Source organism: Nonomuraea sp. NPDC050022, from assembly GCF_044460705.1.
In the GTDB taxonomy this organism is placed as follows: domain Bacteria; phylum Actinomycetota; class Actinomycetes; order Streptosporangiales; family Streptosporangiaceae; genus Nonomuraea.
On the sequence record NZ_JBITKE010000010.1, the window covers coordinates 253506 to 482810 of the forward strand.

Here is a 229305-nt window from a genome sequence, read left to right on the forward strand (position 1 = left end):
AGCGCGAGTGAATTGGTGGGCTGTGGTCCTAGCCGTAAGGAGGGGGCAGGGGTGTTGGTGGGTGGAAGAGCACGCGGGTGAGATCGGGGATGTCGACGACGCGTGAGAATTCGGCCGTCGTTGAGGGGATGGAGCGCCGAGTGCGGAGAGGTCGGGGTTCTGTTGACCGGCGAGGTCGGTGAGGTGAAGGGCGTTGGTTGGTGGCTAGGGAATGCGGGTGAGGTGGGGAGCTGTAGTCGGGGTGCGAGGAAAGAGCGGGATGTTGGTCGGTGAGTTAGGGAAGGTGATGTGTCGGGGGATGTTGGTCGGAGGTTTGGGGAGCGCAGGATCTGAGTGATGGTCCGGTAGCGTCCCTGGAGTGACCGATGTGAGGGTTGTCTTCCGGAAGTACGGCGGGGCGTTGCACTGGAACCATTCCGCGAAGGTGCTCGGTGAGGATGAGCACGGCGTGTGGGTCGCGGTGCCGGGCGGGACGGTTGCTCGTAAAGGGGAAGGGCCGCCGATTGTGTGGGAGACCACGGCCATCATGTTGTTCCCGCGTGATGGCTGGTGGACGGCGTCTTTCAACTCGCCGCCGCATCGGGCTGAGGTGTATGTGGATGTCACTACCGTTCCCGAGTGGCGTGATGGTGAGGTGACCATGCTCGACCTCGACCTCGACGTGATCAGGATGCGTGACGGGCGGATGATTCTGGACGATGAGGACGAGTTCGCCGAGCACCAGGTGTTGCTGGGATATCCGCAACAGATGATCGACCAGGCCGAGGAGACGGCCAGGTGGCTGATGGGCGCAGTGGGCGGACGGCAGGGGCCGTTCGGGGGTGCGCATTCGAGGTGGCTTGATCAAGGGGCTGGCAGCGACACGGCTTGATCAAGGGGTGGCAGCGACACGGCTTGATCAAGGGGTGGCAGCCACTCGCTTGATCAAGAAGGTGGCAGCCACTCGCTTGATCAAGAAGGTGGCGGCAGGACGAGCTGAGCGGTGGGCGGTCAGCGGATGAGGCGTAGGGCTTCGGCCATGGCAGCCAGACGGCGGGGGGAGGCGAGACCGGCGTGGTAGAGGTGGAAGTCCGTGGCGCCTGCCTTGGCGTACGTTCTGAGCTGTTCGGCGAGTGCCTGGCCGTCGGCGGGGCGTGGGGGAAGAGCCAGGACATATGCGCCCACTCGCTGGCCGGGACCGCAGAGTTCGCCCAGTCTGGCCAGGCGGGCGGCGTCCGAAGTCGGGTCGCCCCAGCAGTTGCCCACCAGCACCTCCGCTCCGGGCTCACCGGCGGGGAGAGCGGCGAACGAGCTGGCGGCCCAAGGGTCGGGGTTGGCGTGCAGGATGATGGGTACGTTCGGCGCGGTCTCGCGGGCCACGGTGATGAGGCGGGTGCGCAATGATGCCGACAGTTCAACGCGTACGTTTCGGACATCGTCGGCGAATGGGCCGAGGGCGGCCTCCACAGTGGCGGGAGACGATGGCGAGCTAGAAGCCGGCGACGCAGTTGCTGGTGAGGCAGCAGTTGGCGATGCAGGTGCTGGCGAGGCAGCAGTTGGCGATGCAGGTGCTGGCGAGCCAGAAGCTCGCGACGCAGCTGCTTGCGCGGCAGAAGACGGCGATGCAGGCGCTGGTGAGGAAGCAGACGGTGCGGAAGAGGTCGGCGTGGGAGATGCCTGGTTGTTCCTGCTCGACGCGGGCGAGGTTACAGCCCTAGCGGGAGGGCCGTCGATGGCCGCGCGCACGCGTTCTCTGGTGCCTTCTGGGTAACGAGGAGCGCAGGCCGTACAGAAGCAGAGTGTCAATAGGTCACTGTCTACGGACGTCCAGTCGGCGCCGGCCGTCTTGTCGTGCACGCTCTGGTGCCCGAAGCCCATGGGGCCGCACGCCTCGAGGATGAGGCCATCCGGTTCGCCGACGGTCAGGATCTCGCTGACCAGACGCTCGCAGTACTCGATCACGTCCTCGAAAGCCGGACACAGCGCATATGGATAGGGATCACCGAATGCGTTACGTACTACCAGGTCAGGGTGCAGACCGCCCAGGAAGGAGTTGTGTGTCAACACCGTCCACGCGTGTACCTGAAGTCCGACGGCCTTCAGGGCGTCCCGTGCCTGCAGGTAGGCGTCCGTGGGTGTCCAGGTTGGGGAGGCCGGTGTCAGGCGCCCCCAGGAGGACGGCCGTACTGGCAGGTAGAAAGCCGATTGTGGGACATCCAGCACCCGGTGGGCGGGGTGATACGGCGTTGCCGCGCGGGTGGAGTGATAGCTGGCCGCCAACGCGACGGCCTCGACGCCCAGCTCCGCGAGGCGCGAAGGGGCCGACGGGTCGCCGACGATGTCCCAGGGGTAGGCGTAGGCCACGTTCACCAGCGCGGTCTCCTCGCAGAGAAAGCAGGCTCGAAGCGCTGCATATAGGTGGTGTCGTCGCGCTCGGTGATTCCGCACGCGAGATATTGCTCATGCATCATGGCCAGGGCGTCCCGGTCCAGCTCGATGCCGAGGCCGGGCCCGTTGGGCACGCGTACGGCGCCGTCTACGAACCGCAATGCGCCCGGCGCGACCACATCCTGCCCGTTCTGCCATGGCGTGTGGGTGTCGCAGGCGTGGGTGAGGTTCGGCGTGGCGGCGGCCAGGTGGGTCATCGCGGCCAGGCTGATCCCAAGGTGCGAGTTGGAGTGCATGGACAGCTCCAGCCCGAACGTGTCACACAGTGCGGCGATATGCGAGGAACGTACGAGTCCGCCCCAGTAATGGTGGTCGAGCAGCAGCACTCCGATCGCCTGGGCGGCGATGGCGGGCGGAAGGTGCTCGGGCGTCACCACGCACATGTTCGTGGCCAGCGGCATCGGGACTTCGCTAGCGACCTTCGACATTCCGGGGATTCCGGGCGTGGGGTCCTCCAGATACTGCAGGCTGCCTTCGAGCGCCTGTCCCACCTGGATCGAGGTCTCGACGGTCCAAGCGGCGTTCGGGTCGAGGCGGAGAGGCACGCCCGGGAAGGCCTCCCGCAGGGCTATGACCGCCTCGACTTCTTCCTGAGGTGCGAACACGCCGCCCTTGAGCTTGATCGACGCGAAACCGTACTCCTTAATCAGCATCGATGCCTGCTCGACCAGCCCCGCCGGGTCGAGCGCCGCGCCGAACCTGTCGGGCTCGCTGCCCGGATGTCCCGCCCACTTGTAGAAGAGATAGGCGCTGTACGGCACGGCGTCGCGTACCCGGCCCCCCAGCAGATCGACGACCGGCACGCCGACTGCCTTGCCGCGAATGTCCAGACAAGCCACCTCGAAGGCCGCGAACACCCGATCGATGCTCTTCTCCTGGGTCGCGGCCCCGGTCAAGCCGTGCATATCGCTTACCACGTCGCCGACGAGCGCGCTGATTCTGGCGTACATCTCATTCGTGGCATGCACATCCACGCCGACGAGCGCCTCGGCGCATTCGCGTACCTTGGTGAGGTGCCCCAGGTCACCGTACGTCTCGCCGAGGCCGCTCAGCCCTTCGTCGGTGACCACCTCGACGATCGTCCGCAGCGCCCAGGGTTCGTGTACGCCGGCGGCGTTCAACAGCGGCGGATCCTTGAAGGCTACGGGGGTGACGTGGATCTGCCTGATGATCATATGACCGCCGTCCATATATGTGAACAAGTGCCAGGTTTGTGGACAGGTTGTCGCAACTGTAAGAATCAATATGAAGAAGTGTCAAGACTCCGAAGGGCCATTCGATGATCTACGGACACAACCCCAGGGCCGGCGAGACCGTGGGCAGCGCCCTGCCTGAAACCGACCGCGCCGGGGTCGACATGGTTGTTTCCGCCGCGGCCGCCGCGGGTGCGGCCTGGCGGGCGACTCCCGCCGCCGAGCGGGCCGAAGCGCTGGAGGCTGTCGCCGACGCTCTCACCGCGAAGGTGGACGAGCTGTGGCAGATCGCCGACAGCGAGACGGCGCTGGGAGAGGTGCGGCTGCGCGGCGAGGTCGCTCGTACAGCCGGCCAGTTCCGGCTTTTCGCCCAGGTGATCAGGGATGGCGGCTACCTCGATGCCATCGTCGACCACGCCGACCCCTCGGCCACCCCGCCCAGGCCCGACGTACGCCGGATGAAGCAGCCGCTGGCCGGCGTGGTCGCGGTGTTCGCGGCGAGCAACTTCCCGTTCGCGTTCTCCGTGGCGGGTGGCGACACCGCATCGGCGCTGGCCGCCGGTTGCGCGGTCGTAGTGAAGGCGCATCCCGGCCACCCCAACACCTCCGAGCAGGTCGCTCGCATCGTCCGCAAGGCCCTGCCGTACCCCGACCTGCTGGGGCTGGTGCAGGGCATGCAGGCGGGCGCCGACCTGGTGCAGCACCCGAGCGTGGTCGCGGCCGGGTTCACCGGGTCGGTCCCGGGCGGCAAGGCGATCCAGGGGCTGATCGACCAGCGAGAGGTGCCGATCCCGTTCTTCGGGGAGCTGGGCAGCGTCAACCCGGTCGTCGTACTGCCGTCCGCGCCCATGGCCGAGGTGGCTACCGGGTTCGCTACGTCGTTGACGATGGGGGTCGGGCAGTTCTGTACGAATCCCGGGCTGATGTTCGTGCCCGAGGACGATGAGCTGCGCAAGGCGCTGGCCTCGGCCGTAGAGGGGACCACCGGCGGGCCGATGTTGGGCGAGCGGATCAGGGATGGCTACCTGGGCGGGCTGCGGCGGCTCGGCGAGCTGCCGGTGCTGGCCGAGGGCAAGGCGGGAGAGGGTAGCTTGGCCGTCACGCCCACGGTGTTCACCACGGATCTCGACTCGTTCGCGGCGAAGTTGCCGAGCATCAACGAGGAGTGCTTCGGTCCGGCGTCGATCGTCGTGACTTATCGCGAAATTTCGGACCTGCGGGCCGTCCTGGAGCGGCTGGAAGGGTCGCTGACGGCCACCGTGCACGCCACCGACCCCAGCGAGGCCGGTGAGGTCGCCGAGGTGCTCGGGCGTAAGGCCGGGCGGCTGATCTGGAACGGGTGGCCCACCGGGGTTGCGGTGTGCTGGGCGATGCATCACGGCGGTCCGTGGCCGGCTTCGACATCGGCAGCGCATACGTCGGTCGGCGCGACGGCCATCGACCGGTGGTTGGTGCCGACGGCGTACCAGGACTGGCCGGGTGAGTTGCTTCCGGACGAGCTCAGGGACGACAACCCGCTGGGTGTCCCGCGACGTGTGGACGGCGCGCTGGGGCGTTAGTCAGGGACGGGATGTGGCAGGGACGCGCCCTGGTGTGGGCGCGTCTTGCTGTCTGGTGGTGTGGCGGGGACGGGCTCTGGTCTGAGGGCGGAGGGGCGCGTCTTGCTGTCTGGTGGTGTGGTGGGGATGGGCTCTGGCCTGGGGGTGTAAGGGCGCGTTTGGCAAGGGTCAGTCAGGCCCCGGCGATCTCCAAGCCGATGGCCAGGATGCGCTCCAGCTCCCGCAGGTCCTCCGCAGAGGGGTCGACCAGCGGAGCCCGTACGCCACCGACCGCCAATCCCCGCAACCGAACCCCCGCCTTGACCAGCGAGACCGCGTACCCCGGTACACGGTCCCGTAGCTCTACCAGCGGCAGGTAGAAGTCGGTGAGCAGTCGTTGCACCAGCACCTCGTCGTCCCCGGTCACCGCCTTGTGGAAGGCCAGTGCGATCTCCGGTGCGAAGGCGAAGACGGCGCTGGAGTACAGCGTCACGCCCAGCCCTCGGTAGGCGGGGACGGTCAGTTCGGCAGTGGGCAGGCCGTTGAAGAAGGTGAACTCCCGGTCCGTAGACCGCCGTACGGTCAGGATGATGCGCTGGAGCAGGTCGAAGTCGCCGAGTCCGTCCTTGAAGCCGATGATTTCGGGCAGTTGGGCCAGCTCGGCCACCGCCGAGGGGGAGAAGCGGGCGGTGGCGCGGTGATAGATGATGACGGGCAGCCCGCCGGCTGAAGCCACCTCACGCACGTAGCGGACCAGGCCGTCCGGGGGAGCGGTCACCAGGTACGGGGGCATCAGCAGCAGGCCGTCGGCTCCGTTGTCCGCCGCCGCGCGGGCGAACGCCTTGGCAGTGGGCAGTGGGCCGCCCGCGCCCGAGAAGACCGGGACCCGGCCGCCTGTGGCCCGCACCGACGCGGCCACGACCTTGGTGTAGTCGGCGACGTCGAGCGCGTTGAACTCGCCTGTGCCGCACGCGGTGAACACTCCTCCGGCTCCGGCGGCGACCCCATTGGCGACGTGCTCGGCCATTGTCTGCTCGGCTATGGCGCCGTCAGCGCCATAGGGGGTCACGGGAAAGAAGAGAACACCATCTAGCCGCATCAACAATCCTTCCTAGCGGATGAGCGGATAAGCGGAAGCCGATGAGCCCGAAGCAGATGTGTGGGCGAGCCCGGAGCAGATGCGCGTGTGAGCCCGAAGCGGATGTGCGGGCGAGCAGATGTGCGAGGGAGGGGGTGCGGGTCAGTGGGTCTGGGTGGGCGCCGAGCGGATGTGGATGCGGGTGTGCGGGGGAGGGGGTGCGGGTCAGTGGATCCGGGTGGGTCCGAAACTGAAGCGGACACGCGGGGGAGAGGATGCGGAGCAGTGGATGCGGGGGATCCCGAAGCGGTAGCGCATGAGCGGGCGGATGGGTGCGGGTCAGCGGCGGATGCGGGTGAGTCCGAAGCGGAGGTGGATGGTCCCGGAGCGGTAGCGCATGAGCGGGCGGATGGGTGCGGGTCAGCGGCGGATGCGGGTGAGTCCGAAGCTGAAGCGGATGAGCCCAGAGCGGCAGTGGACGAGCGAGGGAGCGGAAGCGGATCAGCGGAACCGGATGGCCCGCAGCCGATCAGCGGATGCCCTCCCGGCGAAGCGTGGCGGCCAGCTTCCGCGTGTGTCTGGTCACCGCGTCCGTGACCTTCTCGATCTCGGCCGGTGCCAGGCCCGCCGGCATCGAGCAGCTGATCGCGTCCGTGGCCGGGATCCGATAGTCGACCGCCACCGCTACGCAGGCCACGCCCGGTGTGCCCTGTTCGCGTTCGTAGGCCCAGCCCCGGGTGCGTACCTGGTCCAGTTCCCCGATCAGCTTGGCCGGATCGGTGAAGGTGTGCTCGGTGATCGGCGTCAGCGGGTCCGGCAGCAGGGCCGCGACCTCGTCGTCGGTGAGCTGGGCGAGCAGCACCTGGCCGAGCGCCGTGACGTGGGCGGGCAGTCGCCGGCCCACTCTGGGGATCACGTGGTGTGCCTCCCGCGACTCCCTGGTCGCCAGGTAGAGGACGTGCGCCTCGTCGCGGCGGGCGAAATGTGCGGTCTGGCCGGTCTCCGCGCGTAGGTCCTCCAGCGTCTCCTGGGCCAGGGGTAGCGCGGGGTCCTTGTCGAGGTACGCGGTGCCGGTCAGCAGGGCGTGTGGCCCGATGCCGAAGGCCGATCTGGCGGAGTCGGTCTCGACCCAGTTCAGCTCGACCAGGGTGCGCATCAGGGCGTGCAGGGAGCTGCGTGGAAAGCCCGTGTGCTGCTGGAGCTCCGACAGGGTCAGGGTCTCGTGGGAGGCGGCCAGAGTCTCGAGGATGCGGACCGTCCGCTCGGCGGACTTGACTAGCTGGGGCTCCATACTCATCCCATCTTGACAGAGGCTTCAGAGTGTCAGCATATGGGATTCCATCCAGATACATGGACAGATACATGGACGCCTAACCCTTGATGGCGCCGCTGGTAAGGCCGCGCATGAACTGCCGTTGGAAGGCCAGGAACGCGATGATCGACGGCAGCAGCGCGAGCAGTGATGCCGCGAGCAGTACGCCGATGCCGACCTCCTCGTCGGAGCGGAGGGAGCGCAGCGCGATGGGCAGGGTCCACATGCTGGACTCGGGCGCCACGATCAGCGGGAGCAGATACTGATCCCAGATCATGGTGAAGCCGAAGACGCCGATGACGCCGAGCGCGGGCCGGCACAGCGGCAGGATGATGCCGAAGAAGATGCGCAGTTCGCCCGCGCCGTCGATGCGTGCGGCCTCCTCCAGTTCGACCGGCACTTCCTTCATGAACTCGGTCATGACCAGGATGGAGAAGCCCCAGGCGCCCACCGGAAGGATCATGCCCGCGTACGTACCGATGAGATCGGCGTGGATGATGGGCATGTCGGCGAGCACCAGTGAGAGCGGGATCGCGATGATCTCCTCGGGCAGCATCATCGTCGCCAGCATGATCAGCATCACGAACGCCATGCCCCTGAACTTCTTGCGCGCGAGCGCGTAGGCGGCGAAGACGCTGACGAGCATCTGGAGCAGCAGCCCGAACCCGACCACCACGAACGAGTTGAACAGGTAGTGGTAGACGTTCTTGTTGCCGGCCTGGACGAAGTTCTCCAGGGTGAAGTCGTCGGGCCAGAGCGTGAATCTGGTCGGGTCGAGCGTCTTGCTGAAGGCGCTGACCAGCAGCCCGACCAGCGGCCCGGTGAAGATGATCACCATGAAGGCGTAGACCAGCACCTTGAGGGTCGTGGCGAGAGGGCCCCGCCTGGACTCCAGGCCGAGAGCGCTGTCGAATCTCATCATGCCTTCTGCCTCCTGCGCATGACCTGGGTCAGCACCGTGAGCAGCAGGGTCACCGCGAACAGCACGATCCCGCCGGCCGACGCGGTGCCCAGGTCACCCTTCTGGAACCCGAGCTTGTAGATCAACGTCATCAGCACTTCGGACGATCCGTTCGGCCCGCCGTTCGTCAGCACGTACACCTCGACGAAGACGCGTATGCCGCGGATGGCGGCGAGGGTGAACAGGATCCAGAACACCGGGCGCAGCGCGGGCAGCGTGATGTGCCGCAGCCGGTGCCAGGTGGTGGCGCCGTCGACGGCGGCGGCCTCGTACAGCGTGCGGTCCACGCCGACCAGCCCGGCCAGGAAGATCATCATGTCGTACGGCGTGCCGCGCCAGATGCTCATGCCCATGATCGACAGCAGCGAGGAGTGCTCGCTGGCCAGGAAGGGCTGCGGGTCCAGGGCGATCCAGCCGAGAATGGTGTTGATCATGCCGCTGTCGGCGGGGTGGTACATGATCCGCCAGACCTCGGCCACCGCCGCCATCGTGGTCACCACGGGCAGGAACGCCGCGGTCCTGATGAACCACAGGTAGCGTGCCGGACCCTCGATGAGCAGTGCGAACAGCAGGCCCAGGACGAGCGAGCCCGCGGTCGTGCCCAGGGCCAGCACGATGCTGTGCCAGATGGCCGAGACGAAGGCGTCGTCGGTCATGATCGTGGCGTAGTTGTCGAGGCCCACCCATCGATCACCGACGTAGCGGACCTCGAAGAAGCTCATCCGCAGGCCCTCGAACATGGGGATGAACTTGAAGAACAGGAACAGCAGCAAGGCCGGCGACAGGAACGCCCACGCGATGAGAGTCCCCCGCCGCCGCATCCGCTTGGGACGGCGGCGGGGGGTCTCCGTGCGGCTCCGCGCCTGGGTGAGCGTCGGAGTCATGATGCTTTCTGGGTCTGCAGTTCCTGGGTGAGCTTGGTGCTCAGCGTGTCCATCGCCGTCTTGACGTTGGCTGAGCAGTCGGCCCACACCGTGTTGATGGAGTCGGCGGAGTCCTGGCGGATCGGCGCCCAGTTCGGCACCGGCGGCGCGTATACCGCGTTGGCGTAGGCCTCCTGGAACACCTTCCAGCGCGGATCCTGGCGTTCGGCGGCCATGTCGACCTGGGAGTTGACCGGCAGGCGGACGATGGCGCCGTTGGCGTCCTTGTTCATGCCGATGCGCTGGCCGTCGGGGGAGACCGCGAACTCGGCGAACTTCTTCTGGCCCTCGACGTTGTCGGAGCCGGCCATCATGTAGACGTTCTCGCCCTCACCGAGGGTGCCGGGGCCGCCCGACGGGCCCTTGGGCACCGGTACGACCTCGATCTTGTCGGTCCCGATGCTCTTGACGAACCTGGCGAGCACGTACGGGCCGACCAGGTAGATGCCGCCCTGGCCCTTCTCGAACACCTCGTGGGTGACGGTCGTGTCGTTGCTGACCGCGCCCGGGTTGACGGTCTTGGCCTTGCAGAACTGGTCCTGCAGGTACTGGACCGCCTCCACGGTCTTGGGGTCGCTCACGAGAGGGCTGAACTTGCCGCCGCCATTGGCCTTCACGAAGTCGCCGCCGTTGGCGTAGATCAGCGAGGAGGCGTACCAGGAGGCGTAGCCGCGCTTGGTGCCCGCGGGGATCACGAAACCGGCCGTGTCCTTCTGGCCGTTGCCGTCCGGGTCCTTGTCGGTGAAGGCCGCGGCCAGCTTGGCCAGGTCGTCCCAGGTCTTGGGCGGCTCCATGCCGACCTTCTCCCGCCAGTCCTTGCGGATGATCAGGGCGAAGGCCTGGGCGGAGAACGGCGTGCCGTAGTACTTGCCGTCGGAGCCCTGGGCGGCCTTCCATGCCTGCTCCGACACCTTGTCGCCGCCGGCCAGCTTGGCCTTGTCGACCTCCTGCAGCCAGCCCTGCGTGTGCATGTTGCCGAGTTGTGCCGTGTCGTTGATGACGATGTCAGGTAGCTTCTTCTGAGCTGCCTGCTGTTGAAGCTTCGTCTCGAAGTCGTCGAAGAGCGCGACGACTTTCGTTTTGATACCGCTGGCCTTCGTGAACGCGTCGGCCAGTTTCACCGCCGTTTTCGCGGAGTCGGAATCGGGCGCCTGCCTGATCCAGATCTCCAACGCGTCGTCCGAACTTGATCCCCCGGAGCCGCAGCCTGTCAGCGTTACGGCCAGGGCCGTCGCAATCGCGGCCCCGAGCAGCTGGCGTGACATCAGACCGCCTCCCGTTCACATATATGGACACCTGTCGCAGACGTGGAGCCTGTCCGTGTGAACGTAACGAGTGACCTAGGTCACGGTCAATATTCAGGAATGTGAATTTGGACCAGAGTTGTGTACAACAATGAGCCATATGCGCATTCTCATGACCGGCGCCGCCGGCAAGGTCGGTACGCTGCTCCGCCCCCGCCTCGCCCGTGACGGGCGTACGCTGCGCCTATCCGATCTTCACCCGCTGGAGACCGCGCCCGGCGAGGAGATGGTGACGGCCGACCTCACCGACGAGGCGGCCATGGCCGAGGCGATGAAGGGCGTCGACGCGGTGATCCACCTGGGCGGCCAGAGCCGGGAGCATCCGTGGGCCGACATCGTGCGGGCCAACATGGACGGCATGCACGTCCTGCTCGAGGCCGCCCGGCGGGAGGGTGTCGAGCACCTCGTGCTGATGGGCAGCCACCACGCGGCCGGTTTCCACACTCGCCCGGCCGGTGGCGCGGAGCTGCCCGACTACGCCTTCCCCCGGCCCGACACCTTCTACGGTGTGAGCAAGGTCGTCATGGAGGCCCTCGGCAGCCTCTACCACGACAGGTTCGGCATGAACGTGACCGTGATCCGGCTGGGCACCTGCAACGAGGCTTCGGGCGACACGCGCGGCCTGGCCACCTGGATCTCCCCTGACGACCTCGCCCGTCTGGTGGAGGCTGCGCTGACCGCGCCCGGCTATCACGTCGTCTGGGGGGTCTCCGACAACGCGCGCCGCTGGTGGTCGCTGGAGGAGGCCCGGTCGATCGGGTACCTCTCGCGGGACGACTCGGAGGGCCAGGCCGCCGCGCTGATCGCCGAGCACGGCGAGCCCGATCTGAGTGAGCCGCTGCACGACCGCGCGGGCGGCGTCTTCACGCTGAAGGACCTCGGAGGCAAGTGGTAGGACGTTTCTCCTGCGTGACGCCCTCATAAGGCGCTGTGCAACCGGTTGTATTCAGTCACAAAACATTCATCCGACCCTTTGCTCTCGACTATTCATTGAACTGGCGAAATATAGATCACGATATATCGATAACAGCTATGTAACGCCTGCAAAGGGTTGACGAAACTTTTGGCACACCTATAGGAAGGCGCTATCCCATCCCGCCGAGCCGGGCAAGCCCTGATACGAGGGGTGCATGAATGTCTGTAACCCCGGACAGCGCGGTTGCGACCGTGCCACCACGCGCGCAACCGCCCGGTGGGCGTCGCCGCATCGCACCCGTTAACGCTCACAAGCGTCGTGAGGCCCGTACGGCCTACGTCTTCCTCGCGCCATGGTTCATCGGCTTGTTCGTCATCACCATAGGCCCGATCCTGGCGTCGCTCTACCTGTCGTTCACCGACTACAACCTGCTCGAAGCGGCCAAGTGGGTCGGGTGGGACAACTACCGCGAGCTCTTCACCGTCGACACGCGGTTCCTCACCTCGCTGAAGGTGACCACGATCTATGTGGTCGTGTCGGTGCCCTTGCAGCTGGCCTTCGCGCTGGCCCTGGCCTTGGCGCTCGACCGCGGGCTGCGCGGCCTGTCGTTCTACCGTTCGATCTACTACCTGCCCTCCCTGCTCGGTGGCAGCGTGGCGATCGCGATCCTCTGGCGCAAGCTCTTCGGTAGCGACGGCCTGGTCAACTCCGTGCTGGACATCTTCGGCATCCAGGGCGCCGGTTGGGTCTCCGACCCCGACACCGCGCTCGGGACGCTGATCCTCCTGCACGTGTGGACCTTTGGCGCGCCGATGGTGATCTTCCTGGCGGGGCTGCGGCAGATCCCGCAGAGCTACTACGAGGCGGCGGCGGTCGACGGGGCGAGCAGGTTGCGGCAGTTCCGTTCGATCACGCTGCCCCTGCTGACGCCGATCATCTTCTTCAACCTCGTACTCGAAGTGATCAAGTCGTTCCAGTCCTTCACCCAGTCGTTCATCGTCAGCAGCGGCACGGGCGGACCGGTCGACTCCACGCTCTTCTACACGCTCTACCTGTATCTGAAGGGCTTCAAGAGTTACGAGATGGGCTACGCGGCCGCCATGGCCTGGGTCCTCCTGCTCATCATCGCCGGCCTGACCGGCGTGAATTTCCTCGCGTCGAAGTATTGGGTCTTCTATGGCGACACGAAGTAAGCCGCTGCCGCTGCTGTTCCGCCCGCTTCCGCGGGGCAGCCGCGTCCTCAAGCACATCCTGCTGATCGGCTTCGGCTTGGTCATGCTCTATCCGCTGCTCTGGATGGTGTCCAGCTCGCTGAAGCCGGAGGACCTGATCTTCCGCGAGCCCGGTCTGTGGCCGAGCAGCTTCACACTGGAGAATTACCGCGAGGGCTGGACCGCGCTCAAGCACTCCTTCGGCTACTACCTGTGGAACTCCGCCGTACTTACGGGCTTGACCGTGGTGGCGAATCTGGTCGCCTGCTCGCTGGCCGCCTACGCCTTCGCCCGGCTGGACTTCCCGCTGAAGAAGCTCTGGTTCGCGGTCATGCTCGGCTCGATCATGCTGCCGTACCACGTGACGGTCGTGCCGCAGTACATCGTGTTCTCCAAGCTCGACTGGATCAACACGATCTGGCCGCTGATCGTGCCCAAGTTCCTGGCCACGGACGCGTTCTTCATCTTCCTCATGGTCCAGTTCATCCGGACCCTGCCGAGGGAGCTGGACGAGGCCGCGGCCATCGACGGCGCGGGCTACTGGAGGGTCTTCCTCCAGGTGATTCTCCCGCTCTGCACCCCGGCGCTCGCCACGACCGGCATCTTCACCTTCATCTGGACGTGGAACGACTTCTTCAGCCAGAACCTGTACCTGACAAACTCGGACAATCTCACAGTGGCCGTTGCACTCCGCTCCTTCCTAGACTCCAGTGGCGAGTCGTCGTGGGGCCCCATGTTCGCGATGTCGATCGTGTCATTGGGGCCGATCTTCGGCTTCTTCCTTGCCGGTCAGAAATATCTGATTCGTGGTGTAGCGACCACCGGACTGAAGTAACACCCCCCGCAACTCTTCACCAGGAGGTAGAGCTGTGAAGCCTAGGATGATGTGGACCGTCGCCCTGCTGTCGGCGGCCGTCATGACGGCCGCGGCCGGCTGTGGCGGCGGTAGTGGCGACAAGGCGAGCGGCGACAAGATCCATCTCCGCTTCTCCTATTGGGGCAGCGACGCGCGGCAGAAGCTCACCGAACAGGTCATCAAGAAGTTCGAGGAGAAGAACCCGACGATCGACGTCGAGGGCGACTTCTCCAACTGGGAGAGCTACTACGAGAAGCTGGCCACCAAGGTGGCGGCCAACGACTCGCCCGACGTCATCAGCATCGAGATCCGCGGCCTGAGCGAGTACGCCGGCCGCAACGCCCTGGCCGACCTGGCGGGCAAGGTCAACACCGCCGACCTCGACCAGCAGGTGCTCACCAGCGGCCAGGTCGACGGCAAGCAGTACGCCATCCCGAGCGGCGTCAACACCTTCTCGATGCTCGTCAACAAGTCGGCGCTGGAAAAGGCCAAGCAGAAGCTGCCCGACGACAAGTCCTGGACCTGGGACGACTGGATCAACCTGGCCAAGCAGATCTCCGCGGCCGGCAACGGGGTCAACGGAGCCGAGTACAACTACAACCCCGCCTGGCTGCAGATCTTCGCGGCCCAGCGCGGCGAGAAGTTCTACGACGGCAACAAGATCGGGGTGACGCCCGAAACGCTCAAGGCGTGGTGGGGCATCCACCAGCAGCTCATCCAGACCAAGGGCTCCGCCGACGCCGCCAAGAGCGCCGAACTGATCTCCGTGGGCCCCGAGCAGTCGCTGCTGGCCACCAACGCGGGCGCGATGGGCATGTGGTGGAGCAACCAGCTCAACGCCCTGTCCAAGGCGTCGGGCCAGGAGCTGACCCTGATGCGGATGCCCAAGACGGCGGGCGCGACCACCGGCGGCATGTTCCTGCAGCCGTCGATGTTCTACACGGCCTCCGCCAAGTCCGACCATCCCGCGGAAGCCGGCAAGTTCATCGACTTCCTGGTCAACGACCCGGACGCGGCCTCGATCCTGCTGAGTGACCGTGGCCTGCCGACCAACGCCAAGGTGCTCGCGGCCGTCAAGGGCAAGCTGCCGGCCGTCGACCAGAAGACGCTGACCTTCATCGACGCCGTGAAGGGCGAGCTGAGCCCGATCGTCGCCCCGCCGAAGGGTGCGCTGCAGATGGAGGACATCCTCAAGCGCAACAGCGAAGAGGTCCTCTTCGGCAAGACGACTCCGGACGCCGGCGCGCAGAAGTTCCTGACCGAAGCCAACGCGGCCATCGCCGGCTGAGGTCTGATCCAGGCTGGGGGCGCGACAGCCCCCAGCCCCCACTCCACGACTCGGGGAGAGAAGTTGAGCACCAGGTACGCCTTCGTCGGACTCGGCCATCGCGCCCAGATGTACGTCGACGCCCTGCTGGGTGACTGGCGGGACACCGGTACGATCGTCGGCCTCTGCGACGTCAACCAGACGCGCATGAACTACTACGTCGAGCGCATCGGCCGGCAGGTGCCGTGCTTCGCCCCCGACGAGTTCGGCAAGCTGCTGGAGCTGGCCGACGCCGTCATAGTGACCACGGTGGACGTGACCCACGCCCGCTACGTCGTGGCCGCGCTCGACGCGGGCCTCGACGTCATCGTGGAGAAGCCGCTCACCATCGACGCCGAAGGCTGCGAGGCCATCGCCGCCGCCGCCGGGCGCAACCCGGGCAAACTGGTGGTCACCTTCAACTACCGCTACTCCCCGCGCAACTCGGCGGTGAAGAAGCTGATCAGCGAAGGCGCGATCGGCGACGTCACCTCCGTCCACTTCGACTGGGCGCTGGACACCATCCACGGCGCCGACTACTTCCGCCGCTGGCACCGCGACAAGGCCAACTCGGGCAGCCTGCTGGTGCACAAGTCCACCCACCACTTCGACCTGGTCAACTGGTGGCTCGCGGCCGCGCCCGAGCTCGTCTTCGCACAGACCGACCTGCGCTTCTACGGTCAGGCCTTGCCCAGGGGCCCGCGTCCCGCCCGTGGCCAGGGCGCGCCCGGTCTCGGGACCGACCCGTTCATCCTGGACATCTCCACCGACGAGCGGCTCAAGCGCCTCTATCTGGACGCCGAGCATGAGGACGGCTACATCCGCGACCAGGACGTCTTCGGGCCGGGCGTGACGATCGACGACAACATGTCGGTCCTGGTCCGTTACGCGAATCGGGCGATGCTCACGTACTCGCTCACCGCGCACGCCCCGTACGAGGGCTACCGCGTCGTCTTCAACGGCACGGAGGGCCGGATCGAGCTGGAGGTCCTCGAGCGGCCCTGGACCCCGGAGCACGCCGCGATCGACCCGAGCGCCGCGGGCAAGGAGCACATGGCCGGCGCCGGGGAGAAGCTCATCCTGCACCGGCACTGGCAGGAGTCGGAGGAGATCGCCATCGAGCAGGGAGAGGGTGGTCACGGCGGCGGCGACCGGCTGCTGCTCGACGACGTCTTCCGCGGCCCCGGTGATGACCCGCTCGGGCGCCCGGCGGGTTACCGCGACGGCATCCGCAGCGTGCTGGTCGGCGTGGCCGCCACCCGCTCGGCCAGCACCGGCACGCCCGTCCGCCTGGCCGCCGACGGCACCCGCCTCGTCGGCGCCTGACCGATGCGTGAGCCGCGTCATCTCCGGCCGTTCTCTGAGCTGCGCCACCTCGGGCCGTTCTCCGGTCTGGCCGAGCTCGCGGAGCGCCGGCACGGCCTGTTCCCCGAGGCCGCGCCCGGCCCCGCGCTCAGGAAGGCCGCCCGCGAGGCCATCGGGACGCTCGACCTCGCCGCAGGAGACGTGCGGGTCGAGCGCTCCTGGACGACGCAGGACCTCAGCGGCGAGGAGCTCTCCTGGTCGGTGGGGTTCGGCCCGCGTACCCACGCCTACCTGCTCAAGCCCCGCGACGCGGAAGGGCCGCTGCCCGGCGTGCTCGCGCTGCACTGCCACGCGGGCATGAAATGGGCGGGCAAGGAGAAGATCGCGGACGGCCCCGAGCCGGCCACGCCCGAGGTGCTGCGGCTGCGCGAGCAGATCTACGGCGGCCGGGCCTACGCGAGCGAGCTGGCCAGGCGGGGCTTCGCCGTACTCGTCCCCGACGTGATCGGCTGGGGCAGCCGCCGCTTCGACCCGGCGGACATGCCCGAGCGCGTGCTTGCCCAGGCGAACGACCCCGGCATGTCCGAGGCGGATCGCTACGACGTCGCGGCCGGCCACCACGAGCATGTGCTGGAGAAGTACTGCACCCTGCTCGGCACCTCGCTGGCCGGCGTGGTCGCGGGCGAGGACCTGGCCGCCGCGGCCTACCTGCGCTCGCGCCCCGACATCGGGCGGATCGGCTGTGTGGGGCTGTCAGGGGGCGGCCTGCGCGCGGGGCTGCTCGGCGCGTTCGACACTGAAGTCGCCGCGGTCGCCGTCGCCGCGATGGTCTCCACCTACCGCGAGCTCCTGGACGGCTACGTCGCCGGGCACACCTGGATGTTCTTCCCGCCCGGACTGTCACGCGTCTGCGACTGGCCGGCGCTGGTCGCCGCCCGCGCGCCCGAACCGCTCCTGGTCATGTACGGCGAGCGGGACCAGCTGTTCCCGTCGGCCGGGATGCACGCGGCGCACGAGGCCATCGCGCGCCGCCACCCGGGCGGCGGCTACGAGGGGGTCTTCTTCGACGCCCCGCACGTTTTCGACGTCCCCATGCAGGAGCACGCCTTCACCTGGCTAGAGCGCCACCTCGGCGGCTAGCCCGGCCGCCTCGGCGGCGGACAGGCGCCCGTCGGCCACGACCACGGACACGCCCCTGGTCAGCTCGTCTTCGAAGACCAGCGGCGTGTCCCAGGCCAGCGCGGTGCCCACACCGGGATACTGCGCCACCCTGACGAACCACGGGTCGTCCCCCGCCCGGACGAACACCAGCGTCCAGTCCTCGCCCGCCAGCGCCAGCCAGGGCGCCCGGGAGCCGTGGACCCGCTCCTCGCCTTCGTCTGACGCGGTGAACACGCCCAACCCCCGCGACCCCGCCGGCGCCCGCCAGAAGAAGCCGCCATAGCCCGCTCCGTCCCGGCCCTTGGTGGCCGAGCTCTGGATCGTCAGCGGCGCGCCCGTGAGATTGCGCAGCGTGAAGCCGAAGTCGAGCGCCCACCCCCGCGACAGGGGGACGGCCCGCACGGTCCGCTCCTCACGCACCACCGGCTCCTCGCCCGGCCGCTGCCACAGCAGGGTCTCGGCGAAGCCCGAGGAGTCGCGCCCGGTGAACGACACATGCCGCTGGATCCCGTGGTCGTCCAGCCACTGAGGCCCCTGGTCCCTGACGAACGTGCGGCCGCCCCAGAAGTTGCGCCCGCCGACATCGGTGACGGCCACGCCGGCGCCGAGGTGGTGCGGATGGTCCGCGGGCCGCAGCTCGGTCACCACCGTGCCGCCCAGCGTGCGGACCGGGTGGAGATAGGGCCGCGGAGCCGCGGTGATCGGCAGGTCGGGCCGGGTGGCGTACTCGGCCACCACCTGGTCGGCCACCATCAGCGGCACGGCCCAGCTCACGCCCAGCTCGGAGAAGAGCTCCAGCCGCTCCGCGCAGGACTCGACCACCTGGGCGATGCCGGGCAGCACCGGCCCCTCACCGGAGAGGTCCTGGTGGTCCCGGGAGATCGGCAGCGGATCGGGCGCGACCCTGATGGCCTCCAGGACCTCCATGAACGCCCCGGTCCGGTGGATCGGCACGATCAGCTCAGCCCCGGTGCGTACGTGCTCGACGAGGTTCTCCAGCAGGTCGGCGCGGGGGAAGCGGCGCACGGGGCCATCGCCGACGCGGACCTCGTCCACCGTGTAAGTGAACGTGATCGTGCCCCGTTCACCGTGGACGACCACGTACGGCTCGTCGCGCCCGGTGGCGCAGAGCGTCACGGCGGCCACGATCGGCGGCCCGTCCGCCAGATGGACGCGGATGGCCGAGGTGTCGTCCGACTCGATGGCGTTGGCGTGGAACAGCTCCGCCTCGACCGAGGTGACCGCGCCGCGCTCCTCGGCGCCCGCCATGGCCAGGGCGGTGGCGACGGCGTGCGCGAACGGGTTGGTCAGCGCGCCGTCCACGATGTCCACGCCGTCGAGCCGGCGCCGCCCCGACCAGGAGCTGCGGGTGAAGTAGGAGGCGGGCCGCGGCCACGCCCCCGCCACCCCGATACCGGTCACGCGGCCGATCGTGTCCTCGGCGATCAGCCGGCGCACCTCCGGCAGGGCCGCGGACGCGAGGCTCTGGAAGCCCACCTGGCAGGCGAGGCCGGCCTCGGCGGCGGCCTGCTCCATGCGCTCGAAGTCGGCTAGCGTGGCCGCCGTCGGCTTCTCCACCAGCACGTGCGCGCCGGCCGCCAGAGCCGCCAGCGTCAGGTCCGCGTGCGTCGGGATCGGGGTCGCCAGGATGGCGATCCGCGCGCCGGTCCGCTCGATCAGCTCGGGCAGGTCGGTGGAGAACTCCGGCGTGCCGAGCCCGTCGAGGTCTTCGGGGGCGACCGGCCGCACGTCGCAGACGCCCGCCAGCTCGATCTGGCCGGCCAGCTTGCGCAGCCGGTTGAGGTAGTGGGCGCCGAACCCGTGTGCTCCGGCGAGTACGACCCGCATGGTCATCTCCAGTGGAGGCCGAGCCCCCGGTGCTCACCGACGCGCACCTTCGCGTCGCTCACGTGGACGGGATACGGTTCGGCCAGCAGCCCCAGCGCGGCGAACGAGGCGTCCTCGACCTCCTCGGCCATGCACGGCAGCGGCAGAGCCAGCGCGAGCTGCGCCGACAGGTCGGGCAGCAGGTGCGGGTAGACCGGGATGTCGAACGTCCGGGCCAGCTCGGTGATGCGCAAGAACGGGGTGATTCCCCCCACCCTGACCACATTGGGCTGCACGATGTCGCAGGCCCCCGCCGTCAGCAGGTCGCGGAAGCCGTAGACGGTGTAGACGTTCTCGCCGACCGCGATGGGCACGTCCACGGACCGCCGCAGCTCCACGTGCGCGGCGACGTCGTCGGCGGGCAGCGGCTCCTCCAGCCAGTGCAGGTCGTACGGGGCCAGCGCCTCGACGGCGCGGCGGGCCCGGTGCAGGTCCCAGCGCTGGTTGGCGTCGATCATCAGCAGCGTGCCGGGGCCGACGACCTCGCGGACCGCGGCCACCCGCTCGACGTCCTCGGCGAGGTCGGGCCGGCCCACCTTCATCTTGATCCCGGGATAGCTCGCGGCCTTCCACCGCCCGGCCTGGGCGGCCAGCTCTTCCAGCGAGTAGTGCAGATTCACCCCGCTGCCGTACACCGGCACCGTGTCCCTGCGCCGCCCCAGCACGTCGGCCAGGCCGCGCTCGCCGCAGCGCAGATCCCACAGCGCCAGGTCGACCCCGGCCAGCGCGACGGTGGTGATCCCGCCGGGCCCGGCCTCGCGCAGGTGCCGCCAGAGCCGGTCCCACACCACCTCCGGGTGCGGGTCCAGGCCGATGACGGCCTCGCGGATGTCGTTCTCCAGCAGCGCCTGTACGGCCCGCGCCCCGATCTGCGGCGTCCAGGAGAAGCCGGTGCCCGTCCGGCCGTCGTCGAGCGTGAGCTCCACGACCATGACGTGGTTGACGGGCACGTCCGGCCCCCACGGCCTGGACAGCTCGGCGGTGTGAGCGCTCACTTTCAGGTCACGGATCATGAGGCTCCTGCCAGCGACCGCCCGTGTTCGATCAGGGCCTTCAGCTCGGCCACGTGCTCGGGCGAGGCGTCGACCAGGGGCGGGCGTACCGGTCCCGCGTCCAGGCCGCCGAGTCGTACGCCGGCCTTGACCAGGGAGACGGCGTAGCCGGGGACCTTGGAGCGCAGCCGTACGAGCGGCTCGTAGAACTCGGTGAGCAGGTGGTCGGCGCCGTTCAGGAACGCGGTGGCGATCTCCGGCGCGAAGGCGAAGACGGCGGAGGAGTAGAGCTCCACGCCGATGCCCCGGTAGGCGCCCATCGTCAGCTCGGCCGTCGGCAGCCCGTTGAAGAACCTGAACTCCTCGCCGATCTCCCTGCGCACCGCCAGCACCGTGCGCTGGATGAGGTCGATGTCGCCCAGGCCGTCCTTGAGTCCGATCACGCCCGGGATCCTGGCCAGCGCCACGACCTGCTCGGGGGTGGGCGCCACCGCGTCGCGCTGGTAGATGATGACCGGCAGGATCGCGGCGACCGCGCGTACGTAGGCGGTGAAGCCCTCGTTGGGGCCCTTGGCCAGGTAAGGGGGCATGAGCAGCAGGCCGTCGGCGCCCGCCTCGCGGGCCGCGCGGGCCTGGCCCAGCGCCGCGCCGAGCGGGCCGCCGGCGCCCGCGAACACCGGCACCTGGCCCGCCGTGGTCTCGACCGCCACCCGGACGGCCGCGGCGTGCTCCGCCTCCGACAGCGCGGGGAACTCACCCGTGCCGCAGGCCGCGAACACCGCGCCGGGCCGGTGCCGGAGCCCGCGCCTGATGTGCTCGGCCAGCACCTCCTCGGCCAGCCCGTGGTCGGGGTCGAAGGGGGTCACGGGGAAGAAGAGGACTCCGCTGAGGTTCATCCGGTCTCCAGTTCGGTGTGCCACGATCTCTTGGGCGTCCAGCCCAGCATCCGCCCGGCCTTGGCGGAGGTGAAGGCGGGAGAGGTCCCGGTGAGGTTCGCGGCCGCGGCGGCGGTCGAGGGGATGACGGCGGGGAGCAGCTCCGCCAGGGGCTCGCGGGCCAGCGCGTCGGCCGCCCCCGCGAAGAACACCTCGCCGTTGGGCAGGTCGGGCAGGCGTTCGAGGAGCACCGAGATCAGGTCGGAGGCGTCCCTGGCGTCGAGGTAGTTGAACAGCGAGGCCCCGGCGATGTCCGGCCGGTCCAGCCGTTCGACGATCGTGTGACCCGACTGGGTGGGCGCGCCCGACCACTCCTCGGGAGCCACCACGAAGCACGGCCGCACCGCCGCGAACCGTGTCTGCGAGCTGCGCGCGAATGACGCCATCGTCTGCTCGGCCACGACCTTGGACAGGTTGTAGGCGTTCCACGGCGCGACGGGGTGCTCCTCGTCGATGGGCAGATAGCTGGGCGTCCAGCCGCCGGGCGCGCCGTAGCCGATGACGGTCGGGCTGCTGGCCACGATCACCTTGCCGACCCCGGTGCTGCTCGCGGCCGCGCACACGTTGAAGGCGAGCTGGGTGTTGGTACGGAAGGTCAGCCCGTCGGTACGGCTGAACGGGGTCGCGATGGCGGCCAGGTGGATCACGGCGTCGGGCCGGAAGCGGGCCATGACGTCATACGCCTCGCCCAGGTTCGTCAGGTCGGCGGGCAGGGTGACCGCGGCCTCTGGGGGAGTGCCCGGTGTGACGTCGATGCCGATCACCTCATGACCGGCCTGAGCCAATGAGGCGACCACGCTGCGCCCTAGCCGGCCGGCGCTGCCGGTCACCAGTGTTCGTGTCATCGGTCGTTCACCACTCCTGCTTGGGATACAGCAACCGGTTGCAGAAAGTATCGAGGCGGGGCCGGGAGAACGTCAAGCGGCATGGTCTTCTCTCCCCAAGCGGTCTGGCCATATGAAGAGATATGGTGGGGATTCGGGTGAAAAATCCGGCGGGGATGGCTGATTGACAGTGATACAAACGATTGCACTAAAGTACTAGGTACGGTCGGAGGAGGCCAAGCGTGGCGGTGACGATTCGTGACGTGGCTGAGGCGTCGGGCGTACATGTTTCCACGGTGTCCCGGGCGTTCTCCGCGCCCCACCTGGTCAACCCCGAGACGCGCACCCGCGTGCTCGCCATCGCCGAGGATCTCGGCTACCGGCCCAACCGCGCCGCGCGGGCGCTGACCACGGGCCGCACCCACAACATCGGCCTCATCGTGGCCGACATCGCCAATCCCTTCTTCCCGCCGCTGATCAAGGCCGCCCAGGCGCAGGCCAGGCTCCGCGACTACCACGTGTTCGTGGCCGACACCGATGAAGACCCGCAGGTGGAGGAGGATCTGATCCAGACCCTCACCAAGCAGGTCGACGGCGTGCTGCTGTGCAGCCCGCGCCTGACGAACCGGACGATAGAGCGGCTGCGCGAGGAGGTGCCGTTCGTCGTGGTCAACCGCCGGGCCAAGGGCATGCCGACCGTGCTCATGGACGTGGGCCGCGGGGCCAGGCAGGCCGTCGAACACCTCACCGCGCTCGGGCACCGGCGCATCGCGCTGGTCACCGGGCCCAGCGGGTCGTGGACCAGCAAGGAGATGCAGGAGGCGGCCGCCGCGATGAACGACGTGGACGTCGTCTTCCTCGGCCCCAACCCGCCGACGGAGCTGGGCGGCCTGGCGGCGGCCACCGACGTCATCGCCTCGGGCGCGACGGGCGTGCTGGCCTACAACGACCTGGTCGCCATCGGCCTCATCGAGGGGCTCGCCGAGCGGGGCAAGAGCGTCCCCGGAGACGTCAGCGTGATCGGCGTGGACGACATCGTGCCGGGCCGGCTGAGCCGCCCGAAGCTGACCACGATCGCGATGCCCACCGCCGCCGCCGGCCGCATCGCCGTAGACCTGCTGCTCCAGTCGGTCGATTCGGCGGCCACCGCCGCCGCCACGATGCTGGAGACGGCCCTGATCGTCCGCGAGTCCACGGGAAAGGCACACAGATGATGTTCGGAACGCTGCCGTCGGGTGAACAGGTCGAGCGTGTCGAGCTGTCCTCAGGACGGCTGCGCGCGAGCGTGCTCACGTACGGCGCCATCCTGCAGTCGCTGGAGGTGTCCGGCGTCAACGTGGTGCTCGGACTGCCCACGCTGGAGGACTACCTCACCCGCAGCCGCTACTTCGGCGCCGTCGTCGGCAGATACGGCAACCGCATAGCGGGCGGCCGCTTCACCCTCGACGATGTCGAACACCGCCTGCCGCTCAACAACGGGCCCAACAGCCTGCACGGCGGCAACCGTGGCTTCGACCGCAAGGTGTGGACGATCTCCGAGGCCACCGACTCCTCCGTGACGCTCACGCTGACCAGCCCCGACGGTGACCAGGGCTATCCGGGCACGCTGACCGCCTCGATCACCTACACGCTCGAGGACGACGCCCTGCGCCTGGACTACACGGCCGAGACCGACGCGCCCACCGTCGTCAACCTCACCAACCACTCCTACTTCAACCTGGCCGGCAGTGGTGACGTGCTCGGGCACGTGATCCAGATGGACGCCGAGCACTACCTGCCCGTCGACGAGGACAAGATCCCCACGGGCGAGCCGGCGCCGGTCAAGGGCACGGAGTTCGACTTCACCACGCCGCACGCGGTGGGCGAGCGCTACGACGGCGGCTACGACCACTGCTTCGTGCTCGACGGCGGCATCCGGGTGACCGAGCCGGTCGGCGGTCTGACCATGGAGGTCACGACCACCGAGCCGGGGGTCCAGTTCTACGCGGGCGGCATGCTGGACGGCGTCGCCACGCCGTACGGACCGCACGCGGGTCTGTGCCTGGAGACGCAGCACTTCCCCGACTCGCCCAACCAGCCGCAGTTCCCCTCGACCGTGCTGCGGCCGGGCGAGACCCGCACCTCCACGACCTCCTACCGGTTCACCAGCTGACCGCCCGCTCCTACCGGTTCCCTACTTGACCGCCTGCCCGCAGCGCGGTCGTGGCGCGGAGCACCAGGAGCGCCACGTCGTCGTTCGACGGTTCGGTGGCGAACGACTCGACCGCCTGCCGGATCCGCTCGGCCACGGCGTGCGCGCTCAGCCCCGAGCAGCCCGACAGGATCGCGGTCAGCCCGTCGTCGTCATCGAGCAGCCGGTTGCCGTCGCGCCGCTCGGTGACGCCGTCGGTGACGCACAGCAGCAGTTCCTCGGGCAGCAGCTCGAACGTCTCGGTGTAGAACCGCGCGTCGCCGTCGATGCCCAGCAGCAGCTGGGAGGTGGCGACGGGCTGGACCTCGCCGTTCGCGCGCAGCAGCAGGGGCGGGGGATGACCAGCCGAGGCGAGCGTGCACAGCGCGCCGCCCTGAGGCAGCGGTGTCAGCTCGCCGCAGAGCAGGCTGAGGAAGCGGCCGTCCTCACCCTCATCCAGCAGCGTCTGGTTGAGCCGGTCGAGGATGTCGGACACGGTGTAGTTCTCCTTGGCCAGCAGCCGTACGGCGTGGCGGGCCAGCCCGGTCACCGCGGCGGCCTCCGGACCGCTGCCACAGACGTCGCCGAGAGCGAAGCACCAGTGGTCGCCGACGGTGAACAGGTCGTAGAAGTCGCCGCCGACGTGCGCGCCCTCTTCGGCGGGCTCGTAGACGACCGCCGACTCCAGCCCCGGCATCGGCGCCACCCGCATGGGCAGCAGGCTGCGCTGCAGCACCCGTGACGTGGTCGCCTGCCGCGAGTAGAGCATGGCCGTGTGCAGGTTGAGCGCCACCAGGCGGCACAGGTCGGCGAGCAGGTCGGCCAGCTCCAGCGGAAGGGTCGGCTCGACGCGCCCGATCACCAGCGCGCCGTGCGAGCGGCCCTGGGTGAGCAGCGGGAACGACAGCACGCTCTCCGGCCCGACCGGCCAGGTCGCCTCGCCCAGCGCCGAACGCGGGATGACGGGCAGGGCCTGGCGCAGGTCGGCGTTGTGGCGTTCCTCGCTGTGCCACACGTGCGCGAGCCTGGTCATGCCCGCCAGGTCGGTCAGGTAGACCGCCGCCCAGGTGGCGATCTTGGGCACGACCAGCTGGGCCGTCAGAGCCGCGATCAGCTCCTCGTCGTGCACGCCCGCCAGCAGCTCGCCGGCCTCCGCGAGGAACGACAGCCGGCCCCGATGCGCCCGGTCGCGCTCGGCCAGCCGCTCGCGCTGCACGGTCACCGCCACCTGGTCCGCGATGTGCTGCAGGCTCGCGGTGAGCGCCTGGTCGAACCGGCCGGGCTCGGCGGCGGTCGCCACGAGGTAGCCGGTCACCTCGCCCGCCACCACGAGCGGCGCGCACACCAGCGACCTGGCCTGGAGCCGCTGGGCCAGCTCGACGTCGGTGGCCAGCAGGTCCTCGAACATCACCGGCGCCTGCCGCTCCACGCCGAACACGCCCGCGGTCACCACCCCCACCAGCCCCGCCGTCGCCCCGGTGCCCGCCGCGACGCCGAACCGGTTGCCGCCCTCGGCCCGTACCAGCACATAGGCGGCGTCGGCCGCGCTGGACAGCTGGACGATCTGCGCGATGGTGTCGAGCAACTCGTCCAGCGGCATGTCGTGGTCGAGCAGGTCCTTGATGCGGCCGCCCTGCTCTCGCTTGAGCGGGGCGGGCGGGGAGGCCAGGACATAGCGGTGGTCGCTGGACACCACTATCCAGATCGACCGACGGTCCTGCGCGCGGCCGTCGGTGCGCAGGTGGGAGATGTAGACCGGGAGCAGGTCCCCGTCGCGGTGCCGCATCCTGGACTCGCCGCGCCAGCGGCCCAGGCCGAGTGTGTCCGACAGCGACAGCGCGCACGGGCCGTGCCTGCGCCAGGCGACCAGATCCGCCAGCGGCTCGCCGGCGACCTGGGCGGCGGACCAGCCGAGCAGTGCCTCCGCCTCGGCGTTCCAGGAGACGATCCGGCCGTCGAGGTCGCTCACGATGACGGCGACGTGCAGGCTCTCCGTGGAGGCCGCGATCGAGGCGGCCTTCGTGGCGGGGATGCCGGAGGCGCTCTCGTGGCCGCACCCCTTGTCGAGCTCCATGCGGACCCAGACCCGCTTGGCCGCGCCCGTGTAGGTGACGCCCCAGGCGTCGGCGAGCATGCCCGCCAGCGCCAGACCGCGCCCGCTCGTGGCCATGCCCTCGGGCGGCGGCGACTCGGCGGCCGGCACGATCAGGGTCGGGTGGTGGTCGTCGACCTCGATCTCCAGTCTGGTCGGGACGGCGTTCGGGTCGAGCCGGCAGGTCAGCTCCAGCCCCGTGCCCGCGTGCACCACGGCATTGGTGACGAGTTCACTGGTCAGCAGCACGGCGTCTTCGGTCAGGTGGCTCAGTTGCCATTCGCCGAGCACCTGACGTACGAAGCGCCGTGCGGCCGCGGGGGCCTGTGGGGTGCCGTCGAAGGCCGTGCTCGACACGCGGGTCGTGTCCACTATGCGTCCTAGAACATCACTCGATGTGGCAGTTCGGTCACTCTCAGAGTGGCAGACTGGACGGCTCCAATACCCCCAGTTGCAAAGAAGGCCTCCATGGTCGTGCTGTTGGACCCGCTGGAGGTGAGGAATGGGCGGGTCTCAGGTGGTCTCGGGGGAGAAGGAAGGCTCTGATGAGGTCTTCGCCGATCTGTCCCGTAAGAACACGCGGTACTGCGCGATGCAGACGGCCTTCGACACGGTTCGATGGTGACGGGTGCGGGGTAGGAGAGCTTTCGCACGCTGCCTTCACGCGTGTTCGGCGAGCCTGTGTGCGTTCCGCGGTGTCTCCGTCGTACCTTTGGCATCATGGCCACCCGTACGCCGAAAAGCGCATCCAAGGGGCCGGCGAAGCGGTCGACCTCCGCCCGCTCGACCCCCGCCAAGCGCGCATCCAGCTCGACCGGGCGGCCGAGGGCGAAGGGGGCCGGGTCGGCCCGCAAGCCGGGCATGACCCACCATGACCCGATCACGTGGGTCTTCACGATGATCGGCAAGCTGATCGTCGGGCTCTGGATGCTGCTCGCCAACGGCATCGGCAGCACTGCTCGGGCGCTCGGCAAGAACGCGCGCGACCTGGATCCCGCGCATCGGCGCGACGGGGTGGGCCTGTCCGTGCTCGCCGGCGCCATCGTGCTGGCCGCGATGACCTGGCGCCAGGCCGACAGCACGGTCTCCGGCGTGGTCAACGTCACCGTGCACAGCGTGTTCGGGTCGCTGGCGTGGGCGCTGCCGCTGCTGCTCGGCCTGCTCGCCTGGCGCTACCTGCGCCACCCCGACCAGAACGCCGACACCGGCCGCATGGTGATCGGGTGGAGCGCGCTGCTGGTCGGCGTGCTCGGCGTCATCCACGTCGCCAACGACACGCCCTACCCCGCCGGCACCGCCAACGACGGCATGGAGCGGGTGTCGCAGGCGGGCGGCATCATCGGGTTCATCGTCTCGGCGCCGCCGATGAGCATCCTGCCCGCCTGGATCACGATCCCGCTGCTGCTGATCCTGTCGGGCTTCGGCGTGCTGGTCATCACGGCCACCCCGGTCCACCGCGTCCCGGAGCGGCTGGCCGAGCTCACGCACCTGCTGTTCGAACGGCACGCGCTCGCCGAGCAGGCCGCGCCCGTCAAGAAGCGGACCAGGGCCAAGAAGGGCGAGACGGGCGAGAAGGCCGATCTGGTCAAGCCGTACGACACGCCGGTGCTCTCCGAGCAGGACAAGCGCGCCGAGCACTCTCCCGAGATCGTGCCGGGGCTGACGGACGAGGAGGAGCCGCCCCCCACGCCGGTCAAGAAGGCCGAGCCGCCGGAGCCCACTCCCGCGCCCCGCAAGGTCGAGCAGCTGGTGCTCTCGCCCCAGGCAGGGCCGTACAGTCTGCCCGATCTGCAGTTCCTCAAGCCGGGCAGCGCGCCCAAGCCGCAGACCAAGGCCAACACCGTCGTCGTCAACGCGCTGACCAGCGTCCTTGAGCAGTTCGTCATCGACGCGCAGGTGATCGGGTTCACCCGCGGCCCGACCGTGACCCGCTACGAGATCGAGCTGGGCCCCGCGGTCAAGGTGGAGAAGGTCACGGCGCTCACCAAGAACATCGCGTACGCCGTTAAATCGGCGGATGTCCGGATCTTGTCGCCGATTCCGGGGAAGTCGGCGATCGGGGTGGAGATCCCGAACGCGGACAAGGACCTGGTCTCCCTGGGCGACGTGCTGAAGTCCCAGGTGGCGCAGAGCGACCACCACCCGATGATCGTGGGGCTGGGCAAGGACGTCGAGGGCCGCACCATCGTGGCGAACCTCGCCAAGATGCCCCACCTGCTCATCGCGGGCGCCACCGGCGCCGGTAAGTCGGTCTGCGTCAACGGCCTGATCACCTCCATCCTGATGCGAGCCACGCCCGACGAGGTGCGCATGGTGCTCGTCGACCCCAAACGGGTGGAGCTGTCGGTCTACGAGGGCATCCCTCACCTGATCACGCCCATCATCACCAACCCGAAGAAGGCCGCGGAGGCCCTCGAATGGGTGGTGGGGGAGATGGACCGTCGCTACGACGACCTGGCCGCCAGCGGGTTCCGGCACGTCGACGAGTTCAACAAGGCCGTGCGGGCCGGCAAGCTGCAGCCGCCGCCGGGCAGCGAGCGGGTCTACCAGCCCTACCCGTACCTCCTGGTGATCGTCGACGAGCTGGCCGACCTGATGATGGTCGCTCCGCGTGACGTCGAGGACTCGATCGTGCGCATCACGCAGCTCGCCCGCGCGGCCGGCATCCACCTGGTCATCGCCACGCAGCGGCCCTCCGTCGACGTGGTCACCGGCCTGATCAAGGCGAACGTGCCCTCGCGGCTGGCCTTCGCCGTGTCGAGCCTCACCGACTCGCGGGTCATCCTCGACCAGCCGGGCGCCGACAAGCTGGTCGGCCAGGGTGACGCGCTGTTCCTGCCGATGGGCGCCAGCAAGCCCATCCGCATCCAGAACGCGTTCGTCTCCGAGAAGGAGATCGCCGAGATCGTCACGCACTGCAAGACGCAGATGCAGGCCGAATACCGCGACGACGTCGCCGCGGCGCCGGTCAAGCGGGAGATCGACGGCGACATCGGCGACGACCTCGACCTGCTCGTCCAGGCGGCCGAGCTGATCGTGACCACGCAGTTCGGCTCGACCTCGATGCTGCAGCGCAAGCTCCGCGTCGGCTTCGCCAAGGCGGGGCGGCTCATGGACCTGCTCGAAAGCCGCAATGTGGTCGGTCCCAGCGAGGGCTCCAAGGCTCGCGAAGTGATCGTGAAGCCCGATGATCTGCCCGGTTTGCTAGCTGACTTGCGTGGCGAATGACCCCAATGCACGTTCGCCCGACGACTACTGATTGAATGTGAATCATTACAGAACGTCGTGGGACGGAAGGCGCTAGCCATGCCGGAACAGAGCACAGGGGCCATGCTCGCGGCAGCCCGGCGGTCAGCCGGGCTGACGGTCGCGCAACTGAGCGAGACCACCCGCATTCGTGAGGCGATCATCTACGCGATCGAGCGCGACGACTTCTCGCAGTGCGGTGGTGATTTCTATGCGAGGGGACACGTCAGGGCCGTAGCCAAGGCCGTCGGGCTCGATCCCGTGGCGACCGTCCACCTCTATGACGAAGAACACAGCGGGGCGGCCACGCCCATCCGGGCCGCCGCCGTCTTCCAGGCCGAACGCAAGATCAGGATCAACGAGCGGCGCGGTCTCAACTGGACGATGGCGCTGGGCGTGGCACTGGCCATCACCATGGTCTTCGGGGCGGTCAGGGTGCTCGGCGGCGGCACGACGGACGAGATGCGCACCGCCGACTCCCACCTCATCCCGCCGAACGTCCCGATCAACGAGCACGCTCCCAAGGCGTCGCACGCCAAGGGGAAGGCGTCCAAAACGGCCGCCAAGGACGTCGTCGTCGTCAAGGTCAAGGCCAAGAGCCCGTCCTACCTGAACGTCAGCGACGCCAAGGGACGCAAGCTGTTCTCGGGGACGTTGAAGGCGGGCAAGAGCAAGACTTACCGGTCCGACATCGAGGTCCATCTTCTGATCGGTGACGCGGGCGCCGTGTCGCTGCAGGTCGACGGCAAGGATCTGGGTCATCCGGGGGCCAGCGGGGAGATGGTGACGCGCTCGTTCAAGCCTTCCAAGGCACAACCTAGGTAGCCCGTGCGCCCGGTGGTGGCCAACTGCCGATACCGTAGTGTTCACCATGTCATCCCGCCGAACCGCATCGCTGATCACTCTGGGCTGCGCGCGCAACGAGGTCGACTCCGAGGAGCTGGCCGCGCGACTTGAGGCTGCCGGTTGGCAGCTGGGCGACGACGACCCCGATGTCGTCGTCGTCAACACGTGTGGCTTCATCGACTCGGCGAAGAAGGACTCCATCGACACGCTGCTGGCCGCGGCCGACTCCGGGGCCAAGGTGGTCGCCGCGGGCTGCATGGCCGAGCGCTACGGCAACGAGCTCGCCGACGCTCTGCCCGAGGCCAGCGCGGTCATCTCCTTCGACGACTACACCGAGATCGGCGGCCGACTCGACGACGTGCTCGCCGGTCGGCCGCTCAAGCCGCACACGCCAAGAGACCGCCGCACCCTGCTACCCATCTCGCCCGTGGACCGTGCCAGCGCGGGCAAGACCGCCATCCCCGGCCACGGCGACCTGCCCGACGGGCTGGCGCCCGCCAGCGGGCCCCGCGTGCTGCGCAAACGGCTCGACGAGAGCCCGGTGGCCTCGCTCAAGTTGGCCTCCGGCTGCGACCGGCGCTGTACGTTCTGCGCCATCCCGGCCTTCCGTGGCGCCTACGTCTCCCGCGATCCCGAGGAGCTCCTGGCCGAGGCCGACTGGCTGGGCCACCGGGGCGTCCGTGAGCTCGTCCTCGTCAGTGAGAACTCGACGTCCTACGGCAAGGACCTGGGCGACCTGAGGGCGCTGGAGAAGCTGCTGCCGCGGCTGGCGGCGGTCGAGGGCATCCAGCGGGTGCGGGCCAGCTACCTGCAACCGGCCGAGCTGCGGCCGGGGCTCATCGACGTGCTCGCCGGCACCGAGGGCATCGCCCCCTACTTCGACCTGTCCTTCCAGCACGCCAGTGGCACCGTGCTGCGCCGGATGCGCCGTTTCGGCGACCCTGAGCGCTTCCTGGGACTGCTGGACAGCATCCGTGAGGGCGCGCCCGAGGCGGGTGTGCGCTCCAACTTCATCGTCGGCTTCCCCGGTGAGACGGAGGAGGAGTTCGGCGAGCTGGTCGGGTTCCTGGAGCAGGCCAGGCTCGACGTGATCGGCGTGTTCGGCTACTCCGACGAGGACGGCACCGAGGCGGCCGGCTTCGCCGGCAAGCTCGACCAGGACGTCATCGACGAGCGTGTGCGCGTCCTGACCGAGCTCGCCGAGGAGCTGACCGCGCAGCGCGCGGAGGAGCGCATCGGCACGGAGGTCGACGTGCTCATCGACGACGACCTGGGCGACGGTGGCTATGAGGGACGGGCCGCCCACCAGGGTCCCGAGGTCGACGGGTCCGTCACGGTCCAGGGCATCGGCCTGGTCCGCGGTCAGATCGTGCGCGCGGTGGTGGTCGATGCCGAGGGGGTTGACCTGATCGCGCGCATCAAGGCCGGTCCATGACCAAGGACGAGCGCCGCGTGGTGAGCCCGTGGAACATCGCCAACGTCCTCACGGTCCTCCGGTTGGTGCTCGTCCCCTTCTTCGTCGTCTGTCTCTTCCTGCCGGGCATGGGCTGGCGCCTGGGTGCGCTGGCGGTGTTCGGCGTGGCCTCGTTCACCGATCATCTGGACGGCGAGCTGGCCAGGCGCTACGGGCTGATCACCGATTTCGGGAAGATCGCCGACCCGATCGCCGACAAGGCGCTGACCGGCGCGGCCCTGGTGTCCCTGTCGATCCTCGGCGAGCTGCCGTGGTGGGTGACGGTCACCGTCCTGGGCCGCGAGCTGGGCATCACCGCCCTGCGGTTCGTGTTGCTCAGGCACGCGGTCATCCCGGCCAGCTACGGCGGCAAGGTCAAGACCGTGCTGCAGATCACGGCCATCGTCCTCTACATCCTGCCCCACGTGCCCGACACGATCCGCTGGGTGGTGATGGGCGCGGCCGTGGTCGTCACGGTGGCCACGGGCGTCGACTACGTGGTGCGCGCGATCAAGCTACGGCAGGTGGCCAGACGGGCCCGCGGGGAGTGATCATGGTTGGTGCCGCGGAGGTTCTCTCCCTGCTCGTACACCGGGCCGCCACGCTCGCCGTGGCCGAATCGCTGACCGGCGGGCTCATCGGGGCGGCGTTCACCTCGGTCTCGGGGTCCTCCAAGTCCTTCAGGGGCGGGGTCATCTCCTACGCCACCGATCTGAAGCACCGGCTGCTGGCGGTTCCGGACGAGCTGTTGCGCCGGGAAGGGGCCGTGCACCCGGAGGTGGCGGCGGCGATGGCGACGGGGGTCGCCCGGCTGTGCGAGGCGACATACGGCCTGGCGGTGACCGGTGTGGCGGGGCCGGAGCCACAGGACGGGAAGCCCGTCGGCACGGTGCATGTGGCCGTCAGCGGACCCGGCGATCAGATTTGGCAGAGACAGTTGAGGCTTGAGGGGTCTCGCGAACGTATCAGGGTAGAGACGGTGGACGAGGCTATCGATCTACTGGCAAGTGTGCTGAAGGGGAACAATGGGGAACATACCGGGTGATTACCGTGTTACGTCCCCAGCGAACATCCGAGGCACGGTCTCACACGGTGTCGGTTGATACGGGTACGGTGGAGCTGTGAGTGAGGTCCGTGAGCCATCTGCAAGCACCGAGCGCCCGGCAGGCGGGCCTAACGAGTCACGTAACGAACCTTCACGTAATGAGCTGTCACGCACTGAGCCATTGCGCAATGAAGGAAGCGCGGCGGGGCAGGGACGGAGACGTCCGATGATGACGGCGAGGAGCATGTACGAGCCGAAGAAGAAGAACGGACGGCACGATCCGACCGCGCGGGGCGTGGCGGTGAAGCCATCCACGCCGGGGAGGGAGCGACAGATGATTCTGCTGCGTCAGCTGCTCGGCGACGTGCTGAGGCGATTGAGGGTGCGGCAGGGACGCACCCTTCGTGAGGTGTCCACGCTGGCGCGTGTCTCGCTTGGCTACCTGTCCGAGGTAGAGCGCGGTCAGAAGGAGGCGTCATCGGAGCTGCTGGCGTCGATCTGTGGCGCCCTCGGGGTGCCGCTGTCGCAGGTGTTGCGTGAGGTGTCCGACCAGTTCGCGCTGGCGGAGCTCCAGGCCACCCCTGTCCTCGCCGACGCGCCGGAGCACGAGCGCATCCCCCTTCCCGAGACGGTGCCCGGGTCGATCTCCGACTCCGTGTTTCCCGAAGTCAAGGACATGGTGGCCGCCTAACGCGGTTGGCAGTCACCACACCACAGGATCAGGCGTTCCTGTGGCTGTGCGCCCATCTCGCCGCGACTGATGCGCGTTCCGCATCGGCGGCAAGGTCGGCCTGCCCTGCCGTAAACCCACGTCTGGCCGGCCGGTCTGCGGTCGCCCGTGGTCACTGTGGCGGCGTGTGTCCTGTTCGCCGCCAGGAGCCGCTGGGCGAGCGTCACGAGCGCGTCCAGGTCCTCGATGTCGCCGACCTTCCGCCACGGCCAGATGCCGCGCAGGAAGAGTGTCTCGGCGCGATAGATGGTGCCGATTCCCGCGAGATTGCGCTGATCGAGCAGCGCCTCCCCGATCGTCCGTTCCGGCGCCTCGCGCAGGCGGCGCACGGCCTCGGCCGGATCCCAGTCGTCGCCGAGCAGATCGGGCCCCAGATGTCCGACGACGCGGTGCTCGTCGGCGGTCTTCAGCAGGTCCACCACCCCCAGCCGCACGCCCACGGCCTGCCACTGCTCGTTGGCCAGCACCAGCCGGATCTGGTCGCCGGGGGCGGTGCGACGGCCCGCGGGCAGCACTCGCCAGCTGCCGTCCATGCGCAGGTGCGTGTGCACGGTCAGGCCGCCCTCGACGCGGGTCAGCAGGTGCTTGCCACGTGAGAGGCTCTCCAGGACCGTCCGGCCACTGAGATCGGCCGTGGCGTGCCGGGGGACGCGGAAGTCCGAACGGGTCAGGATTCGGCCGTCGAGCGCGCCGCGCAGCCGCGCGGCCGTACGGTAGACGGCATCTCCTTCGGGCATGCCCCCAGTCTAGAAACCCGGCCGGACCGGCAGGCGTCCCCTCCTGAACGGCGTCCCGGCTGAGCCGCCGGGTGGGGTAACTCCCCGGGCGGCGAGCTGGCCGCGTTGTGTGGAGTCATTCCCAGAGCGGCGAATCGGCCCGGGGGTGGGGTCAGTCCCAGGCGGCGAGGTGGCCGCGTCGTGCGGGTCAGACCCAGGCGGCGGGGTCGGCGGCGTCGTGCGGGTCAGTCCCAGGCGGCGGGGTCGGCGGCGAGTTGGCGGACGCGGTCGGGGAGGGCGCCGCTGGCCACCTGGTCCAGCGTGACCTCCTCCAGGATGGCGCGTTCGGTGGCGCGCAGCGCGATCCAGACCTGCTGCAGCGACTCCGCCGGTCCCCGGTAGCCCACGTGCTCGGGACGCTCTCCACGTACGTTGGCCAGTGGCCCGTCGACCGCCCTGATGACGTCGGCGAGAGAGATCTCCGCGGCGGCCCGGGCCAGGACGTAGCCGCCTTCCGGACCTCGCTGGCCGCGGACCAGTCCGGCGCGGCGCATCTGCAGCAGGATGTTTTCCAGGTATTTGGGGGGCATGTCCTGCTCTTTGGCGAGCTCGCCCACGGTGGTCGGGCCGGCGCCGGCCGCGGCGAGTTCGGCGGCAGCACGGAGGGCGTAGTCGACACGAGCGGAAAGGCGCATGTTGTCGATTATCCCTCCTGGTCAACACTGGTTATGCGCAACGTCGCCAGAATGGGCGGTCGATCCCGGCGCGGCAGGCGCGGTGCCTGCGCGGACACCGCGATCAGTGGGCTGCCGAGGCGGCGCAGGACAGAGGGGATGATCGTGAGACATCCTCGTGTTCACCTGCGGTGATAAGCAAGGTCCAGGGCGCTAAACTTCCAACAACCTTTTCGATTTGACGGTGGGATTCAGCGTGGAGCGACGCCCTGGTGTGCCCAGACTGCTCAGGGAGATCAACGACCGGGCCGCACTGGAGTTGTTGCTGGCCACGGGCCCGATGACGCGGGGGCAGATCGGCGATCAGACAGGGTTGTCCAAGGTCACCGCCTCGCAGACGCTGTCCCGGCTGGAGGAGCGCGGGCTGGTCGAGGTCGTCGGCACGCAGGCCGGCGGGCGCGGCCCCAACGCGGCGCTCTACTCCGTCATCCCCTCCAGCGCCTACGTGGCCGGGCTCGAGGTGGGGCCCGAGCTGATCTCCGCGGCCGTCGCCGACATCCACGGCCGGACGATCGCCGAGGTCACCGTCGACCCCGCCGACCTCGACGACCCGGTCTCGGTGGTGCACGGCGCGATCATGAAGGCCTGCCGCAGCGCCAAGATCAGCATCGGCCGGCTGCGCGGCGTGGTCATCGGCACCCCCGGCGTGGTCGATCCGCGCAGCGGCGACGTGCGCTTCTCCTTCGACCTGCCCGGCTGGCACGAGGGCATCCACGAGGCGCTCGCCGGTGACCTCAAGCGCGAGGTGACGATCGAGAACGACGTCAACCTGGCCGCGATCGCCGAGCGCGCCGACGGCGCCGCCCAGGGGCTGGACGACTTCGTGCTGCTCTGGTCCGCCCGTGGTCTCGGTCTCGCGGTGATGCTCGGCGGCAAGCTGCACCGGGGCCGTTCGGGCAGCGCGGGCGAGATCGGCTACCTGCCGGTGCCCGGCGTACCGCTGCCCGAGGACATTCGCAACGAGCCGGGTCGCCTGCCCTCGCTGGCGGGCGGCCTGCAGTCGCTCGTCAGCGCCGAGGCCGTGGGCGAGCTCGCGGAGGGCTACGGGTTCACGGCCGAGAGCGCCGGGGAGTGCGTGAAGGTCGCCATGGCGGCCGGAGCCGAGGGCGAGCCCTTTCTCGACGAGATCGCGCACCGGCTCGCGCTCGGCGTGGCCGCGGTCTGCGTGATCCTCGATCCGGGGCTGGTCGTGCTGGCGGGCGAGGTGGGCCAGGCCGGTGGCACCGCGCTCACCGCCCGGGTGGAGGAGGCCGTGGCCCGCATCTGCCCCGTACGCCCCCAGGTCGTCACCACCACGGTCACCGACAAGAACCCGGTGCTGCGCGGCGCCGTCCTCGCGGCCCTGGACCAGGCCCGCGAGGCACTCCTCAAACCGTGAGCAGTTCCACCGCCGCCTGGGCGTTCGCGCGGGCCGCGCCGTACGTCGCGATGTAGGCCGCGCTGTCCGGCCGCCAGATCGGCAGCCCCATCTCGATCACCGTCGCGTCGGGCCGGGCCGCCACCAGGGCGGAGACGAGTTCGCGGCTGGCCTCGTTGCGGTGCGCGTCCTTGATCACCAGGACCAGCGACCGATGAGTGGCCTTCGCCAGCAGCACCGGCACGTCCGCGTCGGCCGGCTTCACCCGGATGATCTCGGCCTGGGGCAGCCATGGCCCCACGCCCCAGGGCACGTCGCCGACGGCGATGGTCGGCGGCGTGTCCACCTCGATCACCAGCGGCTCGACCAGCGGCTCCGTCACGCCCGTGAGCCGCACCGCGCGCCTGGCGGCGTGCAGGCCGACCCCGTTCTGCTCGACCGAGGGGGAAGCGGGCGAGCCGAACCACTCGCGCAGCGCCGCCAGCCTGGCCGCAGCCTCCTCCAGCCGGGCCGCGGGCAGCCGTCCCTCCCGTACGGCCGTGACGATCTCGTCGACGATGTGCCGCACGTCGTCGTAGGAGGGCAGCGGGCCCAGGCAGAGCAGATCGGCGCCCGCGGTCAGCGACAGCACGGCGCCACCGGCCAGGCCGACGCTCTTGGTGATCGCGTGCATGTCCATCGCGTCGCTGATGACCGCGCCGTCGTACCCGAGCTCGCCCCTGAGCAGTTCGGTCAGTGCGGCGGGCGACAGCGTGGCCGGGGTCGGGCCGGTCAGCGCGGGCACCGCCACGTGCGCGGTCATGATCGACTTGGTCCCCGCGCCGATCGCCGCCCGGAACGGCACCAGCTCGCGCTCGCGCAGCACGTCGAGCGTGACGTCGACGACGGGCACGGACACGTGCGAGTCGACCCGGGTGGCGCCGTGGCCGGGGAAGTGCTTGACGCAGGCGGCGACGTTCACCGACTGCAGGCCCTGGACAGCGGCCACCGTGTGCCTGGCCACCAGCTCGGGGTCGTCGCCGAACGACCTGGTGCCGATCACCGGGTTGTCGGCCTCGGTGTTGACGTCGGCGTCGGGCGCCATGTCCAGGTTGATGCCGCAGGCGGCCAGCTCCGAGCCGATCGCTCGGTAGACCCGGTGCGTGAGCTCGGCGTCGTCCACCGCGCCCAGCGCCGCGTTCCCCGGGTACGGGCTGCCGACGTGGTAGGCCAGGCGGGTGACGTCGCCGCCCTCCTCGTCCAGGGAGATGACAGGTTCGCCGACCGCGCGCAGGGACGCGGTCAGCGCCCGCAACCGGTCCGGGGCGGCGACGTTGAAGCCGAAGAGGGTGACACCACCCAGGCCGTTCTCGAGCTCGCGCAGCACCCAGTCGGGCGCCGTGGTGCCCTGGAAGGCGACGAGCAGTGTGCCGGCCGCGAGGCGGCGCAGCCCCCGATCACTCTGACTCATAGCTCCTCATCAATGGTTTTTCGGGCACGGCGAAGCCGCACGAAGATGCGTGGGTCGGTCAGCCCTTGACGGCCCCGGCCACCAGACCGGAGACCATGCGGCGCTGAACCAGCAGGAAGAAGACGACGACCGGGATGGTCATCATCGTGGAGCTGGCCATGATGGCGCCCCAGTCGGTGCCCTTCTGCCCGAAGAAGTACTGCATGGCCACCGGCATCGTGTAGCCCTCCGAGCCGCTCATCAGGACCAGCGCGAAGATCAGTTCGTTCCACGCGGTGATGAACGAGAAGATGCTGGTGGCCACCAGGCCCGGCGCGACCAGGGGGAAGAGCACCTTCCAGAACGTGGTCATCCGCCCCGCGCCGTCGATCCAGGCCGCCTCCTCCAGCGACTTGGGCACGGCGGCGACGAACGTGCGCAGCATCCAGATGCCGAAGGGCAGCGTGAGCCCCACGTTGACGAGGATCAGGCCGGCCAGCTGGTCGTACAGGCCGAGCCGCTTGACACTCAGGAACAGCGGGATGAGCAGCGCCTCGGAAGGGATCATCTGCACGATCAGCAGCAGGATCAGGAACGTGTTGCGCCCCTTGAACCTGAAGCGGGCCACCGCGGTCGCCGCCAGCAGCGAGAAGACCGCCCCGATGAGCACGGTGCCCCCCGCCACGATGGCGCTGTTGCGCATGTAGAGCCAGATCGAGTGCCCGGCCACGCCCTCGCTCAGCACCCGGTCGACGTGCTCGAAGGTGAAATGGGTGGGGAACGGGATGAAGTCGGTGGTGAAGATCTGGTCGTTGGCCTTGAACGAGGTCGAGGCCATCCAGTACACGGGGAAGATCGCGATCAGGAACACCAGCAGCCCGGCCGCGTTCAGCGCGATCTTGCCGAGTTGTTTGCGCGCGAGCGGGCTCACATCTCCTCCTGCTTGACGAGCTGCCTGACGTACACCGCGGTGACGACCAGCAGGATCGCGGTCAGCACCAGGGCGATCGCCGCGCCGGAGCCCATCTTGGGCGGCGGCCGGAAGGCCTCGGCGTAGGAGTAGATCGACAGGTTGAACGCCTCACGGTTCGATGGACCGCCCATGAGCACGTACAGCTGGGAGAAGACCTTGAAGTCCCAGATGATCGACAGTACGGTCAGCACCGCGAAGACCGGCTTGAGCAGCGGAAAGGTGATCTTCCTGAACGTCCGCCAGGCCGACGACCCGTCCACCCGCGCGGCCTCGTACAGCTCGGCCGGGATGCCCTTGAGCCCCGCCAGCACCGAGACGGCCACGAACGGGAAGCTCGCCCAGACGACGCAGATGATCAGCACCATGTAGATGGACCACGCGTCGTTGAGCCAGGGCTGGCCGGTCCAGTCGGTCCGGCCGAAGAGCAGGCTCGGCAGCCAGTCGGGCAGCAGGTTGAGCGCCCAGTTGATGACCCCCGCCTCCGCGTCGAACAGCCACTTCCAGATGACGCCCTGCGCCACCGGCGGCACGGCCCACGCGAACATGATGCCGACCACCACGAACGTGGACATCTTTCTGCCGAGCTTGTTGAGCAGGACGCCCACCGCCGTACCGACGATCAGCGTCAGCGACACGGCGAGGACGGCGAAGACGAGCGTGTTGCGCAGCGAGGACCAGAAGATCTCGTTGTCGAAGATGCGGGTGAAGTTGTCCCAGCCGACCCAGGTGGCGGGCTTCCTGCCGCTGATCTGGACCAGGCCCACCTTCTGGAAGGCGATGATCCCGACCTGGAACAGCGGGTAGAGCAGCAGCGCTCCGATCACCAGCAGGCCGGGGATCAGCAGCACGTACGGCACCGACCAGGTGGGCAGGCCGCTGGCCCGGGCCGGGCGGTGGGAGTTGGGCCGCCGCGGGGTGGAGGACTGGCCGCCACCCCTGGCGAGCGTCGAGGTGTTCGTCATAAGGCTATGAGGCGGCGTTGAGGATGTCTTCGAGCTCCTTGTTGGCCTTGGCCAGCGCGTCGTCGGCCGACGACTTGCCCTCGATGACCGTGCGGGCCGCGTTCTGCAGCACCGCCTTGGTCTCGTTGGCCTCGGTCCAGTGCGGGCTGGCCGGGAAGGCCTTGGCCTTGGCGAAGGCGGCGGCGAACGGCGCCTGGGCCGGGTCGCCGGCCAGCGCGGCCAGGGCGTCCGGGTAGACGGGGAGCAGGCCGCCGTCCTTGGCGTACTTGTCGCCCCACTCCTTGCCGGAGGCCAGCTTCACGAACTCCTTGGCCGCGTCCTTCTCCTTGGCGCCACCCCACACGGCGATGTCGTTGCCGCCGAGGAAGGACTGCGCCTCGCCGCCGTCCTTGGACGGGAGCGGGAAGAAGGCCAGCTTGTCACCCTTGAGCTTGCCCTTGCTGTCCTCGTCGATGCCCGGCAGGTCCCACGACGCGGTGAGGTACATGCCCACCTTGTTGTTGGCGAAGCGGGTACGGATGTCCGTGGTGTTCTGGGTGAGCCGCGACTTGCTGGACAGGCCGTCGGTGACCAGGCCGGTGTACTGGGCGAAGCCGGCCTTGAAGGCGGGGTCGGTCAGCTTGCCGACCCACTTGTCGCCCTCCTTGACGGCGTAGTCGCCGCCGGCGGTCCAGGCGAGGGCGCCCAGCAGGTGGTTGGCGTCGGAGCCGCCGTTGAAGGCGAACCCGTCGACGTCCTTGCCCTTCTTGGACTGGATCTTCTTGGCTGCGGCGACCAGGTCGTCCCAGGTCTTCGGGACCTCGATCTTGAGCTCCTTGAACCAGTCGGCCCGGTACAGGACCGCCCGGCTGCCGCCGCCCCACGGCACGGCGTAGGTCTCGCCGTCGATCGTCTCCAGGCCCATCAGGTTCTTCGGGATCTGCGCCTGGTCGCCCGAGGCGACGATGTCGGTGACGGGCTCCAGGGCCTCCTGGCTCTGCCACAGCGGCACCTGGTCGTTGCCGATCTCGGTGACGTCGGGACCGGTGCCACCGGCCGCCGCGGCGGTGAACTTGTCGTTCACCTGCGGCCACGGGATCCACTCGACCTTCACCTTGGCGCCGGTCTGCTGCTCGAAGGCGGCGACCAGCTCGTCGGTGTACTTCTGCGCGGCGGGGTTGCTGTCGCCCAGGCGCCAGAAGGTCAGCTCCTTGCCCGCGTACTTGGGGCCGGACGCGGGGGCGGAGGCCGCCGCGCTCGGCGAAGCCGCGGGCGTCCCGCCGGAACCACAAGCGGCCAGGCCCAGGGCCAGAGCGGCCGTGGTGACCGTAGTGGCGGTGATCTGCGCGATCCTCACAGGGTTCTCCCTTCCCGGGTGCTCGCTTGCGGTCCGCACCAGGCTGATCTGCATGTCCGAACGACTGCTGCTAAACTAACAAGAAACTTTCTTAAAAAAAACGCCCGTTAGCCATTCGTGACGAGAGGGAGCGCGTCGATGAGCCGAAGCCCGGGGATCCCTCGGCTGCTCCGCCGGTTGAACGACCGCACGGCACTCGAACTCCTCCTGGAGGACGGGCCGCTGACCCGTGCGGAGCTCGGTGAGCGGACCGGCTTGTCCAAGGTGACCGCAGGTCAGCTGCTCGCCCGGCTGGAGGAGCGGGGGCTCGTCCGGGTGGCGGGGGAGCGGGCGGGGGGCAGGGGTCCGCACGCGGCCCTGTACGCGGTGAACCCGTCCAGTGCGTACGTCGCCGGGCTCGAAGTGCTGCCCGACAGCCTCACCGTGGGTGTGGCGGACATCACCGGACAGATCGTGGTCGAGGTCACCGTCAACCCGGCGGACGGGGATCCGGTCAAGGCCGTGCACTCCGCGGTCCAGCGGGCCTGCGCCTCGGCCCGTGTCAGCCTGTCACAGCTACGCGCCTTCGTGATCGGCACCAGGGGCGTGGTCGATCCGGGCAGCGGCGACGTGCGCTTCTCCTGCGACCTGCCGGCCTGGCACGTCGGCGTGCTGGCCAGCCTGCGCCAGACGCTGGGCGTCCCGGTGATCATCGAGAACGACGTGAACCTGGTCGCGCTGGCCGAGCACCGCTACGGCGCCGCCGCCGGACACGACGACTTCGTGGTCATCTGGGCGGGTGTCGGCCAAGGGCTGGGCGTCATGCTCGGTGGGCGGTTGCACCGGGGCATCACCGGGACCGCGGGTGAGATCGGCTGGCTGCCCGTGCCGGGCGAGCCGCTGCCCGTCGACGTGACGCAGCCGACCTCGGGCTCCTTTCAGCGACTGGTCGGGCACGACGCGCTGAGCGGGCTCGCCACCACGCACGGCGTGCTCGGCACCACGGTCCCCGACCAGGTACGCAACGGCTGCGACGGGTACCTGGACGAGGTGGCGGCGCGCCTGGCGGTGGGGGCCGCGGCCGTGACGGTCGTCCTCGACCCCGGCCTGATCGTGCTCAGCGGCGACGTCGGCCGCGCGGGCGGCGAACGCCTGGCCGCCAAGGTCGAGGAGGCCGTCGCCCGGTTCTGCCCGACCCGGCCCAAGGTCGTCACGACCGGGGTGGCGGGCAATCCGGTGCTGCGCGGCGCCCTGGTCGCGGCCTTGGCGCAGGCCCGAGATCAGGTTTTCTCCGACACTGTGTGAGAATTTCTGCCTATGTGGCAGCCCATGAGCGACATCGTGCTGATCTCTGATCCCCGCGTCGCCGCCATCCCGGTGCGCGACAACGGCGAGGAACTGGCGGACGTACGCGGCCGCCTGCGCGTGGACGAGCGGATGGCCGACCGTGCGGGTGCCTTCGCGCACCTGCGGTCCGGGCTGCTGGCGCGGTTGGAGCGGGCCGAGCGGCGGCTGCCCGACGGCTTCCACCTGCTGATCGTCGAGGGCTACCGGCCGATCGACACGCAGCGCCGCATCTTCGAGGAGTACCGCGACGGGCTGCGCGCCGCCTTCCCCGAAATGTCGCCTGACGAGGCATATATCGCGGCGAGTCGGTATGTGTCGCCAGTCGAGGTGGCTCCGCACACCGCCGGGGCCGCCGTCGACCTGACGCTCACCGCACCCGACGGCACGGAGTACGACATGGGCACCCAGGTCAACGACAACCCGGAGGAGAGCGACGGCGCCTGCTACATGGACGCCACGAACATCTCGGCCGACGCCCGCGCCCATCGCAAGATCCTCGCTGACGCCCTGGAGCCTGTCGGCCTGGTCAACTACCCGACGGAGTGGTGGCACTGGTCCTTCGGCGACCGGTATTGGGCGCTCGCCGAGGGAAGACCGTACGCACTCTATGGCCCGCACCGCTTTGCCTAGCGGAAAAGGGGCATAAAAGGGATGTGACTCCTCTTATCGGGATCGAGGAGGAGTACCTCATCGTCGATCCCTGGTCGCGCCACGTGGCTCCCCGGGCGGCAGAGGTGTTGGCCGCCGCGACGGACGTCCTAGACGTCGTTCACGAGATCACCCGTTTCCAGGTCGAGGCCCGGACCGCCCCTTCGGCCGACCTCGGTGAGTTAGGCACGCGGCTGAGGGCCGCGCGCAAGGAGGTGGCCGAAGCGGCCCGCTCGTGCGGGCTGGCCGTGGTCGCCAGCGGCATTCCCGTACTCGGTGACGTGGTGCCGATTCCGCTCACCGACGACGTCCGTTACGAGCAGGGCCGGATTCTCTACCGCGCGCTGCAGGACGAGCTCAGCATCTGCGCCCTGCACGTGCATGTGGACGTCCCCGACGAGGAACAGGCCGTCTACGTCGGCAATCACCTACGCCCGTGGCTGCCCACGCTGATCGCGCTGGCCGCGAACTCGCCCTTCTTCGTGGGGCGCGACACCGGCTACGCGTCCTGGCGGGTGATCAGCTGGGGCCGCTGGCCGGTCTCGGGTGCTCCGCCGTACTTCCCGTCGTACGCCGACTACGAGCTGGCCCTGCGCGCGCTGTCGCAGTCGGGCGCGCTGATGGACCCCAAGACGGTGTACTGGGACGCGCGCCCGTCACCCTCGCTGCCGACCATCGAGGTGCGCGTCGCCGACGTGCCGCTGGACGTCAGCGACAGCCTCACCATCATCGGGCTGATCCGCAGCCTGGTCGTGACCGCGCTGGCCGCCGTGGCGCACGGTGACCGCGGGCTGCCGATCCCGTCGGAGGTCATACGGGCCGCCTACTGGCGAGCCGCGCGTGACGGCCTGGGCGGCGACAGTCTCGACGTGCGTGAGGGTGTGCTGGTGCCGGCGCGGGTGATGGCGGGTCGTCTTCTGGAGCACGTACGGGACGCCGCGGCCGAGGCCGGTGATCTGCCGGTGGTCGAAGAAGGGCTGGACCGGCTGCTCGGCCGGGGTTCCGGAGCGGAGCGCCAGCGCAGGGCGCACGCCCGCACCGGGCACCTGGCGGCGGTCGTGGACGACCTGATCGAAGCCACGGTCGCCTGACCGGTCAGCGCAGGGCGAGAACCGTGGCTACGCCAAGCCCGAAGACGACCACGACGCCGCGCAACACGGCGGGCGGCATGAGCCGGGCCAGACGGGTGCCGAGGAAGCCACCCGCCAGGCTCGCCGGCGCCACCACCGCCACCGCCTCCCACCGCACGGGCCCGAACAGCGAGAACGCCACCACCGACACCGTGCTGATCACCAGTGACAGGGTCGCCCGCACGGCGTTGACCCGATGCAGGTCGTCATGCAGGAACAGCCCGAGCACCGCCAGCAGCAGCACCCCCATGCCGCCGTTGAAGTAGGCGCCGTAGCAGCCGCCGAGGAACACCCCGACGTGGACCAGCCCGCTGGTGCCCTCCCGTCCGTCGCCCTCGAAGCGCTTGCGCAGCCAGGGCTGCGCCAGCAGCGCCAGACTGGCGAAGGCCACCAGCCACGGCACCAGCGAGTCGAACAGCCGCCCCGGTGTGAGCAGCAGCATTGAGCTGCCCGCGATCGCGCCGAGCACGGTGGTGGCCGAGAGCACCGTGGCCCGGCGCCGCTGCCCGCGCAGCTCGGCCCGGTAACCCAGGACACCGCCCAGGTAGCCGGGCCACAGCGCCACCGCGTTCGTCACCGAGGCGGTGATGCTCGGATAGCCGAGCGCCAGCAGCGCCGGGAAGGAGATCAGGGTGCCCCCGCCGGCCAGGGCGTTGACCGCCCCGGCCAGCAGGCCCGCCCCGGCCAGGAAGGCCAGCTCGGACAGCTCGATCATCGGCCGGCCGCGTAGCCCTGGGCGCCGCGCGGGTTGGCGGCGGCCTTCAGGAAGTCGCCGTCACGGGCGACCGCGCTGAGCCGGCCGAGCGACCACGGCCCCTGCACCTCCACCTGGTGACCACGCCGCCGTAGCTCGGCGACCACCGCCGGGTCCAGCCGGTTCTCCACGTGCATGACGCCCGGCCGGGAGCCGCGCGGGAAGAACGAGCTGGGGAAGTGCTCGGAGTGGAACATGGGGGCGTCGACGGCCTGCTGCAGGTTGAGCCGGCCGTGGACGAGGGAGAGGAAGAAGTTCAGGCTCCACTGGTCCTGCTGGTCGCCGCCGGGTGTGCCGAAGGCCAGCCACGGCTTGCCCTCGCGCAGCGCGAACGACGGCGACAGCGTGGTGCGCGGGCGCGTGCCCGGCCGCAGCGAGGCGGGCAGCCCCTCCTGCAGCCAGAACATCTGCGCCCGGGTGCCGAGGCAGAAGCCCAGCTCGGGAATGGTGGGCGAGCTCTGCAGCCAGCCGCCGCTCGGCGTGGCGGAGACCATGTTGCCGTGCCGGTCCACGACGTCCACGTGACAGGTGTCGCCACGGGTGGAGCCGTCGGAGCCGACCGTGGGCTCGCCCACAGCGCTGACCGTGGGCTCGCCCACACCGGACCGTACGCCCGAGATGCCCGGCGCGGTGCTGACCGTGCCGGCTCCGGGGAACACCGGCAGCCGAGGCGTGCGCCCGCCCGGTGCGCCCGGCCGCAGCTCCATGCTGGCCTCGACGCCGATGATCGCCCGCCGCTTCGCGCTGTAGTCGTCGTCGAGCAGGTCGGCCATCGGCACCTCGGTGTCGCCGTACCAGGCTTCGCGATCGGCGAAGGCGAGCTTGGCGCTCTCGATCACCGTGTGCACGTAGTCGGCGCTGAGCTGCCCCATCGCGTCCAGGTCGAACCCCGACAGCAGGGCGAGCTGCTGCAGGAAGACCGGCCCCTGCCCCCACGGGCCCGTCTTGCAGACCGTGTGCCCGTGGTAGTCGAAGGTGACCGGCTCCTCGACCGAGGCCGACCAGCCCGCCAGGTCGTCGCCGGTGAGCAGGCCGCCGTGGACCTCGCCCGAGCTGTCGCGCCAGGCGGTCTCGGCGCTGAACCGGGCGATGGCCTCGGCGACGAACCCCCGGTACCAGGCGTCGCGGGCGGCCGCGATCTGCCCCTCGCGGCTGCTCGACGCGGCCCGCGCCTCGGAGACGAGCCTGCGGTAGGTGGCGGCGAGCACGGGATTGGTCAGCTTGGCTCCCGGTACCTTGCCCTGCGGCAGCCAGGTCGCGGCCGACGTCGGCCAGTCCTCTAGGAAGAGCCGCTCGACCGACGAGACCGTGGCGGCGATCCGGTCGAGCACCGGGACGCCGTGGGTGGCGTAGTGGATGGCCGGTTCGAGCACGTCGGCCAGCGTCCAGGTGCCCCAGCGCTCCAGCATGAGCATCCAGCCGCCGAACGCCCCGGGCACGGTGGCCGCAAGCAGCCCGGTGCCGGGCACCACGTCGAGCCCCAGGCCGGTGAACCGGTCGATCGTGGCGGCGGCGGGGGCGACGCCCTGCCCGCACACGACCGACACCCGCTCCTCGTCCTGGCTCCACAGCAGGATGGGCACCTCGCCGGCGGGCCCGTTCAGGTGCGGCTCCGCCACCTGAAGGACGAACCCGGCGGCGACGGCCGCGTCGAAGGCGTTGCCGCCGCGTTCGAGCACGCTCATGCCGGTAGCGGAGGCCAGCCAGTGCGTGCTGGCCACCATGCCGAAGTCTCCGGTCAGCTCGGGCCTGGTGGTGAACAAAGCGCGTCCCTTCATCGGGTGGCGGCCGCGTCGGGCACGTGGTCCGCCGTGACCAGGTGACAGGCGACCGGGTGGCCGCTCGTACGGGGGTCTGTCAGTGCCGGCTCGCTCGTCCGGCAGGTGTCGTACGCCAGCGGGCACCGGGTGTGGAAGCGGCAGCCGGCGGGCGGATCGACCGGGCTCGGCACGTCGCCGCCCAGCACGATCCGGCGCCGCTCGCGCTGCCTGACCGGGTCGGCCACCGGCGCCGCCGACAGCAGCGCCTGCGTGTAGGGGTGGCGGGGTTCGGCGAAGATCTGGGCCGTCGGCCCCGACTCCACGATCTTGCCCAGGTACATCACCGCGATCCGGTCGGCCAGGAACTCCACCACCGACAGGTCATGGGTGATGAACAGGCAGGAGAAGCCCATCTCCCGCTGCAGGTCGGTGATCAGGTTGAGCACCGACGCCTGCACCGACACGTCCAGCGCGGACACCGGCTCGTCGGCCACCACCAGCTTGGGCTCCAGGATGAGCGCGCGGGCCAGCCCTACCCGCTGCCGCTGCCCGCCGGACAGCTCGTGCGGGAAGCGCGACCTCATCTCCGGGCGCAGCCCGACCTGCTCCAGCATGGCGGCGACCTGCCCGCCCGCCTCGCGTCGGCTGGCGATCCCGTGGTGCAGCAGCGGCTCGCCGACGATCTGCTCGATCGTGAAGCGCGGGTTGAGCGAGGAGTAGGGGTCCTGGAAAACCATGTGGACGTCCCTGCGCAGCGGGCGCATGGCCCGGCGCGACAGGTGGGTGATGTCGCGGCCGTCGAGCCGGATGCTGCCCGAGGTGGGCTCGGTCAGCCGCAGCACGCACTTGCCGACGGTCGACTTGCCGCTGCCTGACTCGCCGACCAGGCCGAGCACCTCGCCCTGGCCGATGCTCAGCGACAGGCCGTCCACGGCGCGTACCTGGCCGTAGTGCTTGACCAGGTTGTCGATCTCCAGGATCACGACCGCCCTCCCGGGTGGAAGCAGGCCGCCAGATGATCGTCCGGCAGTTGGGGCTCTAGCTGGGGTCTTCTGCTTCGGCAATCGTCCTGCGCGCGGCCGCAGCGCGCCTGGAAGGCGCACTCGTCCGGGTCCGTCAGCGGCGAGGGCACCATGCCGGGGATCTCGGCGAGCCGGCCGTTCACGGCGGCCGACGGCAGGGCGTTCATCAGGCCCAGCGTGTACGGATGGCGCGGCCGCGCGAACAGCTCGGTGACGGGCGCCTGCTCGACGGCCCGGCCCGCGTACATGACCACGGCCCGGTCGGCGATGTCGGCGACCACGCCCAGGTCATGGGTGATCAGGATGACCGCGGTGCCGAGCCGGTCGCGCAGGTCGCGGAACACGTCGAGCACGCCCGCCTGGATCGTCACGTCCAGCGCGGTCGTTGGCTCGTCGGCGATCAGCACGCGCGGCGAGCAGGCCACCGCGATCGCGATCATCACCCGCTGGCGCATGCCGCCCGAGAGCTGGTGCGGATACTCCTTGATCCGGCGGGCGGGCAGCGGGATGCCGACCAGTTCGAGCAGCTCCACCGCGCGGTCCCGCGCGGCCCTGCGGGAGAGACCTTCGTGCCGGCGCAGCACCTCGGTGATCTGGTAGCCGACCGTGAACGACGGGTTGAGCGAGGTCATCGGCTCCTGGAAGACGACCGACACGTCCTTGCCCCTGATCTGCCGCATCCGCGACTCGGGCAGCGTGGTCAGCTCACGGCCGTCGAGCTTGACCGAGCCCGACAGCCTGGTCGTGTCCGGCGGCAGCAGCCTCGGTATGGACATCGCGGTGACCGACTTGCCGCACCCCGACTCGCCGCAGAGCGCCAGGATCTCGCCCTCGCCCAGTTCGAGCGAGATGCCCCTGACCGCCTGCACCAGGCCGTCCTCGGTGTCGAAGTCGACGGTCAGGTCGGTGATCTCGAGTAGGCTCATCGGCCGCTCCTCGGGTCGAGAACGTCACGCAGCCCGTCGCCCAGCAGGTTGAAGCCGAGCGTGGCCAGCGCGATCATCAGTCCCGGCCAGATCGCCAGCCAGGGCGCGACGTCCAGGTACTGCTGGGCGGTGGTGAGCATCACGCCCCACGACGGCGTCGGCGGCTGGACCCCCAGGCCCAGGAACGACAGGGTCGACTCACCGATGATCGCCGCCGGGATCGCCACCGTGGCCTGCACGATGAGCGGGCTGGAGCAGTTCGGCAGCACGTAGCGGAGCAGGATGTGGCGGTCGGTGGCGCCGTCGGCGATGGCCGCGGCCACGTAGTCCATCTCCCTGATCGCCAGCACCTCGCCGCGGGTGATCCGGATGACCGCCGGCAACTGGGAGAAGCCGAGCGCCAGCACCACACCCTTGAGTGAGGGGCCGATGATCGCCGCCAGCCCCACCGCGAACACCAGGAACGGGAAGGCCAGCGTCACGTCGACCAGCCGCATCACGACCGGGTCCAGCCAGCGCCGGTAGAACCCGGCCACCAGCCCGATCGGGATGCCGATCACCATGGCCAGCAGTGTGGACAGCACGCCGGCCTGCAGTGATACCTGCGCCCCGTGCGCGATCCTGGCCAGGGCGTCGCGGCCCAGGTCGTCGGTGCCGAGCGGGTGCGCGCCCGACGGTGGCGCGAGCGTGGCGGTGTAGTCCTGCGCCGACGGATCGCCGGTGAGCAGGGGTCCGAGCAGCGCCAGCAGCAGGAACCCGGCGACGAGCACCAGCCCCGCCATCGGCATCGGGCGCCGCCTGAAGCGCCGCCACAGCCTGCGGCGGCGATCGGCCCGGCCCGTCGTCACCGGTACGGCCAGCGCGTCAGCCATGCCCGCCCCCCGACAACCGGATGCGGGGGTTGAGGAAGGCGTAGGCGATGTCGACCAGGAGGTTGACCAGCACGTACCCGATGACCGTGATCAGCACCACGGCCTGGATGACCGGATAGTTGCGGGTGAGCACGGCGTCCACGGTCAGCTTGCCGAAACCGGGGATGACGAAGATCTGCTCCGTCACCACCGCGCCGCTGATCAGCGCGCCGAGCTGCAGGCCCAGGACGGTCACCACGGTCGTGAGGCTGTTGCGCAGCGCGTGCGCGCCCACCACCTTGGCCTCCGACAGGCCCTTGGACCGGGCGGTCCGCACATAGTCGGCCGACAGCGCGCCCAGCATGGCCGAGCGCGTCTGCCGCATCAGGATCGCCGCGAACCCGGTGCCGAGCACCAGGGCGGGCAGGATCATGCGCTGCAGGTTCTGGCCGGCGTCCTGGGTGAACGGGACGTACCCGGAGGCGGGCAGCCAGCGCAGCGTCACCGCGAACAGCAGGATGCCGAGCAGCCCCAGCCAGAAGTGCGGCACGGACAGCCCCGCCAGGCCGAAGCCGGTGGCCACGTAGTCGGGCAGCCGGCCCCGCTTCATCGCGGCCACGATGCCCGCGCCCAGGCCCACGACGATCGCCACCAGCAGGGCCAGCGCCGACAGCTCCAGCGTCACCGGCAGCCGCTCGGCCAGGATGTCGGCCACCGGCAGCTGATCCTGGGTGGAGCGGCCGAGGTTGCCGGACAGGGTCTGGCCCACGTAGTCGAGGTATTGGGCCGGCAGGGGCTTGTCCAGACCGAACTCGTGGCGGATCGCCTCGACCATCGCGGGCGAGGCCTCCTCACCGGCCATCACCACGGCCGGGTCCCCGGGCAGCGCCCTGATCCCGAGGAAGATCAGGATGCTGGCCAGGAACAGCACGATCACCGCCGAGCCCGCTCTGCGGAGGATGAACCAGACCATCAGGCGGCGAACCCAGCGGTGACGAAGCGGGGCAGGCCATCCTTGAAGTACTGGACACCGGCGACGGTCTTGTTCATGCCCAGGTAGTACTTGTTGTGATACAGGTACACCACGCCGCGCACCTCGGCCGCCCGCTGCAACGCCTTGGCGTACAGCTCGGCGCGCTGGGCCGGCTCCGTGACCGCCGCGGCCTCCTTGATCGGATCGTCGATGCCGGGGTCGGACATGCCGCTGTAGTTGTTGCTGCCGCGGCTGGTGATCAGGTTCGACAGGTTGCCGTCCGGGTCCACCCGGCCCGACCAGCCGTTGAGCACGGTGTCGAACTTGCCGGCCTTGCCCTGCTCCAGCGTGCTGACGAACTCGGCCGTCTGCACCGTGACGTTGAAGCCCGCCTCCTTGGTCATCTGCTGGATGACCTGGGCCAGACGCTGGTTGGTGGCGTCGTTGGGCGTGGTCAGCGTGACCGGGATGGGCGTCGGCACACCGGAGGCCTGCACCAGCTGCTTGGCCTTGGCCAGGTCGCGCTTGGCGCACTGGAGCGAGGGCGAGCGGTAGGGGCTGTCGGCGGGCAGCGGGAAGCAGTCGGCCTCGTACAGGCCGTTGTAGACGGTCTTGTTGATCTGGTCGCGGTCCAGCGCCAGCTCGAACGCCTCGCGCAGCTGCGGGCTCTTGGCCAGCGGGGTGCTGACCGTGCCCGGCTTCTCGGTGGAGCCGTTGGCGTTGCCGGTGTTGATCGTCAGGCCGTAGTAGCCGAGCCCGCCGCCGGACACGACGGTGAGGTTCGGGTCGGCCTGCACGCCCTTGACCGTGGTCGTGGCCAGCTGGTCGGCCACCTGGACGTCGCCGGACTTCAGGTTCGCGGCCCGTACGTTCGGGTCGACGATGATTTTGTATACGAGCTTGTCGAGCTTCACCTTGGCGGCGTCGTAGTAGTCGGGCGCCTTGTCCAGCACGATCTGGCTGCCGGAGGTGCGCGCGGCGAACTTGAACGGCCCGACGCACACCGGGCTGGCGCCGAAGTTGTCGCCCGCCGCCTCCAGCGCCTTGGGCGACATGATCATCCCGGCGCGGTCGGCGAGTTGCGCCGTCAGCGGCGTGAACGCGCGCGTCAGCGTGAGCTTGACGGTGGCCGGATCGACCACACTCACCTTCGACACGGCGGCCAGGTCGGCCTGGCGGGCCGACTTCTCCCACGTACGGTGGCGATCCAGCGACTTCTTGACCGCCTCCGCGTCGAAGGCGGTGCCGTCGTTGAACTTCACGCCCTCGCGCAGCTTGATCGTCACTTCCTTGCCGTCGCCCGAGACCTCGGGCAGGGCGGTGGCGAGCTGCGGGACCAGCGTGGCCTTCGCGTCGATGTCGAAGAGCTTCTCGCACATGCTCGCGAACACCTCGCGGCCCACCAGCGTGGTGGACACGCTCGGGTCGAGCGCGTCGGGGTCGGCGTTGAGCGCGATGTTCAGGGTGCCGCCGCTCTTGACGGCGCGGCTGTCGGACGTGGCGTCGGCCACTGACGGGGCGACGGGGGTGCCGCTCGAACCGCCTCCACCGCAAGCCGTCAGGGCTATGGGGAGTACGGCGAGCGTCAAGACCAGCCTGGGTCTCATGATGCCTCCGGGGGACGAGCTTTAGGAGACTGTATACAAGAACCTGGATTTCAACGGTGTTTCGTCACCGCATGTTGTTATCCGACCGTTTTCTCGTCGTGCTGAGGCTTCGCCGGGCGTACGGCGGCCAGGAACGACCGCCTGGCCGCGGCGACGTGCGCGACCGCCCTGGCCTGGGCCTCGTCCTCGTCGCCCGCCGCGATGGCCTCGCACAGGCTCAGGTGCTCCGACCAGGAGTGCGGTCCGCGTGCGGCCGCGGTCTGCCGGAACACCCACTGAGCCCGCAGCAGCATCGGCGCCATCATCAGATTGAGGTAGGAGTTGCCCGCCACCTCACCCACGGCCAGGTGGAAGGCGGTGTTGAGGTCGGCCACCCGTTCGAGCCTGCCCTCCTCGACCGCCTCCTTGGCCGAGTCGAGCACCAGCCGCAGTCGCGCGGCCGTCTCCGGGGTTCGCTTGCGCGCCGCCAGCCGGGCCGCCAGCCCCTCGATCGCCATCCGCACGTCGAAGAGCTCCTCGGCCTCGGCCGGCGACAGCCGCGCCACGGTGGCGCCGATCCTGGGGATGACCTGCACGAACCCCTCGGCGGCGAGCACCCGGATCGACTCGCGCACCGGGTTGCGCGACACGCCCAGCCGGGCGGCCAGCCGGTCCTCGACCAGGCGCTCACCCTGGGGGAGCTCGCCGGAGATGATGAGTCGGCGGATCTCCGCGGTCACTTGGTCGCGAAGGGGGAGATGGGCGCCGCCCAGTGTCAGCTCAGTCATTTGAGGGAATCGTATACAAAGTTACGGCCGTTTCCGGTGTCGTCGGGGAATCCAGAGGGTGACGCCGTACACATCGTCAGGCCGGAGCAGCCCTCTTGGTCGGTCAGGCGCGCGGGTCTCTTGGTTGGTCAGGCTTCTCGGTCGGTCAGGCGCGCAGGCGCAGACCTCGCGGCGTCGGGTGGAACCCGGCCTCCTCCAGTGCCGCCGCCAGTGGTGACTCACCGATCGAGGCGCCGTCGGCCCGCTCGACGGTCAGCTTCCCGAGCGCCCCATCCCGTACGGCCAGCGCCAGCGCGTCCACGGCCGGCCGCAGCCGCTCGTCATCGGCGAAGGACAGCAGCGTCTTGCCGCCCCGCTCCACGTAAAGCACCAGGAACCCGTCCACCAGCACCACCAGCGCGCCCGCCTTCCTGCCGGGCTTGTGCCCCACCTCGCCGGGATGCGCCGGCCACGACAGCGCCGCCCCGTAGGGGTTGGCCGGATCAGCCGCGGCCAGGACGACCGCTCTCCGATCGGCGGCCCGCCCGGATGGGCCCAGGTCGCCGGATGCCGGGCCGGCCGGCGCGACGCTCGGGGCCATCGCGCGCATCCGGTCCACCGCCCCCGGCAGCGCGAACTGCGCGCCCCCGAGCCCCTCGACGAAGTAGCCCCGGCGGCACCGCCCGCTCTCCTCATAGGCCCGTAGCACCTGGTAGACCGGCGTGAACCCGCCCGGCAGCCGTTCCGACGTCACCGCCCCGCGGGTCACCACCCCATGCCGTTCGAGCAGCACCTCGGCCTGGGCCTGCGCCCGCTGGGTGGTGTCCTCGGCGGGTGAGGGAAGCAGCCACCAGCGCCCGCCCACCGTGGGCGGCCCGCTCCTGCTCGGCAGCACGGCCCGCCGCCGGCGCGTGGTGGCCGGCCGATGTGCGGGCCGGCCCGACCCGAGCGTGGCCCGCAGCGGCGCCAGCGTGTCACCGGACACGCGCCCCGACCACACCAGATCCCACAGCGCCGACACCAGCGCCGCGTCGTCGAGCGAGCCGAGCTGGTCGGAGATCCCCCGGAAGAACAGCGCCCCGCCGCCACCCAGCACGTCGAGCACCTGCTCGTGCACCGGGGTCATGGTGATCTGGCCGGGTTCGGGCAGCAGCAGGGGAGCGGTGTCGGCGAAGTAGAGCGACACCCAGCCGTCGCCGCCGGGCAGCGACCCCTGGCCCACCCACATCACCTCGCCCGAGGCGGTCAGCTCGTCGAGCAGCGCCGGATGGTAGCCGGGCACGCGCGACGGCAGGACCAGCGTCTCCAGCGCCGACGCGGGCACGGCGGCTCCCTGGAGCTGCTCGACGCTGTGGATCAGCGCGTCCATCGCCCGCGCCGCGCCGCTGGTGCCGCGTGGTGCCGAGCCAGCCGCTCCGCCGCCGTCGGTGCCGCGTGCCGCCGAGCCGGTGATGCCGTGCCAGGCGGGCATGAACAGCGCGAGCGTCTCGGGCGGGACCGGTTCGACCTCTTTGCGCAGCCGCGCCAGAGACCTGCGCCGCAGCGTCCGCAGCACACCGGCGTCGCACCACTCCTCGCCCCGGCCACCCGGCCGGAACTCGCCGTTGACCACCCGCCCGGCCGCCGCCAGCCGGCGCAGGGCGTCGGTCACCACGGCCACGCCCAGGCCGAACCTCGCGGCGGGCGTACCGGCATGGAAGGGCCCGCGCGTACGGGCATGGCGGGCCACGAGGTCGGCCAGCGGGTCGGCGACCGGTTCCAGGAACGCGTGCGGGATCCCGACCGGCAGCGGCGCGCCCAGCGCGTCACGCAGCCGGGCCGCGTCCTCGATCGCCGCCCACTGCTCCTCGCCCGCGATCCGCACCTTGATCGCCCGGCGGGCTCGTTCGAGCTCTGTCAGCCAGGCCGGATCGCCGCCGCGCACGCTCACGTCGGGCGCGAGCAGTGGCCCGTGCGAGCGCAGCAGGTCGGCCAGGTCCTCGGCGTCACGCAACGGCCGGTCGAGCCTGGCCAGCTCGCGTTCGGTGTCGGAGATGACGTCGGGGTCGAGCAACTCCCGCAGGTCGGCCTCGCCGAGCAGTTCGGCCAGCAGGGTCATGTCCAGCGCCAGTGCCTGGGCCCGGCGCTCGGCCAGCGGCGCGTCGCCCTCGTACATGAAGGCGCCTATGTAGTGGAACAGCAGCGACGTGGCGAACGGCGACGCCTGCGACGTCTCCACCTCCACCACCCGCACCCGGCGCGCCGCGATGTCGCGCATCAGCGCCACCAGCCCGGGCACGTCGAACACGTCCTGGAGGCATTCGCGCATCGTCTCCAGCACGATCGGGAACGACGCGTATTGAGAGGCCACTCCCAGCAGGTGGGCGGCCCGCTGCCGCTGCTGCCAGAGCGGGCTGCGCCGGCCGGGCGTGCGGCGCGGCAGCAGCAGGGCCCGGCCCGCGCACTCCCTGAACCGGGAGGCGAACATCGCCGAGCCGCCCAGCTCCTCGGTGACGATCCGCTCGATCTCCTCGGCGTCGAACGCCGCCACGTCGGTGGGCGGCTCGACCAGCGTGTCGGGGATCCGCAGCACGATGCCGTCGTCGGAGTGCACGGCCTGTACGTCGAGGCCGTAGCGTTCGCGCAGCCGCCGGTTGATCGCCAGGGCCCACGGAGCGTGGATCCGCGCGCCGTAGGGGGAGTGGATGACGACGCGCCAGTCGCCGAGCTCGTCGTGGAAGCGTTCGACCAGGAGGGTGCGGTCGTCGGGGACGTAACCGGTGGCCTCACGCTGCTCGTCGAGGTAGGCGCGCAGGTTGCGGGCGGCGTAGTCGTCGAGTCCGGCCGCTCGCATGCGGTCGTTGGAGGTGTTCGCCGCGTGTTCGCGGAGGAACGCGCCGATCGCCTTGCCCAGCTCGGCCGGCCTGCCCGGCGCGTCGCCGTGCCAGAACGGCAACTTGCCCGGCTGGCCGGGCGCGGGGGAGACGAGCACCCGGTCGGCCGTGATGTCCTCGATCCGCCATGAGGTCGCACCCAGGACGAACACGTCGCCCACCCGCGACTCGTAGACCATCTCCTCGTCGAGCTCGCCCACCCGGGACGCCTTCTCGCCCACCAGGAAGACGCCGAACAGCCCGCGGTCGGGGATCGTGCCGCCGTTGGTCACCGCCAGCCGTTGCGCGCCCGGACGGCCCTGCAACGTGCCCGTCACCCGGTCCCAGACGACCCGCGGCCGCAGCTCGGCGAACTCCTCGCTCGGGTAGCGGCCGGCCAGCATGTCGAGCGTGGCCTCCAGCGCGGTACGCGGCAGCGTCGCGTAGGGAGCGGCCCGCTTGACCACGGCCTCCAGCTCGTCGACCGTCCACTCCTCCAGCGCGGTCATCGCCACGATCTGCTGGGCCAGCACGTCGAGCGGATTGCGCGGGTAGCGCAGCTCCTCGATCTGGCCGCTCATCATGCGTTCGGCCACGACGGCGGTCTGGATCAGGTCGCCGCGGTATTTCGGGAAGATCACTCCCTTGGACACCGCGCCCACCTGGTGACCCGCCCGGCCGATGCGCTGGAGCCCGCTGGCCACGCTCGGCGGCGCCTCCACACACGCGACCAGGTCGACGGCGCCCATGTCGATGCCCAGCTCCAGGCTGGACGTCGCGACGACGGCGGGCAGTCGGCCGGACTTGAGCGCCTCCTCGATCTGCGCCCGCTCCTCCTTGGACACGGAGCCGTGGTGCGCGCGGACGATCTCGGTGACCACGCCCTTGCTCGCCCCCGCCTGCGCCATCATCTCGGCGGGCGCCCGCCGAGGCGGATCTTCCGGTGGGGGCGTGCGCCTGGGCGCATCTCCCGGCAGCGGCGTCGGCCGGGATGGATCTTCCGAAAAGGGCGTAGGCCGGGGCGGATCTCCCGGCAACGGCGTCTCCCAGATCGACAGATCGACGGCTTCGGGACCTTGCACGCGTTCGTAGGCGAGCTCGTTGAGCCTGGTGCAGAGACGTTCGGCCAGGCGCCTGGAATTGGCGAACACGATCGTCGACGAATGCGCCTCGATCAGCTCGAACAGGTGGTTTTCGACATGCGGCCAGATCGACCGGCTGGACGGCTCGGGCTCCTCACCGTCGGCGAACCCCGGCCCGCCCGCGGAGGACCCCGGCCTGCGCTCCATCTCCGTCATGTCCTCGACCGGGACGACCACCTCGACCTCGATGACCTTGTCGGAGGGCGGCTGCACGACCGTCGCGGGGCGGGACCCGCCGAGGAACGCCGCGACCTCGCTCACCGGTCGTACGGTCGCCGACAGCCCGATGCGCTGCGCGGGCCGTTGGAGCAGGGCGTCGAGCCGCTCGAGGCTGAGCGCCAGGTGGGCACCGCGCTTGGTGGCGGCCACCGCGTGCACCTCGTCGACGATCACCGTCTCGACGCCCCGCAACGCCTCGCGTGACTGGCTGGTGAGCAGCAGGAACAGCGACTCCGGCGTGGTGATGAGGATGTCGGACGGGTGGGCGGCGAACCGCCTGCGGTCCTCGGCGGGGGTGTCGCCGGAGCGGATGGCCACCGAGATCTCCGGCACCGGCAGGCCGAGCCGGCGCGCGGTCTGCTTGAGCCCGGCCAGCGGTGCACGCAGGTTGCGCTCCACGTCGACGGCCAGCGCCTTGAGCGGCGACACGTACAAGACCTTGGTCTGCTTCTTGACCTGCTTCGGCCCTTGCTTGGGACCGGCGTCGACCTGCTTCTGACCCGCGTCGACCTGCTTCTGACCCGCGTCGACCTGCTTCTGACCCGCGTCGACCTGCGTCGGATCCGCGTCGACCTGCGTCGGATCCGCCGGAGTGGTGGGGTGGTCGGCGGCGGCCAGGCGGTCGAGGGACCAAAGGAAGGCCGCCAGCGTCTTGCCCGACCCGGTGGGTGCCACCACGAGCGTGTTGTCGCCGCGCGCGATGGACTCCCACGCGCCTTCCTGCGCACTCGTGGGCGCCTCGAACGCTCCGGCGAACCACTGCCTGGTGGTGTGGGAGAAATGTTCTAGCGAGCTCACCAGCACATACTGCCTCGTCGCACCGACAGAAAACTCATTGTGGCGGCGGTGCGAGATTGAGGCGGGGGCGCTGCGGACATAGAGCGAGCGTGGGCATCGACTACGCAGCCATTGAGAACCGCCGCGAGGACATCAGGGAGCGCTATCTGTTAGCGCACCGGCCGTCCAGTAGCGCGCGCGGCCTGCACCATTTCGCCCTGCTGTCGTCGGACGTGGAGCGGACGGTCAAGTTCTACCAGGAGCTTCTTGAGTTCCCCTTGACGGAGATTTTCGAGAACCGTGACTTCAAGGGCTCCAACCACTTCTTCTTCGACATCGGCAACGGCAACCTCCTCGCCTTCTTCGACTTCCCGGGGCTCGACCTCGGCCCCTACCAGGAGGTGCTCGGCGGGCTGCACCACATCGCGATCTCCGTCGACCCCGCCACCTGGGAGCGGCTGCGCGGCAAGCTCGAGGTGGCCGGCGTGCCGCACCAGATCGAGAGCGGCGCCTCCATCTACTTCAAGGACCCCGACGGCGCCCGGCTGGAGCTGCTCGCCGACCATCTGGGTGAGATGTACGGCTCGCGCGTGATGTGATCTACCGTCGCGACGCTCTACGCGTACGCGGTGTGCCCGCCCGAGGCTCCTGCCTGATGCCTGCGTGCCTTTCGGCTCTTTCCGATTTCTCCTGCTGTACGGCTAAGCGCTGGGTTAACCGGAGCTGGCGGCGCTTCTTTCGGTTGGCTTTGCACTCGGCGGACTTGGGCGGGGAGTGCTTGGGGGTCTTTGCCATGGGGGTGTCCTACCCACCCTTCCGGCGGTTCCATACTTGTGTGATGCGGCTGACCGAGTTCTGGAGACGGATGCGCGCCCACTTCGGGGAGTCGTACGCCGACTCGTGGGCCCGCGACTACGTGCTCGCCCCACTCGAAGGGCGGACGGTCGACCAGGCGCTGGCGGACGGCGAGAGCGCCAAGACCGTCTGGCGCGCGGTCTGCCAGGTCGAGAACGTCTCCTCCCGCCTCCGCTGACCTCCCGCCTCTACTGACCTCACGGCTCCCGGCTGACCTCACGGCCCCGGGCGGACCTCACGGCCCCGGGCGGACCTCACGGCCCCGCTAACCTCCCTGCTCGTCATCCTCCATGCTCTCTTTCAGTGAGCGGGCCGTCAGATGCAGGTCGTCGGCGGTGCCCTGACCGCCGGGCGACCACAGGAACTGCCACCCACGACCGGCGGGGGTGGCGAAAACGAGCGTCTGCTTGCCGGTGCGGGGATGCCACGCCCACAGCACTGGCTCCTCACCGCCCATCATGCGGCTCGCCAGCCCGTGACCGGGCAACAACTTGGCGAGTGCTTCCAGATGGGTGCGCCGTTCCCCGGTGTAGCCGCCCGTCAAGCCGCCTCCAACCCTCGCCCCTGCAGTGAGTCTCCCCAGCTCACCCCGCCTGACAACACCCGGAGGCCAACCCTCGTGAACATCACTTGACGGGGTCTGGAGGTTACGCGGCGGTGTCCATGAGGGTCCGCACAAGAGCGTCCACACCCGCGTGATGGTGCGCTGGGTATCGGCGCGGAGGCCCTCGGGAGGGCGGGGGCCTCTTTCGCGTGCTCAGGATCCTGCGCTACCCAGCACACGCTCCGGATCGTCCAGCCAGATCCGCTGGCCCTCCGGCGTGACGGTGATGCCGTACCGCCGCCGGCTCGGCTCGCCCCAGGCGACCCGCTGGGCGTACGCCTGGAAGGCCTCATCCCACACCGGCCGGTCGCCGACCTGCTGAACGCCGTGTTCCGCGCTCCCCGGCCGCCAGGTGGCGACGGCCCACAGCGTACCTTGATCGGTATTCCAGGTGGAGCTGTCGTCTGCCGGCGAACGTTGAGCGCATGCCATCAAATTCCGATTCAGGGCGCAGGCATAGTCTCGCCTCCGATGCCTGTCTCGTTGCCGTCAGCGTCACGGAAGACCCACTTGCAGACGTTGCCGTGCTGCTCCATGTCCACCGGCCGCAGGCCGCGCCCTGCGATCCGCTCCACCTCGGACGTCGGATCGTCCAGCCAGATCATGCTCACGCCGCCGCCGGCGCGAGCGGCGTCCTCGATGACGTACACGTACCGGTCCTCGGCCAGTTGCCACACCGCTTCGACGTCGTTGGGCCAGAACGCCGGACCCCTGCCGAGAAGCCTGGTGTACCACTCCACGGCACTCTTGCAGTCGCGGACAGGGATGCCCGCGAAGATCCCCACTGCCACGATCGGATCTCCTCTCGCCACAGGGCCGGGAAGGTCCAGCCCACCAAAGGAATAGACTCCGCGCGTCTGCGGAAATCATCGCGGTCCGCGTCAGGCGCGCGGGGGGACCGCCTCGTCCGACCCCTGTGGGCAGACGCTCTGGCCTGCACACTTAATCTTCGATGTCACGAGCTCGCGTCCGTCAAGGTTCATCGGCACGCGCTCAACGTTCGGTGTAGGGGGACAGGAGCCGTTTGCGTGGGGCATTACCGCGTGTTCCTGCTGTGATCGAACAGCCGTTCGGCTAGGATGTAATCCGCCAGGCCACGCCCTCCCAGCGGCGACTCCGCAAAACTGTCGGTGGCAGGCCGTAGCTTTCACTCGACTGATCGGACCACAACCCTCCAGGGGGAGTTCCCATGGCTATCAACGACCGCGAGAAGGCCCTCGAGACCGCCCTCGCTCAGATCGAGAGGCAGTTCGGCAAGGGCTCCGTCATGCGCCTCGGCGACGACGCCCGAGCCCCCATCGAGGTGATCCCCACGGGTTCGATCTCCCTGGACGTCGCGCTGGGCATCGGCGGATTGCCGCGTGGCAGGATCGTCGAGGTCTACGGCCCGGAGTCCTCGGGTAAGACCACGATCGCCCTGCACGCGGTGGCCAACGCCCAGCGCGCGGGCGGCATCGCGGCGTTCATCGACGCCGAGCACGCCCTCGACCCCGAATACGCCAAGAAGCTCGGCGTCGACACCGACGCTCTGCTCGTCTCCCAGCCCGACACGGGTGAGCAGGCGCTCGAGATCGCCGACATGCTGATCAGGTCGGGCGCCGTCGACATCATCGTCATCGACTCGGTGGCCGCCCTGGTCCCCAAGGCCGAAATCGAGGGCGAGATGGGCGACAGCCACGTCGGCCTCCAGGCCCGCCTGATGTCCCAGGCCCTGCGCAAGGTCGCCGGCGCGCTCAGCAACACCGGCACCACCGCCATCTTCATCAACCAGCTCCGCGAGAAGATCGGCGTCATGTTCGGCTCGCCCGAGACCACGACCGGCGGTAAGGCGCTCAAGTTCTACGCCTCGGTCCGCCTCGACATCCGCCGTATCGAGACGCTCAAGGACGGCACGGAGGCGGTCGGCAACCGCACGCGGGTCAAGGTCGTCAAGAACAAGATGGCCCCGCCCTTCCGGGTCGCCGACTTCGACATCCTCTACGGCGTGGGCGTCTCCCGCGAGGGCGGCCTCATCGACATGGGCGTCGAGCACGGCTTCGTCCGCAAGTCCGGCGCCTGGTACACCTACGAGGGTGACCAGCTCGGCCAGGGCAAGGAGAATGCCCGCAACTTCCTGAAGAACCACCCCGACATGTCCAACGAGATCGAGAAGAAGATCAAGGACAAGCTCGGCGTCGGCCCCCGCTTGGACGCCCCGGCCGAGGCACCCGCGGCCCCGGCCGCCCCCGCCGCCGCTCCCTCGGGCCGCGGCGCCAAGGCCGCCGCCACGCCGAAGCCCGGTGACGTCTGATCAGTCGCCACATGAGTGACTCTGATCGGTCGTCGGATGAGTGACACGGACCCGTCGCAGGCGCCCCATTCCCATGACTGGGGCGCCTGGCCCGACCTCCCCACTCCACCTCCGGGCCGCCGCCGCAACTCCAGCGCCAACCTCTTTCCGCGGTCATCAACCCCGGAGGACACCTGGCCCTCCGAGCTCTCCTCGGACGACTCACCTCGAGGTCGGAAACCATCCCGGAGGAAACGGTCCAGCGGGAGGCTGCCCGGCGGCGACTCGTCCGATGGGAGGCCGCCTGGCGGCGAACCGTCTAGCGGGAAGCTGCCCGGCACCGAGCCGTCGGGTAGGAAGCCGTCCGGCGGGGAGCCGTCGGCAGGGTGGCCGTCCGGTAAGAGGCTGTCTGGGGGTGAACCATCGGGTGGGCTACCCGGTAGCGAACCGTCAGGTGGCAAGCTGACCGGTAGCGAACTGCCCGGTGGGAAGATGTCTGGCGCTGCACTATCCAGTGGAAAGTCGTCCGGCGGGGAGCCGTCGGCAGGGTGGCCGTCGCTCAGCGAATGGCGCCAACGGTCCCGCTCCTCGGCCGAGCCACCCCCGGCCGAGCCACCCTCGGCCTACACGTCCCCGGCCCAGCCCGCTCATGCACCTGCCGATCCGAGCTCCGAGCTGGGCGCAGCATCGATCGCTGAGTCGTCCGGTGATTCGGGCGGCGGACAGAACGACGAGCGGCTCTCAACCGCGCCCCAAGAAACCGTCTGGCGGCCTGCCCAGGACAACTCACTGCCCACCGCAGGCAGGGCGGCTCCCCAGGGCGACGACGTGTCTCGGCCTGCTCAGGACAACTCAGTGTCCACCGCAGGCAATGCGTCTCCCGGGGGCCAGGACGTGCCTCCGCCTGCCCAAGGCAATTCATCGTCCACCGTGGACAACCCATCTCCCCGAGGCGACGTGCCGTTCTCCCAGGACGGCCTGTCGTCCGGTGCGGGCACCCACAGCGGTCAGTTCGAGGGCGGTTCCTATATCGGTGGCCAGGCCGGTGGCCACGCCGAGGATGATCCGTACCAGGATGATCCGTACCAGGGCGGCCGACGTGGGGAGAGGCGCTCCGGTAGAGGACGGCGATCGGGAGGGCGGGGTGGGAAGGGGGCACGTTCGGCGGGCTCTCGGGGGCGTGCTGGGTGGCTTCCCGACGGACCCGATGAGGGGTCGGCCGCCGGTGCGGCTCCCAACGCCGACCCTGAGTCGGTGGCTCGGGCCATCTGCCTCCGTCTGCTGACGATGGCTCCCAAGACGCGAGCTCAACTGGCCGAGGCGCTCCGTAAGCGTGACGTACCGGATGAAGCCGCGGAGGCGGTCCTCGACCGCTTCTCCGAGCTGGGCCTGATCAACGATGAGGCATTCGCCGAAGCCTGGGTCGACTCCCGCCACCACGGTCGTGGGCTCGCCAAACGCGCCCTGGCCGCGGAGCTTCGCCACCGCGGCGTCGACTCCGAGACCGTCAACGAGGCCGTGGACCGCCTCGAGCCCGACCAGGAGCTCGAAACGGCGCGCCGCCTCGTCGAACGCAAGCTGTCCTCAACCCGCGGCCTCGACCCCCAGGTCCGCACGCGCCGCCTCGCCGGGATGCTGGCCAGAAAGGGGTACGCCCCGGGACTGGCCTTCCGCGTCATCCGCGAGGCACTGGAGACGGAGGGCGTCGAAATCGAGGACGACTTCTCCTGACCTCCACACGGCCCCGCCCGCACCGGATCACTCTCCTCACACACGTTCCACACCGGGGTGCGGTTCGTCGGGGTGGGGTGCCGAGTCTCTGGGGCGGGTTGCTTGGTTTCTGGCGGTGCCGGGGTGCGGGGCTGTCCGAGGGGTGCCCGGCCCCTCGGGTGAGGTGTTCGGGTTCTGGCGGCAGCGGAGGCGGGCCTCTTTCTGGTCGGGCTCGAGGTTTGGTGGGAGGGCGTGCGTAGTTGCGTGCGGAGCGGCATTTCGGGGCAGAAGCGGGAAATCTGCCTCAATGAAGAGATGCAAGCCCGTAAGACACGCTTGATGACTCGTTTGCTTGCTCGTGACTTGTTCGACGCATAACCTCGACGGCAGTGAGGAGTTACTCCGCGCAGTGCGGATTGCCATACCGGTGATTGACGGACGAACGAGCTCGGTGGATCGAGGCAGGCGAGGTGTCGGCTATCGCAGTCGACGCCCGGTCAGTCTTGGTTGGATATCGGTCGTGGTGAAGATGCCGATTGGGCGATCAGCGCCGCGCATGTGACCCCTCCCGTTTTGAGGGCGCGTTACGAGTCTTGACGACGCGAGGAGGGCGGGGAGCACATGGGGCCGCTTGTCGTGGTGCTGTCGGTGGCGGTGCTCCTGCTGGCGTTCGGGATGATCGCCGCGTTGCTCATCGTCGTCCGCCGCACATCGGGCAGCGGTTCGCGGGTGCTCAAGCCGAGCCCTGAGCAATTGCAGGCCGTGCACGAGGAGCTTGAGCTGGCTCGTGAAGAGGCCGGGGAGATCCGGGGCAAGGCCGAGTCCGATGCCGAGGAGATCCTGCGCAGGTCGGCGGCCGCCGCCGAGAGCGCGGCGCAGTTGCGGCGCGAGGTCGAGGAGGAGGGGCGGATACTCAAGGCCGAGCTCAAGGAGCTCCGGGCCGACCTCGAACGCAGGGAAGGGCGGCTGGCCGAGCGCGAGCAGCGGCTCGACGAGGAGGCCAGGCGGCAGGCCGAACGTGATCGCAAGCTGGGCGAGACCGAGGTCGAGCTGGCCGACAGGCGCGCGGAGCTGCTGCAGGTCGAGAACGAGCGGCGGGTGATCCTCGAGCGCGTCGCCGGGCTCACCGGTGAGCAGGCCAAGAGCGAGCTGGTGCGCGAGATCGAGAACCAGGCCAAGCGCGAGGCCGCGCTGATCGTCAGGGAGATCGAGGGCGATGCGCGCAAGGAGGGCGAGAAGCGGGCTACCAAGATCGTGACGCTGGCCGTGCAGCGGATGGCGGCCGAGCAGACGGCCGAGTCCGTGGTGAGCGTGCTGCACCTGCCCGGTGACGAGATGAAGGGCCGGATCATCGGCCGTGAGGGGCGCAACATCCGGGCGTTCGAGTCGACGACCGGCGTGAACCTGATCATCGACGACACACCGGAAGCGGTGTTGCTGTCGTGTTTTGACCCGGTACGCCGGGAAACTGCCCGGCTCACACTGGAGAAACTGGTACTCGACGGCCGTATTCACCCCCAGCGCATCGAGGAGGTGCACGAGCGCAGCCGTGCGGAGGTGCAGGACCTGTGTGCGCGGGCGGGTGAGGACGCGCTGGTCGAGCTGGGCATCACGGACATGCACCCCGAGCTGACGCTGCTGCTCGGCCAGCTCCGATACCGCACCTCCTATGGACAGAACGTCCTCAAACACCTCATCGAGTCCGCGCACATCGCCGGAATCATGGCCGCCGAGCTCAAGATGGACCAGTCGCTGATGAAGCGCTGCGCCCTCCTGCACGACATCGGCAAGGCGTTGACGCACGAGGTCGAGGGCAGCCACGCGCTGATCGGGGCGGAGATCGCCCGCCGATACGGCGAGCAGGAGGACGTGGTGCACGCCATCGAGGCGCACCACAACGAGGTCGAGGTCCGTACGGTCGAGGCCGTGCTCACGCAGGCGGCCGACGCGATCAGCGGCAGCCGTCCGGGTGCGCGACGGGAGTCGCTGGAGGCGTACGTCAAGCGGCTGGAGCGGCTGGAGGAGATCGCGCAGTCGTACGACGGGGTGGAGAAGGTGTTCGCCATGCAGGCGGGCCGGGAGATCCGGGTGATGGTGAAGCCGGACGCGATCGACGACATCCAGGCGCAGGTGATCGCGCGGGATGTGGCCAAGCAGGTCGAGGAGGAGCTGACCTATCCGGGGCAGATCCGTATCACCGTCGTCCGAGAGTCGCGAGCGACCGAGTTCGCGCGCTGAGGTTGGCGATCAGTTCGCGATCAGTGCATTCCATGCTTTCCGCGCTGAAAGTCACGAGCAGTTTTCTGTGCGGCGTGGGGTGGGAGACGAGCCGTCTGTGCGGCGTGGGGTGGGAGACGAGCCGTCTGTGCGGCGTGGGGTGGGGGGCGACCTGTCTGCCCGACCTGGCGGTTAGAGGCTCTTTTGGGAACCCCCTCGGGCTGATCGCCGCACTGCGTGCCGTTGGCCCGCTGGGCTCGCCGTAGATCGATGCAGGCCAGTGTGGATATGACCCGCCTCCGGTGGGGGCTCAGGCTCTGGGATGGCCGTGATCACCTTGCGCGGGTGGTTGGTGGGTGCCGTGCGGCCCGCCTTCCCGTCCGCCGTCCCCAAGGCGAGCGGTGGGCGCCGACGCGCGCCACGGCGGTCGAGGACGCCCACGGGGCTTCTGAGACTCTCGGCCCTCATCGAGGGTGGACCAGAGTTCTGGGGCTGGTCGCGCGACCCGAGCGGGGCCGTGGAGGCCGCCGTGATTGACCATACTTCATTGAACAGAGTATGGTTGCCGGGCGCGTCAGAGAGATCCACATTGGCGCTGATCGTGATAGTCGCGTCCACGGCCTCCGACCGGGGCACAGGGGACGGGCCGCAGCAGGTCAAGGCGGGCGACTGTTGCGGCAGCGCTCGGCGCCAGCCGCGAGGGTCGCTTGCGCCCGATCCGCACGACCTGCCAGATCGGACGGTGGCCGGTTCGTACGCGAGCCACGGAAGAAGTAGATCACGCGCGCCGGCGGGAGCGCCGGACGCCACCACGAGCTGTACAGGTGCCTGGGCGGTCGCGTGCGCGCGTGACGGTGACATACGGGGAGACCGACCATGAACACCATCAGAAAGACCGTCTTAGCCCTGGCCGTGACGGCCGTGCTCGGCGGCTGCGGGGGTAACGCCGAGCCACCTGGGAAGAGCGCTACACCTCCCTCGAAGCCGGCCACGATGGCACAGGAGAAGAGGCGCCAGTTCGAATCCGTCAAGGCGGACTGCATGAAGCAGAAGGGCTTCAAGTACATCGCCTACGTGCCACCGGAAGATCCCGACACCGACGAGGAGCGTAAGCGCAAAGCCGGTGACTATGAGGCGTTGAAGGCCCAGCGGGCGAAGTACGGCTTCGGGGTCTTCTCGGTATATGTCCACCCGAAGGGCCCAGACAGCCCCGACAACATGCCCGACCTCTCAGGGGCCGACCCCAACGGCAAAATCTGGACGAAGCTCTCCCCGGCTCAGCGCAAGAGCTACTGGAAGGCCGTGGGTGCCTGCATCGTCGTCGCGGCCAAGCAGGCCCTCGGCAAGAAGGTGAGTTCCGATATGGATCTGTTGGAACAGGCCGACGCCGTCTCGAACAGGGCGTACGAGCGCGAGATCGACGGCGACGCCGAACTGGTCAAGCTGGCATCGAGCATGGCCACGTGCCTGACAGGCAAGGGATACAAGGTCTCCGACACAAGGCCGTCGGAACTGCAGCAGCGCGGCTGGCGTGCGTTCCTCGATCAGGAGGACCAGATCGGTCGCCAGCAGCGCGAGGACGTTCCCGACGTGCCGTCGCCCCCCAAGAAGGGCGGGGTCAAGCGGACCTTCGGGGCCACGCTCACGCCCGCCCAGGCCAAGCCGTACCTGGCCAAGGAGGTCAAGGCCGCGCTGGACGATCTGGAGTGCGGCAAGGACTTCTATCGGGTCTACACCCCCAAGTCGGAGGCCATCGAGCAGAAGATCGACGAGGAATTCGGCAGCTGACGCGGTCGACCTCTGCGCGAAGGGGAAGCGATCGGTAGGAGGTCGGGGCGGGGAGCGGTTGGTAGGAGGGCGGCGGGTCAGGTCAGGCGGATGCGGGGGTCCAGGAGGCCGTAGGTGATGTCCACCAGGAGGTTGGCCACGACGACGGCCGTGGTGGCGAGGACGACGACGCCCATGATGACCGGGAGGTCGCCGCTGACGAACGCCTGTACCACCGCCTGCCCGATGCCGCCGAGGCCGAAGACCGATTCCGTCACCACCACCCCGCCGATCAGCGTGCCCACGTCGACGCCGAGTTGTGTCACCACCGGCGTCAGGGCGGCGCGTAAGCCGTGCCGGTAGATGACCTGGCCCTCGGGGACGCCCTTGGCGCGGGCCGTGCGGATGTAGTCCTCGCCGAGGATGTCCAGCATCGACCCGCGCGTCAGCCGTACGTAGGAGGCGGCCTGGACCATGGCGAGCGTGATCCAGGGCAGGATCAGGTGGCGGGCCCATTCGCCGGGGCTGTCGGTGAGCGGCACGTACGAGTCCGGCGGCAGCAGCGGCGCCCCGGCCATGGAGAGCTGGAAGAACAGGAAGTACAACAGCAGCAGGCCGACCACGAAGGTGGGCATGGACACGGCGGCCAGAGCCAGGAACGTCACGACGCGGTCCAGCAGGGAGCGCGCCCGGGTGGCGCTGATGACTCCGGCACCCACGCCGATGACGACCCAGAGGATCGCGCCGCCGATCACGAGCGAGGCCGTGGGCGGGAAGTCCTGGGAGAGGAGCTTGCCGATGGATTCGCCGGAGAAGTACGACTGGCCGAGGTCGCCGTGGATGAGGCGGTTCAGGTAGTCGAGGTATTGGACGAGGATCGGGCGGTCCAGGCCGAGGTTGTGGCGGATGAGCTCCACCTGCTCGGGGGTGGCCTGGCGACCGGCCAGCGTTCTGGCGGGGTCGCTGGGGGCGACGAAGAACAGCAGGAACGTGCCCAGCGTGACCAGCCACAGCACGAGCACGCCGAGCAGCGCCCGCCGGATCAGGAATCTGCGGAGCATCAGGCCCCCTTACGACGAGAGCGAGGACGACGGCGGCTGAACAGGCGTTCCATACGCGGGTCGATGGCGTCCCTGATGCCGTCGCCGACCAGGTTGAAGGCGAGCGTGGTGAGCAGCAGGGTGGCCGCGGGGAAGCCCAGGTACCAGTAGGCGACCCGGTAGAAGCCCTGCGCCTCGCTGAGCAGGTTGCCCCAGGAGGGGGTGGGCGGCACGATGCCGAGTCCGAGGAACGACAGCGTCGACTCGAAGACGATGGCCGCCGGCACGAGCAGCGTGGTCAGGACGATGACCGGGGCGAGCAGGTTCGGCAGGATGTCGACGAACATGATCCGGAGATCGCCGCAGCCGATGGACCGGGCGGCCTCGACGTACTCGCGCTCTTTAAGCGAGAGTGTCTGGCCGCGGACGACCCGCGCGATGGCCGCCCACGAGTAGAAGGCGATCACCCCGATCGTCGCGGTCAGCGACGGACCGGCGATCGAGACGACCGCGATGGCGAAGATCAGGTACGGGAACGACAGCACCACGTCCATGAGCCGGGACAGCACGGTGTCGATGACGCCGCCGTAGTAGCCGGCCAGCAGGCCGACGACGACGCCCACCAGCGCCGCCAGCCCGGTGGCGACCACGCCGACCAGCAGCGAGACCCGCGCCCCGTACAGAACCCTGATGAACAGGTCGCGGCCGAGCCGGTCGGTGCCGAACCAGAACGTGCCGTTCGGCGCGATCGGCAGCCCCTGCGCGGTGATGCCGGTGTCGCGGAACTGCTCGTCCGGGTCGTGGCCGTTCCAGGCGGCGATGAGCGGGGCCGCCAGCGCCAGCAGGCAGAGCAGGACCACGATCAGGCCGGAGACCAGCGCGACCTTGTCGGTCCTGATCCTGGCCCAGGCGAGCTGCCACGGGCTGCGGCCGGCGATCGTCCGGTCGCTGACCGCGTCCGGTCTGATCTCGGTGAGCGTCATGCGGGCCTCCCCCCGGAACCGGAACCGGAAGCGGTCAAGTCCTCGCCTGCCTCGACGGGGAAGTGGCAGGCCACCAGGTGGTCCCGGAGCGCCAGCGGCGGTTCCTCCGCGGAGCAGCGCTCCCGCGCCTTCGGGCACCGGGGATGGAAGCGGCAGCCGGATGGCGGGTCGATCGGCGAGGGGACGTCGCCCGTGAGGATGATGCGCCGCCGCCGTTCGGCCTCGTCCGGGTCGGCCACCGCCGTGGCGGAAAGGAGGGCGTTGGTGTAGGGATGCCGGGGATGTTCGTGCAGTTCGTCGGCCCCCGCGAGTTCGACGATCCTGCCCAGGTACATGACCGCGATCCGGTCGCTGATGTGCCGCACCACCGACAGGTCGTGCGCGATGAACAGGTACGTCAGCCCGAACTCGTCCTGCAGGTCCTTCAGCAGGTTGAGGATCTGCGCCTGGATGGAGACGTCCAGCGCGGACACCGGCTCGTCGCAGATGATCAGCCGGGGACGCAGCGCGAGCGCCCTGGCCACCCCGATCCGCTGCCGCTGCCCGCCGGAGAACTCCGCGGGAAACCGGTTGTAGTGCTCGGGGTTGAGCCCCACCCGTTCCATCAGCTCCTGCACGGTACGGCGCAGCTCGGCGCCGCGGCTCACCCGGTGGACCACGAGCGGGTCGGCGATGATCGAGCCGACGCGCCGGCGCGGGTTCAGCGAGCCGTAGGGGTCCTGGAAGATGACCTGGATGTCGCGCCGGTAGGCCCGCATCCTGGCCCTGGGCAGGTTCGTGATGTCGTCGCCGTCGAAGCGGACCCGGCCCGAGGTGATGGGATGCAGGCCCGCGACGCAGCGGGCGAGCGTCGACTTGCCGCAGCCGGTCTCGCCGACCAGCCCGAGCGTCTCGCCCGGCGACAGGTCGAAGCTCACCCCGTCGACCGCCCGCACCTGCCCGATCGTGTGCTTGACCAGCAGGCCGGTGGTGATGGGGAAGTGCTTGACGACGTTCTCGACTTCGAGGAGCATCAGGCCTCCTTCGCGTGCCGTCGCAGCTCGTCGGCCTCCGGGCCGAGCCCGACCGCCTCGTGGGGCAGCCAGCAGGCCGAGGCGTGCCCGCCGCCGCCCGTGACCCTGGCCGGCGGCGGCCGCTCGGCCGCGCAGACCGGCATGGCGTACGGGCAGCGCGGGTGGAAGGCGCAGCCCGAGGGGAGGTCGATCAGCGACGGCGGGGAGCCGGGGATGGGCCGCAGCCGGTCGCCCCGGGTCCCGGTGCTGCCCGGGATCGACTCCAGCAGGCCCTTGGTGTAGGGGTGGTGCGGGCGGTAGTAGAGGGTACGCCGGTCGGCCCGCTCGGCCACCAGGCCCGCGTACATGACCAGCACCTCGTCGGCGATGCCCGCCACGACGCCGAGATCATGGGTGATGAGGATGAGTGCGATGTCGAACTCGGCTTGGACCCGGCCGATGAGCTCGAGGATCTGCGCCTGGACGGTCGCGTCGAGCGCGGTGGTCGGCTCGTCCGCGACGATGAGCTTCGGGTTCAGCGCCAGCGACATGGCGATCATCGCCCGCTGCCGCATGCCGCCGGAGAACTGGTGCGGATAGTCGTCCACCCGCCGGTCCGGCCGGGGGATGCCGACCAGGCCGAGCAGCTCGATCGCGCGTTTGCGGGCCTCGGCGCGGCTGGTGCCGGGCCGGTGGACGTGGAAGAGCTCCTCGATCTGCCGGCCGACCTTGTAGAGCGGGTGCAGGCTGGTCAGCGGGTCCTGGAAGACGACGCTGATCTCCGCCCCGCGGATGCGGCGTAGCTGCTCGCGGTCCAGTTCGAGCAGGTCCACCCCTTCGAACAGGGCGGTGCCGGATATGTCGGCCCCGGGGGAGAGACCGAGGATGGCCTGGGTGCTCACGGTCTTGCCGCTCCCGGATTCGCCGACGATCGCCAGCGTCCGGCCGCGGTCGACGGTGAACGACAGTCCCCGCACTGCCTGGACCAGGCCGTCGGAGGTGGGGAAGGTCACCTTCAGGTCCGTCACCTCTAGCAGGCTCATGTTCCTCCCTCACGGCGCCCCGCGGGAGTGCCGCGGGGCGCCGCACCGTCATGGCGAGTTGGGGTCCAGCCAGAGGTTGGTGATGTCGTAGAGCTGGAACGCCGACAGATAGAGCGCGTTGCGCACCCGCTTGCTCTTGTAGATCGGCGTGTTCTGGTTGTTGAACGGCACGATCACCGCGTCGGCCATCACCGTCTGGTCGACCTGGTGCCAGAGTCCGGCCGCCTTGGTCGCGTCGGGCTCGGCCAGCGCCTGCTTGATGAGGGCGTCCACCTTGGGGTTGCTGTAGCAGCCGTAGTTGCTCGTGCCCGGGGTGCAGTTGGTCTGGAACAGCGGCTGGGAGACGGCGCGGCCGTTGTTGCCGTACCAGTCGGGCACCCAGCCGGGAGCTGAGATGTCCCACTTGCTGTCCTTGGCGATGGTCGGGTTCTGCAGGAACGCGCCGTAGTAGTCGCCCTGCCGTACGGGCAGACCCTTGACGGTGATCCCGCACTTCTGCAGGTCGGCCGAGTAGGACTGGAAGTTGGCCGGGTGGTTGCCCGCGTTGCGGAAGGCGCCGATGAGGGTCATCCCGTTCGGGTAGCCCGCTTCGGCGAGCAGCTGCTTGCACTTGGCCGGGTCGCCCTGGTCGCCGGGCGTCGGGTACGGGTTGTACTCCTGGTAGCCGATGTTGCCCGGTGGGATGGCCGTGTGCAGGGGGGTCGCCACGTCGGCACCGCCGTAGATCTTGGCGATGGCCACCTTGTTGATCGCGTACTCGATGGCCTGGCGGACCTTTACCTTGCCCATGGCGCCGTTCTCGTTCTTGCTCTGCTGGTTGAAGACGAGATACGGGTTCGTCACGGCGCCCGGGAAGATCTTGAAGTCGGGGTCGCCGCTCTTCAGCCGCGGGATCTGGGCGGTCGGCACCGGCAGGTCCCAGGACAGGTCCGCGCTGCCCGCCTCGATCTGCTGCTGCACCGCGTCGGGCTCGGTGACGCCCATCTTGACGTCGACGGCGTTGACGTACTGGTGCCTGATCGGGTCGGCCGCCTGCGTCCAGGCGGGGTTCCGCTCCAGCCTGATCGACTTGGTGGCCACGTACTGGGTGATCTTGTAGGGGCCGTCGGAGATCACGTGCTGGCGGAAGGTGGCGTCGTCCGGGACGTATTGGTCGTACTCCTGGGGCGCGGCCGAGGAGAAGTTCAGGGAGAGGATGTTGAGGAAGTCGCCCGCCGGCTGGACCAGCGTGAACACGATCGTCTTGTCATCCTTGGCCTGCACGCCGGCGATGTCGTGCGAGTTCTGGAAGGCGGCCAGCGCCGCCGCCGTGGGCTTGGCCTTCTCGAACGCCTTGCCGTAGGCCGCGCAGTAGGCGGCCATGCCCTTGATCGTGCTGGTGTAGTAGCCGGGCGCCCCCGCTCCGGCCACCGGGTTGCAGAGCCGCTTGAAGCCGCGGACGAAGTCGCCCGCGGTCACCGCCCGCGGCGGCTGGGTGTCCCATTGGACGCCGTCCCGCAGCTTGATCGTGTACGTGAGGTGGTCGGCGCTGAGGCCGCCGTTGGCGGTCGTCGGCAGCTCGGTGGCGACGTCGGGGACGACGGCGAAGCCCTTGGTGGTGTCGGACTCCTTGGCCACGCCGTTCAGGTTGAACAGCTGGCGCGCGTAACCGCGCATAATGCCGTTGGTGACCGTGTAGTAGGCGCTGGTGGGATCGAGATGGTCGACGTCGCCGCCGCCCACCAGCCTGATCGTGCCGCCCGACAAGGGCTTGCCGGTGTCCTGGGGCGCTGTCGGCGGTGCCGAGCCGTTCGTGCCGGTGTCCGTGGCGCAGGCGGCGGCGAGCAGACTTGCCGCGGCCACCACGGCGATGCTGAGATGGCGCAAGCTGGCCATCTGGCCCTCCCTCGTGCCGAGATGGGGATATGTGGCTGGCCAGTGGGGCGCGCTTCGTGGCCGCGAGGCGCGCCCCACGTGCTGCTCCTTCGAGCAATCCACTTGGGGAGGGCGGTGTCGAGGACGGTTATTCAACCGTTGGCGAGTAGCGACCGCCGAGTGATACCGGTTCTGTCTAAGAACCGTGATTGATGGCGACGAAAGCGAGAATCAGCTGAAAATCTGCTGGTAGAACGCCAGCTCCGCGGCCAGGGCGGTGGCCCGCGTCTCGGTGCGGCGGAAACCGTGCGACTCGCCCTCGAACGCCAGATAGGTGCATGGGACGCCGCGCTCGGCCAGCGCGTCGGCGAAGGCCGCCGACTGCTCGGGCGGCACCACGGGATCGTCGAGCCCCTGTAGCAGCAGCATCGGGCAGGAGACGCCGTCGACCAGCGCCAGCGGCTCGCGCTCGGCGTAGAGCCGCGGGTCCTCCGGGCCGACCAGCCACTCCACGTAACGCGACTCGAAATCATGGGTGTGGGCATGGAGCGGGGCCAGCGCGCTGACGCCGTAGTAGGACACGCCTCCCGCGAACACCTCCGAACGGCAGCAGGCCGCCATCACGGTCCAGCCGCCCGCGCTGCCGCCGCGCACCGCGATGCGCCCGGGATCGGCCAGCCCCTCGGCCACCAGCCATTCGGCGGCCGCGATCGTGTCCTCGACGTCGACGACGCCCCACTGCCCCTTCAGCCGATCGCGGTAGGCCCGGCCGTAGCCGCTGGACCCGCCGTAGTTGACGTCGAGCACGCCGATGCCGCGTGAGGTGAGGTACGCCTTCTCCAGGTCCAGCGCCGTGCCCTCGTGCGCCGTCGGACCGCCGTGCACGAACAGCACGTACGGGGGAGCGTCCGCCGAGTCCTCGGCGGCCGGGTTGGACGGCGGATAGAGGAAGCCGTGCACCCGGTGCCCCATCTCTACCGGCCTTGGCGTGGGCAGACAGGCGAGGTCGGGCAACTCGTCGAGGTCGCGCCTGAGGGTCTCGGCCTGGCCGGTGACGGTGTCGACGCGGATGACCGACTTCGGGAGCGCGGCGCCGTACGCGATGCCGGTCACGTGGGTGCCGTCGGCGGCCAGCGCCGGATCCCACCCGTCGCCCGGCGGATCGAGGTCGGCGAGCCGGCCCGTCTCCGGATCGAGGATGCCGAGCCGCAGGTCACCGCGCCCGTGCAGCACCGCGAGCCGTCCGTCGCCGAGCACGGCGTAGGGCAGGCCGCCCAGCGTCCACGGCGGCCAGGCGAACTCCTCCTCCAGAGGATGGAGCGGCTGCGGCGAGAGGTCGTGGAGGCCGGTCTGGTAGAGGTTCCACCACCCGGAGCGGTCGGAGATCAGGTAGAGGTGGCCGTCGTCCTTCCAGCTGGGCGCGAGCACGGACTCGGACGGGCCGCCGCCCACGGTCCACGATGTGCCGTCGGACAGGCGGGTGACGCGGAGCTCGGTGCCGGTCCAGGGCATGCGCGGATGGTTCCAGGTGATGTAGGCGAGATGCCGGCCATCGGGGGAGATCGCGGGGGAGGCGTAGAAGTCGCCGCCGGTGACCCATTCACGCGTCTCACCGCCGCCGACCGGGATCGAGACGATGGCCCTGGTCGTCTTTCCGTCGTCGGTGTGCCGTTCGCGTACGCACCAGACCTGGTCGTCGCGGACCAGCAGGTCGGCGTAGCGGTCGCCGTCGGGGGTGAGCGGGACGGGCTCGTCGGCGCGATCGGTGGGCTCGACCGGGTCGATGCGGATGGTGAGCAGGTAGAGGCGTTGGTCGGCGAGGCAGGCGAAGATCACGTGGCCCTCGGGGGTCACCGCGTAGGGCCGCCCGCCGTACTCGTGCACGCGGGTGCGGGCGCTCCACGGCTCGGGCAGCAGCTCGCGGCAGGTGCCGTCGGCGGCCCGGTGCATGATCGTGGTGCGTCCGCCCTCGTCAGGGCGGTCCTCCGTCCACCACACCTGGCCGTCGAGCGCGGTCGGCCAGCCGAGCCGCCGGCCGGACCGGGCGACGTCGGTGGTCGAGATGGGGGAGCGCCAGAAGGGCATAGACGCATCCTGCCGGAAGATCGGCAAGAGTGCGGGGTGATCACCTCACTCCGGTGACCACCCCGCTTCGATCACCGTAGCCCGGTGACCACCCCACTCCCGTCACCTGCAATGCGCGATGACCGCTTGATGACGTGGGCTACTGCGTCATGACGCTGCCGCCCATATCCGGCTGCCCCGGGGGCAGGGGCACCGCGCCCGGCGGCTCGAGCGGCCCGGCCGTGGTCTTGCGGCTGCGGCGGCTGCGCTTCTCCAGCCACGTGGCGAACGCGCTGAGCGCCATGGCCATGATGATGTAGATGACGCCGATGACGACCGCCGACACCAGCTTCGTGCCGGGGTAGACCGACGGCAGGGTCTTGAAGCCCATGTTCAGGAGGTCTACGTAGACGATGAAGTAGCCCAGCGCGGTGTCCTTGAGCAGGACCACGAGCTGGCTGACCACCGCCGGCATCATCACCGTGAGGCCCTGCGGCAGCAGGACCAGCCGCATCACGCCGCCCTTGCGCAGCCCGATCGCGTACGCCGCCTCGGACTGGCCCTTCGGGAGCGAGTTGATGCCCGCCCTGACCACCTCGGCCAGCACCGACCCGTTGTAGAGGGTGAGCCCGAGCACGATCGCGAACAGCGCGTAGTCACCGCCGCCGAACACGTCGGGCGACAGGAACCAGATGAAGAAGATCAGCAGGAGCAGCGGGATCGCCCGGAAGAGCTCCACGATCCAGGCGGCGGGAATCCTGATCCACCGGTGGTCGGAGAGCCTGGCGATGCCGAAGACCGCACCGAACAGCAGCGCGAAGACCGCGCCCAGCACGGCGGCCGTGAGCGTGCCCACCAGCCCGGGCAGGATGAAGTCCACCCAGACGGTCTCGGTGGTGAACGGCTCCCAGAGCTTGCCGTCGAACTGGCCCTTCTCGTTGAACTTCAGCACCACCCAGCCGAGGATCGCCAGCAGGGCCAGCGCGGAGATCCCGGTGATCAGGTGGTTGCGCACCCGGCCGCGCGGGCCGGGAGCGTCGAAGAGGACGGACGTGCTCATCGGGCCACCGCCAATCTCCTGGCCAGCCAGCCGGTGTACCAGCCGATCGGCAGGATGAGTACCAGGAACGACAGCACGATGCCGATGAAGATGGGGATCGAGACGCCAGTGGTGTCGAACGTCTCCCTCATCTTGGCGGCGACGTCCACGGTGTAGCCCGCGGCCGCCACCACGGTCGTGTTCTTGATCATGGCGATCAGGACGCTGCCGAGCGGGGCGATGACCGCCCGGAAGGCCTGCGGGAAGATGACGAGCGTGATCGACTGGCTGAAGGTGAGCCCGATCGCGCGGGCCGCCTCGGCCTGTCCCATCGGCACCGTGTTGATGCCGGATCGCAGGGCCTCGCAGACGAACGCCGCGGTGTAGGCCGACATGCCCAGCACGGCCAGCCAGAACGAGTTCGTCAGCGGCACCTCGGTGGAGAAGATCAGCCCGAGGGTGTCGCTGAGCCCGAGGTAGCAGAAGGCCAGCACCAGCGTCAGCGGGGTGTTGCGCACCACGTTGACATATGCCGTGCCCGCGGCCCGCAGGACCGGGGTGGGGGAGACCCGCATGGCGGCCAGGATCGTGCCGACGATCAGCGAGAACACCGCGATGATCAGCGAGAGCTTAATGTTGTTCAGGAATCCTTCGCCCAGGTCGGGCGCGTACTGAATCAGTTCGTCCATCGTGCTCCACCAGAGAGAATGGCGGCGGCGGCCGGGTCACCGGCCGCCGCGGACTTGAGGATCAGGCGCAACCCTCGGCCGGTGGGGCCTCCTTGGGCAGGTCCAGGCCGGTCTTGCCGAACCACTTCGTGAGCAGCTGGGTGGCCGTGCCGTCCTGCCACATCTTGGCGACGGCCTTGTTGACGGCCTCGCAGGTCGTCTTGTCGCCCTTCTTCAGGCCGATGCCGTACTTCTCGTCCGTGAACGGGTCGTTGAGCAGCTTGTACTTGCCCGGGTCCTGGCTGGAGAAGCCGGCCAGGATCAGGTTGTCGGTGGTGACCGCGTCCAGATTGCCACCACTGAGCTTCTGCACGCACTCGGAGTAGTTGCTGGCACCGACGAGCTTGGCGGGCAGGTTGAGCTTGCCGTCCGGCGGCGGGTCGGTGATCCGCTTGTAGGAGTTGGAGCCCTGCGCCTGGCAGATCCGCTTGTCCTTGAGGTCCGTCGCCTTGGTGATGTCCGCGGCGTCGGCACGGACCATGGTGTCCTGGTGGACGACGACGTACGGGCCGCCGAAGGTGACCTTCGGCTTGCGCGCGTCGGTGATGGAGTAAGTGGCGAAGATGATGTCCACGGTGCCGTTGGCGAGCAGCGCCTCGCGGTTGGACGAGGGCGACTCCTTCCACGTGATCTTCACATCCTGGCCGCCGGCCAGCTCCTTCACGATGTACTTGGCGACATCGACGTCGAAGCCTTCAGGGTCACCGCCACCCTTTTTCAGACCAAGGCTCGGCTGGTCCCATTTGGTGCCAATGGTGATTTCCTTGGCGCCCTTGATCTTGTCCATGACGTTGGTGTAGCTGCCTCCACCGCCACACGCGGCAAGACCGACCGCCATGGCCGTGACGGCGAACACGGCCCCAGTTCGACGCATCTGCATAGTGGTTACCTCAATCTTCCTGCTGCGGACTGGGATCAATGCGTGAGGATCTTCGAAAGGAAGTCCTTGGCCCGGTCTGTCTGGGCGTTGGTGAAGAACTCGTCGGGGGTGTTCTCTTCGACGATCTGGCCGTCGGCCATGAACACCACCCGGTTCGCGGCTCTTCTCGCGAACCCCATCTCGTGCGTGACGACCATCATCGTCATCCCGTCGCGAGCCAGCCCGATCATGACGTCGAGCACCTCCTGGACCATCTCCGGGTCCAGCGCCGACGTCGGCTCGTCGAACAGGATCATCTTCGGGTCCATGGCAAGCGCCCTGGCGATGGCGACGCGCTGCTGCTGCCCGCCGGAGAGCTGCGCCGGGTATTTGTCCGCCTGCGCGGCGATGCCCACCCGTTCGAGCAGCTCCATGGCGCGCGTCTCCGCGGCGTCGCGGGCCTTCTTGCGCACCTTGATCGGCCCCAGCGTGACGTTCTCGCGAATCGTCTTGTGGGCGAACAGGTTGAACGACTGGAAGACCATGCCCACTTCGGAGCGGAGCTTGGCCAGTGCCTTGCCCTCTTCCGGCAGGGGCTGACCGTCGAAGATGATCTGCCCGCCGTCGATGGTCTCCAGCCGGTTGACGGCCCGGCACAGGGTGGACTTGCCGCCACCCGAAGGGCCGATCACGACCAGGACCTCGCCACGGGAAACGGTCAGGTTGATGTCCTTCAGGACGTGCAGAGCCCCGAAGTGCTTGTTGACGTGCTCCAACTTTACAAGTGGAGTGACGTCCCCGTTCTCCGTCATGTGCAAAACCTAGGGGCCATTAGGACGCTGGTCACTAACCGAGCGGTACCGATCCGATCACATCATGCCATCAAGCTGGTGTTTTAGATCCTACGACCGCCGCAAGCCGGACAAGGACTACCCTTGGACGTGCGATGACTGTGACCCAGGAGAGCCCCCGCACCTATGAAGTGCGCACATACGGGTGCCAGATGAACGTGCACGACTCCGAACGCCTTTCCGGCCTGCTGGAGGACGCCGGCTACGTGGCCGCGGCCGAGGGCGATACCGCCGACGTCGTGGTGTTCAACACGTGCGCCGTACGCGAGAACGCCGACAACCGCCTCTACGGCAACCTCGGCCACCTGCGACCGGCCAAGGTGAGCAACCCCCGGATGCAGATCGCCGTGGGCGGCTGCCTGGCCCAGAAGGACCAGGGCGAGATCGTCCGTAAGGCGCCATGGGTCGACGTGGTGTTCGGCACCCACAACATCGGGGCGCTGCCGGTGCTGCTGGAGCGGGCTCGCATCCAGGGCGAGGCGCAGGTCGAGCTCAAGGAGTCGCTCGAGGTCTTCCCCTCGACGCTGCCCACCAAGCGGGAGTCCGCCTACGCCGCCTGGGTCGCGATCTCGGTCGGGTGCAACAACACCTGCACGTTCTGCATCGTGCCGTCGCTGCGGGGCAAGGAGAAGGACCGGCGTCCCGGCGACGTCCTCGCCGAAGTCCAGACATTGGTGGATCAGGGCGTTCTTGAGGTCACGCTGCTCGGCCAGAACGTCAACACCTACGGCGTCGAGTTCGGCGACCGGCTGGCTTTCGGCAAGCTCCTGCGCGCCTGCGGCGGCATCGACGGGCTGGAGCGGGTCCGCTTCACCTCGCCGCACCCGGCCGCCTTCACCGACGACGTGATCGCCGCCATGGCCGAGACGCCCAACGTCATGCACCAGCTCCATATGCCGCTGCAGTCGGGCTCCTCGCGCCTGCTGAAGGCGATGCGCCGCTCCTACCGGGCCGAGCGCTACCTCGGCATCATCGAGCGGGTCCGCGCGGCCATGCCCGACGCGGCCATCTCCACCGACATCATCGTCGGCTTCCCCGGCGAGACGGAGGAGGACTTCCAGGCCACCCTCGACGTCGTACGCGAGAGCCGCTTCGCCAACGCCTTCACCTTCCAGTACTCCATCCGGCCCGGCACGCCCGCGGCGACCATGGACGACCAGATCCCCAAGGCGGTCGTCCAGGAGCGTTACGAGCGCCTGGTCGCCCTTCAGGAGGAGATCTCCTGGGCGGAGAACCGCAAGCAGGTGGGACGGACGCTGGAGGTCCTGGTCGCCGAGGGCGAGGGCCGCAAGGACGACGCCACGCGGCGGCTGTCCGGCCGCGCCGCCGACAACCGCCTGGTGCACTTCGCGGTCGGCGACCACACGCCGCGGCCGGGTGACATGGTCACGGTCGAGGTCACGTACGCGGCTCCGCACCACCTGGTGGCCGACGGGCCGGTTTCCGTCCGCCGTACCCGGGCGGGCGACGCCTGGGAGGCGCGGCAGGGCGCCCCGGCTCCGGCCAAGAGCGTATCGCTCGGCATGCCCACCATCGGCCGGCCGCCGGCCGTGCCCGCGGCCGGGGCGTGCTCGGCTTCCTAGCGCTGCGTCCCTGGGCGGGTCCTCATCCCCCCGAAGGCCCCCAACCACGACGGACCGTCACAGAGATCGAGACGGTCGTGTGACGGTCCGGTCCGTTGCGGCGAGGGGTTTCTGTGAGGCCCTTCGGGGAGGGTCATCGGCCGAGGAGTCGGTAGCAGTAGTCGCGGCGGAAGTCGAGGAAGGTCGCGCACGGGTCGGTTCCCAGGGGTACGGAAGGCGCCGGTCTTTGCGTGGACGCGCTTGTCCGGGAGGCCTGCGCGGTGGCCAGGGTCGGCTGCGCGGTGGTCACGGTCGCCGGTGCGGCCGGTTCGGGGTCCTTGCTCTTCGGCGGGGTCGGTACGGACTTGGGCGCCCGCGTCCTGCCCGCCGGGCCGCTCGGTGTGGCGCTGTCCCTTCGCGCGGGCGGTGGCAGCGCTTCGCCTACTCGCGGGCTCGGTGAGGGTACGGGCCGCGGGCGGGCCGCGATCTCCCCGGGCGTCAGGGTCTCCTTGGGCGCGAGGTCCTTCTCAGGCGTTAGACCCTTCTCAGGCGTCAGGCCCTCCTCGGGTGGCAGGCCCCTCTCGGGTATCAGGTGCTTCTCCGGAGTCGGGCCGTTCTCCGGGGGTGGGCCGCCGTCCGCCGCCAGGCTGTCGGCCGGGGTCGCGTACGAGGGCCATGACGTCGGGAGCGGTGGACGACTCGCCGGCGTAATGCTTGATCCATGGGAAAGCCCGTTTTCCTGATCATTTTCCGGCGCCTTTTCCCGCTCGGGACTTTGCGATCCCATGAACGCCAGAAAAATACCGAGCGCGGCGATGACGATCACCCCGGCCACACCTGCCGCGGCTGCCAGGCGGTCACGACGACCTGGCCGAATGGCATGAAGTGGTGACAAGTCGTGATTCCTTTGTGATTGGTGCGCGAGCATTCCACTCCTGCGGCTAGTGTGGTCCATCACCCGCGGAAGCCGGCGAGCTTTCCCGATACGACCGCAGGGAGTCGCAGCACCATGCAAGATCCGATGGAGCCGGATCGCCAGGAGATCCTCACCGGGCCGGGCGATATGCCGAGACCTGCCAGAAAAGCCAGGTCCACCAACAACAAGAAGACCGTCATCATCGCCGCGTCGGCCCTCGTCGCCGTGCTCGCGGCGGGCGGCATCGGCTTCGCGCTGGCGGGCGGTCCCACCCAGCCGACAACGCCGGCCGGTCAGGCGGGCCAGTCGAGCCAGGCCGCCACCACCGACGAACTGCAGCAGGACGAAGAGGCGTCCATGGGCGACGCCAAGACGGACGCCCCCGACGCCGGCACCCCGTCCGACGTGGCCGACGAGCCCTTGACCGACACCGACACGGGCAACGCCGACACGGCTGACACGGGTAAGGCGGACACGGGCCTCGACAAGGGGTCGGCGGGCACCGACTCGCGCACCACGCCTCCGACCCAGAACGGCAAGAAGCCCACGTCGGCGCCGACCAGACCGGCGCAGGAGTCCGCGGGTGAGAGCCCGGCGGACGGCCCGGCGGGCCAGGTCATCGGACAGTGCTCGAAGAGCGGCTGCTGACCGGCCAAATGGCTCAGCGGTTCCCCTGGCCAGGTGGCTCAGCGGTCCGCGAGACAGGTGGCTCAGCGGACCGCGAGGCAAGTGGCTTGGCGGTTCCCCGGGCCATTGGCCCTTTGGTGGGAGCCGCTTCCTTTCTAGGCTGCCCGCATGACCACTGACAAGGCGGCTCTGCTGCGCGCTCTGCACGTGCCCGGCAACCCGCTGGTGCTGCCCAACGTCTGGGACGCCGCGTCCGCGCGAGCCGTACAGGAGGCCGGCTTCCCGGTGATCGCCACGGGAAGCGCGGCCGTCTCCAAGGTGCTGGGCTACGAGGACGGCGAGGGTACCCCCGTCGACGAGATGATGGCCGCCGTGGCCCGTATCACGCGCGTGGTGGACGTGCCCGTGACGGCGGACGTCGAGCGCGGCTACGGCCTGAAGCCGGCCGAACTGGTCGAACGCCTGCTCGCGGCCGGTGCGGTGGGCTGCAACCTGGAGGACTCCGACCCCCGCACCGACGTGCTCGTCGATGTGGAGGCACAGGCCGAGTTCCTGGCCGGTGTGCGGGCCGCGGCCGGGCCGGCGCTGGTGATCAACGCCAGGGTCGACACCTATCTGCACGGCGACGGGACGCGGGCGGCGGCGGTGGCGCGGGCGCGGCGCTATCTGGAGGCCGGCGCCGACTGCGTCTACCCGATCGTGCTCGGCGACGCGGAGGAGATCCGGGCCGTGGTGAGCGAGGTCGGCGGCCCGGTGAACGTGCTGTTCCGGCCGGGCGTCCCGGATCTGGCCGGGCTGGCCGAGCTCGGGGTGGCCAGGGTCAGCTACGGGGGCGGTCTGCACCGGGCGACGTACGACTACGCTCGCGGGCTGATCCAGGCGCTCGACGAGGGCCGCAGTCCGTACGAGTGACCGCGTACCCGCTCAGTAGGACTGGAACTCCACCAGATTGCCTTCCGGATCACGGACGTGGGCGGCTCGCACGCCCCAGCCGGGCCGGTCCGCGGGCTCCGTGACGGACCGGCCGCCGTGGGCCAGGCAGACGGCGTACGCCCGGTCGACGTCGGCCACCCGGCTGACGAGCATGACGCGATCCTGGGCGGCGGCGTTCACCGGCAGGGCGTCGGCGGCCTCGGGCATGAGGCCACGGTCGAGCATCGACAGCACCCCCTCGGAACCCACGTCCCAGTGCGCGTAGGGACCGTCCGGGCCGCCCTTCACGAGGCTCGCCCCGAGCACCTCCGGCAGGACCGCGTCATAGAAGGCGAAGCACTCCGCGAACGCCGAAACCAGCAGCCGAGGATGCAGCACGTCCATCCGGAAATCTCCTGAAATAGTGGGTGGAGACCTATTATTGGGTTCGACCCTACAATATTCAGGATGGAAGCGCTGCCGCCGAGCCTGCTCGGACTCACCACGTACCTGCTGTCGAAGACCGGGAAGGCGGCCAGAGGCCGGCTGGCCGCGCGGCTGGCGGCAGATGGGCTGCGCATGTGGCACATGGCCGTGCTGGCGGCGTTGGCGGATTTCGGGCCGCACGCCCAGCGCGACCTGTCGGCCAGGCTCGGCATCGACCCCAGCGACGTGGTCAAGGTCCTGGACGAGCTCTCGGCGCCCGGCTTCGTCGACCGCGCTCGCGACCCCGGCGACCGCCGCAGGGTCACCGCCACCATCACCGCCCGGGGACGGCGCGAACTCACCCGCCTGACGCGGGAGGCGCGAGCCATCCAGGACGAGCTCCTCGCCCCCCTCGACGCCGCCGAACGCGACCAGCTGCACGACCTGCTCACCCGGATCCTGGTCTAGCGGCTGTTGTCCGTTCCGGGTGCGGGCGGGTAGGAAAGATCTCATGACTGCTCTCGGTGCCGTGTTCCGGCCTCAGCTACCTCCCGAACGGATGCGCGACGTGGCCCGTGCCGCGGAGGAGGCGGGGCTGGATGAGCTGTGGCTCTGGGAGGACTGCTTCTCCCAGAGCGGCATCGCCAGCGCGGCCGCGGCCCTGGCCTGGACCGAGCGGCTGCGCGTCGGCGTCGGACTGCTCCCGGTGCCCCTGCGGAACGTCGCCCTGACCGCTATGGAGGTGGCCACGCTCCACCGGCTGTTCCCGGGGCGGGTCGTGCTGGGCGTCGGCCACGGTGTACAGGAGTGGATGGCGCAGGCCGGCGCGCGGGTGGACTCGCCCGTGACCCTGCTGCGCGAGCACCTCGCGGCCCTGCGGGCGCTGCTGCGCGGTGAGCGGGTCACCGTGGAGGGCCGTTACGTGCGGCTCGACGACGTCGCCCTCGACTGGCCGCCGGAGACGGCGGCCCCGGTGCTCGCCGGGGCGATCGGGCCGCGCTCGCTGCGCCTGTCCGGCGAGGCCGCCGACGGCACCATCCTGGTCGCCGGAACTCCGCCCGACGAGGTACGGCGGGCTCGTGGGCTCATCGACGAGGGGCGGGCGGCGGCCGGGCGTACCGACCGCCACGAGGTGATCTTGCACTTGCACGCGGCGACTGGGCCGGACGCGGCCGGACGGCTCAAGGCCGAACTCGAGCGCTGGGGCGATGCCGGTAAACCGGACTTCGGGGTCACCGGGGACGCGGGCACGGTGGCCGAGGCCGTACAACGGCTGGCGGACGCCGGAGGCGACACCGTGGTGCTTCAGCCGACGGCCGATGAGCCCGACCTCGAGGGTTTCGTCCGGTTCGTGGCCGAAGAGGTGCGCCCGCTGGTCCCGTGACCTACGGGTGCCGTCGTCGGGGGACGGGGATCTTCATCAGGTCGCGGGCCAGGATGACCTCGCCGTCATAGCTACGCCGTACGTCGTTGAGGAAGGCGGGCTCGTCGGCGAAGCCGTAACGTTCGGAGAAGTGGGTCAGCACCAGGCGGCGCACACCGGCGTCGGCGGCGACGAGACCGGCCTCGAACGCGGTGAGATGGCCGTACTCCTTGGCCAGGGCGCTCTCGGCGGACAGGAACGTCGACTCGATCACCAGCAGGTCGGTACCGGAGGCGAGCTCGAAGACGGCGTCGCACAGGCGGGTGTCCATGATGAAGGCGGCGCTCTGGCCCGGCCTGGGGACGCTGCACTGGTCGAGCGTGATGCCGCGTACGGACCCGGTGCGCTGGAGCTCGCTGATTTCCGGCCCGCGAATACCGAAAGATGCCAGCTTGTCGGGCAGCATGCGGCGGCTGGTCGCCTCCTGGAGGCGGTAGCCGTAGGACTCGACGGGGTGGGACAGGCGGCGGGCGGTCAGCGGGCCGATGATGGCCTGCTCGCCGCTGACCGGCTGCTCCTCGATGACCGTGGTGTCGGCGAAGACGGCGGCATGCCGGAGCCGCTGCCAGTAACCGGCGCCGGAGGCGGGGTAGACCGCTCGCACGGGATGCCGGACCTTGTCACGCGCGATGCGCTGCACCACGCCGGGCACGCCCAGGCAGTGATCGCCGTGGAAGTGGGTCAGGCACAGCCAGTGGACGTCGTTGGCGCTGACGCCCGCGTGCACCATCTGCCGCTGCGTTCCCTCGCCCGGGTCGAACAGGAACCCCTGGCCGTCCCAGCGCAGCAGGTAACCGTTGTGGTTGCGGTGGCGCGTGGGCACCGCGCTGGAGGTTCCCAGGATGACGAGTTCACGGGAGGACACGAGCGCGATGGTAGACCGTCAGCGCCGGGTGAGGCGTCTGCGGGTCCAGCGGACCGCGCGGCGTCCGGCGCTTCCGACTCGAACAGGTCGCAGACCGTGAACGTCTCGCCCGGACGCAGGTGGCCGCCGATCAGGACCGCGCTCTTACCGAGGTACGCCCCGAGCTCCAGAAGGTCGCCCGGCCCGTCGGCCGACAGAAACCAGCCGAAAAGGTGCTGGTCGGCGGGCCAGAACCAGCCGGGGATCCGGTCGAGTGCGGTGGCGCTCGGTGCTGACATGCTGTGACGTTGACATCCTCCCCGGCCTGAAGGCCGGGGATTCCCCTACATCGCCGTAGGGTTCTTACTGCTTCCGTCTACGCCGCTCACGCGGCGTAGGTTTCGGGCGGTGCCGGGATCGGAGTTGCCTCACCCGGTCTTACCCGCTCTCCACAGTCGTTTTGGGTGTCCGCCAGCCCGGCGGCCACCTGCCTTCGGTGCTGCTCCCGTCGGAGGCGGTGGCCTTCGGCGAGGATGTTGAGTGCAGCGGCGATGTCCCGGTCGTGGTGTTCGCCGCAGGACTGGCAGTCCCACTCGCGGACGTCCAGGGCGAGTTTGCCGACCTTCCAGCCGCAGCAGGGGCAGGTCTGAGAGGAGGGGAACCACCGATCGATGCGGATAAGGGTCCGCCCGTATCGGTGGGCTTTGCCATCCAGCAGGATCAGGAACGCACCCCAGGAGGCGTCGTTGACAGACTTGGCCAGCATCCCGCGCGCCAGGCCCCGCACGGCCAGATCCTCGATGTACACCGCTTGGTTCTCACGGATGATCGAGGTTGTGGCCTGGTGCAGGAAGTCCTTGCACGCGTCGCCCACCTTCGCGTGCTGGCGGGCTACCTTGACCCGAGCCTTGTCCCGGTTCGCCGATCCCTTCTTCTTGCGCGACAGCTCCCGCTGGAGCTTGGCGAGCTTCTTCTCCCGCCGTCGCAACCACTTCGGGTTCGCGATCTTGTCCCCGTTCGACAGGATCGCGTAGCAGGTCAGCCCGAGGTCGATCCCGCTCTCGGGGTCCGCGTCGAGTCCGGGCAGGATCTGAGAATCGTCGGGCACCTCGACGACGAACGAGGCGAAGTAGCGCCCGCCCGCATCCTTGATGACCGTGACCGACGACGGGGCGACCGGGAGCGGGCGGGACCAGCGGACCTCAACCTCGCCGATCTTCGCGAGGTACAACATCCCGCTGTCACGCAGGCGGAAGGCGTTGGCGTTGAACCGTGCCGTCTGCCGACGGTCGCGCGCGGTCTTGAACCGGGGCAGTCCCATCTTCGGGCCGCGCCGCTTGCCCGAGACCGAGTCGAAGAAGTTCTTGTACGCCGCGTCCAGGTCGCGCAGCGACTGCTGCAACGGGACCGGGGAGACCTCGCCGAGCCACTCTCGTTCCGGGGTCCTCTTCGCGGCGGTGACGCAGATCTTCTGGATGTCTGTGCCGCCGATCCACGGCAGGCCCGTCTTGCGGGCCTGCTTGCGCAGCGCCAGGGCGTCGTTCCATACCACCCGCACGCACCCGAAGGTCCGGGCCAGCAGCTCCCGCGCCGGGGCGTCCGGGTACAGCCGGTAGTTGTAGCGCAACCTCGCCGGAACCACCCCCTCACTCCGAACACCTGATTCGAACACACTATCATCAGGTCTATGGCCACAGAAGATGAATACAGAAGAGGCCGACACGTAGTTTCCGCACTGCACGTCCATCTGGTCTTCGTTACGAAATACCGCAGGAACGTGTTCGACAACGCCATGCTGCGCCGCTGCGAGGACATCATGATCGAAGTCTGCGACAGCTTCGAGGCCGAGCTGCGGGAGTTCAACGGCGAACACGACCACGTCCACCTCCTGGTGAACTACCCACCCAAGGTCGCGATCTCCAAGCTCGTCAACTCGTTGAAAGGCGTCTCCTCGCACTACCTGCGCAAGGAGTTCACCGGCCTTGTCAACCGCGCTCCCATGGGTGGAGTGTTCTGGTCCCCGTCCTACTTCGCCGCCTCCTGCGGCGGCGCACCACTCACGATCATCAAGGCGTACATCGAACAACAACGCCGACCCACCTGACGCCCGGAGCGGACCCGACGGGTTCCGGGTCCGCGCTACGCGCTCCGGCCTGCCCCGCCTCCGGCCTGCCCCGCCTCCGGCCTGCCCCGCCTCCGGCGGGCCATCCCCCAAAGGGGACCGCATTCATCCCCGGCCTCAAGGCCGAGGCTTTCTGCGGACCTTCAGTAACAACACGGATTCCCGGCCCTGAAGAGCCTTTGCCACATGGCCATCCCGGAGTCGCCTAGTGTTTATGCCGGGAGCAATTCCCCCAGGGGAGGACATGATGGGTACGGTCGCGTTCGCCGAAGTGCCGACGCCGGTAGGGCCGTTCGTGCTGGCGGTGACCGAGGTCGGCCTGGCCGCCACGGGATGGGGCTCTCGGACGCATCCGGGGGAGCGGCTCGCGGATCTGACCGAGGTGGACGACCCCGAGCGCACGGCCTTCGCCGTCGCCGAGCTGAACGCCTACTTCGCCGGTGACCTGCGTACGTTCGAGACCCCGATCGACTGGCGCCTGACCTCCGGGTCGCGGCGCCAGGTGCTCAAAACCCTGCACGGCATTCCGTACGGCACCGCCGTCACCTACGGCGAGCTGGCCGAGCGGAGCGGTTCGCGAGTGCCGGCCCGCGGCATCGGCTCGATCATGGGCTCGAACCCGATCCCGATCGTCGTGCCCTGCCACCGCGTCGTCGCGGGCAACGGGCTGGGCGGCTTCAGCGGCGGCGAGGGCGTGGAGACCAAGCGCTGGCTGCTGACCCACGAGGGATACCTGCAGCCGACACTTCTCGATCTCTAGACGCTCGATCTCTAGTCGGTCCGTCCATACCTGCACAGTTGACACACTTGTCGGTGTGCGTCAGCAACCAGTCATCGCCGTCGTGGGCCCCACGGCCGCCGGGAAGTCCGATCTCGCCGTGGATCTCGCGCTCCGTCTCGGGGGCGAGTGCATCAACGCCGACTCGATGCAGCTCTATCGAGGGATGGACATAGGCACGGCGAAGCTTTCCCCGGCCGAACAGCGGGGGGTGCCGCACCACCTGCTCGACATCTGGGACGTCACCGAGACCGCCAGCGTGGCCGAATACCAGAAGCTGGCCAGGCCGCTCATCGAGTCGCTGGCCGCGCCCGTGCTGGTCGGCGGCAGCGGGCTCTACGTGCGCGCGGCCATCGACGATCTGGACTTCCCCGGCACCGACCCGGAGATCAGGGCCCGGCTGGAGGCTGAGCTGGCCGAACGCGGCCCGGCCCCGCTGTACGAGCGGCTGCGCGAGGCCGATCCGGCCGCCGCGTCGGCGATCCTGCCGAGCAACGGCCGCCGCATCGTGCGCGCGCTGGAGGTGATCGAGCATTCGGGCCGCCCGTTCTCGGCCACCATGCCGTCCTTCGAGGCGCTCTACCCGAGCGTGCAGATCGGGCTGGAGGTGCCCAGGCCGGAGCTCGACGAGCGGATCGAGATCCGGGTCGGGCGCATGTGGGCGGCGGGCCTGGTCGACGAGGTGCGGGCACTGCTCGGGCAGGGCCTGGCCGAGGGGCGTACGGCGAGCCGCGCGCTGGGCTACGCCCAGGTGGCGCGCTTCCTCGACGGCGAGTGGAGCGAGGAGCAGGCGTTCGCCGAGACCGTCCGGGCGACCAGGCGCTTCGCCCGCCGCCAGGAGTCGTGGTTCCGCCGCGACCCGCGGGTCCACTGGCTGCCCTACGATGCCCCTGACCTGCTGGATCGCTCCCTGGCGCGGATCGCCGGCCAAGGCTCCGCATAAAATGGTCAAATGCGCTTCCTTAAGGGTCACGGCACCGAGAACGATTTCGTCATCCTCCCTGACCCCGAGGGCGAGCTCGACTTGTCCGCCGTGCTGGTCGCCAAGATCTGCGAACGGCGCTCCGGGATCGGCGCCGACGGCGTCCTGCGCGTGGTCCGTACCAAGCTGAGCCCCGAGGTGGCCGACCAGGCCGCCACGGCCGAGTGGTTCATGGACTACCGCAACGCCGACGGCAGCATGGCCGAGATGTGCGGCAACGGCGCCCGCGTCTTCGCCCGCTACCTCGTCGAGACGGGGCTGGTCGGGGAGAGTGACTTCAGCATCGCGACCAGGGGCGGCGTCAGGAAGATCCGCATCGAGGACAACGGCGACGTCACCGTCGACATGGGCAAGCCCGTCGTGCGCGGCCACAGCGTCACCACCGTCGCCGGTCACGAGTACGAAGGCGTCCACGTCGACGTCGGCAACCCGCACCTGGCCTGCCCCATCGGCGACCCCGTCGTCCAGCTCGACCTGACCCACCAGCCCGGCTTCGACCCGGGGGTCTTCCCCAGCGGCGTCAACATCGAGCTGTTCAACGCGGTCGGCCCCAGCCGCGCGGTCATGCGCGTCTACGAGCGCGGCTCGGGCGAGACCCGATCCTGCGGCACCGGCACGGTCGCCACCGCCGTCGCGGCGGCGGGCCTGAGCGGGGAGACCACCGGCAAGTGGACGATCGAGGTGCCCGGCGGCACCGTCGTCGTCACGCTCACCGAGGAGACCAGCTACCTGACCGGCCCCGCCGTCATCGTCGCGGGCGGGAACCTGATGCTTGCAGAATGATGTTCTCCTGAGGGATGCTGAGTCCACTTGCCGAACTGAGCTTTTGCGAGCGGAGGGAAGGTGGACATGGCGGACCCCAGAACCACGGCGGCGCGCGTCAAGGGCCCCATCGGCCAATACGGTGGCGGCTTCATGGTCTCCAGAGAGGCCAAGGCCCGCTGCGAGGAGTACGGCCTCGGCCCGCGTGAGTTCTACTTCCGCGGGCGCTGCGGGGTCCTCGGCGAGTGCGCCGCCGACGTCGTCACCTCCGTCGCGGTCTTCTTCCCCGCCGCCCACGTCGAGGAGAGCTGGTACGGCGGGCGCAAGCTGAGCGTCGAGCGGGCCGTCGAGATCTACACCGACGTCTGCCACGAGTGGGGGCGGCGCAGGCTCGGCGGCTACGACGGCTGCGCCAGGCTCGCCGAGCTGCTCGAACCGGTCGTCGCCCAGGCCCCGGCCGCCGGGGCGCCGTTGTTCGCCGGGTGGCGGGCCGTACCCCTGCCTGACGACGCGCCCGCGCGGGCCACGCAGCTCATGCACGTCGTACGGGAGCTGCGAGGGGGGCTGCACGCCAACGCGGTGATCGCGGCGGGCCTCGACCCGCTGGAGGCGATGCTGGCGGCCGACCACGACGGCACCCCTTTCGGACACGCCACCGGTGAGGTGATGGCGAAGTTCTTCACGTGGCCGGAGCCGTACCAGAAGCCGGGTCCCGCTGTCGTCGCGAAAAGGGCCGCGGTCGAAGAGGTGACCGATGATCTGCTGGCATCTGTATTTTCGGTACTCAACAATGATGAATCGGACGAGCTCATCGAGCTTCTGCGTTTTGGGCACGGTGATTGACCTGGCAGACTGACTGCTCATGGACGTGGACATCTGGGCCTGGGTCGGTGAAACCCAGCAGCAGCTTTCTGAGGCGGGCAACGTGGGGCTCGCCATGGCGCTGGGAGACCTGCCCGCACAGGCCTACGAGGGGCGATACCCCCAGCTAGACGTGATGGCTCCGGCCATCGCCCAGCAGGCGGAGGCCCTGGAGCTCCCGTGGCTCGAGTTCTACGCCCGCTACTGGCACCTGCTCGGCCGCGTGGGCGACCGTGCGCAGGGTGCCGTCGCGATCGGTGACGCCGAGCACCTGCTGTCGTTCGCTCAGCGCGAAGAGGTGCGTGACTGCCCGGCCACCCCGGCCGCGGTAGAGGCGCTCGCCCTGGCGTGGGCCAACGCCGACGGCCCTGGCTATGCCACCGAGCGCCTGGAGACGCTCGACGCGGTCATCCAGGACCTGGAGCCGGCCAACCCCGCCTACACCGGGCTGGTGACGCAGTACGTCGCCGCGCTCATCGACGCGGGCCGGGCCGGCGAAGCCGTGACCTACGCCGAGACCGCCGTCGAGCGGCTGCGCGCCGCCGACCGCGAGGCCAGCTGGGAGCTCGGCGCCGAGAGCGCCCGCGCGCTGCTGGCCGCCGGACGCGGCGAGGACGCGCTGGCCGCGCTCCAGGCCGCGGCCGACTTCCAGGCCGACGACCCGGTGTCCAAGGAACGCAACGACGGCGTACGCCGCGCGCTGATCCTGGCCACGCTGGGCCGCATCGCCGAGGCCGTCGACGCGCTGCCCGACCTCGACGTGGTCGGCGAGCACCCGCGCTCGTGGGTCGAGTGGACACACGCCGTCGCCAAGCTGGCCGGCTCCTCGCAGATCACCAACACCTGGCAGCTCGGGCGCGTGCTGCGCCAGTGGATCGACTACTACGGCATGATGGGCGGCTACCGCGCCCGCTTCGAGCTCTCGCTGGTCGCCGGCGAGCTGGCCATCGCCAGGCAGGGCGTCTGGCAGGCGCGGCTGCTGGCCGACCTGGCCCAGTCGGCCGCCGCCGAGCTGCGCGACAGCACGGGCGTGGCCGAGCGGATCGCCGCCCTGCGCGCCGCCGCCGACGCGACGACCGAGCCGCCCGCGCCCTGCCCGGTCGAGGAGCGGGTCGCCTACTTCGACGCCGCCGACGGCCACAACGCCGACCCCGAGCGGTGGACCGGCTGGCTGGCCCCGCGCTCCGGCGAGGACCTGGAGACCACCCGCCGCCACACCACCACGCTCGGCTTCCTCGGCTACCCGGCGACGGGCGCCGACATCTACTGGAAGCTGCTGGTCGACTCCGGCGACATCGCCACCGCCGACCCCGACGACGTCTCCACGCTGACCACGCTGCTCATCGAGGCCCGCCAGGACGAGCGGCTGGAGCAGATGGCGGCGCTGCTGCCGCACGACACCCAATACCTCGCGATGGCCCGTCTCCACAGCGCCCGCGAGCGCTGGCCGGAGGCGCTGGAGGCGGCCGAGCACGCCGTGGCCGCCGGGGGCGGCGTCGAGGCGCGCCGCCTGGTCGCCACCGCGGCCCAGCAGCTCGACGACAACGCCAAGGGCGCCAAGGCGCTGCTCGAAGTGATCGACGAGATCACCGAAGAGGACACCTGGCGCATGATCGTCATGGCCACCTCGAGCGAGGACTGGGACATCGTCCGCAAGGGCACGGCCAAGATCGGCATGCCGATCAAGTCGACCGAGGGGCCGATCGAGGAGGAGATGGGCCTGATCCGGGTCATCCTCCCCGCGCCCGACGGCGGCCAGCGCCAGATCCTGTCCATCCGCACCGGCCCGGCCACCGCCCGGCTTGCCCTGCCACAGCCGCGCGGCATGGACTACAACGCTGGTGACCTGGTCGTGTTCGACCCGCAACTGCTGGAGCCGGTCCCCGACGACCCCGAAGAGCAGCAGAACTTCGTGCCGCCCTTCGCCGCGGTCCGCGTCCTCCGCCCCGGCGGCTACACCAGCTACTTCTTCGACGGCGCCGCGCCGAACGAGGAGGACTGGGCGGAGTTCACCGAGGTCATGGCCGAGCGCGGCTGGCCGATGTGGGTCTACAGCGACGAGAACTACATGGTCACCCACCCGACCGGCGGCGAGCCGCTGCCTGGTGTGTTCGGCTGGGTCGCGGTGCCGCCGGACGTGTCGGCGACCGAGGTCGACGCCCTGCTCGACGACGCCACCGAGCGCTGGTCGCACCCGCTGGCCTGGCTCGACCTGGCCAAGGAGGTCGACGTGGAGGTCGAGCGCCACGAGCGGATCGTCAAGGAATACGGCCTCTAGGATTCTGCAACGCTTCAGCCTCGACAAGGATTACGGTCTCTAGGATGCTGCAACGCTTCAGCCTCGACGGGAAGGTCGCCATCGTCACCGGCGCGTCGTCGGGGCTGGGCGTGGCCTTCGCCCGCGGGCTGGCCGAGGCCGGGGCCGACATCGTGATCGGGGCCCGGCGGCAGGATCGGCTGGACGAGACGCGGCGGCTGGTCGAGGAGACCGGCCGCCGGTGCCTGGCCGTGCCGACCGACGTGGCCAAGGTCGAGGACTGCCAGGCGCTGGTCGCCGCGGCCGTGGAGACCATGGGCGCGGTCGACGTGCTGATCAACAACGCCGGGGTCGGCACCGCCGTGCCAGCGCTGCGGGAGACGCCGGAGGAGTTCCGGCAGGTGGTCGACATCAACCTGCACGGCACGTACTGGATGGCGCAGGCGTGCGCGCGGGTGATGCGGCCCGGCTCGTCGATCGTCAACATCGGCAGCATCCTGGCGGAGACGACGGCCGGGCTGCCGCAGGCCGCCTACAGCGCGTCGAAGGCGGCGGTGATCGGGCTGACCCGCGACCTGGCGCAGCAGTGGACGGGACGGCGGGGGATCCGGGTCAACTGCCTGGAGCCCGGGTTCTTCGCCTCGGAGATGACGGTGCAGTTCAAGGCCGACTACATGGAGCGGATGGTCGCGCAGCGGGTGGTCATGGGGCGGGTGGGGGAAGCGGCGGAGCTGGTGGCCGCGGCGGTCTTCCTGGCGAGTGACGCGTCGTCGTACATCACGGGCGTCGTCCTGCCCGTCGACGGCGGCATCCTCATCACCTGACCAACTCGTCGGGCCGTGCGTCGTCTGGCCGTGCTTTGTCGGGCCGTGCGCCGTCTGGCCGTCCTTTGTCGGGCCACGCGTCGTCCGGCCACGCGTCGTCCGGCCGTGCGTCGTCCGGCCGTGCGGTGCCAGGCCGCTTACCGCCTGGTCAGGGGACGCCTGGTAGTTTGAGCGCGGGTTTATGGCGTGACTTTTCCATGGAGGGGCGATGCAGGACATCGACAGGCTGGCGGCTGTGATCCGTGATGAGCGGCCGTGGGGTGGATTCGAGCGGTTCACCCTCAACGAGGTGTCCACCGTAAAGATCATCGAGGTCTCGCCAGGGCAACGGCTGAGCCTGCAGCGTCATGAGCACCGCTCCGAGCTGTGGGTGGCGCTCGACCCGGGGTGCGTGTTCGAGGTGGACGGGAAGCGCATCGAGCCCGCTGTGGGGGATCGGGTGCTGATCCAGCAGGGGCAGACGCACCGGCTCAGCTCGTCCGGGCCCGCGACGCGGATCCTCGAGATCGCCTTCGGTCACTTCGACGAGGACGACATCGAGCGCCTTGAGGACTCGTACGGGCGCTCTTGACCTCCTCCCCGGCCCTTAGGGCCGGGGGTTCTCCCGTCGCGTGGCGGTTAGGCGGCGCGCGGGGGTTGATGTTTCGCAGACCGGGTACTCCCGAGGTCTCCACGTCCTGACACCACTAGTCCAGCGGCGTTGTTGATGTTGATCGCGGCGTTGGTGTCGGCATGGCCGACCCATCCGCAGGCGGGGTTGACGCAGGCGAATACGGTTGCGTTGCGGCTGGCCGGGTCGCGGTGGTGGCATCGGTGGCAGGTCTGTGAGGTGCCTGGGGCGGGGACTTTGACGACCTGCCCGCCATGGTCGGTGGTCTTGTATTCGAGCAGGGTGACGGTCCGGCCCCACGCCTGGCCGCTGATCGAGCGGTTCAGCCCCGCCTTTTGGGTGACGTTCTTGCCGGGGGCGTCGATCGTGCCCTTGGCGGAGCGGAGCATGTTCGCGATCTGGAGTTTCTCCACCTTGATCACGGCGAAGGTGGCGGCGAGTTCGGTGGTGGTTTGGTGCTGCCAGTCGATGGCCCTGCGCTTGGCTTTCGCGCGGAGCCGGGCGATCTGGTCGTAGGTGCGCCGCTCTCGGTGGGAGGGGCGGGTCCTGTTCGGCCGGGACGCGCGCTGGCGGGCGGACTTCTTCTCCAAACGGCGCAGGTGCTCTTTCTCGCCGGGAGTGAGCCAGTCGCCGTGTTCGCGCATGGTGCCGTCGGACAACGCCAGGGCGACGTTGATGCCTCGGTCGATCCCGACTTGTGGGCCCTGATGCGCGCAGGCGGGCGCGTGCAGGGTTTCGGTGCGGAACACGATCTGCCAGCCGAACGCGTCCTTGATCAGGCGTCCGCCGGTCACCTTGCCCGCAGGAGAGTTCTTCCCGACGCCGGGCAGGTCCTTGGTCCATCGAAACCGCACTCGCCCGACCATCGGCAGGGTGAGTGCGCCCCACCGCGTTGACAGGCGAACGATGCGCATGTTGCGGGCCTGGGGGACATCGACCGCCGGTTGAGGGTGGTTCTTCTTGGACTTGAACGTGGGCTTTCGGGCGGGGTGATCGGGGTTGAAGAAGTTCTCCCACGCCTGCCGATACGTTTTCAGGACGGCTTGGGCGGCTTGGGCGGGCAGTACGGCTAGGAACGGGAAGTCCGCGCGGGCTTGGCGGATCGCCTGATCAGCCTGGGCCAGCGTCGGTCTTCTGCTGGGGAAGTGCGTCCAGTAGGCGTGCAGGCAGTTCCATAGGGTGATCGCGGCGGATGCCTGCTCGTCCAGGAGCGCGGACTGGGCGCAGGTCAGCTCCAGGCGGGCTTTATGCCCGCGCTGCCGCTTGACCACCTCCGGCCCGCTCACCCCTGAATCCTAGCCGATCTAGTATTGGGTTATGGCTGAAACTGGCGACATCAGAACTGGTAGGCACTGTGTTTTCGTTCTCCACGCCCATTTGGTTTTCGTGACGAAGTTCCGGCATAAGGTGTTCGCCGACACCCACTTGACCCGAATGGAAGAGATCATGAGGGACGTGTGCGCGGATTTCGAGACCGAACTGACCGAGTTCAACGGCGGCCACGACCACGTCCACCTGCTGGTGAACTTCCCGCCGAAGGTCGCCCTGTCCAAGCTGGTCAACTCGCTCAAGGGTGTGGCCTCCCGGCGAATGCGCCAGGAGTTTCCCGAACTGGCCGCCCACTACTACCGCGCGAACAAGCTGTGGTCGGGTTCCTACTTCGCCGGGAGCGTCGGCGGCGCACCCCTGTCGATCGTGCGCCAGTACATCGAGCAGCAAAACCAGCCAAGTTAGAGCACCCTCGCGCCCTGGCGGGCACTCCCGCGCGGGCCTTCACCCCCCGGCCTGAAGGTCGGGGCACTGCCCCGCAACCCGGTGGTCGCCTGGCTCTCCCGTCGTGAGGGGTCCCGCCTTTTAAGGCGGGATCCTTTTTGCGGCCGGCCCGGCGAACCCCACCCCCGCACGGGGCCGGGCTCTGTCCAGGGACACGCTCCTCCGGTGGAGCGCGCTGGGCGGCGTGACGTGCGCGTTCTGGGCCCCGTCCGTGGTCCGGCCGAGAGCCGGTGGCCATTCGGTAGGCCCATACCTGGGCGACATGTGACCTTGCCGGGGCCTTGTCCGGGGGTTCGGTGGGCTCTATGTTCGGTGCGTAGTCCGGTGCTTGTTGCGTATTAGGGAACAACCGGAGGGCGCATGGTGAGCCGGCCTCGTTTGGTGATCATTGGAGCCAGGCATCGCCTACCCCGAGACGCCCGCCACCGTCACGGACGCGGAGTGGGCCGAGTACGTGTTCCTGCGGGACAACCCCAAGGGCTGGTTCGACGAGCGCTGGTTCCACGTGCACGGCTGCCGGACCTGGTTCACGCTCCGGCGGCACACCGCCACCCACGAGTTCTGGAAGGCGCCATGACCCGTCTGGACACGGGCGGTCTGGTGGACCGCTCCGTCGTGCTGTCGTTCAGCTTCGACGGTCGCCGCATGGAGGGGCATCCCGGCGACACGCTCGCCTCCGCGACAAGGGCTACCTGCACTGTGACGTCCTGGTGGTCGGCGGCGGCCCCGCCGGGCTGGCCGCCGCGCTCAGCGCCGGGGTGGCGGGCGCCCGGGTGATCCTCGTCGACGACCAGCCCCGGCTCGGCGGCGACCTGCTCAACAGCCGGGTCTGCCTGGACGGCGCCCGCGCGCTCGACTGGGTGGCCCTGGTACGCGCCCAGCTGGCGTCCATGCCCGACGTCCGGGTGCTCACCAGGACCACGGCGATCGGCTACTACGACCACAACTACGTGGTGGCCGTCGAGCGCCGCCCCCGGGGTGAGCGGTTGTGGCATCTGCGCGCGGCCCAGGTCGTCCTGGCGACCGGCGCGCAGGAACGTTCGCTCGCCTTCCCCGGCAACGACCGGCCCGGCGTGATGCTCGCCTCGGCCGCCCGCACCTACGTCAACCGCTACGGCGTACGGCCCGGCCGCCGGGCGGTCGTCTTCGCCTGTACGGACTCGGGTTACGAGGCGGCGCGCGACCTGCGGGCGGCCGGGGTCGAGATCGCCGCCATCATCGATCCGCGCCCGCGAGCCGGTGCCGACGAGCACGAGTTCGCTGAGCAGATCGTCACTGGGACAGTCACGGGGACCGTGGCGGATGCCGACGGTGTGCTCACCGAGGTCCTGGTCGGTGAGCGGCGTTTCGAGGCCGACCTGCTGGCCGTCGCCGGCGGCTGGAACCCGGTCGTCCACCTGTTCAGCCAGTCGCAGGGCCGGACCGTGTTCGACGAGGAGGCGCAGGCGTTCGTGCCCGGCGTCTCCGCCCAGGCCGAACGCTCCGCCGGCGCCTGCCGGGGCCGCTACGGCATCGCTGAGGCCATCCAGGACGGCTACGCGGCGGGCTGCCAGGCGGCCCGGCCGACGGGCAAGAGGCAGGGAGGCGGCTTCCGCGTACCGGAGACCGACGAGCTCCCCCTGCGGCCCCCGGCGGCGCTCTGGGTGGTGGACCCGCTGTCCACCGACGCCTTCGCCGATCTGCATCGAGATGTGACCGTGGCCGACCACGCGCCTGGCCGACGACCACTACCTGATGACCACGACCACCGGCAACGCGGCGGCCGTGCTCGACTGGCTGGAGGAGTGGCGGCAGACCGAGTGGCCGGGGCTCGAGGTGTCGTTCACGTCCGTGACGGACCACTGGGCGACGGTCGCGGTGGTGGGACCGAAGGCGCGGGAGATCATCGGGCTGATCGCGCCGGGGGCCGAGGAGCTGGCGTTCATGACGTACGCGGCCACCAGTGTGCTGGGCGTCGACGGGCGGGTGTTCAGGATCAGCTTCTCCGGCGAGCTGGCCTACGAGGTCAACGTGCCCTGGTGGTACGGCAGGTCGCTTTGGGAGACCGTGCTGGACCTGGGCGCGGTGCCGTACGGGACCGAGACCATGCACGTGCTGCGGGCCGAGAAGGGGTTCGCCATCGTCGGCCAGGAGACCGACGGCACGGTCACCCCGCAGGACCTCGGCATGTCGTGGCTGGTGTCGAAGCGCAAGCCCGACTTCGTGGGCAAGCGCTCGCATGCGCGGCCCGACACCGCCCGCGAGGGGCGCAAGCGGCTGGTGGGGCTGCTCGCCGACGATCCGGCCGCGTTCGTAGCGGAGGGTGCCCAGGTTGTGGGCCAGACCGGGCCGATGCTGGGGCACGTGACCTCCAGCTACCTGAGCGCGGCGCTGGGGCGGAGCTTCAGCCTGGCCATGGTCCGCGGCGTGGCCGTCGGCGACCGGGTCTCGGCGGTGTCGGGGGAGGCGGCCGTGCCCGTGACGGTGGTCGAGCCGGTCTTCTACGACCCCGGCAACACCCGGCGCGACGGTGACCCGGCTGTGCGGCCGGTCGCCGGGCGGGTGGAAGGTTGCCGCAAGGAAAGCCCGGCGGCGGCGTTCGCCGACCGCTTTGAGGCCGCCGGTTCCGAGCGGGTATGCCTGCGTGAGTTGCCCTTCGTGCGGATGTGGGAGGTTCGCGGGGCTGATCCGGGAGTGGGGCTGCGGCTGGGACCCGACTGGTGGCTCGTGACAGAGGACACCGACGAGCGGCCCGGGAGGGTGGACGCGTCGGGTGGCGCCGAAGAGCGGCCCGGTTGGGTGGATGTGTCGGGGCAGCGGACCGTGCTGGAGCTCATGGGGCCGGGCGCGCTGGACGTCCTGATCACCGGCTGCCCGATCGACCTGCACCCGGCGGTGTTCCCAGGGCACGCCCAGACGCTGCTGGGCAAGGCGGCCGTACTCCTCGAACGACTGGCGGGGGAGGGCGGCTACCGGATCTACGTGCGTTCGTCCTACGCCGCCTACCTCGCCGAATGGTTGCTTGACGCACTTGAGGGATAAATAGGCGCTTAGGGGTAATTGCTCTACCTAGACTTTACGAAAACTTGAGTCTGGGGGTGGAGCGTGCGGCTTCGGGTGGGTTTGGCCGGTTTGGCCACAGTGGGATTGCTCGCGGGATGCGGGCAGCTGGATGCGCAGACACCTAAAGCCGACACGGGCAAGGCCTCGTCGGCCGACGTGGGGGACGCCCGCAAGAAGCTGGCCAAGCTCGCCGTCAAAGGCCGCGCGCCGCGTACCGGCTTCGAGCGGGAGAAGTTCGGCCCGGCATGGGCGGACGTCGACCACAACGGCTGCGACACGCGTAACGACATTTTGAAGCGCGACCTGAAGGACGAGACGTTCAAGTCGGGCACGCACGACTGCATCGTCCTCACCGGCGTGCTGAACGACCCCTACAGCGGCAAGACCATCACGTTCAAGCGCGGCCAGGACACCAGCACCGCCGTGCAGATCGACCACCTGATCCCGCTGTCGGACGCCTGGCAGAAGGGCGCGCAGCAGTGGACGGCGGACAAGCGCAAGGAGTTCGCCAACGACCCGATGAACCTGATGGCCGTGGACGGGCCGCTCAACGGCCAGAAGAGCGACTCCGACGCCGCGACCTGGCTGCCGCCGCGCAAGGCGTACCGCTGCACCTACATCGCCAAGCAGATCGACGTGAAAGCGAAGTACGACCTGTGGCTGACCACCGGTGAGAAGGACGCGATGACCGGCATCCTCGACTCCTGCTGACGATCCGGGCGCGCCGCCTCGAAGAGGAGGCGCACCCGGCCGGCGCGTCAGTCGTCGTCGTCCGTACGGTCGGTGCTCTGGCCCAGGACCTTCCCCGTGGCCGCGTCGACGTCGAGTTCGTGGTCCACGTTGCCCTTGACCACCTCCACCTCCCACACGTCCGGCCGGTTCCCGCGGCCGTCGTAGGAGACCTCCTTGACCCACGCGCCGGGAACCTGCTGGTGCGCGATCTCGATGGCCCGCTCGGCCGTGACCTTGGGAGCCGCGGCGGTGGTCGTGGCGGCGGCGTAGGCGGCACCGCCACCCGCGACGAGGACGACGGCTCCGGCACCCGCTGCGACGAACTTGGTGATTGTGTTCATGCCCCTACGCAATCGTGATCGTCGGTAAGGCCGCGCTAAGCCCCGGTTAACGTCACCTCCACTACCGCCCCGCCCCCGGACGGGGCCGAGACCGACAGCCGCCCGCCCGCGTCCTCGGCCGTGCGCCGGGCGATGTCCAGGCCGAGCCCGGTGGATCCGCCTCCGCTGTTGCCGCGCTCCAGGAGCGCCTGGTCGAAGCCGGGGCCCTCGTCGGAGACCGTCAGCACGGCTCCGGGAGGGCGGGCCGCCAGCCGTACGGACAGGGCGGCTCCTTCGGGAGTGTGCGCGAACACGTTGCCGAGCAGCGCGTCCACGCAGGCGGCGAGGTCCTCCGCGCGGACCGCCACAGGGAGCGGGCCGGACGGAAGGTCCACCTCGACGGCCCGTCCCTGATCCTCCGCGAGCACCGACCAGAACCGCACCCGCTCCCGTACCACCGCCGTCGCGTCGCACTCCTCCAGGCCGGCGGCGCGGCGGCGGGCGTCGGTGATGACCGCGCTGACGGCCCGCTCCAGGGCGTCCACGCGGGCCCCGACGCGTTCCGCCTCCTCAGGGTCGCGCATCGACTCCACATCCAGCCGGAGAGCGGTCAGAGGGGTGCGCAGCCGGTGTGACAGGTCTGCCACCGACTCCCGCTCGGCCGCCAGCAGGTCGTGGATCCGCCCGGCCAGGTGGTTCAGCGCGAGCGCCACCGAGCGCACCTCCGGCGGGCCGCCCGGCTCCGCCCGCGCGGCCAGGTCGCCGCCCGCCAGCCGGTGCGAGACCTTGGCCAGCCCGTCGATCGGCCTGGTGACGGCGAGCGCCAGCCGGTCGGCCAGGACGATGCCCAGCATCGCCAGCGCCAGGCCGAGCACCAGCAGCGCCAGCCACGCCTCGCGGACCCCGCGCAGTAGTTCCGCCTCGTCCGCGAACGCCCTGATCACCACCGTTCCCTCCGGGGAACGCACCGAGACGAGCACCTCCCTGCCGCCCGGGGCCTCGGCCGTGACGCTACGGCCGGTGGTGGCCAGCCGTACCGCGTCGGAGCGGGGCGCGGCCTGGCCGAGCGTCCGCCCGTCGGGCATGAACACCGTCACGGGGTAGGAGACCTTCGCCACCGCGAGCTCCAGGTCGGGCGTGCCGACCGCGACGGCGACCGACTCGGCGGCGGCGGTGGCGCGGTTCATGGCGCCGTTCTGGGCCACGGAGCGGATCAGCAGCGCCATCGGCACCAGCAGCGCGATCAGCACGACCGAGGTGGTCGCGGCCACCAGGAGCGCCAGCCAGCGCCTCATGACGGTTCGACCAGCTTGACCCCGACGCCTCGCACCGTGTGCAGATAACGCGGTTCCGCGGCGGTCTCGCCCAGTTTCCTGCGCAGCCACGACAGGTGCACATCGACGGTCTTGTCCGCCCCGCCGTACGGGAGCTGCCACACCTCGGTCAGCAGTTCCCGCTTGGTGACCACCTCGCCGGGCCGGGCGGCGAGGTAGCGCAGCACGTCGAACTCGCGCGGCGTCAGGTCCAGCTCCTCGCCGCCGATCGTGGCGACCCGCGCACGCGGGTCGACGCGCAGCGCGCCGACCTCCAGCGGCTCGGGCGCGGAGTCGCCCGCGCGGCGCAGCACAGCCCTGATCCGGGCGTCGAGCTGCGCGGAGCTGTACGGCTTGACCACGTAGTCGTCGGCACCCGCGTCGAGCACCGGCACCATCTCGGCATCCCCGTCACGGGCGGTGGCGACGATCACCGGCACCCGGCTCACCGCCCGCAGCATGCGCAGCAGGTCCACGCCGTCGAGGTCGGGCAGCCCCAGATCGAGCACGATCAGGTCGGGCCGGTCCTCGACGGCCAGCCGCAACCCGTCCAGGGCCGTGGGGGAGGAGGAGACGGCATGGCCGAGCTCCCGCAGCCCGCGGCTCAGCGCCGTGCGGATCGCCACGTCGTCCTCGATGAGCAGGATGTCAGCCATATATGGCAACGGTAGAGGGTGCCAGGACATGGGCAGGGCCGCCTTATCGTGGCGTTAACCCGGCCTTATCCGGAGAGGGGGGAAGCTGGCGTGGTGAAGCGACTCGTGCTGGCCTGGGCCGCCACCGCGCTCGCCGCGACGGGTGCGGCCGTGGCGGTGCTCGGGCTGCTCGGCGGAGTGTTCACCGGCACGTCCGGGCGGGTGCTGAGCCAGAGCGAGATCCGCGCCGCCCTCGCCACCGCTCCTGTGCGGCCGCCCGGGACCGCCGCCCCGAAGGCGTCCGCGGGTCCGCGTGGCGACAAGGTCCTCCGTACGGCCGGCGGCACCGTGATCGCCTCCTGCGCGGGCGGCCGGGTGACACTGCGCTCGTGGAGCCCCGCCCAGGGCTACTCCGTCGACGACGTCGACCCGGGCCCCCGGCAGGAGGCCAGGGTCGAGTTCGACGCCGACGAAGACGAGGGCACCGACGTCGAAGTGCGGATCGGCTGCTCGGGCGACCAGCCGGTCATGCTTCCGCGCTGAGGGCCGCCTTCGTGAGCTCGGCCTGCCGTCTGATCTGCCCCATGACGATGGGGTTGACCCCTTTGGCCTGGAACAGCGCGACCATCTTGTCCATCACCGCGTTCGCCCGATCGAGGTCGCCCTGCCGGGCTTCGGCCCTGGCCAGGCGGCGCAGCACCATGTTCAGGGTGATGTTGTCGACGCTGGCGTCACGGGCCACCGCGGTGAGCTGCTCGATGCCCTGCTTGAGGTCCGGTGGCCGGATCCGTACGTGCTTGGCGGCGGTGATCGCCTTGAACTCCCGCTCGGCGTTGAGCCCCTTGACCATCCGGGCGTAGACGGCCAGCGGGTGGCCGCCGTACCTGCCGATCACCTCGTCCAGCGCCCGGTTGCCCGAGCTCAGCGTCGGCGAGTCGGAGCCGAGCAGCGAGAACAGCTTGCCCTGCTCGTCGCCGAGCATCAGCTCGGCCACCCGGTGGTCGTCCGCGCCGACCGGGTAGCGCACCTTGACCAGGCAGGCGGGGGAGACGATGCGGGATCCGTCGGCGGCGATGTACTGGCCGCGCACCTGGTACTCGCCGGGCTGCTGGAAGTAGTGCCCGTCGCGGCCGTGCCCGATGTAGGCGCTGCGGTACATGGCCGGGTTGCCCGAGTCGAGCCGGATGTCGGGTGAGCTGTCGACGCAGTGCCGCATCATCGGCCGGTAGAGCACGGTCCTGCCGGTCGGCTGGGTGATGGTGACCTGGGTGAACTCGGTGTCGGGGTGGAGGTGGCCGTGCGTGGTGCGCGGCTCCCCGGCCGTGGACAGCTTCAGCTCCACCACGACGGGCTCGCCGAAGCCGAACGACTCCTTGGCCCGCAGTTCGAGCCGCAGCCCTGACTGGTCCACGACCGGCTGCTCGAAGGGCGCGATGTCGGCGGCGCCGGTGCCGAAGGCGTTGGCGCCCATGGCCACGTCCCGGTAGAAACCATGGCGAAGGTGGACGAGCTCGGGGTCGGTGAACTGGAAGGGGAAGGCGGCCCAGTAGCCCTGCTCGCCGCCGGGCTGGTAGTTCTGGACGTAGTTCATCCACGACAGGTCACCGAAGCCGCCGTTCGGGCCGAGCGGCTGGGGTGGGTTGCCCAGGTTCTTCTGCCACGAGTGCAGCAGGTTGAAGGCGTGGCCGAGCTCGTGCACGTACGTGCGCAGCTGCGCCCGCTGCGCCTGCGGGGTCCGGCCTTTGATCGCGTCGTAGAAGACCGCGGATCCCTGCCGCTGATGCGCGTCGTCGTAGTCGAACATGATGCCCCGGTAGCCGCCCACGTGCTTGCTGGCCACCAGCAGCCACACCCGCCAGGCCGGTACGTCCCCGAACGCGCTGAACTGCTGCGTCATCGCGTGATGCAGCTCGGCGTCGTCCCACGCCAGGTCCGCGCCCGACCCGTCGACCGGGATCACCCCGGGCGGGTTGATGGTCAGGCGGATCCCCGCCTCGTCGTACGCGGCGGCCACGCTCAGCTCCCTCGCCGGCGAGCCGGTCGGGCCGGGCAGGGTCCCGGTGTCGTACCTCTCGAACGGCTCGGTGCCCGCCACCGAGTCCTGTTCCAGCAGCACGGTACGGAAGTGGCGGCCGGAGAACGTCAGCTGATAGCTCTGACCGGCGACCTGGGCGGTGCCCACCGTGCCGCTGATCGCGACCGTCACGTCCTTGGCCGGGGTGTCGAAGGAGAACGTCCCGCGCCCGGTGATCTTCGTCCCCGCGCCCTCGGCCACCGCCGCGGCCGTGTTCACCACGAACGAGCCGGCATAGGACGTGGTCGCGCCGGCCGTGGTGAACAGGTCCCCGCTCACCCGCCCCGTGGGCCGCGCCCCGTCCACATCCACCCGGAGTTCGAGGCGCGAGTCTCCGTCCGTACCCTGATACAGCCCACTGATCACGGGGTGCCCCCTGGCGAGATGGATGCGGTTACAGGGGACACTTCTCCCACCGGGGGATCGTGTCAACGCCCTCCGCGCACCTGCAGCGCCGCGAGCAACTCCTCCGACGCCTTGGTGATCGTCTCGACGGCCCGGTCGAACGCCTCGGCGTTGTGCGCGGCGGGCGCGCGGAACCCGGAGATCTTGCGTACGTACTGGAGCGCCGCCGCCCGTACGTCGTCTTCCGTCACGTCCTCGGTGTACGGCGGGCGCAGGGTCTTGATGCTTCTACACATGCCGTCAACGGTAATAGCCGATGCGCTGGCTTATCTCCCTCGCGCCCTCGGCCAGGAGCGCCCCGACCTCGGGCAGCCGCTCGGGCGTGAGCCGGTAGGACGGCCCCGAGACGCTCACCGCGGCCACCACCGAGCCGTCGCTGCCCCTGATCGGCGCGGCCACCGCGTTCAGGCCCACCTCCAGCTCCTCCACCGTGGTGGCCCAGCCGCGCTCCCTGATCTCGGCCAGCCCCAGCCGCCCGGCCTCGGTGAGCGTCGAGGGCGTGAAACGCGCCGGCTCGGCGGGCAGCCACAGCGCCCCGAACGCCAGCAGCACCTTGCCGCTGGAGGTGGCGTGCGAGGGGGTGCGCTGGCCCACCCAGTTGTGAGGCGGTAGCGGCCGCGGTCACCGCTCTGCTCCACCAGCCCGCCCTGCTCCAGCGCGGCCAGCAGCCGGAAGGCCGTGGACTTGTGCACGTCGAGCTGGACGGCGAGGTCCGTCACCCGCGTCGCCCCCTCCGCGCCAGGATCTCCAGGATGGCGATGGCCCGATCGACCGACTGAACGGACGTGTTGCTCATAGCGCAACAGACTAATGCTTCAGCTCCCGCCGGCCATCGGGCTGAGCTCGGCGCCGAAGTCCAGCGCGAGCTTCCGCATGGCCCCGGCCAGCTCCTCCCGGTCGAGGGCGTCGATCCGCTCCGCCGGGCCCGAGACCGACATGGCGGCCACCACCCGGTTCCCGTCGTGCACGGGCACGGCCAGGCAGTGCACGCCGAGCTCCTCCTCACCCAGGTCCATGGCGTAACCGCGGTCCCTGACCAGGCCGAGCTCGGTGAGCATGCCGTCGGTGTCGGTGATCGTGTTGGGGGTACGGCGCGGCATGCCGGTCCGTACGAACACCGCGACCGCCTCCTCCGCCGGCCGCCCGGCCAGCAGCACCTTGCCCACGGCCGTGCTGTGCGGCAGCACCCGCCGCCCGACCTCCGCGAACATCCGCAGCCTGCGCGGCGACGGCACCTGCGCCACATAGACGATGAAGTCGCCCTCCAGCACCGCCAGGTTCGCCGTCTCACCCGACAGCGACACCAGCTTCGACAGGTATGGCCGCGCCCACACCCCGACCATGCTCTCGGCGATGCCGCCCAGCCGCACCAGCCCGCCGCCCAGCGCATAGCGCCGGTCCGACTCCTGGCGTACGTAGCCGCGGGCCAGGAGCGTCTGCAGCAGCCGGTGGATCGTCCCGAACGGCAGCCCGGTCTTTGCCGCGATCTCCGACAGCCCCGCCTCGCCACCGTGCTCGGCCAGCGCCTCCAGCACGTCGAGCGCCCGCTCGACAGACTGCACGCTCACCCGCCCAACCCCCGTCCGGTCAAAGAGAAACCCCGCGCAGCGACGCGTCCAGCACCTCGGCCGTGTGCGCCACCCTGATCCGCGCGCCGCCACGCCGCATCGCGGCGGCGATCTGCATCGTGCAGCCCGGATTCGCCGACACCAGCAGCTCCGCGCCCGTCGAGGCCACCGACTTGGCCTTGCGGTCACCCAGGTCGCGGGCCGCCTCGGGCTGGAAGATGTTGTACGTCCCGGCCGAGCCGCAGCAGATGGCCGACTCCGGCACCTCGCGCAGGTCCAGCCCCGGGATCGCCTTCAGCAGCTCGCGCGGCTGGGCCCGGATCCCCTGGGCGTGGGCCAGGTGGCAGGCGTCGTGATAGGCCACCGTGACGGGCAGGGGATGCCGATCCGCCACCGGTCCCAGCTCGACGAGGAATTCCGACAGGTCCAGCACGCGGAACCCCGGCTCGCTGCCCAGCAGCTGGCCGTACTCCTTCATCGACGACCCGCACCCGGCCGCGTTGACCACGACCGTGTCCACACCGGCCCTGGTGAACGTCCTGACCGTGCGCCGCGCGAGCCGCCTGGCCTGCTCCTCGCGCCCTGAGTGCACGCTGAGCGCCCCGCAGCAGCCCTGGCCGGGCGGGATGACCACGTCGCAGCCCTCCAGCGCGAGCACCCGCGCGGTGGCCGCGTTGACCTGGGGGAAGAACTCGCCCTGGACGCACCCGGTCAGCATGCCGACCACGGCCCGGCGCGGTCCCCTGGCCCGGACCAGCCGCGGTATCCGCTGCCTGCGCCCGACCCGGGGTGCCAGTCCCGCCATCGCCCCGAGGCTGGGATGCACCCGCTCCAGGAACGGCGCCATCCGCTCGGCCAGCCCCATTCCGGGGCGCAGCAGCCGCAGCCGGCGCGGGTAGGGGAACAGGCTGAACACGATCTCCCTGACCGCCCGCTCGCGCGGCTCGCGCACGTGGACCCGCTCGACCTCGGCCCGCGTCTGCTCGATCAGCCGGTTGTACTGGACGCCCGACGGGCAGGCGGTGACGCACGCCATGCAGCCGAGGCAGGCGTCGAAGTGCCCGGCCATCTCCGGCGTCACCGGGGTGCCCTCGACGTGCTGCTTCATCAGGTGGATCCGGCCGCGCGGCGAGTCCATCTCCTCGCCCCACAGCGTGTACGTCGGGCAGGTGGGCAGGCAGAATCCGCAGTGCACGCAGTCGTTGATCAGCTTGGGGTCGATGCCGCCGGACGTCATGCCAGATGCCTCCTGATTACCGCTCACTCAGATGCCGCCGATGAACCGGCCGGGAGACATCCGGCGCTCCGGGTCGAACCGCTCCTTGACCCGCCGCATCAGCGGCAGCGCGCTCACCGGCCCCCAGCGGTCCACGCCCTCGTACGGCGCGGCCAGCACGGTCACCCGGCCGCCCAGCGGCGTCAAGCGCTCCCGCAGGCCGGACACGACACCCGCGAAGTCCGCGGGCGGTTCAGCCGTGGGCTGGAGCCAGACCCGGCCCGCGACGGGCGAGCCGCGGAGCGAGAGCCCGGTGTCGCGTACCTCCGCCAGGACGTCGCCCGTCCGCGCGGGCGGGAACCGCAGCTCGATCAGGAGCTCGTCGTCGCTGACCAGCCCCCACCAGGCGGGTGCCTCGTCCGTGACGGCGCCCGCGCCGATGGCCTCGCGCAGCGCCTCGGCCCGTTGCCCGGCGGCCGAACCCTCGACCAGCACGGCCAGCGTGATCGGCGCGTCCCCGCCGGGCCAGTCGAGCTCGACCGCGCTCGGCTCGGCCTGTGCGGCGGCCAGCATCGCGGTCACCTCCTGAACGTGCCGCTGGGCGAGCTCGGTCACGACATAGCGGCGGTCGGCGGGCAGCGGGTGCAGCCGGAACGTGGCCTCGGCGATGACGCCCAGGGTGCCGTACGAGCCGGTGAACAGCTTGCCCAGGTCGTAGCCCGCGACGTTCTTGACCACCCGGCCGCCCGACTTGGCCACGGTCCCGTCCGGCAGCACGACGGTGATGCCGATGAGCAGGTCGCGGGCCGTACCGTAGCGGAAGGCGCGCGGCCCGGCCGTCGCGGCGGCCAGCGTGCCGCCGACCGTGGCGCCCTCGGCGAACGGCACGTCCAGCGCCAGCTCCTGCCCCTGCTCGGCGAGCGCGTCGGCCAGCGCGTCCATGGTCACCCCGGCCTGGGTCTTGACCACGAGGTCGCCCGCGGCGTGCTCGACGACCTCGTTCAGGCAGCACAGGTCGAGCAGGACGTCACACCGCTCGGGCGGGTGGCCCCAGTGCAGCTTGGTGCCGCCGCCCACGGGCACGACCGCCAGGCCGGCCTCGGCGCAGGCGCGCAGCACGGCCGAGATCTCCTCGACCGACTCGGGCAGGGCCACCACACCCGCTCGCACGCCGCCCACGACGTCGTCCGGCCCGGCCTCCCTGACCGTCACGCCGGTCCGCTCCAGCCCGTCCATCTTCATCAGAACTGCTCCGCCTGCCCCGAGGCGACCAGCGGATGGACGCCCTTGCGCACCCCCGGCACCTCCCCGCACAGCCGCGGCGTGGGGAACACCTTGCCCGGGTTCGACAGGCCCTTCGGGTCGAAGGCGCAGCGGACGAGCTGCATGGTGTCGAGATCGTCCGCGGAGAACATCCTCGGCATGTACTTCGCCTTGTCCACGCCCACCCCGTGCTCACCGGTGATCGACCCGCCGTGCTCGATGCACAGGTCGAGGATGGCGCCCGAGACCGTCTCGGCCCGTTCGCCCGCCCCCGGCTCCGCGTCGTCGAACAGCACCAGCGGATGCAGGTTGCCGTCGCCCGCGTGGAAGACGTTGGCCACCCTGATCCCGTACTCCTCCGACAGCCGGTCGATGGCGGCCAGCACCTTCGGCAGCGAGGTGCGGGGCACCACGCCGTCCTGCACGATGTAGGCGGGGCTGATGCGGCCGACGGCCGCGAACGCCGACTTGCGGCCCTTCCAGATCGCCGCCCGCTCGGCCGGGTCGTCGGCCGTGCGCAGCTCGAACGCCCCCGAGCAGATCTCCCGCAGCCGGGCGAACTGCCGGACGACCTCCCGCTCCGGCCCGTCGAGCTCCACGATCAGCACCGCGCCCGCGCCCTCGGGATAGGAGCAGGACACCGCCGCCTCGGCCGCCTCGATGGCCAGCGCGTCCATCATCTCGATCGCCGCCGGCACGATGCCGGCGCCGACGATGGCCGACACCGCCTGCCCGCCCTGCTCGATGCTCTCGAACGCGGCCAGCACCGTGGTGACGGCCTCCGGGGCGCGGCTCAGCCGTACCGTGATCTTGGTGGCGATGCCCAGCGTGCCCTCCGAGCCGATGAACGCGCCGAGCAGGTCGTAGCCGGGGTCCATCCGGTCGAGGGTCACCAGGTCGCCGTCGGGGGTGACGATCTCGCAGGCTTCGATGTGGTTGACCGTGAAGCCGTATTTGAGGCAGTGGGCGCCGCCGGAGTTCTCCGCCACGTTGCCGCCGATCGAGCAGACCTGCTGGCTGGACGGGTCGGGGGCGTAGTAGTAGCCCTGGTCGCGGACCGCCTCGGTGATCGCCAGGTTGGTGACGCCCGGCTCGACGACGGCCCGCCGGTTGGGCAGATCGATCTCCAGGACGCGGCGCATCTTGGAGGTGACGATGAGCACGCCGTCCTGGCGGGGGAGCGCCCCGCCGGACAGGCCGGTGCCGGAACCGCGGGCCACGAACGGGACCCCGAAGTCGTTGCAGGCACGGACCACCGCGGCGATCTGCTCGGCCGTCTCGGGCAGTACGACGACGCCCGGGGTGGCTCGGTGGTAGGTCAGTCCGTCGCACTCGTAGGTGCGCAGGCGTACCGGGTCCGTGATCACCGAGTCGGCGGGCAGCAGCGCGCGCAGCGCGGCCGTCAGCTCGTCGAGCGGCTTGTCGACCATGACGCCCCCCTTCTGTCGGCCATCCCCGGTCATACCCGGCTCTCCGTCATCCTCGGCCCTACCGGGCTCTCGGCCATCCTCGGTCGTATCCGCCTCTCCGCCATCCTTGGTCATACCCGGTCAATCGCACTACCTTTCCGGATATATCCGGCGGAGACCCGCCGGATATATCCGGAAATTTCGTGATTACGGCATGCGGGCATACGCGGGCAGCGTCAGGAACTCGGCGAAGTCGTCGTCCAGCGCGACCTCCTTGAACAGCGCCGTGGCCTGCGCGTACAGCAGCTCGTCGTAACCCGGCTCGGCCGCGATCTTCGCCAGCTCCTCCGCGATGATCCGCTCGACCAGCTCCTTCGTCACCGTCGCGCCCGTGTCGGCCAGCGTGATGTCGTTGTGGATCCACTGCCAGATCTGCGAGCGGGAGATCTCCGCCGTGGCCGCGTCCTCCATGAGGTTGTGGATCGCCACCGCGCCGAGCCCGCCCATCCAGGCGGCCAGGTAGCGCAGCGCCACGTCCACGTTGCCGCGCAGCCCGGCCTCGGTGATGTCCCCCGGCGTCTCGGAGACCGACAGCAGATCGGCGGCCGAGACCGAGACCTCCTCGCGCGTCCTGTCGAGCTGGTTGGGCCGCGAGCCCAGCACGCCGTCGAACACCTCGCGGCAGATCGGCACCAGGTCGGGGTGCGCGACCCAGGAGCCGTCGAAGCCGTCGCCCGACTCGCGCGTCTTGTCGGCCCGCACCTTCTCCAGCGCGGTCGCGTTGACCTCGGCGTCGCGCCGCGAGGGGATGAACGCCGCCATCCCCCCGATCGCGTGCGCGCCCCGCTTGTGGCAGGTCCGCACGAGCAGCTCGGTGTACGCGCGCATGAACGGCGCGGTCATGGTGACCGCGTTGCGCTCGGGCAGCAGGAACTCCCGGCCCCGGGTGCGGAACTTCTTGATCACGCTGAACAGGTAGTCCCAGCGGCCCGCGTTGAGCCCGGCCGAGTGGTCGCGCAGCTCGTAGAGGATCTCCTCCATCTCGAACGCCGCCGGGTACGTCTCGATCAGCACGGTCGCCCTGATCGTCCCCTGCGGGATCCCCAGCAGGTCCTGGGCGCGGACGAACACCTGGTTCCAGAGCCGCGCCTCCAGGTGCGACTCCATCTTCGGCAGGTAGAAGTACGGGCCGCGCCCCTTGTCCAGCTGCCGCTGGGCGCAGTGGAAGAAGTAGAGCCCGAAGTCGAACAGCGAGGCCGACACCGGCCGCCCGTCCACCAGGGCGTGCTTCTCGTCCAGGTGCCAGCCGCGCGGCCGGACCACGATCGTGGCCAGCTCGGCGTCGGGCTTGAGCGCGTATGTCTTGCCGCCGGTCTCGAAGTCGATCGTCCGGTCGAGCGCGGCGCGCAGGTTGAGGTGGCCGCCGACGCAGTTGGCCCAGAGCGGGGAGTTGGCGTCCTCGAAGTCGGCGAGCCAGACCTTGGCCCCCGAGTTGAGCGCGTTGATCGTCATCTTGCGGTCGACCGGGCCGGTGATCTCGACCCGGCGGTCCTCCAGACCCGGAGCCGGCGGCGCGACGCTCCAGTCGCTCTCCCTGACCCCCTTGGTCTCCGGCAGGAAGTCGAGCCGGCCGCCCGCCGACAGCTCCGCCTGCCGTACGCGCCGGGCTTCCAGCAGCTCCTGGCGGGTGGCGTCGAACTCCCGCTGCAGGCTCTCCACGAAGGCGAGCGCCTCCGGCGTGAGGACCTCGTCGAACCGGTCGTGCATCGGGCCGGTGATCTCCATATGCCCCTTCTTCCATGATGTGGAAAATTGGTTCTGGATTATGGAAGTGAAGCTACTTCATCGGCGGTCCCCGGTTCAAGGTGGGGGTCCCCTGGGGGAGGGTCAGGGGGAAACCCCGATGTACGGCATCCCCTGTGGACGCGAGGATCTGTCTCATGAAGACGATCGTGATCGCGGGTGGCCTCCTCGCCTCGGCATTACTGCTGACGGGCTGCGGGCTGAAGAACCTGGCCGGCCCGACCAACCAGGACACTGTCACGTACCAGGTCACGGACAAGGTCGCCAAGCTGCAGCTCAAGAGCGGCTCGGGCGACACCGTCCTCACCGAGTACGACGGCGCCGCGGTGCGGGTCACCGAGACCCTCCAGTGGCGCAACGAGAAGCCGAAGGCCGAGCACAAGGTCGACGGCGACACGCTCTCCGTGTTCTACAGCTGCCCCAAGGGCTGGGACAGCTGCAGCGTCGACTACAAGATCGAGGTCCCCAAGGGCCTTCAGATCGACGCCGACGCGGGCTCGGGCGACCTCACCATGAGGCAGCTGACCGGGCAGATCGAGGCCAACGCCGGCTCGGGGGACGTGGACGCCAGCGGTCTCGGGACCAAGAAGATCTACGCCGAGGCCGGCTCCGGCAGCATCGACCTGAAGTTCGCCGTCGTGCCCGACAGCGTCGAGTTGCAGAGCGGGTCCGGCGACGCCACCCTGCGGGTTCCGGCCGGTGCCTATGATGTGAAGACCCAGGTCGGATCGGGCGACGTGCAGGTCTCGGTCGACAAGGACCCGGCTTCTCCGCACAAGGTCTCGCTGACCACGGGCTCGGGAGACATAAGCGTGTTGCCGGGATAACCAGGTGATGGCATGAGGGATGTCATGTCACCATCGGGGAAGACACTCCGGTGTTCAGACGTTGCCTATTAGAGATGACACGAATGCACGAATACTCCGCGCTTGACGAGTTCGAGACCGGCGAAATGGACCTTGAGGAGCGCCAGGCACTGCGCCGCGTGGCGGGCCTCTCCACCGAACTCCAGGATGTCTCCGAGGTCGAATACCGGCAGCTGCGGCTCGAGCGGGTCGTCCTGGTCGGCGTCTGGACCTCAGGCACGGCGGAGGACGCTGAAAACTCCCTTCTCGAGCTGAAGCTCCTGGCCGAAACGGCCGGTTCGGAGGTCCTCGAGGGCCTCATCCAGCGCCGCCAGAAGCCTGACCCCGCCACGTACATCGGATCGGGCAAGGCGCTCGAGCTCCGCGACGTGGTCGAGTCGACCGGCGCCGACACCGTGATCTGCGACGGCGAGCTGGCCCCTGGCCAGCTCCGCCAGCTGGAGGAGACAGTCAAGGTGAAGGTCATCGACCGCACCGCGCTGATCCTCGACATCTTCGCGCAGCACGCCAAGAGCCGTGAGGGCAAGGCTCAGGTCGAGCTGGCCCAGCTCAGCTACCTGCTGCCCCGCCTGCGTGGCTGGGGTGGCAACCTGTCCCGGCAGGTCGGCGGACGCGCCGCGGGCGGCGTCGGCATCGGCGGCCGTGGCCCCGGTGAGACCAAGATCGAGCTCGACCGGCGCCGCATCCGCGAGCGCATGGCCAAGCTGCGTCGCCAGATCAGCGGCATGTCCACCTCGCGCGACACTATGCGCCACCGGCGCAGTCGCCGGGAGGTCCCGGCCGTCGCGATCGCGGGTTACACCAACGCCGGCAAGTCCTCGCTGCTCAACCGCATCACCGGCGCCGGTGTGCTGGTGGAGGACGCCCTGTTCGCCACCCTGGATCCGACCGTACGCCGGGCGCACACGCCCGACGGCAGGCTGTTCACGATCGCCGACACGGTCGGCTTCGTGCGCCACCTGCCGCACCAGCTGGTCGAGGCGTTCCGCTCCACGCTGGAGGAGGTGGCCGACGCCGACCTGATCCTGCACGTGGTCGACGGCGCTCACCCCGACCCCGAAGGCCAGCTCGCCGCCGTACGCGAGGTCTTCGCGGACATCGAGGGCGCCTTGGACATTCCCGAGATCGTAGTGATCAACAAGGCCGACGCCGCCGACCAGGAGGTGCTGGACCGGATCGCCAGACGAGAGCGCGACAGCATCGTGGTCTCGGCGCGCACCGGTGCCGGCATCGCCGAGCTGATGGCGCTCATCGAGCGTGAGCTGCCCAGGCTCGACCACGAGGTCGTGCTGCTCGTGCCGTACGACAGGGGCGACCTGATCTCGCGGGCCCACAAGGAGGGCGAGGTGCTCTCGGTGGACCACGTCGCGGAGGGCACGGTCCTGCACGCGCGCGTGCTCCCGAGTCTGTTCCAGGAGCTGGAGCGGGCGGGCAAGCCGGTCGAACGCGTCTCCTAGCGGTCGCATCGGGCAGCTCTCGGTGGTTGTGGGGGCCAGAACCCCCAAAATCACTGCGGAGCTGCCCAAAGGCGGCAGTGGTCCCTGAACGCTGGGATTGCTAGGATAAGCCGAGTCTTACGACACTAATGGCACGGGTTTCAGATGATCGCTGCTGCGAGTCAGGTCGCGTGCGGGGGCCACAGGGGATCGATGGGGCTGAGTGGCGGTTGGGATGAGTGGGCTTCTTTCCGAATAACCCTGTACAGCAAGCCCACCTGTGAAATAACGTAACTGAACTGAAATCGCCGGATCATGAGTCTGGCGATACGGTCACCGCACAGCCATACGCGGATGAGATCAGGAGACCCCCCATGTCGTCCGGACCCGGAGCCGACTCAGTGGGCGCGGCGGCAGCCGTGCGCTGCTGGGCACTGCGCTCAGCTGGGGGATCCCGCGGGGCGGTGATGCGGTGACCGTTCGGCTCCTGACCAACATCGGCCGCCTCTGGACCGGCAACGAGGTCCTCAGCAACGCGGCCATCCTTGTGCACAACGACCGGATCGCGTGGGTCGGGCGAGCGCCCGACCTGCCGCAGAGCGTGCCCGGCGTTGTCGACGACATCGTCGACGTGGACCACGTCGAAAACCTGGGCGGCGCGCTCGTCACGCCCGGCCTCATCGACGCGCACACCCACCCCGTCTACGCGGGCAACCGCTACGCCGAGCTGGCGATCCGCACCGGCGGGTCCACCTCCTCGGCGATCACCGCGGCGGGCGGCGGCGTGGGCTCGACCGTCACCGTGACCCGCGGCACCGACCCGTGGACCCTGTGCAACGGCGTGCGCGAGCGTCTTCGTGGCTGGCTGCTCAGCGGCACCACGACCGTCGAGGCCAAGACCGGCTACCACCTCACCCGCGACGGCGAGCTCGCCGACGTGCGGCTCCTGCGCGAGCTGGAGAAGGAGCCGATGATGCCGCGGGTGCACGTCACCTTCCTCGCGGCGCAGGTGGTCCCGCCGGAATACTTCGGCCGGCAGCGCGAATACGTCGAGGCCGTGGGCGCCTGGTGCGCCGACGCGGCCGCCGCCGGCGCTGACAGCGTGGACGTCTACTGCGACGAGGGCCACTTCACCACCGAGGAGTCCCGCTGGGTGCTCGCCTCGGGCCGCAACGTCGGCCTGCTGCCGCGCATCCACGCCGGCCTCTACAGCCGCCGCGGCGCCGTCCAACTGGCCGCCGAGCTCGGCTGCGCCTCCGCTGACGGGCTGCACCACATGTCCGAAGAGGACATCGCGATCATGTCCCGCTACGGCGTGCCCGCCGTGGTCTGCCCCGCGACGGCGCTCCAGCGCGGCCACCTGCCGCCGGTCCGCCAGATGATCAAGCACGGTGTGCAGATCGCGCTCGGCAGCGACCACAACCCCGGCTACTGCGGCATCACCTCGATGTCCCTGGTCATCGCGATGGCGGTGTCGGCGTTCGGGATGAGCGTCAACGACGCGCTGCGGGCGGCCACGCTCGGCGGCGCCACCGTGCTGGGCGCGCCCGACCGCGGCGTGCTGGCTCCCGGTCGCCTCGCCGACATCGTCCAGTGGGACGCCGACCACGAGGGCGCCTTCGCCTGGTCCTTCGGCCTCAAGCCGCGCCGGGTCTGGCGGGGTGGCACCCCGGTTCAGTAGTTGATCTCGGACTATGCCGCCATCGGTGTTCGTGGTCACGGATTCAACCGCTTACCTGCCTCCGGTGCCTGGTGTCGCTGTCGTACCCGTACAGGTGACTTCCGGCGGTCTTTCGTACGACGAGGACTCCTTCACCGGTGACCTGTCGTCGGCGACCACGTCCAGACCCGCACCCGCGCGCTTCGCCGCGTGCTACTCGTCATTGGCGGCGGGCGGCGCTTCGGCCGTGGTCTCAATACACCTATCCGGCGATTTTTCCGGCACAGCCGCCGCCGCCCTGCTGGCCGCCAAGGAGTCCCCCATACCGGTGGAGGTCATCGACAGCCGCTCGATCGCCATGGGCCTCGGCTACCCCGTCCTCGCCGCCGCCCGTGCGGCCGCGGACGGGGGAACGCCGGCGGACGTGGCAGCGGCGGCCCGGCGGTGCGCCTTACGGACCCGGACGTACTTCTACGCCGACACGCTGGAATACCTGCGGCGGGGCGGCCGAGTCGGGACGGCGGCCTCGCTGGTGGGCTCGGCGCTGCTGATCAAGCCGTTACTGCACCTGATGGATGGGCGGGTGTCGCTGCTGGAGAAGGTACGGACCGCGACCAGGGCCATCGGTCGGCTGGAGGACCTGGCGGTTGCCGCAGCGGCGGGCAAGGCGGAGGTGCGGGTCGCCGTACAGCACCTGGGGGCGCTGGGACGGGCGGAGGGGCTGGCCGAACGGCTGGCCAAGCGGTTGCCCGGGGTGGTGGAGATGCGGGTGGTGGAGGTGGGGGCGGTTGTCGGGGTTCATGTGGGTCCCGGGATGCTGGGGCTGACGGTCACCTCGGCCGACTAGGGCGGTGTCGCCGAACGTTCGCCCTAGGGTGGTGTCGCCGAACGTCCGCCGAGCATCCGTTCTTCCGTTCCCCCGTGTGTCCGTCCGTGTGGGCTGCGAACGCCCCTCGTCCCGCAGTCGCGTGACCAGCGTGTCGCGCGCGGCCCCGTCGGGCAGGGCCTCCGCCACGACGGGCGGTTTCTTCCGTGCCTCCGGAGGGGGTGTTTCTCCGTGGGCCCTTTGGCACGATGGGCGGTTTCTTCCGTGCCTCCGGAGGGGGTGTTTCTCCGTGGGGCCTCTGGCACGACGGGAGGTTTTCTTACGTTCTCCCGTAGGGGGTTTCCCTCCATAGGGACACCAGCCACGACGGACCGTCGCAGGGATTGAGACGGTCGTCTGACGGCCCACTTCTTCGTCCACAGCACCGCCTGACCATGGCTCGGTTATCCCCAGAACCTCGTTCACCCGCCTGCGACCCCCTGCCGGTCTCGTACGTTCGCTGGCGTGCGCAACCACGATGCGACAGCCGAGCGGACCATCGCCGAGTCCCGCCTACGGTCGCTCACCAACCCCAGCCTGCCCGGCGGCGCACTCCATCGCCCACACGATCCGCCTGCGCAGCCCGGCCGAGCTCTTCCCGAGGCGCCCGTCCGGCCAGGACCAGCCCTGCGCGAGGCGGCCCAGAGACCAGGCCCAGCCCGGCATGAGACGCCCCATGGGCCAGACCCAGTCCTGCACGAGACGCCCATGAGGCCAGGCCGAGCCTCTCATGGGGCGCCCGTGAGGTCAGGCCGCGCTTCCACGCCTCACGTGCCGACTCAGGGATCTGGCCGAGCGACGGTCCCTCACGAGCCGGCTGAGAGATCTGGCCGGGCGGCAGTTCCTCACGACTCGACGCATAGGTCAGGCCGCGCGGCAGTTCCTCACGACCCGACGCATAGGTCAGGCCGCGCGGCGGCCCCTCACGAGCCGACCCAGAGGCCGAGCCGAATGACGGCTTCGATCCCGCCCTCGTTCGAGGCCTTTCGCCAGGCCGTCACCACCAAGCCGCCCGCCTCGCTCGACCCCGGCAGGCCGGGCCTGCGCATCCTGATAGCCCTGGCCGTTCTGACCGCGGTGGTGGCAGGCGTGATCGCGTGGCGCTCCCAACCCACCCCAGAACCCCTCCCCGCCCCACCTCCCAGCCCGCCGGGACCCGCCACCCCTTCTCCCACGGCCAAAGTGACCGTCCACATCACCGGCAAAGTACGCAAGCCGGGCCTCTACACCCTCGCCATGGGCGCCAGGGTGGCCGACGCGGTGACGGCCGCAGGAGGTCCTGTCCGCAGCACCGCCATGTCCTCGGTCAACCTCGCCAGACGCCTGGTGGACGGCGAACAGATCGTCGTAGGTGCCCCACCAGGCTTCCCACCCGGCCTCGCCTCAGCCGACCCCGCCACCACGACCCTCGACCTCAATTCGGCCACCCCCGACCAACTCGAACAACTCCCCGGTGTGGGCGAGGTCCTGGCGGCCCGCATCGCCGACTTCCGTACCGCGCACGGCGGCTTCACCAGCGTCGACCAGTTGCGCGAGGTCAGTGGCATCGGCGCGAAGAAATTCGAGGAGATCAAGGGAAAGGTCCGCGTCTGACATGCCCCACGGCCTCCCCTCCTCGCCTCACTCCTGGTCCCTGGCCCTGCCCGCCCTCGCCACCTGGGCCGCCACTCTCACCCTCCTGAACTTCTCCCCGACCACAAGCCTGATCGTCTCCGCTGTGGCCACCGTGGCCGTGCTCCTGACCGCCCTGAACTTCTCGCCGACCACGAGCCTGATCGTCTCCGCCGTAGCCACCGTGTCCGCGCTCCTGACCCTCCCCAGGCGTTCCCGCGTTCTCCAAGCGGGCTCACTCACTGGGATCGTGTCCGGTCGCACTTCCTCGGGAGCGGTTCCGGGGTCCGTCCGGCGGCTCTGGCGCAACGTGGCCATCGCGACCCTCACCTGCGTGGCCGCGACCTCAGCCTCAGTGGCCCTGCGCGTCCACGCCGTGAGCACAGGCCCGGTGGCTGACCTGGCAACCCGCGGAGCACAGGTCACCGCCCAGATCACCCTCACCGACGATCCGAAGATCAGACGCCACCGAGGCGGACGCTTCACCCAGGACCGCATAGTCGTCCCCGCCACCCTGACCGTCCTCCAAACCCCAGCCAGCATTGGATCGCCGCTTCGGCGAGGTGCGGCCGGCAGAGCAATCGCGGTGAACACCCCTGTCGTCGTCTTCGCCCAGGGCCCCGAGTGGAGCAGCCTCCTCCCGAGCCAGAGCCTGGAAGTAACCGCTCGCCTGGCACCGGCAACCCCAGGCGACTTGATCGGCGCCGTCCTCCTCGTACGAGGGTCACCCCGCGTCCTCACGCCTCCGTCATGGATCCAGGCCGCGGCAGGCACCCTTCGGGCGGGCCTACGGACGGCAGCAGACGTACTCCCGGCAGACCAGCGCGGCCTCCTCCCAGGCTTGGTCGTGGGCGACGTCTCCCGCATGGACCCACAACTCACCGCCGACCTCAACGAAGCAGGTCTGAGCCACCTGAACGCGGTAAGTGGGGCGAACCTCGCGATCGTGGCCAGCGCCGTCCTGGCCCTCTCCCGCCTGGCCGGCCTCCCGCTCGCCCTGAGAGCCGTCCTCGCCGCCATCGCGATGCTCGCCTTCGCCGTGGTGGCCAGACCCTCGCCCAGCGTCCTGCGAGCCTTGCTCATGGGTATGACCGCCGCCGTAGCCCTGGGCACCGGCCGGACCAAGGACGGCGTGGCGGCCCTGTCCGCGTCGATCCTGCTGCTCATCCTGTTCGACCCTGAACTAGCTCATTCGTACGGCTTCGCCCTGTCCGTGTTCGCGACCGCCGGAATTCTCCTCCTGGCTCCCCGCTGGCGAGCCCACCTCATTGGCCCCGACCCGGAAGAAACCCCCGCAAGCGCCGACACCCCCGACTTCGCCGCCGAGAGCCCCATTCCCACCCGGGCCGACGATGCCAGCCGTCACAGCGACTCGGCACCATACGGCGCCGTCGGGTCCGATCCAGCGGGCTGTGGTGTGGTCGGGTCGGGTTCGGCACCATGCGGCGCCGTCAGGCCCGACTTGGTACCTCGGGATGGCATCGCGTCTGATTCAGCCGCTCACTCAGCCGCTGATTCGGCTGCGTTTGGTGGCTTCGCCTCCGGCTCGGCATCCCACAGTGCCGATGCCGACACCCCCGCTGTCGTCCTCGAGTCCCAGGAGCCGCCCTCCGCCCCGATTCGCTCATTGCCCGGGCGAGGTCGGCGCCGTTTGCGGCTGCCTCGGTGGGCGGCGGAGGCAGTGGCCGTGTCCGCGGCGGCGCAGGTCGCTGTGACGCCGGTTCTCGTGCTGATGTCCGGTCAGCTGACCCTGGTCGCCATACCCGCCAACCTCCTGGCGGGCCCGGCAGTGGCGCCGGCGACCATCCTCGGGTTCGTCGCCGCGCTGGTGGCTCCCCTCTGGCCGCAGGCAGCTCAGTGGCTGGTCATCCCGGCAGGGTACGCCGTGGGCTGGATCATCATGGTCGCCCAGTGGGCCGTGAGCATGCCACTCGCCACGCTCCCATGGCCGGGCGGTCTTCCGGGACTCGGGCTTCTGATGGTCGCCGTGGCCGTGCTGATCCCCGTGCTCAGACGTCGTACCTGGCGAACGGCGGCCCTCACGATGGCCGGCGCGGCTCTCGTGGTCGCGCTCGTGGTTCGCCCCATGGCCAAGCCCTGGCCGCCCCCGAACTGGCTCATGGTGGTCTGCGACGTCGGTCAGGGCGACGGCATGGTGCTGGCGGCCGGTCCCGGTCGTGGCATCGTCGTCGACACCGGCCCGGACCCCGTCGTCATGGACCGCTGCCTGCGCAGGCTGGACGTACGCGACGTACCCCTGCTGCTCCTCACCCACCCGCACGCCGACCACGTGGACGGACTCCCCGGCGTACTCAGGAACAGGCGTGTCGGCGCGGTCATCGTCAGCCCGCGACGCGTCGCCCCGCAGGAGAGCAACCGCATCGCGACCATCCTCGCCCGCCACCGGATCCCCGAATGGACACCTCCCTCGGGCAGCAGCTGGCAACTGGGCCCGTCCGAGATGACCATCCTCGCCCCCGACCCGGCCCAGGGCGACGCCGAGGGACAGGGGGAAGGCAGCCTGATCAACAACTCCAGCGTCGTGGCGCGCGTACGCTGGCGAGCAGGCTCGGCCCTCCTGAGCGGCGACATCGAAACCGAGGCTCAAGACGCGCTGCTACGGCGCCTCGCCCCGCGAGCGGACATACTCAAGGTCCCGCACCACGGCTCGCGGCGACTGGACCCGGCCTTCTTCGCGTCCGTAGGCGCTCGCGCGGCGCTGATCAGCGTAGGAGCCGACAACGACTACGGCCATCCCGCTCCGTCCACGATCGCGCTCCTGCACCGCCTTGGCGCCCGCGTCTACCGAACCGACCGCTCAGGCGACATCGCGGTCATCGACCAGGACGGACAACTGGCGGTGGTCGCCCGCGGCCCGTAGCCGGCACCGGTCCGTTCCTGTCTGCCGTTCTGCGGACGCTGGAACGGGATGGGACGCAGTACTGCGTTACCCGACCTGGACGAGGGCAAGGCGAACGGCGTCGCCCCCAACCTCGTGAAGAGGCGCCCGTCCAGGCGAAGGGCGCTCGCCCCCCTCCCGGCGAGCGCCCCTTGTCTGGGCGGGCGCCTCCGGCGCGGGCTCAGCACGTAGAACGGTTCAGCGCGTTAGCAGCTCAGCGCATACAGGACTCAGCGCGTCAGTGGTTCGGTACGTCAGTGGTTCGGTACGTCGGTGGCTCAGCACATCACTGGCTCAGCACGTCAGAGGATCGGTACGTCAGCGGCTCGGCAGGTTAGTGGCTCAGCACGTCACAGTGATTGCCGGTACGCGAGCCACGTCCTCCCCGCGCCCGCCGTCCTGGCCCGGAACTCGCGCCGCTCCTCCGGCCCGTACCGAGCCTTGTAGGTGCGGAATCGCGTCCACAGCGCGGCCAGCCCGATCACCGCGTCCGGCGGCGCGGACGACCACGACGGTACGCGGGACAGCAGTTCGTCCACCTCTGCTGGGGTGTGTCCGGCTTCGACGAGGTGGGGGGCGAGCATGGCCGCGTCGATCCAGGCCGCGCCCCGAGCGGAGAACGACCAGTCGATCGCGTACACGCGCCCTTGTGAAATGAGCATGTTGTTCGAGCCGAGGTCGTAGTGGAGCAGCGTGTTGCCGCGGAGGTCGCGCGGTTCGAAGCGTTCGATCGCGGTGTCGTACAGGTCGCGGTCCGCCGGGATGCCCTTGTCACGCAAGTGGGAGTGCTTGGCAAGGAGCGGCAGGATGTTGTCGATGACCGGCGCCGCTCCCCGGGGACAGGGGGTGAGCAGGGCGCCGAGCAGGGAGACCGTGTCCAGGACGGCGGGCAGGTCGGGGGAGCCGGGCGTCAGGTCGACGTGGCGGCTGTTGTCGTTGATGTACTCGAACACGGCCACCAGCCACCCATCCTGCTGCCCTCGCCACAGCAGGTGGGGTGCGGGAGTCTCGTCGGGCAGCACGTTCGCCGTCCAGGACTCCGTACGGTGTGCCTTGGCAGCGGGCCCGGATGCCTCGACGGCCTTGATGAACACGCTGTGATTCTCGGTCTGTAACCGGGCCGAGATGCCGGGCATGGTGCCTTCGCCGGCGGGCTCCGCCTTGATGACCGGGCCGCCGCATTCGAGTTCTACCGTTTCGCGCACGCTCGCCGGGAGGTCTTCCCATTGCTGCCGGGTCATCGTAATCCTCCATTTCCGGAGACGTCGGCGCAGCCCGAGTACCACTGACCGCGTCCGCCGTCTGCGATCAGCAGTTCGGCGTCGAGCGGGGGAGCGGGGGTGCGCATGGTTTGTGCGGTGGCGCCGACTGGCTCGGCCGCGGGGCGGAGCGCCTCCCCAGCCAGGTCGTCGGTGCCGTGGTCGGGTGCGACTCGCTCGACCGACTGATCGAGCGGGCCCTGGGTGATGAGGTCGCACGGGTGGCTCAGGGCCGACGGGTCCAGCAGGGGGATCATTGCCGTGCTCCAGCTGTGCGGCGGACGCGCGGTGGTGTCCGCGATAAGTGCGGATGGGTGTGCGGTGGTGTCCGCGACAAGCGCGGATGGGTGTGCGGTTGTGTCCGCGGGTGGCGCGATCGGACGTGGGGTCGTGTTCGCGAATTGCGAGATCGGACGTGCGGAGATGTTCACAGGTAATGCGGGCCGGTGTGCGGAGGGGTCCGCAGGTAAGGCGGTGGGGGACACAGCGACTTCCTCACGGAGGTGGTGCTTGCTTGCGGCGGCCGGGGTTTGGAAGTCCGGGAGCCTTCCGGCCGCCGCTAAGTGGTCCGCCTCGAAGGTACGAATCAGCGTTGTGGCCGCTCAAGTAAGTTTCGAAAAGTTTCTTAAAGATCTGGGCGGGCCGCGTCGATACAAGACAGCGCGAGCGGCCCGTAGACGGCCACTTCAGCCAGTGCGGTGAACGCCTTTTCGTACACGGCGACGTCGTCCGGTTTCTTGATCCGGAACTGCGCGGCGACACCGTCGACCCGGACCTCGGTGGCGTCGTACAGCCAGAAGTTCTCCGGCGGCATGACGGGTGGTTTGCGGCTGTACGGCAGGATGCCGAGGCTGACGTAGGGATTGTCCCGGGTGTAGGTGGCCAGCCGGTCGAGCTGGGCGTTCATCCCGGCGGGGTTCACCATGGGGGTGCGCAGCGTCTGCTCGCCGAGTACGAACACGAAGCGCCGTACGCCCCCGAGCGACTGCTGCTGCGCCATGCGCGCCGCCACGGCTCGGTCCAGGTCATCGGTTATGCCGCGGAAGGAGATGATCGTGGACAGATGGGCGCGGGCGTACGCCTCGGTCTGCAGCAGGCCGGGCACGGTGGAGTGCTGCCACACGCGTAATCGGGTCGTGCGCTCGTACAGCGGGATGAACGCCTCCTGGACCTGGCCCAGCCCATTCCGCTCCAGGCGCCGCCATTCGGTGTAGAGCGTGTCGATATGGCGGGCGGCGGCGAGCAGGTCGGGTATTTCGTGTTCGGCCCCGCAGGCGGTGGCCCAGGCGCGGATATCGTCGTCGCTCGGGACCTGCTGGCCGTTCTCGATTTTGGAGATGCGGGACTTGCGTCCGCGCCACCCCATGGCCTCGGCCAGGCGGTCGCCGGTCATTCGCCGGCCGTCCGCGGTGTGGGCGGTGCGTAAATCCTTGAGCCGGATAGCGAGCGACATTCGCGCTTCCATGATTGTGCTGTGACTTGTCATGGGCCACCTCGGCTTGGGTGATGGAGTTTGCTTTGAAGCTACGCCCGGGTTCGGCCCCCCGTCTGTAGGGTTTCTTGAAAATCATGAAGAAACCATTGAGTACGGTTCGGCCGGATGTGACCATTGCTTTCGGCGAAACAGCAGCGACTCAGCTCATGCCGGCCGAGTCGGCGGCCCGCGAGTTCACCGTGCGCGGAGCAGGTCGAGGAAGGCGGTGAAGGCCGCATCGGTGCGGGCGGTGTCGCCGGTGGCGTCGGTGTCCATGAGGAGCCCGCGGACAACGGCGAGCGCGGCGGTGGCCAGCGCGGGTGCCGCCGCGCCATGGTGGGCGCGCAACCCCTGTTCCAGGACCGCGAGCCAGTCGGTGGTGGCGGCCCTGCGGAAGTCGGGCCACAGGGCCTGCCCGTCGGGCGTGTTGTGAACGGTGCCGAACAGGCGCAGGTAGGGCGCGCCCTCAGGGCCGCTCAGCACCCGCCAGGCTCGGGCGAGGGTCTCCTCGTATGGTTCGTCCCTTGGTGCGAGCGCTTTTCCGAAGAAGTCGAGCTGTCGTCGCCGGGCCTCGCCGAGCACTTCACGCAGGAGCCGTTCGCGGGTGCCGAAGTGGTAGATCAGCATGCGCGCCGTGGTGCCGGCGGCTTCGGCGAGCGGGGTCAGGCTGGTGGGCAAGCCGTGAGCCAGCACGTGATCGGTGCAGGCATCGAGGAGCGACCTTCTGATGTCGGGCTGTGGCTTGCGTCCCATGACCTTCCTTTGACGTAATGCTCGTTACGCATATTATCGTGCCCAGCCGACAGAGAAGATCCGGGAGGTCACGGTGCGGGTGGTGTTCGTCCACGGGGCGTGTGTACGTGACGGGGCATGGTGGTGGCACCGAGCCGCCGGCGAGCTGGAGGCGCGCGGCGTCCGCAGCTCCGCTCCGCCGCTGCCGAGCTGCGGGGAGACGGGGGACGTGCCCAGCGGGAAAGGGCCGACGCTGGAGGACGACGTGGCGGCCGTGCGTGAATGGCTGGCGTCGGACAACCAGCCGACGATCGTGGTCAGCCACAGTTATGGCGGTGTTGTGGCGAGCGCCGCGGCGATAGAGCTGCCCCAGGTGCGCCATCTGGTGTATATCGCAAGTTTCCTCCCGGAGGTGGGCGAGAGCCTGGCATCGTACGGTGACGGGACGCCCGCGCCGTACCTGGACTTCGACCCTGACGGCACCTTCGGCGTGCGCGCCGAGCTCGCCACGCGGACTTTCCTGCAAGACTGCGACCAGGAGGCGGTGGAGCAGGCGCACGCGCGCTTGGTACGGCAGAGCGCTGCCGTCACCACCGCGCCGGTCCAGGCCGCTGCTTGGAAACAGATCCCGTCCACCTACGTCGTGTGCGCGCAGGACAACGGCACTCCTCCGGCTTTGCAGCGCGCCCAGGCCAAGCGGGCCACGCGCGCGGTCGAGGTGGCCGCGGGTCACCACCCCTTCCTGGCCCAGCCGAATGTCGTCGCCGAGCTCGTCCTCGATCTGACCTGAGCAACGGCGTAGGGTAGGTGTGCGCCCAGGGCGCCACCGGTCCGCGGACAGGGCTAAGCCCACCTGATGCTCATCGAACGACCCGGCCCGACCTCTTTTCCGGCCTGATCATGCGGACGCCAGGCCAGACGGAAAGGAGGCCCTCGTGCTCATCCATCGCCTGCCCGACAACCCCAGCCTCGAACGGCTCCGCAAGCAGGCCAAGACGCTGCTTCAGTACGCGAAGGCGGGAGTTCCCGAGGCGCTCGGGCTCGTCGCCGAGTTCCATCCCCGAACGCCGGAGACGCTCAAGCTGGCCGACGCGCAACTCGTCACCGCCCGCATGTACGGCTTCGCGAGCTGGCCCAAGCTCAAAGAACACCTCGGCACCGTCGAGCGCTACTCCCGCTCGCCGCACCGGGTCGCGCCGAGCGAAGAGTTGCCGGAGGAGTTCCTGCGGCTCGCCTGCCTCACCTATGGCACGGACTACCCGGGCCGGACCGCGGACGCCGACCTGCTGCTGGCCCGGCATCCGCAGTTGGCCACCGCGAACGTCTTCACCATGGCGGCCACCGGCTCGGCCGATGCGCTGGCCGATGTACTGACCGAAAATCCGGGGCTCGCCCCAGAGCAGGGCGGCCCCTTCGGGTGGGAGCCGCTGCTCTACCTGGCCTACGCGCGGCTCGATGCTCCCGGCCGGTACGTGGCCGCCGCCCGGCTCCTCCTCGACCATGGCGCCGATCCGAACGCCGGATTCCTCTGGGACGGGCTGCCCACGCCGTTCACCGTTCTCACGGGCGCGTTCGGTGGAGGAGAGGGCCACCAGCCACCACATCCGCAGGGCCTGGCGCTGGCCAGGCTGCTGCTGGCGGCAGGGGCGGACCCCAATGACGGTCAGACGCTCTACAACCTCGGGCTCGGCGGCGCCCGCTCCGACGACACCGCCCACCTTCAGCTGCTGCTGGAGTTCGGCCTGGGCCGTGGTGAGGGCGGCCCGTGGCATGCCCGGCTGGGTCCCACGCTGCAGTCCCCGCAGCAGATGCTGCGCGACGAACTGGCCACCGCCGCGCTGCGGGGCGGCCCGCGGCGGGCCCGGCTGCTCCTGGCACACGGCGCGGAGGTGGACGGCCTGGGCGGGCATCCGGCGTACGGCGGGCGCACCCCCTACGAGCTCGCCCTGTTGAACGGGCACACCGAGATCGCCGAGCAACTCGCCGCGGCAGGCGCCTCGGCGGTACTGGACGAGATGGAGACCTTCACCGCCGCCTGCATGCGCGCCGACGCCGACGCGGTGGCCGCATTCGGCCCGGAACCGCTGACGCGGGCGCTCGAACGATTCCCCGGCCTGATCATCAGGGCTGCCGAGCAGCGCAAGCCCGCGGCGGTACGGCTGCTCGCCGGACTCGGCTTCGGCGTGAACCACCTGCGTGAGTCCACCCCGCTGCACGCGGCGGCCTGGAATGACGACGTCGAGACGGCCAGGACACTGATCGAGCTCGGCGCCGACCCGGCGATCAAGGACACGGCGTACGACGCGACCCCGCTCGGCTGGGCCGAACACGGCGGCATGCATCGCGCGGCGGCGTACCTGCGAAGTCTGGGAGAAGAGTCCAGTATGACGTGATCGGCACCGCCGTCGTCGAGTACCCGCTTGTCGGCGCCGCATGGCATGCTGCACGACATGGCGGCAACAGACCCAGCACTCGTGACCTTGGTCGTCGGCGACGAGGAGCTGCTGGCCGAGCGGGCGGTCAGCGAGGTGGTCGCGGCGGCGCGGGCGGCCGACGGCGGCGCGGAGGTGCACGATCTCATCGGCGGAAAGGTGGCGCCGGGGGAGCTGACCCAGCTGACCTCGCCGTCGCTGTTCGGTGATCGTTCCGTGGTGGTGATCCGGTCCGCGCAGGATCTCATCAAGGACGTCATCGCCGAGGTCGTGAAGTACGTGGCCCAGCCCTCCGACGACACCGTGCTCATCCTGGTCCACCCGGGCGGGGTGAAGGGCAAGGCGCTGGTCGACGGGGTCAAGAAGGCGGGGGCGCGAGTCGTCACCGTCAACAAGGTCACCAAGGCCGGGGAGCGGCTCGACTTCGTCAAGGGCGAGATCAAGCGGGCGGGGCGCGGCATTTCGAGCGACGCCGCACAGGCGCTGCTCGAGGCGGTGGGCAATGATCTGCGGGAGCTGGCCGCGGCCTGCAACCAGCTGGTGTTCGACACGGAAGAAAAGACGATCAACGCGGCGGCCGTGGCCCGCTATCACAAGGGGCGGGCGGAGGTCACCGGGTTCAACGTGGCCGACTCGGCGCTCGAGGGGCGGCTGGCCGAGGCGCTGGAGCAGCTCCGCTGGGCGCTCGGCACCGGGGTGGCCCCGGTGCTGCTGGTGAGCGCGCTGGCGGGCGGGCTGAGGGGCCTGGCCAAGGTCGGCGGAGCGCCGCGCAACCTCAGGGGCGGGCAGTTGGCGAGCCACCTGGGCATGCCGCCGTGGAAGATCGACCGCGTCAAGCGGCAGCTGAACGGCTGGGGTCCGGAGGGCCTGTCCCGCGCCATCCAGGCGGTGGCCGACGCCGACGAGCAGGTCAAGGGCGGCGGCGCCGACCCGGCGTACGCGCTCGAACACACGGTGCAAGTGATCGTCGCCAACCGTACGGGCCGGTAGATGCCCGTACAGGCCCATGGGTGCCACCCGCCCCGATAACCAATGGTCCGGTAGCCGACACCCCGGTAAGGTCGCGAAGCGTCGGAGGGCGATGTGCGCCTCCTGTCGGTTGCTGGAGGGTATGTGAGCTGGTCGCCGTTTCGTATTGAGGTGCCGGACGACGTGCTGGACGACCTGCGAAACCGGCTGCGTAACACGCGGTTCGGCGACCCCACGCGGTCAGGGGAGCAGGCGTGGCAGGGCGGCGCGGATCCCGGCTATCTACGTGACCTGGTCGGCTACTGGGCCGAGGGATTCGACTTCCGGGCACGTGAGGCCGAGCTGAACGCTCTGCCGCACGGCATCGCGCACATCGACGGCACGCGCACGCACTTCCTGAAGATTCCCGGCAGCGGGCCCGCGCCCATGCCGTTGCTGCTGAGCCACGGGTGGCCGAGCAGCTTCATGGAGATGCTGCCGCTGGCGGCCCGGCTGGCCGATCCGGGACGGTTCGGGGGTGATCCGGAGGACGCGTTCGACGTGGTGATCCCGTCCATGCCCGGCTTCCTCTATTCGGAGCTGCCCGCTGAGCCCCTGACCAGGGCGGCGATGGCGCGGACGCTGCACGCGCTGATGACCGAGGCGCTGGGCTACGAGCGTTACGGCGCGTTCGGCGGTGACATCGGCGGGGCGGCGACCGGGTGGCTGGGGGCGCTCTATCCGGATCAGGTGATCGGGATTCACCTGATCCATCCGCCGTTCCCGGCGTCGCTGGAGGATCCGCCGCTGTCGGCGGAGGAGCAGGCTTTCCTCGACGCGGAAGCCGTCTATGACGAGGGCGACGCCGGCTACAGCGCCATCATGGGCACGCGGCCCGACACCATCGCCGCCGCGCTCCTGGACTCGCCGGTCGGGCTGGCCGCGTGGATCGTGGACAAATACCGCGACTGGAGCGACTGTCACGGCGAGGTGGAGACGCGGTTCGACCGGGACACCCTGCTGACGATCCTCACCCTCTACTGGGCCACGGGCTCGATCGGCACCTCGTTCAGGCAATACTTCGACTTCGAGCACAACACCGCCCGGCCGCCCATCAGCGTGCCCGCGGCGGTCACGCTGAGCCATGAGCCGTTGATGGCCGACTTTCCGCGGGCACTCGCCGAGCGGGCCCTCTCGGACATCCGGCACTGGAGCGAGCCCGGCAGAGGCGGCCACTTCCTGCCCCTGGAGGAGCCGGCCCTCCTCCAGGAGGAGCTGACGAGCTTCTTCCGCGAGCTCCGCCGCCCCTGACCGGCTGCGGCTCCGCGAACTCGGCGCGCCTGACCAGGGTCAGCGGGTGGATTCCACGTTCACCAGGAGGCGTTTGAGCAGGCCGTCCAGGATCGCCTGCTCCGCCGGATCCAGCACGTAGACCATCGCGGCCTCCACCTCCCCCCGGATCCGCATGGCCTCCATCCACAGCTCGTGCCCCCGGTCCGTCAGCTCCACGTCGACCCGGCGGCGGTCGTCCGTGCTGCGCAGGCGGCGTATCAGGCCCGACTTCTCCAGCGTGTCGAGGCGGCCGGTCATCCCGGCGGGCGACAGCATCAGCTCCGCGGCCAGCTCCGAAGGCGTCGCGGAGCCCGAACTGGCCACCAGCCGATGCAGCGTCTCGAACTCGAAGTCCTGCATCCCCACCTCCGCCAGCGCCGCCTCCTTCGTCTGACGCAGATGCTTGACGAGGAAGTGCATCCGCGTCACGACCGCCTCCACCCGCTCGTCGTACGGCGCCTTGCCCCGCCACCGCGCCAGATGCCGATCGACCGAATCACTGGAGTCGGAGCTGGAGATAGAACCGGAGCTAGAGCCGGAGCCCGCGTTCATCGAGTCCACTCACCAATCCTAAGCCAGCAAGTATTTAGTTGACGAAACATTAGCCAGCGAATTAATGTCCAGCCCCATGAGACTTCTGCTCGGGCGAGCCATCTCCGCCTTGGCCACCGCCTTGATCCCCACCACCCTCACCCTCGCCGTCCTCCGCACCACAGGCTCGGCCGAGGCCCTTGGTCTCGTCCTGGCCTGCGAATTGATCCCGCTCCTCCTGCTGCTCCCGGTCGGCGGGGTGCTGGCCGACCGTTTCCGGCCCGAGCGGGTGGCGCTGGTGGCCGACCTGGTCCGCGGCCTCTCCCAGGCCGCCATCGGGATCGAGCTGCTGATGGGCGTTGGCCGCGTGCTCGACCTGGCCGTGTTGTCCGCGGTGGCGGGGGTGGCGATCGCGTTCGGCATGCCTGCTGTGCCGAGGCTGGTCGCGGCCGTGGTGCCAGGCCCGGATCGGCTGCGGGTGAACGCGCGCATCGGGGTGGCCACCAGCACGTCCGGCGTGCTCGCGCCCGCCCTGTCGGGCGGCGTGGTGCTGGTGGCGGGCCCGGGGTGGGCGGCGCTGCTCACCGCCGCGCTGTTCGCCTGCTCGGCGCTCACCCTTGGCGGAGTCCGTACGGCCAAGCAGCCCGAGAGGGCCCGGAACACCTTCGCCAAGGACCTGGCCGAGGGGTGGCGCGAGGTCAGGACGCGGCCGTGGTTCCTGAAGTCGGTGCTCGGCCATGGCGTTTGGCATTTCATGGCCGGGTTGTTCCTCACTCTCGGCCCGCTGACCGCGGTCAAGCACCTCGGCGGCGAGGCCAGCTGGGTGCTCATCGTGCAGTGCGGCACGGTCGGCCTGGTCGCGGGGGTGTTCCTGGTGCCGAGGCTGCCCGTCCGCCGGCCGCTGGTCGTCGTCCAGGTGGCCGCCGCGCTGTACCTGCTGCCGCTGGTGGCGCTGGCGCTGACGTCGAACGTGGTGCTGATCGCGGCGGCGTACTTCGTGGCGATGTTCGGGCTCGGGCTGCTCAGCCCGTTGTGGGAGACCGTCGTCGCCGAGGAGATCCCCGAGGGCGCGCTGGGGCGGGTGCGGGCCTTCGATCAGCTCATCTCGTTCGCGTCGCGGCCGTTCGGGCTGGCCGTGGCGGCGCCGCTCGCGGGCTTCGTGGGCATGACCGGGCTGCTGCTGGCGGGAGCGGTCGCCGTGGCCGTGGCGAACCTGGCCGCGATCACGTCCGTCAAGCCTCCGAAGACCGGCTCTCCAGAGGAGCGGCCTCCCGCAGGACTCCGTCGCTGATCTCCAGCACCCGGTCGGCCAGCGTGATGAGGCTCGGGTCGTGGGTGGCGACCAGCGCGGTGACGCCCTCGCTGCGGACCAGGGCGCGCAGCAGCTCCATGATCTGCCGCCCGGTCTGTGAATCGAGTTGTCCGGTGGGCTCGTCGGCGACCAGCAGCCGGGGCCGGTTGGCCAGCGACCTGGCGATCGCCACCCGCTGCCGCTGGCCGCCCGACAGCTCGTACGGCCGCTGGTTGACGTGCTGTTCCAGCCCGACGAGGGAGAGCAGCACGCGCACGCGCGCCTCCCGTTCCGCGACCGGGGTGCGGGCCAGCCGCATCGGCACGCCGACGTTCTCGGCCGCCGACAGCACCGGGATCAGCCCAAACGACTGGAACACGAACCCCACCACGTCGCGGCGCAGCGCCAGCAGGTCGTCCTCGGACATCGAGGTCACCTCGGCCCCCGCCACGACGACGCGCCCGGCGTCGGGCCGGTCGAGCCCGCCGATCTGGTTCAGCAGGGTCGTCTTGCCGGACCCCGACCGGCCGCGGATGGCGATCAGCTCGCCGGGGTAGGCCGAGAACGACACCTCCCGCAGCGCCACGACCTCCTTCGGCCCGGCGCGATAGGTCTTGCGCACCCCCTCTACGACAACCAGAGGCTCACTGCTCATTGGAGGGCTCCTCTCGGGCCGGCCACACACCGATGTGGTCGGATTCGAGTTCGAGGCGCACCCGGCGTTCCATGTCCAGGGCGTTCATGAAGTCGCGGGGCAGTTGCAGCCGCCCCACGCGGTCGAGCACGGCGTACTCCTCGGCGACGCCCTCGCGGCGGAGCGTCTCGCTGCTGGTCCGCCCGTCGCGGATGCCGATCGTACGATCGACGCGCTCCGACACCAGCGGGTCGTGCGTCACGATGACCACGGTCACGCCCAGCTCGCCGTTGGCCTTGCGCAGCGCCCCGAACACCTCCTCCGAGGTCTCGCTGTCCAGCTCGCCGGTGGGTTCGTCGGCCAGGACGAGCTGCGGGGAGTTGGCCAGGGCGACGGCGATGGCGACCCGCTGCTGCTCACCGCCGGACATCTCGGGCACCTTGCGGTCCGCGCAGGAGGCGACGCCCATCAGGTCCAGCAGTTCGGTGGCCTGTCCCCGACGTGCCTTGCCTATCCCTGAACGGCCGGCCAGCTTCATCGGCAGCTCGACGTTCTCCCGGGCGGTCAGGTACGGGAGCAGGTTGCGTGCGGTCTGCTGCCAGACGAACCCGACGATGTCGCGCCGGTACCGCAGCCGGTCCTTCGCGGTCATTGACAGCAGGTCCGTCCCCGCCACCCGGGCCACCCCCGCCGTGGGCACGTCCAGGCCGGACAGCACGTTCAGGAGCGTCGACTTGCCCGACCCGGAGGCGCCGACGACGGCGACCAGTTCGCCCTCCTGGATGAGCAGGTCGAGGCCCTGCAGGGCGACCACCTCGACGCCCTCGGTCTTGTAGATGCGCACCAGGTTGTCGCACACGATGTGCGCGTCTCCGCCGAAGGCCGCCTTCTCTTCGGCGGCCCTAGCCTCCAGTTCGGACAACGTAGGACTCATGTGGGTGATGGCGCGGGGACCCGGTCTTTAAGGTCCGGGAGGAAGCGCCATCCCTCCTTTCGAAAACAGTATGGAAAGAATCGGTCACGTTCGGTAATATGTGCGGTGAGTGAGATGGCTGTGACAGGAGGTGCGCGATGGCGATCCGCCGCTCCGCCACCAAACGCCACGGCCTGCCCACGATCGTGCAACTGCGCCTCACGCCCACCCCGGCCCAAGCCGACGCGCTGGCCGCGGCGGTGCTGCTGTGCAATCAGGCGGCGACCGTCGTCTCCCGTCTGGCCTGGGAGCATCGCACTTTCGCTGTGGTGGAGCTGCATCGGCTGGCCTACTACGAGGTGCGTGGGCAGGTGGCCGGGCTGGGCGCGCAAGCGGCCGTGCGGGCGATCGCCCGGGTCGCCGGCGCCTACGCCAACCGGCGCGCCACCAAGAAACGCGCCCATATCTTCCGCCCGCACGGAGCCGTCCCCTACGACGCCCGGCTGATGAGCTTCAACCGGGACGCCCGCACGGTGTCGTTGTGGACCCCCACCGGCCGCGTCACCGTCCCCTACACCGGCCGGCCAGAAGACCTCAAAGCCATCGACACGCTGCCGCGCGGCGAGGCCGACCTGATCTACCGGCGAGGGATGTGGCTGCTGCTGGTCGTCCTCACCCTGCCCAAGCCGGTGGTACGCGAGCCGGACGGCGGCTTCCTCGGGGTAGATCAAGGTGTGGCCAACCTGGCGGTCACCTCCGATGGTGCGGTGCTGCCCGGCCCCGCCTTGGCCGGGCCGGTCGGCGGCAACGGCCACGTCCGCACGCTGCGCGAGCGGCGCCATCGCCAACGCCGACGGTTGCAGAAGAAGGGCACGGCGGCGGCGCGGCGGGTGCTGCGCCGTCTGTCCAGTCGTGAGCATCGGATGATGACCGACCTCAACCACCAGATCAGCAAGTTTGTGGTGCGTGAAGCCGAACGCACCGGCCGCGGCATCGCCCTGGAGGACCTTCAGGGCATTCGCGGCCGGGTAAGGGCTCATCGGTTCCAGCGGCGCACCCTGCACAGCTGGGCGTTCGCCCAGCAGATCGCCTTCACTCGCTACAAGGCCGCGCGAGCCGGGATCGCCTTCGTCCTGGTCGACCCCGCCTACACCTCGCAGGCGTGCCCGGACTGCGGGCATATCAGCCGGGCGAACCGGCCGGCGCGGGGCCGGTTCGTCTGCCAAAGGTGTGGCCTCGCTGGGCACGCCGACCACATCGCAGCCCGCAACATCGCCACACGCGGCGTAGCGGGCTGGGCTGCCATCAACCAGCCACACGCTACCGGCCTCCCTTCACCCAGACGGGACCGCGAGAGCAAACCGCCAGATTCAGCCGGTGGTAGTTGATACGAGGTCACCCACTCGGAGTGCGGCGCCGAGGCTGCGCCGGCGGCTGATGGCGGTGTGCGCGTAGGTGCCGAGCACGGCGACGGCGGCCAGCCCGGCCGCCAGGACGACCGGTATGACCGGATCGGCGGAGTAGTCGCCGACGGGCAGGTCACCGGTGTAGGCGGACAGGTCGATGGCGGGCCCGAGCGCCGCGGGCAGGCCGAGGCCGAGCGCGAGCCCGGCGAGCGAGGCGATGAGGATCAGCGGGAGGATCTCCAGCACGGTCAGGCCCCGCGCCTGGCGGTCCGACAGCCCCAGCGTGCGCAGGAACGACAGCGCCCTGGCCCGGTCGGCCGCGCCGATCACCAGCGTCACCAGCACGGCGATGAGCGCGTAGACCGCGAGCGCGATGGTGGTGAGGAGCAGGATGTTCTGGACGGTGCCGGTCATCGGGTCGTCCTCGATCGCGGCGAGGGCCTGTTCCTGCGAGGTCAGCTCGGCCTTGGGCTGTCCGGTGGCCGCCAGCAGGGCCGCGGGATCCGCCTCGCCCTTGATCAGCAGGGTGTTGACGCCGGGCCGCTTGTTCGTCGCGAAGGGCAGCACGATGAACTTGCCGCGCGGGAAGAAGCCGGGCAGCGAGGCGATCTCGCCGGCCGTGGTGACCTTCATCCGCTCATACCAGGCGATCTCGAACGTGCCGCGTCCGCGCAGCTCGCTGGAGACCAGCACCGGGATCCCCGCGGCTCCCGAGGCGGTGAGGGGCACGCTGATCGGCGCGCCGTCCAGCAGCCGCCGCCATTGTGCCACGTCGACGGCGATGATCTCGGCGCGCTCGCCGCCGTAGCCGATCTGCGCGGTGGCGGTCTGCGCGGGCACCAGCAGACGTACGCCGGGCACTTTGCGCACCCGTTCGATGGCGTCGGGAGGCAGCTCCACGGGGGAGGTCAGCTTGATCGGCGCGCCGACGCTCTGCCAGGACGCCAGGCGCTGCGTGGTGGCCAGCCCACCGGAGATCACTGTCCCGAACACCGACACGGCCAGCGCGGGCAGCAGGATCAACACCGGCAGCACGCTGGCGGATCTGGCCCGGGCCGCCCTGGTCAGGCCCAGGAAGGGCACGGCCAGGCGGCCGCGCGCGGCCAGCCGTACGAGCAGCTTGAGGGGGAGGGGATAGCAGCGGATGGTGATCAGCGCGGCGGCGACCGTCAGCGCGACCGGTACGAGCAGCAGGAACGGGTCCTGGCCGCCGGTCGTCAGGCCGCGGGTGCGCAGCAGGTACGCGCCGGCCAGCGCCAGGCCGACGACCAGCACCTCTAGGGTGATCCGCCGGGCCGACGGGCGGGCGGCGGCCACGTCGTCGCGGCGCTCGTGCAGGGGCGTCCGGTGCGTCACGGCCAGCCGCGCGGCCGCGTAGCCGACGGCGGTGAGGGGCACAAGGGCGGGCCCTACGTGGGCGAGCCACGGCACCGGCCCCGGCACCAGGAAGGCCAGCCCCCACCCGGCCAGCGCCGCGGGCACCACCGCGATGGCCACGAGCGCCGTACCGGCACCCGCCACCTGCCGCAGCGACCCGCCGCGCGCCCGCGCCAGCGCGAGCGGGTGATCGATCCGCTCGGCCAGCAGTTGCACGGCCAGCACGAGCACCCCCAGCGCCACGACCAGCAGGCCGCCGAGCACCAGGAACATCACGGTCTGCGCGGTGCCCAGCGCGGTCCCGAACTTGTCCAGCAGCCCCGGCAGCTCCGTCTCCAGTCGGTACTGGCTGTCGGCGCCCGCCGGTTGCAGGGTGATCACGTGCCCGTAGTCCTCGATGGCGGCACGCAACTCGGGCAGGTCGAGAGAGGCTGCCGCGGTGGGCTCGACCGGCAGGATCCAGCTGTAGATCAGGTTGCGGTCGGCGCCGCTCAGGGCGGCCAGGCCGGCGGCCGGGATCAGCGCGGTCGTGCGCCGCTCCAGCTCCAGCTTGCCGGGCGGCTGGACCTGCGTGACGTGCAGGACGTCGGTGTCGTGGCTCCAGTAGCGGGCGCCGGGGTCCTTCGCCCTGAACACGCCCACGATCTTGACGGCGGCGTAGTCGCTCTCACCGAGGATCCGCACGTCGCCGATCTTCAGCGGCATCGTGGTGCGGGCCTCCTCCACGATGCCCACCTCGAACAGCGGGATCTCCGTCCCGCTCCAGCGCATGGTCGTCGGCTTGCCCGGCGCCCGGCCGTCGACCCACTCGACCCGCCGCTCACTGTCCGACAGCCAGGCGAGGTTGATGTAGGTCTGCCCGCCCGACAGGTGGACCGGCGTGTCGTACGTCTTCGCGCTCATTTGCCCGGTGGCCGTGACGAGCGGCCGCAGCCGCGGCGGCACGAGCGAGCGCAGCCGGGCGTCCCTGGAGACGAACTGGCCGGGCTCGTGCAGGTCGTCCGGCCCGCCGCGCGTCCTGGTCTGTACGGTCAGGTCGGCCTGCTGCGCGGGCGCGTCCTGGAGGGCTCGGTGGAGCGCTTCGTCGTACGAGCCCTGCAGCACCCGCGGCAGCCCCGCCACGAGCAGGCAGGCGCTCAATGTCAGCAGGGACAGCATGGCCATCGTGCCCAGATACGCCTGGGCCAGCCGCAGGATCCTCACAAGTCCTCCTGACGCTGCCCACGCAGGTTGCGGGCCAGTACGGCGACGATGCCGAGCAGCACCGCGGCCACCAGCGCCAGCATGGCCGCGGTCGCCGCCCACGGGATGTCGAGCAGCACGTCCGGCGTGACGGCCGCGGCCTGCCCGGTGAGCACGATGTGCGGCACGACCAGGACGCCCACCACGACCGCCAGCGCCGTGCCCGCCACCAGCGACAGTCCGATGACGAACGCCTGCTCGACCGCCAGCAGCCCGAACACCTGCCGCTGGCTCACCCCGAGCGCCCGCAGGATCGTGAACTCGGCCATCCGCTCCCGCGCCGCGACGGTGGCGTTCACCACGAAGCCGAGCGCGGCGAACGCCAGCGCCGCCGCGAAGCCCAGGATCAGCGCCCCCTGCAGCCCGCTGGCCAGCGGATCGTCCCGCAGCCGCTCGGCGAGCTCGCGCTGGTCGACCGCGGTGACATCCCACTCCGGCCGCTTCTTCAGCGCCGCGAGAGCGGGCCCGGCGTCACCGTCGTGGGCGGCGAGCCACCATTCGGTGGCCGGTCTGGGGATCTCTCCCGCCGCCAGGCCGTACGCCTGCAGCGTGGCCCAGTCGGCCAGTACGGCGGGCTGGTCAGCGGCGGTCGTCGGCATCCGGTCGACCAGGCCCGCGACCTTGACCTCGACGATCCGCCGATCCAGGTTGACCCGGCCCACCTGGCCCGCCGAGAGCTTGAGCGAGGCGGCCAGGTCGGTGGTGAGCACCACGGGCAGCGGGCCGGACAACTCGCCGAAGGCGACCGCGACCGGCTGTGATCCGCTCGCCTTGAGCGAGATCGGGCGATCCGCGCTCAGACCGGTCATCGTGACCTGCGCGCCGCCGCTCTCGGGCGGATTGGCGACCAGGCCGCGGACCGACAGCGGATAGGTGATCTTCCCGGTCCGCCCGGCGATCTCCGTGAGGTCGAGGTCGATCTGGTTGTCGCCCGGATGGAGCAGGCCCAGGGACAGCTCGCGCCAGACGCCGAGCGCGTCCGAGACCATCATCCGCAGCGACACCGCGGCGTCGGCGCGGGCGTGCAACGTGAGCGTCGTGGGCTTGCCCGGCAGCTCCAGCGGGGCACCTCGCGGCCGGCCCGAGCCGAGCACCCGCGCCATCTCCGCGACCGAGCGCGCCGACAGGTCGGGCCGCAACTGGAAGAGCCGGTCGAGCTTGCCGGCGTCGAGGCCGAGCAGGACCGCGCCCTCGCCGCTGAGCTGGACCGGGCCGCGGAAGGCGGGCGAGGCCGCCGTGACGCCCGGCAGCGCGGCGAACGCGGTGCCGCGCCCGAACGTGCCCAGCTCGGGACCGTCCGGCGGCCCGGAGATCCGCAGGTCGGCCCCGGCCTGATGGCGGGCCTGGTCCTGCTGGGAACCGCGCCAGGTGGCGGCCGTGGCCATGGACACGATGCCGATCGCGATGGCCATGGTCAGCAGCAGCGCGGGCCCGGCGTACTTGAGCGGCCGCCGGCTGACCTGCCAGACGCCGAGCGCCGGGGCGAGCGTGGGCCGCCTGGCGGTGATCCGCTCGGCCAGCTTCGAGACGCGAGGCACCAGACGCAGGCCCAGCATGCCCCCGGTGAGCAGCGCCAGGGCCGGTCCCGAGACGATGAGCGGGTCGATGCCGAGGTCGCCGGCGGCGGTCGCGGTGACGGGCGCGCCGTAGCGCCGCAGCTGCCAGATGGCCAGCCCCGCCACCACCAGCAGCGCCAGGTCCGCCCCGGCCCGCTCGATCAGCCCGCGCCCGCCGCCGCGGCCGCGCGCCGACTGCTCCTCCACATAGGTACGCCGGGCGCCGGCGAGGGCCGGGAGCATGAGGAGTACGGCCGAGGCCAGGGCCACGCCGATCGAGACCGCGAAGGTGCCCAGGTCGGGCGAGGGCGCCAGCCGTACGCCCGAGGCCCTGATCCAGGGCAGCGCGTTGACCAGGGCCAGCAGCGGCGGGCCGAGGAAGGGCGCGACGATCGCGCATGGGAGGGCCACCAGCAGCGCCTCGCCGCCCGCCAGTGCGGCCAGCCGCAGCGTGCCCGCGCCGCGCGAGCGCAGCAGCGCCACCTCCATGCGGCGGTGGTCGGCGAGCAGGCGGGCGGTGAGCATGAGCGCGTACGCCGCCAGCAGCAGCAACTGCAGGACCGGGATCAGCATGGTGGAGCGGGCGACCAGGGCGGCGGTGCCGAGCTGGGCGAGCATCTCCGGCAGGCGGCTGGTGGCGGTGCAGCTCGCGCAGCCGTTCGCGTGGAGTCGGTCGCGCAGCTCGGTCACCCGGGCGGCGAACGGCCGCAGCTGCTCCGGTGACAACGTGCGCAGGTCGGGGACGGCGGTCCAGGTGGCGTTGACGTTCGTGGCGAAGCGGCTCAGGAACGTCTCACGGGCGACCATCAGCGGGCCGTAGGTGGTGAACTCGCCCGTCTCGACGCCTCTGGTGAGCAGTTGCTCGCCGGTCCAGCGGTCGCCGAACGGGTCGTTGAGCTGAAAGACGCCGGTGATGCGGACGTTGACCGCCTTGTGGTCGAGGCGGCCTTCTGTGGTGATCTCCTGACCCGCCTTGACGCCGAGCGCCGTGGCCGCCGACAGGGAGATCGCGGCCTCGACCGTCTTGCGTTCGGTGGCGTTCGGCCAGGTGCCGGAGACCAGCTTGGCGTGGGCGTCGAGACCGTCATAGCTGCCGAACCTGAGCAGTTCGGGAGTCTTGCGGCTCTCCTGGCCCGGCCGGACGTAGGAGTCGGAGCGGAAGGCGATCGTGATGGCGGCGGGCGCGCCCGCGTAGGCCCTGGCGAGCTCGGCGCGGATCGCCTGGTCGAGCGCCGGGAACGTCTCGCCGGTGACGGGGGCGGCGATGGTCGCGGCCACCTGGCCCAGCGGCGCGGTCTCCATCGTGCGACGCACGCCCACCTCGGCGATGGTGGAGGCGTACATGGTCAGCGCGACCAGAGTCGTCGTGGCCAGCAGGATCGACCCGAACGCGGCCAGCAACAGCAACGGCTCGCTGAACGCCCGTTTGACGACCAACGGCCCCCGCATGTGCCCCCCCTGCCCCGTTTAGTGAACCTTTGGGCATTCAGCTGGGGGAGGGCAAGGTGATCTTCGCAACGGTGACAGACCTGATGCGGCCGTGTGATATCGAAATCGTGACACAAAAAACGCCGCACCCCTTGACGGAGGTGCGGCGCTCTGGCGCCTTGCTCTTCGATCGAGCCTGGCTGGGCCTTACTTGGCTGCCAGGGAGGCGGCCTGCTTGGCGATCGCCGACTTGCGGTTGGCGGCCTGGTTCTTGTGGATGACGCCCTTGCTGACGGCCTTGTCGAGCTGACGGGCGGCGGCCCGCTGCAGCTCGGCGGCCTGCTGGGCGTCGCCCTGCTCGGCGGCCTCGCGGAACTTGCGCACGGCCGTCTTCAGCGAGGACTTGACCGCCTTGTTGCGCAGGCGAGCCTTCTCGTTCTGCTTGTTGCGCTTGATCTGGGACTTGATGTTCGCCACGAAGAAGCCTCGGTAAAGTCTGAGTGATGGATGGGGCGCGCGGGCTCGTGAGAGGGGCGCGCCACACGCAGTTGAACAGATTACCAATAACCCAGAGGACAGCTCAAATCAACACCCTGGGAATTGGAGTCTCGGACCAGTGTACGGCCTCAGGAGAACCACTCGGTGGTGTATTCGCGCCAATCCTCCTCCGTGGCGGCGAAATCGACGTACAGGGCCAGGCCGAACCGCTCCCGCCTGCCGTGCTCCGTCAGGGCCAGCTTGGCGCCCTGGGCGGCCATGGCCACGCTCTCGGCGGCGTCGCTCCATCCGACGCCGTGGTCGTGGTAGGCGGGGGCGCCCACGAGGACCAGCTTCGTCTCCGGGACCAGGTCGAGGGCGAGGGTGGCCTGCCGTACGACATAGCCCCCGTAAAGGGGCTGCAGGGGAGTGAGGGAGTCGTACGTCATGATGGCCACCTGGTCGACGCGCTCGGCGGCCTCCCTGAAGTAGCCGCTCGACCAGTATTTGTCGTGGCCGAGGATCGCCCGGGCGGGCAGGCGTATCAGGGGATACGGCTCGATCTGGGGCGTCGAGATCGACAGCAGCTTGGTGTACTGGCGGGTTCTGCCGAGGAGGTCGAGGAACTCACGGTCGCCGTCACCGATCGGCTCGAAGTTGTAGTGGATGCCGTCGAAACCGGTCTTCATGATGGCGGCGACTCCGGCCAGGACGTTCTCGCGGGACTTGGCGTCGTCGAGATCGAGGAAGCCGTCGACCTTCTGGCCGAGCCAGGCGGAGACGCGGACGCCGGGGAGGTACTGCCGCCCCCATCGAACGAAATTTCCGGCGTTGGGGTATTTATCGGGATTTAGGCGGCCGTCCTTGTCGAACGGGCCCGCGTGGACGTACAGGTCCTTGATGCCCGTGGCGCGCAGGCGTACCGCGAGGCGCTCCACATCCTGCTCCGTACGGCGGCCGTCGACCCAGGCGTGGCCGAGCCAGAGAGCGTCGTTGCCCGTGCTCTTCGCCCAGGCCGCCGGGTCACCGGTAAACTGAACGCGGAGCGCGCCGGCGAGGAGGCCGAGCAGCGCGACGACGACGGCCAGGGCCAGCGCGACAAGGCGCAGGCCACGGCGAATGGCGGTTCGGGCAATCACCCGGGCATGTCACCATGAAAGACGCTTGACCTCAACCCTGTCGAAACGGACTTCGGTGCGCACTCAGCCTGGCCAGACCGACCCCGCGTTGATCCGCAACTTCTGCATCATCGCGCATATCGACCACGGCAAGTCGACCCTTGCCGATCGGATGCTGCAGATCACCGGCGTGGTAGACGACCGGTCCATGCGCGCCCAATACCTCGACAGGATGGACATCGAGCGGGAGCGCGGCATCACGATCAAGTCGCAGGCCGTGCGGCTGCCCTGGGACGGCCACGTCCTCAACATGATCGACACACCGGGCCACGTCGACTTCACCTACGAGGTGTCCCGGTCGCTGCAGGCGTGCGAGGGCGCGATCCTGCTGGTCGACGCCGCCCAGGGCATCGAGGCGCAGACGCTGGCCAACCTCTACCTGGCCATGAACAACGACCTGCACATCATTCCGGTGCTCAACAAGATCGACCTGCCCGCGGCGCAGCCGGAGAAGTTCGCCGAGGAGCTCGCGGGCCTGATCGGCTGCGACCCGTCCGACGTGCTCAGGGTCTCGGGCAAGACCGGCGTGGGTGTGAGCGAGCTGCTCGACCACGTGGTGCAGACCATCCCCGCGCCGGTGGGCGCCGCCGACGCGGCCGCCCGCGCGCTGATCTTCGACTCGGTCTACGACACCTACCGGGGCGTCGTCACCTATGTCCGGGTCTTCGACGGCCACCTGGGCAAGCGCGAGCGCATCCTGATGATGTCCACCCAAGCCGCCCATGAGACGCTGGAGATCGGCGTCATCTCGCCCGAGCCCAAGGTGTCGGAGCTGGGGCTGGGCGTCGGTGAGGTGGGCTACCTGATCACCGGCGTCAAGGACGTGCGCCAGTCGCGCGTCGGTGACACCGTCACCTCGGTCGCCAAGGGCGCCACCGAGATGCTGGCGGGCTACGACCACCCCAAGCCGATGGTGTTCTCCGGCCTCTATCCCATCGACGGCGACCAATATCCCGAGCTGCGCGAGGCCCTCGACAAGCTGCAGCTCAACGACGCCGCGCTGATCTACGAGCCGGAGACCTCGGCCGCGCTCGGCTTCGGCTTCCGCGTCGGCTTCCTCGGCCTGCTCCACATGGAGATCGTCCGCGAACGGCTGGAGCGCGAGTTCGGCCTGTCGCTGATCTCCACCGCGCCCAACGTCGTCTATCGGGTGGTCATGGAGGACGGCTCCGAGCTGACCGTCACCAACCCGTCGGAGTTCCCCACCGGCGGCAAGATCTCGCAGGTCTTCGAGCCGGTGACCAAGTCGACCATCCTGGCCCCGGCCGAGTTCATCGGCGTGATCATGGAGATCTGCCAGGGGCGGCGCGGTCAGCTCCGCGGCATGGACTACCTGTCGGAAGACCGGGTCGAGATCCGCTACACGCTGCCGCTCGGCGAGATCATCTTCGACTTCTTCGACCAGCTCAAGTCGCGCACCCGGGGCTACGCCTCGCTCGACTACGAGCCCGACGGGGAGCAGGAGTCGGAGCTGGTCAAGGTCGACATCCTGCTCCAGGGCGAGGCCGTCGACGCCTTCAGCGCCATCGTCCACAAGGACAAGGCCTACGCCTATGGCGTCGACATGGCCAAGAAGCTGCGCGAGCTGATCCCCAGGCAGCAGTTCGAGGTGCCGATCCAGGCGGCCATCGGCGCCCGCGTCATCGCCCGCGAGAACATCCGCGCCATCCGCAAGGACGTCCTCGCCAAGTGCTACGGCGGCGACATCACGCGTAAGCGCAAGCTGCTGGAGAAGCAGAAGGAAGGCAAGAAGCGGATGAAGATGGTCGGGCGGGTCGAGGTGCCGCAGGAGGCGTTCGTCGCGGCACTGTCGACCGACTCCAGCGCCGACAAGGCCAAGAAGTAGCCCTTTCGGAAGCCCCGCACCCGTTTGTAGGTGCGGGGCTTCTCTCATGTACGGCCTGAGCGCTCCGCCGAGCACTCCACAACGGGCCTTCGCTTCGCTCCGGATGTCCTCCCAGGCGGGCTGACGCCCGCCCTGAAGGGCCTCGCTGCGCTCGGACCGCCTTCCCAAGAACGCTTCGCCGGGTCGGCTGATTGGACTGACCTTGGCGGCAAGATCGCCAAGTAGGCGGTGAGGCATCAGAAAAGCCCAGGCGCTCGCCAGGATGTGTTGGTAGATCATGTCTTGGGAGCTGGCGGGGCGCCGGTGCCCGGTCTGTACGCGGCTGGCGAGGTCATCGGCGGTCTGTTCCGGCCAGATAGCCGGACAGCCTTCCAACGGAGCACCCTCGCGCTGCGGCCTATGGGACGGGTCCACGCTGGGACTGCTCCCCAGCCGGCGCGCCGAAATTCAGGGGAAGGCGAAGGCGGTCTTCGGACAACAACGGGTGACCGATGTCCCGCCGACCTTAAGGCTTTGAATGAATGAGTCACATGCATGAATGAGCCGCACCTGGCCGATCCCCGGGACGTTGCCTCACCGCCGCAGGACGACGCCGTGGTGATCGAACGGTCCTAGGACGAGGCGTACTCGGGCCTGGTTGCCCTCGGCGGCGATCGTGGCCCTGCTGGGAGAGTTCGGCGTGACCCCTGGCGCCGCCCGCACGTCCATCAGCAGGCTGGCCCGTGGGGGGTTCTGGAGGGAAGTCGCCAGGGCGGTACGGCTACGCTCCGCTGTACGACGGGATGTGGATCTCGCCGGACCCCCATCGCCGGAAGAGCGAGCGGAGCCGGCGGCCGTGGCGCGCTCGGTGCGGTGACGGGTGTTCCGCGCGCAGCACCTGGAACTGGAGGCGGGGGCTGACCGCAGCCCGGTTGAGGCCTGGGACCTGGCGGCCATCGCGAAGGAGTATGAAACATTCACCGGCCACTGGGGCCCGCTGGTGCCCCGGATAGCTGCCGGCGCGGTGACCGATGCCACGGCGGTACGGGCCCGTACCGAGGTCATGGACGTCTGCCGCCGCTTCCCGGTGCTCGACCCGATGCTGCCTGTTGTCCTTATGCCGCCAGAGTGGCCGCGCAGACGTGCCCGGCACCTATTTGTCCAGGTCTACGACGGTCTCCTGCGGCCTGGGCAGGACCACGTCCGTGCCGTGGTGGCCGGCGTCGCGGACGGATATCGCCCCGAAATCCAGGCGCACACGGTCGCGGACATGGCCGCTGGGATTCGTCACGCCGCGAACCGGTCCCTCCGCACCACGTCGTCCATGCCGGCCGTCGTCATCTATGCCGGCGGCCGTCGGTCGCATCGACCGTTGACACCTAATCGCACCGCAGTAACACTTCTCGACGCACATCGCCGTGTCTCCACGCCGGCCCCGACGCCGAGCACGCTGATGCCTTCAGCAGCCGTAGCCGGGCCCGGGGGTGGATCGAATTCCTTCACAGGTCCCACGCCAGGAGTGAGCATGTGGATGCAAAGGCGTACCTTCCTGAGACTGAGCGCCGCCAGAGCGGCGGCCGCCGGCGGCATGTCCCTGCTCGGCTCCTGGCAGGCGATCGTCGCTCAGGCCGGTGCCCTGGCAGCGCCGCCGACGGCGGGAGCGGCCGCTGGTGGCAGGTCGACCTGGGAAGCGCGGTGGCGCTGAGCGGCACGGAGGTGCGCTGGGAGCTCGCGCGCAGCTACCGCTACCAGGTGTCAGTGTCCGCTGACGGCGTCACCTAGGCGCGGGTGGCAGACCGTACGGCGAGCACGGCCACCGCGCAGGTGCAGAGCGACGCTTGGCCAGGCTCGTCCTGCAGGGCGTGCGTGAACTGAACCTGCCTCCAGTCCCCTACCTGCGATAGCCATCCGGCCTACCTTCGGGAGCTCGAATCATGCACTTACGCAGCGCATTGCTGTCCGCTGCCGTCGCGGTGACGGTGGCCGCCGCCGGTGTCGTCATGGCCACGGGAGCCGCCGCGGCCACGACCCGCTACGAGGCGGAGAGCGCGTCGGCCACGTGTGACGGTGTCATCGAGTCCAACCACGCGGGCTTCTCCGGCAGCGGATTCTGCAACGCCAACAACGCAGTCGGCGCGGCGGCGCAGTTCACCGTGAACGCGCCCGCCGCCGGGACGGCCACCATCGCCATCCGGTACGCCAACGGCGCCACCGCCAACCGTCCCGCCGACGTGCTGGTCAACGGAACAGTCGCGCACGCGGCCAGCGCGTTCGACCCCACCGGTGCCTGGACCACCTGGGTCACCAGGACGCTGACGGTCACGCTGAACTCCGGCGACAACACCATCCGGCTGAGCCCCACCACGGCCGACGGCCTGCCCAATGTGGACTACCTGGAGACCGGCCAGGACAGCCCGAATCCGAACCCGACCGGCCGCCAGATGGAGGACCTCAACCGCGGCCTGATCAGCGTGCGCTCGGGCAGCGGCAACCTGGTGTCCTGGAGGCTGCTCGGCACCGAGAGCCCCAGCACCGGGTTCAACCTCTACCGTGGCTCGACCAAACTGAACTCCTCGCCGCTCACCGGTGGCACCAACTACCTGGACAACGGAGCGTCGGCCGATGCCTCCTACACTGTCCGCGCGGTCGTGGACAGCGTGGAGCAGGGCGCGTCCGAGCCGTCATTGCGCTTCACCGGCGGTAATTACCTGGACGTGCCGATCTCCCCTCCGGGCGGCAACTACACGGCCGGGGACGCGAGCGTCGGTGACGTCGACGGAGACGGCCAGTACGAGATCTTCCTCAAGTGGGATCCGAGCGACCAGAAGGACAACTCCCAGTCCGGAGTCACCAGCAACGTCTATATCGACGCCTACCGGCTCAACGGCCAGCGGTTGTGGCGCATCAACCTGGGTCGCAACATCCGGGCCGGTGCGCACTACACGCAGTTCCAGGTGTACGACTACGACGGGGACGGCCGGGCCGAGCTGGCGGTCAAGACCGGCGACGGCACCGTGTCCGGCAGCGGGCAGGTGATCGGCAACGCGAATGCCGACTACCGCAACGGCGACGGCTACATCCTCACCGGGCCGGAGTACCTGACCGTGTTCAACGGGCTCACCGGCGCGGCCATGTCCACGGTGAACTTCGAGCCGGCCCGCGGCAACGTCAGCGACTGGGGCGACAGCTACGGCAACCGCGTCGACCGGTTCCTGGCCGGAACGGCCTACCTGGACGGCCGGCGCCCCAGCATTGTCATGGGCCGCGGCTACTACGCCAAGAGCACGATCGCGGCCTGGGATTTCCGCGATGGCCAGCTCACCCTGCGCTGGAAGTTCGACTCCAGCAACGCCGGCAGCCAATGGACCGGCCGCGGCACCCACGCGCTGTCCATCGCCGACGTCGACGGCAACGGCACCGACGAGATCATCTACGGCGGCATGACCATCAACGCCAACGGCACCGGCCGCTACACCACCAGCTTCTACGCCCACGGCGACGCCCTGCACGTGGGCGACTTCGTGCCCAGCCGTACCGGCAAGGAGATCTGGCAGATCCACGAGCAGAGCTCCGGCGCCGCCGCCACGCTGCGTGACGCCGGCAACGGCTCGATCATCATGCAGAAGAACAACACCTGCGGCTGCGAGGGGCCGGCCCGTGGCGTGGCCGACGACATCTACGCGGGAAACCCCGGCGGCGAGTTCTGGGGGGCGGGTACCGGCCTGACCAACCTGTTCAACGCCTCCGGCAGCAGCGTCGGGCGCACGCCCAGCAGCTACAACTTCCTCGTCTGGTGGGACGCCGACCCGGTGAGGGAACTGCTGGACGGCAACCACGTCGACAAGTACGGCACCAGCGGCGACACCCGCCTGCTCACCGGCTCCGGCGCGCACTCCATCAACGGCACCAAGTCCACCCCGTCACTGTCCGGCGACCTGTTCGGCGACTGGCGCGAGGAGATCATCCTGCCCCGCGACGACAACGCCGCCCTGCGCGTCTACGCCACCACCATCCCGACCGACCGGCGGATCTACACACTGCTGCACGACGCCCAGTACCGCGTCGCCATCGCCTGGCAGAACACCGCCTACAACCAGCCGCCGCACCCGAGCTTCTTCCTCGGTGACGGCATGAGCACCCCGCCGAAACCCGACATCTACGTCCGCTGAACGCCCAGCGGCCTGGCGGCCCGGCACCACCGGGCCGCCAGACCGTGACCTGCGCCGATGGCGAGTCGTCGTCAGCATGCCCTCACCCCCAGGAGCCTTGATGAAATGGGTGCCGAAGATCTCATTACTCACGGCGATGACGGCGGCACTGGCCGGCGCTCTCATCGCGTCCGCGACAGGCGCGCACGCCGCGACGACCCGGTACGAGGTGGAGTCCGGGCCTGCCGTGTGCGGCGGCGCCATAGCCTCCAACCACCCCGGCTACTCCGGTAGCGGTTTCTGCGATACCACCAACGCCGTCGGCAGCGCCGTGCAGTTCACCGTCAGCACACCGACCGCGGGCACCGCCACTCTGGCCATCCGCTACGCCAACGGCACCACAACGAACCGGCCGGCGGACATCAGCGTCAACGGAACGACGGTGCGGTCCGGGCTCAGCTTCGAGGGCACTGGCGCGTGGGACGTCTGGGCGACCATGAGCCTGCCGGTGCAGCTGAACGCGGGAACCGCCACCGTACGGCTCGCCGCGACCACCGCCGGCGGACTCGGGAACATCGATTATGTCGAGGTCGCGACAGGCGCCGGGGACGGCTCGCCCACCGATCCGAACATCCGTTTCATCGGCCGCTGGGACACCCGCAACAGCACCGCCTACGTCCCGGGCTGGGCCGGGGCCTACCTCAAGACCGGGTTCACCGGCACCACCGTCAAGCTGAAGCAGCGCAACACCATCGACCTCTACTACAGCATCGACGGCGGCCCCGACGTCTACCTGCAAGGCGGGCAGGGCACGGTGAACCTGACTCCGACACCGCTGGCGGCGGGCAACCACAGCCTGCGCGTGTCCTACCGCGTAGTGGCCGGCTCCTACCATGGGGACGCGGTCTTCCAGGGGCTGGTGCTCGACCTGGGCGCGCGCACACTCCCCGCCGAACCATCCCGCGGCATGGTGGAGTTCGTCGGGGACTCTATCACCGTCGGCACCACCACCTCGAAGAACGCGCTCACCGCGTACGGCTGGCTGGTCGGTGAGCAGCTCGGCCTGGACCACATGCAGGTCGCCCAGGGCGGCGCCTGCCTGGTGAGCACCGCCGACGGCTGCGTCGGCCTGGACCAGCGCTTCGTGAAGGTGAGCGCCGCCGACGGGGCGGCCGACTACGACTTCACCCGATACCAGGCGGGCGTGGTCGTGATCAACCTGGGCACCAACGACGTCGGCCACGGGGTGTCCACGACCCAGTTCCAAAGCTCCTATGTCGGGCTGCTGCACACGATCCGTGGCAAGTACCCGAACGCCGCGATCCTGGCCCTGAAGACCTTCCGGGGGCGGTATGTCCCGCAGACCCAGGCCGCGGTGCAGACCGTCAACGACGCCGGTGATCGAAACGTCTTCTTCATCAACACGGACGGCTGGGTGCCCCAGGACGGCCTCTCCGACGCCGTCCACCCCAACGATCTCGGGCACCGCGCGATCGCGGCGAAGCTGGCGCCGATCGTGGCCGCCCACCTCGTCCCGGCCCTTCAGCCCATCGGTAACACGCACCGCGAGATTGGGGCAACACCGTGACAAACCACCCGCATCCCCTCCGCCGAATCCTGCTCAGCGTTCTGAGCGCGCTGGCCCTGGTACCGGTAGTCGCCCTCGCGAGCGCCCAACCGGCCAGCGCCGACACCAGCCAGTTCAGGGGGGTGAACTGGGCCGTACCCGGCGACAACTTCGTCAGAGGCCCGCTCGTCCTCGATGGGCTGACCCAATCCGACAGCTACGCGACCGTCCAGGCCAAGGCAGACGCCATCTACAACGGGTTCGAGAGCCAGCTCGGCGTCAACACCGTGCGGTTACCGGTCAACACCCACACCGTCGGTTCGTCGTGGTGGAACGCCTACCGCGGCACCATCGACGCCGCTACCGCCAGGGGGTTCAAAGTAATCCTCGCCTACTGGGAGGACGCCGCGGCCTCAGGCGGCCGGATAACCGACATGGCCGCCTTCAACGCGATGTGGAACACCGTGACCGCCCAGTACGGCTCCAACGACCTGGTCTACTTCGAGCCGATGAATGAACCCCACGGCTACAGCGCCTCCGAGTGGACCAACCTCGCCGCCTCGTGGATCAACGCCCGCTCGTCCATTCCGAGGGGCCGGATCCTCGTGGGCGGCACCGGTTACAGCCAGGACGTCAGGCCGGTATGTGCCGACAACCGCCTCAGCGGAACGCTGCTGTCCTATCACCACTACGCCTTCTTCTACGGCGAGAAGGACTATGCCGGCTGGGTCCAGAGCTTCCGCGAGCGGCTGGGCACCTGCGCCTCCCGCGCGGTCACGACCGAGTTCGGCGCTCAGATGGACCTCGGCCTCAATTACAACGACGCGAGCAGCACCAACAACTTCGTCCGCTACTTCCGCGCGGACACCGATTCCATGCGGGACCTGCACATGGGTTCTGTCTACTGGCCGGCGCTCGGGGGAAAGAACAGCGGGAACGGCTACGACCATTACTCCATGTTCGCGCTCCAAGGCAGCGGCACCAACCTGACCTTGAGCATCCGCAACGCCACCGGCGCCGCGCACCTCAGGTACGGCTGGGGCGACGGTGGGACTGGCACTCCCGGAATGGTCACCCTCACGGCATCGAGCTCGGGCAAGTGCGTCGACGTCGTCAGCGCGTCCACGGCGGACGGGGCCGAGATCGCCCAATACGGCTGCAACGGCGGCAGCAACCAACGGTGGGAGTTCCGCGACCTTGGCACCGGCTACTACCAGATCGTCGCCGGGCACTCCGGCAAATGCCTCGATGTGGATGCGGCCTCGACCGCCAACAACGCCAGGATCATCCAGTGGACCTGCGGCAGCGGGCAGAACCAGCAATGGCAGGTACAGGACGCCGGCAGCGGCCGGGTGCGACTGCTCGCACGCCACTCCGGCAAATGCCTTGACGTCCCAAGCAACTCCACCGCCGACGGCACCCGCCTGATCCAGTACACCTGCGGCAGCGGGCAGAACCAGCAGTTCACGCGGAACGCTGCATAAGCTCAATAACGCCCAGCGGCGCGCCGTTGGGCGTCGGACGGGGGCGAGGCCGTTTCGGCGTCCGCGAACGACCAGCCGTAGAACCGCAGGTAATCTGGCGTCTCCTCGCCAGGCGCCGCCTTCAGCAGCTCGTTGGCCCGCTCCATGTCGGCGTCCGGCCGACCGCCCGCGAGTCCACAGCCCTGGTTCCCCGTGTACGCCGGGGATTCTGTCGGTGGCGCCCGCTACCTTGCTGTCCGAACACCTGTGCGATAGGAGGGTGGCATGATTGCCGCTGAGCAATTCGAGCGTGCTGCTGTTCTGGGGGTCGCCGTGGCGGAGGAGATGCGGCGGTTGCTGAGGCTCCACGCGGTGCCGGCCGAGGCGGCGGGTGACGGCACCGTCCTGGTCGACGTGCCCTATCCGGATGCGGCCGTGGTGGTGGCCGTGCTCGATGTGGCCGCCGACTGTTTTGGCGAACGCGGCGGCTCGGTCGAGGAGATCCGCCAGGCCGCGCTGGAGACGGTCTTACAACTGGCAGGCTTTGATGACGAGTCCCAGCTCAACCACATGGAGGTCACGGGTCCGGGCGGACGAGACCGCGGCGGTACGCGTACGTGACGGCCTGCGCGCGGTCTCTCAGACGGGCCTTGGCGAAGAGGTTGTTGATGTGGGTCTTGACGGTGGCCTCGCTGATGAAGAGGCGGGTGGCGATCTCGCTGTTCGACAAGCCGTCGGCGATGAGCCGCAGCACGTCGACCTCGCGTGGCGTCAGGCCGTCGCGTGCGCCGGCGAGCGCTTCGTCGCCGGTGCTCGTAGCCGTGTCCGCGCTGCCGGGAGTGCGCCGTTCGATTGTCGCGTCCGGCCTGCCAGGGGACGGCAGGGGAGGCTGCCGGAGAGCGGCGGGGCTATCGGCGAGGTCAGGCTGTGCGTCCGGGTCGGGATCAGGTCGCCCACCAGGGGGTCGGCCTCCATCGGGAGCGGTCATGGCATCGAGGAGGCGGCGTTGGACGGTGGGGTCGAGCTGGGCGTTACCGCGTACGACGGTGGCGATGGCCGTGGCGATCTCGTCCGAGTCGGCGCTCTTGGTGAGGAAGCCGCGTGCCCCCGCTCTGAGCGCGGCGAAGACCGACTCGTCGTCCGCATACGTGGTGAGCACCACCACCTGGGTGTCCGGGTGCTCGGTGCGGATGCGGCGGGTGGCCTCGACGCCGTCCATGCGCGGCATCCGGAGGTCCATCAGCGCCACGTCGGGCCGCTGCTCCACGACCAGGCGGAGCGCCGCCTCACCGTCCCCCGCCGAGCCGACCACCTCGATCCCCGGCAGGAGGCCGAGCAGCAGGACCAACCCCTCACGGACGACCGACTGGTCATCGACGACCACGACCCTGACGCTCATGATCTGGTCACTGCCCACGGGAGGAGGTTAGCCGGACCGTTGGTCGCGTGGGGGCATGAGGGGTCCACAGATGGACGCGGAAGCCGCGGGAAGTGAGGGGGGGTCGAGCGGGGATCCGTGAGCGGATGCGGGGTCGTTGGTCGTGAGGGGAGTCATGACGGGACTCGCAGGTGGACTCGGAAACCGTCGCTCGTCTCGCCCGCTGACAGGGTGCCGCCGAGAAGTTCGGCTCGTTCGCGCATGCCCACGAGGCCATATCCTCCCCCAGGTGTGCCTCGCTCGGCTCCGGCGGGGTTGGTGATGCGGAGGTCGCATGAGCCGGGCTCGTACACCAGTCTGATCGTGGCCGGAGAGCCGGGAGCGTGGCGCCGTACATTCGTCAGGGCCTCCTGGGCGGTGCGCAGCAGGGCGAGCTCCGTCTCCGGGGGCAGGCGGTGTTCCGTGCCTGAGACGTGCAGCGTGCACGCCCGGTCGGTGGTCGCCTGGAACTCCTCCGCCAGCGTCCGAAGCGCCTGCGGAAGGGCGGGCGAATCTTCGCGCAGGGCCGAGACCGCACGCCGGGCCTCTTCGAGCCCGGATTTGGCCAGGTCGCGTGCGCGGACGACGCGGTCGAGCGCTTCGTCGGTCTTGTCGGCGCGGAGCAGGAGCTTGGCGCCCTCCAGGTGTACGAGTTGCGCCGACAGCGAGTGGGCGAGGATGTCGTGAATCTCTCTGGCGATCCGTGCCCTTTCGGCGAGTACGGCCTCGCGGGCCTCGGCGGCTCTGGCCGCCCGGCGTTCCTTGACCGAGTACGCCACCAAGAACACCAGGCAGGCACTGAGGATGAGGCTGAGATCGCGACCCAGCCGCCCGTAGATCGCCCCCTCCACGAGCAGCCCGCCGACGGCCAGAACGCCGATGGGCACCGAGTGGCGCAGCGGCAGCCGGACCGCCGCTATGCCAAGGCAGTACAGCAGTACGGCGAGCGCCGGACCGCCGTCGACCACCGCGTCGAGGATGATCGCGAGAACGACCGACAAGCCGAGCGCGATTGCCATGACCGGCGCCCGGGACGTGATCGCCGCGATGGGAGGTCGGGCCGCGACTGCTCTGACGGACTGGCGGGCCGCGATCGTGATGCGGGACGCACGGGAGGTGATCGCTCTGACCAGTACGCCGAACGCGGCTCCCTTTCGCGACACACCGAAGGGCTCGGACGGGCGTGACTCCACGTGGTCCAGCGGTGGTCGGGGCATCACTTGGTCCTGAGGTGGTCGGGCCGCGACTGGAAGAGCCGGTCGAGCTTGCCCGCGTCGAGGCCGAGCAGGACCGCGCCCTCGCCGCTGAGCCGGATTGGGCCGCGGCGGCGGTGAGGGATGCGGGGACTTGTGGTCCTGTCGGAGTGTGGACGTCTTGCGGGTCAGGGGGAGTTGGACGACGAGCAGCATGATCACTATGGCCGAGGTCAGTGTGGTGACCGTCAAGCTGGTGCCGGTCAAACCAAGCGTGGGCTTGGCCCGTATCTGTGCCCATACGAACACCACGATCGCCCCCAACCGCAGGACGAAGGGGACGATCTTTGACGGGTCAGGCATCACTCCACGAAATTATCCGCCCGCACGGTCGTACCGGAAAGGGCGCGGCCGCGACGGGCGACGAGCAGGGCCTGGGCGCCGATGGTAAGGCCGACGAAGAACAGGATGCCGGAGGTCGAGACGCCCAGGCCGAGGGCGGTGCCGGCGAAATACAGGCCCACGCGGCTCGCGACCGAGGCCAGCCAGGCCAGAAGAGTCAAGGGGGTGGCTTTCGACCAGGTCACCCCGGCCTCGTCCATCCAGACGCGTACGGTCGCGGCTCGGACGGCACCGAAGACCACGGCGGCGATGGCCTCCACGGCCACGAGGGCCAGGCTGAGGGCAAGGTGGGTGGTGTCGATGAGGCCACCGGTCAGCAGGCCCAGCGCGACCAGGGCGGCCGAGACGTAGACGATGCCGTTTCTGGCGGTGGGGCGGGTCATCATCTGCCGGTAGACGACGAAGATGACGACGGCGGGGATGAGCAGCGCGCTCAGCAGGGGATCCATGGGTCTGACGGTAGGGAGGAGCGGTGTGGCGGCGGATCGGACTGGGGGTTGAGTCCTGGATCTCCACCCTGGGGTGGAGAGCATGGGCGGTGGATCGGTCGTCGTTTCCGGCCTATCACGGGGATCGGGAGCTGATGCGCCGACTGCCGGCCGTGCCGGGCTACGCCCCCGATGGGACCGGATCGCGGAGCGGGTCCTCAAAGACGCTCCATAAGCTCCGTCCGACTCGTGGCATCCGTGACCCCTGGCGAATGCGCGGCGTTCGTGAGCTCGGCTCGATTCGCGGCATCCGTGGCATCCGTGGCATCCGTGGCCTCTGACGGGCAGGCGGTATCCGGGCGCGACGCGAGCACGGACGGCAGCTGCGGCGCGAGGCGAGGGTGCGGACTGCGGATCAGATGCGAAGGCGGTGTGCGGCGCGGCGGGAAGCACGCCCGCACACCACGATCAACCGCACCTTGCGAGCAGCGTTGTGATCACCGCAGCACCGAGTACAGCGCCGACGTCAGCGAGGCGCGCGAGTCGTCCTGGTCGATTGACCACATCATCGACCCGCCCAGCCCCTTGAGCCGGATGTAGGCCGCCTTCTGCAGCATCACCGCCGGATCGTCGTACGACCAGAACTCGTTCCCGTCATACAGCCACAACGTCCCCGTACGCAGGTCCCGGTACCGCTTGCCGGGCTTGGTCGCCAGGTCCTTGTAGTCCTCCGTCCCCGGACCCCACTTGCCCGGTGCGGGGCCGGTGGCGGGCTTGTACAGGCCGTCGCCGCCGGCGGTCACCCCGGTCCAGCCCTGGCCGTACGCGGGGACGCCGACCACGATCTTGCTCGCGGGCGCGCCGCGTGACAGGTAGTCGCGTACGGTCTGGTCGACGCTGTACCGGATCGGGTTGGGGTCGCGGCGGTCCGTCAGCAGGTTGCCGTTGTGGCCCGTCTGGGGCTCCCAGTTGCCCCGCAGGTCGTATCCCTGGACCGTGGCGAAGTCGAGCTGCCTGAACACCTGCCGCACCTCGTACCCGGCGTCGATCTTGGCGGCGGCGGCCGGGAGGAAGGCCGTCAGCTGCGTCGACGTGGAGAACGCCCGCAGCCGCGACCGCAGCTCCGCCGCGAAGAGGGTGAAGTTCCGCTTGTCCTCGGGTCTGATGACGTTCCCATCGGCACCGGACGAACCGGGCCACTCCCAGTCGAGATCGATGCCGTCGAACACGCCGGCCCCCGTGCCCGCCGCCAGTCCCGGCAGGTCACCGCGCAGCCACAGGTCGACGCACGACTGCGCCAGCTTCGCCCGGGACTCGGGGGTGAGGACGGCGTCGGAGAAGTAGCGGGACCCGGTCCAGCCGCCCAGCGAGATCAGCACCTTCAGTCCCGGGTGCTTGGCTTTGAGCTTGCGCAGCTGGTTGAGGTTGCCGTTCAGGGCCTGTCCGGGCGCGTCGGCGACGGCGTCCACGCTCTGCTCGGCCGGTACGGGGCGCTGCCAGTCCGCCCAGGGATCGGCCGAGTAGCAGGTCCCCTCGGCGTTGACGAAACCGAAGGCGTAGTTGAGGTGGGTCAGCTTGGCGGCGGCGCCGCTGGCCTCGACGTCCTTGACGTGGTAGTTGCGGCCGTAGACGCCCCACTGGATGAAGTAGGCGACGCGTTTGAAGCCGGTATGGGCCTCGGCGGGCACCGCGACCGCTGAGAGACCGAGGAGGAGCGAGAGCGCGATCAGGATCTTCGTCTTCACCAGGCGATCCCCAATTAGGAAACTTTCCTATAAGTTTCACGGATCGTAGAGCCGCTGGATCAGGCAGTCAATGGCAACGGGCACACTGGAGTCGTGCCATCCACCTTGCCTGACGGCGACCCCGCGCCCCCGTCCGGCGACCTGCCCGAGAGCGCGCTGCGCGGTCTCGGCGAGCGTCCGTTCGGCTTCTACGTGCACGTCCCGTTCTGTGTGACGCGCTGCGGCTACTGCGACTTCAACACCTACACCGCCGCCGAGCTGGGCCCCGGTGCCTCGCACCGCGACTACGCCGACACGGCCATCGAGGAGGTACGGCTGGCACGACGCGTCCTCGGTGACGTGGAGCTTCCGGTCGAGACCGTGTTCTTCGGGGGCGGCACGCCCACCCTCCTGCCTGCGGAAGACCTGGGCCGGATCCTCGGCGCGATCGACGCGGAGTTCGGGCTCAAGGCGGGCGCCGAGGTGACCACGGAGGCCAATCCCGAGTCGGTCGACCCGGCCTACCTCGGCAGGCTGCTGGACGGCGGCTTCAACCGGGTCAGCTTCGGCATGCAGAGCGCCAGGGAGCATGTGCTCAAGGTGCTCGACCGGCAGCACACGCCCGGCCGGGCGGCGCAGGCCGTACACGAGGCCAAGAAGGCCGGTTTCGAGCACGTCAACCTGGACCTGATCTACAGCACGCCGGGCGAGTCCGACGACGACTGGCGGGCGTCGCTGGAGGCGGCGATCGCCGCCGAGCCCGACCACGTCTCCGCCTACTCGCTGATCGTGGAGGACGGCACGCGGCTGGCCGCCAGGATCAGGCGCGGCGAGCTGCCGATGCCCGACGACGACGTGGCCGCCGACCGCTACCAGATCGCCGACGCGCTGCTGGCGGAGGCGGGCCTGCGCTGGTACGAGGTGTCCAACTGGGCCACGGACGACGACGCGCGGTGCCGGCACAACCTGCTCTACTGGACCGGTGGCGACTGGTGGGCGGTCGGCCCCGGCGCGCACAGCCACGTGGGCGGCACCCGCTGGTGGAACGTCAAGCATCCGGCCGCCTACGCGCAGCGCCTGGCCGCGGGCACTTCGCCCGCGCACGCGCGCGAAGTGCTCGCCGACGACGACCGCGACGCCGAGCGGCTGATGCTGGAGCTCCGGCTGGCCTCCGGCTATCCGGTCGCCGATGTGGCTCCGGGCGCGCGTACGGCCGTCGCGGTGGCGCTGGGCGACGGCCTGCTGGAGCCGGAGCCGTTCAAGGTGGGGCGGCTGGTGCTCACCCTGCGCGGCCGGCTCCTGGCCGATGCCTTGGTACGCGATCTGCTCGGCTGAACATTGCCCTGGTACGGGATCTGCTCAGCCGACTCTGGTACGCGATCGGCTCAGCTGACCATGCGGATGGCGATCGGGTAGCGGTAGTTCTCGCCCTTGTTGGCGGCGACGGCGGCCTGGATGTGGAAGATCAGCGACACGATCCAGATGATGGGGAACAGGATGATCCCGATCAGGACGACCGTCAGCAGGCCCGCGACGACGTAGCCGATGAACATCGTGATCTGGAAGTTCAGCGCCTCGGCCGACTGGTCGCGGACATAGGGTGACTCGTCCCGCTTCATCAGGTAGATGATCAGTGGGCCAATCCAGGAGACGAGCAGGCCGAGCAGGTGGGCCAGCATGGCCATCGTGGTGTCGTCGCTGCCCGGCCGCGGACCGTAGACGCCGGGGACGTGTGGCGGACGCTGCTGCGGGGCCGCGTAGCCGTAGCCGGGCTGCGGCGTGGGCGGCTGCCCGTAACCGTAACCGGGCGACTGGCCGTAGCCGCCGGAACCAGGCTGTCCGTAGGCACCAGAACCAGGCTGCCCATAGCCACCGGATCCAGGCTGCCCGTAACCGTAACCAGGTTGCGGCCCCGACCCAGGACCGCCCTGAGGCCCGGAACCGTACCCGGGCGTCGGACCGGGGCCAGGCTGGCCGCCGTACCCAGGCGCGGGACCGGAGCCGGGCTGAGCTCCGTATCCGGGCTGGTCGCCATATTCAGGCGCGGGACCCGATCCGGGCTGGCCGCCATATTCGGGCGCGGGACCAGATCCAGGCTGGCCGCCATACCCAGGCGTCGGACCCGATCCGGGCTGGGCGCCGTACTCCGGTTGCTGAGGGGTTTCGGGGTTGATGTCCGACTGCGAGATGCGCCGCGTCGCATCATCGTCCGGCGGCGGCTGCGGGGGATCCTGGCTCATGGTGCCTCCGTAACGAAGTCGATCAGTTCCTCGACCCGGCCGAGCAGCTCGGGCTCCAGGTCCGTGAATGCCGAGACGGCGCCGAGGATCCGCCGCCACGCGTCGGCCGGCTCCATCCGCCAGCCGAGGGCGGCGATCACGCCCTCCTTCCACGGCACCCCGCGCGGCACGTCCGGCCAGGCCGGGATCCGCAGCACGGAGGGCTTGACCGCCTGCCAGATGTCCACGTAGGGATGGCCCACGACGAGCACGTGGGGTGAGGTCACCTGAGCGGCGATCCGGCTCTCCTTGGAGCCCGGTACGAGATGGTCTACCAGCACGCCCAGCCTACGCTCCGGCGACGGGCCGAACTCGGCGACGATCGCGGGCAGGTCGTCCACGCCCTCCAGGTACTCGACCACGACGCCCTCCACCCGGAGGTCGTGGCCCCAGATCTTCTCCACGAGGGCGGCGTCGTGCACGCCTTCCACGTAGATGCGGCTCTCCTTGGCCACCCTGGCCCGCAGGCCCTCGACGGCTATCGAGCCGGACGCGCTCCGCCTGGGGCTCGACACCCCCGGGGCGGCCGGCCGTACGAGCGTCACGACCTTGCCGTCCAGCAGGAACGCGGCGGGCGCGAACGGGAACAGGCGGCGCTTGCCGAAGCGGTCCTCCAGCGTGACGGCCTCCTTGTCGCAGGCCACCACGGCGCCGCAGAAGCCGCTCTCGGCGTCCTCCACGACCAGATCGAGTTCGGCGGGCACCTGTGGGATCTTGCCCTTGCCCGGCCGCCGCCAATTTCCCGCTAGAACATCGCCGTCGTACACACGGGGACCGTAGCAAATCACCCGCCCGCCGCAAGGCGCTTGCGATGAGAGCTGCGCCGGGTCACCACCATGATCGTCGTGATGACGGCGGCAAGCACGCCCAGACCCGGGATCACCACCAGCGCCGCCACACCGCCCACCAGCCCACCCGCGGCGGCGGCGAAGTCGCGGCCGACTCCGAAGCGCACGTTCGTCGGCTCCTGGGTCGTGCAGGTGAACTGGTAGTCGCCCTTGGCCGGCGCGTTGACCACGAGGATGAGCTGCCACTGCGTGCCGTTGACGGTGACCCGCTCGGTGCCCGACGTCTTGGCGAGCTTGGCCTGGCCGGGACCGCCGTCGATCCGGCACATGTAGTGGACCTGGCTCTCACTGGCGAGGTACACCACCGGCTTCTCTACCGGGTCCAGCGGCACGGTGACGCTCTGGCCCGCCGTGAACGTCTTGGACGGGGCCACCGCGCCCACCGTGTTCAGGATGCCGCTGACGAACACTCCCACCCCGGCCAGACCGGCGAGCAGGGCCAGTCCCCAGGCGACCGCGATCCACCGCAATCGCGGTCTGATCAACTTCGGGTCAACCTGAGGGCCGAAACGCTGCGGCGTGCCGTAAGGTCCGGGCTGGTACGGCTGCTGCTGCCCGTAGGGGCCGGGCTGGGGGTACTGCTGGCCGTATTGCGGCGGACCATATTGGGGCGGCGGCGGGCCGAACTGGGGAGGTTGCCCCTGGTACGGACCCTGTCCCGGCGGCGGACCGTAGGAGGGGGGCTGGGAGTCATCGGTCATATCGGCCAGTGTGCGCCCTATGGGCGGCCACTCGCTAGCTCCGGTGTTATCGCACCTTGTGGGCGGGAGCCGTACACTTGGCACTCGGGAACACAGAGTGCTAGACCTGTCGTTTCCTGAAAGGCAGAGGTAGGAGGTGAGCGCGTGCTCGACGATCGGAAGCTGGCGGTGCTCCGCGCCATTGTCGAAGACTACGTGTCCACCAACGAGCCGGTGGGCTCCAGGGCGCTCGCCGAACGCCACAACCTGAAGGTCTCCCCAGCGACGGTCAGGAACGACATGGCCGCCCTGGAGGAGGAGGGCTACATCACCCAGCCGCACACCAGCGCGGGCCGCGTGCCGACGGACAAGGGCTATCGCCTGTTCGTCGACCGGCTCTCGCAGGTCAAGCCGCTGTCCGGGGCGGAGCGCCGGGCGATCGAGACGTTCCTCGCCGGCGCGGTCGACCTCGACGACGTGGTCACCCGCACGGTGCGGCTGCTGGCGCAGCTCACCCGGCAGGTCGCGGTCGTGCAATACCCGACGCTGACCCGTTCGACGGTCAGGCACGTCGAGCTCGTGCCCCTGCACGACCGGCGGATCATGCTCGTGCTGATCACCAACACGGGCCGCGTCGAGCAGCGGGTGGTCGAGCTGCCCGAAGTGGTGGAGGACACCCGCATCGCGCACCTGCGCGCGGTGCTCAACGCCTCCCTCGACGGCTGCGGCCTGCTCAACGTCCCCGATCAGGTCGCCGACCTGCCCGAACGGCTGCCCGTCGAGGACCGTCCCGTGGTGGCCACTATCCTGTCGGTGCTCCTCGAGACGCTGGTCGAGCGCCACGATGAGAAGATCGTGTTCGCCGGTGCGGCCAACCTCGCCGGGGCCGACTTCTCGACCGGGCTGCGCGACGTGCTCGAAGCACTGGAGGAGCAGGTCGTGCTCATGCGGCTGCTCGGCGAGACTTCCACAGACACCCCGTCCACGCTCACCGTGCGCATCGGCTCGGAGAACCCGTTCCTCCGTGGCACGTCGATCGTCGCAACCGGGTACGGTTCTGGCGACAACGAACTGGCTCGGCTAGGCGTGCTAGGCCCCACGCGGATGGACTATCCCGTGACGATGGGCGCCGTGCGCGCGGTGGCACGCTACGTCAGCCAAATCCTGGCTGCATCATAAGAGGTCGATAAGTGGCAAACAGCGACTACTACGCCACCCTCGGGGTGCGCCGTGACGCCAGTCAGGAAGAGATCAAGAAGGCCTACCGCAGGCTTGCCCGCGAACTCCATCCCGACGTCAATCCGGACCCCGCGACCCAGGAGCGGTTCAAGGAGATCACGCAGGCCTACGAGGTGCTGTCCGACGCCAACAAGCGTCAGATGTACGACCTGGGCGGCGACCCCTTCGGCGGCGCCGGCGCGGGTCAGGGAGCGGCCGGCTTCGGCGCGGGCTTCCCGTTCAGCGACATCATGGACGCCTTCTTCGGCACGGCCGGTGGCGCCCGCGGGCCCCGTTCGCGGGCCAGGAGAGGGCGCAACGCGACCATCCGCGTCGAGCTCGACCTGAGCGAGACCGCCTTCGGCACCACCCGCGAGCTGGTCGTCGACACGGCCGTGCTCTGCGAGGTCTGCCAGGGGGCGGGCGCCGCGTCCGGCACCCACCCCGACACCTGTGACATGTGCAACGGACGCGGCGAGATCTCCCAGGTCACCCGGTCGTTCCTGGGTCAGGTCATGACCTCCAGGCCGTGCCCCCAGTGTGGCGGCTTCGGGACGATCATCCGCCACCCGTGCCAGGAGTGCTCGGGTGACGGCCGCGTGCGCACCCGCCGTACGATCAAGGTCCGCATCCCCGCGGGCGTCGAGGACGGCACGCACATCCAGCTCGCCGGTGAGGGCGAGATCGGCCCCGGCGGCGGCCCGCCCGGAGACCTCTTCCTGGAGATCGTCGAGCGCCCGCACGAGATCTTCGAGCGGCGCGGCGACGACCTGCACTGCACGGTCCAGATCCCGATGACGGCCGCCGCGCTCGGCACCAACCTCGCCGTGGAGACGCTCGACGGCTCCGAGGAGGTCGACGTGCGGCCGGGCACGCAGTCGGGCCAGGTCATCACGATGTACGGCAGGGGCGTGCAGCGGCTCAACGAGACGGGCCGCGGCGACCTGCTCATCCACGTCAACGTGGAGACTCCGCTGCGGCTCGACGAGGCGCAGGAGGGGCTGCTGCGCGAGCTGGCCAAGCAGCGTGGCGAGGAGCGGCCGCCCGGGAAGTTCGCCCCCGGGCAGCAGGGGTTCTTCTCGCGGCTGCGGGACGCGTTCAACGGCCGCTGAACGGACGCGTTCAACAGCCGCTGAACGGACGCGTTCAGCGGCCGGTGACCCGTGAGGGCACCAGGAGCTCGCCCGGGAGGGCCACCCGGGCGGTGATGCCGTGTGGCGGCGACTCGTCCAGCCACACGCGCACGCCGAGCCGCTCGGCCAGCCTGCCCACCACGTAGTGGCCGAGGTAGCGGGTGGGGGCGGCGAAGAAGCGCCGTTCGCCACGCAGCCGGGCGTTCGCGGCGGCGCGCTCTCCCTCGGTCATCCCCACGCCCTGGTCGACGATCGCGATGTGGCACTCGCCCTCGCGGGTGCTGGCCCGGATCTCCACCTCGGTGTCGGGCGCAGAGCAGGTCAGCGCGTTGTCGACCAACTCGGTCACCAGATGCGCGATCTCGGCGACGGCGGTGCCCCTGAGCAGGGCGTCGTCCACTTCCCCCAGCACCGCGCGGCCCGACCCGGCCGCGCTCAGGGCCGAGCGGAGCACGTCGCGTACGGCCACGGGATCGGGCGGGCGGCGCGGGCGGCCGGTGGCGGGCCGGTGGGGCTCCTCGGCCGCGGGCCCCGTCGTGTCCGGGGCCTTCCCGGCGAGCCGGCGCGGCGCCGCGCGGGCGATCGTGGCAGGGACGGTGAGCAGGACGGTCAGCCGGGTCTTCAGTGCGCACGGCCAGCGCCGCGCGCGGCGGGTGTTCCTGGACGGAACGGTCATCGCTCTGGACCCCTCGTAGAGTGACCTCAGGAAGGTGCGATCGCGGCCAACCTTAATCGTTTCGTGATCCTATGGCTACTGAACGTGAAAATCTTTGGGGTGATCGCCGGTGACCGTGCCGGTATTCCTGGCCGACGGCCTCGCTGACCGCACCGGGCCGGAGCTGGTCCTCGACGGTCCTGAAGGGCGCCACGCGGCCTCGGTCCGGCGCCTGCGCGCCGGAGAGCGGATCGACCTGACGGACGGCGCCGGCACGGTCGCCGAGTGCGTCGTACGCGAGGCGTTGAAGGACGCGCTCAGACTCGACGTGCTGGGCCGCTACGAGGTGCCGCCGCCCGAGCCCAGGCTGGTCGTCGTCCAGGGGCTGCCCAAGGGCGACAGGGGCGAGCTGGCCGTCGAGATGATGACCGAGGCGGGCGTCGACGTGATCGTGCCCTGGGCGGCGGCTCGCAGCGTCACCCAGTGGAAGGGCGACAGGGCGGCCAAGTCGCTGGCCAAGTGGCGTTCGACGGCCCGGGAGGCGGGCAAGCAGGCGCGCAGGTTCCATCTGCCGGAGGTGGCCGCGCCGGTGGCCACGGCCGGGGTCGAGGCGCTGCTCGGCGGCGCGGCGCTCGGTCTGGTGCTGCACGAGGAGGCCGCCGAGCCGCTGTCGGGCGTGACGCTGCCCGCCGGGGGCGACATCGTCGTCGTGGTGGGGCCCGAAGGGGGCGTCTCGGACGCGGAACTGGCCGGGTTCAAGGCGGCGAAGGCGGTGCCGGTGCTGCTCGGCCCGACGGTGCTGCGTACCTCGACGGCGGGGGTGGCGGCGGCGGCCGTACTCCTGGCGCGTACCGGACGCTGGTGAGCTCTCAGCCGCTCACGGTGTGGTCGCGAGAGGGGTGCCGCCGAGCGGGCTGGCGAAGGTGCCGGGCGTCGTGTCGATGTCGGTCGGTGGGCACTCCTCGAGCGGGCAGGGCCCGCCGGGCATGCTCGTGTCCGACGGCGTGGGGGTCGGCGTAGGCGTCGGTGTGGGCGTCGCCTCGTCCGTGGGGCAGTCCTCCGGCGGCTGCTCCTCGGTGGGCGTCGTGGGAGTGGGGCACGTGGGAGTCGGTGTCGCCTTGGGCGTCGGCTTGCTGGTGGACTTGGCGGTCTCCGAGGCGGGCAACGGCGCGGAGGTGATCGGGGCGGGCACCACGGCGGGCGGATCGTCCGCCGGCGGGCTCGGCTTCGGCGAGGCCGGCCGGCTGGTCGAGGAGTTGGACGGCGGCTTGGACCTGGTGTCCTTGACCGGCTCGATGGTGTCCTGCTGCATGACCTTGTGGCGCAACTCGGGGACGACCATCACGATCGTGCCCGCCACCAGCAGCGCGCTGGCGGCGGCGGCGCCCGCTCGCCACCAGAACAGGTTGCGCACCCCGCGCCGCTCGATGCGGGCGCGGATGATCTCCAGTCCTTCCGGCGAGGGCACGACCGTGTCCGCCTCCGCTCGGAGCACACGGCGCAGGACGTCGCCGTACTCGTCGGGGGACTGGGTCATGACATTTTCTCCAGGACGGATCGCAAGGCGGCCATGCCACGAGCTGTGTGGCTCTTGACCGCACCCTTGCTGATGCCCATGGCGTGGGCGATCTCAGCCTCGGACAGATCACCGTAGTAGCGAAGGACGAGTGCCTCTCTCTGACGTGTTGGCAGGGACCTTAGCGCTTCGATGACGGCAGTGCGTTCGAGCTCGCCGATCGCGCCGTTCTCGGCGCTCGGAGCATCGGGCAGGCCCTTGGGCGCGTACTTCTCGACGACCGCGCGGTGACGCAGCACGGAACGGGACCGGTTGACGACGGATTGCCGCAGGTAGGCAAGTGCTTTGTCGGGATCGCGCAGTCTACGCCATGCGCCATGGATGGCGACGAACGTGTCCTGCACGACTTCTTCCGCGGTTGCCATGTCTCGCACCAGCAACACAGCGAGACGCACTAATGACCGAAAGTGCGCACTGTAAAGCGCGGTCACGGCCATGTCGGCGTCCCACCCGACCGGCACCGCCCCCAGCGACCTGTCGGCCAAGAGGGTTTCGGTGGTCACATCATTGGGACGCGCAGCCTTCCCGGAGGGTTTACGCTCTTGCGGTTCCTTAGAGGGCATTAGCCAGTCGTGTCCTCGCCAGGTGGCTTCGCCCGACCCTGAATCGTCTTGTTTTTCGGCAGTCTCGCACACTAACCCTAACCGCGAGGATCTTCGGACGCACGGCACGGCGGATTACCGATTCGCAACGGAGACAGCAGATTCCGGCCGATCTAGGATCGAGGGAGAATGCGGCGCCCCCAGTCACCCCGCAGAGCCGCCCCGGCCGCTCGGAGCGAGCGGTTGAAGGACGTGGCTGCCATCGTGACGCCACTATGGGCCTTCCTGGGGGCGGTGGCGGCGCCACTGCTGGGCGGTGGCGCGGCCGGGCGCGTGGTGTTCATCGTGGCCTCCCTGGTGATCCTGGTCCTGACCGTGCTCGTGGTGGTGGTCCTGCTCGGCGCCCGGCTCGGCCCCGTCGGGACGGCCGTCGCGTGGCTCGGCACCCTGCTGCGGGCGTTCTTCGGCGGGGTGTGGCGGCTGATCGTGTTCGTCGCCCTGCTGGTCAGGGCCGCCGTGGAGTGGGTGAGCCGGCGCACCGGGCCGCTGACGGCCGGGGCACTCGGGTTCGTCGCCGGGGTGCTCGCGGTGGTGCTCGTCCTGCAGGGCGGGCCGCTCGTACGGATCGGACTGGGCTGGGCGCTCTCCACCCCCTGTGACCAGCCGCTGGAGCTGCGGGTGCTCACCTCCGCCGAGAACGTGGCCGCCCTCCAGGCGGCCGGCCGCCGTTACGCCGACGAGAGCGCCGACCTGCGCGGCTGCCCGCGCGTGCGGTTCTCCGTGACCCCCCAGCCGCCGCTCGCCACCATGTCCCAGGCCGCCAACAAGGAGTGGAACGACCCCGCCTCCTGGAACAGCAGCACCTACCGCGCGCTGATCGCGGTCCACCCCGACATCTGGATCCCCTCCAGCGCGGCCACCGAGGAATATCTCCGCCAGGCGTTCGCCAACCTGGGCCAGGTCACCTTCGACCGGATGACCCCGGTGGCCACCTCCGCGCTGCTGGTGGCGTTCACGCCCGCGCTGGAGGCGCGGCTGGGCACGCAGTCCCCGCCAACGGACCTGCCCGGGATGCGGGCCTGGCTGGAGAGCGTCGGGGCACCCCTGGCCAGGCCACGAGCCGACCTGTCGGAGATCGGGCTCATCGCCAGCGCCGGGCTCTACGGCGCCGACACCTCCAAGGACATCTCCGACGAGATGGCCTACACCCCGCCGAACCTCCCGCTCTCCGACGCCGCCAGCCTCCTCTGCTACGCCCGCGACCGCTTCGACACCGTCAAGGAATCGCTCGCCATGATCGTGCCGGAGCACCTCGTCTACGCGGTCAACAACCACCAGGACCTGGGCGCCTGCGCTCCGGGGCGGCAGACGGCCGGCCTGTCCTGGCACCGGCTCGACGGACTGCCCACCCTCAGCTACCGCTACGTCCGGCTGAAGTGGGCCGATCAGTGGAACGACGCGCGCGAACGGGCGGTGATCGACTTCCACGACTGGCTCGCCCAGGACAAGCTCGCCCCCTACGGCTACCGCGACTCGGCGGGCGTGTCCGACCGCAAGGAACCCATGCCGCTCGGCAAAGAGCTCGACTCAGGACAGGCCGACAGCGCCGAACCGGCCACCGTCGAACCGGCCCGGCTGATCGACCGCCTCGGCAAGGCGCATCCGGAGACGTCGTTCCTGCTGCTGGTAGACGCGTCGGGCTCGATGGGCAATCCGATCACCGGCGGCACCGCGCTGCAGCGGGCCAGCTCAGGGGCCAGCACCTTGCTCAGGCGGCTGCGCGAGGGCCGCGACACAGTCCGGCTGGCCACCTTCTCCGACTCCGGCGAGATCGGCGAGACCCTGGTGACGGGCTCGGCTCAGGTGGCCGGACGGCTGGGGACGCTGGCCGTACACGGGCGCGACGCCCCGCTCGGGGACGTGCTGGCGCGGGCGGCGCCCCTGCTCGCGGACACCCCCAACCCGGTCGTGGTCATGCTGACCGACGGCGGTCACCAGGCGGGCGACCTCGGCCGTACGGTGGCCGCCCTGCGGAAGGTGAAGGGGCTCAGGGTACGGCTGCTGCTCACCGGGGAGCAGCGGTGCGACGCCGATCACATCGCGCGGTTGGTCAAGGCCGCCGGCGAGGTCGTCAAGTGCGCGCCCATCAGCCGGGCCGAGGCCGCGACGCCGTACCAGGACCAGGTCGACGAGGTCGACAAGGAGCTGACGGAGTTGTGGCGGGAGAGCCCGTGACCGCGCGGCGATGGCGGGCCGCGGCCGTGGGCGCGGCGGCCGGGGTGCTGCTCACGCTCGGCGTGGTCGGCGTCAAGGAGCGTCCGGCGCCCGCGGAGCAGTGCGTGGACGACGACGTGATCAGGGTCGCCACCGGCGATGACGTGAGCGTCGGCGGCGCGCGCAGGGAGCTGATCCGCCGCTGGAAGGGCCCGCTCGTCCAGATGATCGAGATCTCCAGGGTGGCCGACCTCAAGCGCGACGAGATGCTGGCCGCCGCCCAGGCCGACCCGTGCCAGGCGTACGACCTGCTGATCATCGACATGGCCTCGACGGCCGAGTTCGCCGCGGCCGGCCTGCTCAGCGAGATCCGGCCCGAGGACGTCCCCTCGGGGCTGGTACGCCAGGCGCGCGAGAGCGGTCAGTGGGACGGCAAGCAGTACGCGCTGCCGTTCGCGGTGGACGTGGGGCTGCTGTACCGCAGGGCCGACCTGCCGGAGCCGACGAGCTGGGACCAGCTCTGGCCCGCCGCCCGCCAGGCCGGCGCCACCTATCGCCGCGGCGGCTACCTGGCGCAGCTCGCCGACTTCGAGGGCCGGACCGTGGGGCTGCTCGAACTGCTCCGCGCCTATGGCGCCACCGTGGTGGACGACGACGGCGAGATCGTCCTCGACCAGGCGCCCAACGACCGGCGGGCGCTCGCCGCGCTGCGGTGGATGCGGCAGTGGCAGAGCGACCAGACGCTGGGGGACTCCTGGAAGGACAAGGAGGCCGAGAGCCTGGCCGCCTTCGCCGACGGGGGTGCGGGATACCTTCGGCACTGGCCGTACGCGGATCTGCAGCTGATCACCGACGGCAGAACGCCGTTCAAGCTGTCGAAGCTGCCCGGCCCCGCGACGCTCGGCGGCTCGAACCTCGCCATCACCGCCAGATCCACCAAGTACGACAGCGTCCTCAAGTTCGTGAAATACCTCCTCCAGCCGGACAACCAGCGGCAGCTGTTCGCCTGCGGCGGCTACGCCCCGGTCGTCGAGGCCGCCTACGAGGACGTGGCCGCCTGCCCCGAGGCCGACGCGCGCGAGACGGGCACCCCGCCGACACGCGACGACCTCCAGCGACTGGCCACCGCGATCAAGGAGTCGCTGCCGACGGCCACGCGGCCCAAGCTGGAGCACTACACCCGGTTCAGCGAGGTGTTCAGGGCCTGCGTGACGAAGTACCTCTTCGCCGCGGAGGAGCCCACTCTTCGCGACATCGGGATCATCGCCGACGAACTGGAGGCGGCCAAGCTGGGCAGGACCGAGGAGGGCGAGCCCTGTGGGTAGGGTGCTGCCTGTGACCGACTGCCTCTTCTGCAAGATCGTGGCCAAGGAGATCCCGGCCGAGATCGTCCTCGAGAACGACCGGGCGCTGGCCTTCCGCGACATCAACCCGCAGGCGCCCACGCACGTGCTGGTCATCCCCAAGGAGCACCACGCCGACGCGGCCGCCCTGGCCCAGGCCGACGACGGCCTGGCCGACGACGTGCTCAAGACCGCGCACGCCGTGGCCGTGCAGGAGGGCGTGGCCGAGCGCGGTTACCGGGTGGTCTTCAACACCGGGCCGGGCGCCGGGCAGACGGTCTTCCACGTGCACGCCCACGTGCTCGGCGGGCGTGATCTGCGGTGGCCGCCCGGCTGATCCGCCGCGGTGATATTGGCGCGAGCAATCAGCCTGGTCCCGGCTACGATGGGCGGAGAAGTACATCCGAACAGACCGGGAGGCATCAGGCCGCTGGCCTGCCCATGTCCGAACTACATGAATCCCGAAGAACGGCACCTCCCTCGCGCACTCAAGCCAAGGTGCTGATACCGGACGAATACCCAATGGTCAGCCTCCTGGGCTCCCGTGACGAGCTGCTGCGCGTCATCGAGGGTGCGTTCAGGGCCGACATCCACGTGCGTGGCAACGAGATCACCGTCACCGGCAGCCCTGACGAGAGCGGCGCCGTCGTGCGCCTGTTCGAGGAGCTGGTCGAGGTGCTGCGCAATGGCGGCGAGCTGACCGCCGACGCGGTCGAGCGGAGCATCGCCATGCTGCGCATGACGTCCGACCGCCCGGCCGAGGTGTTGTCGCTCGACATCCTGTCCTCACGCGGCCGGACGATCCGGCCCAAGACCGTCAACCAGAAGCGCTACGTCGACGCCATCGACCAGTTCACGGTCGTGTTCGGCATCGGTCCGGCGGGCACCGGCAAGACCTATCTCGCGATGGCCAAGGCCGTACGCGCGCTGCAGGAGAAGCGGGTCAACCGCATCATCCTGACGCGGCCCGCCGTGGAGGCGGGGGAGCGGCTCGGCTTCCTACCGGGCACGCTCTACGAGAAGATCGACCCCTACCTGCGCCCCCTGTACGACGCGCTGCACGACATGCTGGACCCCGAGTCGATCCCCAAGCTGATGGCGGCGGGCACGATCGAGGTGGCACCGCTCGCATATATGCGCGGTCGCACGCTTAATGACGCTTTTATCATCCTAGATGAGGCGCAAAACTCCTCGGCCGAGCAGATGAAGATGTTCCTGACCAGGCTCGGCTTCAATTCCAAGATCGTGGTGACCGGTGACGTCACGCAAGTCGACCTGCCCTCGGGCACGGTCAGCGGCCTGCGGGTGGTCCAGGAGATCCTCGATGGCATCAACGACATCCACTTCTCCCGGCTGACCAGCGCCGACGTGGTCCGCCACAAGCTGGTGAGCGAGATCGTCGACGCCTACGGCCGCTACGACGCGCTTCAGGAGCCGAAGCAGATCCAGCATCGGGGGAAAAGACGTTGAGCATCGAGATCAATAACGAGTCGGGCGCCGAGGTCGGTGAGCAGGGCCTGGTCGAGCTGGCCACGCACGTGCTGGGTGAGATGGGCATCAACCCGCTCGCCGAGCTGTCGATCGTGGTGATCGACGAGCGCACGATGGCCGAGCTGCACGAGAAGTGGATGGGCGAGCCGGGTCCGACCGACGTGCTCGCCTTCCCCATGGACGAGCTGCGACCGGGAGGCGGGGCGCGCGGCGACGCCGACATCGCCGCCGACCCGGCGCTGCTCGGCGACGTGGTGCTCTGCCCGCCGGTGGCCGCCCGGCAGGCGGAGGAGGCCGGTCACAGCGCGCAGGAGGAGCTGGAGTTGCTGTGCACGCATGGCATCCTCCACCTGCTCGGCTACGACCACGCCGAGCCTGAGGAGCACAAGGAGATGTTCGGCCTGCAGGCCCGGCTCCTCGAGTCGTGGCGGGAGGTGCGCAGCCCGCGGTGAACGCCTGGTTGCCTCTGGCCATCGCCCTCGTGGTGATCGGTGGCCTGATCGCCAGTGCGGAAACGGCACTGACGCGCATCTCCAGGGTGCGTGCGGAGGAGTTCGTGCGCGAGGGGCGGCGTGGCGCCGAGCGGCTGCGGGCCATCGTCAACGACCCGCCGCGCTATCTCAACCTGCTGCTCCTGCTCCGGCTGAGCTGCGAGCTGATCGCCACGGTGATCGCGACGCTGCTGTTCATCGACCTGATGCACGACCAGGGCTGGGCGTACGTGTGCGCGGCCGCCGTCATGATCGTGGTCAGCTACGTGATCGTCGGCGTCTCGCCCCGCACCCTCGGCCGCCAGCACGCCGAGCCGATCGCGCTGGCCAGCGCCCCCATCGTCTACGGCCTGACCCGGATCTTCGGCCCGCTGCCCAAGCTGCTCATCCTGCTCGGCAACGCGCTGACCCCCGGCAAGGGGTTCCGCGACGGCCCGTTCACCTCCGAGGCGGAGCTGCGCGACCTGGTCGACCTGGCCGAGGAACGGCGGATGATCGAGCCCGACGAGCGGGAGATGATCCACTCGGTCTTCGAGCTGGGTGACACGCTCGTACGCGAGGTCATGGTGCCGCGCACCGACATGGTCTTCATCGAGCGGGGCAAGACGCTCAGCCAGGCGCTGTCGCTGGCGCTGCGCAGCGGCTTCTCCCGCATCCCCGTCGTGGGTGAGAACGAGGACGACGTCATCGGCATCGCCTACCTCAAGGACGTCACCCGCAGGGTGCACGAGTCGGACTCGGGGGAGGACGGCGGTGAGGAGAAGGTCGAGTCGATCATGCGCCCGGCCACCTACGTCCCCGAGAGCAAGCCGATCGACCAGCTCCTGCGCGAGATGCAGGCCAGGCAGATCCACCTGGCCATCGTCATCGACGAATACGGCGGGACGGCCGGCCTGGTCACGATCGAGGACGTGCTCGAGGAGATCGTGGGCGAGATCGCCGACGAATACGACCGGGAGGCGCCCCGCGTCGAGACCATGCCCGACGGCGGGCTCCGGGTGACGGCCCGGATGCCGGTCGACGAGCTAGCCGAGCTGTTCCACACCGAGATCGAGGTCGACGACGTCGAGACCGTCGGCGGGCTGCTCGCCCACGCGCTGGGCCGGGTGCCGATCGCGGGCTCTCAGGCGGAGATGGCCGGGCTCCAGTTGACGGCCGAGAGCCTCGCCGGGCGCCGTAACCGGATCAGCACCGTGGTCGTCCGCAGGGTGGCTCCGCATGAGGGTGATGTCGTACCCGCCGCCGCCGAGCACGACTGACAGCGCGCTGACCCTTTTGCGATGGATATGGCAAGTGTTCTACAAGTCTGTTGCAAGCGGCGTACGACAGCCTTAATCCCGACACCCCAGTGCGGTGGGTGTCACTGGGGGAGCATCCGAACGCCGGGTGGGGTTCGCGGCGGGAGGATGCCCCTGGGGGGACGACAACGTCTCGGTCTGCTAGCCGATCGTGACGTTGCTCGGCGTAAAGGGGGTTCACGTCCGGTAAGCCGGACGAGAACCCCCTTTTAGCGTTTGGGGCTTTGTTGGTGACTCTGGTGGATTGCCGTATTCGTCGCCCGGGGACGTTGCGAACCGGGGGGAATCATGGAACGCGGGATCACCGAACGAGGGATCACCGAACGAGGGATCACCAAACGCGGGATTATCGTCCTGGCCGTCATGGGCGGGCTGCTCGCCGGATGCGGCGGCGGGCCGGCCGAGAGTTACGTCGACGTCCAGGCCATGGCCCGGCTGCGCGAGGCGCTGAACAAGGATCCGCAGCTGCCTGACGGCTTCTCCGCCCGGTCGGAGGAGCCGTGGCGGGTGCCGTTCGCGGCGGCGGACCACAACTGCCGGGCCGCGCTGGATCCGGCCGCGGGGCGGGCGCCGGCGCTGGCGCTGACGGCGCAGGCGGCGGCCAGCTTCGAGGGGGACGAGCTGGGCGAGGTGGCCGGGGTGGGCCTGGCGCGCTACGCGGGCTCGGAGGCGGAGGGGCGCATCGAGGAGCTGACCGAGGCGCTGGAGGCGTGCCGGGCGGTGCGGGCGGGTGGTGGCACCCGGTTGCGGCTGACGATGCTGCCGGTCGAGGACGTGGGCGACGAGGTGGTGGGCGCGGAGCTGCGCGGGCGGCTGAACGGCTACCCGTACGCGCTGGATGTGATGCTCGCCCGCTCGGGTGACACGCTGGTGTCCGTCGTGCACACGGGCATCGCCAAGGTGGACCCGGAGCGTACCCGGCAGGTGCTCAGCGCCGCTGTGGGGATGGTCAGTGCTTAACCTGTGGGGATGGTCAGCGCCTAACCTAGAGTTCGTGACTCTCGATCCAGAAGACAGCAAGATCATTACGCTCGCGCGGGCGGCCAGGGCGCGCAACGGCTCGGCCGAAGGCGCCGCCGTACGCGATGAGACCGGGCGCACCTACTCCGCCACGAACGTCGCGCTCTCCTCCCTCACGCTCTCCGCGGTGCAGGTGGCGGTCGCCACGGCCATCTCCAGCGGCGCGCAGACGCTGGAGGCGGCGGCGCTGGTCACGGCGGGCGACGGGCCGAGCGCAGAGGACGAGGCGGTGGCCGCCGAGCTGGGCGTCAAGGCGCTGCTGGTGGCCGGGCCCGACGGCACGCTGAGGAGCTGACGTGGCGATTTCGCCGCATTTGGCCGCGGTGCGGGCCAAGGTCGGTTCCGATCTGCTGATGCTTCCGTCGGTCTGCGGCTTCGTGTTCGACTCGGCGGGCCGGGCGCTCATGGCGTGTCACGGCGACGTGGGCCTGTGGGCCGCGCCCGGCGGCGGCGTCGACCCCGACGAACGCCCCGAGGACGCCCTGGTCAGAGAGCTTCAGGAAGAACTCCGCATAGACGTCGCGCCGCGCGGCCTGATCGGTGTGTACGGCGGGCCCGAATTCCGCACCGTCTACCCCAACGGGCACCAGTGCGCGTACGTCATCGCCGTGTACGCCTGCGTCATCGAGTCGGGCACGCCCACCCCCGACGGCGACGAGATCACCGACGCCCGGTGGGCGACCGAGCCGGAGATCGCCGGCCTGACCACGACCACCTGGATGCCGTTGGTGCTGCCCGACGCGTTTGCCTGGTGGCGTCAACAGGGCGTTTGATAGGCCACAATGCACTATGTGACTTCGCCAGACAGCCATCGCGCCGGATTCGCCTGCTTCGTTGGGAGGCCGAACGTCGGCAAGTCCACGCTGATGAACGCCTTGGTCGGCACGAAAGTGGCGATCACCTCATCCAAGCCGCAGACGACCCGGCGCGTCATCCGGGGCATCGTGCACCGGCCCGAGGCCCAGATCGTCATCGTCGACACCCCCGGCCTGCACCGCCCCCGCACCCTGCTCGGCGAGCGGCTCGACAGCCTCGTGCTGTCCACGCTGACCGAGGTCGACGTGATCGGCTTCTGCGTACCCGCCAACGAGCCCATCGGCAAGGGCGACCGCTTCATCGCCGACAAGCTCTCGGCCGTGAAGAAGACGCCGGTCGTCGCCGTACTCACCAAGTGCGACCTGGCCTCCAAGGAGCAGATCGCGCAGCAGCTCCTGGCGCTGTCGCAGGTGGCGGAGTTCGCGGCGATCGTCCCGGTGTCGGCGCAGTCGGGTGAGCAGCTCGACGTGCTGGCCGAGGTACTGATCGAGCACCTGCCGGAGTCGCCGCCGCTCTACCCGGGCGGGCAGCTCACCGACGAGCCCGAGCAGGTGCTGGTGGGGGAGCTGATCAGGGAGGCGGCGCTGGAAGGGGTACGCGACGAGCTGCCGCACTCGATCGCCGTGGTGGTCGACGAGATGATGCCGCGCGAAGGGCGGGATGATCTGCTCGACATCTACGCGCACATGTTCGTCGAACGGCCCTCGCAGAAGGCGATCGTGATCGGCCACAAGGGCGAACGCCTGCGCGACGTCGGGACGCGGGCACGCGCCCAGATCGAGGGGCTGCTGGGCACTCGGGTCTATCTCGACCTGCGGATCAGCGTGGCCAAGGACTGGCAGCGCGACCCCAAGCAGCTGCGCCGCCTGGGCTTCTACGACTGACAGACCCTGTCACGACGGACGCCACGGGCCTTTCGCGATCCACGGGCTTTTCGCGATCCACGGGCCTTTCACGATCCACGGGCCTTTTCACGCCTGACGGCCGCGGACCAGTGACAGGACGGCGAGGGCGACCGCGGCGAGGGCGCAGGCCAGTGCGGCGAACCAGCCGTAACGGATGCCCGGCTCGATCGACAGGAACCCGAGATCGACGGAGACCCCGTTGCCGACACCGGGCGGATCGACCACGAACATCACCAGCACGATCGTCGCCACCGCCCCCGGGATGACGGCCAGCGCGGCCACCCTGGGCCGGCCGAACACGCCCGCGACCCCGAGCGCCAGCGTGGCGATCCCCGCGATGAGCGCGTACACGCCAAGGCTGTCGTCGATGCCCCGGATGTCGTTGGACACGCCGCCGATGGCACCGAGCCTGGCCTCGATCCCCGTCCACGGCAGGAACGCGCAGAACACCAGCAGCGCCCCGGCCACCGCGATGACGAACGCGTAGCCACGCCGCGCCATGGGCTTCGCGGGGCTCGGTGAGAGAGAGTCGGCCACCCGATCACCTTAGGTCGGGCGCGCGGCTCCTGCCAGGCTACTGAGGGCCACACCCTCACCCCACTCCAGACGCCGGCGCAACGCGACGGCGTCGGCGGCCAGCGCGGACACCAGCACACCCGGTCCGGCCAGCGGCAACACGGCCACCCCTTCCGCGACCACGGCCCCTGAGGCGGCTTCCGACGGGGTGATCAGGGGCGGGGTGTCCTGGGGCGTGGTGACCTGGGGCACGGTGCCCACGGGCGGGGTGTCCAGGGGCGGGGTGTCCAGGGGCGGGGTGATCAAGGGTGGGGCGATCAGGGTGGTGCCGACGCAGCGGGCGTCGCCGTAGACGGCGGGGGAGGCGTCGGTGGCCGGGTCGCCGACCGTGTACTCCTGCCTGAGCAAGGGACGGCCGTCGTACGTCGCGTCGAAGCGGGCGTGGCAGCGGCCCGGCGCCTCGCCGTACCGGCCGAAGACGATCTCCTCGCGCCAGAACACCCGCGCGCCCGCCGCCAGCGTAAGCCGTACCACGAGGCGGTGGGCGCATCCGGCGGCGAGCACCGTCGGCTGCGGCGCGAAGCGGAGTGTGGCGCCCGCCCCAACGTGCGCGGAGATCACCATGACGGACTCGCCGTCGCCGGGCAGCACCAGCGTGCCGGCCACCGACCCGACCTCGAGGCTGGTGCCGGAAGCGATGTCGAGGTCGAGTTCGAGCCGATCGCCGCCGAGCGGGCCGGCCGCCGTGGAGACCAGGTGCACGGTCCGCGGCCCCGTCTGCCGCAACGTCAGGGGCGGTGCTGAGCTCAGCCCGCTGATGACCGTCCGGCCACCGGCCAGGGATGTCGCGACGGCCGCCCGAGCCCGCATCGCCCGCCGCCCAACGCCCGCCGGAGCCTGCGTCGCCCGCTGCCTGACACCGGTCGGGACCTGCCTCGCCCGCCCGGCCTCTGCCTGGGCCCGCTGCCTGACGTCCGCCGGAGCCTGCGTCGCTTGCCGCCCGGTGGCCGCGAGGGTGTTCGCCGACGTGCCCTCCTGGGCGTCTGACGAGGTCTCTGACGCTGTCTCGGGCAAGCCGGTGTCAGTCATAGGGCGACTGCCTTCATGCCGCTGAGACGGGCTCGTGGGGCCAGGAAAGGGCCTGTTCGGAGACCCAGGCCGCCACGGACGACGCCGAGGGGTTCTGCCGGATCGAGGTGAACAGGACGGGTTTGTCGCCGCGTACCGCCGCCGCGTCGCGGGCCATCACGTCCAGGTCGGCGTCCACCAGCGGTGCCAGGTCCGTTTTGTTGATCACCAGCAGGTCTGCGGAGGTGACTCCCGGCCCGCCTTTGCGGGGGACCTTGTCGCCGCCGGACACGTCCAGGACGAAGATCTGCCGGTCGGCCAGGCCACGGCTGAACGTCGCCGTCAGGTTGTCCCCGCCACTCTCCACGATCACCAGGTCCAGCGGGCCGAACCGGTCCTCCAGGGTCTCCACGGCGTCGAGGTTCGCGGCGATGTCGTCGCGGATGGCCGTGTGGGGGCAGCAGCCGGTCTCGACGGCGAGGATGCGTTCCTGGTCGAGTACCCCGGCCCGGCGCAGGAAGTCGGCGTCCTCGGTCGTGTAGATGTCGTTGGTCACCACACCCAGCCGCAGGGAGCCGCCGAGCGCGCGGCACAGGGCGGCGACCAGGGCCGTCTTGCCGCTGCCCACCGGCCCGCCCACGCCGAGGCGGAGCGCTCTGCCGTGGTGGGCGGGCGCGTGGTGATGGTCGTCGTGATTGGCGCCCATGGCGTGTCCTTCCTAGGAGACGAACAATCTGACCTTGGCCCCCGCATGCCGCTCGGCCAGCAGGTCCAGCGCGGGGGCGGACCGGGCGGGCAGCTCGGCCCAGAGCCGGCCGTACCCGGTGGCGTCAGAAGCGGTGGTGGTGAGGTCGGACGGGGTGATGTCAGAGGCAGCGGTGGCGAGGTCCGGGGGCAGGTCGGACGGCGTGGCGTCGGAAGCCGTGGCGGCGAGGGCCGAGGCCAGGTCGGCGAGCAGGCCGTGGACCGCTACCGGGTCCAGGCCGAGCAGGCGGACCGCCGCCGTGGCCGGGCCGGTGATCGCGTGGTAGGCCGCCGCCAGAGCGGCGTCCTCGGGCGACCCTCCCGCCGCGTGCGCCGCCGCGCCGAGCGCAATGGGGTGATGGGGATTCGGTACGGCCAGCGCCAGGTGGTCGAGCGCGGCGGCGTGACGGCGATTCGGTACGCCCGCCGCCAGGTCGTCGAGCGCGACGGGATGACCAGGATTCGGTCCGGCCGTCAGGTCGTCGACCGTGGGCGACGGCCACAGGCGGCGGGCCACCCGCAGGAGCAGCCTGCCCTGGGTCCTGGAGGCGGTCCGCTGGGCTGGGGAGGCGGTTCGGGCGTCGGCCTCCGCGTCCAGGAGGCTCCACAACGCGCCGAGCGCCTCTGGCCGGGCCCGCGCGGAACCCTCCGTCCCTGAACTCTCCTGCGACCGTGCCCGCGCGCAAGCCTCCGTACGCGAGCTCTCCTTGCCCAAGGCGCAGGCGGAGGCGGCGAGGGCGGCGGCGACGTGCCCGGAGGTGCGCAGGCGGCCCCTCAGGAAGGCGGCCAGGGACGCCAGGTCGTGGACCGCGCCCGTGGCGATCACCTGTTCGGTGCCGCCCGAGTGGGCGTGGCCCCCGGCCGGGAGCCGGGAGTCGGTGAGGAGCAGGAGCGCGGGGTTCATCTGAATGGTGGCGCGGAGACCCGGTCCTTCAGGACCGGGAGAAAGCGCCACCCCTCCTTTCGAAAACAGTATGGAAAGACTCGGTCACGTTCGGCAATGTGTGCGGTGGGTGAGGACGTTGTGACAGGAGGTGTGCGATGGCGATCCGCCGCTCCACCACCAAACGCCACGGCCTGCCCACGACCGTGCAGCTCCGGCTCACACCCACCCCGGCCCAGGTCGACGCCCTGGCGGTAGCGGTGCAGGTGTGCAACCAGGCGGCGACCGTCGTCTCCCGCCTGGCCTGGCAGCACCGCGTCTTTACCGTGGTGGAGCTGCATCGGCTGGCCTACTACGAGGTGCGCGGGCAGGTGGCCGGGCTGGGCGCGCAAGCGGCCGTGCGGGCGATCGCCCGGGTCGCCGGCGCCTACGCCAACCGGCGCGCCAGCAAGAAACGCGCGCACATCTTCCGCCCGCAGGGCGCCGTCCCGTACGACGCCCGGCTGATGAGCTTCAATCGTGATGCCCGAACGGTGTCGCTGTGGACTCCCACCGGCCGCGTCACCATCCCCTACACCGGCCGACCAGAAGACCTCAAAGCCATCGACACGCTGCCGAGAGGGGAGGCGGACCTGATCTGCCGACGCGGCGTCTGGCTGCTCCAGGTCGCCCTCACTCTGCCCCAACCGGTGGTGCGTGAGCCGGTCGACGGCTTTGTCGGGGTGGATCAAGGGGTGGCGAACCTTGCGGTCACCTCCGATGGTGCGGTGTTGCCCGGACCCGCGCTGTCGGAGCCGGTCGGCGGTAACGGCCACGTCCGCACCCTGCGGGAGCGGCGGCACCGGCAACGCCGACGCCTGCAGAAGAAGGGCACGCCTGCGGCGCGGCGGGTGCTGCGCCGCCTGTCCGGTCGTGAGCACCGGATGATGACCGACCTCAACCACCAGATCAGCACGTTTGTGGTGCGTGAAGCCGAACGCACCGGCCTTGGTGTCGCCCTGGAGGATCTGCAGGGCATCCGCGGACGGGTAAGGGCTCATCGGTTCCAGCGGCGTACCCTGCACAGCTGGGCGTTCGCCCAGCAGATCGCCTTCACCCGCTACAAGGCCGCCCGAGCCGGAGTCGCCTTCGTCCTGGTCGACCCCGCCTACACCTCGCAGGCATGCCCGGACTGCGGGGACGTCAGCCGGGCGAATCGGCCGGCGCGGGGCCGGTTCGTCTGCACAAGGTGTGGCCTCGCTGGGCACGCCGACCACATCGCAGCCCGCAACATCGCCACACGCGGCATAGCGGGCTGGGCTGCCATCAACCAGCCACACGCTACCGGCCTCCCTTCACCCAGACGGGACCGCGAGAGCAAACCACCAGCTTCACCCGGTGGTAGTTGATCAGAACAGGAAGTAGCGCTGGGTCATCGGGAGTGTCTCGGCGGGCGCGGGTTCGATTAGGTCGCCGTCCACGCGTACCTCGAACGTGTCCGGGGCCACGTCGATCCGGGGCAGCGCGTCGTTGAGCGGCATGGCGTCCTTGCCCCGCCCTCGTACGTCCGCCACGGCGACCAGGCGGCGACGGACCGCGAGGCGGTCGGCGAGGCCCGCGTCGAGGGCGAGGGGTGAGACGAAGTGCAGCGAGGTGGCGGCGGCCGTGGCCGGGGCGGCGCCGAACATCGGGCGGGGCAGCACCGGCTGCGGCGTGGGGATGGAGGCGTTCGCGTCGCCCATCTGGGCCCAGGCCACCACGCCGCCCTTGAGCACCAGCGTGGGCTTGACGCCGAAGAACGCCGGGTCCCAGAGGACGAGGTCGGCGAGCTTGCCGCGTTCGACGGAGCCGAGTTCCGCGTCGAGGCCGTGGGCGATGGCCGGGCAGATCGTATATTTCGCGATGTAGCGGCGGGCGCGGAGGTTGTCGGCGGGACCGCCCAGAGCGCCGCGGCGGCGCTTCATGACGTGCGCCGTCTGCCAGGTACGGATGATCGTCTCGCCGACGCGGCCCATCGCCTGCGAGTCGGAGCCGATCATCGAGATCGCCCCCAGGTCGTGCAGGACGTCCTCGGCGGCCATCGTGGTGGGCCGGATCCGGGACTCGGAGAAGGCCAGGTCCTCCGGGATCGACGGGTTCAGGTGGTGGCAGACCATCAGCATGTCGAGGTGTTCGTCGAGCGTGTTGATGGTGTGGGGCCTGGTGGGGTTCGTGGAGGAGGGCAGGACGTTGGCGAACGACGCCATCCTGATGATGTCGGGCGCGTGCCCGCCCCCCGCCCCTTCTGTGTGATAGGCGTGAATCGTCCGGTCGCCGATGGCGGCCAGCGTCGACTCGACGAACCCGGCCTCGTTGAGCGTGTCGGTGTGGATCGTCACCTGTACGCCGTGCGCGTCGGCCACCTTCAGGCAGGCGTCGATCGCGGCCGGCGTGGAGCCCCAGTCCTCGTGCAGCTTGAACCCCGAGGCGCCCGCTTCGAGCTGTTCGACCAGGCCCTCGGCGCTCACCGTGTTGCCCTTGCCGAGCAGCGCGAAGTTGAGCGGGTAGGAGTCGAGCGACTCCAGCATCCTGGAGAGGTACCAGGTGCCGGTCACCGTGGTGGCCTTGGTGCCCTCGACCGGCCCGGTGCCGCCGCCGACGATGGTGGTGACGCCCGCGCCGATCGCCTCCTCGAGGATCTGCGGGCAGATGAGGTGCACGTGGGAGTCGACGGCGCCCGCGGTGAGGATCTTGCCGTTGCCGCTGAGGATCTCGGTGGAGGGGCCGATGACGATGTCGACCCCGTCCATGGTGTCCGGATTGCCGGCCTTGCCGATGGCGGAGATCCGGCCGTCGGTGACGCCGACGTCGGCCTTGACCACGCCCCAGTGGTCGAGGATCACCGCGCCCGTGATGACCAGGTCGGGCGCGCCCTCGGCCCGGGTCGTCCTGGCCTGGCCCATCGACTCGCGGATCACCTTGCCGCCGCCGAACACCGCCTCGTCCCCGGCCCCCGCCGGCCCCACGGACAGGTCCTCGGTGACCTCGACGAACAGGTCGGTGTCGGCCAGCCTGATGCGGTCGCCCGTGGTGGGGCCGTACAGGGCGGCGTATCGAGCACGGGAGATGTCAGCCATCGAGGGGGCCCGCCCATTCCGGTCGCAGGCCGGGCACCACGCGGCGCCCGGCGATCGGCACCAGGGTCACGTCGCGCTCGACGCCCGGCTCGAACCTGATCGCGGTGCCCGCGGGCACGTCGAGCCGCATCCCCCAGGCGGCGTCGCGGTCGAAGGCCAGCCCGGGGTTGGCGGCGGCGAAGTGGTAGTGGGACCCGACCTGGACCGGCCGGTCGGCGGTGTTGACGACCCGGACCGTCACCCTCGCCCGCCCCGGATTGAGCGGGATGTCGTCGGCGGGATGCAGATATTCGCCCGGAATCACGGGATCGGCCTGTGCACGGTGACCAGCTTGGTGCCGTCGGGGAAGGTCGCCTCGATCTGGACGGAGTCCAGCATCTCGGGCACCCCCTCCATGACGTCGTCCCGCCCGAGCACCGAGCGCCCGGCGTCCATCAGATCGGCCACGGTCCGCCCATCCCTTGCCCCCTCCATCAGGAACGACGCGATGATCGCGGTAGCCTCTGGGTGGTTGAGGCGCAGGCCCCTGGCCTGACGCTGCCGGGCCACCCCGGCGGCGACGTGGATGAGCAGGCGCTCTTGCTCGTGTGGGGTAAGCCGCATGGCCCGGACCTTAAGAACCGGCCGTTTCCGCGATGTTGCCGGGGGATGTCGAGTCGGTTTCCGCTCGGGCCACCCGTCTCAGCCCACCATGCTTCACCCCACCATGGGCAGCGCTTGGGAGCGGCCCAGATCGTCCTCCAGCGCCTCAAAGACCGCCAGCGCCGACCCCGCCAGCTCCCTGGCCCGCTCCGCCGCGCCCTCCGCCTGGTTCACCCGGGCCAGGGCGAGCAGGGCGTACGCGTCGAGCAGCTGGTCGCCGAGCCGTACGGCGATCCCTCTGGCCGTCTCGGCGGCTGTCCTGGCATCGGGGACCGCGTGCTGCGCCAGCCGTACCGAGGAAAGATCCAGGAGCGTGTCGGCCTGCCGGTAGCGGTCGCCGAGCGCGGCGAGGTGGACGGCGGCGGTCTGGAGGCGGTCCGCGGCCTCGTCGAGGCGGCCCGCGCGGTGCAGGACCACGCCCAGCACGCGCAGCGCTTCGGCGGCGTCGCGATCGTTCTCCGCCGCCTTCAGGCAGCCGAGCAGGGCGCGCTCGGCCTCGGGCAGCCGGTCGCGTTCGAGGTGGACGCGGCCGAGGCGCCGCCTGGTGTGGTTGACGTCGCGGGTGCGTCCCTCGCGCAGGAACATGCCGAGCGCCAGCCTGAGCCGGTCGTGCGCCAGGTCCCACTCCCGTTCGGCCAGGTGCAGGTCGCCCAGGTCACGCAGGATCAGCGCCTCGCCCATGATGTCGCCCGCGCGCCGCGCGGACTCCAGCGCCGCCGCCGTGACGTGGCGCCAGTCGTCGAGGAAGCGGTGGCGTTCGAGGTAGGGCCCGAGCAGGTGGGCGAGCCGTCGGCAGCCGTCGTCGAGGCCGGCCTGATGGAGGTCGGAGACCAGGCTGACCAGGAAGGCCCGCTCGGCGGCGAGCCACTCGACCGACTCCCTGATGTCCCTGGTCGCCACGAGGGTGCCCGGATCGCCGGAGACCAGCGAGAAGCGCGAGGACCGGACCCTGGCCAGGACCATGTCCATCAGCCGTACGAGCGCGTCCGGCGCGCCCTGGCCCGCTTGCTCGCGGGCGAACAGGCGGGTCAGGTCGTGCAGCCGGTAACGCACCTGCCCGGCCACGTCGACCACGTGCGTCTCCAGCAGCCCGGCGTCGACCAGCGCCTCGGCCTGCCCGCCGAACAGCTCCGCCACCCAGTCCGCGAAGTCCGGCGCCGACAGCGCGCCGAGCCCGCGCAGTGTGGCCTTGGCGGGGCCGGGCAGGCCGTCGTAGCCGATGGCGAGCACGCTGCGCACGGCCTGGTCGCCGGAGCGCAACCCGTCGAGCCGCTCATGCTCGTCCTGCAGCAGGCCGACCAGGTAGTCGACGGTCCATCCCGGCCGGGCGGCCAGCCGGGATCCGGCGATGCGCAGCGCGATCGGCAGCCCGCCGCAGAACCTGGCCAGCCTGCCCAGCGCCTCGTCGGCCACCCGGCCGGAGGTGCGGACGAGCAGGTCGAGCGAGTCGTCCTCGCCGAGCACGCCTACGGACACGCGGGTCGCGCCGGACAGGCCGCCGAGCGAGGAACGGCTGGTGATGACCGTGGGGCAGGACGTCAGCAGCGGCCGCACCTGGCTCTCGGCCGACGCGTTGTCGAGCAGCACCAGCAGCCGGCGGTTGGCCGCGTACGTACGGAAAAGTCGCTCTCGCCCGTCGAGCGAGGCGGGGACGGCCTGGGCCGGGCAGCCCAGCCAGCGCAGGAAGTCCTCGAGCACCGCCGCGGGCGCCGTCGTCTCGCGCAGGTCGGCGTACAGGATCCCGTCGGGGAAGCGTTCGCGCTCCCGCCAGGCGACGTGCACGGCCAGCGCCGACTTGCCCGCGCCCGCCTGCCCGTGCACCACGACCTGCCCGCCCGCTATCGGCTCGACCGCCACAAGCTCGACCGCCACAAGATCGAGGAGGTCGGCGCGGCCGGTGAACCCGGTCACGTCGTGCGGCAGCAGCACCGGCGGCCCCGCCGAGACGTGCAGCGACACGTCGTCGTGCAGCATGCGGTGATAGAGCAGCTGCAGGTCGGAGTCGGGCTCGATCGCGTGGCCGTCGTCGAGCGCCTCACGTAACGCCGCGTACGCGTCGAGGGCCTCCGCCCGCCGCCCGCTCCGGTAGAGCGCGAGCATGTACTGGCCGCGGAAGCGCTGCCAGAGCGGATGCTGCCCGGCCAGCCGCCGCAGCTCCGACAGCAGTTCGCGGTGACGGCCGGCGTCGAGGTCGAGCTGCACCCGGCGTTCCAGGGCGAACAGCCGCAGCTCCTCCAGCTCCTCGCGCAGCCGCCGCGTCTCCACCCAGCGCTCCCCGTCGGGGTCGAGGTCCTCGAGCGCCGGTCCGCGCCACAGAGCCAGCGCCTCCTGGTACGAGCCCCGCTCCACCAGCGATCGGAAGCGGTCGACGTCGAGCTGTTCCGCACCGATGGCCAGCGTGTACGTGCCGGACACCGTGGTGATCACGTCCTTGCCGATGAGCTGGCGCAACTGCCCGACATAGCCCCGGACCAGGGAGTCGGACCGGTCGCCGCCCTCGCGCGGCCACAGCAGCCCGCGCAGCCGTCCGACGGTGAGCGGGCGGCGCGCGTTGAGCACGAACATCGCCAGCAGGTCGCGGTGCTTGGGCGCGCTCGGTGTGCGGTCGCTGTCGCCGTCGAGCACTTCCAGCGGACCCATGATGCGAAATTCCACGCGGCCTTCCTCAGCAGAACGACATCGACCACAATTACACACTTGATGATCCCGCTGACTCCCTCCGACCCGCACCGGTTGGGCCGCTACTGGCTCGCCGGGCGGCTGGGCGCCGGTGGCCAGGGCGTCGTCTATGAGGCGTACGGCGAGGAGGGGGAGCGCGTCGCCGTCAAGGTGCCCAGGTTCGATGATCCCGACTCGCGGGCCAGGCTGGCCAGGGAGGCGGCGGCGGCCGCGCGGGTGGCCTCGTTCTGCACGGCCAGAATCATCGAGGTGGCCGAGCCGTACATCGTCAGCGAGTTCGTGCCCGGCCCCAACCTGCGGCAGGTGATCGCCGAGCACGGCCCCTACGAGGGTGACACGCTGCGGCGCCTGGCGATCGGCGTGGCGACCGCGCTGACGGCCATCCACCAGGCCGGCGTCGTGCACCGTGACCTCAAGCCCGACAACATCATCCTCGGGCCCGACGGTCCCCGGGTGATCGACTTCGGTGTGGCGCGCGAGGCCGGTCCGACGACCACCGGCCCGGTCATGGGCACGCCCAACTACATGGCGCCGGAGGTCCTGGCCGGGCGGGGCGCGACGGCCGCGGCGGACCTGTGGGCGTGGGGGCTGGTGGTGCTGTTCGCGGCCCGGGGCGAGGACGCGATCGAGGTACGCGAGCCGGTCGCGGTCATCGGCGAGGTCATGGACTTCCGCCCCGACATGGCCGACCTGGCCGACCCGCTCGGACGGCTCGTGGCGAGCGCGCTCACGAAGGACCCGGCCGTGCGGCCCTCGGCGCGCGCGGCCCTGCTGGAGCTGATCGGCGCCGACGGCGGCGACCCGCTTTCTCGTGGCGGGGCGCTGGCCGGCCCGCTTAGGAGCCCGGCCGAGCCCGACCTGGGCGCGATCGCCGAGGAGCTGTACGACGAGCTGTCCGAGGTCGAGCGGGCGGCCGTCCCCGAGGTGCTGCTGCGCATGCTCGACGGAGACGGCTCACTCAGGCCGGTGACCCGCGACGAACTGCCCGAGACCGAGGCCGTGTCCGCCCTGCTCACCTTCTTCGAGGCGGCGGGCCTCGTGAGGAGCACCGGCACCACGTACGAGCTGGCCAAGCCCGCCCTGATCCAGGCATGGCCCCGGCTGCGGACCTGGGTGGCCGACAACCGCGAGGGGCTGCCGGTGCACCGGCGCCTGGTCGAGGCGGCCGGCCTCTGGGACGGCCACGGCCGGAAACCCGGCGACCTGCTGCACGGCTCCAGCCTCGACCGCACGCTCCAGTGGGCCGCCGCCGAACGCAAGGACCTCACACTGGCCAGGAGGGAACGGGAGTTCCTCGACGCCGCGGCCAAGCAGATCAGAAGCCAGTCCAGGAGGCGCGGCCTGCTGGCGACGGCGCTGGCCGTACTGCTGGTCGCCGCGCTGGGCGGGCTGGGGCTGGCCGAGTACCGGCGCGGGGTGACCGAGCGGCAGCGCGACGAAGCCCTCGCCAGGTCGCTGGTGCTGCGCGCGGCCGACCTGCGTGACACCTGGCCGAAGGTGAGCATGGTGATGAGCGCCGCCGCCTGGCGGCTGGCCCCGCTGCCCGAGTCGAGAGGCGCGCTGTACGACTCGCTGTCGCAGACGACGCTGGACTCGTTCACCGACCCCTCGGCGAGCGCCGAGACCAGGTACGCCCTGAGCCCCGATGGCCGCACGCTCCTCGCCGCGGCGGGCGGGCAGGCGCGGTTCTTGGACGTTCCCGGGCATCACAGTACGAAGGAGCTCTCCGGCATCGGTCCGGTGTCGAAGCTCGCGCTCAGCTACGACGGCCGGACGTTGGCCGTCCAGGACGAGCGGCACGTCCGCCTCTGGGACGTGTCCAGCGGCGCCCCACGGGGCAAGCCCTTCGCGGCGGGCGCGTTGGCGACCCACGCCGACTCGCTCCACTTCTCTCCGGATGGACGGCGCCTCTTCGTCCCCCAAGGCATCGAAGGCCGCTACGGTGCGTGGTGGGACCTGGAGACCCGGCGGTCGCTCGGGATGGACGCCGTGAGCCGCGACGGCGCCCTGGGCGTCCGCTACTCCACCGGTGGCAGCCGGGCCGAGCTCTGGGACCTGCGCACGCGGCGACGGCTCCGTGCGCCCTGGCTGCCGGAGAAGAAACTGGTCAAAGAGGCCGAATTCGCTCCCGACGGCCCGGAACTCGCCGTCACGGTTTTTCACCCCGAGGTCCACGGCGTCAGTCTGCTGCTCAGGAGTGTGCCGTCCGGCAAACCGCTGCCGGGCGACGGCGCCGGACCGGTGGCGGACGACATCTCGTTCGACGGCCGGTTCATCGCGATGTGGGCCGACGCCAGGCTGGTCGTGCTGCGGCGCTCCGATGGATGGATGATGGCCGACCGGTCTCTCCACGCGGCGATCTCCCAGCTCCGGTTCGACGGCACCGCCCTGCGCGTCAAAACGGGCGGCGGCACGGTCTACACGACTGAGATCGCCGGGGTGATGGTGGCCGCTGTGGCTCACCGGACCTCCGACGGCTTCGCGCGCCTCGCGCCGGGCGGCGGCGGGCTCGCCGTCTATTCTGGCGGCCGGGTCCGGCTCTGGACCGGCGGCAGGGAGATCGCGCGTCCTGTTGAGGTGGGTGACCCCACGGGCCAGGGAGCGGTACTCGCCTTCTCCTCCGACGGGTCCCTCCTGGCCGTTGGGGGAGCGGAGAGCGAGAAGGCGCGGGTCACCGTGCTCGACACGCACACGGGAGCCGTGCGTACGGCGTTCAACCTCGCGGGCAAGAACGCGCGGGGAGTGGAAGGGATGGCGTTCAGCCCGGACGGCGGCACGCTGGCCGTCGCTCCCGCGCTTATGGGCGCGGAGGGCCGGGCCGAGCTGTGGGACCTGCGCACCGGGTCCGTGACCGAGGCCACCACGCCGGGCTCGGAACAGATGGTCTTCAGGCCCGACGGGAAGGTGCTGATCACCATGACCGACTCCTATCTCACGATGGTCGATCCGGTCGGCGGTCATCCCGCCAGGCCGGGCAGGGTGCCCGGCGGGGCCACCGCCTTCAGCCCCGACGGCAGGTACGCGGTCGTCAGCGCGGCCGATCGGATGACGATGTGGGACTCGGCCTTCGCGAAGGTCATCGCCACCTTCCCCGCGATCCAGGGTGCCGGCGGCTCGACCCCCGTCTGGTCACCCGATGGGCGCACGATCGCCACCTATGGTTCGGACGCGCGGATCCGGCTCTGGGACGTCGCCGAACGCCGATACCTGGGAACCGTGTACGACGGGTTGAGCGACCTTGGGGACGCCGGGGACGCGTCGATCGCCTTCAGCCGGGACGGGCGGACGCTCTTCGTCGCCACCGCGGAGGGCGTGGTCAGGCAGGTCGCCCTCGACGGCGACCGAGCGCGGGCCGAGGTGTGCCGCAGGGCGGGCGGGACGCTGAGCGCGGCCGACTGGCAGCGATACCTGCCTGAGATCGAGCCATTCGACCCCTGCGTCACCCCGTAGCCGCTCACTGCCGCGCCGACCGGACGATGCCCCCTGCGGCCGCGGCTCACACGAGAGCGATGGACCGCAGCGTGTCTGATCAGTACCAGCCGGAGCTTTGGTAGTGGCTCCATGCCGCGCAAGGCGTGCTGTAGTGCGTCTTGATATAGCCAAGTCCCCATTTAATCTGGGTTCGGGCGTTCGTCTTCCAGTTTGGGCCGGCGGAGGCCATCAGCCTCCCGGGATTCGCTCGAGGTATTCCGTATGGCCCTGATGGCGTTCCTGCCGTGGTGCTCCAGTGGCTGACGCGATTCCACAGTGAGACCAGACAGTTGAATTGCGATGAAGGGTTCCAGCCATAGCTGGGCATCATGCTCTTTGCTATCCGCTGGCTCTCAGATGCTGGAACGGGAGTGGCTGCGTACGAAGGCGCAGGCGGTACGAGCAGGGCGGCCAACGCTGAGAGCGAAATTCCGATGGCTGTGAGTCGATTTCGCATTACTTCTGCCCTTCTCATGCACATGGAAAGTGGTGAGAGTGGATTGGACGGGGGAATGCGGCGGTGGACGGTGGCGGGCTCGGGTCGCGTGGTGAGCCCTGCCTCACCCCGTAGCCGCCCACTGCCGGGCCGTCGCCACGATCTCCTCCAGGTGGCCGCTGTGGGCGCCGTGCCAGTACACGTGGCCGCACTCCTGGCACCGCCCGTACGCGTCGAAGGCGTGCCGGGTGCCCGCCTCCAGGACCGGCAGCACCTCGCGCTTCTCCACCGGGACCAGCTCGCCGTTGCAGGCCGTGCACCTCGTCCACGGGCGCAGCGGCGGGGTGAAGCGTTCGAGGAGGTCGCGGAGTTGGTCGTGGGGACGGGAGCCGCGCACGTACGCGCCGAGCCACAGCGCGCGGCGGCGCAGCAGGCCGCGGTCCTGGGTGAGCAACACCCGGCGCTCCTCGTTGGCCTGCACGACCAGCGCCGGGTCGTCCATGTCGTTGTGGTAGGCCGTGTCGAGGCCGAGCAGGCGCAGCCGTCGCGCGAGCGTGCCCAGGTGCACGTCCAGCAGGAAGCGGGGCTCGCGGGGCAGCGGCTGGGGTCTGGGTATCGGCCGTACCTCGATGAGGTCGCCGGCCGCGGGCTGGTAGGAGGGGCCGACGCCGCGGCCGTCGACGGTCATCGGCCCGACCTCCGTCAACGGGATGCCGGCCGACTCCACGTGGTGGCCCAGGGTGGAGCTGCCGCCGATGGCGATCCGGTGGCGCTCGCGGCGCCGGCTCACGGGCAGGAACATCATCAGGTCTGCGGAGATTCGAAGGTGCGCGTCCCGTTCGGTCACATTGTCCATTCTGCTTGATTCGATAACGTGAGCCTGTGCCGATGTCCCGCCGTGTCTTTCTCGCGCTCGCCGCGCTGAACGCTGCGGGCTGCTCGGTCACCGCCTCGGAGCAACGCTCGCTGCGGCTGGCGACCGGGTTGGCCGGTGGGCCGTACGGGGTGCTCGGCGACCGGTTCGCGGCCGAGTTGCGGCGCGACGGGTTCACCGTCGAGGTGATCGAGACCGCGGCCAGCGTGCAGAATCTCACCATGCTCACCGACGGCCGGGCGGATCTCGGGTTCTCGCTCGCCGACAGCGCCGACGACGCCGTACGCGTGCGCCACCAGCCCGTCGCTGCGCTGGCCAGGATGTACATGAACTACGTCCATCTGGTGGTACGCGCCAACTCGGACATCTTCGCCCCCAAGGACCTGGCCTGGCGGCAGGTCTCCATCGGGGCCGAGGGATCGGGCACCGCCGTGACCGCCGAACGGGTGCTCGACGCCGCCGGGGTACGTAATCACATCACCGCCAGGCTTGGCCTCGACGGGTCGATCAAGGCGCTCGTCGACGGCGTGATCGACGCGTTCTTCTGGTCGGGCGGCGTGCCCACCCCCGCGCTCGCCTCACTCGGCGGCATCAGGATCGTCCCGTTGGAGCCGTTCGTGCCGATGCTGCGCCGCATCTATGGCCCGGTCTATGAGCACGCCACCATCCCCGCGGGCGTGTACGGCAGCGCGAAACCGGTCCCGACCGTCGGCACGCCCAGCTACCTGGTCTGCCGTCAGGCCCTGTCCGACGACGTCGCCTACACCGTCACCGCGACGCTCTTCAGCGCCCGCGACCGCCTGCAGGCCCCCTCGGCGCCGGGCGGCCGCCTCGACAAGCGCTACGCCATCGGCACCGGCATCGTCCCGCTGCACCCCGGCGCCGCCCGCTACTACAGGTCTGTGTACGGGTAAACAAGCGCTACAGGTCCGTGTACGGCCAAACGAGCGCTACAGCTCCGTGTACGGCTCAGCCAGCCGCAACTCCACGACCAGCCCATGGGGTACGGCGGGCAGCAGGCTCAACGTCGCCCCGCACGACTTGGCCAGCTCCGTGGCGATGGCCAGCCCCAGCCCGCTACCCGGCACGTTCGCGTGCGCGCCCGACCGCCAGAACCGGCCCAGCGCGTCACCCCGCTCCTCCTCGGCCAGCCCCGGCCCGTCGTCGGCGACCCGCAGGACGCCGTCGGAGAGCGTGACCGTCACCGTGCCGCCCGCGGGCACGAACTTCTGGGCGTTGTCGAGCGCGATGTCCGCCACCCTGGCCGCCGCCTCCGGCACCAGCGACATCTCCGGCACGTCCACCCGCAGAGTGAGATCCTTGGCCGGGTAGACCTCCCGCCACACCGCCAGCCGGGGCCGCAGCTCGATCTCCTTGGCCTCGCCGCCCGCGCCCGCCTCGACCCTGGCCAGCGCCAGCAGGTCCTCCACCAGCAGGGCCAGCCGGTCGAGCTCGGCCATGGCCTCCTCGAACTCGGTGGTGCCGTCCGCGCGCAGGTGCGGCTCCAGGTTCTCCAGCCGCAGCCCGAGCACGGTCAGCGGGGTGCGCAGCTCGTGCGAGGCGTCGGCCACGAACGCCCGCTGCCGCTCCATCGCCCCCGACACCGCGTCGGCCATCGCGTTGAACCGCTCCTCCAGCCGCTGCAGCTCCGAGGGCCCGCCGCCGGGATTGGCCCGGGCGTCGAGGTGGCCTTCCGCGATGGCCCGGGTGGTGCGGTCGAGCTCGGTCACCGGGCGCAGGATCCAGCGGGCCAGCTGTCTGGCCGCCAGCACCGAGTAGCCCAGCGCGATCAGCGCGCCCAGCGCCAGCGCGCCCCAGACGAGCGAGACGTCCAGCCGCGACTGGTCGGTGCGGGCCTGGAGCAGCACCACGCCGGACAGCTGCGCGTCCCGGCCGGCCGGCTCGGCCAGCAGGACCTTCGCCGGGCCGAAGGGGCTGATCGTGGGCAGGTCCTCGGTCGTGCGGCCGCTCAGGGCCAGCCGGGTCTCCGCCTGGTCGTCGCCGTCGAAGCGGCCGGCCGTGACCACGATCATGCCGTCCCTGTCGCGGACGCGGATGGCCGCGCCGTACAGGTCGGCGTAACGGACGACCTCGGCCGTCAGCGCCGTACGATCGTCGTCGCGCGCGGCCTGGTCGGCCAGTTCCGCGAAACGGGTGGCGTCGGCCCGCCGGTCGAGCAGCAGGCGGTTCGTACGGTGCGAGGCGTAGGCGAAGCCGAGCGGCACCGCCAGCGCCGCGATGAGGAACACGATCAGCGTGGTGAACGTGACCACCAGGCGGGAGTTCACGCCGTGGAACCCAGGCGGTAGCCGGTGCCGCGCAGCGTCTCGACCAGGTGCGGGCGGCCGGTCTTCGACCGCAGCCCGGCCACGTGCACGTCGAGCGAGCGGGAGGCCGACAGCAGCGGGTCGCCCCAGACCTCGTCCAGGATCTCCTCGCGGCTGCGCACCACGCCAGGCTCACGGGCCAGCAGCGCCAGCACGTCGAACTCGCGCCTGGTCAGCGTCACCTGCTCACCCGACACGGTGACCTGCCTGGCCTCCAGGTCGATGCGCACATCGCCGACGCTGACCACGTGGTCCCGCGTCGGCATCGGGCGGGTGCCCCTGCGCATCACGGCCTCCATACGGGCCATTAACTCGACCGTACGGAACGGCTTGACCAGGTAGTCGTCGGCCCCGGACCGCAGGCCGCGGAGCACCTCGCGCTCCTCCGTGCGGGCGGTCACCACGATGACCGGCACGGCCGACACCCGGCGCAGGCGGCGCAGCACCTCAAGGCCATCCATGTCGGGCAGGCCCAGGTCCAGCAGGACGAAGTCGACGCCCCCCGCCAGGCGGAGGGCGTCGACTGCCAGCCCCGCGCGCGCGACCTGGTGGCCATGGCGCGCGAGGGCCGTGGTGAGCGCGGAGGCGAGTCGATCGTCGTCTTCGACCAGGAGAACTCGCATCAGGCCAGATTAGGCCCGGACGGAGACCGACTCCGCCGCTCCCTCTCGCTCCGAGCGGGAGAGCGCCACGTCGCGCGTCTCGCGCATGGTCAGGTAGACCACCAGCGACACGGCGGCGCAGCCCGAGACGTACCAGTAGAAGCCGGACTCGACGCCCGCCGACTTGAACCACAGCGCGACGTACTCCGCCGTGCCGCCGAACAGGGCGTTCGCGATGGCGTACGGCAGGGCCACGCCGAGCGCCCGGATGTGCGTCGGGAACAGTTCCGCCTTGACCACCGCGTTGATCGAGGTGTAGCCGGTGATGATGATCAGGCCGACGAGCGACAGGATGAACGCGCCGACGAAGCCGGAGACGCTGGACAGCGCGGTCATGAGCGGTACGGTGCCGAGCATCGACCCGATGCCGAACGTGATCAGCAGCGGCCGCCGGCCGATCCGGTCGGACAGCCCGCCGGCGAGCGGCTGGATCAACATGAAGATGAACAGCGCCGAGAAGCTGACCAGCGACGCGGTCTCCTTCGGCAGGTTCGCGGTGTTGACCAGGTACTTGGTGAGGTAGGTCGTGTAGGTGTAGTACGCGACCGTGCCGCCCATGGTCAGGGCGATGACGAGCAGGGCTTCCTTCTTGTGGGCCATCAGCGCCTTGATGGTGCCGCGCTCGCTCTTCTCACCCTCCTTGCCCTGCTCCTCCTCGTCGTACGCCTCGGTCTCCAGGAGGTTGCGCCGCAGGTAGAACACGACCGCCGCGCCGAGGGCGCCGATGATGAACGGGATGCGCCAGCCGTAGGAGTTGAGCGCCTCCTTGGTCATCGTGTTCTGCAGGATGATCTGCAGGCCCAGGCCGACGAGCTGACCGGCGGTCATCGACACGTACTGGAAGCTAGAGGCGAAGCCGCGCTTGCCCGCGGGGGTGGCCTCCGTCAGGTACGTGGCGCTGGCCGCGTACTCACCGCCCACGGAGATACCCTGCAGGAGGCGGGCGATCAGCAGGACCACGGCGCCGAAGTAGCCGACCGACTCGTACGTCGGGGCGATGGCGATCAGCAGCGCGCTCAGCGACATCAGCGTGACCGTCATGGTCAGCGCCGCCTTGCGGCCCTTCGTGTCGGCGTAGCGGCCGAGCAGCCAGCCGCCGATCGGGCGCATGAAGAAGCCCACGGCGAAGATGCCCGCGGTGTTGAGCAATTGTGCGGTGGAGTTGCCATTGGGGAAGAAGGAGGCGGCGAAATAGACGGCGAAACTGCTGTAGACAAACCAGTCGTACCACTCGACCAGATTGCCGACGGAACCGCCGATCACTGCCTTCCACGGCACGCGGGGTTGGCTCACTGGATTACCTCCTGTGCGGGGCCTGGGGGGAGTAGGTGCAGGCCAGAGCCTCTCCGCAGAAGGTTCTTCCGACAAGGGGAGACGGGCCAGATCTAACGTCCGCTTAACATCAAGGAAACGGAGAGGTGAGATCAGGCCCGTTTTCCCGTCATTGCCGGTAGTTCTCCACCTCGCCGGCCGGCCGGGCCTTGGCGCCGTCCGGGTTCTCGCCCGCGTCCCTTCTCGCCCTGCGCTGCCTGAGCAGGTCCCAGCACTGGTCGAGGGCCGTCTCCAGCTCCCTGACCCGCGTGTGCTCCTCGTCCGAGCTGACCTCGCCCGCCGACAGCCTGCTCCGCAGCTCGTGCTCTTCGGTGACCAGATCACTGATCTTGGTGAGAATCTCGTTGTCACGCATGTCCAAGACTGTAGTTACTACGTGATAGAACACGGCCTATGCCTGGTATTGCGCTGGTAAGAAAGCCCGGCCCACGGATCTCCGAGGGCATCGTCACGCATGTGGAGCGCGAACCGGTCGACCACGAACGGGCCCTTGACCAGCACGAACGCTACGTCGCCGCGCTGGAGGGGGCCGGGTGGCAGGTACGCCACGTGGAGGCGGCCGACGACCTGCCCGACGGGCCCTTCGTCGAGGACATGGTGGTGGTCTGCGACCGGCTGGCCGTACTGACCAGACCGGGGGCGATCGAGCGACGGCCCGAGGTGGACACCGTGGCGGCCCTCGTACGGGCGCTCGGGGTCAAATCCGTCAGAATCGCGCGGCCCGGCACGCTCGACGGCGGCGACGTCCTTCAGGTCGGCAGGACCGTGTACGTCGGCAGGTCGGCCAGGACGAACGACGAGGGGATCACCCAGCTCACCGCGTTGCTGCCGGAGCGGCAGGTGGTGCCCGTGGATCTGACCGGCGTCCTGCACCTGAAGTCGGCCGTCACGGCGCTGCCGGACGGCACGCTCATCGGCGACCCCGATCGCGCGGACCTGCCGGGGCTGCTCGTGCCCGCCGAGGAGTCGGGGGCGCACGTGGTGCTGCTGGGCGGCGACCGCGTGCTGATGGCCGCCTCCGCGCCGCGGACCTGCAAGATGCTTCAGGAACGCGGGCTGGAGGTGACGCTGGTGGACATCTCGGAGTTCGAGAAGTTGGAAGGCTGCGTCACCTGCCTGTCGGTTCTCATCATGTGAGATCAAGGACGGTTTACCGCGAGACGTCTGGTAGCGTGCAAGGCATGCTGCGTGGCCTCCTTCTTAGCTGCCGCGGCGGGGGCCACTGAGGCCGGCTCCCTCGCCGCGGAGCGAGCCATGCGCGTCGGCCGCTTTTCTTTCGACCGACGAGGAGCTCCCGACATGACCGCTCAGCAGCCCAGCCCGATGCCTTTCCAGCGTTATCAGCCGTTCGAACCGATCCGGCTGACCGATCGCACCTGGCCCGATCGGGTCATCACCGAAGCGCCGCGATGGTGCGCCGTGGACCTGCGCGACGGTAACCAGGCACTGATCGACCCGATGGACGCTCATCGCAAGCTGCAGATGTTCGAGCTGCTGGTGAAGATGGGCTACAAGGAGATCGAGGTCGGCTTCCCCGCGGCCAGCCAGACCGACTTCGACTTCATCCGGCAGATCATCGAAGAGGACCGGATCCCCGGCGACGTGGTGATCCAGGTGCTGACCCAGGCCAGGCCCGAGCTGATCGAGCGCACCTTCGAGTCGATCGAGGGCGCCAAGCAGGCCATCGTGCACCTGTACAACTCCACCTCCACGCTGCAGCGCCGGGTGGTCTTCGGGCAGGACCGCGACGGCATCACCGCCATCGCCGTCGAGGGCGCCAAGCTGGTCAAGAAGCTCGCCGACGCGACAGACGTGGACGTACGTTTCCAATACTCGCCCGAGTCCTTCACCGGCACCGAGCTGGACTACGCCGTCGAGGTCTGCGACGCGGTCAACGACGTGTGGCAGCCGACGCCCGAGCGCAAGGTCATCGTCAACCTGCCGGCCACGGTCGAGATGGCCACGCCCAACATCTACGCCGACCAGATCGAGTGGATGCACCGCCACCTGAAGTACCGCGACTCGATCGTCCTGTCGCTGCACCCGCACAACGACCGCGGCAGCGCCGTGGCCGCCGCCGAGCTGGGCTACATGGCCGGGGCCGACCGCATCGAGGGCTGCCTGTTCGGCAACGGCGAGCGCACCGGTAACGTCTGCCTGGTCACCCTGGGCATGAACCTGTTCTCCCAGGGCATCGACCCGCAGATCGACTTCGGCGACATCGACGAGATCCGCCGCGTCGTCGAATACTGCAACCAGCTGCCCGTGCACCCGCGCCACCCGTGGGGCGGCGAGCTGGTCTACACCGCCTTCTCCGGCTCCCACCAGGACGCCATCAAGAAGGGCTTCGACCACCTGGAGGCCGACGCGGCCGCGGCCGGGGTGCCGGTCGACCAGTTCACCTGGGCCGTCCCCTACCTGCCGATCGACCCCAAGGACATCGGCCGCACCTATGAGGCGGTCATCCGGGTCAACAGCCAGTCGGGCAAGGGCGGCGTCTCCTACATCATGAAGGCCGACCACCAGCTGGACCTGCCGCGACGGCTGCAGATCGAGTTCTCCAAGGTCGTCCAGGCGCGCACCGACGCCGAGGGCGGCGAGATCGGCTCGGCCGAGATGTACTCCATCTTCCGCGACGAATACCTGCCCAACCCGGCCAACCGCTGGGGCCGCCTCAGCCTGATGGCCCACCGCCACGAGTCGGCCGGGGACGACAAGGACCGCATCGGCGCCGACGTACGGCTCGACGGCGAGATCCGCGAGATCGAAGGCGTGGGCAACGGCCCGATCTCGGCCTTCATCGACGCGATCGCCAAGGTGGGCATCCGGGTGCGGGTGCTCGACTATGTGGAGCACGCGATGAGCGCGGGCAGCGACGCGAAGGCCGCCTCATACCTGGAGTGCGACGTCGACGGCCGGGTGCTGTGGGGAGTGGGGGTCGACGCCAACACCACGACGGCCTCGCTCAAGGCGATCATCTCGGCGGTCAACCGCGCGTCGCGCTGACCGTTCTCAGTCGACCGCGCCCCCTTCGCATGGTGCGGCGCGGTCGACTACTGGTCCATTTCCCGAAGGATCTGGTCGATTCGGCTCTCTCGATTGTTCATGGCGCGGTTGAAGGAGTGCATGACCTCCTCGAACTGTTCCATGGCCGCGTCAGGGGACGGTGGCGTCCGGCCGACGGCGCCGCGTAGCAGTTCCTCGTGGTTCCGCTCGCAGTCGTCCTGTGCGCGCCGCACCGCGAGGGTGATCTCCTCGCCGAGGTCCTGGCTGCTCAGTTTCATGGCGCGTGGGTCGAGGCGCACCTCGGTGATGCGGCCGCCGGAGTCGGTGCGGGCCCTGATCTTGCCGTCGGCGCTCTCACCGGCGCCGTAGACGTCCCTGAAGCCGCCACCGGCTTTCTTCAGGCGGCTGTGTGCCTGTTCGGCTTGTTCTGAGATTCGGTGGAGTTCGTCCTGGTAGATATTTTTGGCGTCGTCGGAACTCATGTTCTCCCTTTGGGGACCTATCCGGTCGGGTTGGTCCGGTCGTAGTTCTTTCCGGTCTGGTTCAGAGTCAGGCCCGCGTTGTTCAGGTTCCACATCAGGGAGTCCACCCAGTCGATGGTGTTGGTGTAGAACTTCAGATAGTCGTCGGCCAGTTCCTGGGATCCCTCGGGGAGCAGGCCGAAGCAGGTGGACGTCGGCCTGGCCGACTCGGCGAAAGCGTTTCGGGGAGTGGACAGCAGGCTCGTCGATTCGTTGGTGGCCTTTCCTCCTTTCTTCAGGTCGTCCGTGGAATATCCGACTTCCTGGCTTTTTCCGGTCATCGCGCGCTCCAGTCGGTTATTTCAGATCCGGGAGTTTCAGTTTCGTACCTGGTTTCAGGGCATTGGGGTCCGAACCGATGACGTCGCGGTTGGCGTTGTAGATTTCGGGCCAGTATTTTTCGCTGCCGTAGACCCGCTTCGCGATGTCGGCCAGCGTGTCCTGCCCTGCGACCTGGTGTGACGATGGCTGGGGGGCGGGGGTGGCGGGGGGCGCTGGCCGGCGGTCCATCAATGGGGGAGCATCAGGCTCCGGGTACTTCTTATGGTCGATGTGCGCCGGCGGCTCCGTCTGTTTGAAGGGCACGCCGATGGGTGGGGGAAGGTTGCGCAGGGCGGTGCCGGGAATGATCGCGCCGGTGGAGTTGAAGAGCTGGACCTGGAAGTCGCCGGTGATGCCGATCTTTTTGAGGGCGGCACCGTTCAGGGCGCCCCAGCCGCCGTTCAGCACCGCCACCTTCCCGATGTCCTTGACCATTTGCCCCAGCGTCTTGCCTTCGAGCCTGTCGTTGATGATCGTGTAGCCCGTTCCGGTCATGGCTCCTGCCGCGAAGAGGGCCTTGGCGCCGTACGCCTTCTTTGCCTTGTCCCAGCCGACGCGGCCCCAGGGGAAGGCCGACGATATCGCCGCGGAATTCACCATCTGCGCGTATTGGAGGCCGAAGGGCGCGAAGAACGACTGGCCCTTGAGCTCCCGGCCCAGGCCCACGAACATGAACTGGCCGGCGCCCAGCTGGAGGCCGAACATCTTGGCGTAGCTCTTGAAGGACGTCAGGGCCGTCTTGCCGAAACTCATGCCCTGCGTGCCGTTCAGCACCCAGTTCTGCGACTTGAAGACCGTCAGGCCCCTCCTGAGCGCCTTGCTCCTCTTCATCAGCTCGGCCAGCTTGCGCAGGGGTACGGCGACCTTTTTGAGAAACCAGATCAGCCGCGCCAGGATGGTGGCCGCGAGGCCGGCGCCCTGGGCGGCGATCTTGGCTCTGGCGACCCACGCGGCCCACCTGCCCATCACGCCCGTGAACATGGACAGGGCCACACTGATCGCCAGCGCCTGGAGGATGGATTTCAGCAGCTCCCGGAACGCCCGTTTGGTCTCGTGGGTCGCCTCCTTGGCCATGAGGAGCACTTCCGACACGTGGCCGAGGCTCTTGACCAGCGCCTTCCGTTCGGCCGGGTCGAAGTAGGTGTCGACCATCTCCTGGTAGTGCGTGGCCGCGTCGCCGGTCCACTGCTTGCGGCCCTTCTGCACGGCCGGGTCGATGTTCTTGTCGCCCACGGTATCCAGACTGGCGGCCAACTCCTTGCACGCCTCGGACATCTGCGCCAGCTGGCGTTCGTCGTTGTCGTTGCCCGCGGCCCTCATGGCGTTCATGATCGTCGTGATGAGCTGCGACAGCGCGTCGCCCTCAGCGGCTAGGTCCATGTACTCCCCTTCATGCGTCGCGCTGTTCTTGATCCGCAGACGCAGGAAGCGCTCGAGGTCCCCCTCCCATGCGGCTCCCGGTAGGGCAGGCGGCATCGGGTCATATGGTCATGATCGCTGCGGTGCCCCGCATTGTGGCATGCGGGCGGATGTTCGGCCAGAGATCCGGAGATCAAGGACGTCCAGCGTCGAGTATGGCCCCGCGCATCACATCCGAACCTTAAGTGTTTGTTAGATCGCAGATGTGGATCTTGACGCTGTCGATCAAGGATGCATACGTTCGGTGACGTTTCGCGACTGTTCGCAGCGCCGTGACCATCGACGCCGTGACGGGCGATGCGATCCACCCCCCACAGCCGAGACACCGTCTACAGACGGGAGAACGGATCATGGAACCCACCTACCTCATCTGCCTGCCCTTCGCCGGGGCCGGCGCCTCCTTCTTCAAGGGATGGCAGCGCTACCTGGCCGAGGGCCTGAGCATCCTGCCGGTGCAACTGCCCGGCCGTGAGGAGCGCTTCGTCGAACCTCCGCACACCGATGCCGCCCGCGCCGCGGACGAGGCGTGCTCGCAGGTGCTGCAGCGAATCGGTCCCGGTTCCCGGGTGGCCGTCTTCGGCCACAGCCTCGGGGCGGTGCTGGCGTACGAGCTGGCGCACCGGCTCAGCGGCGTGACCGGCTTGCGGCTCGCCCGCCTGTACGTCAGCGGTTCCCCCGGGCCGTGGAGCGGGCGGGAGAGCCGCGCCACCGGCCTGGATGACGAGGCGTTCCTGGCCCGGATCCGTTCCTTCGCCGGATACTCGCACCCGGCCCTGGAGGACCCGGAGATGCGGGCGCTGCTGTTGCCCATGCTGCGCGCCGACGTCGAACTGCACGAGAGCTACCGTCCCCAGTCCGACAAGCCGCTGTCCACACCGATCACCGCCGTTCACGGCCTCGACGACGAGCTGGTGGACATGGCGATGATCGCCGAGTGGGAGCGGGCCACCAGCGCCGGGTTCAACACCGTCGAGCTCGACGGAGGGCACATGTACCTGGCCGATGATCCAGCTCCCCTGCTACGGCTGATCGGCGCCGACCTGGCGACGCCGGAAGAGCGGTGACGATGCGCCTGTCCGGGAAGACGGCCGTCATCACCGGCGCGGCCCGCGGGCTGGGCCGGGCCAGCGCCCGGATGTTCGCGCGGGAGGGCGCCGACCTGGTGCTGCTCGACGTCGCGCGTGACCTGCCAGGGGTGCCGTACGCGCTCGGCTCGGCCAGTCAGCTCGAATACACGGCCGAACTCTGCCGGGAGTTCGGCGTCTCCGTCATGACCAGGCAGGCCGACGTACGGGAGACGCACGAAGTCGAGGCCGCGGTGTCCATGGCGATCGGGCGCTTCGGCCGCATCGACGTCCTCGTCAACAACGCGGGCATCGCCGCTCCTTCCGGCAAGATGGCGCACGAGATCGACGAGCACGAGTGGCAGTTGATGATCGACGTCGATCTCTCCGGTGCGTGGCGCGCCATCCGCGCGGTCGGCAAACTGATGGTCGAGCAGCGCTCCGGCAGCATCGTCAACATCGCCTCGACCGCCGGGCTGGTGGGATATCGGCACTTCGCCGGATACGTGGCCGCCAAGCACGGTCTCATCGGCCTGACCAAGGCCGTCGCGCTCGACTACGCCCCGCGCAAGGTCCGGGTCAACGCCGTGTGCCCTGGCTCCGTCCGCGATGACCCCCAGGTCGAGGGCCGGATGCTGGCGGAGATCGCGCGTTCGCTCGACGTGCCGGTGGGCGAGCACGAGGAGGCCTTCGTGCAGGCCCAGCCCATGAACACCCTCATCGAGCCGGACGACGTCGCCTCGGCCGCCTTATGGCTGGCCTCCGACGAATCCCGGCAGGTCACCGGCAGCGTACTCACCGTCGACGGCGGCTTCACCGCACGCTGACGCCCGCACCTTCACCACGACCACGCTCTGGAGATCACCGCGTGCCCCGAACCGATCTCATCCCCCCGGACCGCTCGCCCTCCGCACACTGCCATGCCCGGCGCGTCAGGCTGCCCGATGGCGTTGGTGCCACCTGGCTGGCCGGACTCTTCGAACGCGCGGTCCGCACCTGGTGGGGGGACACGCCTGATCGGCTGCCCCGGCTCTGGGACGAGCGGGTTCCGGCCGCCTGCGACTCCGCGGTGGCGGGCCGCCGCGTCGAGGCCGAACTGCACCGTCCTTTGGACGCGGAGGGCGCCTTGCTGCGCGCGGTGCTGCTGCGGTACGCGGACGGGCCCGCCGACCTCGTGCTCGTCGCCCATCGCGCCAATCTCGACGCGCTGTCACTGCGCACGGTGGCCGATGTGCTCACCGGTCGGGCTCGGTATGAGGAGGCCACGTACGAGAAGGCAGGTCACGCCGCCGCGGACGCCGAGACGCTCAAAAGATGGCGGGAAGCGGATTTTTCCGGACGTATTGCGTGGGCCAGTGGCGACGACACGGCGGGTGACCGTACCGGCCTGGTCACCGTGGCGATAAGCGAGGCCGGACCGGACGTGCCGGCCACGATGGCGGCGGCGGTCGGGCTGGTGCTCGGGCGGTACGAGAACCAGGAGAGTCCGGTCGTCGGCGTGCTCGGCCCCGTGCCCGAGCGGCCGGAAGGAGCGCTGGGCGCGTTCGACGCCGGGCTCCTGCTGGCACTGGACCTTTCGGGCGCGCGCACCGCAGGGGAGCTGGTGGCCGAGATCGCCCAAGCCCTGGCCTCGTACGGCGGGCGGTGCGACGGGCGGCAGTACGCCGAACTCCTCGCGGAGACCGGCGGCCGGGTCGTGGCCGGTCTGCTCACCGACGGGCCGGCGGAGAGCGGGTCCGGTACGTACGTTTCCTGCCAGACAGCCCCGTTCCCGCTCACGATCGTGCCCGGTCGCACCCCGGACGGCGGCCTTCAGCTGGTGCTACGCCATCGGCTGGAAGACGTGGACGCCGACTCGGCCAGGCGCTTCGCCCGCCACGTCGTCCGCGCCTACGAGCAGCTGGTCAACGCGCCCGCCGGTCTGGTCCCCGCCGACGTCGAGCTGATGGACGAGGCGGAGACACGGCAGGTGGTCGCCCTCGGCCGTCCGGCACGGCGGCTGGACTGGCGGCCGGAGCGGATCGACGACGTGTTCGCCGCCCGCGTGGCGGAGCGTCCCGACGCGGTGGCGCTCACCTGCGAGGGCCGCTCCCTGACCTACGCGGAACTGGACGCGCGCGCCGCCCGCTTCACCGCCGCCCTCCTCGACCGGGGCGTGCGTCCGGGGGAGCGCGTCGGTGTCTGCCTCGGACGCACACCCGATCTCGTGGTCGCCATGCTGGCCGTGCTCAAGGCGGACGCGGTGTACGTGCCCATGGATCCGGCCTACCCGGCCGACCGGCTGGCGTTCACGGCTCAGGACGCGGCCTTGCGCATCGTCATCGCGGACCAGGACTTTCCCGGCGGCGGGTCGGCGAGCGTGGTCAGGCCCGAGGAGCTGGAGACCCACGACGGCGAGGCGGGCCGTGCCCGTCCAGAGCGGCGGGGGCCGGGCGAGGCCGCGTACGTCATCTACACCTCGGGCTCGACCGGGCGCCCGAAAGGCGTCGTGGTGCCGCATCGCAACGTCGTCGCCCTGCTGTCGGCCACCCGTGACGATTTCGGGCTCGGTCCCGGTGACACCTGGACGCTCTTCCACTCCAGCGCGTTCGACTTCTCCGTCTGGGAGATCTGGGGAGCGCTGCTCACCGGTGCCCGGCTGGTCGTGGTGCCGTACTGGGTCTCTCGCTCGCCCGAGGAGTTCCGCGAGCTGCTGGCGCGCGAGCGTGTCACCGTGCTGAACCAGACGCCGTCGGCGTTCGCCCAGCTCATGGAGGCCGACCGGCGGCAGGACGAGCGGCTGGCGGTCCGGCTGGTGATCTTCGGCGGTGAGCCGCTGGACGCCCGGCCCTTGCGGGCCTGGTTCGACCGGTATCCGGAGGATCGGTGCCGGCTGGTCAACATGTACGGCATCACGGAGACGACGGTGCACGTGACGGCCCAGAACGTGACCCGCCGTGAGGCGATGACCGGGTCGCGGTCCGTGGGGCACGCCCTGCCCGGCTGGCACCTGTACGTCCTCGACGAGCGCGGCCGTCCCGTGCCGTGCGGTGTCCCCGGCGAGATCCACGTCGGGGGAGACGGGGTCGCCTTGGAGTACCTGGGCCGTCCCGAGCTGACCGCGCGGCGCTTCCTGCCCGATCCGTTCACCATGGGCCGCGTCTACCGCAGCGGCGACCGGGGCAGGCTGCTGCCCGATGGCCGGCTGGAGCACCTCGGCCGTCTCGATACCCAGGTCAAGCTGCGCGGATTCCGCGTCGAGCTGGACGAGATCCGCCACGTCCTGCTGGACGACCCCGCCGTTACGGCGGCCGCCGTGGTGCTGAACGGCGAGCGGGACGCCGCGGGAGCGCGCATCGACGCGTACGTGGTGCCGGCCGGCGGCGATCCGGCGGCGATCCGGCAACGGGCCGCCAAGGTGTTGCCGGAGCACATGCTGCCCGCCACCATCACGCCTCTCGACACACTGCCCCTCACCGCCAACGGCAAGCTCGACGTTCGCGGGCTTCCCGCGCCGGTCGTCGCGCCCGCCGCCCCGATCCGGGCTCCGTCAGGTGAGCTGGCGGGCGCGCTCGCCGCGGTGTGGGAGTCGGTGCTCGGCGTTCCTGTCGGTCCCGACGACAACTTCTTCGAGCTCGGCGGCAACTCCCTGTACGCCATGCGGGTGGCGGCGGCCATGCGCGACCGCGGCCTGCCCGCCTTTCCGATGCGCGAGCTGTACCTGCACCCGACGGTGAACGGCCTCGCGGGGGTGATCTCCCATGAGTGACCGGCTGCTGGACGGCTGCGACGACACGGCCACGGACTATCCCCGAGACAGCCGCGTCGAGCGGCTCTTCGCCGAGCAGGCCGAGGCGGCGCCCGGCCACCCGGCCGTGGTGCACGGAGATACCACGCTCACCTACGCCGAGCTGCACCACCGCAGCACGCTGCTGGCCCAGAAGCTACGCCGCGATGGGCTGCGTCCCGCCGAACCGGTGGCGCTGCTGCTGCCGCGTACTCCCGACCTGATCGTCGCGGCGCTCGCCGTGCTTAAGGCCGGCGGGTTCTACGTGCCGATGGACCCCGCCCATCCTTCGGATCGGATCTCCCAGCTGATCGAGGACAGCGGCGCCGGCTTCCTGCTGACCACGCGAGAGCTGACCACGCTGCTGACCACGCGAGAGCCGGCCCGCGGGCAGGCCATCGCGGTGGACGCCCAGGACTGGTCGGCCGAACCCGAGGTGGACGTCCCCGCGCCGGGCGGCGCGTCGGACGTCGCGTACCTGATGTACACCTCGGGGACCACCGGACGGCCCAAGGGTGTCCTGGTCCCGCATCGCGGCATCGTCCGTCTGGTGCGGGGCGTCGGCTATGTACGGCTCGACGCCACGGCCAGGATCGCGCAGATCGGGGCGACCGGTTTCGACGCTTCCGTCTGGGAGACCTGGGCCGCCCTGCTCTGCGGTGGGACCGTGCACATCCTCGACCGGGAGACGTTCCTCGACGGCGCGGAGCTGAGGCGGGCGCTGGCGGACGGGGGGATCACCACGGCGCTCTTCACCTCCGCGCTGTTCGGCCAGCTCGCGGGCGAGGACCCGACCGTGTTCGGGCCGCTGCGGGACCTGCTGGTCGGAGGTGACGTGCTCTCGGCCAAGCACGCCAGGTCCGTGCTGCGGGCCAATCCGGGACTGCGGCTCGTCAACGCGTACGGGCCGACCGAGAACGCGGTCATCTCCACCTGCCACGAGGTTCGCGAGCCGATCGGCGAACGCGTGCCCATCGGCCGCCCAGTGCCCAATACCAGCGCGTACGTGCTCGACCAGGACAGACAACCGCTTCCAGCGGGCGTCGCCGGCGAGCTGTACGTCGGCGGTGATGGGCTGGCGCTCGGCTACCACGGGCGCCCCGACCTGACCGCGTGCGCCTTCGTCCCCCACCCTTTCCGGCCAGGAGAGCTTCTCTACCGGACCGGCGACCGGGCGCGCAGGCTGCCGGACGGGTCGATCGACTTCCTCGGCAGGACGGATCACCAGGTCAAGGTGCGCGGTCTGCGCGTCGAGCCGGGCGAGGTCGAGGCCGCGCTGCTGGCCCGCCCCGGAGTGCGCGAGGCGGTGGTGGTGGAGCGGCGCGCTCCGGATTCGTCCGACGGCCACTTGCGCGCGTACGTCTCGGGCGAGCGGTCCCTGGAACCGGAGCGACTGCGGACGGAGATCGAGCGCGTGCTGCCCGCTCACATGGTGCCCGCCCGGATCGTGGTGCTGCCCGCGCTGCCGCTGAACGTCAACGGGAAGGTGGACCGAGCCGCGCTGCCCGAGCCGATCCCCGCGGGCGGCGGGACGGCTGGGGACGAGCTTGAGCGAGAGCTCGTCGAGCTGTGGGAGGACGTCCTCGGCGTGCGCGGGATCGGCGTCGACGAGCCGCTCGACCGGCTGGGCGGCAGCTCCCTCACCGCGACCCGGCTGGCCGCCAGGGTGCGGAAGAGGTTCGGGGTGGCTTGCCCGGTCTCGGCCGTGCTGGCGGTCCGTACGGTGTCAGCGCTGGCCGACCTGGTCCGTGCCGCGGACCGTGCCGACGTGGTGGGGCCGCGTCCGTACCAGGCCACCGAGCGGACCCCGCTGTCACCCCAGCAGAAGGGCGTCTATGTCGAGCAGATCAAGGACCCGTGCGGCACCCAGTACAACCTGCCGATCGTCGTCGACCTCCCTGGCCGGATGGACGCCGGACGGGTGCGCGCCGCTCTGGCGACTCTCGTCGAGCGGCACGAGGTCCTGCGCACCGACGTGGCCGTGGGCGACGACGGGCAGCCGTACCAGCGCGTTCACGAGGTGCTTCGTACGACGCTGGATGAGGTCGGCCTGTTTCGCGGGGCGAATCTCGACGGCTGGACCGAGAGGTGGATCCGCGCCTTCGACGTCCATCAGGCCCCCCTGTGGCGTGCGGCCCTGGCGCGGCACGACCATGGGACCCGGCTGGTGCTGGACATTCACCACCTCCTCACCGACGGCCGCTCGCTCGCCCTCCTGATGGCCGAGTGGGCGGCGCTGCTCAGGGGCGAGCCGCTCCCCGAGGTGGAGCTGCGTTACCGGGACTTCGCGCAGTGGGCGAACGGGCCGGAGCGGCGCGCGCTGTCCGAGACCCAGCGTGGCTTCTGGGCCGAGACGTTCGCGCGGCCGATCAAACCTCTCGACCTGCCCATCGACCTGCCCCGGCCCGCGGTCCGCCGGACGGAGGGGGACCACCTGCCGTTCGCGTTCGGCGCGGAGCGCAGCCACGCGGTCAGGGAGCTGGCCCGCGCCGAGGGGGTGACGGCGTTCCAGGTGCTCCTGGCCGTGTACACCGTCTTCCTCGGGCAGGTGAGCGGGGGCGACGACGTGACGGTCGGGACGCCCTTTTCCGGACGGCACCTGCCGGGGGTGGATCGGGTTCAGGGGATGTTCGTCAACACCCTGTGCCTGCGCGCGTACCCGGCCCCCGAGCTGCCGTTCCGCGCGTATCTGCGAGCCGTGGCCCGGCACGCGTTGGCGGCCGGCGACCACCAGGATCACGCGTTCGACGCCCTGGTGGCGATGCGGGGCGAGCATGACTTCAGCCGCCACCCGCTCTTCGACGCGTTCTTCGCGATGCAGGACACGGGGCTGCACCAGGTGGACTTCCTCGGCGCTCGGCCCCGGTGGCGGCCGGAGGCCACCCGGCGCACGATCTTCGACCTGGACCTGCAGATCGAGGACTCACCCGACGGGTACGAGGCCCGGCTGGCGTACGCCACGAACCTCTTCCTGCGCCCCACCGTGGAGACGTTCCGGGATGAGTTCCTGTCCTTGCTCGACACGGCACTCGCCGAACCGGACACGCCGCTCGGCGAGCTAGGCCGGACGCCTTCGGCCCGGCCCGGCCCGCCCGCGCTCGCGTTCGACTTCGACTTCTGAACTGGAGGGGCCATGCAGTCCATCGAGACCCTGGGCAGGCTCAAGGTCGCGGCCGCGAAGCGTCGCCGCGAGGGGGCGTTCTGGCGCGCCCAGCTCGCGGCGCTGCCCGAGCGCACCAGCTTCCCGTCCGACGTCCAGTCCGACACTCCGCCCGGCTTCCCGTCCGACACGCACGGTGGCTCGGCAGGGGAGGCGGCGCGCGCGGTGACCGCGCTCGACCTCGGCCCCGAACTGACCGCCAGACTCGGCAAGCTGGCCCGAGGCCAGGACATCGCCCTGCGTTCCGTGCTGATCGCCGTGATAGGCGCGTTGCTCCAGCGTTACGGCGGCGGCGAGGAGTCCGTGCTGGCCACCGCTCCCGTCCCCGTGCCCGGCAGTCCAGCGCCGCTGGCCTCCTCGCTGGTGCTGCGGCTGCCGGTCACCCGGGACACCACGCTGCGCGGGCTGCTGGGCGAGGTCGGGGACCGGCTGCGGGCCGCGATCGAACACCAGGACTACCCTCTTGAGCTGCTCGCCGCCGAGTTCGGGACCGCGGCGGCGGAGGGGGACGACCCTTTCGCCGACGTGCTCGTGGACGCGGTACGCGACGAGGCGGATCCCGCCGGGCGGCCCGGCTTCCCGCTCGCCTTCGCCTTCGTACGCGGGCAGGCCGGGCTGTCTCTGGAACTGCGGCACCGGACCGGCACGCACGGCCCCGGCGCCGCCCGGCGGCTTCTCACGCACTGCGTGATGCTGCTCGACCAGGCCACCGCCTCGCCCGACACGGCGATGGCCGCCTTCGACCTGCGGTCCGACGACGATCTGGCGCTGATCGACGAGGCGAACGACACGGACGCCGCCTTCGAGGACACGGTGCGGCTCGACGAGCTGTTCAGCCGCCAGGTCACCGCGACCCCTGACGCCGTGGCCGTGGTGGGCGACGGCTTCCTGCTCACGTACGCCGAGCTGAACGCGCGCGCCAATCGCCTGGCGCACACGCTGCGCGCCCGCGGAGTGGGCCGCGACGACCTCGTGGCCGTGCTGGCGGATCGCTCGCCGGAGATGCTCGTCGCCGTCTACGCCGTGCTGAAGGCGGGGGGCGCGTACCTGCCGATCGACCCGGGCAACCCGCGCGACCGCATCGCGTACATCCTCCATGACAGCGCCGCCCGCCTCGTCCTCACCCAGCCCCGCCACCAGGAGCTGGTCGGCGACGGCGTCGCCGTCCTGGACCTCATGGACGAGGGGGCCTACGCGCAGGAGGTGAGCACGCCGCCGGTCGAGGGCGGCGCCCGCGACCTCGCGTATGTCATCTACACCTCGGGTTCGACCGGTGCTCCCAAGGGCGTGCGGATCGAGCACCGGTCGGTGGTCAACCGCATCGGCTGGATGCAGAAGGCGTACCCGATCGGCTCCACGGACGTCATCATGCAGAAGACGCCCACGTCGTTCGACGTCTCGGTGTGGGAGCTGTTCTGGTGGACGTTCGCGGGGGCGTCGGTGTGCCTGCCCGAGCCCGGCGCGGAGCGGGAACCGGAGGCGCTGACCGCGGCGGTCGAGCGGCACGGCGTCACCACGATGCACTTCGTGCCGTCCATGCTCGGGGCCTTCCTCGACTTCGTCGCGGGAACGGGTGAGCAGTGGCGGCTGGGCACCTTGCGGCAGGTGTTCGCCAGCGGCGAGGCGCTGGCGGCCCACCACGTGCGACGCTTCCACGAAGTGGTCACGGGTTGCCGGCTGATCAACCTGTACGGGCCCACCGAGGCGGCCGTCGACGTCACCCACTACGCCTGCCACGGCCGCGAGAACATGGTGCCGATCGGGCGGCCGGTCGACAACACGCGCGTCCACGTGCTCGACGCGGACCTGCGACCCCAGCCCGTCGGCGTCCCGGGGGAGCTGTGCGTCGCCGGGGTCCAGCTGGCCCGCGGATACCTGTGTCGCCCCGAACTGACGGCCGAACGCTTCGTCGCCGCGCCCCAAGCGGGCGAGGAGCGCGTCTACCGTACGGGGGACCTGGCCCGCAGGCTGGCCGACGGCGGCATCGAGTACCTGGGCCGCATCGACCACCAGGTCAAGCTGCGGGGATACCGCATCGAACCGGGTGAGATCGAGGAGCGGCTGCGGCAGCACGCCGCCGTGAGGGACGCCGTCGTCATCCCCCGGGGACAGGATCATCTGTGCGGTTACGTCGTGGCAGCCGAGCCCCTGCCCGAGGATGAGCTCAAGGAGCACCTGAGGCGCACGCTACCGGAGTACATGGTCCCCGCCCGCCTCGTCACGCTCGCCGCGTTCCCGCTCAGTCCGAGTGGCAAGCTGGACCGCCGCGCGCTTCCCGACCCCGGCGAACCTGCCCGCGCGGTGGACCACGTCGCCCCGCGCACGCCGCAGGAGGCGGACCTGGCCCGCGTCTGGGCCGAGGTGCTCGGCGTCGCATCGGTCGGTGTGCACGACAACTTCTTCGCGCTCGGCGGCAACTCGATCCACTTCGTCACCGTGCTGGCCAGGGCACGCGCGTGCGGCCTCGACTTCACCTTCCAGCAGCTCTTCGAGAATCCGACCATCGCGAGTCTGGTCGCTCTCGCGCGGGACGCGGATCAGGCGACGCGCCCGCTCGGGCCGTTCGAGCTGCTGACGCCCGAGGACCGGGCGAAGATCCCGGCCGGGGTGGTCGACGCCTATCCGATGACGCAGCTCCAGGCGGGACTGGTCTTTCAGAGCGAACTGTCACACAACACAGTCGAATATCACGACATCATCAGCTACACGATCCAGAGCTCGTTCGACGCCGGCTGCTTCGAGCGGGCCGTCCGGCACATCGTCGCCGCGAACCCGATCTTCCGTACCAGCTACCACCTCACCGGCTACAGCGAGTACCTGCAAGTCGTCCACGAGGACGCGCCGGCACCGCTGTACATCGCCGACCTGCGCGGAATGAACGAGGACGAACAGGACGCCTGGTACCACGTATGGGCGGAGCGGGAGAAGGCTCATCGCTTCGTCTGGACCGAGCCCGGTCTCGTCCGGTTGCACGTGCACGTGCTCGGCGACGACCTGTTCCGCTACACGCTCAGCCAGCACAACTCCGCGCTGGACGGCTGGAGCATCACCCTGGTGCACACCACGCTGTTCGACGCCTACTACCGGCTGCTCGACGGACGGCCGCTGCCGGAGGTGGAGCCGGACGGGTACGCGCGCGACTACGTCTCACTGGAGCGCCGCTCCCTCGCCGACGAGGGCCACCGTTCCTACTGGGCGGGCGTGCTCGAAGGCAGCACCTTCGCCGAGGTGCCCCGCACGAGGGAATCGGCGTCGCCGGACGTCTTCCCCGTCGTGTTCCACGAGGTGGAGTTCCCGCGCGGCCTGTCCGACCGGATCGTGGCGCTGGCCGGGGCGCTGTCCGTGCCGGTCAAGAACGTCGCGATGGCCGCGCACGTCAAGGTCCTCTCCCTGATCACCGGCGAGCGCGACGTCATGACCGGGTACGAGCACAGCGGCCGGCCCGAGGCGGAGGGCGCCACCCGCTCGATCGGCCTGTTCCTCAACACGGTGCCCTTCCGGGTGCGCACGGGCGAGGGCTCCTGGGAGAGCCTCGTGCGCGACGTCTACCGGGCCGAGGTCGAACTGCTTCCCGCGCGGCGATACCCGATGGCGCGGATGAAGCACGACCTGGGGACACAACAGGCGCTGTTCGAGACGGCCTTCAACTTCACGCACTTCTATCTGCTCAGGGAGTTGGAGGCGCTCGACGGCTTCTCCCTGCTCGACGTGCGGGCCAACTCGGAGACGGAGTTCGTGCTGCGTGCCGAATTCTCCCGGCACTTCATCACCGACGAGGTACGGCTCAGCCTGCACTACCACGCCCACCTCTTCGAGCCCTGGCAGGTGGCGCGGATGGGGGCGTACTACATCGCCGCGTTCGAGCAGATGACAGCCGATCCGGCCGCCCTCCATCACCTCGCCGATCTGCTGCCCGGCGAGGAGAGCGCGGCGCTGATCACGATGGAACAGAGCGAGAGTGTCCTGCCGAAGCTGGCAGACCATTATCGGGCGCGGGTCGTCGACGAACACGGCCTGCGGGTGCCCTTCGCCACGCCGGGGCGGATCGTGCTGATCGCCAACGGGACCACGATCCCCACCACAGGTGTGTACGGACGCCGCATGCCCGGCGGCCTTGAGTTGTTCCAGGCACCCCGAAGCCTGACGTTTCACCGTTCCGAAGAGCGGAGTGCCGCAGGGGAGACGGGCCGTCACCCCAGCCGTCACCCCGGCCCTCGCCCCAGCCGTCGTCCCACCGGAGCGGTGGGACCGCGCATCGCGGAGGTGTGGTCCAGGGTGCTCGACGTGCCGCTGGAGCAGATCACCCTCGACGGCAACTTCTTCGAGCTCGGCGGCAGCTCGCTGTCGGCCATGCGGGTGGTCATGGAGCTGGAGGGGCTCGTGTCGCTCACCGACCTGATGCGCAACTCCACCCTGGGACCGCTGTGTGAGGTGGCCGAGGCTCGTCTTCGCTCGCTGTCGGCCGACCCCGACCTCGGTCTGCTTCGCTCGCTGTCGGCCGACCCCGACCGAGCCCGGTCCGTCCTCGTGTGCTTTCCCTACGCGGCCGGCAACGCCGTCAACTTCGAGCCGCTGGCCACCGCCCTCGACAAGGCGGGCGCCGACGTGGCCGTCTATGGCGTGGAGCTGCCGGGCCACGACCCCGGCCATCCGGACGAGCCCTTCCTGCCCATCGAGGAGGCGGCGCGGCGGGTGGTGGAAGAGATCCGCGGTCTCGCCGACCGGCCCGTGGTCCTCTGGGGCCACTGCGTCGGCTCGGCTCTGGCCATCGAGACCGCACGCCTGATGGAAGCGGCCGGAATCGCGCCGCTCCACGTCTTCGTGGCCGGAAAGCTGCTGCACGACGCCCGGACCACTCGCGAGTCCATGGAGCGGGTGGACGCGATGACGGATGAGGACATCGTGCGCTGGCTCGTCGAGGCGACCGGGTACTCCGGGCTCGACGTGCTCTCACCCGAGCAGGCGGCCTTCGTCACCAGGACGTTCCGGCACGACTCCGGCTCGGCCAACGGCTATCTGCTGGCGGCGGCCGAGCGAGGGCCCGTGGCCAGGCTGCGCGCGCCGCTCACGGTCGTCCATGCCTCGGACGATCCGCTGACCCCTGACCACCGGCGGAGGTACGAGGACTGGTCGCTGTTCGCCGATCGGCCGCGGCTCGTGGAGCTCGGGCCCTTCGGCCACTACTTCTGCCGGACGGCCCCGGACGCGGTGGCCACACTGCTGCACGGGTTGGCACCACGTACGAAAGACCAGCCGGTTTCATTTACGGAAGATCAACGGAGCGAAGCGCACTGACATGACCACCACGAACACCCCCCAGGCGGTCACACCGTTGACCCCCGGCCAGCAGTACCTCGCCGGAGCGAGGAGCATGGTGCCGTTCCTCGCCTCGGCCATTCCCATGGGCATCGCCGGAGGCGTACTCGGACTGTCGAGCGGGCTCTCCGGCTGGGCGACCCTGGGCCTGGCGATGGCCGTGAACTCCGGCACCGCCCAGTTCGTCGGCTTCGCCCTCATCGCCGGCGGCACGGGCTGGGCCGCGATCATCCTCACCACGCTCATCCTGGGGCTCCGGATGCTCCTCTACTCCACCATCCTGATCCCGTACATCAAGGAAGTGCCCCAGCGGTGGCGGGTGCTGCTCGGGTTCGGGCTGATCGACGAGGTCTTCTTCGTGGCGATCGAACGGCTGAGGAAGGGCGAGCTCACCCACAACAAGCACATGTTCTTCCTCGGGGCGTCCTCACTGCTGTACGTCACCTGGATGCTGTGCACGGCGATCGGCATGTCCCTCGGCTCGGCCGTCCCGGACGTGCGGGGGCTCGGACTGGACTTCCCGGTGACCGCCATGTTCATCGCCATGCTCGCGATCGGGCTGGCGAACTGGCGCGTGGCCGCGGCCATCTGCGCCGCGGGGGTGACCGTGATGCTGGCGCGGGGCCTGCCGTACAACCTCGGCGTCGTGCTGGCCGCGGTGGTGGGAGCGGTGGTGGGGGCCGCGTGCGAGTACGCGGCGAAGACGAGGACGAAGGAGATCGCCCGATGAGCATGGCGCTGCTGATCCTCGGCATGGGGTTGTGCAGTTTCCTGCCGCGCTACCTGCCGCTGGCCCTCTTCGCCGACAGGGAGATGCCACCGCTGGCGGAGACGCTGCTCAGGTACACGCCGCCGGCCGTGCTGGCCGCACTGGTGTTCCCGGCCGTTCTCGCGCCCTCGGGGAACGGCGTCGAGCTGACCCTGACGAACCCTTATCTGATAGGCGGAGCGGTCACCTTCGCCGTGGGTCTGGTGTCGAAAAGGTTCCTGCTCGTGACAGCAGTCGGAATTGTCGCTTTCTATCTCAGCCGCTGGCTTGTCGGCTGAATGTTATAGGCGTCTTAAGTTTGTCGAAATTCATTTGACACCCGACATCGTTCGGGCGCTTTCGCATGCCTTTTTACCTGCTCTCAACTGGTGAGACATCCTTGACAATCAGCTATTGCGAGATGATCCTGCCGCCGTTAAAGTATGGCCCGCAGGTGCGGACTCGCAATAAAGAGACGGGGCATCTTTCGCGTTCGGTCTGTGCCTCAGGCGAAACGACCAAGAAAGGATGACCGGGTCTCCATGACGACCGTCTCCGCTGAGAAAGAATCACGTGCCTTAAACGTGACCATGCGCGTGCTGAACAGCGTCGAACGCGCCGGTAATAAGCTGCCTCATCCGTTCTGGCTCTTCATCATCCTGAGCGTCGTGCTCATGGCGCTGAGCTGGATCCTGTCGGCGGCCGGAGTGTCGGCGGTCAACCCCGCCGACAAGACGACCGTCGCGGTGAAGAACCTGTTGTCGAGCGAGGGCGTCACGCTGATGCTCGGCGACGCCATCAAGAGCTTCACCACCTTCCCCCCACTGGGCACGATCCTGGTGGTCATGCTCGGCGTCGCGGTGGCCGACAGAGCTGGGTTGCTCTCGGCGGTCCTGCGCCGGGGCGTCTCCCGCGTGCCGGCCCGGTGGGTCACCTTCGCACTCGCCTTCACCGGCATGGTCTCCCACGTGGCCGCCGACTCGGCGTACATCGTGCTGATCCCGCTGGGCGGCCTGGCCTTCTACGCGGTCGGCCGCAGTCCGATCGTCGGCGTCGTGGTCGCGTTCGTCTCGGTCGCGGCTGGCTTCGACGCCAGCCCGGTGGTCACCCCGCTCGACGTCATCCTGGGTGGCATCACCACCGACGCCGCGCACACCATCGACCCGAGCTACACCGTCACCCCGCTGGCCAACTACTTCTTCTCCATCGGCTCGTCGGTCGTGCTGTCCATCGTCATCACCGTGGTGACGGAGACGATCCTCACCAAGCGGGCGGCGAGCATGCCGATCGACGAGGACGCCGAAGTGGGCGACCTCGGCGCGCTGGAACTGTCCGACAAGGAGCGGCGCGGGCTGCGCTGGTCCGGCGTCGCGCTGCTGGTGATCGCCGCGCTGATCGCGCTGTCCATCATCCCGGCCGACTCCCCGCTCCGCGGCGAGGGCGGCAGCCTGGTCACCGGCCCGCTGCTGAACGCGATCTCCGTCATGCTCGGCGTCGCCTTCTGCCTCGTCGGCATCGTGTACGGCCGCGTCGCCGGCACCATCAAGAGCGGCAACGACGTGCCCACGTTCATGGCCGAGGGCATGCGCGAGATGGCGCCGGTCCTCGTGCTGTTCTTCGCCATCTCCCAGTTCCTGGCCTACTTCAAGTGGACCGGCATCGGCACGATCGTCGCCATCAACGGCGCGGACCTGCTGAAATCCGCCGGGATCAACGGCCCGATGATCTTTGTCGGCATCCTGATCATCGTCACCTTCATCAACCTGCTGATCACCAGCGGCTCCGCCCAGTGGGCGCTGGTCGGCCCGGTCTTCGTGCCGATGCTGATGCTGCTGAAGATCTCGCCGGAGGCCACCCAGGCGGTCTACCGCATCGCCGACTCCTGCACCAACGCCCTCAGCCCGATGAGCCCCTACTTCGTGCTGGTCCTCGGCTTCATCCAGCGCTACCGCAAATCAGCCGGCATCGGCACGCTGATCGCCCTCACCATGCCGCTGTGCCTGATCATGCTCGTGGTCTGGACACTGTTCTTCCTGGCCTGGTGGGCACTCGGCATCCCGCTGGGCCCCGGCGTCCCCTCCTAACTCTCCTCACTCTTAGCGAAAGGATCCTTTAGTGACACCGGCTCCCGTGTGGACCCGCCAGGCGCTCCCCTCCATGCTCGACGATCTGCGTATGCTCGTCGAGCTGGAAAGCCCGAGCAGCGACAAACAGCTCCTGGACGGGGCACTCGACGCGATCTTCCGCTGGGCGGTGGACCGCGCCGGGGAGCCGGACGAGTTCACCCGTCACGACGGCGGCCAGTACGGCGACGTGCTGGAACTGACCTACCAGGGCACCGCCCCCGGCTTCGTCCTGCTGGTCGGCCACTACGACACCGTGTGGCCGGTCGGCACCCTCGCCGACTGGCCGTGGCAGATCACCGACGGCGTCATCAGCGCACCCGGCGTCTTCGACATGAAGACGGGCCTCGTCCAGGCGGTCTGGGCGGTACGCGGGCTGCGCGAGCTGGGCCTGCCGCATCCCACGGTCCGCCTGCTGTTCAACGGCGACGAGGAGATCGGCAGCCCGGCCTCCCGCGCCCGCATCGAGGCTGCCAGCGCCGGGGCGCTGGCCAGCCTGGTCTTCGAGGGTGCCATAGACGGCGCGGTCAAAACCTCCCGCAAGGGCGTCGGCATCTTCCAGGTGTCCGTCACCGGGATCGAGGCCCATGCCGGCCTCGATCCCACCGCCGGTGCCAGCGCCATCCACGCCATGGCCGACCTGATCACCCAGATCGCCGCCCTGGGCGCCCCCTCGCTCGGCACGACGGTCAACGTCGGCCTGGTCAGCGGCGGCACCGGCACTAACGTCACCGCAGGTCAGGCAACCTGCGGCATCGACGTACGCGTTTCCGACCCGGCCGAGATGGCCCGGGTGGACGCCGCACTCACCTCGCTGCGCGCCCCCGACCCTCGGGTCTCCGTGACGCTCTCCGGCGAATGGAACCGGCCGCCCATGACACCCAACCCCGCCTCCCAGGACCTGTACGCCAGGACGTACAAGGTGGCGATCGAGCACGGCTGGGACCTCCGCGAGGCGGGCGTCGGCGGGGCCAGCGACGCCAACTTCATCTCAGCCCTGGGGCGGCCCGTCCTCGACGGACTCGGTCCGGTCGGAGCGGGATCCCACTCGCGGGGGGAGCATGCCATCATCGAATACATCCCCGAGCGCACCGCCCTGACCATCGGGCTCATCGCGGGCTTTGCCAGCTAGTCGCCTCATCACGCGACCTTGGCCGGATAACTGGGCCGGGTAGCGCTGTGGGACGTCGGCGTGGACGCAGTCACCACGTCGGCCTCGCCCGGGGCGATCATCTCCGCGGTCAACCGCGCGTCGCGCTGACGCGCGGGTCCTGGAGCCAGCGACTCGGCCTCGCTCAGTTGTGGCGCTGCTCCGATCCACGGTGAAGGGCCGAGCCAGTCGTCGATTGTCATGTACAGGTCAGTGATCAGGGTGTTGAGGTCTATCTGATCCTCAACACCCTTTGTCATTTCCCGAACGACTCAGGGCCTATTCGTCGCTAGGCGCCGTCCTTGTCCAGCAGCCGATCGAGTGTGCGCCCCACGTCGGTCATTCTGCGGTGCAGCGAGTCGAGTCTGCCCACCATCTGCTCCTGAGCGGATGTGAGCTGCTCGAGGGTGTGCCGGCGAAGGCCGGCGATCTCGTCTCCGAGAGCTGCGAAGTCCTGGGACGTCTCCGCCTTGATGCTGGCGATTTCAACTCTTATCCGGGCAACGGCGACCGCCGTTGAGGCGATGGCGGTGTGTATGCCTTCCACGCATGGGCAGCCGTTTGTCGGGAGGCTCGCATGTTGACGCCGCGCGCGAGGGCCGCGATAGGCCCCATTACGGGAACGCGCTGTTGCTTCGACGGCTGCCGCGCGGCGTTTCGCGTCGCGGCTCTCCGCCTCTTCGTTCATGTACCCCTACCTTTTCTACCTTTTCGGTAGCTGGAAGGAATCCCGACCCTGATGGCCGAGACCACTTTGTGTGAGCACATCGTCGCAAAGAGTTACTGTCGATGACGCACGGTCCTCGGAATCTCGGGTGTGGTTTTATTCATCGCGGTGTGGCAGAGATGCATCTGAGTCCGATTTTGGGCTCAAGTGAATGTGTCGTGAGTGGGGCACTCTGGGACGCAACGGGCTGGCTGGATTTTGGCGGCGATGCCGCTTGCTAGGCGCCAGGAGTGCAGTTGTACAGGTGGCCGTAGCGGGTTTGGGCGATGCGCATGAGTTCGGTCAGGTCTTTGATCGCGTCCCTGCCTTTGGCGACTTGGGCCAGGCCGATGTCGATCAATCGGTCCTTGCCGTCGCAGCTAAACTTCGCGCTCACTTGGAACGGCTGGTCGGGGACTGATGCATTCGGCAGGTGCGCGGCCAAGCCGTCGCCGAGATCGCTAGGGAGCGGGACCCCGCCGTGCCTTGTGTATACCTGGCGCCTGTCATCCAGCAAGAGGTCCAGATGCTCTCGGGGCATCCCGGGGCTCTCCTGCATCCATCTCACGTCCAGAGGCCTAGGGTTCGTATCAGGAGCCCAGCAGTCGCCGTTCTTCTCATTGCCGTCGGTTTTCTCCGCGAGAGGTCCACTCACACCAGTGACAACGCGAAATGCCTGCTCGGGGATGAGTTTGCAGACGTATGGTGCGGAATCCGCGACAGGTTGAGGGGCTGGGGCGGGTGTGGAGATGATGTCGTTTGACGGAGTGCAGGCTGCAGTGAGCAAAGCGAGAGCAACCAGAGCGACGGGCAGACGAGAATGCCTCACTTGCCATCTCCAGAGGGTGGGGTCTCGAGGCCGAGATAGTCGTCCACCTCGCTGGTACTGCGAAAGGTGTTTTTGAAGCGATCGTGCAGGTCGCTACTCCCTCCGGTTGTGCGAGTCCACGCGAGGAACTGGCTGTATTCCTTCGAAGTCATCTCGGCGAAGGGTTTGAGCGTCGGCGGGGTTCCGGTCGCGAACACCCGATCCTTCATATCGAGCCCGTCAAGCAGTCCCTTGTTCAGCATGGCTGTGGCGACCATCTGCTCCGCCAGCCTCTCCACCGCCAACCGGTTGTCCGCCAGTGTGCGATACGTGTCATCCAAGCCTCGCCGGTGTTCGGACATCTGCTGGGCGACCCGGTTGGCGATCTCGTCACGCGCAGCCCCGGCGAGCCTGTCGTACTCCTTGCCGATCAGTTCGCTGAAGGCGCCGGTGGCCAATTGGCCCACCTGCTTGGCGCCTGGCACCGGGAGCAGCCCAATCGCATCGCCCACCATGGTCTTCAGCGACTCGTCCGCCTTCTTGTCGTCCAGCCCTTGGGCGATCAGCGCTTGGCGGCGAGTCTCCACGATGAAAGTGAAGGGAAGCGCCTCCTCCACGGTGCGGTCCACTAGGAACTGCTTGATGTCAGCCGTGTCGACCCGCCCATTTTTGTCGAAGTCGAACTTCTTGACGTCGGCCTTCGTGAAACCGAGCCGCTCGGCATTGGAAGCGTTGAGGCCGACTGGAGCCACGGTGTCCAGCGCCGCTCGCATATGTTCAGTCTGTGCTCTCACCAGCGCCTCAAACCCGGCGTCGTGGGAGGCGGCCAGCACCAGCGCATAGGTCAGGTCTTTAGCCGCGACGTTGCCAAAGGCCTCATGGTTCACGAGGAGCTTAGAGAACTGGTCGATGTTGGCCGCGATCGCGCGGGCCAGGGGGTAGCTCAGGGGAGCGAAACGATCGAACGTCTCTCTGTTCTTTATCTCCAGATTTCCGTTCTCCCCTTTGCCGAAGGCAGGGCGGACCTCGTCGGCGACGGTCTTCATCATCTCGGCCGCCAGCCTCTGGGAGGTCTCGTCCCGGCCGGTCGTCGCCGTCACCAGCAGGTCATTGAACGGCGCGTAGTCGCCCAGATAGCGAGAGGAACCCCACCGTGTCGTCAGCAGATAGTGCAGCACGGATTCCTTCCACCCGGCCGGGGTCTGGTCCAGCAGAGCATGGGACGCCTCCCGGCTGGACTTTGCTGCATGGAAAAGATCGTCCACCAACGATGAGGCCTTCGCGCCTGGATTGCCCGCATGCGTTCCCGGCCTCAGCATGGTGCCAAGGCCGAGCGCGCCCGCTAGGTCGACTATGGGAACCTGGGCTCCCGCGAACATCCGGCCCAGCAGGTCCTTACTCGCTGCCCATTCATCCTTACGCTGCTCGAATTCGTAGACGATCACGTCACGCCCGACGACCTCCATGAACTCCTTCGAGTACGGCGGCTTCCCGTCGTGGGCACGCCAGATGAGCGCCTGAGCCTGGTAACCCGTGTACTTCGTGTCGCCGGACTTCTGCTGGGCCCGGCCCTCCCTCACCAAGTCCTTGAGGAATTCGGCGCCCATGTACGCGGGATTCTTCGGATCGGTTCCCCTGGCCAGAGCCGCGCTCAGCATGCGCAGAGCGTCCTTGCCCTGGCCGGAGAGCTGGGCCAGGAGATCGGAGTCCCCGTGGGTCCCGGCGTCGCGCAACCGCGCGGCGAGAGAGCCAGGCAGCCGCGTCACGCCCTGGGCGCCCAGCGTGCCCAGGAACGCCTTGACGAACTCGGAGTCTCCGGTCCGCGCCGCGTATTTCTTCAGCTCGACCAGCGCCTTGGCGTTCCCATCTGCGGCGTTCAGCGCGGCGCGACCAGCCAACGTTCCGTCCAGCAGGCCCTTGGCGGCCTCCAGGCCATCGGGCATCTCAAGGAAGCTTCCGACGGCCGTACTCATGCCGAAGGTGACCTTCTGCCGCTGCAGCTCGTGAACCAGTTTCTGCCGCCGCCGCAGGTCCTCGGCCTGTGTGGTAACACGTCCGGCCAACTGCCGCAGCCGAGCCGCCGGAGAAGTGTCGAGCCCGGCGCCCTGCAATTCGCTGTGAAGGGCCTGCGCCAGCTCCTCCAGCCGCCTGGCGGCCTCGGTGTGCTTTCCCGCCATCGCGTCGAATTCGGACGGCTTCACTCCGGTGAACTCCGTCATGGCTTGTCCGGAAGGGAAGCCAACTTCTGGTTTGCGCTGTGTACGGCCTGCGTGAGCATGTCCTGCAACTCCCGCCGATCGGCGTGGACCTGGGAGTCGAACCGGGCGCCCGTGGGACCCACCCATGCGTCGTTCTCCATCAGGCGGCAGGAAGGATCGAGCGCCCACCAGTGCTCGTCCGAAAGCCGCTGGATCCGTTCCGCCACGGCCCGCATCGCCTCGCGATCGAGGTTGGCCAAGATGATCCCCTTGTACGGCTCGCTGCACCAGAACAGATCAGGAGGCGGCGTCCCTCACGTGGTCACACGGTAATCAACATCGCATCAACAAAACAAGTTTAAGCGCAGTGAAAGGTATGGCGCGTCGGAATTTTGTTATGCAATGGGATGCTTTGCCAGGCTCGATCATGTCGCGTGAGAACCGGCTGTGACCTGCGGGTCTTTCCGTCAGTGAGAATGAAAACTCATTGAGGATTTGCTGAAGCGGTCGAGATGGGACCAGGGCGGGATGGTTGGCGAGTGCACCGTCGCGGACGGGAAGATCATGGCCGCCGGAGGCAGGTCGGGCGGGGAGTGCAACTACGCGCCCACCACGCTCAAACTCCCGGCCGGGCCCGCCTATCGCGGTGGTGGAGTTAAGACAGACGCCCATCAACGTCGACGAGGGCATTGAGCAGGCCAAGCGTTACGCCAGGTAGCTCCAGGCGCCCTTCGCCTACGCGACGAACGGGCTCAAGGTCCATGGGATCGGCCTCGACGCGGGGGTCGGCACAGAGACCGACAGCCACTTTTCGTCGGACGAATTGTGAGCGCTACCACCACTCAAAGGGGGCTCGGTGCGTAGCTCATCATCGTGGAATGCTTGCGCGCATCGCTGCTAACCGCTGCGTTCAAGCTCTAAATCTTCGCGGTGGAGTTCGGTCGCCTTACGGATCAAGGGAAGACTTCCCGCATGAGCGGAGAGTCTTCCCTTTCTGCGAACATATTTACAAGTCGAACTCGCCGTCCTTCACGCCGCCGATGAAGGCGCTCCATTCGCCAGGGGTGAAGATGAGGGCCGGACCGCTGGGGTTTTTGCTGTCACGGAGGCCTCGGTGCCCGCCGGGCAGTTCGGCAACCTCAACACAGTTGCCCCCGTTGCTGCCCGAGCGGGAAGACTTGATCCACGTGGCTGCCCGTAGCTGTTGGCTCAGCTCTTCCATCGCTGCATTGTCTCCTCGATCAAATTCATGGATTCGCGCTGAGAGAGTGCTTCGGAACGAATCCCCTCATATCTGAATGCTAGGGTTCTGACGCTCTCTGTCCAGTCGGTTACCTGGGCGTTGGAAGCGGCTTCGACATACGCCGTGTCAGGGGTGCCGTGTGCTTGAGTGATGGCGAAGCCACCGAGAAGTCCGGTTGTGGAGTAGGCGCTGAGTGGGAGGATCTGGATGGTGATCCGGGGAGCCTGGCCGATTTCGAGAAGGTGCGCGAGCTGTGCGGCCATCACCGAAGGGCTGCCGATCGGGCGATGCAGAACTCCCTCGTCGAGGACTACCCAGAGCATGGGAGGCTTGGGTCGCCGGAGGATTGACTGGCGCTCCATGCGTGCAATCACATGGCTCTCGATCTCCTCCGATGTCACACCGGGTTCCCCGCTCAGCATCGCTCGGGCGTAGTCCTCGGTCTGGAGCAGGCCAGGCACGGCCAGCGGTTCCCAGGTTCGGATCGCTTCTGCCGTGGCCTCCACATCAAGCCAGGGCCGGAACCACGGGGGAGCCGATGCGTGACTGACCATCGGCCAGAGCCGCATCAGCGCTCCTTCCGCCTCCAGCGCCTCGTCGCAGTGGCGGGCGAACTCCTCCGTTGGTGACCGTCTGGCTGTCTCGATCATGCTGATTGTGCCGACGGAGTAGGACACCGCTTTCGACAGACGGATCTGGGACCAGCCTCTGGCCTTGCGGTGTCGCCGCAACTCGAAGCCGAACAGTGCGGTCGGTGAGTCAGTAGGGCATAGCTCGCTTTCCTTGGGCATCTGACCTCCAGGGGGATGGCCACCGTTTCAACACGACCTTCAGCGAAACGGTTGATGGCTTATCGAAGTCAATTGACTACTCAATGTAGCCGAGCCTTGGGATGGTTGGAAGGCCGATCGAGGCCGACTTCTCCGGGTGGGTGAAGCAATGAAAGCAGCGAGTGCGGAGCCGAGGGTCATCGGCTCGATTCAGCTCGTGGGCATTCGCGAGTCCGTCTCGCACGCCCGCTCCGAAGTGCGCAGATGGCTCGGAGGCGATCATCCTGCTGTCGACGACGCCGTGCTGGTGGCGTCCGAGCTCGTGACGAACGCGCTCCGGCACTCCGACGCCAAACCGTACGACTTCATCGGCCTCACCGTCACCGCGACGGATGGGATGGTCTATGTGGAGGTGCGTGACCCCGGCTCGGCCTTTTCCGGCCCGCACATCCGGCAGGAGCCGGAGGCGGAGGACGGTCGTGGGCTGCTGATCGTACGTGAGATCTCCCAAGACTGGGGAACCCGAGAGCACGGCCGTGGGCTTGGCCGTACCGTCTGGTGCGCCATCCGAGCCGTCCCATCTTCCCCTGACCCGTCCGCTCCCGAATCGGTCTCCGGATCGGTTGGTGGGTGTGGCCCTGGCTGAACGCGCAGCCAGCCCAGGTCAGGCGGCTCCTCCTTCTCGAGGAGGGGGAGTGGGGGAGCCGCCGCAGAACGTCCGGCAGGGATCTTCCCCCCGTGGCTCCAGGCCGGGCAGGCCCCCGATGAGTGCACCCGCTTCGGCCCTCATCGGGGGTCATCCGCAGACTGCAAGGAGGGCCTGTGGGCGGTCACAGTAAGTGGCAGCCGGTCCGGCGTCGCCGCCTCACCGGCGAGGCGAACGACCTGACCATCAGCTTCCTTTGCACCGGGCTGCGTGATCTGGATCTGACGACATCGAACGCGCCTGCCTCTAGGTGAGAAGCACCTGGCCGAGGACATGCTCGCCGATGGCCGCCATGCTGGGGTTATCGGCTGAGTGGGCGGCCAGGGCAGTGCCCATGGCAAGGGCCCAGCCCCTTGCGCGCTCCCAGGTCATCTCGTCGGCGTCGACGCGTGATCGGAAGACCTCGCGCGCGTTCTCGTCGAACACCAGCCACGCGGCGGCCAGGTCGGTGGCGGGGTCGCCGCTGGTGAGATCGCCGAAGTCCAGGACAGCCGCCAGCCCTTCCCCGTTGAGCAGGAGGTTCGCTGGATGCGGGTCGCCGTGGAGCCAGAGCGCGGGGCCCCGCCAGGGTGGAAGGGCGGCCAGCTTCTCCCAGAGGGGGAGAAGCTCAGCTGATCGGGGTATGGACCGCAGGCGCTGCCGTACCGCTTCGTCGCGGGCGGTGAGCGGGACGCCGCGGACGGGGTTGCGCGGCGCGTCAGGTGGTGCGGGCCGGTGGAGGCCGGTCATGAAGTCAGCCAGTGGGACAGCGATGCCAGAGCGGTCGCACGGTGGCACGTCGGCGACCGTGCGGCCGTCGAACCAGGGTGCGATCGTCCACGGCCAGGGGTAGCCCTCGCCAGGCACGCCGGCCCTGACAGGTAGGGGTATCGCGACTTCGACGTGCTCGGCCAAGACGGGCAGCCAGCGTTGCTCGTTGACGATGAGATCGACGGCGACCTGGCGGCGCGGCAGGCGTACGCACAGATCCGTCCCGAGACGGTAGATGACGTTGTCCCAGCCGTTGGCGACGAGGCTCAGCGGGCCCGCCAGATCCGGGTGCTGCGTGCGGATCAGGCGGTCGACGATGTCGTCGTTGATGTCGGCTTCCGCCGCCGGGGTGGTCACGCCGCAACGATAGTGCTGGTGCCAGTCCCAAGAGCGGCCCTCTGCTCGTCTGTGTGGTGAGTCTCGATCGGTACGTGCGATGCCTCAAGGTGGTGAGTGGGAGGCAGGCGGGCGGGCAGTACGTACGGTCAGGCAGCGAAGACCTGGGCGTCGTCAGCGAACGCCTTGAACTCCAGGGCGTTGCCGGCCGGGTCGAGCAAGAACATCGTCCACTGCTCGCCGGCCTGCCCGGCGAATCGCACATAGGGCTCGATCACGAACGGGACGCCTGCCGTACGGAGCCGGTCGGCCAGCGTGTGGAAGTCCTCGATCGTGAGGATCAGGCCGAAGTGCGGCACCGGGACGTCATGGCCGTCGACCGGATTGTGGATCTGCTGAGTCTGGGCCGGCGCCAGGTGGGTGACGAACTGATGGCCGTACATGTTCCAGTCGATCCAGGTTTCGGCACTGCGGCCCTGCCGCAGGCCGAGTATCTCGCCGTAGAAGCGGCGGGCGGCCGTCAGGTCGTCGACCGGCATGGCCAGGTGGAAGCGCGGGATCGGGGAGTTCAACACGCTCATGATGGGTGGGGCCTCTCTGCTGAAGGAGGAAATGTCCTAATGTTGACATTACGCCAGTGTGCGGGAGTTTGTTAACATTGAGACAATCAGCGGAGGGCAAAGGGTCATGGGTGAACAGGGCACAATGGCTCCCGCCCGCCGTCGAGGGCTGGCCGACGAGGTCGCCGATCGCGTTCGGGAGGCCATCTTCGGCGGCGTGTACGCCCCTGGGGCCCAGCTGCGCGAGGTCGAACTGTCCCAGGCGCTGGACGTGAGCCGTGGCCCGGTACGCGAGGCGCTGCTCCTGCTGGAGCGCGAGGGACTGGTCCGCAGCCAGTGGCATCGCGGCGCCACGGTGATCACCCTGTCCCCGCAGGACATCGCCGAACTGGACAGCCTGCGCGGCGCGCTTGAGCACCTGGCCGTGCAGCGGGTGGTCGGCCACGCTTCCGAAGAGGACCTTGCCAAGATCGACAAGGTGGTCGACGGCATGGGGCGCGCAGCGGACGCGCACGCGATGGTCCACTGCGACCTCGCGTTCCACGACGCGGTCTACGACGCCGCCCACCACCGGCGCCTGAGTGAAGCCTGGCAGGCGATCCGCTCACAGATCCACCTGTTCCTGCTGACCCGGATCGGCCGCAGCTCCGACGGCTACCTCGAGCACATCGCGGACGAACACCGTCTGCTCGCGGACGCCCTGCGTGCCGGCGACGCCGACGCCGCTTTGGAGCTGTTCGCCGTCCACCGTCACCATGCGGCCCAAGTGCTCACCGCTCACGACCTCCCGCCGGGGCAGGAGGATCAGAGCGTCGTGGGGTCCACGGCGAAGCGGTAGCGCACATCGCTCTTCAGTACGCGCTGGCGGTTGTTAGTGAACGTTGCGTTTCTATGGGATGAATCGTATGCTCCTTAGAGAACGTTTCGTTCTCTAAGGAGCGTGTCATGGGTCTCGTGCTGCCGGGTCTGCTGCTGGCGATGCTGCTGGGTGCGCTCGACCAGACGATCATGGCGCCCGCCCTGCCCGCCGTGGCGGGGAGTCTCGGCGGGCTGGATCAGATGCCGGCGGTGATCAGCGCCTACCTGGTCGCCGCGACCGTCGTGATGCCCCTGTACGGCAAGCTCGGCGACCGGTACGGGCGTAAGCCGATGATGCAGGCGGCGATCGTCATCTTCGTCACCGGTGCCGTGCTGTGCTCGGTGGCCGCCTCGATGCCGCAGTTCATCGCGTTCCGTGCGGTGCAGGGCATCGGTGGCGGCGGGCTGATGATCGGGGCACAGGCGATCATCGGGGAGGTCGTCAGTCCGCGTGAGCGTGGTCGCTATCTGGGTCTGATCGGTGCCGCGTACGTGGTCGCAGCGGTCGGTGGACCGCTGCTGGGCGGGTTCTTCATCGACCGGCTCAGCTGGCGGTGGATCTTCGCGATCTACCCGCCGCTCGGGCTGCTCGCCCTGGTCGTGCTGACGGCGACCTTGCGGCTCCCCAAGCCCGAGTTCACGGTCGAGAATCGCGCGCCGATCGACTTCGCCGGTGCGGTCACGTTGGCGGTCGCCGTGGTCGGTGTGGTCATGCTGGGACAGACCAGGAACCTGGCCTTCCTCGCCCTGGCCGTCGCGGGCGGGGCGGCGTGGCTGGTGAGCGCCCGGTACGCCGCCGATCCGATCCTGCCGCTGCGTCTGTTCCGCGACCGCGCCTTCGCCGTGCCCGTGGCGATCAGCCTGCTCATCGGATTCACCCTGTTCGGGACCATCGCGTACATGCCCGCCTACCTGCAGATCGCCCTGCGCTCCACCGCCACTCAGGCGGGCCTGCTGGTGACCGCGCTCATGGGAGGCGTGCTGACCACCACCATCGTCTCCGGCAGGCTCATCACCAGGACGGGGCGCTACAAGCCGTACCCGGTGGCGGGCACGGCGCTGACGGCGGCCGGGCTGGCGCTGCTCGGGATCGTGGGCGACCGCGGGGGAGCGGTGGCGATCGCCGCCGTGATGCTGCTGATGGGGCTGGGCGTCGGGCTGGTCATGCAGGTCATGGTGCTGGCCGCGCAGAACGCCGTCGACTACGCCGATCTCGGCACCGCGACCTCGGCGGTGACGTTCATGCGGCAGATCGGCGCCTCGGCCGGGGTCGCGCTGGTGGGGGCGCTGATCACCTGGAGGTCCGGCATCACCGCCACGGGGGCGGCCGACCTGCCCGGCAGCGTGCGGGACGCCTTCGCCACGGCCGTGCCGCCGGTGTTCGCGGCCATGGCGCCGCTGCTCGTCGTGGCGTTCGTCCTCGCGTTCGCGCTGCCGGCTCGACCGCTCCGCACCACCGCCTACGCCGAGGAGAACCAGTGACAGTCGAGGAGAGCCGGTGAACAGCCGAGGCGGACCGAGCGACGGTCGAGGAGAGCCGGTGAACAGCCGAAGAGAACCAAGTGAAAGGCGATCAGGAGCAAGTGAAAGCCGACGAGGACCGAGTGAAAGCCAAGGAGGGCCAGTGAAATTCGTAGCACCCCTGAACGCCTTCGGCCGCGGCGACCTGGCCCTGGCCGGAGGCAAAGGCGCCAACCTGGGCGAGCTCGTCAAAAACGGTTTTCCCGTCCCGGGCGGCTTCGTCGTGACCACCGCCGCCTACGAACTGGTCGCCGACGGGCACGACACCCGTACGTACTTCGAGAACGTGGACATTCCCCCGCACCTGCGCGAGGCGATCACCGGCGCCTATGCCGAGCTCGGCGGCGGGCCCGTGGCGGTTCGGTCCAGTGCCACCGCCGAGGATCTGCCGGGGGCGGCGTTCGCCGGGCAGCAGGACACCTACCTCAACATCGTGGGCGCGGAGGCGGTGGTCGACGCGGTCCGCCGGTGCTGGGGCTCGCTCTGGACCGAGCGGGCCGTCGCCTACCGCGAGAAGCGGGGTGTCGACGCGGCCGAGGTTCGCATCGCGGTGGTCGTGCAGCGCATGGTCCAGTCGGAGGCGGCCGGCGTGCTGTTCACCGCGAACCCGGTCACCGGCGACCGTACGCAGATCGTCGTGGACGCGAGCAGCGGGCTCGGCGAGGCCGTCGTCTCGGGACTCGTCACGCCCGACCACTACGTGCTCGACGCCTCGGGGCGGGTCACCTCCTTCACGCCGGGCCGTCGCGAGGTGGTCATCCGCGGTACGGCCGGCGGCGGCGTCGTACACGAGACCGGAGACCCCGCCACCGGCGAGGCGCTGCCCCGCGCGGCGCTCGCTGAGCTGGCCCGGCTGGCGAGCGAGGTCGCGGCTCGGTTCGGCCGCCCGCAGGACATCGAGTGGGCGTACGCGGGCGGCCGGGTGAGCCTGGTCCAGGCCCGCCCCATGACCGCGCTCCCGCCGCCGCCCGTGGGGTCGCTCAACCCTGCCCAGCGCAAGGTCGGCAGCGTTCTGCTTGAATATCTGCCCGTACGCCCCTATCCGATTGATATGACGACCTGGCTGCCGTACGGTCCGGCGGGCATGATGGCCAAGGTCGCGGCGGCCTTCGGCATCAAGGGGGTGTTCGAGGATTTTCTGCAGGAGGAGGACGGTGTCGTCTACCGGTTGGTGCCCCGCTCTCCGCGTGTGACAGCCGGTCTCCTGGCTATCCCGTTCCGGCTCGTCCGGCGGGCCAGGCGCTACGATCCCGCCCGGTGGACGGAGGATCCGCGCTTCCAGACCTTCCTCGCCGCGAACCGTGAGCTGGCGGCCCGTGATCTGGCCTCGATGCCCTGGCCGGAACTGATTCGGGTGCCCAGACAGGCACTGGACCTGGTCCGGCCGGTGACGGACCTGCGCACCGACTACCTGCCTGGCACCGGGCTCGCCCTGTTGCGGCTGCTGGTGGCGGTCAAGCTGTTGCGGCGCGGCGCGCTGTTCGGCGAGCTGATGACCGGCGCGCGTACCCGCACCTCCGACGCCAATCAGGCGCTGGAGGAGCTGGCCCAGGAGGCTCGGGCGACCGGAGCGCTCGACGCGGATCCGATGCCCTCCGGCTTCGCCGCGAAACTGCGCGACTTCCTCGCCGAATACGGGCACCGGGAGACGGTGACTCCGATTCTGGCCACCCCTCCCACCTGGGGTGAGGCCCCGGAAATCGTCCTCGGAACGATCAGGGTGCTCGCGGCCAAGCCGCCCGCTCTCGCGACCGCCGCGACCGCCGCGTCCGCCGCGGACGGGGCGGCGGCGGAAGCGGGAGCGAGCGGGGCTGCTACAGGAGTGGGCGGAGCGGCTGCGGGGGCAGGCAAGGCGACTCTGGGAGCGGGCGGGGCGTTCGAGCGGCTGCTCCGTCACCCCCTGCTGCGGGCCGGGCGCTGGAGGGTCCGGGTCGTGCGCTGGGTCGAGGCGGCTCGCGCGGGTCACGCCTTCCGCGAGGACAGCCACTTCTACTTCACGCTCCCGCTGCCCATTCTGCGCCGGGCGCTGTTGGAGATCGGAGCGCGGCTGCGGGACGCGGCCGTGCTCCAGCGGCCCGAGGACGTCTTCCACCTGCGGCTGGAGGAGCTGGAGTCGATCAAGGGCCTGGCCGGCTCCGACGAGTGCCCCGATGGCCTGCGGGCGGTCGTGCGGCAGCGGGCGGCCAAGCGGGAGGAGCTCTCGGGCGTGCGGCTCATCGACCCGCGGGCGATCTTCCCCGTCCGTGACGCGGGCGACGCGATCGTGACCGGGACACCCGCGGGCGGCGGCAGCGCCACCGGGCCGGTCAAGGTCATCCGGGATCCGGCCGAGTTCGGCAGCCTGACGAGCGGGGACGTGCTCGTCTGCCCCTACACCAACCCGTCGTGGACCCCGCTGTTCCAGCGTGCGGCGGCCGTCGTCGTCGACACCGGAAGCGCCGCCTCGCACGCCGCGATCGTCGCCAGGGAGTACGGCATCCCGGCCGTCATGGGTACGGCCGGAGGCACGTCCACGCTGGTCGATGGGCAGGTGGTGACCGTCGACGGGGACGCGGGCACCGTCGTCATCGCCCACTCAAGCGGGAATGCGGACCCTGCGGGCTCAGACGGGGATGCGGCCACGGCAGTCTCTGGCGGGGATGCGGCCGTCCCGGGCTCAGGTGACGGCGCGGGCACGGTCACCGCGGCCTCATAGGATGCCTGTCATGGTCACCGACCACCGCAAGCTGCCGCGGCGTCGCGGCGAGGCGCTCAACGTCGCCATCTATCAGGCGACCCTCGCCGAACTCGCCGAGGTCGGCTACGCCCGGCTGACCATGGAGCGCGTCGCCGAGCGGGCCAAGGCCAGTAAGGCCTCGCTCTACCGGCGCTGGCCCACCCGCATCGAGCTGGTCATGGACGCCGTCTATCACGTGCTGCCCGACGCGCTGTCCGTCCCCGACACGGGCAGCCTGCGCGGCGACATACTGGCGGCGTTGCGGCGGACGGCCGAGGCGCTGGCCGGTCCCGCGGGTGAGG

At 69.8% G+C, this 229305-nt stretch carries 202 protein-coding genes and 2 pseudogenes (1 of these 204 cut by a window edge); 100 read left to right on the forward strand and 104 right to left on the reverse strand.

Going from position 1 to position 229305, the window contains the following annotated elements:
- Positions 1-358 precede the first annotated feature (358 nt).
- On the forward strand, positions 359-871 hold the full coding sequence (locus ACIBO2_RS39155) for a DUF402 domain-containing protein (RefSeq protein WP_397303553.1): 513 nt from the start codon (positions 359-361) through the stop codon (positions 869-871).
- Between the two features lie 119 nt (positions 872-990).
- Here the strand turns inward: ACIBO2_RS39155 and ACIBO2_RS39160 are convergent, their stop codons facing one another.
- A complete protein-coding gene (locus tag ACIBO2_RS39160) occupies positions 991-1380 on the reverse strand; it encodes a hypothetical protein (RefSeq protein WP_358535302.1) in 390 nt (129 codons plus the stop codon).
- A 113-nt stretch (positions 1381-1493) separates the two neighbouring features.
- Here ACIBO2_RS39160 and ACIBO2_RS39165 point away from each other — a divergent pair, with 113 nt between their 5' ends.
- On the forward strand, positions 1494-1697 hold the full coding sequence (locus ACIBO2_RS39165; protein ID WP_397303556.1) for a hypothetical protein: 204 nt from the start codon (positions 1494-1496) through the stop codon (positions 1695-1697).
- A gap of 648 nt (positions 1698-2345) precedes the next feature.
- Here ACIBO2_RS39165 and ACIBO2_RS39170 read toward each other — a convergent pair.
- Positions 2346-3602: a glucarate dehydratase family protein gene (locus ACIBO2_RS39170; RefSeq protein WP_397303559.1), complete on the reverse strand. Its 1257-nt coding sequence runs from the start codon at positions 3600-3602 to the stop codon at positions 2346-2348.
- Positions 3603-3706: 104 nt separating this feature from the next.
- Between ACIBO2_RS39170 and ACIBO2_RS39175 the strand changes: the two genes are divergently transcribed.
- Positions 3707-5179, forward strand: coding sequence for an aldehyde dehydrogenase (NADP(+)) (locus ACIBO2_RS39175; RefSeq protein ID WP_397303562.1), 1473 nt, complete (start codon positions 3707-3709; stop codon positions 5177-5179).
- Positions 5180-5351: 172 nt separating this feature from the next.
- Here the strand turns inward: ACIBO2_RS39175 and ACIBO2_RS39180 are convergent, their stop codons facing one another.
- The 5 genes from ACIBO2_RS39180 to ACIBO2_RS39200 all read right to left on the reverse strand — a co-directional run bounded on the left by ACIBO2_RS39180 (position 5352) and on the right by ACIBO2_RS39200 (position 10697).
- Positions 5352-6257, reverse strand: coding sequence for a 5-dehydro-4-deoxyglucarate dehydratase (locus tag ACIBO2_RS39180; RefSeq protein ID WP_397303565.1), 906 nt, complete (start codon positions 6255-6257; stop codon positions 5352-5354).
- Between the two features lie 508 nt (positions 6258-6765).
- Positions 6766-7527 carry an IclR family transcriptional regulator gene (locus ACIBO2_RS39185; protein ID WP_364006382.1) on the reverse strand — a complete coding sequence of 254 codons (762 nt, stop codon included), beginning with the start codon at positions 7525-7527 and terminating at the stop codon, positions 6766-6768.
- 79 nt (positions 7528-7606) lie between these two features.
- A complete protein-coding gene (locus ACIBO2_RS39190) occupies positions 7607-8470 on the reverse strand; it encodes a carbohydrate ABC transporter permease (RefSeq protein ID WP_225290619.1) in 864 nt (287 codons plus the stop codon).
- The gene (locus ACIBO2_RS39195; protein ID WP_397303569.1) at positions 8467-9393 is read right to left on the reverse strand and encodes a carbohydrate ABC transporter permease; all 927 of its coding nucleotides are present in this window, start codon (positions 9391-9393) and stop codon (positions 8467-8469) included. Before ACIBO2_RS39195 ends, ACIBO2_RS39190 begins: the two co-directional genes overlap by 4 nt.
- Positions 9390-10697 (reverse strand): extracellular solute-binding protein, encoded by a 1308-nt coding sequence (locus tag ACIBO2_RS39200; RefSeq protein ID WP_397303572.1) that lies wholly within the window; start codon positions 10695-10697, stop codon positions 9390-9392. The genes ACIBO2_RS39195 and ACIBO2_RS39200 overlap by 4 nt, the downstream gene beginning before the upstream one ends.
- Positions 10698-10836: 139 nt before the next feature.
- On the opposite strand from ACIBO2_RS39200, the gene ACIBO2_RS39205 reads away from it, so the two are divergent.
- The 6 genes from ACIBO2_RS39205 (at position 10837) to ACIBO2_RS39230 (ending at position 17470) form a co-directional block, all read left to right on the forward strand.
- Positions 10837-11631, forward strand: a complete 795-nt coding sequence (locus ACIBO2_RS39205) for an NAD(P)-dependent oxidoreductase (protein WP_358535315.1) — start codon at positions 10837-10839, stop codon at positions 11629-11631.
- Between the two features lie 239 nt (positions 11632-11870).
- Positions 11871-12845, forward strand: coding sequence for a sugar ABC transporter permease (locus ACIBO2_RS39210; protein WP_358535317.1), 975 nt, complete (start codon positions 11871-11873; stop codon positions 12843-12845).
- Positions 12829-13698 (forward strand): carbohydrate ABC transporter permease, encoded by an 870-nt coding sequence (locus tag ACIBO2_RS39215; protein WP_358535319.1) that lies wholly within the window; start codon positions 12829-12831, stop codon positions 13696-13698. The genes ACIBO2_RS39210 and ACIBO2_RS39215 overlap by 17 nt, the downstream gene beginning before the upstream one ends.
- Before the next feature lie 34 nt (positions 13699-13732).
- Positions 13733-15007, forward strand: a complete 1275-nt coding sequence (locus tag ACIBO2_RS39220; protein ID WP_357946904.1) for an extracellular solute-binding protein — start codon at positions 13733-13735, stop codon at positions 15005-15007.
- A gap of 63 nt (positions 15008-15070) precedes the next feature.
- A complete protein-coding gene (locus tag ACIBO2_RS39225) occupies positions 15071-16351 on the forward strand; it encodes a Gfo/Idh/MocA family protein (protein WP_397303577.1) in 1281 nt (426 codons plus the stop codon).
- A gap of 3 nt (positions 16352-16354) precedes the next feature.
- Positions 16355-17470, forward strand: a complete 1116-nt coding sequence (locus ACIBO2_RS39230; protein ID WP_397303580.1) for a hypothetical protein — start codon at positions 16355-16357, stop codon at positions 17468-17470.
- Here the strand turns inward: ACIBO2_RS39230 and ACIBO2_RS39235 are convergent.
- The 4 genes from ACIBO2_RS39235 to ACIBO2_RS39250 are packed head-to-tail and all read right to left on the reverse strand — an operon-like array spanning position 17447 to position 22150.
- On the reverse strand, positions 17447-19339 hold the full coding sequence (locus ACIBO2_RS39235; protein ID WP_397303583.1) for a DUF6807 family protein: 1893 nt from the start codon (positions 19337-19339) through the stop codon (positions 17447-17449). The genes ACIBO2_RS39230 and ACIBO2_RS39235 overlap by 24 nt on opposite strands.
- A 2-nt stretch (positions 19340-19341) precedes the next feature.
- A complete protein-coding gene (locus tag ACIBO2_RS39240; RefSeq protein ID WP_397303586.1) occupies positions 19342-20391 on the reverse strand; it encodes a mandelate racemase/muconate lactonizing enzyme family protein in 1050 nt (349 codons plus the stop codon).
- The gene (locus ACIBO2_RS39245; protein WP_358535331.1) at positions 20388-21266 is read right to left on the reverse strand and encodes a 5-dehydro-4-deoxyglucarate dehydratase; all 879 of its coding nucleotides are present in this window, start codon (positions 21264-21266) and stop codon (positions 20388-20390) included. Before ACIBO2_RS39245 ends, ACIBO2_RS39240 begins: the two co-directional genes overlap by 4 nt.
- On the reverse strand, positions 21263-22150 hold the full coding sequence (locus ACIBO2_RS39250; protein WP_358535333.1) for an NAD(P)-dependent oxidoreductase: 888 nt from the start codon (positions 22148-22150) through the stop codon (positions 21263-21265). Before ACIBO2_RS39250 ends, ACIBO2_RS39245 begins: the two co-directional genes overlap by 4 nt.
- 221 nt (positions 22151-22371) lie before the next feature.
- Between ACIBO2_RS39250 and ACIBO2_RS39255 the strand changes: the two genes are divergently transcribed.
- Both ACIBO2_RS39255 and ACIBO2_RS39260 read left to right on the forward strand, forming a co-directional pair.
- Positions 22372-23343, forward strand: a complete 972-nt coding sequence (locus ACIBO2_RS39255; protein ID WP_357656179.1) for a LacI family DNA-binding transcriptional regulator — start codon at positions 22372-22374, stop codon at positions 23341-23343.
- Positions 23340-24281, forward strand: a complete 942-nt coding sequence (locus tag ACIBO2_RS39260; protein ID WP_358535335.1) for an aldose epimerase family protein — start codon at positions 23340-23342, stop codon at positions 24279-24281. Before ACIBO2_RS39255 ends, ACIBO2_RS39260 begins: the two co-directional genes overlap by 4 nt.
- 10 nt (positions 24282-24291) lie before the next feature.
- On the opposite strand, the gene ACIBO2_RS39265 is transcribed toward ACIBO2_RS39260, so the two are convergent.
- A complete protein-coding gene (locus ACIBO2_RS39265; protein ID WP_397303591.1) occupies positions 24292-26763 on the reverse strand; it encodes a SpoIIE family protein phosphatase in 2472 nt (823 codons plus the stop codon).
- Positions 26764-27111: 348 nt separating this feature from the next.
- On the opposite strand from ACIBO2_RS39265, the gene ACIBO2_RS39270 reads away from it, so the two are divergent.
- The 6 genes from ACIBO2_RS39270 (at position 27112) to ACIBO2_RS39295 (ending at position 33672) form a co-directional block, all read left to right on the forward strand.
- Complete coding sequence (locus ACIBO2_RS39270) at positions 27112-29619, forward strand: DNA translocase FtsK (RefSeq protein WP_358535339.1); 2508 nt, start codon at positions 27112-27114, stop codon at positions 29617-29619.
- Between the two features lie 78 nt (positions 29620-29697).
- Positions 29698-30462, forward strand: a complete 765-nt coding sequence (locus ACIBO2_RS39275) for a helix-turn-helix domain-containing protein (protein WP_358535341.1) — start codon at positions 29698-29700, stop codon at positions 30460-30462.
- Between the two features lie 46 nt (positions 30463-30508).
- Complete coding sequence (gene rimO / locus ACIBO2_RS39280; RefSeq protein ID WP_357946937.1) at positions 30509-31918, forward strand: 30S ribosomal protein S12 methylthiotransferase RimO; 1410 nt, start codon at positions 30509-30511, stop codon at positions 31916-31918.
- On the forward strand, positions 31915-32487 hold the full coding sequence (gene pgsA, locus ACIBO2_RS39285) for a CDP-diacylglycerol--glycerol-3-phosphate 3-phosphatidyltransferase (RefSeq protein WP_357946939.1): 573 nt from the start codon (positions 31915-31917) through the stop codon (positions 32485-32487). Before rimO ends, pgsA begins: the two co-directional genes overlap by 4 nt.
- A 2-nt stretch (positions 32488-32489) precedes the next feature.
- The gene (locus ACIBO2_RS39290; protein ID WP_358535345.1) at positions 32490-32981 is read left to right on the forward strand and encodes a CinA family protein; all 492 of its coding nucleotides are present in this window, start codon (positions 32490-32492) and stop codon (positions 32979-32981) included.
- 334 nt (positions 32982-33315) lie between these two features.
- Positions 33316-33672 carry a helix-turn-helix transcriptional regulator gene (locus ACIBO2_RS39295; RefSeq protein ID WP_357656163.1) on the forward strand — a complete coding sequence of 119 codons (357 nt, stop codon included), beginning with the start codon at positions 33316-33318 and terminating at the stop codon, positions 33670-33672.
- Here the strand turns inward: ACIBO2_RS39295 and ACIBO2_RS39300 are convergent.
- Positions 33669-34448, reverse strand: a complete 780-nt coding sequence (locus tag ACIBO2_RS39300) for a DNA-formamidopyrimidine glycosylase family protein (protein WP_397303598.1) — start codon at positions 34446-34448, stop codon at positions 33669-33671. The two genes, ACIBO2_RS39295 and ACIBO2_RS39300, sit on opposite strands and share 4 nt — an antisense overlap.
- A 224-nt stretch (positions 34449-34672) precedes the next feature.
- Positions 34673-35122, reverse strand: a complete 450-nt coding sequence (locus ACIBO2_RS39305) for an Rrf2 family transcriptional regulator (RefSeq protein WP_214638527.1) — start codon at positions 35120-35122, stop codon at positions 34673-34675.
- Between the two features lie 235 nt (positions 35123-35357).
- On the opposite strand from ACIBO2_RS39305, the gene ACIBO2_RS39310 reads away from it, so the two are divergent.
- Positions 35358-36539: an ROK family protein gene (locus tag ACIBO2_RS39310; RefSeq protein ID WP_358535349.1), complete on the forward strand. Its 1182-nt coding sequence runs from the start codon at positions 35358-35360 to the stop codon at positions 36537-36539.
- Here the strand turns inward: ACIBO2_RS39310 and ACIBO2_RS39315 are convergent.
- Genes ACIBO2_RS39315 through ACIBO2_RS39330 form a run of 4 tightly spaced genes read right to left on the reverse strand, consistent with a single transcriptional unit; the run spans position 36529 to position 41218 of the window.
- Positions 36529-37968, reverse strand: a complete 1440-nt coding sequence (locus tag ACIBO2_RS39315; RefSeq protein WP_397303602.1) for a glycoside hydrolase family 3 protein — start codon at positions 37966-37968, stop codon at positions 36529-36531. The two genes, ACIBO2_RS39310 and ACIBO2_RS39315, sit on opposite strands and share 11 nt — an antisense overlap.
- A 58-nt stretch (positions 37969-38026) precedes the next feature.
- A complete protein-coding gene (locus tag ACIBO2_RS39320; RefSeq protein WP_358535353.1) occupies positions 38027-38878 on the reverse strand; it encodes a carbohydrate ABC transporter permease in 852 nt (283 codons plus the stop codon).
- Positions 38875-39882 carry a carbohydrate ABC transporter permease gene (locus ACIBO2_RS39325; RefSeq protein WP_397303605.1) on the reverse strand — a complete coding sequence of 336 codons (1008 nt, stop codon included), beginning with the start codon at positions 39880-39882 and terminating at the stop codon, positions 38875-38877. Before ACIBO2_RS39325 ends, ACIBO2_RS39320 begins: the two co-directional genes overlap by 4 nt.
- 4 nt (positions 39883-39886) lie before the next feature.
- Complete coding sequence (locus ACIBO2_RS39330; RefSeq protein WP_358535357.1) at positions 39887-41218, reverse strand: extracellular solute-binding protein; 1332 nt, start codon at positions 41216-41218, stop codon at positions 39887-39889.
- Between the two features lie 138 nt (positions 41219-41356).
- Between ACIBO2_RS39330 and ACIBO2_RS39335 the strand changes: the two genes are divergently transcribed.
- Genes ACIBO2_RS39335 through ACIBO2_RS39345 form a run of 3 tightly spaced genes read left to right on the forward strand, consistent with a single transcriptional unit; the run spans position 41357 to position 44283 of the window.
- Positions 41357-42502, forward strand: a complete 1146-nt coding sequence (locus tag ACIBO2_RS39335; RefSeq protein ID WP_358535359.1) for an ROK family transcriptional regulator — start codon at positions 41357-41359, stop codon at positions 42500-42502.
- 24 nt (positions 42503-42526) lie between these two features.
- On the forward strand, positions 42527-43174 hold the full coding sequence (locus ACIBO2_RS39340) for a M15 family metallopeptidase (RefSeq protein ID WP_358535361.1): 648 nt from the start codon (positions 42527-42529) through the stop codon (positions 43172-43174).
- 23 nt (positions 43175-43197) lie between these two features.
- Positions 43198-44283: a glutamate--cysteine ligase gene (locus tag ACIBO2_RS39345; RefSeq protein ID WP_358535363.1), complete on the forward strand. Its 1086-nt coding sequence runs from the start codon at positions 43198-43200 to the stop codon at positions 44281-44283.
- A gap of 4 nt (positions 44284-44287) precedes the next feature.
- Here ACIBO2_RS39345 and ACIBO2_RS39350 read toward each other — a convergent pair whose 3' ends face one another.
- From ACIBO2_RS39350 to ACIBO2_RS39390, 9 genes are all read right to left on the reverse strand, one after another.
- Positions 44288-45037: a sulfite exporter TauE/SafE family protein gene (locus ACIBO2_RS39350; RefSeq protein ID WP_358535365.1), complete on the reverse strand. Its 750-nt coding sequence runs from the start codon at positions 45035-45037 to the stop codon at positions 44288-44290.
- The gene (locus tag ACIBO2_RS39355; RefSeq protein ID WP_397303611.1) at positions 45034-46854 is read right to left on the reverse strand and encodes a gamma-glutamyltransferase family protein; all 1821 of its coding nucleotides are present in this window, start codon (positions 46852-46854) and stop codon (positions 45034-45036) included. Before ACIBO2_RS39355 ends, ACIBO2_RS39350 begins: the two co-directional genes overlap by 4 nt.
- Positions 46851-47819, reverse strand: a complete 969-nt coding sequence (locus tag ACIBO2_RS39360) for an ABC transporter ATP-binding protein (protein ID WP_397303614.1) — start codon at positions 47817-47819, stop codon at positions 46851-46853. The genes ACIBO2_RS39355 and ACIBO2_RS39360 overlap by 4 nt, the downstream gene beginning before the upstream one ends.
- A complete protein-coding gene (locus ACIBO2_RS39365; RefSeq protein ID WP_397303617.1) occupies positions 47816-48784 on the reverse strand; it encodes an ABC transporter ATP-binding protein in 969 nt (322 codons plus the stop codon). The genes ACIBO2_RS39360 and ACIBO2_RS39365 overlap by 4 nt, the downstream gene beginning before the upstream one ends.
- The gene (locus tag ACIBO2_RS39370) at positions 48781-49656 is read right to left on the reverse strand and encodes an ABC transporter permease (protein ID WP_225290655.1); all 876 of its coding nucleotides are present in this window, start codon (positions 49654-49656) and stop codon (positions 48781-48783) included. Before ACIBO2_RS39370 ends, ACIBO2_RS39365 begins: the two co-directional genes overlap by 4 nt.
- Positions 49649-50608, reverse strand: coding sequence for an ABC transporter permease (locus ACIBO2_RS39375; RefSeq protein ID WP_358535375.1), 960 nt, complete (start codon positions 50606-50608; stop codon positions 49649-49651). Before ACIBO2_RS39375 ends, ACIBO2_RS39370 begins: the two co-directional genes overlap by 8 nt.
- Positions 50608-52215, reverse strand: a complete 1608-nt coding sequence (locus tag ACIBO2_RS39380; RefSeq protein ID WP_358535377.1) for an ABC transporter substrate-binding protein — start codon at positions 52213-52215, stop codon at positions 50608-50610. Before ACIBO2_RS39380 ends, ACIBO2_RS39375 begins: the two co-directional genes overlap by 1 nt.
- 77 nt (positions 52216-52292) lie before the next feature.
- Positions 52293-52982: a GntR family transcriptional regulator gene (locus ACIBO2_RS39385; RefSeq protein WP_358535379.1), complete on the reverse strand. Its 690-nt coding sequence runs from the start codon at positions 52980-52982 to the stop codon at positions 52293-52295.
- 145 nt (positions 52983-53127) lie between these two features.
- A complete protein-coding gene (locus tag ACIBO2_RS39390; RefSeq protein ID WP_397303621.1) occupies positions 53128-57972 on the reverse strand; it encodes a DEAD/DEAH box helicase in 4845 nt (1614 codons plus the stop codon).
- Positions 57973-58061: 89 nt separating this feature from the next.
- Between ACIBO2_RS39390 and ACIBO2_RS39395 the strand changes: the two genes are divergently transcribed.
- Positions 58062-58550 carry a VOC family protein gene (locus ACIBO2_RS39395; RefSeq protein ID WP_358436160.1) on the forward strand — a complete coding sequence of 163 codons (489 nt, stop codon included), beginning with the start codon at positions 58062-58064 and terminating at the stop codon, positions 58548-58550.
- 239 nt (positions 58551-58789) lie between these two features.
- A complete protein-coding gene (locus ACIBO2_RS39400) occupies positions 58790-58984 on the forward strand; it encodes a DUF3046 domain-containing protein (protein WP_225290661.1) in 195 nt (64 codons plus the stop codon).
- Between the two features lie 87 nt (positions 58985-59071).
- Here ACIBO2_RS39400 and ACIBO2_RS39405 read toward each other — a convergent pair whose 3' ends face one another.
- The 3 genes from ACIBO2_RS39405 to ACIBO2_RS39415 form a co-directional block, all read right to left on the reverse strand.
- Positions 59072-59350, reverse strand: a complete 279-nt coding sequence (locus tag ACIBO2_RS39405) for a hypothetical protein (RefSeq protein WP_358535383.1) — start codon at positions 59348-59350, stop codon at positions 59072-59074.
- A 213-nt stretch (positions 59351-59563) separates the two neighbouring features.
- Positions 59564-59842, reverse strand: coding sequence for a hypothetical protein (locus ACIBO2_RS39410; protein ID WP_358535385.1), 279 nt, complete (start codon positions 59840-59842; stop codon positions 59564-59566).
- Between the two features lie 11 nt (positions 59843-59853).
- Positions 59854-60201, reverse strand: coding sequence for a VOC family protein (locus ACIBO2_RS39415; protein WP_358535387.1), 348 nt, complete (start codon positions 60199-60201; stop codon positions 59854-59856).
- A 398-nt stretch (positions 60202-60599) separates the two neighbouring features.
- Between ACIBO2_RS39415 and recA the strand changes: the two genes are divergently transcribed.
- From recA to ACIBO2_RS39435, 4 genes are all read left to right on the forward strand, one after another.
- Positions 60600-61700 (forward strand): recombinase RecA, encoded by a 1101-nt coding sequence (recA, locus tag ACIBO2_RS39420; protein ID WP_357947004.1) that lies wholly within the window; start codon positions 60600-60602, stop codon positions 61698-61700.
- Between the two features lie 1233 nt (positions 61701-62933).
- On the forward strand, positions 62934-63410 hold the full coding sequence (locus tag ACIBO2_RS39425) for a regulatory protein RecX (RefSeq protein WP_358535389.1): 477 nt from the start codon (positions 62934-62936) through the stop codon (positions 63408-63410).
- Positions 63411-64010: 600 nt separating this feature from the next.
- Positions 64011-65627: a ribonuclease Y gene (gene rny / locus ACIBO2_RS39430; protein WP_358535391.1), complete on the forward strand. Its 1617-nt coding sequence runs from the start codon at positions 64011-64013 to the stop codon at positions 65625-65627.
- An 855-nt stretch (positions 65628-66482) separates the two neighbouring features.
- On the forward strand, positions 66483-67394 hold the full coding sequence (locus ACIBO2_RS39435; protein ID WP_358535393.1) for a hypothetical protein: 912 nt from the start codon (positions 66483-66485) through the stop codon (positions 67392-67394).
- A gap of 77 nt (positions 67395-67471) precedes the next feature.
- Here ACIBO2_RS39435 and ACIBO2_RS39440 read toward each other — a convergent pair whose 3' ends face one another.
- The 10 genes from ACIBO2_RS39440 to ACIBO2_RS39485 all read right to left on the reverse strand — a co-directional run bounded on the left by ACIBO2_RS39440 (position 67472) and on the right by ACIBO2_RS39485 (position 78787).
- Positions 67472-68434 carry an ABC transporter permease gene (locus ACIBO2_RS39440; protein WP_358535395.1) on the reverse strand — a complete coding sequence of 321 codons (963 nt, stop codon included), beginning with the start codon at positions 68432-68434 and terminating at the stop codon, positions 67472-67474.
- Entirely contained in the window at positions 68434-69396 is a 963-nt protein-coding gene (locus ACIBO2_RS39445; RefSeq protein WP_358535397.1) for an ABC transporter permease, read from the reverse strand. Before ACIBO2_RS39445 ends, ACIBO2_RS39440 begins: the two co-directional genes overlap by 1 nt.
- Positions 69393-70409 carry a dipeptide ABC transporter ATP-binding protein gene (locus ACIBO2_RS39450; RefSeq protein WP_358535399.1) on the reverse strand — a complete coding sequence of 339 codons (1017 nt, stop codon included), beginning with the start codon at positions 70407-70409 and terminating at the stop codon, positions 69393-69395. The genes ACIBO2_RS39445 and ACIBO2_RS39450 overlap by 4 nt, the downstream gene beginning before the upstream one ends.
- Positions 70409-71431, reverse strand: coding sequence for an ABC transporter ATP-binding protein (locus ACIBO2_RS39455; protein ID WP_358535401.1), 1023 nt, complete (start codon positions 71429-71431; stop codon positions 70409-70411). Before ACIBO2_RS39455 ends, ACIBO2_RS39450 begins: the two co-directional genes overlap by 1 nt.
- A 48-nt stretch (positions 71432-71479) precedes the next feature.
- Complete coding sequence (locus tag ACIBO2_RS39460; RefSeq protein WP_358535403.1) at positions 71480-73306, reverse strand: ABC transporter substrate-binding protein; 1827 nt, start codon at positions 73304-73306, stop codon at positions 71480-71482.
- Positions 73307-73516: 210 nt separating this feature from the next.
- Positions 73517-75370, reverse strand: coding sequence for a prolyl oligopeptidase family serine peptidase (locus ACIBO2_RS39465; protein WP_358535405.1), 1854 nt, complete (start codon positions 75368-75370; stop codon positions 73517-73519).
- Between the two features lie 139 nt (positions 75371-75509).
- On the reverse strand, positions 75510-76409 hold the full coding sequence (locus ACIBO2_RS39470) for an amino acid ABC transporter permease (RefSeq protein WP_358535407.1): 900 nt from the start codon (positions 76407-76409) through the stop codon (positions 75510-75512).
- Positions 76406-77077, reverse strand: coding sequence for an amino acid ABC transporter permease (locus ACIBO2_RS39475; protein ID WP_225290673.1), 672 nt, complete (start codon positions 77075-77077; stop codon positions 76406-76408). The genes ACIBO2_RS39470 and ACIBO2_RS39475 overlap by 4 nt, the downstream gene beginning before the upstream one ends.
- A gap of 61 nt (positions 77078-77138) precedes the next feature.
- Positions 77139-77996 (reverse strand): glutamate ABC transporter substrate-binding protein, encoded by an 858-nt coding sequence (locus tag ACIBO2_RS39480; RefSeq protein WP_358535409.1) that lies wholly within the window; start codon positions 77994-77996, stop codon positions 77139-77141.
- 35 nt (positions 77997-78031) lie between these two features.
- Complete coding sequence (locus tag ACIBO2_RS39485; protein WP_225290675.1) at positions 78032-78787, reverse strand: amino acid ABC transporter ATP-binding protein; 756 nt, start codon at positions 78785-78787, stop codon at positions 78032-78034.
- A gap of 134 nt (positions 78788-78921) precedes the next feature.
- On the opposite strand from ACIBO2_RS39485, the gene miaB reads away from it, so the two are divergent.
- The 4 genes from miaB to ACIBO2_RS39505 all read left to right on the forward strand — a co-directional run bounded on the left by miaB (position 78922) and on the right by ACIBO2_RS39505 (position 82843).
- On the forward strand, positions 78922-80409 hold the full coding sequence (gene miaB / locus ACIBO2_RS39490) for a tRNA (N6-isopentenyl adenosine(37)-C2)-methylthiotransferase MiaB (RefSeq protein WP_397303627.1): 1488 nt from the start codon (positions 78922-78924) through the stop codon (positions 80407-80409).
- Positions 80410-81109: 700 nt separating this feature from the next.
- Positions 81110-81280, forward strand: coding sequence for a hypothetical protein (locus tag ACIBO2_RS39495; RefSeq protein ID WP_358535413.1), 171 nt, complete (start codon positions 81110-81112; stop codon positions 81278-81280).
- 117 nt (positions 81281-81397) lie between these two features.
- Positions 81398-81952 carry a hypothetical protein gene (locus ACIBO2_RS39500; RefSeq protein ID WP_397303630.1) on the forward strand — a complete coding sequence of 185 codons (555 nt, stop codon included), beginning with the start codon at positions 81398-81400 and terminating at the stop codon, positions 81950-81952.
- 147 nt (positions 81953-82099) lie between these two features.
- A complete protein-coding gene (locus ACIBO2_RS39505) occupies positions 82100-82843 on the forward strand; it encodes an isocitrate lyase/phosphoenolpyruvate mutase family protein (RefSeq protein WP_397303631.1) in 744 nt (247 codons plus the stop codon).
- A 12-nt stretch (positions 82844-82855) separates the two neighbouring features.
- Here the strand turns inward: ACIBO2_RS39505 and ACIBO2_RS39510 are convergent, their stop codons facing one another.
- Entirely contained in the window at positions 82856-83248 is a 393-nt protein-coding gene (locus ACIBO2_RS39510) for a VOC family protein (protein ID WP_358535419.1), read from the reverse strand.
- Positions 83249-83311: 63 nt separating this feature from the next.
- Here ACIBO2_RS39510 and ACIBO2_RS39515 point away from each other — a divergent pair, with 63 nt between their 5' ends.
- Positions 83312-83737: a MarR family winged helix-turn-helix transcriptional regulator gene (locus ACIBO2_RS39515; RefSeq protein WP_358535421.1), complete on the forward strand. Its 426-nt coding sequence runs from the start codon at positions 83312-83314 to the stop codon at positions 83735-83737.
- 43 nt (positions 83738-83780) lie between these two features.
- Positions 83781-84653, forward strand: a complete 873-nt coding sequence (locus ACIBO2_RS39520) for an LLM class flavin-dependent oxidoreductase (protein WP_397303633.1) — start codon at positions 83781-83783, stop codon at positions 84651-84653.
- Position 84654: 1 nt separating this feature from the next.
- Here the strand turns inward: ACIBO2_RS39520 and ACIBO2_RS39525 are convergent, their stop codons facing one another.
- Positions 84655-85557 (reverse strand): ribonuclease Z, encoded by a 903-nt coding sequence (locus ACIBO2_RS39525; RefSeq protein ID WP_358535425.1) that lies wholly within the window; start codon positions 85555-85557, stop codon positions 84655-84657.
- Between the two features lie 364 nt (positions 85558-85921).
- A complete protein-coding gene (locus tag ACIBO2_RS39530) occupies positions 85922-87178 on the reverse strand; it encodes an RNA-guided endonuclease InsQ/TnpB family protein (RefSeq protein WP_397303634.1) in 1257 nt (418 codons plus the stop codon).
- Positions 87179-87223: 45 nt separating this feature from the next.
- On the opposite strand from ACIBO2_RS39530, the gene tnpA (ACIBO2_RS39535) reads away from it, so the two are divergent.
- The 8 genes from tnpA (ACIBO2_RS39535) (at position 87224) to ACIBO2_RS39570 (ending at position 94693) form a co-directional block, all read left to right on the forward strand.
- Positions 87224-87640 (forward strand): IS200/IS605 family transposase, encoded by a 417-nt coding sequence (gene tnpA, locus ACIBO2_RS39535; protein ID WP_358535429.1) that lies wholly within the window; start codon positions 87224-87226, stop codon positions 87638-87640.
- 262 nt (positions 87641-87902) lie between these two features.
- The gene (locus ACIBO2_RS39540; RefSeq protein ID WP_358535431.1) at positions 87903-88418 is read left to right on the forward strand and encodes a methylated-DNA--[protein]-cysteine S-methyltransferase; all 516 of its coding nucleotides are present in this window, start codon (positions 87903-87905) and stop codon (positions 88416-88418) included.
- A gap of 55 nt (positions 88419-88473) precedes the next feature.
- Positions 88474-89379: a tRNA (adenosine(37)-N6)-dimethylallyltransferase MiaA gene (miaA, locus tag ACIBO2_RS39545; protein WP_358535433.1), complete on the forward strand. Its 906-nt coding sequence runs from the start codon at positions 88474-88476 to the stop codon at positions 89377-89379.
- A gap of 9 nt (positions 89380-89388) precedes the next feature.
- Positions 89389-90201 carry a diaminopimelate epimerase gene (gene dapF / locus ACIBO2_RS39550; protein ID WP_358535435.1) on the forward strand — a complete coding sequence of 271 codons (813 nt, stop codon included), beginning with the start codon at positions 89389-89391 and terminating at the stop codon, positions 90199-90201.
- 66 nt (positions 90202-90267) lie between these two features.
- Positions 90268-91023 (forward strand): hypothetical protein, encoded by a 756-nt coding sequence (locus ACIBO2_RS39555; RefSeq protein ID WP_358535437.1) that lies wholly within the window; start codon positions 90268-90270, stop codon positions 91021-91023.
- 19 nt (positions 91024-91042) lie between these two features.
- Complete coding sequence (locus tag ACIBO2_RS39560) at positions 91043-93319, forward strand: tetratricopeptide repeat protein (protein WP_358535439.1); 2277 nt, start codon at positions 91043-91045, stop codon at positions 93317-93319.
- 44 nt (positions 93320-93363) lie between these two features.
- Complete coding sequence (locus ACIBO2_RS39565) at positions 93364-94122, forward strand: SDR family oxidoreductase (RefSeq protein WP_358535441.1); 759 nt, start codon at positions 93364-93366, stop codon at positions 94120-94122.
- Positions 94123-94330: 208 nt separating this feature from the next.
- Entirely contained in the window at positions 94331-94693 is a 363-nt protein-coding gene (locus ACIBO2_RS39570) for a phosphomannose isomerase type II C-terminal cupin domain (protein WP_214638474.1), read from the forward strand.
- 47 nt (positions 94694-94740) lie between these two features.
- On the opposite strand, the gene ACIBO2_RS39575 is transcribed toward ACIBO2_RS39570, so the two are convergent.
- Positions 94741-96018 (reverse strand): transposase, encoded by a 1278-nt coding sequence (locus ACIBO2_RS39575; protein WP_358535443.1) that lies wholly within the window; start codon positions 96016-96018, stop codon positions 94741-94743.
- A 31-nt stretch (positions 96019-96049) separates the two neighbouring features.
- On the opposite strand from ACIBO2_RS39575, the gene tnpA (ACIBO2_RS39580) reads away from it, so the two are divergent.
- The 5 genes and pseudogenes from tnpA (ACIBO2_RS39580) (at position 96050) to ACIBO2_RS39600 (ending at position 100258) form a co-directional block, all read left to right on the forward strand.
- Positions 96050-96466, forward strand: coding sequence for an IS200/IS605 family transposase (tnpA, locus tag ACIBO2_RS39580; RefSeq protein WP_358535445.1), 417 nt, complete (start codon positions 96050-96052; stop codon positions 96464-96466).
- Between the two features lie 427 nt (positions 96467-96893).
- Positions 96894-97082: a sarcosine oxidase subunit delta gene (locus ACIBO2_RS39585; RefSeq protein ID WP_358535447.1), complete on the forward strand. Its 189-nt coding sequence runs from the start codon at positions 96894-96896 to the stop codon at positions 97080-97082.
- Positions 97083-97263: 181 nt separating this feature from the next.
- Positions 97264-97914: pseudogene (locus ACIBO2_RS39590) on the forward strand (FAD-dependent oxidoreductase); the annotation flags it as partial.
- Positions 97915-98239: 325 nt separating this feature from the next.
- Positions 98240-99526, forward strand: coding sequence for a glycine cleavage T C-terminal barrel domain-containing protein (locus ACIBO2_RS39595; RefSeq protein ID WP_397303639.1), 1287 nt, complete (start codon positions 98240-98242; stop codon positions 99524-99526).
- A gap of 63 nt (positions 99527-99589) precedes the next feature.
- Entirely contained in the window at positions 99590-100258 is a 669-nt protein-coding gene (locus tag ACIBO2_RS39600) for an HNH endonuclease family protein (RefSeq protein ID WP_358535453.1), read from the forward strand.
- 47 nt (positions 100259-100305) lie between these two features.
- Here ACIBO2_RS39600 and ACIBO2_RS39605 read toward each other — a convergent pair whose 3' ends face one another.
- From ACIBO2_RS39605 to ACIBO2_RS39615, 3 genes are read right to left on the reverse strand one after another with little or no spacing between them, the layout of a single operon-like run.
- Complete coding sequence (locus ACIBO2_RS39605; protein WP_358535455.1) at positions 100306-100620, reverse strand: PepSY domain-containing protein; 315 nt, start codon at positions 100618-100620, stop codon at positions 100306-100308.
- A 35-nt stretch (positions 100621-100655) separates the two neighbouring features.
- Positions 100656-101894, reverse strand: a complete 1239-nt coding sequence (locus tag ACIBO2_RS39610; RefSeq protein ID WP_397303641.1) for an ATP-binding protein — start codon at positions 101892-101894, stop codon at positions 100656-100658.
- Positions 101891-102568, reverse strand: a complete 678-nt coding sequence (locus tag ACIBO2_RS39615) for a response regulator transcription factor (RefSeq protein ID WP_358535460.1) — start codon at positions 102566-102568, stop codon at positions 101891-101893. Before ACIBO2_RS39615 ends, ACIBO2_RS39610 begins: the two co-directional genes overlap by 4 nt.
- 90 nt (positions 102569-102658) lie before the next feature.
- On the opposite strand from ACIBO2_RS39615, the gene ACIBO2_RS39620 reads away from it, so the two are divergent.
- Positions 102659-103090 carry a hypothetical protein gene (locus ACIBO2_RS39620; protein WP_358535462.1) on the forward strand — a complete coding sequence of 144 codons (432 nt, stop codon included), beginning with the start codon at positions 102659-102661 and terminating at the stop codon, positions 103088-103090.
- Here ACIBO2_RS39620 and ACIBO2_RS39625 read toward each other — a convergent pair.
- The 8 genes from ACIBO2_RS39625 to aceB all read right to left on the reverse strand — a co-directional run bounded on the left by ACIBO2_RS39625 (position 103074) and on the right by aceB (position 112267).
- On the reverse strand, positions 103074-104987 hold the full coding sequence (locus ACIBO2_RS39625) for a hypothetical protein (RefSeq protein ID WP_358535464.1): 1914 nt from the start codon (positions 104985-104987) through the stop codon (positions 103074-103076). The two genes, ACIBO2_RS39620 and ACIBO2_RS39625, sit on opposite strands and share 17 nt — an antisense overlap.
- Before the next feature lie 62 nt (positions 104988-105049).
- Positions 105050-105262: a DUF2277 domain-containing protein gene (locus ACIBO2_RS39630; RefSeq protein WP_225290696.1), complete on the reverse strand. Its 213-nt coding sequence runs from the start codon at positions 105260-105262 to the stop codon at positions 105050-105052.
- A gap of 4 nt (positions 105263-105266) precedes the next feature.
- On the reverse strand, positions 105267-105620 hold the full coding sequence (locus ACIBO2_RS39635; RefSeq protein ID WP_358535466.1) for an IclR family transcriptional regulator C-terminal domain-containing protein: 354 nt from the start codon (positions 105618-105620) through the stop codon (positions 105267-105269).
- Between the two features lie 221 nt (positions 105621-105841).
- The gene (locus ACIBO2_RS39640) at positions 105842-106594 is read right to left on the reverse strand and encodes an IclR family transcriptional regulator (RefSeq protein WP_358535468.1); all 753 of its coding nucleotides are present in this window, start codon (positions 106592-106594) and stop codon (positions 105842-105844) included.
- Positions 106595-106613: 19 nt separating this feature from the next.
- Positions 106614-107831 carry a heterodisulfide reductase-related iron-sulfur binding cluster gene (locus ACIBO2_RS39645; protein WP_358535470.1) on the reverse strand — a complete coding sequence of 406 codons (1218 nt, stop codon included), beginning with the start codon at positions 107829-107831 and terminating at the stop codon, positions 106614-106616.
- A 27-nt stretch (positions 107832-107858) separates the two neighbouring features.
- On the reverse strand, positions 107859-109052 hold the full coding sequence (locus tag ACIBO2_RS39650; RefSeq protein WP_397303645.1) for an FAD-binding oxidoreductase: 1194 nt from the start codon (positions 109050-109052) through the stop codon (positions 107859-107861).
- Positions 109052-110503 carry an FAD-linked oxidase C-terminal domain-containing protein gene (locus tag ACIBO2_RS39655; protein ID WP_358535474.1) on the reverse strand — a complete coding sequence of 484 codons (1452 nt, stop codon included), beginning with the start codon at positions 110501-110503 and terminating at the stop codon, positions 109052-109054. The genes ACIBO2_RS39650 and ACIBO2_RS39655 overlap by 1 nt, the downstream gene beginning before the upstream one ends.
- A 186-nt stretch (positions 110504-110689) precedes the next feature.
- Entirely contained in the window at positions 110690-112267 is a 1578-nt protein-coding gene (gene aceB / locus ACIBO2_RS39660) for a malate synthase A (RefSeq protein ID WP_397303647.1), read from the reverse strand.
- A gap of 155 nt (positions 112268-112422) precedes the next feature.
- Here aceB and ACIBO2_RS39665 point away from each other — a divergent pair, with 155 nt between their 5' ends.
- The 4 genes from ACIBO2_RS39665 (at position 112423) to ACIBO2_RS39680 (ending at position 117094) form a co-directional block, all read left to right on the forward strand.
- On the forward strand, positions 112423-113112 hold the full coding sequence (locus tag ACIBO2_RS39665; RefSeq protein ID WP_358535478.1) for a DUF4097 family beta strand repeat-containing protein: 690 nt from the start codon (positions 112423-112425) through the stop codon (positions 113110-113112).
- A gap of 83 nt (positions 113113-113195) precedes the next feature.
- Positions 113196-114608 carry a GTPase HflX gene (gene hflX / locus ACIBO2_RS39670; RefSeq protein ID WP_358536135.1) on the forward strand — a complete coding sequence of 471 codons (1413 nt, stop codon included), beginning with the start codon at positions 113196-113198 and terminating at the stop codon, positions 114606-114608.
- Positions 114609-115059: 451 nt separating this feature from the next.
- A complete protein-coding gene (locus tag ACIBO2_RS39675; protein ID WP_225290705.1) occupies positions 115060-116268 on the forward strand; it encodes an amidohydrolase family protein in 1209 nt (402 codons plus the stop codon).
- Between the two features lie 13 nt (positions 116269-116281).
- Positions 116282-117094 (forward strand): DegV family protein, encoded by an 813-nt coding sequence (locus ACIBO2_RS39680; protein WP_397303649.1) that lies wholly within the window; start codon positions 116282-116284, stop codon positions 117092-117094.
- A gap of 531 nt (positions 117095-117625) precedes the next feature.
- Here ACIBO2_RS39680 and ACIBO2_RS39685 read toward each other — a convergent pair.
- The gene (locus ACIBO2_RS39685; RefSeq protein ID WP_397303651.1) at positions 117626-117790 is read right to left on the reverse strand and encodes a hypothetical protein; all 165 of its coding nucleotides are present in this window, start codon (positions 117788-117790) and stop codon (positions 117626-117628) included.
- A gap of 273 nt (positions 117791-118063) precedes the next feature.
- Between ACIBO2_RS39685 and ACIBO2_RS39690 the strand changes: the two genes are divergently transcribed.
- Together ACIBO2_RS39690 and ACIBO2_RS39695 are read left to right on the forward strand one after the other, a co-directional pair.
- Positions 118064-118705, forward strand: coding sequence for a helix-hairpin-helix domain-containing protein (locus ACIBO2_RS39690; protein ID WP_397303653.1), 642 nt, complete (start codon positions 118064-118066; stop codon positions 118703-118705).
- A gap of 1 nt (position 118706) precedes the next feature.
- The gene (locus tag ACIBO2_RS39695; RefSeq protein WP_397303654.1) at positions 118707-121604 is read left to right on the forward strand and encodes a ComEC/Rec2 family competence protein; all 2898 of its coding nucleotides are present in this window, start codon (positions 118707-118709) and stop codon (positions 121602-121604) included.
- A gap of 368 nt (positions 121605-121972) precedes the next feature.
- Here the strand turns inward: ACIBO2_RS39695 and ACIBO2_RS39700 are convergent, their stop codons facing one another.
- From ACIBO2_RS39700 to ACIBO2_RS39715, 4 genes are all read right to left on the reverse strand, one after another.
- Positions 121973-122863, reverse strand: a complete 891-nt coding sequence (locus ACIBO2_RS39700) for a hypothetical protein (RefSeq protein ID WP_358535484.1) — start codon at positions 122861-122863, stop codon at positions 121973-121975.
- Complete coding sequence (locus tag ACIBO2_RS39705) at positions 122860-123138, reverse strand: hypothetical protein (protein ID WP_397303656.1); 279 nt, start codon at positions 123136-123138, stop codon at positions 122860-122862. Before ACIBO2_RS39705 ends, ACIBO2_RS39700 begins: the two co-directional genes overlap by 4 nt.
- A gap of 368 nt (positions 123139-123506) precedes the next feature.
- Positions 123507-124334 carry a helix-turn-helix transcriptional regulator gene (locus ACIBO2_RS39710; protein ID WP_357947153.1) on the reverse strand — a complete coding sequence of 276 codons (828 nt, stop codon included), beginning with the start codon at positions 124332-124334 and terminating at the stop codon, positions 123507-123509.
- A gap of 216 nt (positions 124335-124550) precedes the next feature.
- Complete coding sequence (locus ACIBO2_RS39715; RefSeq protein ID WP_358535488.1) at positions 124551-125108, reverse strand: TetR/AcrR family transcriptional regulator; 558 nt, start codon at positions 125106-125108, stop codon at positions 124551-124553.
- A gap of 73 nt (positions 125109-125181) precedes the next feature.
- Here ACIBO2_RS39715 and ACIBO2_RS39720 point away from each other — a divergent pair, with 73 nt between their 5' ends.
- From ACIBO2_RS39720 to ACIBO2_RS39735, 4 genes are all read left to right on the forward strand, one after another.
- Complete coding sequence (locus tag ACIBO2_RS39720) at positions 125182-125877, forward strand: alpha/beta fold hydrolase (RefSeq protein ID WP_397303658.1); 696 nt, start codon at positions 125182-125184, stop codon at positions 125875-125877.
- A 145-nt stretch (positions 125878-126022) separates the two neighbouring features.
- Complete coding sequence (locus ACIBO2_RS39725) at positions 126023-127480, forward strand: ankyrin repeat domain-containing protein (RefSeq protein ID WP_397303660.1); 1458 nt, start codon at positions 126023-126025, stop codon at positions 127478-127480.
- A 57-nt stretch (positions 127481-127537) separates the two neighbouring features.
- Positions 127538-128509 carry a DNA polymerase III subunit delta gene (gene holA, locus ACIBO2_RS39730; protein ID WP_358535494.1) on the forward strand — a complete coding sequence of 324 codons (972 nt, stop codon included), beginning with the start codon at positions 127538-127540 and terminating at the stop codon, positions 128507-128509.
- 123 nt (positions 128510-128632) lie between these two features.
- Positions 128633-129778, forward strand: coding sequence for an epoxide hydrolase family protein (locus tag ACIBO2_RS39735; protein WP_397303663.1), 1146 nt, complete (start codon positions 128633-128635; stop codon positions 129776-129778).
- A gap of 39 nt (positions 129779-129817) precedes the next feature.
- Here the strand turns inward: ACIBO2_RS39735 and ACIBO2_RS39740 are convergent, their stop codons facing one another.
- Positions 129818-130351, reverse strand: coding sequence for a MarR family transcriptional regulator (locus tag ACIBO2_RS39740; protein WP_358536139.1), 534 nt, complete (start codon positions 130349-130351; stop codon positions 129818-129820).
- 76 nt (positions 130352-130427) lie between these two features.
- Between ACIBO2_RS39740 and ACIBO2_RS39745 the strand changes: the two genes are divergently transcribed.
- Complete coding sequence (locus ACIBO2_RS39745) at positions 130428-131621, forward strand: MFS transporter (RefSeq protein ID WP_358535498.1); 1194 nt, start codon at positions 130428-130430, stop codon at positions 131619-131621.
- Here ACIBO2_RS39745 and ACIBO2_RS39750 read toward each other — a convergent pair.
- Positions 131563-132276 (reverse strand): ABC transporter ATP-binding protein, encoded by a 714-nt coding sequence (locus ACIBO2_RS39750; RefSeq protein ID WP_358535500.1) that lies wholly within the window; start codon positions 132274-132276, stop codon positions 131563-131565. The two genes, ACIBO2_RS39745 and ACIBO2_RS39750, sit on opposite strands and share 59 nt — an antisense overlap.
- Complete coding sequence (locus ACIBO2_RS39755) at positions 132266-133189, reverse strand: ABC transporter ATP-binding protein (protein WP_358535502.1); 924 nt, start codon at positions 133187-133189, stop codon at positions 132266-132268. The genes ACIBO2_RS39750 and ACIBO2_RS39755 overlap by 11 nt, the downstream gene beginning before the upstream one ends.
- A 137-nt stretch (positions 133190-133326) precedes the next feature.
- Between ACIBO2_RS39755 and ACIBO2_RS39760 the strand changes: the two genes are divergently transcribed.
- Positions 133327-134556 carry an RNA-guided endonuclease InsQ/TnpB family protein gene (locus tag ACIBO2_RS39760; RefSeq protein WP_397303666.1) on the forward strand — a complete coding sequence of 410 codons (1230 nt, stop codon included), beginning with the start codon at positions 133327-133329 and terminating at the stop codon, positions 134554-134556.
- On the opposite strand, the gene ACIBO2_RS39765 is transcribed toward ACIBO2_RS39760, so the two are convergent.
- The 4 genes from ACIBO2_RS39765 to ACIBO2_RS39780 form a co-directional block, all read right to left on the reverse strand.
- A complete protein-coding gene (locus tag ACIBO2_RS39765; protein ID WP_358535506.1) occupies positions 134539-137154 on the reverse strand; it encodes an FtsX-like permease family protein in 2616 nt (871 codons plus the stop codon). The two genes, ACIBO2_RS39760 and ACIBO2_RS39765, sit on opposite strands and share 18 nt — an antisense overlap.
- A complete protein-coding gene (locus ACIBO2_RS39770) occupies positions 137151-140198 on the reverse strand; it encodes an FtsX-like permease family protein (RefSeq protein WP_358535508.1) in 3048 nt (1015 codons plus the stop codon). Before ACIBO2_RS39770 ends, ACIBO2_RS39765 begins: the two co-directional genes overlap by 4 nt.
- A gap of 186 nt (positions 140199-140384) precedes the next feature.
- Positions 140385-140654, reverse strand: coding sequence for a 30S ribosomal protein S20 (gene rpsT / locus ACIBO2_RS39775; protein ID WP_219527587.1), 270 nt, complete (start codon positions 140652-140654; stop codon positions 140385-140387).
- 149 nt (positions 140655-140803) lie between these two features.
- Positions 140804-141793 (reverse strand): hypothetical protein, encoded by a 990-nt coding sequence (locus ACIBO2_RS39780; protein ID WP_397303669.1) that lies wholly within the window; start codon positions 141791-141793, stop codon positions 140804-140806.
- Positions 141794-141848: 55 nt separating this feature from the next.
- Between ACIBO2_RS39780 and lepA the strand changes: the two genes are divergently transcribed.
- Positions 141849-143678 (forward strand): translation elongation factor 4, encoded by a 1830-nt coding sequence (gene lepA, locus ACIBO2_RS39785; protein ID WP_397303671.1) that lies wholly within the window; start codon positions 141849-141851, stop codon positions 143676-143678.
- Positions 143679-144251: 573 nt separating this feature from the next.
- On the opposite strand, the gene ACIBO2_RS39790 is transcribed toward lepA, so the two are convergent.
- Positions 144252-144386, reverse strand: a complete 135-nt coding sequence (locus ACIBO2_RS39790; protein WP_358536162.1) for a hypothetical protein — start codon at positions 144384-144386, stop codon at positions 144252-144254.
- Between the two features lie 271 nt (positions 144387-144657).
- Here ACIBO2_RS39790 and ACIBO2_RS39795 point away from each other — a divergent pair.
- Positions 144658-144804: pseudogene (locus tag ACIBO2_RS39795) on the forward strand (PaaX family transcriptional regulator C-terminal domain-containing protein); the annotation flags it as partial.
- A 6-nt stretch (positions 144805-144810) separates the two neighbouring features.
- Here the strand turns inward: ACIBO2_RS39795 and ACIBO2_RS39800 are convergent.
- Entirely contained in the window at positions 144811-144948 is a 138-nt protein-coding gene (locus ACIBO2_RS39800) for a hypothetical protein (protein WP_397303820.1), read from the reverse strand.
- A gap of 234 nt (positions 144949-145182) precedes the next feature.
- On the opposite strand from ACIBO2_RS39800, the gene ACIBO2_RS39805 reads away from it, so the two are divergent.
- From ACIBO2_RS39805 to ACIBO2_RS39830, 6 genes are all read left to right on the forward strand, one after another.
- On the forward strand, positions 145183-145362 hold the full coding sequence (locus ACIBO2_RS39805; RefSeq protein WP_358536166.1) for a hypothetical protein: 180 nt from the start codon (positions 145183-145185) through the stop codon (positions 145360-145362).
- The gene (locus ACIBO2_RS39810; protein WP_397303811.1) at positions 145353-145439 is read left to right on the forward strand and encodes a hypothetical protein; all 87 of its coding nucleotides are present in this window, start codon (positions 145353-145355) and stop codon (positions 145437-145439) included. The genes ACIBO2_RS39805 and ACIBO2_RS39810 overlap by 10 nt, the downstream gene beginning before the upstream one ends.
- 152 nt (positions 145440-145591) lie before the next feature.
- The gene (locus ACIBO2_RS39815) at positions 145592-147826 is read left to right on the forward strand and encodes a carbohydrate-binding protein (protein WP_397303673.1); all 2235 of its coding nucleotides are present in this window, start codon (positions 145592-145594) and stop codon (positions 147824-147826) included.
- A 100-nt stretch (positions 147827-147926) separates the two neighbouring features.
- On the forward strand, positions 147927-149393 hold the full coding sequence (locus ACIBO2_RS39820; RefSeq protein WP_397303675.1) for a GDSL-type esterase/lipase family protein: 1467 nt from the start codon (positions 147927-147929) through the stop codon (positions 149391-149393).
- Positions 149390-150856, forward strand: a complete 1467-nt coding sequence (locus tag ACIBO2_RS39825; RefSeq protein ID WP_358535518.1) for an RICIN domain-containing protein — start codon at positions 149390-149392, stop codon at positions 150854-150856. The genes ACIBO2_RS39820 and ACIBO2_RS39825 overlap by 4 nt, the downstream gene beginning before the upstream one ends.
- Positions 150857-151120: 264 nt before the next feature.
- Positions 151121-151456, forward strand: a complete 336-nt coding sequence (locus ACIBO2_RS39830; RefSeq protein WP_358535522.1) for a hypothetical protein — start codon at positions 151121-151123, stop codon at positions 151454-151456.
- Here ACIBO2_RS39830 and ACIBO2_RS39835 read toward each other — a convergent pair.
- From ACIBO2_RS39835 to ACIBO2_RS39850, 4 genes are all read right to left on the reverse strand, one after another.
- Positions 151413-152252, reverse strand: coding sequence for a response regulator transcription factor (locus ACIBO2_RS39835; protein WP_358535524.1), 840 nt, complete (start codon positions 152250-152252; stop codon positions 151413-151415). The genes ACIBO2_RS39830 and ACIBO2_RS39835 overlap by 44 nt on opposite strands.
- Positions 152253-152386: 134 nt before the next feature.
- Positions 152387-153469, reverse strand: a complete 1083-nt coding sequence (locus tag ACIBO2_RS39840; RefSeq protein ID WP_358535526.1) for a sensor histidine kinase — start codon at positions 153467-153469, stop codon at positions 152387-152389.
- Positions 153470-153807: 338 nt separating this feature from the next.
- Positions 153808-154296: a hypothetical protein gene (locus ACIBO2_RS39845; RefSeq protein ID WP_397303679.1), complete on the reverse strand. Its 489-nt coding sequence runs from the start codon at positions 154294-154296 to the stop codon at positions 153808-153810.
- A 476-nt stretch (positions 154297-154772) separates the two neighbouring features.
- Entirely contained in the window at positions 154773-156020 is a 1248-nt protein-coding gene (locus ACIBO2_RS39850) for a glycoside hydrolase family 18 protein (protein ID WP_358535530.1), read from the reverse strand.
- 93 nt (positions 156021-156113) lie between these two features.
- Here ACIBO2_RS39850 and hemW point away from each other — a divergent pair, with 93 nt between their 5' ends.
- The gene (hemW, locus tag ACIBO2_RS39855; RefSeq protein ID WP_358535532.1) at positions 156114-157334 is read left to right on the forward strand and encodes a radical SAM family heme chaperone HemW; all 1221 of its coding nucleotides are present in this window, start codon (positions 156114-156116) and stop codon (positions 157332-157334) included.
- Positions 157335-157384: 50 nt separating this feature from the next.
- Here the strand turns inward: hemW and ACIBO2_RS39860 are convergent, their stop codons facing one another.
- From ACIBO2_RS39860 to ACIBO2_RS39870, 3 genes are read right to left on the reverse strand one after another with little or no spacing between them, the layout of a single operon-like run.
- On the reverse strand, positions 157385-158239 hold the full coding sequence (locus ACIBO2_RS39860) for a DUF4870 domain-containing protein (protein ID WP_358535534.1): 855 nt from the start codon (positions 158237-158239) through the stop codon (positions 157385-157387).
- Positions 158236-159045, reverse strand: a complete 810-nt coding sequence (locus ACIBO2_RS39865; RefSeq protein WP_357947231.1) for a DUF3097 domain-containing protein — start codon at positions 159043-159045, stop codon at positions 158236-158238. Before ACIBO2_RS39865 ends, ACIBO2_RS39860 begins: the two co-directional genes overlap by 4 nt.
- 17 nt (positions 159046-159062) lie before the next feature.
- Positions 159063-159827 (reverse strand): hypothetical protein, encoded by a 765-nt coding sequence (locus tag ACIBO2_RS39870; protein WP_358535536.1) that lies wholly within the window; start codon positions 159825-159827, stop codon positions 159063-159065.
- A gap of 144 nt (positions 159828-159971) precedes the next feature.
- On the opposite strand from ACIBO2_RS39870, the gene hrcA reads away from it, so the two are divergent.
- Positions 159972-160985, forward strand: a complete 1014-nt coding sequence (gene hrcA, locus ACIBO2_RS39875; RefSeq protein ID WP_357947237.1) for a heat-inducible transcriptional repressor HrcA — start codon at positions 159972-159974, stop codon at positions 160983-160985.
- Between the two features lie 11 nt (positions 160986-160996).
- Positions 160997-162136, forward strand: coding sequence for a molecular chaperone DnaJ (dnaJ, locus tag ACIBO2_RS39880; RefSeq protein ID WP_358535538.1), 1140 nt, complete (start codon positions 160997-160999; stop codon positions 162134-162136).
- A gap of 34 nt (positions 162137-162170) precedes the next feature.
- Here the strand turns inward: dnaJ and ACIBO2_RS39885 are convergent, their stop codons facing one another.
- On the reverse strand, positions 162171-162833 hold the full coding sequence (locus tag ACIBO2_RS39885) for a sensor histidine kinase (RefSeq protein WP_397303682.1): 663 nt from the start codon (positions 162831-162833) through the stop codon (positions 162171-162173).
- A gap of 109 nt (positions 162834-162942) precedes the next feature.
- Here ACIBO2_RS39885 and ACIBO2_RS39890 point away from each other — a divergent pair, with 109 nt between their 5' ends.
- Positions 162943-163677, forward strand: a complete 735-nt coding sequence (locus tag ACIBO2_RS39890; RefSeq protein WP_358535542.1) for a 16S rRNA (uracil(1498)-N(3))-methyltransferase — start codon at positions 162943-162945, stop codon at positions 163675-163677.
- 12 nt (positions 163678-163689) lie between these two features.
- Here ACIBO2_RS39890 and ACIBO2_RS39895 read toward each other — a convergent pair whose 3' ends face one another.
- Positions 163690-164349 (reverse strand): hypothetical protein, encoded by a 660-nt coding sequence (locus tag ACIBO2_RS39895; protein ID WP_358535544.1) that lies wholly within the window; start codon positions 164347-164349, stop codon positions 163690-163692.
- On the reverse strand, positions 164346-164825 hold the full coding sequence (locus ACIBO2_RS39900) for a SigE family RNA polymerase sigma factor (RefSeq protein ID WP_214638568.1): 480 nt from the start codon (positions 164823-164825) through the stop codon (positions 164346-164348). Before ACIBO2_RS39900 ends, ACIBO2_RS39895 begins: the two co-directional genes overlap by 4 nt.
- Before the next feature lie 357 nt (positions 164826-165182).
- Here ACIBO2_RS39900 and ACIBO2_RS39905 point away from each other — a divergent pair, with 357 nt between their 5' ends.
- The 10 genes from ACIBO2_RS39905 (at position 165183) to era (ending at position 174487) form a co-directional block, all read left to right on the forward strand.
- Entirely contained in the window at positions 165183-167165 is a 1983-nt protein-coding gene (locus ACIBO2_RS39905) for a vWA domain-containing protein (protein WP_358535546.1), read from the forward strand.
- Positions 167162-168469 (forward strand): extracellular solute-binding protein, encoded by a 1308-nt coding sequence (locus ACIBO2_RS39910; RefSeq protein ID WP_397303684.1) that lies wholly within the window; start codon positions 167162-167164, stop codon positions 168467-168469. Before ACIBO2_RS39905 ends, ACIBO2_RS39910 begins: the two co-directional genes overlap by 4 nt.
- Before the next feature lie 4 nt (positions 168470-168473).
- Complete coding sequence (locus ACIBO2_RS39915; protein ID WP_225291013.1) at positions 168474-168824, forward strand: histidine triad nucleotide-binding protein; 351 nt, start codon at positions 168474-168476, stop codon at positions 168822-168824.
- A gap of 104 nt (positions 168825-168928) precedes the next feature.
- A complete protein-coding gene (locus ACIBO2_RS39920) occupies positions 168929-169957 on the forward strand; it encodes a PhoH family protein (protein ID WP_358535550.1) in 1029 nt (342 codons plus the stop codon).
- On the forward strand, positions 169954-170430 hold the full coding sequence (gene ybeY, locus ACIBO2_RS39925) for an rRNA maturation RNase YbeY (RefSeq protein WP_397303686.1): 477 nt from the start codon (positions 169954-169956) through the stop codon (positions 170428-170430). Before ACIBO2_RS39920 ends, ybeY begins: the two co-directional genes overlap by 4 nt.
- Positions 170427-171728, forward strand: a complete 1302-nt coding sequence (locus ACIBO2_RS39930) for a hemolysin family protein (protein WP_358535554.1) — start codon at positions 170427-170429, stop codon at positions 171726-171728. The genes ybeY and ACIBO2_RS39930 overlap by 4 nt, the downstream gene beginning before the upstream one ends.
- Positions 171729-172055: 327 nt before the next feature.
- A complete protein-coding gene (locus tag ACIBO2_RS39935) occupies positions 172056-172727 on the forward strand; it encodes a hypothetical protein (protein WP_358535556.1) in 672 nt (223 codons plus the stop codon).
- A gap of 34 nt (positions 172728-172761) precedes the next feature.
- A complete protein-coding gene (locus tag ACIBO2_RS39940) occupies positions 172762-173082 on the forward strand; it encodes a cytidine deaminase (RefSeq protein WP_358535558.1) in 321 nt (106 codons plus the stop codon).
- Between the two features lies 1 nt (position 173083).
- Entirely contained in the window at positions 173084-173560 is a 477-nt protein-coding gene (locus tag ACIBO2_RS39945; RefSeq protein WP_358535560.1) for an NUDIX domain-containing protein, read from the forward strand.
- A gap of 18 nt (positions 173561-173578) precedes the next feature.
- The gene (gene era, locus ACIBO2_RS39950; RefSeq protein WP_397303688.1) at positions 173579-174487 is read left to right on the forward strand and encodes a GTPase Era; all 909 of its coding nucleotides are present in this window, start codon (positions 173579-173581) and stop codon (positions 174485-174487) included.
- 87 nt (positions 174488-174574) lie between these two features.
- Here the strand turns inward: era and ACIBO2_RS39955 are convergent, their stop codons facing one another.
- The 4 genes from ACIBO2_RS39955 to ACIBO2_RS39970 are packed head-to-tail and all read right to left on the reverse strand — an operon-like array spanning position 174575 to position 177740.
- On the reverse strand, positions 174575-175045 hold the full coding sequence (locus ACIBO2_RS39955; RefSeq protein ID WP_358535564.1) for a hypothetical protein: 471 nt from the start codon (positions 175043-175045) through the stop codon (positions 174575-174577).
- 9 nt (positions 175046-175054) lie between these two features.
- On the reverse strand, positions 175055-176113 hold the full coding sequence (locus tag ACIBO2_RS39960) for an urease accessory protein UreD (RefSeq protein ID WP_397303690.1): 1059 nt from the start codon (positions 176111-176113) through the stop codon (positions 175055-175057).
- A gap of 13 nt (positions 176114-176126) precedes the next feature.
- Positions 176127-176798 (reverse strand): urease accessory protein UreG, encoded by a 672-nt coding sequence (gene ureG / locus ACIBO2_RS39965; protein WP_397303692.1) that lies wholly within the window; start codon positions 176796-176798, stop codon positions 176127-176129.
- Positions 176799-176810: 12 nt separating this feature from the next.
- Positions 176811-177740 carry an urease accessory protein UreF gene (locus ACIBO2_RS39970; protein ID WP_397303694.1) on the reverse strand — a complete coding sequence of 310 codons (930 nt, stop codon included), beginning with the start codon at positions 177738-177740 and terminating at the stop codon, positions 176811-176813.
- Positions 177741-177877: 137 nt separating this feature from the next.
- Here ACIBO2_RS39970 and ACIBO2_RS39975 point away from each other — a divergent pair, with 137 nt between their 5' ends.
- The gene (locus ACIBO2_RS39975; RefSeq protein WP_397303696.1) at positions 177878-179107 is read left to right on the forward strand and encodes an RNA-guided endonuclease InsQ/TnpB family protein; all 1230 of its coding nucleotides are present in this window, start codon (positions 177878-177880) and stop codon (positions 179105-179107) included.
- Here ACIBO2_RS39975 and ACIBO2_RS39980 read toward each other — a convergent pair whose 3' ends face one another.
- The 4 genes from ACIBO2_RS39980 to ACIBO2_RS39995 all read right to left on the reverse strand — a co-directional run bounded on the left by ACIBO2_RS39980 (position 179108) and on the right by ACIBO2_RS39995 (position 184111).
- Entirely contained in the window at positions 179108-180814 is a 1707-nt protein-coding gene (locus tag ACIBO2_RS39980; RefSeq protein ID WP_397303698.1) for an urease subunit alpha, read from the reverse strand.
- Positions 180807-181118: an urease subunit beta gene (locus tag ACIBO2_RS39985; protein ID WP_358535576.1), complete on the reverse strand. Its 312-nt coding sequence runs from the start codon at positions 181116-181118 to the stop codon at positions 180807-180809. The genes ACIBO2_RS39980 and ACIBO2_RS39985 overlap by 8 nt, the downstream gene beginning before the upstream one ends.
- On the reverse strand, positions 181115-181417 hold the full coding sequence (locus ACIBO2_RS39990; protein WP_358535578.1) for an urease subunit gamma: 303 nt from the start codon (positions 181415-181417) through the stop codon (positions 181115-181117). The genes ACIBO2_RS39985 and ACIBO2_RS39990 overlap by 4 nt, the downstream gene beginning before the upstream one ends.
- Before the next feature lie 93 nt (positions 181418-181510).
- The gene (locus ACIBO2_RS39995) at positions 181511-184111 is read right to left on the reverse strand and encodes a BTAD domain-containing putative transcriptional regulator (protein WP_397303701.1); all 2601 of its coding nucleotides are present in this window, start codon (positions 184109-184111) and stop codon (positions 181511-181513) included.
- 45 nt (positions 184112-184156) lie between these two features.
- Here ACIBO2_RS39995 and ACIBO2_RS40000 point away from each other — a divergent pair, with 45 nt between their 5' ends.
- Positions 184157-187585 carry a WD40 repeat domain-containing serine/threonine protein kinase gene (locus ACIBO2_RS40000; RefSeq protein ID WP_397303813.1) on the forward strand — a complete coding sequence of 1143 codons (3429 nt, stop codon included), beginning with the start codon at positions 184157-184159 and terminating at the stop codon, positions 187583-187585.
- A gap of 581 nt (positions 187586-188166) precedes the next feature.
- Here ACIBO2_RS40000 and ACIBO2_RS40005 read toward each other — a convergent pair.
- Positions 188167-188898 carry a Mut7-C RNAse domain-containing protein gene (locus ACIBO2_RS40005; RefSeq protein ID WP_358535582.1) on the reverse strand — a complete coding sequence of 244 codons (732 nt, stop codon included), beginning with the start codon at positions 188896-188898 and terminating at the stop codon, positions 188167-188169.
- A gap of 32 nt (positions 188899-188930) precedes the next feature.
- On the opposite strand from ACIBO2_RS40005, the gene ACIBO2_RS40010 reads away from it, so the two are divergent.
- Positions 188931-189830 (forward strand): TAXI family TRAP transporter solute-binding subunit, encoded by a 900-nt coding sequence (locus ACIBO2_RS40010; RefSeq protein WP_358535584.1) that lies wholly within the window; start codon positions 188931-188933, stop codon positions 189828-189830.
- Positions 189831-189866: 36 nt separating this feature from the next.
- Here the strand turns inward: ACIBO2_RS40010 and ACIBO2_RS40015 are convergent, their stop codons facing one another.
- The 4 genes from ACIBO2_RS40015 to ACIBO2_RS40030 form a co-directional block, all read right to left on the reverse strand.
- Entirely contained in the window at positions 189867-191204 is a 1338-nt protein-coding gene (locus tag ACIBO2_RS40015; protein ID WP_358535586.1) for a HAMP domain-containing sensor histidine kinase, read from the reverse strand.
- Entirely contained in the window at positions 191201-191866 is a 666-nt protein-coding gene (locus tag ACIBO2_RS40020; protein ID WP_357947318.1) for a response regulator transcription factor, read from the reverse strand. Before ACIBO2_RS40020 ends, ACIBO2_RS40015 begins: the two co-directional genes overlap by 4 nt.
- A 9-nt stretch (positions 191867-191875) precedes the next feature.
- Entirely contained in the window at positions 191876-193198 is a 1323-nt protein-coding gene (locus ACIBO2_RS40025) for an MFS transporter (RefSeq protein ID WP_358535588.1), read from the reverse strand.
- Between the two features lie 148 nt (positions 193199-193346).
- Positions 193347-193592 (reverse strand): DUF2630 family protein, encoded by a 246-nt coding sequence (locus ACIBO2_RS40030; protein ID WP_358535590.1) that lies wholly within the window; start codon positions 193590-193592, stop codon positions 193347-193349.
- Between the two features lie 38 nt (positions 193593-193630).
- Between ACIBO2_RS40030 and ddaH the strand changes: the two genes are divergently transcribed.
- Both ddaH and leuA read left to right on the forward strand, forming a co-directional pair.
- Positions 193631-194374 (forward strand): dimethylargininase, encoded by a 744-nt coding sequence (ddaH, locus tag ACIBO2_RS40035; RefSeq protein WP_358535592.1) that lies wholly within the window; start codon positions 193631-193633, stop codon positions 194372-194374.
- A gap of 162 nt (positions 194375-194536) precedes the next feature.
- Positions 194537-196243, forward strand: coding sequence for a 2-isopropylmalate synthase (leuA, locus tag ACIBO2_RS40040; RefSeq protein ID WP_358535594.1), 1707 nt, complete (start codon positions 194537-194539; stop codon positions 196241-196243).
- 47 nt (positions 196244-196290) lie between these two features.
- Here leuA and ACIBO2_RS40045 read toward each other — a convergent pair whose 3' ends face one another.
- Genes ACIBO2_RS40045 through ACIBO2_RS40055 form a run of 3 tightly spaced genes read right to left on the reverse strand, consistent with a single transcriptional unit; the run spans position 196291 to position 198465 of the window.
- Complete coding sequence (locus ACIBO2_RS40045; protein WP_358535596.1) at positions 196291-196725, reverse strand: YbaB/EbfC family nucleoid-associated protein; 435 nt, start codon at positions 196723-196725, stop codon at positions 196291-196293.
- Between the two features lie 17 nt (positions 196726-196742).
- Positions 196743-197045: a hypothetical protein gene (locus ACIBO2_RS40050; RefSeq protein WP_358535598.1), complete on the reverse strand. Its 303-nt coding sequence runs from the start codon at positions 197043-197045 to the stop codon at positions 196743-196745.
- 16 nt (positions 197046-197061) lie between these two features.
- Complete coding sequence (locus tag ACIBO2_RS40055) at positions 197062-198465, reverse strand: hypothetical protein (protein WP_358535600.1); 1404 nt, start codon at positions 198463-198465, stop codon at positions 197062-197064.
- 389 nt (positions 198466-198854) lie between these two features.
- Between ACIBO2_RS40055 and ACIBO2_RS40060 the strand changes: the two genes are divergently transcribed.
- The 9 genes from ACIBO2_RS40060 (at position 198855) to ACIBO2_RS40100 (ending at position 215813) form a co-directional block, all read left to right on the forward strand.
- Positions 198855-199568: an alpha/beta fold hydrolase gene (locus ACIBO2_RS40060; protein WP_358535602.1), complete on the forward strand. Its 714-nt coding sequence runs from the start codon at positions 198855-198857 to the stop codon at positions 199566-199568.
- A gap of 2 nt (positions 199569-199570) precedes the next feature.
- On the forward strand, positions 199571-200395 hold the full coding sequence (locus ACIBO2_RS40065) for a mycofactocin-coupled SDR family oxidoreductase (protein ID WP_397303814.1): 825 nt from the start codon (positions 199571-199573) through the stop codon (positions 200393-200395).
- A gap of 41 nt (positions 200396-200436) precedes the next feature.
- Positions 200437-203316, forward strand: a complete 2880-nt coding sequence (locus ACIBO2_RS40070) for an amino acid adenylation domain-containing protein (protein WP_397303706.1) — start codon at positions 200437-200439, stop codon at positions 203314-203316.
- Positions 203309-206455, forward strand: coding sequence for an amino acid adenylation domain-containing protein (locus ACIBO2_RS40075; RefSeq protein ID WP_397303708.1), 3147 nt, complete (start codon positions 203309-203311; stop codon positions 206453-206455). Before ACIBO2_RS40070 ends, ACIBO2_RS40075 begins: the two co-directional genes overlap by 8 nt.
- A gap of 12 nt (positions 206456-206467) precedes the next feature.
- Entirely contained in the window at positions 206468-211789 is a 5322-nt protein-coding gene (locus ACIBO2_RS40080) for an amino acid adenylation domain-containing protein (protein ID WP_397303710.1), read from the forward strand.
- Position 211790: 1 nt separating this feature from the next.
- Positions 211791-212540 (forward strand): AzlC family ABC transporter permease, encoded by a 750-nt coding sequence (locus ACIBO2_RS40085; protein ID WP_358535610.1) that lies wholly within the window; start codon positions 211791-211793, stop codon positions 212538-212540.
- Positions 212537-212857 (forward strand): AzlD domain-containing protein, encoded by a 321-nt coding sequence (locus ACIBO2_RS40090; protein WP_358174246.1) that lies wholly within the window; start codon positions 212537-212539, stop codon positions 212855-212857. Before ACIBO2_RS40085 ends, ACIBO2_RS40090 begins: the two co-directional genes overlap by 4 nt.
- A gap of 243 nt (positions 212858-213100) precedes the next feature.
- Positions 213101-214642: an AbgT family transporter gene (locus ACIBO2_RS40095; RefSeq protein ID WP_397303713.1), complete on the forward strand. Its 1542-nt coding sequence runs from the start codon at positions 213101-213103 to the stop codon at positions 214640-214642.
- A 31-nt stretch (positions 214643-214673) separates the two neighbouring features.
- On the forward strand, positions 214674-215813 hold the full coding sequence (locus tag ACIBO2_RS40100) for a M20 family metallopeptidase (protein WP_397303715.1): 1140 nt from the start codon (positions 214674-214676) through the stop codon (positions 215811-215813).
- Between the two features lie 8 nt (positions 215814-215821).
- Here ACIBO2_RS40100 and ACIBO2_RS40105 read toward each other — a convergent pair whose 3' ends face one another.
- The 7 genes from ACIBO2_RS40105 to ACIBO2_RS40135 form a co-directional block, all read right to left on the reverse strand.
- On the reverse strand, positions 215822-216091 hold the full coding sequence (locus ACIBO2_RS40105; protein WP_397303717.1) for a hypothetical protein: 270 nt from the start codon (positions 216089-216091) through the stop codon (positions 215822-215824).
- Positions 216092-216120: 29 nt separating this feature from the next.
- A complete protein-coding gene (locus ACIBO2_RS40110) occupies positions 216121-216519 on the reverse strand; it encodes a hypothetical protein (protein WP_397303718.1) in 399 nt (132 codons plus the stop codon).
- A 256-nt stretch (positions 216520-216775) separates the two neighbouring features.
- Entirely contained in the window at positions 216776-216934 is a 159-nt protein-coding gene (locus ACIBO2_RS40115; protein ID WP_397303720.1) for a hypothetical protein, read from the reverse strand.
- A gap of 428 nt (positions 216935-217362) precedes the next feature.
- Positions 217363-219564 (reverse strand): hypothetical protein, encoded by a 2202-nt coding sequence (locus ACIBO2_RS40120; protein ID WP_397303721.1) that lies wholly within the window; start codon positions 219562-219564, stop codon positions 217363-217365.
- Positions 219561-219803 carry a hypothetical protein gene (locus tag ACIBO2_RS40125; protein WP_393478448.1) on the reverse strand — a complete coding sequence of 81 codons (243 nt, stop codon included), beginning with the start codon at positions 219801-219803 and terminating at the stop codon, positions 219561-219563. Before ACIBO2_RS40125 ends, ACIBO2_RS40120 begins: the two co-directional genes overlap by 4 nt.
- Positions 219804-220549: 746 nt before the next feature.
- The gene (locus ACIBO2_RS40130) at positions 220550-220765 is read right to left on the reverse strand and encodes a DUF397 domain-containing protein (RefSeq protein ID WP_397303723.1); all 216 of its coding nucleotides are present in this window, start codon (positions 220763-220765) and stop codon (positions 220550-220552) included.
- Positions 220753-221577 (reverse strand): helix-turn-helix domain-containing protein, encoded by an 825-nt coding sequence (locus tag ACIBO2_RS40135; RefSeq protein WP_397303725.1) that lies wholly within the window; start codon positions 221575-221577, stop codon positions 220753-220755. Before ACIBO2_RS40135 ends, ACIBO2_RS40130 begins: the two co-directional genes overlap by 13 nt.
- Before the next feature lie 148 nt (positions 221578-221725).
- Between ACIBO2_RS40135 and ACIBO2_RS40140 the strand changes: the two genes are divergently transcribed.
- Positions 221726-222202 (forward strand): ATP-binding protein, encoded by a 477-nt coding sequence (locus tag ACIBO2_RS40140; RefSeq protein ID WP_397303727.1) that lies wholly within the window; start codon positions 221726-221728, stop codon positions 222200-222202.
- Positions 222203-222508: 306 nt separating this feature from the next.
- Here ACIBO2_RS40140 and ACIBO2_RS40145 read toward each other — a convergent pair whose 3' ends face one another.
- Both ACIBO2_RS40145 and ACIBO2_RS40150 read right to left on the reverse strand, forming a co-directional pair.
- Complete coding sequence (locus ACIBO2_RS40145) at positions 222509-223369, reverse strand: aminoglycoside phosphotransferase family protein (RefSeq protein WP_397303728.1); 861 nt, start codon at positions 223367-223369, stop codon at positions 222509-222511.
- A 128-nt stretch (positions 223370-223497) separates the two neighbouring features.
- Positions 223498-223929, reverse strand: coding sequence for a VOC family protein (locus ACIBO2_RS40150; RefSeq protein ID WP_397303730.1), 432 nt, complete (start codon positions 223927-223929; stop codon positions 223498-223500).
- Positions 223930-224035: 106 nt separating this feature from the next.
- Here ACIBO2_RS40150 and ACIBO2_RS40155 point away from each other — a divergent pair, with 106 nt between their 5' ends.
- From ACIBO2_RS40155 to ACIBO2_RS40170, 4 genes are all read left to right on the forward strand, one after another.
- Entirely contained in the window at positions 224036-224746 is a 711-nt protein-coding gene (locus ACIBO2_RS40155; protein ID WP_397303732.1) for a GntR family transcriptional regulator, read from the forward strand.
- Between the two features lie 107 nt (positions 224747-224853).
- The gene (locus ACIBO2_RS40160) at positions 224854-226248 is read left to right on the forward strand and encodes an MFS transporter (RefSeq protein WP_397303733.1); all 1395 of its coding nucleotides are present in this window, start codon (positions 224854-224856) and stop codon (positions 226246-226248) included.
- A gap of 142 nt (positions 226249-226390) precedes the next feature.
- Positions 226391-228982 carry a PEP/pyruvate-binding domain-containing protein gene (locus ACIBO2_RS40165; protein WP_397303735.1) on the forward strand — a complete coding sequence of 864 codons (2592 nt, stop codon included), beginning with the start codon at positions 226391-226393 and terminating at the stop codon, positions 228980-228982.
- Between the two features lies 1 nt (position 228983).
- A protein-coding gene (locus tag ACIBO2_RS40170) for a TetR/AcrR family transcriptional regulator (RefSeq protein ID WP_225290790.1) crosses the window boundary here: on the forward strand, positions 228984-229305 show its 5' portion. The gene runs 278 nt beyond the window's last position; 322 of the gene's 600 nt are visible here — the first part of the coding sequence; the start codon lies at positions 228984-228986; its stop codon lies off the right edge, out of view.

Coding starts and splice junctions, on each gene's coding strand:
- ACIBO2_RS39170 (WP_397303559.1), bottom strand. CDS start 3,602: ATGATCATCAGGCAGATCCACGTCACCCCCGTAGCCTTCAAGGATCCG.
- ACIBO2_RS39175 (WP_397303562.1), top strand. CDS start 3,707: ATGATCTACGGACACAACCCCAGGGCCGGCGAGACCGTGGGCAGCGCC.
- ACIBO2_RS39180 (WP_397303565.1), bottom strand. CDS start 6,257: ATGCGGCTAGATGGTGTTCTCTTCTTTCCCGTGACCCCCTATGGCGCT.
- ACIBO2_RS39185 (WP_364006382.1), bottom strand. CDS start 7,527: ATGGAGCCCCAGCTAGTCAAGTCCGCCGAGCGGACGGTCCGCATCCTC.
- ACIBO2_RS39190 (WP_225290619.1), bottom strand. CDS start 8,470: ATGATGAGATTCGACAGCGCTCTCGGCCTGGAGTCCAGGCGGGGCCCT.
- ACIBO2_RS39195 (WP_397303569.1), bottom strand. CDS start 9,393: ATGACTCCGACGCTCACCCAGGCGCGGAGCCGCACGGAGACCCCCCGC.
- ACIBO2_RS39200 (WP_397303572.1), bottom strand. CDS start 10,697: ATGTCACGCCAGCTGCTCGGGGCCGCGATTGCGACGGCCCTGGCCGTA.
- ACIBO2_RS39205 (WP_358535315.1), top strand. CDS start 10,837: ATGCGCATTCTCATGACCGGCGCCGCCGGCAAGGTCGGTACGCTGCTC.
- ACIBO2_RS39210 (WP_358535317.1), top strand. CDS start 11,871: ATGTCTGTAACCCCGGACAGCGCGGTTGCGACCGTGCCACCACGCGCG.
- ACIBO2_RS39215 (WP_358535319.1), top strand. CDS start 12,829: ATGGCGACACGAAGTAAGCCGCTGCCGCTGCTGTTCCGCCCGCTTCCG.
- ACIBO2_RS39230 (WP_397303580.1), top strand. CDS start 16,355: ATGCGTGAGCCGCGTCATCTCCGGCCGTTCTCTGAGCTGCGCCACCTC.
- ACIBO2_RS39235 (WP_397303583.1), bottom strand. CDS start 19,339: ATGCGGGTCGTACTCGCCGGAGCACACGGGTTCGGCGCCCACTACCTC.
- ACIBO2_RS39240 (WP_397303586.1), bottom strand. CDS start 20,391: ATGATCCGTGACCTGAAAGTGAGCGCTCACACCGCCGAGCTGTCCAGG.
- ACIBO2_RS39245 (WP_358535331.1), bottom strand. CDS start 21,266: ATGAACCTCAGCGGAGTCCTCTTCTTCCCCGTGACCCCCTTCGACCCC.
- ACIBO2_RS39250 (WP_358535333.1), bottom strand. CDS start 22,150: ATGACACGAACACTGGTGACCGGCAGCGCCGGCCGGCTAGGGCGCAGC.
- ACIBO2_RS39260 (WP_358535335.1), top strand. CDS start 23,340: ATGATGTTCGGAACGCTGCCGTCGGGTGAACAGGTCGAGCGTGTCGAG.
- ACIBO2_RS39270 (WP_358535339.1), top strand. CDS start 27,112: ATGGCCACCCGTACGCCGAAAAGCGCATCCAAGGGGCCGGCGAAGCGG.
- ACIBO2_RS39275 (WP_358535341.1), top strand. CDS start 29,698: ATGCCGGAACAGAGCACAGGGGCCATGCTCGCGGCAGCCCGGCGGTCA.
- rimO (WP_357946937.1), top strand. CDS start 30,509: ATGTCATCCCGCCGAACCGCATCGCTGATCACTCTGGGCTGCGCGCGC.
- pgsA (WP_357946939.1), top strand. CDS start 31,915: ATGACCAAGGACGAGCGCCGCGTGGTGAGCCCGTGGAACATCGCCAAC.
- ACIBO2_RS39290 (WP_358535345.1), top strand. CDS start 32,490: ATGGTTGGTGCCGCGGAGGTTCTCTCCCTGCTCGTACACCGGGCCGCC.
- ACIBO2_RS39295 (WP_357656163.1), top strand. CDS start 33,316: ATGATTCTGCTGCGTCAGCTGCTCGGCGACGTGCTGAGGCGATTGAGG.
- ACIBO2_RS39300 (WP_397303598.1), bottom strand. CDS start 34,448: ATGCCCGAAGGAGATGCCGTCTACCGTACGGCCGCGCGGCTGCGCGGC.
- ACIBO2_RS39305 (WP_214638527.1), bottom strand. CDS start 35,122: ATGCGCCTTTCCGCTCGTGTCGACTACGCCCTCCGTGCTGCCGCCGAA.
- ACIBO2_RS39315 (WP_397303602.1), bottom strand. CDS start 37,968: ATGAGTCAGAGTGATCGGGGGCTGCGCCGCCTCGCGGCCGGCACACTG.
- ACIBO2_RS39325 (WP_397303605.1), bottom strand. CDS start 39,882: ATGACGAACACCTCGACGCTCGCCAGGGGTGGCGGCCAGTCCTCCACC.
- ACIBO2_RS39335 (WP_358535359.1), top strand. CDS start 41,357: ATGAGCCGAAGCCCGGGGATCCCTCGGCTGCTCCGCCGGTTGAACGAC.
- ACIBO2_RS39340 (WP_358535361.1), top strand. CDS start 42,527: ATGAGCGACATCGTGCTGATCTCTGATCCCCGCGTCGCCGCCATCCCG.
- ACIBO2_RS39350 (WP_358535365.1), bottom strand. CDS start 45,037: ATGATCGAGCTGTCCGAGCTGGCCTTCCTGGCCGGGGCGGGCCTGCTG.
- ACIBO2_RS39355 (WP_397303611.1), bottom strand. CDS start 46,854: ATGAAGGGACGCGCTTTGTTCACCACCAGGCCCGAGCTGACCGGAGAC.
- ACIBO2_RS39365 (WP_397303617.1), bottom strand. CDS start 48,784: ATGAGCCTACTCGAGATCACCGACCTGACCGTCGACTTCGACACCGAG.
- ACIBO2_RS39370 (WP_225290655.1), bottom strand. CDS start 49,656: ATGGCTGACGCGCTGGCCGTACCGGTGACGACGGGCCGGGCCGATCGC.
- ACIBO2_RS39375 (WP_358535375.1), bottom strand. CDS start 50,608: ATGGTCTGGTTCATCCTCCGCAGAGCGGGCTCGGCGGTGATCGTGCTG.
- ACIBO2_RS39380 (WP_358535377.1), bottom strand. CDS start 52,215: ATGAGACCCAGGCTGGTCTTGACGCTCGCCGTACTCCCCATAGCCCTG.
- ACIBO2_RS39385 (WP_358535379.1), bottom strand. CDS start 52,982: ATGACTGAGCTGACACTGGGCGGCGCCCATCTCCCCCTTCGCGACCAA.
- ACIBO2_RS39400 (WP_225290661.1), top strand. CDS start 58,790: ATGCGGCTGACCGAGTTCTGGAGACGGATGCGCGCCCACTTCGGGGAG.
- ACIBO2_RS39410 (WP_358535385.1), bottom strand. CDS start 59,842: ATGGCATGCGCTCAACGTTCGCCGGCAGACGACAGCTCCACCTGGAAT.
- recA (WP_357947004.1), top strand. CDS start 60,600: ATGGCTATCAACGACCGCGAGAAGGCCCTCGAGACCGCCCTCGCTCAG.
- rny (WP_358535391.1), top strand. CDS start 64,011: ATGGGGCCGCTTGTCGTGGTGCTGTCGGTGGCGGTGCTCCTGCTGGCG.
- ACIBO2_RS39435 (WP_358535393.1), top strand. CDS start 66,483: ATGAACACCATCAGAAAGACCGTCTTAGCCCTGGCCGTGACGGCCGTG.
- ACIBO2_RS39440 (WP_358535395.1), bottom strand. CDS start 68,434: ATGCTCCGCAGATTCCTGATCCGGCGGGCGCTGCTCGGCGTGCTCGTG.
- ACIBO2_RS39445 (WP_358535397.1), bottom strand. CDS start 69,396: ATGACGCTCACCGAGATCAGACCGGACGCGGTCAGCGACCGGACGATC.
- ACIBO2_RS39450 (WP_358535399.1), bottom strand. CDS start 70,409: ATGCTCCTCGAAGTCGAGAACGTCGTCAAGCACTTCCCCATCACCACC.
- ACIBO2_RS39455 (WP_358535401.1), bottom strand. CDS start 71,431: ATGAGCCTGCTAGAGGTGACGGACCTGAAGGTGACCTTCCCCACCTCC.
- ACIBO2_RS39460 (WP_358535403.1), bottom strand. CDS start 73,306: ATGGCCAGCTTGCGCCATCTCAGCATCGCCGTGGTGGCCGCGGCAAGT.
- ACIBO2_RS39465 (WP_358535405.1), bottom strand. CDS start 75,370: ATGCCCTTCTGGCGCTCCCCCATCTCGACCACCGACGTCGCCCGGTCC.
- ACIBO2_RS39470 (WP_358535407.1), bottom strand. CDS start 76,409: ATGAGCACGTCCGTCCTCTTCGACGCTCCCGGCCCGCGCGGCCGGGTG.
- ACIBO2_RS39475 (WP_225290673.1), bottom strand. CDS start 77,077: ATGGACGAACTGATTCAGTACGCGCCCGACCTGGGCGAAGGATTCCTG.
- ACIBO2_RS39480 (WP_358535409.1), bottom strand. CDS start 77,996: ATGCAGATGCGTCGAACTGGGGCCGTGTTCGCCGTCACGGCCATGGCG.
- ACIBO2_RS39485 (WP_225290675.1), bottom strand. CDS start 78,787: ATGACGGAGAACGGGGACGTCACTCCACTTGTAAAGTTGGAGCACGTC.
- miaB (WP_397303627.1), top strand. CDS start 78,922: ATGACTGTGACCCAGGAGAGCCCCCGCACCTATGAAGTGCGCACATAC.
- ACIBO2_RS39495 (WP_358535413.1), top strand. CDS start 81,110: ATGGGAAAGCCCGTTTTCCTGATCATTTTCCGGCGCCTTTTCCCGCTC.
- ACIBO2_RS39500 (WP_397303630.1), top strand. CDS start 81,398: ATGCAAGATCCGATGGAGCCGGATCGCCAGGAGATCCTCACCGGGCCG.
- ACIBO2_RS39505 (WP_397303631.1), top strand. CDS start 82,100: ATGACCACTGACAAGGCGGCTCTGCTGCGCGCTCTGCACGTGCCCGGC.
- ACIBO2_RS39510 (WP_358535419.1), bottom strand. CDS start 83,248: ATGGACGTGCTGCATCCTCGGCTGCTGGTTTCGGCGTTCGCGGAGTGC.
- ACIBO2_RS39515 (WP_358535421.1), top strand. CDS start 83,312: ATGGAAGCGCTGCCGCCGAGCCTGCTCGGACTCACCACGTACCTGCTG.
- ACIBO2_RS39520 (WP_397303633.1), top strand. CDS start 83,781: ATGACTGCTCTCGGTGCCGTGTTCCGGCCTCAGCTACCTCCCGAACGG.
- tnpA (WP_358535429.1), top strand. CDS start 87,224: ATGGCCACAGAAGATGAATACAGAAGAGGCCGACACGTAGTTTCCGCA.
- ACIBO2_RS39540 (WP_358535431.1), top strand. CDS start 87,903: ATGATGGGTACGGTCGCGTTCGCCGAAGTGCCGACGCCGGTAGGGCCG.
- dapF (WP_358535435.1), top strand. CDS start 89,389: ATGCGCTTCCTTAAGGGTCACGGCACCGAGAACGATTTCGTCATCCTC.
- ACIBO2_RS39555 (WP_358535437.1), top strand. CDS start 90,268: ATGGCGGACCCCAGAACCACGGCGGCGCGCGTCAAGGGCCCCATCGGC.
- ACIBO2_RS39560 (WP_358535439.1), top strand. CDS start 91,043: ATGGACGTGGACATCTGGGCCTGGGTCGGTGAAACCCAGCAGCAGCTT.
- ACIBO2_RS39565 (WP_358535441.1), top strand. CDS start 93,364: ATGCTGCAACGCTTCAGCCTCGACGGGAAGGTCGCCATCGTCACCGGC.
- ACIBO2_RS39570 (WP_214638474.1), top strand. CDS start 94,331: ATGCAGGACATCGACAGGCTGGCGGCTGTGATCCGTGATGAGCGGCCG.
- tnpA (WP_358535445.1), top strand. CDS start 96,050: ATGGCTGAAACTGGCGACATCAGAACTGGTAGGCACTGTGTTTTCGTT.
- ACIBO2_RS39595 (WP_397303639.1), top strand. CDS start 98,240: ATGACCACGACCACCGGCAACGCGGCGGCCGTGCTCGACTGGCTGGAG.
- ACIBO2_RS39605 (WP_358535455.1), bottom strand. CDS start 100,620: ATGAACACAATCACCAAGTTCGTCGCAGCGGGTGCCGGAGCCGTCGTC.
- ACIBO2_RS39610 (WP_397303641.1), bottom strand. CDS start 101,894: ATGAGGCGCTGGCTGGCGCTCCTGGTGGCCGCGACCACCTCGGTCGTG.
- ACIBO2_RS39615 (WP_358535460.1), bottom strand. CDS start 102,568: ATGGCTGACATCCTGCTCATCGAGGACGACGTGGCGATCCGCACGGCG.
- ACIBO2_RS39630 (WP_225290696.1), bottom strand. CDS start 105,262: ATGTGTAGAAGCATCAAGACCCTGCGCCCGCCGTACACCGAGGACGTG.
- ACIBO2_RS39645 (WP_358535470.1), bottom strand. CDS start 107,831: ATGACGTCCGGCGGCATCGACCCCAAGCTGATCAACGACTGCGTGCAC.
- ACIBO2_RS39650 (WP_397303645.1), bottom strand. CDS start 109,052: ATGAAGATGGACGGGCTGGAGCGGACCGGCGTGACGGTCAGGGAGGCC.
- ACIBO2_RS39655 (WP_358535474.1), bottom strand. CDS start 110,503: ATGGTCGACAAGCCGCTCGACGAGCTGACGGCCGCGCTGCGCGCGCTG.
- aceB (WP_397303647.1), bottom strand. CDS start 112,267: ATGGAGATCACCGGCCCGATGCACGACCGGTTCGACGAGGTCCTCACG.
- ACIBO2_RS39665 (WP_358535478.1), top strand. CDS start 112,423: ATGAAGACGATCGTGATCGCGGGTGGCCTCCTCGCCTCGGCATTACTG.
- hflX (WP_358536135.1), top strand. CDS start 113,196: ATGCACGAATACTCCGCGCTTGACGAGTTCGAGACCGGCGAAATGGAC.
- ACIBO2_RS39680 (WP_397303649.1), top strand. CDS start 116,282: ATGCCGCCATCGGTGTTCGTGGTCACGGATTCAACCGCTTACCTGCCT.
- ACIBO2_RS39685 (WP_397303651.1), bottom strand. CDS start 117,790: ATGGGGCGTCTCATGCCGGGCTGGGCCTGGTCTCTGGGCCGCCTCGCG.
- ACIBO2_RS39690 (WP_397303653.1), top strand. CDS start 118,064: ATGACGGCTTCGATCCCGCCCTCGTTCGAGGCCTTTCGCCAGGCCGTC.
- ACIBO2_RS39695 (WP_397303654.1), top strand. CDS start 118,707: ATGCCCCACGGCCTCCCCTCCTCGCCTCACTCCTGGTCCCTGGCCCTG.
- ACIBO2_RS39700 (WP_358535484.1), bottom strand. CDS start 122,863: ATGACCCGGCAGCAATGGGAAGACCTCCCGGCGAGCGTGCGCGAAACG.
- ACIBO2_RS39705 (WP_397303656.1), bottom strand. CDS start 123,138: ATGATCCCCCTGCTGGACCCGTCGGCCCTGAGCCACCCGTGCGACCTC.
- ACIBO2_RS39710 (WP_357947153.1), bottom strand. CDS start 124,334: ATGTCGCTCGCTATCCGGCTCAAGGATTTACGCACCGCCCACACCGCG.
- ACIBO2_RS39715 (WP_358535488.1), bottom strand. CDS start 125,108: ATGGGACGCAAGCCACAGCCCGACATCAGAAGGTCGCTCCTCGATGCC.
- holA (WP_358535494.1), top strand. CDS start 127,538: ATGGCGGCAACAGACCCAGCACTCGTGACCTTGGTCGTCGGCGACGAG.
- ACIBO2_RS39740 (WP_358536139.1), bottom strand. CDS start 130,351: ATGAACGCGGGCTCCGGCTCTAGCTCCGGTTCTATCTCCAGCTCCGAC.
- ACIBO2_RS39745 (WP_358535498.1), top strand. CDS start 130,428: ATGAGACTTCTGCTCGGGCGAGCCATCTCCGCCTTGGCCACCGCCTTG.
- ACIBO2_RS39750 (WP_358535500.1), bottom strand. CDS start 132,276: ATGAGCAGTGAGCCTCTGGTTGTCGTAGAGGGGGTGCGCAAGACCTAT.
- ACIBO2_RS39755 (WP_358535502.1), bottom strand. CDS start 133,189: ATGAGTCCTACGTTGTCCGAACTGGAGGCTAGGGCCGCCGAAGAGAAG.
- ACIBO2_RS39760 (WP_397303666.1), top strand. CDS start 133,327: ATGGCGATCCGCCGCTCCGCCACCAAACGCCACGGCCTGCCCACGATC.
- ACIBO2_RS39770 (WP_358535508.1), bottom strand. CDS start 140,198: ATGCGGGGGCCGTTGGTCGTCAAACGGGCGTTCAGCGAGCCGTTGCTG.
- ACIBO2_RS39790 (WP_358536162.1), bottom strand. CDS start 144,386: ATGGACGTGCGGGCGGCGCCAGGGGTCACGCCGAACTCTCCCAGCAGG.
- ACIBO2_RS39805 (WP_358536166.1), top strand. CDS start 145,183: ATGTGGATGCAAAGGCGTACCTTCCTGAGACTGAGCGCCGCCAGAGCG.
- ACIBO2_RS39815 (WP_397303673.1), top strand. CDS start 145,592: ATGCACTTACGCAGCGCATTGCTGTCCGCTGCCGTCGCGGTGACGGTG.
- ACIBO2_RS39820 (WP_397303675.1), top strand. CDS start 147,927: ATGAAATGGGTGCCGAAGATCTCATTACTCACGGCGATGACGGCGGCA.
- ACIBO2_RS39830 (WP_358535522.1), top strand. CDS start 151,121: ATGATTGCCGCTGAGCAATTCGAGCGTGCTGCTGTTCTGGGGGTCGCC.
- ACIBO2_RS39840 (WP_358535526.1), bottom strand. CDS start 153,469: ATGCCCCGACCACCGCTGGACCACGTGGAGTCACGCCCGTCCGAGCCC.
- ACIBO2_RS39845 (WP_397303679.1), bottom strand. CDS start 154,296: ATGGATCCCCTGCTGAGCGCGCTGCTCATCCCCGCCGTCGTCATCTTC.
- ACIBO2_RS39860 (WP_358535534.1), bottom strand. CDS start 158,239: ATGAGCCAGGATCCCCCGCAGCCGCCGCCGGACGATGATGCGACGCGG.
- ACIBO2_RS39870 (WP_358535536.1), bottom strand. CDS start 159,827: ATGACCGATGACTCCCAGCCCCCCTCCTACGGTCCGCCGCCGGGACAG.
- ACIBO2_RS39885 (WP_397303682.1), bottom strand. CDS start 162,833: ATGACCGTTCCGTCCAGGAACACCCGCCGCGCGCGGCGCTGGCCGTGC.
- ACIBO2_RS39895 (WP_358535544.1), bottom strand. CDS start 164,349: ATGACCCAGTCCCCCGACGAGTACGGCGACGTCCTGCGCCGTGTGCTC.
- ACIBO2_RS39900 (WP_214638568.1), bottom strand. CDS start 164,825: ATGGCCGTGACCGCGCTTTACAGTGCGCACTTTCGGTCATTAGTGCGT.
- ACIBO2_RS39920 (WP_358535550.1), top strand. CDS start 168,929: ATGTCCGAACTACATGAATCCCGAAGAACGGCACCTCCCTCGCGCACT.
- ACIBO2_RS39935 (WP_358535556.1), top strand. CDS start 172,056: ATGGAACGCGGGATCACCGAACGAGGGATCACCGAACGAGGGATCACC.
- ACIBO2_RS39960 (WP_397303690.1), bottom strand. CDS start 176,113: ATGACTGACACCGGCTTGCCCGAGACAGCGTCAGAGACCTCGTCAGAC.
- ureG (WP_397303692.1), bottom strand. CDS start 176,798: ATGGGCGCCAATCACGACGACCATCACCACGCGCCCGCCCACCACGGC.
- ACIBO2_RS39970 (WP_397303694.1), bottom strand. CDS start 177,740: ATGAACCCCGCGCTCCTGCTCCTCACCGACTCCCGGCTCCCGGCCGGG.
- ACIBO2_RS39975 (WP_397303696.1), top strand. CDS start 177,878: ATGGCGATCCGCCGCTCCACCACCAAACGCCACGGCCTGCCCACGACC.
- ACIBO2_RS39980 (WP_397303698.1), bottom strand. CDS start 180,814: ATGGCTGACATCTCCCGTGCTCGATACGCCGCCCTGTACGGCCCCACC.
- ACIBO2_RS39990 (WP_358535578.1), bottom strand. CDS start 181,417: ATGCGGCTTACCCCACACGAGCAAGAGCGCCTGCTCATCCACGTCGCC.
- ACIBO2_RS40000 (WP_397303813.1), top strand. CDS start 184,157: ATGATCCCGCTGACTCCCTCCGACCCGCACCGGTTGGGCCGCTACTGG.
- ACIBO2_RS40005 (WP_358535582.1), bottom strand. CDS start 188,898: ATGGACAATGTGACCGAACGGGACGCGCACCTTCGAATCTCCGCAGAC.
- ACIBO2_RS40010 (WP_358535584.1), top strand. CDS start 188,931: ATGTCCCGCCGTGTCTTTCTCGCGCTCGCCGCGCTGAACGCTGCGGGC.
- ACIBO2_RS40020 (WP_357947318.1), bottom strand. CDS start 191,866: ATGCGAGTTCTCCTGGTCGAAGACGACGATCGACTCGCCTCCGCGCTC.
- ACIBO2_RS40030 (WP_358535590.1), bottom strand. CDS start 193,592: ATGCGTGACAACGAGATTCTCACCAAGATCAGTGATCTGGTCACCGAA.
- ddaH (WP_358535592.1), top strand. CDS start 193,631: ATGCCTGGTATTGCGCTGGTAAGAAAGCCCGGCCCACGGATCTCCGAG.
- leuA (WP_358535594.1), top strand. CDS start 194,537: ATGACCGCTCAGCAGCCCAGCCCGATGCCTTTCCAGCGTTATCAGCCG.
- ACIBO2_RS40045 (WP_358535596.1), bottom strand. CDS start 196,725: ATGAGTTCCGACGACGCCAAAAATATCTACCAGGACGAACTCCACCGA.
- ACIBO2_RS40050 (WP_358535598.1), bottom strand. CDS start 197,045: ATGACCGGAAAAAGCCAGGAAGTCGGATATTCCACGGACGACCTGAAG.
- ACIBO2_RS40055 (WP_358535600.1), bottom strand. CDS start 198,465: ATGGACCTAGCCGCTGAGGGCGACGCGCTGTCGCAGCTCATCACGACG.
- ACIBO2_RS40060 (WP_358535602.1), top strand. CDS start 198,855: ATGGAACCCACCTACCTCATCTGCCTGCCCTTCGCCGGGGCCGGCGCC.
- ACIBO2_RS40065 (WP_397303814.1), top strand. CDS start 199,571: ATGCGCCTGTCCGGGAAGACGGCCGTCATCACCGGCGCGGCCCGCGGG.
- ACIBO2_RS40075 (WP_397303708.1), top strand. CDS start 203,309: ATGAGTGACCGGCTGCTGGACGGCTGCGACGACACGGCCACGGACTAT.
- ACIBO2_RS40080 (WP_397303710.1), top strand. CDS start 206,468: ATGCAGTCCATCGAGACCCTGGGCAGGCTCAAGGTCGCGGCCGCGAAG.
- ACIBO2_RS40085 (WP_358535610.1), top strand. CDS start 211,791: ATGACCACCACGAACACCCCCCAGGCGGTCACACCGTTGACCCCCGGC.
- ACIBO2_RS40090 (WP_358174246.1), top strand. CDS start 212,537: ATGAGCATGGCGCTGCTGATCCTCGGCATGGGGTTGTGCAGTTTCCTG.
- ACIBO2_RS40095 (WP_397303713.1), top strand. CDS start 213,101: ATGACGACCGTCTCCGCTGAGAAAGAATCACGTGCCTTAAACGTGACC.
- ACIBO2_RS40105 (WP_397303717.1), bottom strand. CDS start 216,091: ATGACAAAGGGTGTTGAGGATCAGATAGACCTCAACACCCTGATCACT.
- ACIBO2_RS40110 (WP_397303718.1), bottom strand. CDS start 216,519: ATGAACGAAGAGGCGGAGAGCCGCGACGCGAAACGCCGCGCGGCAGCC.
- ACIBO2_RS40120 (WP_397303721.1), bottom strand. CDS start 219,564: ATGACGGAGTTCACCGGAGTGAAGCCGTCCGAATTCGACGCGATGGCG.
- ACIBO2_RS40130 (WP_397303723.1), bottom strand. CDS start 220,765: ATGGAAGAGCTGAGCCAACAGCTACGGGCAGCCACGTGGATCAAGTCT.
- ACIBO2_RS40135 (WP_397303725.1), bottom strand. CDS start 221,577: ATGCCCAAGGAAAGCGAGCTATGCCCTACTGACTCACCGACCGCACTG.
- ACIBO2_RS40140 (WP_397303727.1), top strand. CDS start 221,726: ATGAAAGCAGCGAGTGCGGAGCCGAGGGTCATCGGCTCGATTCAGCTC.
- ACIBO2_RS40150 (WP_397303730.1), bottom strand. CDS start 223,929: ATGAGCGTGTTGAACTCCCCGATCCCGCGCTTCCACCTGGCCATGCCG.
- ACIBO2_RS40155 (WP_397303732.1), top strand. CDS start 224,036: ATGGGTGAACAGGGCACAATGGCTCCCGCCCGCCGTCGAGGGCTGGCC.
- ACIBO2_RS40160 (WP_397303733.1), top strand. CDS start 224,854: ATGGGTCTCGTGCTGCCGGGTCTGCTGCTGGCGATGCTGCTGGGTGCG.